This is a genomic window from Streptomyces sp. NPDC049687 (assembly GCF_044465285.1).
Taxonomy (GTDB): Bacteria; Actinomycetota; Actinomycetes; order Streptomycetales; family Streptomycetaceae; genus Streptomyces.
The window spans coordinates 169065-395726 of the sequence record NZ_JBITLN010000008.1; the positions used below are offsets into that span (position 1 = coordinate 169065).

General features: G+C 69.0%; 191 protein-coding genes and 28 pseudogenes (2 of these 219 running past the window's edge). 112 read left to right on the forward strand and 107 right to left on the reverse strand.

Annotated elements, in window-relative coordinates; genetic code table 11:
- On the forward strand, positions 1–533 hold the 3' end of the coding sequence (locus tag ACIBVL_RS24685) for an MFS transporter (RefSeq protein WP_399099813.1). 901 nt of this gene lie to the left of the window's left edge; 533 of the gene's 1434 nt are visible here — the last part of the coding sequence; the start codon falls outside the window, past its left edge; its stop codon occupies positions 531–533.
- 150 nt (positions 534–683) lie between these two features.
- Here the strand turns inward: ACIBVL_RS24685 and ACIBVL_RS24690 are convergent, their stop codons facing one another.
- Both ACIBVL_RS24690 and ACIBVL_RS24695 read right to left on the reverse strand, forming a co-directional pair.
- Complete coding sequence (locus ACIBVL_RS24690) at positions 684–1016, reverse strand: hypothetical protein (RefSeq protein WP_399100397.1); 333 nt, start codon at positions 1014–1016, stop codon at positions 684–686.
- A 367-nt stretch (positions 1017–1383) separates the two neighbouring features.
- Positions 1384–2031 (reverse strand): hypothetical protein, encoded by a 648-nt coding sequence (locus ACIBVL_RS24695; protein ID WP_399099815.1) that lies wholly within the window; start codon positions 2029–2031, stop codon positions 1384–1386.
- A gap of 516 nt (positions 2032–2547) precedes the next feature.
- On the opposite strand from ACIBVL_RS24695, the gene ACIBVL_RS24700 reads away from it, so the two are divergent.
- A complete protein-coding gene (locus ACIBVL_RS24700; RefSeq protein WP_037751662.1) occupies positions 2548–2751 on the forward strand; it encodes a cold-shock protein in 204 nt (67 codons plus the stop codon).
- A 331-nt stretch (positions 2752–3082) separates the two neighbouring features.
- Here the strand turns inward: ACIBVL_RS24700 and ACIBVL_RS24705 are convergent, their stop codons facing one another.
- The gene (locus ACIBVL_RS24705) at positions 3083–3457 is read right to left on the reverse strand and encodes an STAS domain-containing protein (RefSeq protein WP_399099817.1); all 375 of its coding nucleotides are present in this window, start codon (positions 3455–3457) and stop codon (positions 3083–3085) included.
- Positions 3458–3630: 173 nt separating this feature from the next.
- Here ACIBVL_RS24705 and ACIBVL_RS24710 point away from each other — a divergent pair, with 173 nt between their 5' ends.
- Positions 3631–4128 (forward strand): ATP-binding protein, encoded by a 498-nt coding sequence (locus ACIBVL_RS24710; RefSeq protein WP_399099819.1) that lies wholly within the window; start codon positions 3631–3633, stop codon positions 4126–4128.
- A 115-nt stretch (positions 4129–4243) separates the two neighbouring features.
- Here ACIBVL_RS24710 and ACIBVL_RS24715 read toward each other — a convergent pair whose 3' ends face one another.
- Positions 4244–4618, reverse strand: coding sequence for a MerR family DNA-binding protein (locus tag ACIBVL_RS24715; protein WP_399099821.1), 375 nt, complete (start codon positions 4616–4618; stop codon positions 4244–4246).
- A gap of 113 nt (positions 4619–4731) precedes the next feature.
- Between ACIBVL_RS24715 and ACIBVL_RS24720 the strand changes: the two genes are divergently transcribed.
- Complete coding sequence (locus ACIBVL_RS24720) at positions 4732–5031, forward strand: hypothetical protein (protein WP_399099823.1); 300 nt, start codon at positions 4732–4734, stop codon at positions 5029–5031.
- A 501-nt stretch (positions 5032–5532) separates the two neighbouring features.
- Here ACIBVL_RS24720 and ACIBVL_RS24725 read toward each other — a convergent pair.
- Together ACIBVL_RS24725 and ACIBVL_RS24730 are read right to left on the reverse strand one after the other, a co-directional pair.
- A complete protein-coding gene (locus tag ACIBVL_RS24725; RefSeq protein ID WP_399099825.1) occupies positions 5533–6216 on the reverse strand; it encodes a TetR/AcrR family transcriptional regulator in 684 nt (227 codons plus the stop codon).
- 224 nt (positions 6217–6440) lie between these two features.
- Positions 6441–10355, reverse strand: a complete 3915-nt coding sequence (locus ACIBVL_RS24730) for a type I polyketide synthase (RefSeq protein WP_399099827.1) — start codon at positions 10353–10355, stop codon at positions 6441–6443.
- A 434-nt stretch (positions 10356–10789) separates the two neighbouring features.
- Between ACIBVL_RS24730 and ACIBVL_RS24735 the strand changes: the two genes are divergently transcribed.
- The 12 genes from ACIBVL_RS24735 to ACIBVL_RS24790 all read left to right on the forward strand — a co-directional run bounded on the left by ACIBVL_RS24735 (position 10790) and on the right by ACIBVL_RS24790 (position 24976).
- Positions 10790–12751 carry an FAD/NAD(P)-binding protein gene (locus tag ACIBVL_RS24735; RefSeq protein ID WP_399099829.1) on the forward strand — a complete coding sequence of 654 codons (1962 nt, stop codon included), beginning with the start codon at positions 10790–10792 and terminating at the stop codon, positions 12749–12751.
- Between the two features lie 32 nt (positions 12752–12783).
- Complete coding sequence (locus ACIBVL_RS24740; RefSeq protein WP_399099831.1) at positions 12784–14508, forward strand: AMP-binding protein; 1725 nt, start codon at positions 12784–12786, stop codon at positions 14506–14508.
- Positions 14509–14650: 142 nt separating this feature from the next.
- On the forward strand, positions 14651–15109 hold the full coding sequence (locus ACIBVL_RS24745) for a cupin domain-containing protein (protein ID WP_399099833.1): 459 nt from the start codon (positions 14651–14653) through the stop codon (positions 15107–15109).
- Positions 15110–15253: 144 nt separating this feature from the next.
- The gene (locus ACIBVL_RS24750; protein WP_399099835.1) at positions 15254–16561 is read left to right on the forward strand and encodes an MFS transporter; all 1308 of its coding nucleotides are present in this window, start codon (positions 15254–15256) and stop codon (positions 16559–16561) included.
- Between the two features lie 452 nt (positions 16562–17013).
- Positions 17014–17799, forward strand: a complete 786-nt coding sequence (locus ACIBVL_RS24755) for a DUF5995 family protein (RefSeq protein WP_399099837.1) — start codon at positions 17014–17016, stop codon at positions 17797–17799.
- 419 nt (positions 17800–18218) lie between these two features.
- On the forward strand, positions 18219–19385 hold the full coding sequence (locus ACIBVL_RS24760) for an alanine--tRNA ligase-related protein (protein WP_399099839.1): 1167 nt from the start codon (positions 18219–18221) through the stop codon (positions 19383–19385).
- A gap of 695 nt (positions 19386–20080) precedes the next feature.
- Positions 20081–20659: a TetR/AcrR family transcriptional regulator gene (locus tag ACIBVL_RS24765; RefSeq protein ID WP_399099841.1), complete on the forward strand. Its 579-nt coding sequence runs from the start codon at positions 20081–20083 to the stop codon at positions 20657–20659.
- Positions 20660–20714: 55 nt separating this feature from the next.
- On the forward strand, positions 20715–21488 hold the full coding sequence (locus tag ACIBVL_RS24770; protein ID WP_399099843.1) for an SDR family NAD(P)-dependent oxidoreductase: 774 nt from the start codon (positions 20715–20717) through the stop codon (positions 21486–21488).
- 296 nt (positions 21489–21784) lie between these two features.
- Entirely contained in the window at positions 21785–22441 is a 657-nt protein-coding gene (locus ACIBVL_RS24775; protein WP_399099845.1) for a TnsA-like heteromeric transposase endonuclease subunit, read from the forward strand.
- Positions 22438–23610 (forward strand): hypothetical protein, encoded by a 1173-nt coding sequence (locus ACIBVL_RS24780; protein ID WP_399099847.1) that lies wholly within the window; start codon positions 22438–22440, stop codon positions 23608–23610. The genes ACIBVL_RS24775 and ACIBVL_RS24780 overlap by 4 nt, the downstream gene beginning before the upstream one ends.
- The gene (locus ACIBVL_RS24785) at positions 23586–23960 is read left to right on the forward strand and encodes a hypothetical protein (RefSeq protein WP_399099849.1); all 375 of its coding nucleotides are present in this window, start codon (positions 23586–23588) and stop codon (positions 23958–23960) included. Before ACIBVL_RS24780 ends, ACIBVL_RS24785 begins: the two co-directional genes overlap by 25 nt.
- Positions 23957–24976 (forward strand): AAA family ATPase, encoded by a 1020-nt coding sequence (locus ACIBVL_RS24790; protein WP_399099852.1) that lies wholly within the window; start codon positions 23957–23959, stop codon positions 24974–24976. The genes ACIBVL_RS24785 and ACIBVL_RS24790 overlap by 4 nt, the downstream gene beginning before the upstream one ends.
- A gap of 922 nt (positions 24977–25898) precedes the next feature.
- Here ACIBVL_RS24790 and ACIBVL_RS24795 read toward each other — a convergent pair.
- From ACIBVL_RS24795 to ACIBVL_RS24805, 3 genes are all read right to left on the reverse strand, one after another.
- A complete protein-coding gene (locus tag ACIBVL_RS24795) occupies positions 25899–26414 on the reverse strand; it encodes a GNAT family N-acetyltransferase (RefSeq protein WP_399099854.1) in 516 nt (171 codons plus the stop codon).
- 219 nt (positions 26415–26633) lie between these two features.
- A complete protein-coding gene (locus ACIBVL_RS24800) occupies positions 26634–27305 on the reverse strand; it encodes a hypothetical protein (RefSeq protein WP_399099856.1) in 672 nt (223 codons plus the stop codon).
- A gap of 764 nt (positions 27306–28069) precedes the next feature.
- Positions 28070–28633 (reverse strand): TetR/AcrR family transcriptional regulator, encoded by a 564-nt coding sequence (locus ACIBVL_RS24805; protein ID WP_399099858.1) that lies wholly within the window; start codon positions 28631–28633, stop codon positions 28070–28072.
- 128 nt (positions 28634–28761) lie between these two features.
- Between ACIBVL_RS24805 and ACIBVL_RS24810 the strand changes: the two genes are divergently transcribed.
- Together ACIBVL_RS24810 and ACIBVL_RS24815 are read left to right on the forward strand one after the other, a co-directional pair.
- Positions 28762–29844 (forward strand): hypothetical protein, encoded by a 1083-nt coding sequence (locus ACIBVL_RS24810; RefSeq protein WP_399099861.1) that lies wholly within the window; start codon positions 28762–28764, stop codon positions 29842–29844.
- A gap of 101 nt (positions 29845–29945) precedes the next feature.
- Positions 29946–30758: pseudogene (locus ACIBVL_RS24815) on the forward strand (integrase core domain-containing protein); the annotation flags it as partial.
- A 27-nt stretch (positions 30759–30785) separates the two neighbouring features.
- On the opposite strand, the gene ACIBVL_RS24820 reads toward ACIBVL_RS24815, so the two are convergent.
- A complete protein-coding gene (locus tag ACIBVL_RS24820; RefSeq protein ID WP_399099863.1) occupies positions 30786–31166 on the reverse strand; it encodes a winged helix-turn-helix transcriptional regulator in 381 nt (126 codons plus the stop codon).
- 92 nt (positions 31167–31258) lie between these two features.
- Between ACIBVL_RS24820 and ACIBVL_RS24825 the strand changes: the two genes are divergently transcribed.
- Positions 31259–32188, forward strand: a complete 930-nt coding sequence (locus tag ACIBVL_RS24825) for an NADP-dependent oxidoreductase (protein ID WP_399099865.1) — start codon at positions 31259–31261, stop codon at positions 32186–32188.
- Between the two features lie 138 nt (positions 32189–32326).
- Here the strand turns inward: ACIBVL_RS24825 and ACIBVL_RS24830 are convergent.
- Positions 32327–32927 (reverse strand): annotated as a pseudogene (locus ACIBVL_RS24830) (transposase family protein).
- A 314-nt stretch (positions 32928–33241) separates the two neighbouring features.
- Between ACIBVL_RS24830 and ACIBVL_RS24835 the strand changes: the two are divergent.
- The 5 genes and pseudogenes from ACIBVL_RS24835 to ACIBVL_RS24855 all read left to right on the forward strand — a co-directional run.
- A pseudogene (locus ACIBVL_RS24835) lies at positions 33242–33495 on the forward strand (IS1380 family transposase); the annotation flags it as partial.
- Between the two features lie 390 nt (positions 33496–33885).
- Complete coding sequence (locus ACIBVL_RS24840; RefSeq protein ID WP_399099867.1) at positions 33886–35271, forward strand: DUF4157 domain-containing protein; 1386 nt, start codon at positions 33886–33888, stop codon at positions 35269–35271.
- Positions 35272–35544: 273 nt separating this feature from the next.
- Positions 35545–36452: pseudogene (locus ACIBVL_RS24845) on the forward strand (transposase); the annotation flags it as partial.
- A 547-nt stretch (positions 36453–36999) separates the two neighbouring features.
- A complete protein-coding gene (locus ACIBVL_RS24850; protein WP_399099869.1) occupies positions 37000–37974 on the forward strand; it encodes a glycoside hydrolase family 11 protein in 975 nt (324 codons plus the stop codon).
- Positions 37975–38001: 27 nt separating this feature from the next.
- Positions 38002–38967 (forward strand): polysaccharide deacetylase family protein, encoded by a 966-nt coding sequence (locus tag ACIBVL_RS24855; protein ID WP_399099871.1) that lies wholly within the window; start codon positions 38002–38004, stop codon positions 38965–38967.
- Positions 38968–39149: 182 nt separating this feature from the next.
- Here ACIBVL_RS24855 and ACIBVL_RS24860 read toward each other — a convergent pair whose 3' ends face one another.
- The 5 genes from ACIBVL_RS24860 to ACIBVL_RS24880 form a co-directional block, all read right to left on the reverse strand.
- The gene (locus ACIBVL_RS24860) at positions 39150–39992 is read right to left on the reverse strand and encodes a cupin-like domain-containing protein (RefSeq protein WP_399099873.1); all 843 of its coding nucleotides are present in this window, start codon (positions 39990–39992) and stop codon (positions 39150–39152) included.
- Positions 39989–41224, reverse strand: a complete 1236-nt coding sequence (locus ACIBVL_RS24865) for a beta-ketoacyl-[acyl-carrier-protein] synthase family protein (RefSeq protein WP_399099875.1) — start codon at positions 41222–41224, stop codon at positions 39989–39991. Before ACIBVL_RS24865 ends, ACIBVL_RS24860 begins: the two co-directional genes overlap by 4 nt.
- Positions 41221–42648 carry an FAD-dependent oxidoreductase gene (locus ACIBVL_RS24870; RefSeq protein WP_399099877.1) on the reverse strand — a complete coding sequence of 476 codons (1428 nt, stop codon included), beginning with the start codon at positions 42646–42648 and terminating at the stop codon, positions 41221–41223. The genes ACIBVL_RS24865 and ACIBVL_RS24870 overlap by 4 nt, the downstream gene beginning before the upstream one ends.
- Positions 42649–42693: 45 nt before the next feature.
- Positions 42694–43437, reverse strand: a complete 744-nt coding sequence (locus ACIBVL_RS24875) for a hypothetical protein (protein WP_399099880.1) — start codon at positions 43435–43437, stop codon at positions 42694–42696.
- Positions 43438–44474: 1037 nt separating this feature from the next.
- On the reverse strand, positions 44475–45056 hold the full coding sequence (locus tag ACIBVL_RS24880; protein ID WP_399099882.1) for a hypothetical protein: 582 nt from the start codon (positions 45054–45056) through the stop codon (positions 44475–44477).
- Between the two features lie 369 nt (positions 45057–45425).
- Between ACIBVL_RS24880 and ACIBVL_RS24885 the strand changes: the two genes are divergently transcribed.
- A complete protein-coding gene (locus tag ACIBVL_RS24885; RefSeq protein WP_399099885.1) occupies positions 45426–45833 on the forward strand; it encodes a YciI family protein in 408 nt (135 codons plus the stop codon).
- A 262-nt stretch (positions 45834–46095) separates the two neighbouring features.
- Here ACIBVL_RS24885 and ACIBVL_RS24890 read toward each other — a convergent pair whose 3' ends face one another.
- The 3 genes from ACIBVL_RS24890 to ACIBVL_RS24900 all read right to left on the reverse strand — a co-directional run bounded on the left by ACIBVL_RS24890 (position 46096) and on the right by ACIBVL_RS24900 (position 50214).
- Positions 46096–47628 (reverse strand): DUF4331 domain-containing protein, encoded by a 1533-nt coding sequence (locus ACIBVL_RS24890; protein WP_399099887.1) that lies wholly within the window; start codon positions 47626–47628, stop codon positions 46096–46098.
- A 234-nt stretch (positions 47629–47862) separates the two neighbouring features.
- Positions 47863–48300, reverse strand: a complete 438-nt coding sequence (locus ACIBVL_RS24895; RefSeq protein WP_399099890.1) for a cytidine deaminase family protein — start codon at positions 48298–48300, stop codon at positions 47863–47865.
- Positions 48301–49050: 750 nt separating this feature from the next.
- Positions 49051–50214, reverse strand: coding sequence for an FAD-dependent oxidoreductase (locus ACIBVL_RS24900; protein WP_399099892.1), 1164 nt, complete (start codon positions 50212–50214; stop codon positions 49051–49053).
- Positions 50215–50327: 113 nt separating this feature from the next.
- On the opposite strand from ACIBVL_RS24900, the gene ACIBVL_RS24905 reads away from it, so the two are divergent.
- The 3 genes from ACIBVL_RS24905 (at position 50328) to ACIBVL_RS24915 (ending at position 52503) form a co-directional block, all read left to right on the forward strand.
- Complete coding sequence (locus tag ACIBVL_RS24905; protein WP_399099895.1) at positions 50328–51023, forward strand: TetR/AcrR family transcriptional regulator; 696 nt, start codon at positions 50328–50330, stop codon at positions 51021–51023.
- A gap of 5 nt (positions 51024–51028) precedes the next feature.
- The gene (locus ACIBVL_RS24910) at positions 51029–51190 is read left to right on the forward strand and encodes a hypothetical protein (protein WP_399099897.1); all 162 of its coding nucleotides are present in this window, start codon (positions 51029–51031) and stop codon (positions 51188–51190) included.
- A gap of 368 nt (positions 51191–51558) precedes the next feature.
- The gene (locus ACIBVL_RS24915; RefSeq protein WP_399099899.1) at positions 51559–52503 is read left to right on the forward strand and encodes a phosphotransferase family protein; all 945 of its coding nucleotides are present in this window, start codon (positions 51559–51561) and stop codon (positions 52501–52503) included.
- 33 nt (positions 52504–52536) lie between these two features.
- On the opposite strand, the pseudogene ACIBVL_RS24920 reads toward ACIBVL_RS24915, so the two are convergent.
- The 3 genes and pseudogenes from ACIBVL_RS24920 to ACIBVL_RS24930 all read right to left on the reverse strand — a co-directional run.
- Positions 52537–53215, reverse strand: a pseudogene (locus tag ACIBVL_RS24920) (hypothetical protein); the annotation flags it as partial.
- Between the two features lie 195 nt (positions 53216–53410).
- The gene (locus ACIBVL_RS24925) at positions 53411–54103 is read right to left on the reverse strand and encodes a TetR/AcrR family transcriptional regulator (protein WP_399099901.1); all 693 of its coding nucleotides are present in this window, start codon (positions 54101–54103) and stop codon (positions 53411–53413) included.
- 38 nt (positions 54104–54141) lie between these two features.
- Entirely contained in the window at positions 54142–54897 is a 756-nt protein-coding gene (locus ACIBVL_RS24930) for an SDR family oxidoreductase (RefSeq protein ID WP_399099903.1), read from the reverse strand.
- A 584-nt stretch (positions 54898–55481) separates the two neighbouring features.
- On the opposite strand from ACIBVL_RS24930, the gene ACIBVL_RS24935 reads away from it, so the two are divergent.
- Both ACIBVL_RS24935 and ACIBVL_RS24940 read left to right on the forward strand, forming a co-directional pair.
- Positions 55482–56096 (forward strand): dihydrofolate reductase family protein, encoded by a 615-nt coding sequence (locus ACIBVL_RS24935; protein WP_399099905.1) that lies wholly within the window; start codon positions 55482–55484, stop codon positions 56094–56096.
- Positions 56097–56541: 445 nt separating this feature from the next.
- Positions 56542–57096, forward strand: a complete 555-nt coding sequence (locus ACIBVL_RS24940) for a peptidoglycan-binding protein (RefSeq protein WP_399099907.1) — start codon at positions 56542–56544, stop codon at positions 57094–57096.
- A 55-nt stretch (positions 57097–57151) separates the two neighbouring features.
- Here ACIBVL_RS24940 and ACIBVL_RS24945 read toward each other — a convergent pair whose 3' ends face one another.
- From ACIBVL_RS24945 to ACIBVL_RS24960, 4 genes are read right to left on the reverse strand one after another with little or no spacing between them, the layout of a single operon-like run.
- Complete coding sequence (locus ACIBVL_RS24945) at positions 57152–57394, reverse strand: hypothetical protein (RefSeq protein ID WP_399099909.1); 243 nt, start codon at positions 57392–57394, stop codon at positions 57152–57154.
- A complete protein-coding gene (locus tag ACIBVL_RS24950; protein ID WP_399099911.1) occupies positions 57387–58931 on the reverse strand; it encodes a long-chain fatty acid--CoA ligase in 1545 nt (514 codons plus the stop codon). Before ACIBVL_RS24950 ends, ACIBVL_RS24945 begins: the two co-directional genes overlap by 8 nt.
- 11 nt (positions 58932–58942) lie before the next feature.
- Positions 58943–60064, reverse strand: a complete 1122-nt coding sequence (locus ACIBVL_RS24955) for a DUF5938 domain-containing protein (RefSeq protein WP_399099913.1) — start codon at positions 60062–60064, stop codon at positions 58943–58945.
- Between the two features lie 41 nt (positions 60065–60105).
- Positions 60106–60909, reverse strand: coding sequence for an SDR family NAD(P)-dependent oxidoreductase (locus ACIBVL_RS24960; protein ID WP_399099915.1), 804 nt, complete (start codon positions 60907–60909; stop codon positions 60106–60108).
- 235 nt (positions 60910–61144) lie between these two features.
- Between ACIBVL_RS24960 and ACIBVL_RS24965 the strand changes: the two genes are divergently transcribed.
- Entirely contained in the window at positions 61145–61789 is a 645-nt protein-coding gene (locus tag ACIBVL_RS24965; protein WP_399099917.1) for a TetR/AcrR family transcriptional regulator, read from the forward strand.
- A gap of 260 nt (positions 61790–62049) precedes the next feature.
- Here the strand turns inward: ACIBVL_RS24965 and ACIBVL_RS24970 are convergent, their stop codons facing one another.
- Entirely contained in the window at positions 62050–63279 is a 1230-nt protein-coding gene (locus ACIBVL_RS24970) for a PP2C family protein-serine/threonine phosphatase (protein ID WP_399099919.1), read from the reverse strand.
- A gap of 65 nt (positions 63280–63344) precedes the next feature.
- Between ACIBVL_RS24970 and ACIBVL_RS24975 the strand changes: the two genes are divergently transcribed.
- Positions 63345–63530 (forward strand): hypothetical protein, encoded by a 186-nt coding sequence (locus ACIBVL_RS24975; protein WP_399099921.1) that lies wholly within the window; start codon positions 63345–63347, stop codon positions 63528–63530.
- A gap of 323 nt (positions 63531–63853) precedes the next feature.
- On the opposite strand, the gene ACIBVL_RS24980 is transcribed toward ACIBVL_RS24975, so the two are convergent.
- Complete coding sequence (locus tag ACIBVL_RS24980; RefSeq protein ID WP_399099923.1) at positions 63854–64600, reverse strand: phosphotransferase family protein; 747 nt, start codon at positions 64598–64600, stop codon at positions 63854–63856.
- A gap of 320 nt (positions 64601–64920) precedes the next feature.
- Between ACIBVL_RS24980 and ACIBVL_RS24985 the strand changes: the two genes are divergently transcribed.
- Entirely contained in the window at positions 64921–65604 is a 684-nt protein-coding gene (locus ACIBVL_RS24985; protein ID WP_399099925.1) for a hypothetical protein, read from the forward strand.
- A 352-nt stretch (positions 65605–65956) separates the two neighbouring features.
- On the opposite strand, the gene ACIBVL_RS24990 is transcribed toward ACIBVL_RS24985, so the two are convergent.
- Entirely contained in the window at positions 65957–66661 is a 705-nt protein-coding gene (locus ACIBVL_RS24990) for a GntR family transcriptional regulator (protein WP_399099927.1), read from the reverse strand.
- A 161-nt stretch (positions 66662–66822) separates the two neighbouring features.
- Here ACIBVL_RS24990 and ACIBVL_RS24995 point away from each other — a divergent pair, with 161 nt between their 5' ends.
- The 3 genes from ACIBVL_RS24995 to ACIBVL_RS25005 all read left to right on the forward strand — a co-directional run bounded on the left by ACIBVL_RS24995 (position 66823) and on the right by ACIBVL_RS25005 (position 69018).
- Entirely contained in the window at positions 66823–67362 is a 540-nt protein-coding gene (locus ACIBVL_RS24995; protein WP_399099929.1) for a YbhB/YbcL family Raf kinase inhibitor-like protein, read from the forward strand.
- 8 nt (positions 67363–67370) lie between these two features.
- A complete protein-coding gene (locus tag ACIBVL_RS25000; RefSeq protein WP_399099931.1) occupies positions 67371–68063 on the forward strand; it encodes a metal-dependent transcriptional regulator in 693 nt (230 codons plus the stop codon).
- A 286-nt stretch (positions 68064–68349) separates the two neighbouring features.
- Positions 68350–69018, forward strand: a complete 669-nt coding sequence (locus tag ACIBVL_RS25005; RefSeq protein ID WP_399099933.1) for a Type 1 glutamine amidotransferase-like domain-containing protein — start codon at positions 68350–68352, stop codon at positions 69016–69018.
- Positions 69019–69506: 488 nt separating this feature from the next.
- On the opposite strand, the gene ACIBVL_RS25010 is transcribed toward ACIBVL_RS25005, so the two are convergent.
- From ACIBVL_RS25010 to ACIBVL_RS25020, 3 genes are all read right to left on the reverse strand, one after another.
- Positions 69507–71114 carry a vWA domain-containing protein gene (locus ACIBVL_RS25010; protein ID WP_399099935.1) on the reverse strand — a complete coding sequence of 536 codons (1608 nt, stop codon included), beginning with the start codon at positions 71112–71114 and terminating at the stop codon, positions 69507–69509.
- A 19-nt stretch (positions 71115–71133) separates the two neighbouring features.
- A complete protein-coding gene (locus ACIBVL_RS25015) occupies positions 71134–72333 on the reverse strand; it encodes an AAA family ATPase (protein WP_399099937.1) in 1200 nt (399 codons plus the stop codon).
- A 254-nt stretch (positions 72334–72587) separates the two neighbouring features.
- Complete coding sequence (locus ACIBVL_RS25020) at positions 72588–72965, reverse strand: VOC family protein (RefSeq protein ID WP_399100399.1); 378 nt, start codon at positions 72963–72965, stop codon at positions 72588–72590.
- A gap of 489 nt (positions 72966–73454) precedes the next feature.
- Between ACIBVL_RS25020 and ACIBVL_RS25025 the strand changes: the two genes are divergently transcribed.
- Positions 73455–73889, forward strand: coding sequence for a hypothetical protein (locus ACIBVL_RS25025; protein WP_399099939.1), 435 nt, complete (start codon positions 73455–73457; stop codon positions 73887–73889).
- Positions 73890–73896: 7 nt separating this feature from the next.
- On the opposite strand, the pseudogene ACIBVL_RS25030 reads toward ACIBVL_RS25025, so the two are convergent.
- The 3 genes and pseudogenes from ACIBVL_RS25030 to ACIBVL_RS25040 all read right to left on the reverse strand — a co-directional run.
- A pseudogene (locus ACIBVL_RS25030) lies at positions 73897–74464 on the reverse strand (transposase); the annotation flags it as partial.
- A pseudogene (locus tag ACIBVL_RS25035) lies at positions 74446–74547 on the reverse strand (transposase); the annotation flags it as partial. The pseudogenes ACIBVL_RS25035 and ACIBVL_RS25030, both read right to left, overlap by 19 nt.
- Before the next feature lie 315 nt (positions 74548–74862).
- Complete coding sequence (locus ACIBVL_RS25040; RefSeq protein WP_399099942.1) at positions 74863–75735, reverse strand: aldo/keto reductase family oxidoreductase; 873 nt, start codon at positions 75733–75735, stop codon at positions 74863–74865.
- 129 nt (positions 75736–75864) lie between these two features.
- On the opposite strand from ACIBVL_RS25040, the gene ACIBVL_RS25045 reads away from it, so the two are divergent.
- From ACIBVL_RS25045 to ACIBVL_RS25060, 4 genes are all read left to right on the forward strand, one after another.
- On the forward strand, positions 75865–76311 hold the full coding sequence (locus ACIBVL_RS25045) for a winged helix-turn-helix transcriptional regulator (RefSeq protein WP_399099944.1): 447 nt from the start codon (positions 75865–75867) through the stop codon (positions 76309–76311).
- Positions 76312–76405: 94 nt separating this feature from the next.
- Positions 76406–76939, forward strand: a complete 534-nt coding sequence (locus ACIBVL_RS25050) for a transposase (protein WP_399100401.1) — start codon at positions 76406–76408, stop codon at positions 76937–76939.
- A gap of 55 nt (positions 76940–76994) precedes the next feature.
- On the forward strand, positions 76995–77573 hold the full coding sequence (locus ACIBVL_RS25055) for a TetR/AcrR family transcriptional regulator (protein WP_399099946.1): 579 nt from the start codon (positions 76995–76997) through the stop codon (positions 77571–77573).
- Between the two features lie 142 nt (positions 77574–77715).
- On the forward strand, positions 77716–78597 hold the full coding sequence (locus ACIBVL_RS25060; RefSeq protein WP_399099948.1) for an SDR family NAD(P)-dependent oxidoreductase: 882 nt from the start codon (positions 77716–77718) through the stop codon (positions 78595–78597).
- A 451-nt stretch (positions 78598–79048) separates the two neighbouring features.
- Here the strand turns inward: ACIBVL_RS25060 and ACIBVL_RS25065 are convergent, their stop codons facing one another.
- From ACIBVL_RS25065 to ACIBVL_RS25090, 6 genes are all read right to left on the reverse strand, one after another.
- Positions 79049–81646, reverse strand: coding sequence for an FtsX-like permease family protein (locus ACIBVL_RS25065; protein ID WP_399099950.1), 2598 nt, complete (start codon positions 81644–81646; stop codon positions 79049–79051).
- Positions 81643–82407 carry an ABC transporter ATP-binding protein gene (locus tag ACIBVL_RS25070; RefSeq protein ID WP_399100403.1) on the reverse strand — a complete coding sequence of 255 codons (765 nt, stop codon included), beginning with the start codon at positions 82405–82407 and terminating at the stop codon, positions 81643–81645. Before ACIBVL_RS25070 ends, ACIBVL_RS25065 begins: the two co-directional genes overlap by 4 nt.
- A gap of 34 nt (positions 82408–82441) precedes the next feature.
- Positions 82442–82858, reverse strand: a complete 417-nt coding sequence (locus ACIBVL_RS25075) for a hypothetical protein (RefSeq protein ID WP_399099952.1) — start codon at positions 82856–82858, stop codon at positions 82442–82444.
- A 171-nt stretch (positions 82859–83029) separates the two neighbouring features.
- On the reverse strand, positions 83030–83704 hold the full coding sequence (locus ACIBVL_RS25080) for a response regulator (RefSeq protein ID WP_399099954.1): 675 nt from the start codon (positions 83702–83704) through the stop codon (positions 83030–83032).
- A 135-nt stretch (positions 83705–83839) separates the two neighbouring features.
- Complete coding sequence (locus tag ACIBVL_RS25085) at positions 83840–85045, reverse strand: sensor histidine kinase (RefSeq protein WP_399099957.1); 1206 nt, start codon at positions 85043–85045, stop codon at positions 83840–83842.
- 545 nt (positions 85046–85590) lie between these two features.
- Positions 85591–87351, reverse strand: a complete 1761-nt coding sequence (locus ACIBVL_RS25090) for a S8 family peptidase (protein WP_399099959.1) — start codon at positions 87349–87351, stop codon at positions 85591–85593.
- Positions 87352–87681: 330 nt separating this feature from the next.
- On the opposite strand from ACIBVL_RS25090, the pseudogene ACIBVL_RS25095 reads away from it, so the two are divergent.
- From ACIBVL_RS25095 to ACIBVL_RS25105, 3 genes and pseudogenes are all read left to right on the forward strand, one after another.
- Positions 87682–88161, forward strand: a pseudogene (locus ACIBVL_RS25095) (molybdopterin cofactor-binding domain-containing protein); the annotation flags it as partial.
- A 12-nt stretch (positions 88162–88173) separates the two neighbouring features.
- Positions 88174–89305, forward strand: a pseudogene (locus ACIBVL_RS25100) (XdhC family protein).
- Positions 89306–89549: 244 nt separating this feature from the next.
- Positions 89550–89780, forward strand: coding sequence for a hypothetical protein (locus ACIBVL_RS25105; RefSeq protein ID WP_399099961.1), 231 nt, complete (start codon positions 89550–89552; stop codon positions 89778–89780).
- Between the two features lie 757 nt (positions 89781–90537).
- Here the strand turns inward: ACIBVL_RS25105 and ACIBVL_RS25110 are convergent.
- The gene (locus tag ACIBVL_RS25110) at positions 90538–91362 is read right to left on the reverse strand and encodes a helix-turn-helix domain-containing protein (RefSeq protein ID WP_399099963.1); all 825 of its coding nucleotides are present in this window, start codon (positions 91360–91362) and stop codon (positions 90538–90540) included.
- 163 nt (positions 91363–91525) lie between these two features.
- On the opposite strand from ACIBVL_RS25110, the gene ACIBVL_RS25115 reads away from it, so the two are divergent.
- On the forward strand, positions 91526–92566 hold the full coding sequence (locus ACIBVL_RS25115; protein WP_399099965.1) for an SDR family oxidoreductase: 1041 nt from the start codon (positions 91526–91528) through the stop codon (positions 92564–92566).
- A gap of 239 nt (positions 92567–92805) precedes the next feature.
- On the opposite strand, the gene ACIBVL_RS25120 is transcribed toward ACIBVL_RS25115, so the two are convergent.
- The gene (locus tag ACIBVL_RS25120) at positions 92806–93183 is read right to left on the reverse strand and encodes a VOC family protein (RefSeq protein WP_399099966.1); all 378 of its coding nucleotides are present in this window, start codon (positions 93181–93183) and stop codon (positions 92806–92808) included.
- Between the two features lie 93 nt (positions 93184–93276).
- Between ACIBVL_RS25120 and ACIBVL_RS25125 the strand changes: the two genes are divergently transcribed.
- Positions 93277–93690: a winged helix-turn-helix transcriptional regulator gene (locus tag ACIBVL_RS25125; protein WP_399099968.1), complete on the forward strand. Its 414-nt coding sequence runs from the start codon at positions 93277–93279 to the stop codon at positions 93688–93690.
- Positions 93691–93836: 146 nt separating this feature from the next.
- Here the strand turns inward: ACIBVL_RS25125 and ACIBVL_RS25130 are convergent, their stop codons facing one another.
- The 6 genes and pseudogenes from ACIBVL_RS25130 to ACIBVL_RS25155 all read right to left on the reverse strand — a co-directional run bounded on the left by ACIBVL_RS25130 (position 93837) and on the right by ACIBVL_RS25155 (position 103116).
- On the reverse strand, positions 93837–95891 hold the full coding sequence (locus tag ACIBVL_RS25130) for an alpha-L-fucosidase (protein ID WP_399099970.1): 2055 nt from the start codon (positions 95889–95891) through the stop codon (positions 93837–93839).
- A gap of 1256 nt (positions 95892–97147) precedes the next feature.
- Positions 97148–98295: pseudogene (locus ACIBVL_RS25135) on the reverse strand (acyl-CoA dehydrogenase family protein).
- A gap of 248 nt (positions 98296–98543) precedes the next feature.
- Complete coding sequence (locus tag ACIBVL_RS25140; RefSeq protein ID WP_399100405.1) at positions 98544–99572, reverse strand: maleylacetate reductase; 1029 nt, start codon at positions 99570–99572, stop codon at positions 98544–98546.
- A 23-nt stretch (positions 99573–99595) separates the two neighbouring features.
- Entirely contained in the window at positions 99596–100459 is an 864-nt protein-coding gene (locus tag ACIBVL_RS25145) for a dioxygenase (protein WP_399099972.1), read from the reverse strand.
- Positions 100460–100468: 9 nt separating this feature from the next.
- Complete coding sequence (locus ACIBVL_RS25150; RefSeq protein WP_399099974.1) at positions 100469–101563, reverse strand: alpha/beta hydrolase family protein; 1095 nt, start codon at positions 101561–101563, stop codon at positions 100469–100471.
- On the reverse strand, positions 101560–103116 hold the full coding sequence (locus tag ACIBVL_RS25155) for a bifunctional 3-(3-hydroxy-phenyl)propionate/3-hydroxycinnamic acid hydroxylase (protein WP_399099977.1): 1557 nt from the start codon (positions 103114–103116) through the stop codon (positions 101560–101562). Before ACIBVL_RS25155 ends, ACIBVL_RS25150 begins: the two co-directional genes overlap by 4 nt.
- 172 nt (positions 103117–103288) lie before the next feature.
- Here ACIBVL_RS25155 and ACIBVL_RS25160 point away from each other — a divergent pair, with 172 nt between their 5' ends.
- From ACIBVL_RS25160 to ACIBVL_RS25190, 7 genes and pseudogenes are all read left to right on the forward strand, one after another.
- Complete coding sequence (locus ACIBVL_RS25160) at positions 103289–103936, forward strand: TetR/AcrR family transcriptional regulator (protein WP_399099979.1); 648 nt, start codon at positions 103289–103291, stop codon at positions 103934–103936.
- Between the two features lie 319 nt (positions 103937–104255).
- Positions 104256–105011 carry an IclR family transcriptional regulator gene (locus ACIBVL_RS25165; protein WP_399099981.1) on the forward strand — a complete coding sequence of 252 codons (756 nt, stop codon included), beginning with the start codon at positions 104256–104258 and terminating at the stop codon, positions 105009–105011.
- Positions 105012–105113: 102 nt separating this feature from the next.
- Entirely contained in the window at positions 105114–106073 is a 960-nt protein-coding gene (locus ACIBVL_RS25170) for a PDR/VanB family oxidoreductase (RefSeq protein WP_399099983.1), read from the forward strand.
- An 81-nt stretch (positions 106074–106154) separates the two neighbouring features.
- Positions 106155–107369, forward strand: a complete 1215-nt coding sequence (locus ACIBVL_RS25175; RefSeq protein ID WP_399099985.1) for a cytochrome P450 — start codon at positions 106155–106157, stop codon at positions 107367–107369.
- An 18-nt stretch (positions 107370–107387) separates the two neighbouring features.
- Positions 107388–107876: an alcohol dehydrogenase catalytic domain-containing protein gene (locus ACIBVL_RS25180; protein WP_399099987.1), complete on the forward strand. Its 489-nt coding sequence runs from the start codon at positions 107388–107390 to the stop codon at positions 107874–107876.
- A 31-nt stretch (positions 107877–107907) separates the two neighbouring features.
- Entirely contained in the window at positions 107908–108756 is an 849-nt protein-coding gene (locus tag ACIBVL_RS25185; RefSeq protein WP_399100408.1) for an amidohydrolase family protein, read from the forward strand.
- Positions 108757–108801: 45 nt separating this feature from the next.
- Positions 108802–109031 (forward strand): annotated as a pseudogene (locus ACIBVL_RS25190) (MaoC/PaaZ C-terminal domain-containing protein); the annotation flags it as partial.
- A gap of 219 nt (positions 109032–109250) precedes the next feature.
- Here the strand turns inward: ACIBVL_RS25190 and ACIBVL_RS25195 are convergent.
- A complete protein-coding gene (locus ACIBVL_RS25195) occupies positions 109251–109835 on the reverse strand; it encodes a TetR/AcrR family transcriptional regulator (protein WP_399099989.1) in 585 nt (194 codons plus the stop codon).
- A gap of 246 nt (positions 109836–110081) precedes the next feature.
- Here ACIBVL_RS25195 and ACIBVL_RS25200 point away from each other — a divergent pair, with 246 nt between their 5' ends.
- The 6 genes and pseudogenes from ACIBVL_RS25200 to ACIBVL_RS25225 all read left to right on the forward strand — a co-directional run bounded on the left by ACIBVL_RS25200 (position 110082) and on the right by ACIBVL_RS25225 (position 117523).
- Positions 110082–110615 carry a 2Fe-2S iron-sulfur cluster-binding protein gene (locus ACIBVL_RS25200; protein WP_399099991.1) on the forward strand — a complete coding sequence of 178 codons (534 nt, stop codon included), beginning with the start codon at positions 110082–110084 and terminating at the stop codon, positions 110613–110615.
- On the forward strand, positions 110612–111610 hold the full coding sequence (locus ACIBVL_RS25205) for an FAD binding domain-containing protein (RefSeq protein ID WP_399099993.1): 999 nt from the start codon (positions 110612–110614) through the stop codon (positions 111608–111610). Before ACIBVL_RS25200 ends, ACIBVL_RS25205 begins: the two co-directional genes overlap by 4 nt.
- Positions 111607–113850 (forward strand): xanthine dehydrogenase family protein molybdopterin-binding subunit, encoded by a 2244-nt coding sequence (locus tag ACIBVL_RS25210; RefSeq protein ID WP_399099994.1) that lies wholly within the window; start codon positions 111607–111609, stop codon positions 113848–113850. The genes ACIBVL_RS25205 and ACIBVL_RS25210 overlap by 4 nt, the downstream gene beginning before the upstream one ends.
- Before the next feature lie 97 nt (positions 113851–113947).
- Positions 113948–115090, forward strand: a pseudogene (locus ACIBVL_RS25215) (XdhC family protein); the annotation flags it as partial.
- Between the two features lie 328 nt (positions 115091–115418).
- Complete coding sequence (locus tag ACIBVL_RS25220; RefSeq protein WP_399099996.1) at positions 115419–116717, forward strand: SNG1 family protein; 1299 nt, start codon at positions 115419–115421, stop codon at positions 116715–116717.
- A gap of 236 nt (positions 116718–116953) precedes the next feature.
- On the forward strand, positions 116954–117523 hold the full coding sequence (locus tag ACIBVL_RS25225) for a TetR/AcrR family transcriptional regulator (protein WP_399099998.1): 570 nt from the start codon (positions 116954–116956) through the stop codon (positions 117521–117523).
- A 521-nt stretch (positions 117524–118044) separates the two neighbouring features.
- Here the strand turns inward: ACIBVL_RS25225 and ACIBVL_RS25230 are convergent.
- The 3 genes from ACIBVL_RS25230 to ACIBVL_RS25240 all read right to left on the reverse strand — a co-directional run bounded on the left by ACIBVL_RS25230 (position 118045) and on the right by ACIBVL_RS25240 (position 120603).
- Positions 118045–118818 carry a maleylpyruvate isomerase family mycothiol-dependent enzyme gene (locus ACIBVL_RS25230; protein ID WP_399100000.1) on the reverse strand — a complete coding sequence of 258 codons (774 nt, stop codon included), beginning with the start codon at positions 118816–118818 and terminating at the stop codon, positions 118045–118047.
- A gap of 237 nt (positions 118819–119055) precedes the next feature.
- Complete coding sequence (locus ACIBVL_RS25235; protein ID WP_399100002.1) at positions 119056–119772, reverse strand: flavin reductase family protein; 717 nt, start codon at positions 119770–119772, stop codon at positions 119056–119058.
- 42 nt (positions 119773–119814) lie between these two features.
- Positions 119815–120603, reverse strand: coding sequence for an enoyl-CoA hydratase/isomerase family protein (locus ACIBVL_RS25240; protein ID WP_399100004.1), 789 nt, complete (start codon positions 120601–120603; stop codon positions 119815–119817).
- 593 nt (positions 120604–121196) lie between these two features.
- On the opposite strand from ACIBVL_RS25240, the gene ACIBVL_RS25245 reads away from it, so the two are divergent.
- Positions 121197–121805 carry a CGNR zinc finger domain-containing protein gene (locus ACIBVL_RS25245; RefSeq protein ID WP_399100006.1) on the forward strand — a complete coding sequence of 203 codons (609 nt, stop codon included), beginning with the start codon at positions 121197–121199 and terminating at the stop codon, positions 121803–121805.
- Positions 121806–122058: 253 nt separating this feature from the next.
- On the opposite strand, the gene ACIBVL_RS25250 is transcribed toward ACIBVL_RS25245, so the two are convergent.
- Positions 122059–122742, reverse strand: a complete 684-nt coding sequence (locus ACIBVL_RS25250) for a hypothetical protein (protein ID WP_399100008.1) — start codon at positions 122740–122742, stop codon at positions 122059–122061.
- A 363-nt stretch (positions 122743–123105) separates the two neighbouring features.
- Here ACIBVL_RS25250 and ACIBVL_RS25255 point away from each other — a divergent pair, with 363 nt between their 5' ends.
- Positions 123106–124041, forward strand: coding sequence for an alpha/beta fold hydrolase (locus tag ACIBVL_RS25255; RefSeq protein ID WP_399100010.1), 936 nt, complete (start codon positions 123106–123108; stop codon positions 124039–124041).
- A gap of 464 nt (positions 124042–124505) precedes the next feature.
- Here ACIBVL_RS25255 and ACIBVL_RS25260 read toward each other — a convergent pair whose 3' ends face one another.
- A complete protein-coding gene (locus tag ACIBVL_RS25260; protein ID WP_399100012.1) occupies positions 124506–125123 on the reverse strand; it encodes a TetR/AcrR family transcriptional regulator in 618 nt (205 codons plus the stop codon).
- A gap of 159 nt (positions 125124–125282) precedes the next feature.
- Here ACIBVL_RS25260 and ACIBVL_RS25265 point away from each other — a divergent pair, with 159 nt between their 5' ends.
- Together ACIBVL_RS25265 and ACIBVL_RS25270 are read left to right on the forward strand one after the other, a co-directional pair.
- Positions 125283–126704 carry an aldehyde dehydrogenase family protein gene (locus ACIBVL_RS25265; RefSeq protein WP_399100014.1) on the forward strand — a complete coding sequence of 474 codons (1422 nt, stop codon included), beginning with the start codon at positions 125283–125285 and terminating at the stop codon, positions 126702–126704.
- 185 nt (positions 126705–126889) lie between these two features.
- Positions 126890–127714 (forward strand): SDR family NAD(P)-dependent oxidoreductase, encoded by an 825-nt coding sequence (locus ACIBVL_RS25270; protein WP_399100016.1) that lies wholly within the window; start codon positions 126890–126892, stop codon positions 127712–127714.
- A gap of 160 nt (positions 127715–127874) precedes the next feature.
- Here ACIBVL_RS25270 and ACIBVL_RS25275 read toward each other — a convergent pair.
- Positions 127875–128033: pseudogene (locus ACIBVL_RS25275) on the reverse strand (transposase); the annotation flags it as partial.
- Between the two features lie 347 nt (positions 128034–128380).
- Between ACIBVL_RS25275 and ACIBVL_RS25280 the strand changes: the two are divergent.
- Complete coding sequence (locus ACIBVL_RS25280; RefSeq protein ID WP_399100019.1) at positions 128381–129631, forward strand: aldehyde dehydrogenase family protein; 1251 nt, start codon at positions 128381–128383, stop codon at positions 129629–129631.
- Between the two features lie 262 nt (positions 129632–129893).
- On the opposite strand, the gene ACIBVL_RS25285 is transcribed toward ACIBVL_RS25280, so the two are convergent.
- Positions 129894–130811 carry an alpha/beta hydrolase gene (locus ACIBVL_RS25285; RefSeq protein ID WP_399100021.1) on the reverse strand — a complete coding sequence of 306 codons (918 nt, stop codon included), beginning with the start codon at positions 130809–130811 and terminating at the stop codon, positions 129894–129896.
- A gap of 2 nt (positions 130812–130813) precedes the next feature.
- Complete coding sequence (locus ACIBVL_RS25290; RefSeq protein WP_399100023.1) at positions 130814–131989, reverse strand: alpha/beta fold hydrolase; 1176 nt, start codon at positions 131987–131989, stop codon at positions 130814–130816.
- Positions 131990–132209: 220 nt separating this feature from the next.
- Between ACIBVL_RS25290 and ACIBVL_RS25295 the strand changes: the two genes are divergently transcribed.
- Positions 132210–133058, forward strand: a complete 849-nt coding sequence (locus ACIBVL_RS25295) for an MBL fold metallo-hydrolase (RefSeq protein WP_399100025.1) — start codon at positions 132210–132212, stop codon at positions 133056–133058.
- Between the two features lie 35 nt (positions 133059–133093).
- Here ACIBVL_RS25295 and ACIBVL_RS25300 read toward each other — a convergent pair whose 3' ends face one another.
- Positions 133094–133687 carry a CGNR zinc finger domain-containing protein gene (locus tag ACIBVL_RS25300; RefSeq protein WP_399100027.1) on the reverse strand — a complete coding sequence of 198 codons (594 nt, stop codon included), beginning with the start codon at positions 133685–133687 and terminating at the stop codon, positions 133094–133096.
- Between the two features lie 361 nt (positions 133688–134048).
- Here ACIBVL_RS25300 and ACIBVL_RS25305 point away from each other — a divergent pair, with 361 nt between their 5' ends.
- Complete coding sequence (locus ACIBVL_RS25305; protein WP_399100410.1) at positions 134049–134558, forward strand: nuclear transport factor 2 family protein; 510 nt, start codon at positions 134049–134051, stop codon at positions 134556–134558.
- Here ACIBVL_RS25305 and ACIBVL_RS25310 read toward each other — a convergent pair.
- Positions 134516–135553, reverse strand: coding sequence for a helix-turn-helix domain-containing protein (locus tag ACIBVL_RS25310; protein WP_399100029.1), 1038 nt, complete (start codon positions 135551–135553; stop codon positions 134516–134518). The two genes, ACIBVL_RS25305 and ACIBVL_RS25310, sit on opposite strands and share 43 nt — an antisense overlap.
- Positions 135554–135649: 96 nt before the next feature.
- Here ACIBVL_RS25310 and ACIBVL_RS25315 point away from each other — a divergent pair, with 96 nt between their 5' ends.
- Positions 135650–136501, forward strand: coding sequence for an MBL fold metallo-hydrolase (locus ACIBVL_RS25315; protein WP_399100031.1), 852 nt, complete (start codon positions 135650–135652; stop codon positions 136499–136501).
- A 286-nt stretch (positions 136502–136787) separates the two neighbouring features.
- On the opposite strand, the gene ACIBVL_RS25320 is transcribed toward ACIBVL_RS25315, so the two are convergent.
- Positions 136788–137612: a helix-turn-helix domain-containing protein gene (locus tag ACIBVL_RS25320; RefSeq protein ID WP_399100033.1), complete on the reverse strand. Its 825-nt coding sequence runs from the start codon at positions 137610–137612 to the stop codon at positions 136788–136790.
- A 292-nt stretch (positions 137613–137904) separates the two neighbouring features.
- On the opposite strand from ACIBVL_RS25320, the gene ACIBVL_RS25325 reads away from it, so the two are divergent.
- Positions 137905–138687: an MBL fold metallo-hydrolase gene (locus ACIBVL_RS25325; RefSeq protein WP_399100035.1), complete on the forward strand. Its 783-nt coding sequence runs from the start codon at positions 137905–137907 to the stop codon at positions 138685–138687.
- Positions 138688–138907: 220 nt separating this feature from the next.
- The gene (locus tag ACIBVL_RS25330) at positions 138908–139096 is read left to right on the forward strand and encodes a hypothetical protein (RefSeq protein ID WP_399100037.1); all 189 of its coding nucleotides are present in this window, start codon (positions 138908–138910) and stop codon (positions 139094–139096) included.
- Here the strand turns inward: ACIBVL_RS25330 and ACIBVL_RS25335 are convergent.
- From ACIBVL_RS25335 to ACIBVL_RS25345, 3 genes and pseudogenes are all read right to left on the reverse strand, one after another.
- A pseudogene (locus ACIBVL_RS25335) lies at positions 139054–139441 on the reverse strand (PIG-L deacetylase family protein); the annotation flags it as partial. The gene ACIBVL_RS25330 and the pseudogene ACIBVL_RS25335 overlap by 43 nt on opposite strands.
- Before the next feature lie 52 nt (positions 139442–139493).
- Positions 139494–141794 carry a methyltransferase, FxLD system gene (gene fxlM / locus ACIBVL_RS25340; RefSeq protein ID WP_399100039.1) on the reverse strand — a complete coding sequence of 767 codons (2301 nt, stop codon included), beginning with the start codon at positions 141792–141794 and terminating at the stop codon, positions 139494–139496.
- A 42-nt stretch (positions 141795–141836) separates the two neighbouring features.
- A pseudogene (locus tag ACIBVL_RS25345) lies at positions 141837–142070 on the reverse strand (M15 family metallopeptidase); the annotation flags it as partial.
- A 232-nt stretch (positions 142071–142302) separates the two neighbouring features.
- Between ACIBVL_RS25345 and ACIBVL_RS25350 the strand changes: the two are divergent.
- Entirely contained in the window at positions 142303–142755 is a 453-nt protein-coding gene (locus ACIBVL_RS25350) for an RICIN domain-containing protein (protein ID WP_399100041.1), read from the forward strand.
- Positions 142756–143099: 344 nt separating this feature from the next.
- Here ACIBVL_RS25350 and ACIBVL_RS25355 read toward each other — a convergent pair whose 3' ends face one another.
- Positions 143100–143708 carry a TetR/AcrR family transcriptional regulator gene (locus tag ACIBVL_RS25355; protein ID WP_399100043.1) on the reverse strand — a complete coding sequence of 203 codons (609 nt, stop codon included), beginning with the start codon at positions 143706–143708 and terminating at the stop codon, positions 143100–143102.
- 87 nt (positions 143709–143795) lie between these two features.
- On the opposite strand from ACIBVL_RS25355, the gene ACIBVL_RS25360 reads away from it, so the two are divergent.
- Together ACIBVL_RS25360 and ACIBVL_RS25365 are read left to right on the forward strand one after the other, a co-directional pair.
- Positions 143796–144518 (forward strand): SDR family NAD(P)-dependent oxidoreductase, encoded by a 723-nt coding sequence (locus ACIBVL_RS25360; RefSeq protein WP_399100045.1) that lies wholly within the window; start codon positions 143796–143798, stop codon positions 144516–144518.
- 352 nt (positions 144519–144870) lie between these two features.
- Positions 144871–147507: an aminotransferase class I/II-fold pyridoxal phosphate-dependent enzyme gene (locus tag ACIBVL_RS25365; protein ID WP_399100048.1), complete on the forward strand. Its 2637-nt coding sequence runs from the start codon at positions 144871–144873 to the stop codon at positions 147505–147507.
- 65 nt (positions 147508–147572) lie between these two features.
- On the opposite strand, the gene ACIBVL_RS25370 is transcribed toward ACIBVL_RS25365, so the two are convergent.
- The 5 genes from ACIBVL_RS25370 to ACIBVL_RS25390 form a co-directional block, all read right to left on the reverse strand.
- Entirely contained in the window at positions 147573–147875 is a 303-nt protein-coding gene (locus ACIBVL_RS25370) for a hypothetical protein (RefSeq protein WP_399100050.1), read from the reverse strand.
- A 621-nt stretch (positions 147876–148496) separates the two neighbouring features.
- On the reverse strand, positions 148497–149141 hold the full coding sequence (locus ACIBVL_RS25375; RefSeq protein ID WP_399100052.1) for a TetR/AcrR family transcriptional regulator: 645 nt from the start codon (positions 149139–149141) through the stop codon (positions 148497–148499).
- Between the two features lie 28 nt (positions 149142–149169).
- Positions 149170–149574 (reverse strand): PaaI family thioesterase, encoded by a 405-nt coding sequence (locus ACIBVL_RS25380; RefSeq protein ID WP_399100055.1) that lies wholly within the window; start codon positions 149572–149574, stop codon positions 149170–149172.
- A gap of 396 nt (positions 149575–149970) precedes the next feature.
- Positions 149971–151311 (reverse strand): MFS transporter, encoded by a 1341-nt coding sequence (locus tag ACIBVL_RS25385; RefSeq protein WP_399100412.1) that lies wholly within the window; start codon positions 151309–151311, stop codon positions 149971–149973.
- Between the two features lie 68 nt (positions 151312–151379).
- A complete protein-coding gene (locus tag ACIBVL_RS25390) occupies positions 151380–151859 on the reverse strand; it encodes a MarR family winged helix-turn-helix transcriptional regulator (protein ID WP_399100058.1) in 480 nt (159 codons plus the stop codon).
- A 345-nt stretch (positions 151860–152204) separates the two neighbouring features.
- On the opposite strand from ACIBVL_RS25390, the gene ACIBVL_RS25395 reads away from it, so the two are divergent.
- Positions 152205–152921 (forward strand): DNA-binding response regulator, encoded by a 717-nt coding sequence (locus ACIBVL_RS25395; protein WP_399100060.1) that lies wholly within the window; start codon positions 152205–152207, stop codon positions 152919–152921.
- Between the two features lie 30 nt (positions 152922–152951).
- Here the strand turns inward: ACIBVL_RS25395 and ACIBVL_RS25400 are convergent, their stop codons facing one another.
- The 4 genes from ACIBVL_RS25400 to ACIBVL_RS25415 all read right to left on the reverse strand — a co-directional run bounded on the left by ACIBVL_RS25400 (position 152952) and on the right by ACIBVL_RS25415 (position 158533).
- A complete protein-coding gene (locus ACIBVL_RS25400; protein ID WP_399100063.1) occupies positions 152952–154397 on the reverse strand; it encodes an ATP-binding protein in 1446 nt (481 codons plus the stop codon).
- Positions 154394–155113, reverse strand: coding sequence for a response regulator transcription factor (locus ACIBVL_RS25405; protein WP_399100066.1), 720 nt, complete (start codon positions 155111–155113; stop codon positions 154394–154396). Before ACIBVL_RS25405 ends, ACIBVL_RS25400 begins: the two co-directional genes overlap by 4 nt.
- A 103-nt stretch (positions 155114–155216) precedes the next feature.
- Positions 155217–157469 carry an MMPL family transporter gene (locus ACIBVL_RS25410; RefSeq protein WP_399100068.1) on the reverse strand — a complete coding sequence of 751 codons (2253 nt, stop codon included), beginning with the start codon at positions 157467–157469 and terminating at the stop codon, positions 155217–155219.
- 137 nt (positions 157470–157606) lie between these two features.
- On the reverse strand, positions 157607–158533 hold the full coding sequence (locus ACIBVL_RS25415; protein WP_399100070.1) for a LysR family transcriptional regulator: 927 nt from the start codon (positions 158531–158533) through the stop codon (positions 157607–157609).
- A gap of 198 nt (positions 158534–158731) precedes the next feature.
- Between ACIBVL_RS25415 and ACIBVL_RS25420 the strand changes: the two genes are divergently transcribed.
- The 9 genes from ACIBVL_RS25420 to ACIBVL_RS25460 all read left to right on the forward strand — a co-directional run bounded on the left by ACIBVL_RS25420 (position 158732) and on the right by ACIBVL_RS25460 (position 171089).
- Positions 158732–159889 carry a tartrate dehydrogenase gene (locus ACIBVL_RS25420; RefSeq protein ID WP_399100072.1) on the forward strand — a complete coding sequence of 386 codons (1158 nt, stop codon included), beginning with the start codon at positions 158732–158734 and terminating at the stop codon, positions 159887–159889.
- Positions 159886–161565 carry a hydantoinase B/oxoprolinase family protein gene (locus ACIBVL_RS25425; RefSeq protein ID WP_399100074.1) on the forward strand — a complete coding sequence of 560 codons (1680 nt, stop codon included), beginning with the start codon at positions 159886–159888 and terminating at the stop codon, positions 161563–161565. The genes ACIBVL_RS25420 and ACIBVL_RS25425 overlap by 4 nt, the downstream gene beginning before the upstream one ends.
- A complete protein-coding gene (locus ACIBVL_RS25430; protein WP_399100077.1) occupies positions 161562–163634 on the forward strand; it encodes a hydantoinase/oxoprolinase family protein in 2073 nt (690 codons plus the stop codon). The genes ACIBVL_RS25425 and ACIBVL_RS25430 overlap by 4 nt, the downstream gene beginning before the upstream one ends.
- A gap of 259 nt (positions 163635–163893) precedes the next feature.
- The gene (locus tag ACIBVL_RS25435) at positions 163894–165168 is read left to right on the forward strand and encodes an MFS transporter (RefSeq protein WP_399100079.1); all 1275 of its coding nucleotides are present in this window, start codon (positions 163894–163896) and stop codon (positions 165166–165168) included.
- Positions 165169–165229: 61 nt separating this feature from the next.
- Positions 165230–166216 carry a phosphoglycerate dehydrogenase gene (locus ACIBVL_RS25440; RefSeq protein ID WP_399100081.1) on the forward strand — a complete coding sequence of 329 codons (987 nt, stop codon included), beginning with the start codon at positions 165230–165232 and terminating at the stop codon, positions 166214–166216.
- Between the two features lie 42 nt (positions 166217–166258).
- Complete coding sequence (locus tag ACIBVL_RS25445) at positions 166259–167644, forward strand: acyclic terpene utilization AtuA family protein (protein WP_399100083.1); 1386 nt, start codon at positions 166259–166261, stop codon at positions 167642–167644.
- The gene (locus tag ACIBVL_RS25450; protein WP_399100086.1) at positions 167637–167963 is read left to right on the forward strand and encodes a DUF4387 domain-containing protein; all 327 of its coding nucleotides are present in this window, start codon (positions 167637–167639) and stop codon (positions 167961–167963) included. Before ACIBVL_RS25445 ends, ACIBVL_RS25450 begins: the two co-directional genes overlap by 8 nt.
- A 131-nt stretch (positions 167964–168094) precedes the next feature.
- Positions 168095–169549 (forward strand): DUF6351 family protein, encoded by a 1455-nt coding sequence (locus tag ACIBVL_RS25455; protein ID WP_399100088.1) that lies wholly within the window; start codon positions 168095–168097, stop codon positions 169547–169549.
- Between the two features lie 649 nt (positions 169550–170198).
- Positions 170199–171089, forward strand: a complete 891-nt coding sequence (locus ACIBVL_RS25460; protein ID WP_399100091.1) for a transposase — start codon at positions 170199–170201, stop codon at positions 171087–171089.
- 145 nt (positions 171090–171234) lie between these two features.
- On the opposite strand, the gene ACIBVL_RS25465 is transcribed toward ACIBVL_RS25460, so the two are convergent.
- Positions 171235–172086 carry a helix-turn-helix transcriptional regulator gene (locus tag ACIBVL_RS25465; RefSeq protein ID WP_399100093.1) on the reverse strand — a complete coding sequence of 284 codons (852 nt, stop codon included), beginning with the start codon at positions 172084–172086 and terminating at the stop codon, positions 171235–171237.
- An 85-nt stretch (positions 172087–172171) separates the two neighbouring features.
- On the opposite strand from ACIBVL_RS25465, the gene ACIBVL_RS25470 reads away from it, so the two are divergent.
- Complete coding sequence (locus ACIBVL_RS25470) at positions 172172–172966, forward strand: SDR family NAD(P)-dependent oxidoreductase (protein WP_399100095.1); 795 nt, start codon at positions 172172–172174, stop codon at positions 172964–172966.
- A 168-nt stretch (positions 172967–173134) separates the two neighbouring features.
- Here ACIBVL_RS25470 and ACIBVL_RS25475 read toward each other — a convergent pair whose 3' ends face one another.
- Positions 173135–173557: a hypothetical protein gene (locus ACIBVL_RS25475; RefSeq protein ID WP_399100097.1), complete on the reverse strand. Its 423-nt coding sequence runs from the start codon at positions 173555–173557 to the stop codon at positions 173135–173137.
- A gap of 474 nt (positions 173558–174031) precedes the next feature.
- Between ACIBVL_RS25475 and ACIBVL_RS25480 the strand changes: the two are divergent.
- A pseudogene (locus ACIBVL_RS25480) lies at positions 174032–174331 on the forward strand (transposase); the annotation flags it as partial.
- Between the two features lie 75 nt (positions 174332–174406).
- Here ACIBVL_RS25480 and ACIBVL_RS25485 read toward each other — a convergent pair.
- Entirely contained in the window at positions 174407–175327 is a 921-nt protein-coding gene (locus tag ACIBVL_RS25485; RefSeq protein WP_399100414.1) for an EamA family transporter, read from the reverse strand.
- Positions 175328–175370: 43 nt separating this feature from the next.
- Here ACIBVL_RS25485 and ACIBVL_RS25490 point away from each other — a divergent pair, with 43 nt between their 5' ends.
- The 5 genes and pseudogenes from ACIBVL_RS25490 to ACIBVL_RS25510 all read left to right on the forward strand — a co-directional run.
- The gene (locus ACIBVL_RS25490; RefSeq protein ID WP_399100099.1) at positions 175371–175904 is read left to right on the forward strand and encodes a MarR family winged helix-turn-helix transcriptional regulator; all 534 of its coding nucleotides are present in this window, start codon (positions 175371–175373) and stop codon (positions 175902–175904) included.
- 268 nt (positions 175905–176172) lie between these two features.
- Positions 176173–176670, forward strand: a complete 498-nt coding sequence (locus ACIBVL_RS25495) for a DUF4240 domain-containing protein (RefSeq protein WP_399100101.1) — start codon at positions 176173–176175, stop codon at positions 176668–176670.
- Positions 176671–177027: 357 nt separating this feature from the next.
- Positions 177028–177855, forward strand: coding sequence for an MHYT domain-containing protein (locus ACIBVL_RS25500; RefSeq protein WP_399100103.1), 828 nt, complete (start codon positions 177028–177030; stop codon positions 177853–177855).
- A gap of 152 nt (positions 177856–178007) precedes the next feature.
- Entirely contained in the window at positions 178008–178205 is a 198-nt protein-coding gene (locus tag ACIBVL_RS25505) for a hypothetical protein (protein ID WP_399100105.1), read from the forward strand.
- Positions 178133–178754, forward strand: a pseudogene (locus ACIBVL_RS25510) (transposase); the annotation flags it as partial. The gene ACIBVL_RS25505 and the pseudogene ACIBVL_RS25510, both read left to right, overlap by 73 nt.
- A gap of 158 nt (positions 178755–178912) precedes the next feature.
- On the opposite strand, the gene ACIBVL_RS25515 reads toward ACIBVL_RS25510, so the two are convergent.
- Positions 178913–182596: a S8 family serine peptidase gene (locus ACIBVL_RS25515; protein ID WP_399100106.1), complete on the reverse strand. Its 3684-nt coding sequence runs from the start codon at positions 182594–182596 to the stop codon at positions 178913–178915.
- A gap of 659 nt (positions 182597–183255) precedes the next feature.
- Between ACIBVL_RS25515 and ACIBVL_RS25520 the strand changes: the two genes are divergently transcribed.
- Positions 183256–183882: a hypothetical protein gene (locus ACIBVL_RS25520; protein WP_399100109.1), complete on the forward strand. Its 627-nt coding sequence runs from the start codon at positions 183256–183258 to the stop codon at positions 183880–183882.
- A gap of 38 nt (positions 183883–183920) precedes the next feature.
- The gene (locus ACIBVL_RS25525; RefSeq protein ID WP_399100111.1) at positions 183921–184487 is read left to right on the forward strand and encodes a DUF6420 family protein; all 567 of its coding nucleotides are present in this window, start codon (positions 183921–183923) and stop codon (positions 184485–184487) included.
- Between the two features lie 58 nt (positions 184488–184545).
- Here ACIBVL_RS25525 and ACIBVL_RS25530 read toward each other — a convergent pair whose 3' ends face one another.
- Both ACIBVL_RS25530 and ACIBVL_RS25535 read right to left on the reverse strand, forming a co-directional pair.
- Positions 184546–188067 carry an RHS repeat-associated core domain-containing protein gene (locus tag ACIBVL_RS25530; RefSeq protein WP_399100416.1) on the reverse strand — a complete coding sequence of 1174 codons (3522 nt, stop codon included), beginning with the start codon at positions 188065–188067 and terminating at the stop codon, positions 184546–184548.
- A 42-nt stretch (positions 188068–188109) separates the two neighbouring features.
- A pseudogene (locus tag ACIBVL_RS25535) lies at positions 188110–188502 on the reverse strand (DUF6531 domain-containing protein); the annotation flags it as partial.
- An 843-nt stretch (positions 188503–189345) separates the two neighbouring features.
- On the opposite strand from ACIBVL_RS25535, the gene ACIBVL_RS25540 reads away from it, so the two are divergent.
- Together ACIBVL_RS25540 and ACIBVL_RS25545 are read left to right on the forward strand one after the other, a co-directional pair.
- Positions 189346–189606, forward strand: coding sequence for a hypothetical protein (locus ACIBVL_RS25540; protein WP_399100113.1), 261 nt, complete (start codon positions 189346–189348; stop codon positions 189604–189606).
- 111 nt (positions 189607–189717) lie between these two features.
- Positions 189718–189798, forward strand: a pseudogene (locus ACIBVL_RS25545) (DUF6207 family protein); the annotation flags it as partial.
- 219 nt (positions 189799–190017) lie between these two features.
- On the opposite strand, the gene ACIBVL_RS25550 reads toward ACIBVL_RS25545, so the two are convergent.
- Complete coding sequence (locus ACIBVL_RS25550) at positions 190018–190353, reverse strand: winged helix-turn-helix transcriptional regulator (protein WP_399100115.1); 336 nt, start codon at positions 190351–190353, stop codon at positions 190018–190020.
- A 177-nt stretch (positions 190354–190530) separates the two neighbouring features.
- On the opposite strand from ACIBVL_RS25550, the gene ACIBVL_RS25555 reads away from it, so the two are divergent.
- The 6 genes and pseudogenes from ACIBVL_RS25555 to ACIBVL_RS25580 form a co-directional block, all read left to right on the forward strand.
- On the forward strand, positions 190531–191226 hold the full coding sequence (locus ACIBVL_RS25555) for a DsbA family protein (RefSeq protein WP_399100117.1): 696 nt from the start codon (positions 190531–190533) through the stop codon (positions 191224–191226).
- Between the two features lie 85 nt (positions 191227–191311).
- On the forward strand, positions 191312–191803 hold the full coding sequence (locus tag ACIBVL_RS25560; protein WP_399100119.1) for an NAD(P)H-binding protein: 492 nt from the start codon (positions 191312–191314) through the stop codon (positions 191801–191803).
- A 223-nt stretch (positions 191804–192026) separates the two neighbouring features.
- Positions 192027–193535: an MFS transporter gene (locus tag ACIBVL_RS25565; RefSeq protein ID WP_399100121.1), complete on the forward strand. Its 1509-nt coding sequence runs from the start codon at positions 192027–192029 to the stop codon at positions 193533–193535.
- Between the two features lie 106 nt (positions 193536–193641).
- Positions 193642–193932, forward strand: coding sequence for a DsbA family protein (locus ACIBVL_RS25570; protein ID WP_399100123.1), 291 nt, complete (start codon positions 193642–193644; stop codon positions 193930–193932).
- Positions 193933–193995: 63 nt separating this feature from the next.
- Positions 193996–194578, forward strand: a pseudogene (locus ACIBVL_RS25575) (FMN-dependent NADH-azoreductase).
- A 76-nt stretch (positions 194579–194654) separates the two neighbouring features.
- Positions 194655–194723: pseudogene (locus ACIBVL_RS25580) on the forward strand (hypothetical protein); the annotation flags it as partial.
- Between the two features lie 17 nt (positions 194724–194740).
- Here the strand turns inward: ACIBVL_RS25580 and ACIBVL_RS25585 are convergent.
- The 4 genes from ACIBVL_RS25585 to ACIBVL_RS25600 form a co-directional block, all read right to left on the reverse strand.
- A complete protein-coding gene (locus tag ACIBVL_RS25585; protein ID WP_399100430.1) occupies positions 194741–195013 on the reverse strand; it encodes a hypothetical protein in 273 nt (90 codons plus the stop codon).
- A 366-nt stretch (positions 195014–195379) separates the two neighbouring features.
- Positions 195380–196306 (reverse strand): VOC family protein, encoded by a 927-nt coding sequence (locus ACIBVL_RS25590; RefSeq protein WP_399100125.1) that lies wholly within the window; start codon positions 196304–196306, stop codon positions 195380–195382.
- 388 nt (positions 196307–196694) lie between these two features.
- A complete protein-coding gene (locus tag ACIBVL_RS25595) occupies positions 196695–197756 on the reverse strand; it encodes an NAD(P)H-binding protein (protein WP_399100127.1) in 1062 nt (353 codons plus the stop codon).
- 125 nt (positions 197757–197881) lie between these two features.
- Positions 197882–198553 (reverse strand): SDR family NAD(P)-dependent oxidoreductase, encoded by a 672-nt coding sequence (locus ACIBVL_RS25600; protein WP_399100129.1) that lies wholly within the window; start codon positions 198551–198553, stop codon positions 197882–197884.
- 151 nt (positions 198554–198704) lie between these two features.
- Between ACIBVL_RS25600 and ACIBVL_RS25605 the strand changes: the two genes are divergently transcribed.
- Positions 198705–199397 (forward strand): TetR/AcrR family transcriptional regulator, encoded by a 693-nt coding sequence (locus ACIBVL_RS25605; protein ID WP_399100131.1) that lies wholly within the window; start codon positions 198705–198707, stop codon positions 199395–199397.
- A 417-nt stretch (positions 199398–199814) separates the two neighbouring features.
- Here ACIBVL_RS25605 and ACIBVL_RS25610 read toward each other — a convergent pair whose 3' ends face one another.
- Entirely contained in the window at positions 199815–200546 is a 732-nt protein-coding gene (locus ACIBVL_RS25610) for a TetR/AcrR family transcriptional regulator (RefSeq protein ID WP_399100133.1), read from the reverse strand.
- Between the two features lie 91 nt (positions 200547–200637).
- Here ACIBVL_RS25610 and ACIBVL_RS25615 point away from each other — a divergent pair, with 91 nt between their 5' ends.
- The gene (locus tag ACIBVL_RS25615; RefSeq protein ID WP_399100135.1) at positions 200638–201570 is read left to right on the forward strand and encodes a zinc-binding dehydrogenase; all 933 of its coding nucleotides are present in this window, start codon (positions 200638–200640) and stop codon (positions 201568–201570) included.
- Between the two features lie 252 nt (positions 201571–201822).
- On the opposite strand, the pseudogene ACIBVL_RS25620 reads toward ACIBVL_RS25615, so the two are convergent.
- The 8 genes and pseudogenes from ACIBVL_RS25620 to ACIBVL_RS25655 all read right to left on the reverse strand — a co-directional run.
- Positions 201823–202251, reverse strand: a pseudogene (locus ACIBVL_RS25620) (transposase); the annotation flags it as partial.
- Between the two features lie 39 nt (positions 202252–202290).
- On the reverse strand, positions 202291–203295 hold the full coding sequence (locus tag ACIBVL_RS25625) for an IS5 family transposase (RefSeq protein ID WP_399100137.1): 1005 nt from the start codon (positions 203293–203295) through the stop codon (positions 202291–202293).
- Positions 203296–203376: 81 nt separating this feature from the next.
- Complete coding sequence (locus tag ACIBVL_RS25630) at positions 203377–203664, reverse strand: hypothetical protein (RefSeq protein ID WP_138901717.1); 288 nt, start codon at positions 203662–203664, stop codon at positions 203377–203379.
- Between the two features lie 84 nt (positions 203665–203748).
- Positions 203749–204018, reverse strand: a pseudogene (locus ACIBVL_RS25635) (Rrf2 family transcriptional regulator); the annotation flags it as partial.
- 92 nt (positions 204019–204110) lie between these two features.
- Positions 204111–205046, reverse strand: coding sequence for an NADP-dependent oxidoreductase (locus ACIBVL_RS25640; protein WP_399100139.1), 936 nt, complete (start codon positions 205044–205046; stop codon positions 204111–204113).
- A 23-nt stretch (positions 205047–205069) separates the two neighbouring features.
- A complete protein-coding gene (locus ACIBVL_RS25645; RefSeq protein ID WP_399100141.1) occupies positions 205070–206656 on the reverse strand; it encodes a Na+/H+ antiporter in 1587 nt (528 codons plus the stop codon).
- 34 nt (positions 206657–206690) lie between these two features.
- On the reverse strand, positions 206691–207062 hold the full coding sequence (locus ACIBVL_RS25650; protein ID WP_399100143.1) for a DUF2255 family protein: 372 nt from the start codon (positions 207060–207062) through the stop codon (positions 206691–206693).
- 88 nt (positions 207063–207150) lie between these two features.
- The gene (locus ACIBVL_RS25655) at positions 207151–208167 is read right to left on the reverse strand and encodes a zinc-dependent alcohol dehydrogenase family protein (protein ID WP_399100145.1); all 1017 of its coding nucleotides are present in this window, start codon (positions 208165–208167) and stop codon (positions 207151–207153) included.
- A 236-nt stretch (positions 208168–208403) separates the two neighbouring features.
- Between ACIBVL_RS25655 and ACIBVL_RS25660 the strand changes: the two genes are divergently transcribed.
- The 7 genes and pseudogenes from ACIBVL_RS25660 (at position 208404) to ACIBVL_RS25690 (ending at position 213419) form a co-directional block, all read left to right on the forward strand.
- Entirely contained in the window at positions 208404–209261 is an 858-nt protein-coding gene (locus ACIBVL_RS25660) for a helix-turn-helix domain-containing protein (RefSeq protein WP_399100148.1), read from the forward strand.
- Positions 209262–209395: 134 nt separating this feature from the next.
- Complete coding sequence (locus ACIBVL_RS25665) at positions 209396–209995, forward strand: flavodoxin family protein (RefSeq protein ID WP_399100150.1); 600 nt, start codon at positions 209396–209398, stop codon at positions 209993–209995.
- Between the two features lie 45 nt (positions 209996–210040).
- On the forward strand, positions 210041–210430 hold the full coding sequence (locus tag ACIBVL_RS25670) for a nuclear transport factor 2 family protein (RefSeq protein ID WP_399100152.1): 390 nt from the start codon (positions 210041–210043) through the stop codon (positions 210428–210430).
- A gap of 30 nt (positions 210431–210460) precedes the next feature.
- A complete protein-coding gene (locus ACIBVL_RS25675; RefSeq protein ID WP_399100154.1) occupies positions 210461–211162 on the forward strand; it encodes a type 1 glutamine amidotransferase domain-containing protein in 702 nt (233 codons plus the stop codon).
- A 53-nt stretch (positions 211163–211215) separates the two neighbouring features.
- Positions 211216–211554 (forward strand): MoaF-related domain-containing protein, encoded by a 339-nt coding sequence (locus ACIBVL_RS25680; protein WP_399100157.1) that lies wholly within the window; start codon positions 211216–211218, stop codon positions 211552–211554.
- A gap of 103 nt (positions 211555–211657) precedes the next feature.
- Entirely contained in the window at positions 211658–212527 is an 870-nt protein-coding gene (locus tag ACIBVL_RS25685) for a helix-turn-helix transcriptional regulator (protein ID WP_399100160.1), read from the forward strand.
- An 87-nt stretch (positions 212528–212614) separates the two neighbouring features.
- Positions 212615–213419: pseudogene (locus ACIBVL_RS25690) on the forward strand (IS5 family transposase).
- 58 nt (positions 213420–213477) lie between these two features.
- On the opposite strand, the pseudogene ACIBVL_RS25695 reads toward ACIBVL_RS25690, so the two are convergent.
- Positions 213478–214404, reverse strand: a pseudogene (locus tag ACIBVL_RS25695) (IS630 family transposase); the annotation flags it as partial.
- A pseudogene (locus tag ACIBVL_RS25700) lies at positions 214290–214865 on the reverse strand (alpha/beta fold hydrolase); the annotation flags it as partial. The pseudogenes ACIBVL_RS25695 and ACIBVL_RS25700, both read right to left, overlap by 115 nt.
- A gap of 192 nt (positions 214866–215057) precedes the next feature.
- Here ACIBVL_RS25700 and ACIBVL_RS25705 point away from each other — a divergent pair.
- Complete coding sequence (locus ACIBVL_RS25705) at positions 215058–215486, forward strand: hypothetical protein (RefSeq protein WP_399100163.1); 429 nt, start codon at positions 215058–215060, stop codon at positions 215484–215486.
- Positions 215487–216329: 843 nt separating this feature from the next.
- On the opposite strand, the gene ACIBVL_RS25710 is transcribed toward ACIBVL_RS25705, so the two are convergent.
- Together ACIBVL_RS25710 and ACIBVL_RS25715 are read right to left on the reverse strand one after the other, a co-directional pair.
- Positions 216330–216944: a TetR/AcrR family transcriptional regulator gene (locus ACIBVL_RS25710; RefSeq protein ID WP_399100165.1), complete on the reverse strand. Its 615-nt coding sequence runs from the start codon at positions 216942–216944 to the stop codon at positions 216330–216332.
- Positions 216944–217792 (reverse strand): oxidoreductase, encoded by an 849-nt coding sequence (locus ACIBVL_RS25715; RefSeq protein ID WP_399100167.1) that lies wholly within the window; start codon positions 217790–217792, stop codon positions 216944–216946. The genes ACIBVL_RS25710 and ACIBVL_RS25715 overlap by 1 nt, the downstream gene beginning before the upstream one ends.
- A 368-nt stretch (positions 217793–218160) precedes the next feature.
- Here ACIBVL_RS25715 and ACIBVL_RS25720 point away from each other — a divergent pair.
- A pseudogene (locus tag ACIBVL_RS25720) lies at positions 218161–218440 on the forward strand (transposase); the annotation flags it as partial.
- 18 nt (positions 218441–218458) lie between these two features.
- On the opposite strand, the pseudogene ACIBVL_RS25725 reads toward ACIBVL_RS25720, so the two are convergent.
- Positions 218459–218725 (reverse strand): annotated as a pseudogene (locus ACIBVL_RS25725) (transposase family protein); the annotation flags it as partial.
- Positions 218726–218883: 158 nt separating this feature from the next.
- Between ACIBVL_RS25725 and ACIBVL_RS25730 the strand changes: the two are divergent.
- Positions 218884–219312 carry a VOC family protein gene (locus ACIBVL_RS25730; protein ID WP_399100169.1) on the forward strand — a complete coding sequence of 143 codons (429 nt, stop codon included), beginning with the start codon at positions 218884–218886 and terminating at the stop codon, positions 219310–219312.
- Between the two features lie 9 nt (positions 219313–219321).
- Here ACIBVL_RS25730 and ACIBVL_RS25735 read toward each other — a convergent pair.
- From ACIBVL_RS25735 to ACIBVL_RS25750, 4 genes are all read right to left on the reverse strand, one after another.
- Positions 219322–220130 (reverse strand): IS5 family transposase gene (locus ACIBVL_RS25735; protein ID WP_399100171.1). Its coding sequence is split into 2 segments (ribosomal slippage): positions 219322–219791 and positions 219791–220130, totalling 810 coding nucleotides; the frame shifts between segments, so codons are not numbered across the junction.
- Positions 220131–220837: 707 nt separating this feature from the next.
- Positions 220838–221617, reverse strand: coding sequence for an alpha/beta fold hydrolase (locus ACIBVL_RS25740; protein WP_399100173.1), 780 nt, complete (start codon positions 221615–221617; stop codon positions 220838–220840).
- Positions 221618–221699: 82 nt separating this feature from the next.
- Entirely contained in the window at positions 221700–222227 is a 528-nt protein-coding gene (locus ACIBVL_RS25745) for a transposase (protein ID WP_399100176.1), read from the reverse strand.
- Positions 222224–222763 (reverse strand): winged helix-turn-helix domain-containing protein, encoded by a 540-nt coding sequence (locus ACIBVL_RS25750; RefSeq protein WP_399100178.1) that lies wholly within the window; start codon positions 222761–222763, stop codon positions 222224–222226. Before ACIBVL_RS25750 ends, ACIBVL_RS25745 begins: the two co-directional genes overlap by 4 nt.
- 513 nt (positions 222764–223276) lie before the next feature.
- Here ACIBVL_RS25750 and ACIBVL_RS25755 point away from each other — a divergent pair.
- Positions 223277–223798 carry a hypothetical protein gene (locus ACIBVL_RS25755; RefSeq protein WP_399100179.1) on the forward strand — a complete coding sequence of 174 codons (522 nt, stop codon included), beginning with the start codon at positions 223277–223279 and terminating at the stop codon, positions 223796–223798.
- 322 nt (positions 223799–224120) lie between these two features.
- On the opposite strand, the gene ACIBVL_RS25760 is transcribed toward ACIBVL_RS25755, so the two are convergent.
- From ACIBVL_RS25760 to ACIBVL_RS25775, 4 genes are all read right to left on the reverse strand, one after another.
- The gene (locus tag ACIBVL_RS25760; protein WP_399100182.1) at positions 224121–224264 is read right to left on the reverse strand and encodes a hypothetical protein; all 144 of its coding nucleotides are present in this window, start codon (positions 224262–224264) and stop codon (positions 224121–224123) included.
- Between the two features lie 599 nt (positions 224265–224863).
- Complete coding sequence (locus ACIBVL_RS25765; protein ID WP_399100184.1) at positions 224864–225934, reverse strand: hypothetical protein; 1071 nt, start codon at positions 225932–225934, stop codon at positions 224864–224866.
- Between the two features lie 6 nt (positions 225935–225940).
- Positions 225941–226300: a hypothetical protein gene (locus ACIBVL_RS25770; RefSeq protein ID WP_399100186.1), complete on the reverse strand. Its 360-nt coding sequence runs from the start codon at positions 226298–226300 to the stop codon at positions 225941–225943.
- A gap of 9 nt (positions 226301–226309) precedes the next feature.
- Positions 226310–226662: the end of a CHAT domain-containing protein gene (locus tag ACIBVL_RS25775; RefSeq protein WP_399100188.1), read on the reverse strand. Its footprint extends 937 nt past the window's final position; only the last 353 of its 1290 coding nucleotides appear in the window; the start codon falls outside the window, past its right edge — the gene reads right to left on this strand; the stop codon is at positions 226310–226312.

Here is a 226662-nt window from a genome sequence, read left to right on the forward strand (position 1 = left end):
TCGGCATGCTGCCGCAGGTCGTCGTCCTGGTCGCCGCCGGCCCGTTCGTCAATCCCTTCGTGGAACGGGTCGGCGGCGGCCGGGCCGCATGGCTCGGCGCCGCGGCGGTCGTGTTCGGGCTCGCCGTCTACGGTCTGCTGAGCAGCTTCGGATACGTATGGGTGGCGATCGCCCTCGTGCTTGTGGCCGCCGGAATGCGCGTGGTCGGCGTTGTCGCGGCCGTCAACGTGCTACGTGGTCTGCCGAAGAACCGGATCTCGATCGGCGCGGCGCTCACCGACACCGCCACGGAGGTCACCTCCGGCGTCGGTATCGCCGTAAGCGGCACCATTCTGGCGGCCCTGTTCACCGGCGACATCGCCACATCGAACTGGAGCAAGCAGCAAGCCGCAGGGTTCCAAGAGGCGGTCACGGTCGCAGGCCTCGTGCTCACCGTTGCTGCTGCAGCGCTCGTCGGCTGGGGAATCCTGCGCACTCGCAGCGCCACGGACGGCCGAGCGAGCACGACCGTCGCCGACGCGACCGGTGAGTAGACCAGGGCGGCGGCTCGAGGCTGCGGACCCGGATGGCGATGGCTCGCAACTCCGTGCCGACCCGGTCGCCGCGCGGGGGCGTGTCGTGGCGGATGAGCAGGGCACCGTCACTCGCCCCAGCCCTACTCCTGCGTCGCTCCGGGTGCGATGCTATGCCGTTTCCCGTGCGATGCCGGGGTCGTCGACGAAACGAAGCAGCACGGCGGCCTCCGCACGGAGCCGCGCGGCTCGGTCAGCGTGCGCGGGCGCAGTCAACCGCGCTGCGGCCTCCAGTCGCTCGGCGACCTCGGCGCGCACGACATCCACCACACCGCGCTCGCTCAGCTCGCGCCGCGCTGCTTCGGTGGCGCCGACCCCAACCGGCGACTGCTCAAGAGCCATGCCGCGAAGCTCCGTTTCGTCCAGGGGCACCGCTTCAGCGTTGTCCAACGCGGCGAGTGTCGCGCGCAGGGCGCTCACCGCGGCCTTGTCACGGGCGCGCATCGCTTCCGGCAGTGCTTGACGCATACGAAGACGTAGAGACATGCCGGTGACCCTATGGCGGCGTCCCCGCACCGACAACGCGATATGCGGCTGCGCCGGACATGCGCCAACTGGGGTGTTTCACCCCCGACAAGGCGGTACCGCCCGACCTCCCGACGTCCGTGCCGGACCCGGCTCCCGGCGTCGAACGGACTTTCTGGCCAAGCGGACCGCTGGGCCTTCCACGCCCGGAGCCTCAGCCGCGCCCACGTTCTGATCACGAGCGTTGTCGGCGCGGCTGCGGGGTGGCCGGCTCCGGAGTGCGGTGCGTGAGCCGGGACCGTCCCGGCTCACGCACCCGCACACCAGGTGCACGTCTTGGTGGGTGTCATGCGTCGGCAGACGCGGGTTGGTCCTCACCCTGCGCGGGTGTGGCCTGCTTGGGCGCGTCGGCGGCGGTATAGAAGACGGATGAGCCCTGCTTGCTGCGCTGTGCTTGGGTTTTGGCGACGAGGCCTTCCAGCGTGGTGCGTACCACGGTTGCTTTGACGGTGCGCTCGGGGTGGGACCGGCCGAGAGCGGCGGCGATCTCCGCAGCCGAGCGGGGTTCCTTCTGCTCGGCCAGGTGGTGGCGGACCAGGTCGACCAGCGTCGGCTGCGCCGTGCTCGTGGCTTCGGCCTTACCCGCGCGCTTGGGGCCGGCCGGCTTCTCGGCGGGGCGAGCGGGTTGGGAAGCGGTCTTCTTCGGCTGTGTCCGCTTACCCGTACCGGACCTGGCGGCGGCCTTCTTGCGGGGCGCGGGCACCGAGACGCTGTCGGACGGCTGGCCCGTACTGGCAGGCGCCGGTGCCGCGTCGATGGCCTGGCGGATGCTGACCAGCACACTGTGGTCGTGCTGAAGGGCTGCCAACTGCTCATTCAGTGCGGCGATTTCCGCGCTGACGCGTTCCTGTTCCTTGACGTTGCGTTCCAGGTCGGCAGTCACCTGAGCGGTGTACTGCGACGCGAGTTCGGTGGCGGATACGTTCTCGGACATGAAGCGCACGACCTTTCCTCGGGGTGAGGCAGCACAGGACGGCCTGCCATGCGTACCGGCCCTCGGGCGGATGCCTGCCGGTGGCGCAGCGGTAGTCCATGTGCAGAGCATTTGCTGAAGAGATAGTACGGACAAGGGGAGTGAATGGTTCTCACTCGTACGGAGGCCCCTGGGGGCGGCGGGCGCACACGCCTACCCCCGTTCGGCGAACACCTCTGCCCCAGAGCGGTGTTGGGTGTCAGTACCGGGCAGAATCAGCCGCGCCCTGCACGCTGCGCCATCTTGTTCGAGACAACCGCGGGCATTTTTTCCCCGCCGGAACCCGTCTGGCGGAGGATCATGGCTGTTGCTGACTGGTGGGGGCAGGTCTCGCAGTGTAGCGTCCTTACTAGATGTCGTGGTTCGCAGTTCCTGCCCGCGCTGTGGCGCGGGCGCTTTGCTGTGCAGTACCAGACCAGGACGATCACCTCCGGGACCGCGCGGTGCGGATCCTGACAGCGACTGAGAGGTACCAGCATGGCCAGCGGAACCGTCAAGTGGTTCAACGCCGAAAAGGGTTTCGGCTTCATCGCCCAGGACGGCGGCGGACCCGACGTCTTCGCGCACTACTCCAACATCAACGCCTCCGGCTTCCGTGAGCTTCAGGAAGGCCAGGCGGTCACCTTCGACATCACCCAGGGCCAGAAGGGCCCGCAGGCGGAGAACATCACGCCCGCCTGATCTCGGACGCCATCAGGTCCCGGAGCGCTTCCGCTCCGGGACCTGATGTGTGCCGGGCGCAGAGTACGGAGTGCTGGTCGCGTCGGGTCGCCAAATCCACGCGATCCAGCCGTCCCTCGATCTGAGCGGGTTCGGCTTCCTCTCCCGCCCATGCCTGCGGCTATGCCAGCCGGCGAGCTCTGCCCCGCACGGAGCAGGGCTGAGACCGCCTCGCGAATGGAGCCCGTGCTCGATTTCACGATCTCTCGCAGGTCGAGCTCGGGCGGGCGCCCGATGTCCCAGGGGAGAACGGTGAGCTGCGGCACGCCGTGGGCCCGCAAGCGACGGTCGATCAGGCCGTCGCGCTCAGGGCCTGCTCGACCGTGGGATGACAGGAGATGAAGTCGTCGACGCCGACCAGTTGCAGGAGGCGCAGGACGGACTCCTGTGCGGCGGCGATGCGCAGCCACCCCTCCGCACCGCTCACCTGCCGATGGGCGGCGACGAAGACGTTGATGCCGCTTGAGTCCATGAAGGTCACACCGCTGAGGTCCACCACAGTCCGCAGCGGCGGCGTCGCACCGTCGTAGGACAGCAGGACGTCACCGAGGACGTCTTTGACGTCGTGGTCGATCTCGCCCCGCACCGTCACGACACGGATGCCGTCGACCGGATGCTCCTCGACGGTGAGCCTCTCCGGGCGGTCCTTTTTCTCGATGTCGGTCACCGTCTCCTCGACTGCGCTTAGGCTTGGCCCCGGGTCAGGGCGTGCGCGGACGATTCTGCCCCACCGCCCCGACCAGATGCACTCAGGCTGCTGTGCCGAACAACACGCCTCTGGCATGTATGGCGGCATCGCGGGTAGGGGCGCGCGTAAAACGGGGAATGAGGGCGAGGCCGGTGGGATCCCATACCGACGGCGACGGCTGTACCGGGTCGGATGAGCACGTGTTGCGCGCGGGCTTCGCCCTGGACGGAGACGACGGCTGCATCGCCGACGCCCGCCACCACGCCGTCGCCTTCCTCGACCAGGCCCGCACCGGCCATCACCTGCCGGTATCCGAGCGTGCCAGGGAACTCACCCAGCTCGTGGTCAGCGAACTGGTCACCAACGCCCGCAAGTACGCCCCCGGTCCCGTCCTGATGGAAATGCGCATCACCGCCGACAGCGTCCACGTCGTCGTATGGGACAGCGACCCGACGGTTCCCGCATTCCGGGCCGCCGATCCGGGCAGGATCGGCCAGCACGGCCTGGAGATCGTCAAGGCGGTGAGCGAGGACCTCTCCATCCGGCAGGAGCCGGTCGGCAAGCGCATCACGGCCCGCATCCCCCTGTCCGACGCACCCAGCGACACCCGCCGCCCGAAGCCAGGCATGACGGCGCGCCCGGGCGGATGAGTACGCCGCCGGCCGACGCTCGCTCTTCCGCCCTTTCACGATCGCTCAAGTCCTGGCGGATGCGGTGCTTTCCCCGGTACCCGCGCCGGGACCGACAGTTCCTGGCTGATGGCTGTCACATGGAGGCGCCGCCCGGGGCGATATCCGATACGGGCACGTTGCCGACGGCCTGCTTGAAATCGGGACAGTCGACGATCGGTTCGTGCTTGCAGACCGCCGCATGCCGGAGGCTGTCGCGAAGGCGCATGAGCCGGCCGATCTGTTCGTCGAGGTCGTGGGCCTTGGCGGCCATGCGGACGCGCAGGTCCGCATCGGAGGGCCGTGCCCCGAGGAACCGGTCGATCTCGGCGACCGATAAGCCGGCGCTTCGTGCGCACAGGATCAGCGCCAGGCGTTCCGGCACCTCCGGGCGGTACGTACGGCGCGGACCATTGCGGCCCGCAGCGGCGATCAGGTCACCGGAGCAGCGCTGGGCGGCGTCGATCGTCACCAGGACCGCCTGGTGATCATGTGCCCGTCAGATGACGAGGTTGCCCCGGTGGCTGAGGGAAGGGCTGAATGTAGTCACCAGGGTCGTTGAATGATGTCTGGAGCGGAGTCCTCATGAAGAAGCCCTATTGGCAGCCTTACTGGTATCGCGTGCGTATCCGTACAGCCGCTGAGCAGTGGGCAGGGTGGAAGGGACTGGGGGGACCGGAGTTCGAGCAGGTCCCGAATGTGGCGTTGAGGGACTCGTCCCTGGAAGCATGGGCCACCGCCTTCCTGCAGGAGGCCCGGAGTGAACTCGACGACCTGCGCGGTGATCTGCTGATCGAGTGCTTTGACGAGCCGGCCCCAAGTGCGGGAACCGCACCTGTGTACTCCGCCCAGGTGCCGCTGGGGCCTGGGCGGCCGCATTTGTGACCGCCACCTGCCTACCCCGGGGCATCGTTGTGGGCAGGGGGCGGGGTGCTTTTGCGGCCGTTCTTGACCGGCGCCGGGGCGGCGATGCCCGCCGCAAGCGCCACGGCCGTGCCCGACCGTCGGTGTACGGCATTTCCTCGATGTGTCCGTAGTGCGCGGGGTACGAGCGCAGGCCCGCGGCGGTGGCCGAGCCGCCCGCCCGTCTCGGTGGCCGTGACGGTGTCCGCTTCGGCGGGCAGGCCCAGTAGGGCGCCGCGCACCACGTGCTCGGGCAGGCGGTCACCGGCATCGCGGGCGGGGCTGTCGGCTTTCGCGGGCGCGGAGGCCGCGTTGACGTCTTTCTCAGTGGGGCTGGGAAGGCGGCCCCTTGAGGTCAACTGCTCGGCCGGCGGGCCGGTTTGCCGTGGTCTGGTGGGCCGGGGGCGAATGCGAGGTCGCCACGGCGTGCTGTGAGTGGGGGACGGGGTGTGGTCGCCGTGGCCGCCTCGACGGGAGCCGACGCTAGTTCCTGGCTTCGTGGGATGCGTTCTGGCTGGTTGTGGCGGGGTGGGTTTGGTGGTGTGGGGCGGTGAGGAGGCCGTAGACGACGAGTCGCAGGGCGGCCTGGAGTTCTTCGGCGACGTAGCCGGGTGCCGCGGAGGTCTGCTGGCACCAGCGGTAGAGGGTGCCGAGGTAGATGTCGCGCAGGATGTGGCCCACGCGCTGGGCGCTGACGTCGCTGGCGAGTTCGCCGTTGTCGTAGCCGCGGGCGACGATGCGGGTGAAGATGTCCGCGACGTAGGGTTCTTCGACCAGTGGCCGACCGGCTTTGACCCAGGCGGTGAGCATGGGTGCGGTGAGGTCGCGTTCGGTTTCGTTGATCTCGCTGAGGATGGTCATACAGCGGCGTAGTTCGCTGAGGGAGGTGCCGGGGCTGACGGGGTCGCTGTGGTCCATGGTGGTCATGAGTTTCTCCCGGCGTCGTTCGCCCCAGGCGCTGACGATGTCTTCTTTGCGCTGGAAGTAGTTGAAGAAGGTTCCGCGGGCGACGTCGGCGCGTTCGGCGATCTGGTCGATGGAGGTCTTGTCGTAGCCCTGTTCCCGGAACAGGGTGAGCGCCGAGGAGTAGAGGCGTTCCTTCACCTTCTGCTTGTTCCTCTCCCGGCGTCCGACCGAGCCGACCGCTTCTGTCGTGTCGGTGTTCATGAAAGCCTCCTAGCTATGCGGGCCCGCCGCGCGCGGGAACGCGCCGACCAGGTCGGCGCCGGGAGTGGCGGCGTCGGCGTTACATCTGTGAACCACACCCAAAATTTTTATACCACAGTCCAAGAATGGGTTGAAGTCTGCTCTCGTAGACGGCTGTGCGGACGGAATCCCCGACGTGGGCATCCCGTCCGCACAGGTTGGTGCACCGCGTAGGGCGGCGTGGATCAGGTGTACTGGCCTTGCTGCAGGAGCCGTTCGAGGGTCTCGATGCTGTCGTCACCGAGGAGGCGCCCGGCGGTGATCTCCCAGCCGCATTCGGTGCGCAGCTGCTGTTTGAGCTGTGCGGCCATCAGTGAGTCGAGCCCGAAGTCGCGCAGGGGGCGGCGTCCGTCGATGTCAGTGACCGCCATGCCCAGCAGGGCGGCGGCCCGGGTGCGCAGTTCCTCGCCACTGCGCGGGGTCCGGCCGGCGGTGATCTGGGCGGCCACCGGTCGGGGGGTGGGGATGACGACCGGGCGGAGTTGACGTGGGCGGCCCGGCTGGCGCTGTGGTGTGCGGATGGCTTGTGGCAGGCCGCGTACGGCGGAGGTCAGCATCCAGCCGAGACCGGTGAGCCTGGAGGTGAGGGCGGACGGTCCGGGGCCGGTCTCGGCGGCGGAGCCCGGAAGGCGGCGCAGGTGGATTCCGGTGAAGCGGGCGAGTTCGCGGCCGTCGGGGGCGAGCAGCAGGACGTCGGCGCGGGCGGTGCGGGCGCTGAGCGGGTGGAACGAGCACACGGACCAGTACTCCTCGCCGGGTTCGTCCAGTAAGCGGACCCGGTCGAATCCGGTGGGCACGTAAGGAGCCGAGTGGTCGCCGGCCGGCCAGGCGGCGACGAGGGGCAGCAGCCCGGACTCCCAGGCGGCGGGCAGGGGTGCCTTGGGCTGTCGCAGGCGTGCCACCGCCCGGCCGTCGCCACGCCACAGCTGCTCCACCGCGCGGAACGGTTCGCCTATCTCGATGCCGCGCCGTGCCGCGAGGTCCTCGAAGTCGGCGGCGGGGAGGTAGCGGCGGCAACGGGCCAGGGCGGCGTCGACGGTTCCCGCGCTGCGTGTGCCGGGATCGTCCTGCACCGGTACGAGGTGTCCGGAGGCGAACAGGATGCGCTCTGCGGTGTCGGGGCCGACCATCTCCGCCCTCACGGGGCGTGCGCCGTCGGCGCGTGGCGGGGAGAGGGTGATCTGCAGGCCGCTGTCGAGGGCGCTCTCCGTGTCGACGGGGTGGTCGCCGAGCTGGACGTTCTCCAAGGCGAGGGCACTGCCGGGGGCCGTCTGCCGGCCCGCTTCCAGCATCAGCGCGAGGGGCAGGACGGCAGGTACGGGAGCCAGTCCGCGTACCCGCACGCCACCGGCCCAGTCGGCGGCGCCGAGCTGGCCAAGGCTGGCGTCCAGTACGCGGGTCCCGGACGGGCCGGCGGGCAGGGAGGCGGTGTCCTGCCGGTACTGGGTGGTGTCCCAGTGGTAGGGGGGCAGGGCCACGGGGGGTGTCTGTGGTGCGTACCAGCGGCTGAAGTCGATCCTGCCGCCGGCGGCGAAGAAGCGGCCCGCGCTGCGGATCAGTTCCGTGTGTTCGTCCTGGCCGCGCCGCAGGGACGCCACCGCGCTTCCGTCGAGTCCGTGGGCGCCCAGTGTCTCGCCGACGGCTGCGGACAGTACCGGGTGCGGGCTGATCTCGACGAAGACGCTTCGTTCGCGTTCGGCGACCGTGCGGACGGTCTCGGTGAAGCGGACGGGACGGCGGAGGTTGTCGATCCAGTAGGCGGCGGTCAGTTCGGGACCGTCGACGGGCCGGCCGGTGACCGTGGAGACCATCTGGCAGCTGGTGTCGGCCGGGGTGAGGCCGTCGAGGAGGTCGCGCAGGTCGTCGCGTAAGGAGTCCATGTCGGGTGAGTGGGAGGCGACGTTGACCTTCACCCGCCGGCACAGGACGTCGTTCGCGCGCAGCCGTTCCTCCAGGGCGGTCAGTGCCGTGTCGCTGCCGGCGACGACCGTGGTGGTCGGTGAGTTCTCCGCGGCGACGCAGACGGTGTCGGCGTAGGGGGCGATGGCCTGCCGTGTCTGGTCGGGGCCGAGTTCGACGACGAGCATGGCGCCCCGTCCCTCGCGCCGCCGCATGAGGCGGCTGCGGCGGCAGATGACGGCCGCGGCGTCGGCGGGGGACATGGCGTCGCTGATGCGGGCCGCGGCCACCTCTCCCATGCTGTGGCCGATCACGACGTCAGGCTCGACTCCCTTTTCCCGCCATGCGGCGGCCAGCGCGATCTGCATCGCCCACAGCGCGGGCTGTACGACGTCCACGTCGTCCGGGAGTGCGTCGGCGTCCCGGGTGAGCAGATCGATCACGGACCATCCCGCCTCGCGGCGCACGGCCCGGTCGCAGATCTGCAGGGCTTCCTTGAAGGCGGGGGAGGAGGCGAGCAGGCCGCGGCCCATGCCGAGCCACTGCGAGCCCTGTCCGGGCAGGACGAAGACGGTTTGCCGGGGGGCGCCCGTGCCGGCGTCGCAGGTGCCTCCGTCGGGGTGGCTGCGGCCCTCGGCGAGGGTGCGCAGCACGGCGGCCAGGTCGTCGTGGGTGGTGCCGACCGCCCAGAGCCGGTGGGGGTGCGCCTGCCTGCGCAGGGCGGCCGTCGCGCAGACGTCGTGCAGGGGCATGTCGCGGCCGGCTCCTGCGGGCTCGAGCCAGGAGGCGAAGGAGGCGGCCTGCCGCAGCAGGGAGGCGCGGCTGCGGGCGGTCAGCACGAGCAGCTGAGCTGCGGGGACGCCGGGCTCGGACCGGGTCCGCCGGTGTGCCACCGGGAGGTGTTCGGCGAGTACGACATGGGCGTTGGTGCCGGTCAGCCCGAAGCTGCTCACGCCCACCAGTGCCCGGCGGCCCGCCTTGTTGAGGGGGGTGTTGGTGCGCACGACCTCGACCGGTATCCGGCTTTCCGCGAGCAGGGGGTGGGGCTGCTCGAGGTGCAGGGAGGCGGGGATGACGCCGTGGCGGGCGATGAGCGCTGCTTTGATCAGTCCGGCCAGTCCTGCGGCGGCCTCGGTGTGGCCGATGTTCGTCTTCACCGAGCCCGTGCGCAGCGGGGCACCCGCGTCGCGTCCGTGGCCGGCCGCCTGGGCCAGTGCCTGCAGTTCGACGGCGTCGCCCACGGGGGTACCGGTGCCGTGTGCTTCGACGTAGTCGAGGCGGGCCGGGTCGATGTTCGCGCTGCGGCACGCCTCCTGCAGCATCTGCGCCTGCCCGGCGACCGAGGGGTGCAGCAGGAGTCCGCTGGCCTTGCCGTCGTTGGTGACGGCGCTGCCCAGGACGAGGGCCGCCACGCTGTCGCCGTCGCGCAGCGCGTCGGGGAGGCGTTTGAGGATGACCGCCGCCACGCCCTCGCTGCGCACGAAGCCGTCGGCGTGGGCGTCGCCGAAGCGGCACCGGCCCTTGGCGGAGAGCATTCCGCCCTGGGAGTAGGCGATGGAGTCGGCCGGGGAGAGGATGACGCTGACCGCGCCCGCGACGGCGAGGTCGCTCTCGCCGGTCAGCAGGCTCTGGCGGGCGGCGTGCACCGCCACCAGCGACGAGGAGCAGGCCGTGTCCAGGACGACGCTGGGGCCGCGCAGGTCCAGCGCGTAGGAGACCCGTCCGGCCGTCGCGGCCCGCAGCCGGCTGCCGACCATCTCGCGCACGCCGCGGGTCTGTGATCCCGGGGCGGTCTCGGCGTACTCGGTGGTGGCCTGTCCGACGAACACGCCGCCGCGGGTGCCGGCCAGGCTGGAGGGGAGCACACCGGCGTCCTCGAGGGCCTCCCACACGACCTGGAGCAGGATGCGCTGCTGCGGGTCCATGCCGCGGGCCTCCACCGGGGGGATCCCGAAGAAGGCGGCGTCGAAGCCGAACACGTCGTCCAGGAAACCGCCGTGGCGCGAGACGGTCTTGCCGGCCGTGCCCGGGGTCGGGGCGTAGTAGTCCGTGATGTCGAAGCGGTCCGCCGGTACCGGGCCGACGGCGTCGGTGTTGGCGAGGAGTTGCCTCCAGAACTCGTCCACTCCGCCGGCCCGCGGAAACCGGCATCCCATGCCGATGATCGCGACAGCGTTGTCCAGCTCTTCCGAGTGCTCCATGTCCGTTGACCACCTTTGGGTGCGGAGGAAGGCAAGGGCGGCGACGCGTCGAATGGCGGCCGCCGTCACACACGGCTGCAAGTGCCGTACAGATATACACCCGAGACCAACTTTGAACCTAGGGCTCGCAGAAATTGACAAGAACAAGCCCAAAGAAATCCCTTTTGCGCTTATTTGCGCAAAGAAATCAAACCTGGCCGCCCGGTAAAAGTGACGTGGATCACAGTCTTTTTGGACTTGCGTACATCTATCTACGAGCATCTATTCTTGCGTTGCGATCGAAACTTGCATGGCAGTAATCCAAGTGGTCAGGGGCCCGGCGATCCGCCTTCCCCGCTTGGCGGCAGCCGGCCCCGGGTGGACCAGCGACTGTGTCCGACCCGGCTCCAGCCCCTCGAAACATCTGCTGATCATGGAAAAGGAGAGTGGAACCGATGCCCGACCGGACACTCAACGTCGCAATCATCGGCATGGGCCCGCGCGGCCTGTCCGTACTGGAACGCCTTGTCGCACGTCTGACGGCCGCCCGTCCCCCGCGGCCGGTACGCATCCACACGATCGACCCCGGCGAGGCCGGCGCCGGCCGCATCTGGCGCACCGACCAGCCGGACACCCTGCTGATGAACACGGCCGCCGGCGAAGTGAGTCTCTACTCGGGCGAACCCGACGACGGCCCCTGGCGGGCCGGTGCGGGACCGTCCCTCTACCAGTGGCTGCAGGCGGCGCCCCAGCCGGAAGTGGAGACCTCCACCCCCAACACCTACGCGCCCCGGCGGGTGTACGGCCGCTATCTGCACGACGTGTTCGACCGGATCACCTCCGCCCTCCCGCCGGACGTGACCGTCTCCCCGGTCACGGCCCGGGCCAGGAACCTGCGCCGGGAGGGCGACGGCCGCTACACGATCACCACCAGCGAGGGTCGGCGCATCACTGCCGACAAGGTGGTTCTCACCACCGGCCACCCCCACCACATCGCCGGCAGGGCCGACCGCGACCTGCTGGACTTCGCCTCCCGCCACCGCGGCACCCGCTACCTGCGCGGCGCGTCCGCCGCCGACATGGAGCTCGACGAGCTCACCGCGGGAGCCCCGGTGGGCATTCTCGGACTCGGGCTGACGTTCTACGACGTCGCCGCGGAACTGACCGTCGGCCGGGGCGGACGCTTCGTACAGCGCTCCGACGGCAGCCTGGAGTACGCGCCTTCCGGCCACGAGCCGCACATCGTCGCCGGGTCGCGCAGCGGACTGCCCATGCTGGCCCGCGGGCGCAACCAGAAGGACGCGCACTATCGCTACCGGCCGGTGTTCTTCACCTCCGAGGCCCTGGCCGACCTGCGCCGGGCGAACCGCTCGGCAACGGGCGACGGCCAGTTACGTTTTCGCTCTCAGGTCCTGCCGCTGATGCTCCGCGAGGTCGAGCACGTCTACTACACCACCCACGTGCGACGACGCGACGGCGAACGCGCGGCGGAGGTCTTCGCGAACTGGCACCGCTCCGCGGCCGGGGACGCCGAGAGCACGGCGACCCTGCTGAAGGAGGCAGGCCTCGCCGACCTGCCCGCGATCAACCTGGAGACCATGGCCCGCCCCTTCACGGGCCAGACCTTCACCAGCCCGGGCGCCTTCCACGAGCGGCTGACCTCGCTGCTGCGCGAAGACGCCCGACAGGCCGAACAGGGCAACCTCGACAACCCGCTCAAGGCCGCCCTGGACATCCTGCGCGACATCCGCGGAGTGGTGCGTGACGCGGTGGAGTTCTCCAGCCTGCACCCCGACTCGCACCGCGACGAGTTCCTCGGCTGGTTCAACCCCATCAACACCATGGTGTCCGCCGGCCCTCCGGCCGTGAGGGTCTCCCAGGCGATCGCCCTCATCGAGGCCGGCGTCCTGACCGTGGTCGGCCCCAGCCTGCGCATCGGGACCAACGAGGACACCGGCCGCTTCACCCTCCAGTCACCGCAGGTCGCCGGGTCGTACCAGGAGACCGAGATCCTCATCGACGCCCGCATTCCGCGCGCCGACGCCCGCATCGACTCCTCCCCCCTGATGCGTCAGCTCATCGACGACGGCCTGGCGTCCGTGCACGTCAACATCAACGCAAGAGACGGCGCCCGCTTCGCCACCGGCGCGCTGGCGGTGACCGAGAAGCCCTACCGCCTGGTCGACGCGACCGGCCGGCCCTCGCGAGGCCTCTACGCGCTGGGCATCCCGACCGAGGACCTGCGCTGGTTCACCCAGATCGGCAACGGACGGCCCGGCCCCATGGTCGGCTTCCACACCGACGCCGACGCCATCGCCGCCGACGTCCTCGGCCACAAGCCCCCCATCGGCGCGCACCCCGTCCGGCACTCGCTGCCGACCACCGCGCTGTCCCGGCCCATCGCCGCCGACCTCTGACCTGACGGCCCCACCCCACAAGGAGCACCGCCGTGACAGGCCACAACCCCGCCGCCACCGAGGAATTCCGCGAGGCACGCGACCTCCTGCTCTCGCTGCGCACCGACCACGACGCCGCCGTCGCCCGCTTCACCTGGCCACGCCCCACCCACTTCAACTGGGCCCTCGACTGGTTCGACCAGATCGCCCGCGGCAACGACCGCATAGCCGTGAAGATCATCGGACCTGACCGCCGGTCCGAATCCGTCACCTACGCGCAGCTGTCCGAGCGTTCCGCCCGCGTCGCCAACTGGCTGCGCCGGCTCGGGGTCCGCCCCGGTGAACGCCTCCTGCTCATGCTCGACAACCAGGTCGCCGTCTGGGAGGCCTTGCTCGCGGCGATGAAGGTCGGCGCAGTCGTCATCCCGACCTACACCACCGTTTCGCAGGCCGACCTCCACGACCGCCTCACCCGCGGCGAGGTGGCGCACATCATCACGGCCGACCACCTCACCGGCGCCTTCGCCGACGCACCGGCGCACCTCACCCGTATCGCCGTCGGGGCCGACACCGCCGGATGGACGCCGTACGGCGAGGCCTACACCGAGTCCCCCGACTTCCGCCCCGACCGGCTCACCCACGCCGACGATCCGCTGTTCGTCTACTTCACCTCCGGCACCACCTCGCGGCCCAAGATGGTCTCCCACACCCACAGCAGCTACCCCATCGGCCACTTGACCGGCATGTACTGGAACGGCCTCGTCCCTGGCGACGTCCACGTCAACATCTCCGCCCCCGGATGGGCCAAGCACGCCTGGTCGAGCTTCTTCGGCCCGTTCAACGCCGAGGCGAGCGTCCTGTCGGTCAACCTCCCCGCCGGCGGGGACCCGACGCTCCTCCTGGACATCCTCCGTGAGGAACACGCCACCAGCCTGTGCGCCCCGCCCACCGCATGGCGCACCCTGCTCCAGCACGACCTGGGCGAACGCCCGCCCACCCTGCGGGAGGCGTCCTCGGTCGGCGAGCCGCTCAACCCCGAGGTCATCGACCGTGTCCGCAGCGCATGGGGACTGACCGTGCGCGACGGGTACGGGCAGACCGAGACCACCGCGCAGATAGGCAACACCACCGCCCTCCCGGTCCGCCCCGGCTCGATGGGCAAGCCACTGCCGGGCTACCCCATCGTTCTCGTCGACCCCCGCACCAAGCAGCGGGGCGACGAAGGAGAAATCTGCGTCGACCTGGCCGAACGCCCCGTCGGCATCATGACGGGATACCTGGGCGACGCCGACAAGACGGCCCGCACGCTCGCCGACGGCCTCTACCACACCGGTGACATCGCCCGCCGCGACAGCGACGGCTACCTCACCTACATCGGCCGCACGGACGACGTGTTCAAGTCCTACGACCACCGGATCTCCCCGTTCGAGCTGGAAAGCGTCCTGCTGCGCCACCCCGCGGTCGCCGAGGCCGCAGTGGTCCCGGTCCCCGACGCCGTCGGGTACCAGGTTCCCAAGGCCCACGTGTCGCTCGCCGCCGGCCACCCGCCCACGGCCGAGACCGCCCGGTCAGTGCTGGCCTTCGCGGCCGAGAACCTCGCCCCCCACCAGCAGATCGCCTGCCTGGAATTCGGCGGGCTGCCCAAGACCACCTCGGGCAAGATCCGCCGGGCCGAACTGCGCGCCGCACAGGAGTCCCCCAGCACGCCGCCCGCGCAGGAATACCGCGCATCCGACCTGCTGGAGAGCGCGGTCGTGCACAGCGCCCCCGGTCTGTGAAACGCCCCGGCCGGCCACGCCCGCCGCCCCGGCATTCCCTCCCGTCCCACTCCTTCCACCGAACGGCGCCACCCACCGCACGTTGCTCACCCGCAGATCCGCGGCGGCACAGCCCGCCCCCACACTGCCCGAAGGACACACCATGACGGACATCGCGTACGTACCGCAGGAGCGCCAGATCGAGGTCATCGGCGACCTGTTCGGCACCGGACTGACGGACGGCCGGATCCTGTGGCGGCCCTACGTCCAGCCCGGTCGGGAGGCCGTCGACGTGCACTGGCTCTACACCGGTGAGGAAACCGGCCCCGACGGAGCGGAGGCGTACATCGCCCACTTCAGGCCCGGCGCGCACGGTGACCTCCACCGCCACCTGGGATTCGAGATCCTGCTGGTCCTGGAGGGCGAACTCGTCAACGACAACGGCGACGTCTACCCCGCCGGCACCCTCGTCGTGGAGCGCCCCGACAGCATCCACCGAGTCTCCAGCCCCGGCGGTTGCAAGATGCTCGTCATCCGCGAGAAGCGCACCCTCCCCCTGCGGCCGGGCGAGCTGCCCGACAACGGTCTCGCCCTCGACGGCGCCCCGCTGACCACCGGCTGACCCTCCGCCTGCCGCAGCCGGCCCCTCCTACCACGCCCCCGGCGACGGGCCGCCGGGTGCCGGCCGGGCACCGACCCGGCCGGCACCCGGCCACCGCCCGCTCGCCCGCGCCGTCCCGTACACACCACACCCAGGAGCCCCACGGTGCCCGACCAACTCCAAAAGACAGCCCCCCTCGCCGCTGCCGCCCCCGCGCCCGCGGCCGCCCCGTCGGACGACATACGGGTCGGCAGGTCCGGCAAGACCCACTCCTCCCGCTACAAATGGGGAATCCTCGGCGTAGGCATCGGCGCACAGGCCGCCTTCAGCGCCGCGTTCCAGGGAATCCCCACCTCCGGCTCCATCATGCAGAGCGCCTACCGGCTCTCCACAGCCGAACTCGGGCTCGTCATGGCGGCGGTGACCTGCGGCATCGCGGTCACCGATGTGTTCTGGGGCATCCTGTCCGACCGCATCGGCGAACGGAAGGTCCTGATCACCGGGCTCTCCGGCACCACGCTCTCGCTGGCCGCCGTGACCGCGTTCCTGGTGCCCTCCGGGAACACCACCCCCACGTACTGGGCCCTCGCCCTCGTCCTGTTCATGGCCGGCGCCCTGGGCGGCTGCGTCAACGGCGCCTCGGGCCGGGCCGTGATGGGCTGGTTCCCACCCGCCAAACGCGGCTTCGCCATCAGCCTGCGCGTGGCCGCCGTGCCCGCGGGCGGGGCCATCGGCGCGGCGGTGCTCCCGCCGCTGGCCCTGGGCGCGGGATTCCGCTGGGTCTTCGCCTTCCTCACCGCCATCACCCTCGCCGCCACCGTCGCGGTCGTGGTCTGGCTGGACGAACCGCCGCTGGCCAAGACCAAGAAAGACGGCGACCTGGCCGCCACCACCCTGCCCAATCCCCTCAAGCGCTGGGACATCTGGCGGGTCGCCATCACCGCCTTCCTGCTGGACCTCCCGCAGTTCACCGTGCTCACCTTCGGTTCCGTCTTCCTCCACACCGTCAAGCACATGTCCATCCCGCGCATCGCCGTCCTGCTGGTGGTCGTCCAGGTCCTCGGCGCCGTCTCCCGCGTCTGGGGCGGCCGGTGGACCGACAACCACGGCGGCCGGTACCGCAGGAGCCTGGTGACCACCTACAGCTGGATCATCGCCGCCGCCTTCACCGCGATCGCCGTCTTCGGCTCCGCACCCGCCTGGACCGTGGCCGGCCTCCTCGTGATCGCCGGCTTCCTCTCCTGCGGCTGGCACGGCGTCCACTACGCGGAGATCGCCACCATGGCCGGCGCCGAACGCTCCGGCACCGCGCTCGGCCTGGAGAACACCATGGTCTTCGGCGGCGCGTTCGTCACCCCCCTGCTGATCCCACCGCTGCTGTCGATCTCGAACTGGCCGACCGTCATGCTCCTCGTCGGCGCCCTCCCCGCCGTGCTCTCCGCACTCCTGATGCCCTCCGAGAAGGCTCCCTGACAGACGAGTCGCACGGGCTGGGGGCGTGGCTGGTCGCGTCCGAGGATCCTGAGGATCCGAGGGCGGGCAGACGCTGCGCCCAAGACATCGCCGCGCCTCGGCCAGGGCTCCAGCCCTCGCCGAGGCGACGGGCGCCCCGACCCGGCACCGACGACGCCCGTCCGAGCGGCGGCGTCTCCAGCGAAACCGTCAGATCCTGTGTCCGGACCCCGGGGTCCGGGCCGACGGCGTGCCCGCGGCCAACGAGCATGCCAGTGACCGCTGTTGGTCCATCAGGCCCTTGACCTCCCGGTTCCGGGTTCAGAAACAGCTCCTTGACTTGTCGTTCAACCACCATGGCCTCACGCACAGTCCCCTTCCCCGGGGTGCGGTGGTAGGACGGGGCTGTAACCGGCACCGCGACAGCAGCCAGACTGCGGGCCGAACGAACGTCCGCGAGAGGGGAGTTGGGCATGGCGGCAGAGAACATCGACGATGTGGTGGACGGGCTTGCCGGCATCGTCAGGGAGGCCGGGCGCGCCGGTGACCGGGTGGGGTACTTCGCGGCGCTGTACCGGCAGGTGACCGTTGAGGTCCGCGCGGCCGTTCACGGTGGGCTGTTCGACGACGGCGCCCGCATGGACCGTTTCGACACGCTCTTCGGCAACCGCTACTTCGACGCCTACGACGCCTGGCGTCGTGACCGGAGCGGGCCGCGTTGCTGGCGCGAGACGTTCGGGCTGCTCGACGACGCCGACACCATCATCGTCCAGCACCTGCTGCTCGGCGTGAACGCGCACATCAACCTCGACCTGGCCATCGCCGCGGCGCGGACCAGTCCAGGCACAGGCATTCACGCGTTACGGCGCGACTTTCTGCTGATCAACGACATCCTTGGGCGGGTGGTGCTGGGAGTGCAGGACTCGGTCGGCGCCCTGTCGCCCCTCATGTCGCTGCTGGATCAGATCGGAGCCCGCACCGACGAGCGGATCCTCGACTTCAGTGTCCGTCAGTCCCGCGAGGAGGCGTGGTACAACGCCGTCCTGCTCGCCGGCCAGACCGAGGAGGAGCGCGAGGCCACCATCGAGCGGCTCGACATCCGCGCCGCCGTGCTCGCGCGCTTGATAGCGCGGCCGGCCGGCCTCGTCCGGCCGGCCATGCAGCTGATCCGGAGCACCGAGAGTGATGACGTGCCGGCCGTCATCACCCATCTGGACAACGCAATGGAGCGACCCTCCGCCCGGAAGGGGCGGGGGTGAGGTCGGGCGGTTCGACCGTCCGGCGCAGGGATCGCACGGAGCGGCCCTGAACACGCGCGGCGGTGAGGGAGAGGCGAACAAGGATCGCGTCACGGCTCCCACGGAACGGGGCCTTTCCCCTCCCCGCCGCCTTGCGGACCGCACGGGATCAGGATGTTCCGGCCCAAGAACACGTGTGCGTCGGGCGGCCAGGCGCGTTATGGTCACCCGCATGAACGTCACCGGCCGAAGCATCATCGCGACCGCGCGAGCGACCAGCTCGCCGGTTGCCGCCGCCTGACCTTCTCCCTTTCCACCGGCGACCGGAAACGGCCCGTCGGTGGTTCCGTGGCGTTCTTGTCTTCTTGCCCCGGTGCGATGACCGGCGCGGTTCCGTTGTCCGGTGCCTCCCCCCGCTGTGACGCGAAGGAGCCACCCTCATGAACACCGAGCAGGTTGTCCGCACGTTCGTCGAGTACTTCGAGAAGCGTGATCACCGCCGAATCACCGGCTCGACGCTGCTGCCACCGCCTGGCGACCCGGTGCTGTTCACCACCTCCGGCATGCATCCGCTCACCCCGTATCTGGAAGGGCGCACCCATCCGCTGGGGAGGCGGCTGGTGAATCTGCAGCGCTGTCTGCGGACCACGGACCTGGAGGAGGTCGGCGATGCCACCCATCTGACCGTGTTCGAGATGCTCGGCACCTGGTCGCTGGGCGACTACGACGGACCGCTGAGTCTCCAGTGGGGATACAGACTTCTCACCGAGGGGTTGGGCGTCGATCCGGGCCTGTTGCATGCCACCGTCCATGGCGGCGACGACCAGACCGGACCGGACACGGCTTCCCTGCAATCGTGGCAGGACCTCGGCGTTCCCGTGGAGCTCACCGTGGAGGACAACTGGTGGTCCAACGGACCGGTCGGCCCCTGCGGCCCCGACTCGGAGATCTTCCTCTGGAGCGGTGATACCCCACCCCGGTCGACGCCCACTCGCGACAACCGCTGGGTGGAGGTGTGGAACCACGTGATGATGCGCCATCGCCGACTCGAGGACGGTTCCCTCGTGCCGCTTCCCCAGCGCAACATCGACACCGGGCTCGGCCTGGAACGGCTGGCCTCTCTCCTGCAGGGCAAGTCCTCAGTGTTCGAGTGCGACGTCTTCGACCCCTGGCGCCGTCTCGTGCCGGCCCTGTGGCCACTGGACGAGCCGTCGCTGCGACTGGTCTACGACCATCTGCGTTCGGCCATCGTGGTGCTCGGCGACGGGGTGCGCCCGGCCAACACCGGACGGGGCTACGTGCTGCGCCGCCTGGTGCGAAGGGTACTCACCGTGCTGTGGCGGGACGATCCGTCCCGCGGTCTCGGAGACCTGCCGGACGAGTTGGTGCGACACACCCTGGACCGCTTCCGGCAGAAAGTGGACTCCGGCCACGTGCGCCAAGTGCTGCTTGAGGAGGAGCGCCGGTTCAGTCGGCTCCTGGAGCGCGGCCGACACGTGCTTGCCCGATCCCGGTTCCGAGGCCCGCTGAGGGATGAGGACTTCCACTACCTCCACGACACCCACGGTCTGCCACGCGATCTGGTCATGAGTCTGCGACAGGAGTGATGGCGCGGGTGAAAGCGGTGTTGTCGATCATTGCGTCAGTGGCTGCCGAGAAGGCCGAGTCATGGCTCCGTGTCCCTGACGGGTGGCCCCATCTGAGAGATCAGCGGCAGGAACGCCCACGCCTGCTTGTCGCCGACCTGCGGCACCCCGGGCAGGCGCGGGTTTTTCCGCGCGGTCGCCGAAGAAGGAGGCGGCGCCGGTGGCCGGCGCGTGCCCGGCGGGGGTGAGGTCGGCGTCCGCGGGAAGGCCGTCGAGTAGCTCGATGGACGCCCACGGTCTCGGTCAGCGCGGCGGCCAGGTGCATCAGCCGGTAGATCCCCGCTTCGGAGGCCATGCTGACGTGCGGCAAACTGGCGGGCCGGGGCGGGCCGCTCTCATCGGAATGACCGCTCTCATCGGAATGAGGGGTGATGAGGGCAATCATGCCGCTTTCATCCGGGTAGAGGCGGAAGTCGAGCAACCCGTCCGGTGGGTGATGGACGGTCAGGGCGAAGGGCCCGCGGCTGCTCACGGCGGTGCGGTAGGCCTCCGCGCAGGCAGCGGTGTTCAGCCAGGAAAGCGGCTGCCACGGCAGCGTTCCCAGCAGTTGCCCGGTAGGTGAACGACGTGGGGTTGGCGAGCGTGATGCGCGTGTCCACGTCCAGGGCGAGCGTGCCGGCCGGTCAGCGTCTATAGCGGTGCTATAGTCTGTAGCTGTGCTACAGAACATGGTCGGTGATGCCCGTGAGCGAATGCTTGCGGCGGCGTTCGAGATCGCCACGCGCGACGGTGTCGACGCGGTCTCCACGCGCGCGGTCTGCGCCGCCGCGGGTGTACAGGCTCCGTCGCTGTACCACCACTTCGGCGACCGGGCGGGACTGATCCGCGCTGTCGTCGATATCGCGTTCGAGGAGTACTTCCACCGCAAGGACGCCGTCGCGACGGATGACCCGGATCCGCGCACCCGCGTCGCCGCCGGATGGGACGCGCACGTCGCGTTCGCGCTCGCCTACCCGGGTCTCTACCCGGCGATGTACCCGACATCGGGCCCGCTGCCAGGGCAGGTTGAACGAAGCGGTGCACTGCTGCGCGCCGGGTTCGACGAGCTTGAGCAAGTAGGTGCCCTCCGGCCCGGGATCACCGCGGCGCTGGCGACGAACGTGCTCCGCGCGGCCCTACGCGGCGTCGCCCATGCCGTCGCCGCGAACCCTGACAGCGACGACAACGACTTGACGTCCGTCGTCGTCCGCGACGCTCTCATCAAGGCGCTCGTCGCCGACCCGGCACGCGGCTGACCAATTGGCGATCCGACCCGGATCGAGCGAGAACCCTTACAACGGAGCAACAACCATGACTGACCTGCTCGCAGGCAAGACCATACTCATCACCGGCGCCTCGTCCGGTATCGGCAGGTCCGCCGCGCTTCTGTTCGCCCGCGAAAGCGCGAACGTCGTCATCACCGCCCGCCGCAAACCTGAACTCGAGCGTGTCGCTGAGGACATCACCGCCGACGGCGGCAACGTCCTGGCCATTCAGGCCGACACCACCGACGCCGAAGAGATACAGCGAGCCGTCGCGGCCGCGGTCGAGGAGTGGGGGCGCCTCGACGGCGCTCTGAACAACGCAGGCCGCAGCCAGGGCGGCGGCCGCCTCGCCGAGGTCACCGACGAGACCTTCGACTCCGTCCTCGAGACCAATTTCAAGGGCGTATGGCTGGCGATGCGCGCCGAACTGCAGGCGATGACCGCGCAGGGGACCGCTGGTGGCTCGATCGTCAACATCAGCAGCATCGGTGGCACCTTCGGCGCCCCCGGGCAGAGCGTGTACGGGGCGACGAAAGCTGCCGTCATCGCCATGAGCCGAGCCGCCGCCGCCGAATACGGCCGCGACGGTGTCCGTGTCAACGCGATCGCGCCCGGCGCCACGATGACCGAGATGATGGTCGCTTGGCAGCAGCGCGACCCAGGCATCGCCGAGCACCTCAGCTCCCTCGCCGCCCTCGGCCGCCCTGGCCAGCCGGACGAGATCGCCGAAGCCGCCGCCTGGCTCCTCAGTGACCGCGCGAGCTACGTCACCGGCATGGCCCTCGGCGTCGACGGCGGCACCGCCCCCTGGCCGCACTGAGCTGAGTCATACTGAGCCGCGCCGCCACCCCATTCGAGCCGTGCGGCACACGCAAGTGTGACGGCCGGTCATCGACGACCTGAACGTCTTGCGGCATGGTGCGATGCCGGCTGTCCTCTGACGCTGAACCTGGACCGATTGCCAGGGGAGTTGGACAACCACTACGTTCCTGCCATTGATGTTGGACCGAGAGAGCTGGGGGCAGGGTGGGGGCACCGGCTCTTGCGTACGGGGACGCCGCGTTATCGGCCTTTGAGCTGGACTTTCTTGAGCATGGGCGTCGGCGCCGTCAGCCCTTGGGTCAGGGGTGGAGGACGCCGTTCGAGGCGGTGGAGCCGGTCCGGGACTTCCGCTGGACCAAGGGTGTCGAGAGCTTCGCAGGCTGGTACTACTGCGCGACGTCCCGGGATCACGTCGGCTACGAGTCGTGGCTGGAGCGGGACCAGCTCATCTTGATGGACCGCGACCCGCAGGTGGTGGGGATCGCCTCGCAGCCGTTCTGGCTGCACTGGCACGACGGCACCCGCCAGCGTCGGCACGCGCCCGACTACTTCGCGCGGCTCGCCGACGGCCGCGGCCGCGTCGTGGACGTGCGGGCCGACGACCGGGTCGATGACGCTGCGGCCGAGTCGTTCGAGGCGACGGAGCTGGCCTGCCGGGCGGTGGGCCGGGAGTTCGTCCGGGCCGGGACACCTGAGCCGGTCTTCATGGCGAACGTGCGGTGGCTGGCCCGCTACCGGCGGCGCCGGTGTCTGCGGTGGTTGATCACGGCACGTCTGCTGGATGCCTTCGAGGAGCCCGCGCCACTGGTGGGAGGAGTGTTGGCGGCGGGCGACCGGCTGATGGTGCTGCCGGTGCTGTTCCACCTGATGTGGTCCGGTGTTCTGACCGCCGATCTGCGGGGCGAGTTGCTGCACGACCACAGCACCGTCTGGAAGGAACGGAGCCGGTGAGCGCGATGCGACGGCCGTCGGGCATTGAAGTCGGGGCCTGGGTCCGCTTCGCCGGGCAGGTCCGCGCGGCGACCGCGGTGACCACGACGGCGGTCACGCTGACCGATACGGACGGACCTGCGGTCGCCGTCGAGCTGGACACGCTTCTGCGGGGGGAGGACTTCGCGGTCGTCGACGTCCCAGTGCGCCAGCCGCTGTCGGCGGCCTCGCTGCTGGAGACATTCCCGAAGACGGTGAGGGAGAAGGCCCTGTGGTGGGAGGGGCACATCCTGGAGGTCCTGCACGGGCTGCCGCCCGGCGCCGAGCCGGGGACATCGCCGCGACCCGAGTACGGGCCGGACCGCTCACTGACGGCCCGGCAGCGGGCCAAGGCCGCCGAGCTGACCGCTGCCGGGCACAAAGTCGCTGCTCAGACGGTCGCCAACTACCGGCGCCGATACCAGGCCGACGGAGTCGTCGGGCTCGCGGACCACCGTCCGGTCCGCAAGAAGCGCGAGTTCGGGTCCATGGACGACGCCGTGGTCGCGGCCATGCGGCAGGCCATCGCCGAGGCGACGGACGCCTCGACCCGGCGGGGGACGTACCTGCTCTGGCGGACCGGCGAGATCCTCCGGCAGACGCCCGCCGGCCGGGCGGTCAAGCTGCCGTCCGAGCGGACCCTCTACCGACTGCTGGACAAGCTCACCCGGAACACCCACACCTTCAGCTCGGCCACGACCCGCAGGTCCCGGGCCCACGGCGCCAGCGGCGAGTTCGGCGAGCTGGCAGTGTTCGCTCCGGGCGAGGTGATGCAGATCGACTCCACCCCACTCGACGTCCTGGTTCTCCTGGACAACGGGGTGGTGGGCAAGGTCGAGCTCACGGCCATGATCGACGTCGCGACGAGGTCGCTGACCGCGGCGGTGCTGCGGCCCACGACGAAGTCGGTCGACGCCAGCGTGCTGCTGGCCCGCACCGTCACCCCAGAGCCGATGCGGCCGGGCTGGGTCGACGCGCTGAAGATGTCCACAACAGCGCCGACCTTGGGCCGATGCGGCGCCAGAACTCCGGCGTCACGGCGAAGAGGGGTCTGTGGGAGGTGCACCGCGACCCCTACGACGTCTCCCGGATCTGGGTACGCAACCACCGCGGCCGGGGCGAGTGGGTGCCGGCCTTCTGGAAGCACCTGAACCGGGACCCGGTGCCCTTCGGCGAGCTGGCCTGGGACCACGAAGCCCGCAAGCTGCCCGGCGCCACCGAAGCCGAGATCGCCGACGCGGTCGCCGCCCTGCTGACCCGAGCCCACGCCGGGCCTGAGAAGACGCAGCAGGCCAAGAGCTCGAAGAAGGACCGCCGGGTCGCGGCCCGGACCAGGGCCGCCCGTCCCTCGACGCCGCTGCCGCTGCCTGCACCGGCCCCTGAGCCCGAACCGCTGGACAAGCCCTCCAGGCAGGAGCCGCCTGATGCGGAGGAGCCTCTGGCCGACGTGATTCCCCTGGGTCTGTTCGACCCCCGCGAGAACCCCTGGAAGCGCACATGAATACGTCGCAGACCCTGGCCACCGACACAGAGCGGCACCTGAGCACGCGGGCGGGCTGGCAGGAGTTCACGCAGGACCCGCCGACACCACCGGTCCTGCTGTCGGCAGGCGAGTACGCGTCGCTCAACGAAGCGGATCGCGAACACTACGACGAGGTGCGTCTGGACCATCACGCCCGCCTGCGAGTAGTGGCCACCTCCACAGTCCGCCACACCGTCACCAGCGGACGCCGGCTCATCGTGCTGAACCGTCACGCCATCAGCGCCCGTCGCGGTCTGATGGTGTCGGGCCCGGCCGGCACCGGAAAGACCATCGCGATCACCCAGCTCGGACTTGCCCACGAGCTTTCGGACAGGGCCCGCTACCCTGATTCGCCCGACCGGATCCCAGTCCTCTACGTCACCGTCCCACCGGCCGCCACACCCCGCATGATCGCAGCCGAGTTCGCACGCTTCCTGGGCCTGCCCACGACCCGCCAGTTCAACATCACCGACATCATCGAGGCCGTCGTCGGGGTCTGCACCAAGGCCCGCACCGGCCTGGTCCTGGTCGACGAGCTCCACAACATCTCGCTCACCACCCGGCACGGCGCCGAGGTCGCCGACACGCTCAAGTACTTCTCCGAGCGCATCCCGGCCACGTTCATCTACGCGGGCATCGACATCGAGCACAGCACCCTGCTCTCCGGCACCCGAGGCGCCCAGATCGCCGGGCGCTTCACCCTCATCCCCTCCCACCCCTTCCCCTACAACAACGAATGGAAAGGCCTGGTCAAGACGCTGGAAAGCACTCTGCTGCTGCACCAGCACGAACCCGGAACCCTGGCCAAGCTCGACCGCTTCCTCCACGACCAGACCGGGGGAATGATCGGAGCGCTCTCCCACCAGATCCGCGGCGCCGCGATCGACGCGATCCTCGACGGCAGCGAAAAGATCACGAAACGCGGACTGCAGGCCATCCCACTCGACGCCGCCGCTCAGTTCTCGCGCCCTCTGCCGGCGACGACCGACCGGTGACCCGCAGCAAGCCCACGCTGCCAGCAGCCGAGCTGACCACGCTCCCGTTCCAGGTCCGACCCGTTGCGGGCGAGGGCCGCGAATCGTTCATCGAACGGCTCGCGGAGGCGAACTTCCTCAAGACCGACTACCTGCGCCGCGTTCTGCGGGAGCCGCCGTGGCACCGCGGCGAGCCCCAATGGGAACGGCTGGCCGCCGCAACTGGCCGAGACGTGGACGACCTGCGGGGCATCCTGGGACATGGCCGCTGCAAGGAGTGCGGTTCTCCCATATCCATCGAGAGCAGCAATCAGCGTCGCACCTGCTCAGCTGCCTGTCGCACGAAGAGCTACCGCAGAAGACTTCCCGAGAAGCCCGAACCGCAGCGCAGCATCTCCTGCGCCCACTGCGAGCGAAGCCTCTCCGTCGGAGCTTCAGAACTACGTCGTTACTGTTCACACGCATGTCGTGAGGCCGCCTACAGGAAACGACGACGCGAGCGAGAAGCCATCCCCCTCGCCAACTGCGAGGCTTGCCAGAAACCCATCGGCCGAGTCATCAACAGGCGCTACTGTTCCGAGCGTTGCAGCGACTGGGCATGGAGAAAGCGGCAAGGGCACACCACCGCGCTGGCACCAGACGGCCCCTATCCAGGCCAGCCGAAGACCTGCGCCGGATGCGGCGATCCGCTCGAACCAGGCAGCCGACAAGTGCGCCTGACGTGCTCACCGACCTGCAAGGCACGAGCCTCTCGCCGTCGACGAGCGGCGCGACTCGCTGCAGACTCGCTAGCTCCCTGATGCAACTTCACTGTCAGAGGATGTAGGTGGCCAGTTCAGATTCCCCGCTCGCGGCCAGTCAGCGGGGAGTTAACTGGCCGCGAATGTGACGGTGGGTCACCGCAGTCGGCGGGTACCTGGCGATGGACCGGGGCATCGTTCCGCTAGGGGATGGCCACCGGCTCCGCGGAAAGGTCGATGGTGAACGCCACCCGGTCGAGTCCGGGGCCGTCGTAGTCCGGCTTCACGGCTGAGGCCGTGAAGCCGAGTCGGGTGTGAAATGCCCGCGACGCAGTGTTCTCCGGGCTGGTGATGCAGTGCACGTAACGGCGCCCGTGTGACCGAGTGAGCGCGAAGAAGGACCGGTAGAGGGCACGCCCGACATCCTGCCCGTGCAGCGCCGGGTCGACGCCGACGAAGTGCACGTAGGCGGTTTCGGGCTCTGTCTGCGACAGGAAACCGATAAGGAAGGCGGCAACTTCTCCACTGCCGCGTTCGACCAGAAAACTGGTGGTGGTGAAGTGCTGGAAGTACAGCCGGGGCAGAAGCAGCGCACGTTCCGTCGCCCCTGCCTCCCCCTTCAGGCCATCCCACCACGTGTCCAGTACGGCGAGCACGCGGAGATGGTCTTCATCGGCAAGGTGTCGAGCCCTCAGGCCAGCGGGAAGATCGTCGATCATCTGCGCAGTCTGTCAGCCGCGCGAGGCGCATCGCGAACCTGGCCGCTGCTGGGGGCGACGACTCAAAAGTGCGCACGACAAGCCGACTACGGCCAGTTACCTCAGGCTGGCCGTACTTGGGGAAGTCTTGATGACTGCCGTCAAGAGGACTGGCGAAGTTGCTCAAGGCGCTCTGACAGGCGCGCTCCGCATCCTCGAAGCCCCTCCGGCAGGTTCAGGTCAGGGAGCCGAGCCGGTTGCGACGGCATAGCCGATCGCGGCGGCTGCGTCGGCAATGTCGGCCAGGGACGCCTTGTCGTTCAATGCGGTGACCACGTCCTGGGTCAGTGGGCGAAGGGCGTATACGTGGCGCACCGCGTGGATGTCGACCGGGATCTCGTAGTAGTCCTCCGCGAACTTCTGGAATGCCTGGGGCGATGGGTCGACCAGCAGGTGGAACAGCCAACCAGAACCGTCAGGGTCGGCGTTGTCTTCAGGGAAGTCAATCTCTCCTGCCTGCCAGTGCTCGCTTCCCGCCTCACGCCACATGCAAGCCGTCACCCTGGGCATTCCGTCGTCTGTGAAGGCCGGCTCTTCGACGCAACTGCGGAACACCTCGGGGACCGAGTCCACTACGCCTGGCCAGGGTGCGTCGTCGACGTATGGGCTCATCTCCGACTCGTGGTCGAACCCTCGGACATACGCGCCCGCCGGCGAGAAGATGACATCGAACTCGTCCCCCGAGCCGTTGCGCATGGAGGCGATCTCTTCCGTCTCGGACCAGGCCCGGCTGAATGAGTAGTAGCACTCACCGTCAGGGTTCAGCACAGCCTCCAGCATGGCTATCGACCGACACCTATCCCGCAGCGTCGCGATATCAGGAAGAGCCTCGGCAACGTCGTGAACAGTCATGCGGCCTATCCAAGCGCACCCCACTGACAACAGATCGCGCGTTCGCCAAGCGGCGGACCTCGCGGCCCAGCCGAGGTGAGATTCATCCCGAAGAGTCGCAGATGATCGCCAACGACAGATGGCAGAAACCCGGACCAGGTAACACCCATCGCGTCACGACACACCACCGTCCGACCAGTCCAACTTCGATGGCAAACGATCCAACTTCGATGTCAGAGGACACCGGCCCTATCCGGCGGGATCCGCGCCCCCTCCACGCTCGGCACGTTCCTGCGCGCGTTCACCCACGGACACGCCCTCCAACTCCATGCCGTGCACCGCAGATGCAATGGCCGCACTCGCCGCACGTACCCCGCCAAGCGGGGTGCATCGTGGCGTCGCAGGTCACGGGTCTGGTGTGAAGGGCGAATTGGATACTCGTGCCGGTCGGGGCCGATGACCACGGCGTAGATCATCGGGCAGGTCCGGTTCCAGCGGGATGTCGGGTTCGGCTGCGCCCGCGACCGGCCCCCGCCCACGATCCGTCAGCAGGTCGGCACGCCGTGAGAACGCGGGAGGGCGCGCCAGGACCACCACCCCGATGTGGCAGATCGTCCAACGCATCGAGAGCCTGAGACCGAGCGCGGCCGGAGCGATACCGAGTAGCGGCCGAGTGGATACTCAGTGCCCTAGCTGTATTGATCACGAGCGTAGTTGACAGTTGAGTCCTTGCGGCTTCCTCGCGAGTGAGGGACACACTCTGAACGCCCTTGACTCCGCGGCTGCTACGTCGGCAGGGCGCTGCGGAGCGAGTCGGTGATGGTCTGGAGGCAAGAGGCGAAGTCCCGCTCGCCGTGGGCGTCCAGCCACCGTTCGAAGGCGTTCTGGAAGGCGATCGTGGCGATCTGAGCGACGAGCTTCGCGTGATCGTCGTGCACGCCGCGCTTGCGCAGGGCCTTGCGGGCGGCATCGGCAAGCGCGGCGAGCTTGGTGCGCTCCCGCTCCTGGAGTTCCAGGCTGGCGTCGATCACGGCACGGCGCTCGGTCGCGTGGTCGATGATGTCGACAAGGCGGCTTCCGACCTGGGCGAAGGCGTCGAGGACCGCAGGCAGCGGAGCGGCACTTTCGTCCGCAGCGAGCACGGCCTCCGCCAACGCTGGAGGCAGCTTGTCCGAGCCCGCGAACAGGACCTCACGCTTGTCCGGAAAATAGCGGAAGTACGAGCGACGGGTGATCCCGGCCCGCTCCGCGATGTGCGTCACGGTCACGTCGTCGTAGCCGCACTCCGTGAAGAGCTCCAGCGCCGCCTGCACGAGGCGCCCTTCGGTGCCGGGATCCCATCTCGCCATGGTCTGACAATAGCAACCGATGTCTCAGTGTGTCATCGGCTGGTACTGTAGTGATGACACACTGAGACATCACCGTCGGAGTGCAGGCCACCTCGGTGGGCGTCTGCACCCCGGAATGAGGAGTTCCCATGCCCGACACCACGCACCACACCCGCTCAGGCGAGGTCTGGATCCTCGGGGCGGCCGGTCGCATCGGCAGCGCTGTCACCACACGACTTGTCGACTGCGGACTGCGTCCGGTGCTGGTCGGGCGCGAAGGCGACCGGCTGCGCAAGACGGCCGAGGACCTCGGCCTGCGGGTGGTCATTGCCGACAGCATCGACACCATCACTGCCGAAATCACCCAGCAGCGGCCCACCGTGGTCTTCAACGCCATCGGCAACTACGCCGACACCGCGACCACTCTCGCCCGCGCGTGCATGCCGGGCGGCCACTACCTGGACCTGGCCGCCGACCTGACCGCCGTGTCCCGCCTGCTCGAACTGCACGAGGAAGCCGTCAAGCGCGGCAGCACACTGGTGACCGGCTCTGGCTTCGGCGTCCTGGCCACCGAAGCCGTCGTCGTCAAGCTGTGCGAGAACCGCCCCACCCCGGCTGCCGTACGCGTCGACGCCCTCGCCTCGGTAGCGACCGAAGCCGGTGTCATGGGCGCTGGCTTCGCCGCCTCCGTCATCGACTCCATGACCACCGGCGGACGCCGCTACCAGGGCGGCCACATGGTCACCGCACGCCTCGGCGCCGACCCTCAGCACCTCGCCTTGCCCGACGGGCAGGAGGTCAAGTCTGCCGGTGCTCCCAGTGCCGAGCTGCTCGCCGCTCACCGAGCCAGCAAAGCACCTTCGGTCACCGTCACCACCGCTCTGGCCCCCACCTCACCCATCGTGCGGGCCATCCTCCCTCTGGCCGCCAGGCTGATGTCCATCCCCGCGCTGGCGGGCTTCGCCGTACGCCAGATGGCCAGCATCAAACTCAAGGCCGCACCCCGCCCCCGCCGGCACTCTTGGGGCCACGCGGTCATCACCTGGCCTGACGGCACTCGCCGCGAAGGCTGGCTGCGGGCCGACGACGGCATGGACTACACCGCCGCCGTAGCCACCGAGGTCGCCGTCCGACTCGCCAAGGGGGAAGGCAAGCCCGGCGCGTACACCCCAGCAGCCGCCCTCGGCCCCGACGTCGCCATCGCCGCCGGAGGCACCTTCCTCCTCGACTGAAGACTCGCAGACGCCCCACCTCACCCAACCGCACTGCCCCTGGACCAGGCGGGCGGCCGGGGCGTCTGCGACCCAACGCCGACCAGATCCGCGAGGTCTCTGTGTCCCATCCCAACGCGCGGTTGACCATCCACGGCAGACGACTCCTGGTCGACCGCGTCCGAGCCGGCAGGCCCGTCGCCCACGTAGCCGACGAGATGGGCATCTCCCGAACAACCGCCCACAAGGGGGTCCGTCGTTGGCGAACCGAAGGCGATGCTGGCCTGCACGACCGCCCCAGTCGGCCCCGGACCACCCCACATCGCATGGCACCCGATACCGAGGCCAAGATCTGCGCGCTGCGACGCGAGAGGAAACTCGGTCCCGCCCGCATCGGCCCAGTCCTGGGAATACCCGTCTCAACGGTCCACCGCGTCCTGACCCGGCACGGCCTGAACCGACTGCGCTGGATGGACCGGCCCACGGGCCAGGGCGGTAGTCCCGTGATCGGCTACAGCTTCATCCACACCGCCATCGACGACCACTCCCGGCTCGCCTACAGCGAGGTTCTCACCGACCAACGCTAGGAAACCGCCACCGCATTCTGGCAGCGGGCGAACGCGTTCTTCAGCGCGCACGGCATCACCGTCGAGCGTGTCCTCACAGACAACGGCTCCTGCTACCGGTCCCCGCTGTGCGGCCGGACACTGAGCGCGGCCGGCATCATCCACAAGCGCACCCGACCGTATCGTGCACAGACGAACGGCGAGGTGGAGCGGCTGAATCGCACCCTGCTCGACGAATGGGCGTATGTGCGCCCGTACACCAGCAACGCCGAACGCACCGAGGGCCTGGCGGACTTCCTGCACACCTACAACTACCACCGGTGCCATACCGCGCTCGGCGGTCAACCGCCCATCAGCCGCGTCAACAACGCCGGGTCAATACACCTAGCGGGGACCTCAGTCGCTATGGGCGACCGGCTCGGGATCGGCGTCGAGCGCATCGAGCACTGCGTCGCCGTTCGCCCTCGCCCACTCGGTCAGCATGTGGATCGGATCGATCAGGGTCGCCCCGAGCGGGGTGAGCTCGTACTCGACGCGTGGCGGGACCTCGGCGTAGGCGTGGCGGAGGATGAGTCCGTGCGCCTCGAGCCGTCGGAGCGTCTGGGTGAGCATCTTGCGGGAGATGCCGCCGATCAGCTCGATCAGCTCGCCATGGCGCACCGGGCCCTTGCTGAGGCCGTAGAGCACGACCACCGTCCACTTGTCGGCGATCAGCTCGACCGCCAGACGCGCCGGACAGTCGGCGAGAAAGGGATCACCGGGACCGAAACCGCTCATGCGCCAAAGGTACCTGCGCCGAAGGTACCTGCTGGTTCCTATCAAATTCATAGCCTGGGTTCTCTGCTCCCTCCAAAAAAGCCAGGAGAGTCATGCGAGTCATCACCCAGGAGACGCTCGGCGGTCCCGAGGTGCTCACCATCGTGGACGTGCCCGAGCCCCAGCCCCTTCCGACCGAGGTCCTCGTGCGTGTCAAGGCGATCGGGCTGAACCCGCTGGAGGCGCGCCTGCGCGCCGGCGAGTTCCCGCTGCTCGGCCGGACGCCGTTCGTCCTCGGCTGGGACATCAGCGGGGTGGTCGAGGAGGGGCCGCAGACGTGGCGGTTCAGGCCCGGCGACGAGGTGTTCGGTATGCCGCTGTTCCCGCGGGCGGCGAGCGCGTACGCCGAGGTAGTGTCGGCGCCGGCGGTGCACCTGGTCCGCAAGCCGGCGTCGCTCTCGCACGTCGAGGCGGCGGCGCTGCCGCTCGTCGGGCTGACGGCGTGGCAGGGCCTCGTCGACCTCGGCGGCGTGACCGAGGGCGACCGCGTCCTGGTCCACGGCGGTGGTGGCGGGGTCGGCCACGTCGCGATCCAGATCGCGAAAGCGTTCGGCGCGCACGTGATCGCGACCGCCAGCGGGAGCAAACGGAAGTTCGTCGAGGAGTTCGGCGCGGACGAGGTGATCGACTACACGGCGGTCGACTTCACCGAGGCGGTCCGCGACATCGACGTCGTGCTCGACACGATCGGCGGCGACACCGTCGAGCGTTCGCTCGAAGTGCTCCGCCCGGGCGGTCACCTGGTGACGGCGGTCGCCGAGGAGGATTCGGAGCTCATCGCCAAGTACGAGGCGGCCGGCATGCGCTTCAGTGGCATCGCGGTCGACCCCGATCCGGTCGCCCTGCGAGGTCTCGTCGAACTCGTTGAACAGGGCAGGCTCCGGGTCCACGTGCAGGAGACGTTCCCGTTCGAGCGCGTCGCCGACGCACACCGGCTGCTCGATGGCGGTCACCTCCAGGGCAAGCTTGTCCTCACCGTCTGATCCCGTCGTGGGGCCTCGCGTGAGCGAGGCCCCACCGAGACCGTACGTATAAAAACTGCACGTCAGTGGGCCTGGTGTGCGTAGGCATCAGGAAGCTCGGGCAGGTCCGGAGCGGTAGTCCACCGACAAGGTCATCCGTCAGCGGGCCACTTCCCGGTACGTCAACACCAGCAGGGCCCGCACCAGCGCGGTCGCCCACCTCGGGTCTGTGCGGACCTTGCCGAGGACGCGCCAGTTCTTGAGATGGGCGAAGCCGTGCTCGACCGGGCCCCGCACCGCGGCCAGCACCTTGTTGGACAGCTTCTGACCACGAGTCAGGGGCCTGTTCCGGCCGCCTTGCAGCCAGTGATCACCGCCGGGTCGGCGTCCGGACTGCTGTCGTCGAGGCCGACGAACCCCAGGTCGGCGATGGCGCCGAGCCCGGCCGCCCGCAGCTTGGTGGTGAGCTTGTCGTGGCGGCAGGCGGTGATCTGCAGCATGACCCCGCCACCCTTCCGGACGATCTTCTTCAGGGCCCGGTCCAGGCGTGGGGCGCGGCCGGCCAGCAGGCCGACGACCTTGCGCACCCAGCGAGTGACGGTGGTGCGGTGCACCCCGTTCCCGTCGGCGAGATCGCCGGGCCGCTGTCACAGCGCGGCACCGCCAGCACGATGGTGGCGATCTTCCCGGCGGGCAGTGCCCGATCGGGCCGTTTGTGCAGCCAACCGCGGTCGGCGAGCTTGGTCATCTTCGCGCGCATCGGCTCCAGTTTGCCGCGCACTTCTGTGTCCAGGCCCAGCCGCTCGCCGACCGCCCTGACCTGCACCGGGAGTCGGCCTCCCGCACGATTGCGAGGATCTTGCGGTAGTCGCCGGGCAGCGCACCCTCGTCGGCCGCGTCGCTGCCGTGCGGGATGAGCAGGACCGCCCGCCCGGCCACCCTCGCCGACACTTGAGCGGCGGATTCGGCCGCCTCGGCGTCGGCGTCTGCCTGGGCCTGCTCGGCCGGACGATGCAACACCCGCTCCGCGACCGCCAGTTCGTCCCGCTCGACCTGGACCTCCTGAAGCTTCTACACCGCCACCACGCCGTCGTCGAGCAGGTCATCGCCGACAGCAAGAACTCCGCCCTCGCCCACCTGCCCTCGGCACACTTCCACGCCAACGCCGCCTGGCTCACCCTGTGGGCGATGGCCTACAACCTCCTGCGGGCCACAGGCACCCTGACCTCCGCCTTCCACACCAAAGCCACCACCGCGCCCACCTCATCCACGTCCCCGCCAGGATCGCCCGCTCCGCACGACGCATCACCCTGCACCTGCCCGCGCGGGCCCGTTTCCATCCGTTCACTCCTGCCTGATTCAAAAGTGCAGCGATGTACGCAGCCTCGGGCCGCGCTGCCCACGCGTCACAGTTCACCCGCTGGAGTGAGCCGGCTGGTCCACCAACGGCATGGTGGGGGGATGCGGTGAACCGATCCCGGGACCTTGCTCGTAGCTCTTGTGCACACCCAGCGTTCCGCCCCTCCCCGTGGCTCCTCACGGGGGCGGTGGCGTCTCACTACGACTCCGGACCTGGAAGGCCCCCGATGCACGCCCACGAAACAGCCTCCCATCGCGACAATGCCGGGCCCAGCCGCGCACCAGCCCGCACGCGCCCGAAAGCGCCGAGTCCCGGCGTCGGAGTGTCCCCCCAATCCCTCCTGGCTCTGCAGGGCACCTTGGGCAACGCGGCCGTCGTCCAGATGCTCCGTCAGTCAGGGCACCCCTGGGCTCAGCACCAGCACGGCGCCGGCTGCGGCCATCAGCAGACCGAACAGGCCCCTGTGCAGCGCTCCGCCGTCCACGACGTCCTCCGCACCGGCGGCCAGCCCCTCGACGACACCACCCGCACCGAGATGGAAGCCCGCCTCGGGCAGAACTTCTCCGACGTCCGCGTCCATGAGGACAGCGCCGCGAAGGAGTCCGCGGCCCAAATCGGCGCCCGCGCCTACACCTCAGGCAATCACATCGTCATCGGCGAAGGCGGCGCCGACAAGCACACCCTCGCCCACGAACTCACCCACGTCGTCCAACAGCGCCAAGGACCCGTCGCCGGCACTGACAACGGGGCGGGTCTGAAAATCTCCGACCCCTCCGACCGCTTCGAACGCGAAGCCGAAGCCAATGCGACACGGGTCATGACGGGATCGGCACCCCTACAGTGCGCCCCGCATCAGACGGCCGCCGACGCGAAGGAAAACACAGAGTCCGGCACAGTGCAGCGTGCGGGGGATGGCTCAGACAGTGACACCTTGCACAAATGGCAGAATCCGGAAGGCCACGAGGAGTGGCCCAAGTTCGCAAAACTCATGCAGGACGCCGGTGTGCAGAATTTCGTGTACCGACGGGCTTGGCAGCTCGTAATGTCGGGACTTCACGCACAGGGAGACCTCAATGACGCGGCGGAGACCGCCCCAAGGGGAGAGCAACGGAAGGTTATCAACAGTAACGCCTTCTATGGCAAACTGAAGGAATTGTTGGCTAATCATATGGGATTGGACGCCCCGATGGCCCTGTGGTCGGGAGGCATCGAAGTGGGTCAATACGCCCGCGCCAAGGGCTACTGTCCACTGGAATACACTCCGGCTGGCGCCGTGATGAACGCTCTGGCTCTCACGAATACCTGGCAGCTCAAGTCACCCCTATGGAACGCCCTCTCCGAGGCCTACGCAATGAAGGCCAACGGTCCCGTTCACGTTTTCCTGCGGGTGTACAACCCAGACACTGTCCTCTTCCAGGACGAGATCCCGACCCTGCGGAACCTCATGAAGCTCAATCCCGCCATCGAAATAATCTGGCACCCGCTGTACACAGAGACCAGTGACAATCCCAAGGATAAGTCAGGCTGGAAACTCAAGGAGATCAGTCAGGATCTCAAACTTGTGGACGATGCCCCGTACAAGAGCCGAGATAAAGCCGTGAGAGCGCTTGCAGATTACCTTCTGCGCTTCCATGATCAGCGCGGAAAGGGTGATCCCAAGTACGACCAGGAAATCGAAAGGCCGCTTGAACAGATGAACGCGCGCATAGAGGAGAACCACTTCTACAAGGGGAAGAAACAGTAGAAGCTGCGTCACGACCTCTTTCCGTAGGACACAGGGGCCAAGGCCCTCCGGGAACGAGACAGGCACGTGTTCCCAAGATCATGGAGTTCTCTACGCCCCGTGATCCGGGTGGAAGACCGTGTCGGGTAGCCCGGCCGCATTGCTGCGGCCGGGCCCGATCCACCGGGCAACAGCTGGTCCAGGGCTTGGGCATGAAGACGCGGATGCCCTCTGAACTGGGCTGATGGGACTTCCTAGGGTTGCATGTCCACAGAATCGGAGTGCATCCGCGAGATGCAATCTCCCCAAGCGGCTTCGGCGGTGTCCGCCGCGTTCGATGACACGAACCTGGTCGCGTATGCCGGGCTGGTCCCGGCGATGCGGCTGGCCGAGCGATGCGGGCTTGCCCGTCTGGTGGCGGACAAGGTGAAACTGGGCGGAGCGAAGAACAGCGCGGGTGCGGCGGCGGAGGCCAAGGTCACCAGCATCATGGCCGGAATGATCGCGGGTGCGGACAGCATCGACGACCTGAACGTCCTGCGGCATGGTGCGATGCCGGCCCTATTCGGCGGGATCCGCGCCCCCTCCACGCTCGGCGCGTTCCTGCGCGCGTTCACCCACGGACACGCCCTCCAACTCCATGCCGTGCACCGCAGATTCCTGGCCGCACTCGCCGCACGTACCCCGCTGCTGCGCGGCGCCGACGAGAAGGCGTTCATCGACGTCGGCTCCACCACAAACGCGTCCACGGCCGCACCAAGCAGGGCGCCGAGTACGGCCGGTTCAAGGGCATCCGCACCCTGCACCCTCTGCTCGCCACCATCTGCACCCCCACCTCCCGGCCAATGATCGCCACCGTGCGGATGCGCCGCGGCAAAGCAGCCGACTCCCGCGGCGCCCCGAAATTCGTCAGCGAGGCACTGGCCACCGCCCACGAGGCCGGCTGCACCGGCCTGCGCATCCTGCGCGCCGACTCGCAGTTCTGCAACGCCGGTGTCATCGCCGCCTGGCTCACCCTGTGGGCGATGGCCTACAACCTCCTGCGGGCCACAGGCACCCTGACCTCCGCCTTCCCCACCAAAGCCACCACCGCCACCCTGCGCGCCCACCTCATCCACGTCCCCGCCAGGATCGCCCGCTCCGCACGACGCATCACCCTGCACCTGCCCCGCGACTGGCCCTGGCGACATACCTGGACGCGTTCGACACCATCCACGCTCCACCCGAACCCGCCTGACAGCCCCTACCCATCCCACCCGCCAGGGCCCAACCGGAACCGAAACGTGGAAAAGCTGGGCAGACCAGCAGCTGCCGCCTGCCCAGCGACGACCACCGCTCCGAACCCGGCTCACACATCACTCAGAAGGTCGTCCACGAATCAGTCGGTGGATCGAGGCTGAGGCGTGGCCGGCCGCTGGTCCGTGCAGGACCGCGGCCAGGCGGCCGGCCCCTCCACAGACCCTGGCCGCAGCCCCGACCGCGAAGGCGACCAGCCCCTTCGGGTAGCACCGCAAAGACCGGCGAACGCTTCGAAACATTCGACAGTTGCTCTTCGGTAAATGATCTAGGATCTGATCTCATTCATTTTCAGTCTGGATTTTTTTACGCCTAGGTGCCACTGAGCAGCAGTGATATCCCTTATGGCCTTTCGAATGTTTCGGAGTCGTTAACGAAACTATTGACAGTCATTGCGCCCCGCCCAACACTGTCGCGGAAATCGGCCCACGAGGACGAGGAGGCAACACGCACATGCCCAACGCACCCGCACACCGACTCAGGCTGCTCATCAGCGGCGTCTGCACCATGCTGCTGGTCGCCGTGGCCGCACTGACCCTGCCCGGCACCGCGCAAGCCGACACGGTCGTCACCACGAACCAGACCGGCACCGACAACGGCTACTACTACTCGTTCTGGACGGACAGCCAGGGCACGGTGTCCATGAACCTGGGCTCCGGAGGCAACTACGGCACCTCGTGGAGCAACACCGGCAACTTCGTGGCCGGCAAGGGCTGGAGCACCGGCGCCCGCCGGACCGTGACCTACTCGGGCAGCTTCAACCCCTCCGGCAATGCCTACCTGGCGCTCTACGGCTGGACGTCGAACCCGCTCGTCGAGTACTACATCGTCGACAACTGGGGCACCTACCGGCCCACGGGCACGTTCCTGGGCACCGTCACCAGCGACGGCGGCACGTACGACATCTACAAGACAACGCGGTACAACGCCCCGTCCGTCGAGGGCACCAAGACCTTCGACCAGTACTGGAGCGTCCGGCAGTCGAAGCGCACGGGCGGGACCATCACCACCGGCAACCACTTCGACGCCTGGGCCCGTGCCGGACTGACCCTGGGCAGCTTCAGCTACTACATGATCCTCGCCACCGAGGGATACCAGAGCAGCGGAAACTCCAACATCACGGTTGACGGCACCAGTTCGGGCGGGGGAGGGGGCGGCGGGGGCGGTTGCACCGCGACCCTGTCCGCCGGTCAGCAGTGGAGCGACCGGTACAACCTCAACGTCGCGGTCACCGGCTCCAGCAACTGGACGGTGACCATGAACGTGCCGTCCCCCGCGAAGGTCCTCTCGACCTGGAACATCAACGCCACCTACCCCAGCGCCCAGGTACTCACCGCCAAACCCAACGGCAGTGGCAACAGCTGGGGGGTGACCATCCAGCACAACGGCAACTGGACCTGGCCGACCGTCTCCTGCACCGCGAGCTGACCCCCCGACCCCCAGGCTGGAGCCCCCATGACATCCCGACCGCGTAGCACGATCCTGGCCGCCGCCCTCGCGACAGCCGCCGCGGGCGCGTTGACCCTAGGCACCCCCGCCCCGGCTCAGGCCGCCGTCTGCAACGGGTACGTCGGCCTCACCTTCGACGACGGCCCGGGCGCCGGCACCTCCGCCCTGCTCAACGCCCTCACGCAGAACGGGCTGCGGGCCACCATGTTCAACCAGGGCCAGTACGCCGCCGCCAACCCCTCCCTCGTACGGGCCCAGGTGAACGCCGGGATGTGGGTCGGCAACCACAGCTACACGCACCCGCATCTGACCCAGCAGAGCCAGGCCACGATCGACTCGGAGATCTCCCGGACCCAGCAAGCCGTCGCCAACGCAGGCGGCGGCACTCCGGTGCTGTTTCGGCCGCCGTACGGGGAGACCAACGCGACCGTGAAGGCTGTGGAGGCCAAGTACGGTCTGACCGAGATCATCTGGGACGTCGACTCTCAGGACTGGAACAACGCCAGCACCGACGCCATCGTCGCGGCCGCCGACCGGCTCACCAACGGCCAGGTGATCCTTATGCACGACTGGCCCGCCAACACACTCGCCGCGATTCCGCGCATCGCCCAGGGACTGGCCGCTCGTGGACTCTGCGCGGGCAAGATCTCCCCACAGACCGGACGCGCCGTGGCCCCCGGCGACAGCGGGGGAGGGGGCGGCGGGGGCGGTTGCAGCGCGACCCTGTCCGCCGGTCAGCAGTGGAGCGACCGGTACAACCTCAACGTCGCGGTCACCGGCTCCAGCAACTGGACGGTGACCATGAACGTGCCGTCCCCCGCGAAGGTCCTCTCGACCTGGAACATCAACGCCACCTACCCCAGCGCCCAGGTACTCACCGCCAAACCCAACGGCAGTGGCAACAGCTGGGGGGTGACCATCCAGCACAACGGCAACTGGACCTGGCCGACCGTCTCCTGCACCGCGAGCTGACCCGGGCGGCGCGGTGGCCCGCAGCTGCCGCGCCGCACCGTGAGCACTACGAACGGGACGAGGATGCTCTCGTTACGGCTTTCGGCGGTGACTGGGGAGGGAACTGCAGGAGCAGCCCTCCGGGCCGCCGGTCCCAGGACCCTTGAAGCAAGGCCCATGCCGCGGTCGGACACCTCGCGTGGTCAGGGCTGTTCGTGCCGGTCGGTGGGGTGGCGTTCTGGGCGGTGTGCGGTTTCGGCGTCGGAGTGACAGGTGCAGCCGTTGCGGCCCACCATGCGCACAAGGTGTGCGGCGTGTCGCGCGGATTCCCTCATCCACAGCAGGCCCACCGTGGGCTGGACACCGTGGAAGCCGCTCAACAGCACGCCGGGACTGAGGTTCTCCACCTCGTGCCACCACCCCGCCGGCACGTGCAGTACATCACCCGGGTCGAGATCGACCGTGAGGACGCCGGGTCCGCCCGCGGCCCGGTGTGCCTCCTGCTGTGTCACCTCCTCGGCGGTCAGCCGGGACAGCCGTGCCCACTTGTCGTAACGGGGGGACAGGGCACCGACCCGCTGGACGCTTCCCGGCGGCAGCAGCCGGAACCGCTTGCGTCCCACCAGCTGCACGGCGACGTTGTCCAGAAGGTCGTAGTGCAGGCCGGTACGGGCGCCGGTGGGCCCGATCCAGGCGCTGCTGGAGGTCACGGCACCGCGGGGGAACAACTCCTGCGGGCACAGGTCGTCCCGGAGTGCGGGTGCGGCCCGCAGGAGGTCGAACTCCTTCAGATACAGCCCGCGCACGCTGTCCTCGTGCGTGCCCAGCGCACGCAGGTAGGCCGCCAGGTACGTGGTCCGCACCCGGGTCCGGCCGCGCTCTCGTTCTCCCACCACGAGTGTCACGGGCAGCTCCGGGACGACCTCCGCGAGTCTGTCGAAATCCCATGTCCGGACGGCCGGCCAGTGCGCGGCGGCTCCACGGTCCGCCCACGGCACCGGGCCGCCGCCGTCCCGGGCCGGCGGTGAAGGAGCCGGCGCGCTCATGACGGTCCACCCTGGCCGCGCTCGCCGGTTTCGCGCTGGAAGACGAGGCAGGCGTTGTGGCCGCCGAAGCCGAACGAGTCGGCGAGCGCCGCGCCGGCCCGCACCTCGCGGGGGCCACCGGTGACGATGTCCAGCTTGATCTGCGGATCCTGCTCCCGCAGGTTGATGGTCGGCGGGACGACCTGGTCGCGCAGGGCCAGGATCGCGGCCAGGGCGTTGAGGGAACCGGCGGCGCCGAAGAGGTGGCCGGTCATGGACTTGGTGGCGGTGACGGCGGCGTGCAGGCCGATGGCCTCGCTGATCGCATGGGCCTCGGTGAGGTCACCATGCGGGGTGGAGGTGGCGTGGGCGTGGACGAGATCGATGTCGCCGGCGCGGAGACCGGCGTCGGCCAGTGCCCGGCGGATGGCGCGGACCTGGCCCTCGGCGTGCCCCGCCGTCATGTGGTGCGCGTCGGAGGTGATGCCCGCGCCGGCCAGGGTGGCGTGCACCGTGGCGGCGCGTGCGGCTGCGAACTCGGCGCGTTCCAGAACGGCCACGGCCGAACCCTCGCCGATCACGAAGCCGTCCCGGGTGGCGTCGAACGGCCGGGAGGCCCCCGCTGGGTCGTCGTTGCGGGTGGAGTGCGCCATGGCCTGGGCGAAGCCGGCGAGGGGGAGGGGGTGGACGCAGGCCTCGGCGCCACCCGCCACCACCACGTCGGCGCGGCCGAGCCGGATCAGGTCCAGTCCCAGGGCGATGGCTTCCGCGCCGGAGGCACAGGCGCTGACGGGTGTGTGGGCACCGCCCCGCGCACCGAGTTCCAGGCTGACAACGGCCGCCGGCCCGTTGGCCATCAGCATCGTCACGGCACGCGGGGACACCCGCCGTGCGCCGGAGCGTTCCAGGACGTCGTCCTGGCCGAGCAGCGTGAGGACGCCACCGGTGCCGGTGCCGATCACCACGGCCAACCGCTCGGGGTCCACCTGGGGGCGGCCGGCGTCGGCCCAGGCCTCACGGGCGGCGATCAGGGCGACCTGCTCGCAGCGGTCCAGCCGACGGGCCTCCATCCGGTCCAGGACCTCGGTGGGCTCGACCCGCAGGCGGGCCGCGATCCGCACCGGGAGCGTCCCGGCCCAGGCGTCCTCGATCCGGGAGACCCCCGACTCTCCGGCCAGCAGGGCGGACCAGGTGCTGGGCAGGTCCCCGCCCAGGGGTGTGGTGGCACCGAGTCCGGTCACGACGGCGTTCATCCGTTGTTCTCCTGAAGCGAGCCCGCTCTGCCGAGCGGCGCGGTGCGGTCGCCGTCGCCGAGGGGCGGACGGGGAGAGGGAGCGGGCAGACCCATGAGGCGTCCTTTGACGGCGGAGACGATCAGCGCGGGGTCGAACAGCCGGGCTGGTGAGCCGACGAGGTGGTAGATGCTGTCGAGGGTGCGCTGGGCCCGGACATTGCCGTGCGCGGCGAGCCGGTCGACCTCGGCCGACCAGCGGCTGAACAGCGCGTCCACGCCCGGGCGCCGGCGGTCACCGCCGCCCATGTGGCGCACGTCCTCGCCGGTCGCGAGGGCCCAGGGGAGATCGGCGGCGCGGGCGAGCCGTCGTATCAGCCGGTGCTCCCAGCCCGGCCCGGTACCCCTGGCCAGCGCCCGTCGTAGGAGCAGCGCCTGCGTGGCGGCCACGGTGATGCCCTGGCCGTACACCGGGTTGAATGCGCAGAGGCTGTCACCCAGCACCAGGAGGCCGTCGGGCCACCTCGTCATGCGTTCGTAGTGCCGGCGCAGGTTGCCGGTGCGGCGGTGGACGGCGATGTCGCCCAGCGGACGGGCGCGTCCGGTGAAGTCGGCGAGCACCGGGTCGCGCAGGCCGGCCAGGAAAGCGTGGAAGCCTTCCGGATCCCGGGGAGGGCGGTGTTCCGCGGCGCCCACGGCGGCGACCAGCCAGCGTCCGCCCTCGACGGGAAGAGCCACGCCCCCGGCCGGGACGCTCGGTGTCGGGAGGACGACGACGCCCGCCACGCGGCCGAAGTGGTCGGGTGGGGCGGCGTAGACGCGGCCCGCGTAGCCGAATCCGGCGTCGACCGTGGTGGCGGGCACCTCGCCGAGCCCTCGTCGGATCAGCCACTGGGGCAGCCGGGAGCCGCGCCCGGACGTGTCCACGACGAGGTCTGCTCTGACGGACGGGACACCGTGGCGTTCGACGAGCCAACCGGTGCCGTCGGCAGGGCGGTTCAGGCCGCGGACGCGGGCACCCCTCACCAGTGCGACCCCGGGCAGCGCGGTCACCCTCTCCCGCACCAGGTGCTCGACCAACGGGCGCGTGGCCGAGACCAGTTCGAAGGCGGGCGTGCCGAAGGGGGCCCAGCCACGTTCACCGAGCCAAGCGAGGTTGCCCGTGTCCAGCGGCACTCCGCCCGCGGCGATCACCTGTCGGCGGAATCCCGGAAGCAACTGCTCGATCTCGCACAGCCCCCGGTGCAGGAGCACCTGCGGCTGGCGGCCCTGGGGGACACCTTTGCGCGGCACGGGGGCCGCGGTGGCCGGGTCCCGTTCGAGGAGGGTCACCGTACGACCGGATCCGCTCAGGACCGTCGCGGCCAGCAGACCCGCCATACCCGCCCCGATGACCACCGCATCCGCATCCGGCGCCGTCCCGGCCCGGCTGTCGGCCTTGTTCACGTTCAATCTTTCCCTGCCTGTTCCTCGGACCCGAGCCCGCGGCTGCTAGACGAGCCGGAAAAGCGTGGAGCGCATCAGGTGGAGCCAGGAGAGCGGCACGAGACGCCACAACGGGGCGCCTGCCGCCAGCGGTATACGCCCGCGGATCACGGCTCCATGGTCGAGCGAGGCCGGGTGGGGAAAATATCCGGGCTTGCATTCCAGGATTTCCCTGAAGCCTTTGCCGTGGTAATAGCGCAGTTGCGGGTCGCGCGGCAGCCCATGACGCTTCTCACGCATATACGAATCCGGCGATCCTTCCGGATTTGCTTTCATCCAGCCCCTCAGGCCCGGCATGGGGGAGCCGAGATAGATGTCACGCCATCCACCCTTCAGTGCATAAGGCCAGAAGAACTCGAATATGGCCGTCACGGCATCCGCGTCGATGCTGCTCAGGCTTATGCCGAACAGGGACCGGGTACGCGCCGGGGCGGGGGTCCGCACCTCGGCACAGTCGGACCAGGTGGCCGCCGCGCGCAACTCCTCGACCGTGATCGGCTTCATGAAGAGCGACGCCAGCGCCACTCCGTCGGCCGTAAAGGCGCCGATACCGAGCTGCGGGTACGCCTGGATGCGAGCAGCGAGTTCCCCCGCCGAAGCGGCCTGGTCCTCGTCCCATGTGCTTTCTTCGAGGGTCACGAGTGATTCCACGTCCGTCACGGAGAGGAAACGGACCTGGGCGCACTCCATGGACGCGACCTCGCCTCCAGCGCTGCTGCCGGACAGTCGGACGGGGTCAGTGATGCTCATTTCTCGTTCTCCTCGCACGGGGACGACATCCGCGCCGAGGATTGCAGCCGACCGATCGTTCGGGGAATGCTACCCATAGGTAGTGCCGTCGAAATTCACCACCCGTTCACCGTGAGCGCTATACGTGCGGTCCTGGTGATTTCCGGCAAGCCGCACGCCGTGCCGACGCCGCCACTTGCCACCACGGTCGCCCGCCGTCGGCTTCACCGCCCGCCTCGGGAGCAGGCCCGGCGACCGCAACATCCGCCGCCCGGGCCAGGGCGATGCTGCGGACGGTCGCACTGAAGGCGGCCTCCGTCGTTGCACCTGCCGAGCAGCAGCATGCGGGCAGCGGCGCGGGAGCCGGTCACCACGCCGACGATGAACGCCTGCCTGACGTCGCCGACATGGGGATTGCGCTGGAGGTAGGTGCCGCCGGCGAGCCGGTCGATGGCCTCGGCCTCGTTCGTCTCCGGCCGCCCATGGCGCCACCGTAGGGCCGGGTGCCGGGTGCGCCATGACGAGTGCGTGGAGCAGGCGTCCCGGCCGCGCCGAGGCGGGGATCGAATCCGATGTGCGCGGCTGGCCCGCGGGCTTCCATGCCGGCCTGTCGGCCGACACCATGCCCCGACCCGGCGCCCCCGCCCTGCACCTCGTCGCCGGGGGCGGGAGGATGCGCGACGGATTCCCGGCGAGGTGTCTGCCGTCCCGGCGCGGCGGCCATGAATTCGACGCCTGCGCCGGGGAGTTCGAAGGCGCCGGTCCGGCCGGAGCCCTGAACCGGTACCGCCACATGGACGGGACGGGACGGGGCGGACCTGGCCGACCACCGCTGTGCCCCGATCCGCCGGCCCGTGCTGTTGGCAGGCGGGCCCTTGGCACCTCCGCCGTCTGGCCGGCCGACGAGATGGAGGCCCACGTTCCTCCCTCGCCGGCCTGATCTCCCTTCCCGCGTCCTGGACGGCTGCGGTCACTGGATCCGGCAGGAACGCCCCGCGGCGGTCGGCCTGCTTCTGACCCGGCCGGCTCGCCTCCCTCGAGGTCTGACGCCGACCCGCTCAGCGAGCTCCGGTCCAGTTGTGGGCCACGTCCACGACCACGTGGCCGTCCACCCGCAGGACCCGGAACGGCAGCCGGGTCCGGACGCCGAGCCCGATCTGGGTGTCGCCCTCGAAACTGCCGGCGAACCGGGTGTCCCGGAAGGTGCGGTATCCGGTGAGGTTGACGCCCGGCAGCGGGCGGCCGGCCCTCGCGGGATAGGTGGGCGCCCCGGTGCCGGGGTCGTAGCTGGGCGCTGTCACCCGCACCTCCAGGACGGCTCCGCCGCCGACGGGTATGAGGCGACCCGATCCGTCCTGGTAGAGGTGTGTCACATATCTGACGGAGTAGCCGAGGTGGCTCCTGCCCGCGCCGGGGATGTCGATGACCATCCGGTCGTAGCAGGCGTGGCGGCCGGTCCTGACGTTCGTCACCGGTGTCGTCGTACCGGCTGTGCGTGTCTTGGCGAGGCTGCCCCAGCCGGTGGGGCAGGCAGTGCTCTGCGCGGCGGCGACCGGCGCGGCATCGGCCGGGAGTGCGGTCACTCCCAGTGCGGTGGCCACGACCGTGAGTGCTGCCCATACTGTTCTGCTTCGTCTCATCACGGCCCCCTGAAGCATGGTTGGTGCTGATATTGAATGAGACACTGGGGATGGCTGAAAGGTTGCGGTTTCTGGCCGGTTTTCTGCGGGTCGGTCGGCTTCCAGGGGGACGTCGCCCCCAGCCGCGAGGAAATGGCGGTCGCGGACTACGGCGCCCTCGTCGCGGCTGTCGCCCGGTACAGGACCGAACTGCTCACCCCCAGAAGCCGCCGACCGCGACCTCGGTCCACTTGTGTGGCCGCTGCTGATCAGACCGGGCCCGTCTGCAAGGGCCCGCGAAATTTCGCCGGCGATGTCGAGAATCTGTGACTGGCTCCGTCCCCGCAGTGAAGGCGACCACAATGGGACGCACCAGCGAGGAGAACCACCATGGCCAAGTACCTGCTGCTGAAGCACTACCGCGGCGCCCCGGCCGCGGTCAACGACGTGCCGATGGACCAGTGGACGCCGGAGGAGATCTCGGCCCACCTGCAGTACATGAACGACTTCGCGGCCCGGCTGGAGAAGACCGGCGAGTTCGTCGACGGCCAGGCACTCGCCCCGGAGGGGACGTGGGTCCGCTACGACGGCGAGGGGCGCCCGCCGGTCACCGACGGCCCGTTCGCCGAGACCAAGGACCTCATCGCCGGCTGGATGGTGATCGACGTCGACGGTCTCGAGCGGGCCGTCGAGCTGGCCGGGGAGCTGTCGGCCGCCCCCGGGGCGGGCGGGAAGCCGATCCACGAGTGGCTCGAGCTGCGCCCGTTCTACGGCGTGTCGTCCACCGTCACGGAGTGACGACCCAGAAGGGGCGTCGGGATCCTCCAGGCGGCCCTCGCCCGCGGCCGGCTGGGCGAGTTCCAGCCACGGGCCCGCCATCGCCGCCCTCCCCGCGAATGCGCCCGCCGCCGTTCGATCCTGCCGGGAGCACTCGCCGAGGATCATCAGGAACCAAGTGCTGACCAGGGCGGATGCCGACAGAAAAGGGCGGGGTCCGTCTCGCCGAACCCCACCCTCTCGCATCTGGGCAGGTGCGGGGCGCGCCGTCGTGTTGTGCCGCTCAGTTCGGCCGCTGCACGCTTCGACGCCACCACGCCAGACCCACGCCGATCAGCAGGATCCCCACCGCGCCCGAGGCCGCCGACGCGGCGATCAGGCCGGTGTTGCGCATGCCGTCGGCGCCGGCCGACTGCAGGGCATCGCCCACCTGGTTGCGGACCTCATTGCCACCGGTCGTACCCTTCGCGAGCGGGCCTCGCGAACCCGCTACGGGCTCGCCCAGGTAGGGGAAGGAGTCGCCGAACCTCTGGTCGTTGACGTCGACCGCGTCACCCAGGTCGTTCTTGGAACCGACCAGCTCACCCTCGACGACCTGCAGCGCTATGTCCACGACGTCATCGGTGAGCCGGCGCCCGTTCGGGAAGCCCGCCTTGTCGCCGTCGAGCACACCGAGCCGTTTCGGCTCGACGGTCGGTCTGATCGAGGTGTTCAGACGCAGCATCTCCGCCGGTCGCACGTTCGGAGGCTGGTTGAGGCCCTTGACGCCTTTGAGGAAGACATCGACGAGATCGTTGCGCGGTTCTGCGGGCGCCTTGATCTTGTAGACGTCCTCGATGAGCTTCGGCAGTTCCGGATGGGTCACGTTCTGCAGGAACTGGCCGTCGTTCCACGGTGAGGACGCGTTGAACTCGTCCTTGTCCTTCAGCGGGTTGACGACCTCGTTGACCAGCGGATTGCCCAGACGCGAGACCTGCTCGTAGTAGCCCTGGGCGTTCTTTCGCTGGGTGGTCGACCAGATGCCGACGACCGGCTGGTGCTTCGACTCGGTGATCATGCCGGTGGGCAGTTGCAGGGCGACCGAGTTGACGTTGTAGCCCTTGAGGGTGTCGTTACCGATCTCGGAGAGGTCCCCGCCGTACAGCAGGTCGAACACGCGCAGGTCGAGGAAGAAGGGGTCGTCTGCCTGGCCGGCGAACGTCTGGGCGCCGTCGGCGAGCTTACGGACGGCCTGCCGACGCAGCATGCCGTAGTCGGGCATCGACGCCTTGCCGACGTTCGACGGAGCCACCGGTATGTCGTCGGCGAGCTTCGTCCTCGACACGACCTGCTGGCTGTGCAGCTTGAACAGCTCGATGTCGTAGGTCTGCGTGACGTTCAGGTCCGGGTCGTCCAGGCTGGTGACCGGGCCTGTGTTGTACAGGAACGTCTTCTTGGACTTCGTGTGCGTCTTGAAGGTGTAGCGCAGCAGCAGTTCGCCCTGTGCGTCACCGTTGTTGTCGATGTGGATGTCGTACTGGGCGTCGTCCGCGAACGTGTAGAAGTTCGGGCCGCCTGCCGGATCCTCGAACGGGATCCAGTTCGCGATGATCGTCGTTGTCTCCGGATTGTCCGGACTCACGAAGGCGTACACGTCCGTGTTGTCGTACCGGGGTTGTCCCGAGATCAGCGGGGCCTCCCGGTGACTGGAGGCGGAGGCCGCCCCCGGTTCCAGTGTGGCCACGCCGGCGGCTGCGAGTCCCCCGGCGGCCAGTGCACCCGCTATGAGGGTCGAGAGGCCCCTGCGCCCCGTACCGCTCCTGGAGATAGGTGTCATACCGTCCGTCCTCCATGCCAACTTCCCTGACGCTCGAGGATTCGGAACAGCCGCCCCTGCGGATTGGTGAATATTGACGGATTGACCGATCTATCGGTGGATCGATGGATCTCGACTCCCCGGCCGTATCGCTCTCGCCCGTGCGGCGGGGACACGAGATGAGGGACAGGGAGCGTGAAGGCAGGAGCCCGCCTGGCGCTGAGCGATCTGACAGGCCCCGGAAGCCCCCTGGCGTCAGCTCGTGCTGAGGGGCGGGGTGTCCTCAGCGTCGAGTTGATGGTCGGCCCATACGTAGCTTTCGGGGAGCAGGTCGGTGATGGACACGGTTCGGAGACGGTCGCCTGCGCCGACGATGACCTTCAGAGCTGGGAAATAGTCGAGAAGGACTTGGCGGCACCGGCCGCACGGAGGAACGACCCCCCGGTCGCGGTCGCCCACGGCGACGATCGTGTCCAGTTCATAAGTGCCCTGGGCAGCCGCCGTGCCGATGAGCACCAGTTCGGCGCAGGGGCCGCCGGTGAAGTGGTAGGCGTTCACCGCGGTGATGATCCGGCCGTCTTGGGCGCGGGCCGCGGCCGCCATGGTGTGGTTGTCGCCGCGGCATCGAGTGCGCGCGACCTGGGCTGCGGCCTGGATGAGTTCGTGGTCGACGGGGTGGGGATGTGTGGTCATCTTCTCTGCCTTCATACGGTGTCAGGCGACGTTGGCGCGAGTAACGAAGGTGCGCAAGCGAATATCGCCGCTGTGCTTGCTCCGCCGGATGATGTAGCGGCGGATCACGCTGCCATGGGGTCTTGTGGGTGGGGTGGTCGGTGCCGTCGAGGATGAGCAACAGCCTCCGGCGCGGATGTGCTGGCCCGGTTGGAGCTGACTTAGCAGGCCACGGGCACGTAGGAAAAGGAGCTGGCGAAGACGTACCCGTCCACACGGTGCAGGCACGGTCGCGCTGTGGAGCAAGCTGCCGCTTTCGGACACCCAGCCGATCGACATCATGAGCTACGGGCCGCCGAGAACACGGCGAGGGCTGGCGCTCCACCTGCTGCGGGCGGCACTTGTCTTCGTCGACACGCTGATATGAGCGCTCCGTGATCACGGAGGAAACCTGTGCTCGCGCTGCCGTCCTGGCTCACCGCACCGCTGTGCGATCAATTCGCGGTCCGGCTGCCCGAACAGCCGGAGTTCCACTCCGACCGTCCACTCGCTGCCCCGTCGGCGCATCAGCGACCGGGTCCTTTCTGAGCCCAACTGGAGTAGACGCCCTCAACGCCGCCCGAGCGCCACCTCTCCGCGTGACCTCTCAGCGTGAGTCCCGCTGACGGACATGGAGTTGCGGTCCGGGACGTCCGTCGTGAGAGGTGTGGTCCTGTGCACGCTGCCCGAGAGTGCGGCTCGCAGTGGCACAGGGCCCGTCGGGGCTGTGGCTCAGGACTGTTCCTGTGTCGTGCCCTGGCCCTGGGGGCCGCCGTTGAAGAAGTCGAGGAATCCGAACGGTGCGCGGTCGCCGAAGCAGAGGTCCAGCATGTCGTGCGCCTCCGTGTAGAGGGGTTCGGTGCGCGGGAACAGCGCCTCTTCGTAGGCGGTGAGTGCGGCCTCGAAGTCGTCGGGGTGAGCGGCGATCGCCTTGCCGAGTTCGGCGCCGTCGAACATCGCCAGGTTCGCTCCTTCGCCGGACGGCGGCATCAGGTGTGCGGCATCGCCGAGGAGCGTCACCCCGGGCACACGGTCCCATCGGTGTCCGTCCGGGAGCGTGTGGATCATGCGCGCGACCGGAGCGGTCTCGCCGTCGGTGATCAGCGTGGTGAGTTCTGGAGCCCATCCCTCGAACTCGGCCGCGATGCGAGACCTCGCGGCGGTGGCGTCGGTGAAGTCGATGTCGGCGATCCACTCGGCGGAGCGGTTCAGCCCTATGTAGGTGTGAAGGATGTTCCCCGCCTCGCGGTGCGCGATGATCCCCTTGCCCGGGGACAGGGCGTACATCGCGCCGGCGCCGACCGCCTCGGCCGTCGCGGTGTGCCGCTCGTCGGCGTCGTACAGGTAGGTGTCGATGAACGTCGTGCCGGTGTAGGCGGGCTCGGCGTCGGAGAGCAGTGGGCGAATCCTCGACCAGGCGCCGTCGGCACCGACGAGGAGACCGCTGGTCACGGTCGAGCCGTCGGTGAAGGTCAGCTCGTGCCGGCCATTGCCGAGGGGCCGCACACCGGTGACCTTGTGTCCCCACTGGACCGTCTGGTCGGGCAGGGAGTCGAGCAGGATCCCGCGCAGGTCTCCGCGGAGCACTTCGGGACGCCGCGCCGTGCCGTCGTCCGGGGCGTCGAACAGCAGCTTGCCGTGCTGGTCGAGGACGCGCGCCGCCTCGGCGCCTTCATGGATGATCGCGCGGAACTCGTCGGTGAGACCGGCGTCGGCGAGCGCACGCTGCCCGTCGTCCTCGTGGATGTCGAGCTGGCCGCCCTGCGTGCGGGACTTTGCCGAGGGGTCGGCCTCGTAGACCGTTGCGCGGATGCCGTGGACGTGCAGGACCCGGGCGAGGGTCAGGCCGCCGAGGCCGGCGCCGACGATGGCGATCGAGCGGTGGCTGGTGTTCATGGGCTTCCTCGTTCCCGTGCGGCGGAGCACCGGGCATCTGCCCGGGCATCGATATGGATCCGTGTTCCATAAGGAATATGGAACACAGATCCACCGCGTGTCAAAATGAGGTCATGCCACGAACCCGAGGAAGAGCACCCGATGGGAAAGCGCGTGCCGACGCCCTGTCGCGAGAGATCATCGTCGGCGCGGCCGTTGTCCTCCTGGACGAGTTCGGCGAGCGGGGACTCACCTTCCGGCTGCTGGCCAAAGAACTGAACACCGGGCCCGGCGCGCTGTACTGGCACGTGACGAACAAGGACGAGCTCGTCGCTCTGGCCGCCGATGAGGTGCTCGGCCACGCCCTTGCCGCGGCCCCACGCCCCGAGGAGGGCGCCGGCGCCGAGCTGCGCGCGCTTGCCGTCGCCGTCTTCGATGCCCTTGATCGGCACCCGTGGGCAGCGTCCCACGTCAACGCGCCGCCCACACTGGCGAACGCGCTGCACCTGCTCGACCGCGTCGGCACCCTTGTCGCACGAACCGGGCTGCCCGCCGAACGGCATTTCGCGGTTTCCACCGCGATCTCCTACTACATCACCGGCGTCAGCGCCCAGATCGTCGCCCCACGCGCCAACGCGACCACCAGCCGCGACGCCTTCCTCACCCAGACCGCGGAGCGCTGGGAAGAACTCGACCCCGCCGACTACCCCTTCCTGACGCACACCACCACGGACCTGCGCGACCACGACGACCGCGACCAATTCACCACCGGCCTCGACCTGCTCCTGGACGGCTTGAACACGACCGCAGGCCCGCGACCGCCCGCGTGACGCGCATGTGCGGCACGCCCCCACAATCAGGCCGTCCCCGCATCTCCTGGTGCCTCGCCGAACGCTCCCCCGGCGAGGTCGGTGCCGGCAAGACCGTCTCCGTCCGCACCTGCCTGGACGCCCTCGACCCCTGCAAGCACACCGTCATCCATATGCCCGACCCCTGATCGGGGTCCGCGACATCCACGAAGAAGTCGTCAACGCCTTGGGCCCGCCAAACCCCTCCCACCTCGCCGTCCTGGCCGCGCTGGAGCAGCGGACCGCCCTGCGCCACACCTTGCCGGGCATGACCTCGACCGAGACGACCGGTTACGTCGCCCCCCGAAGATCGCCGGGCGTGCGGACCAGCTGTCCGCCGAGGACGCCCCGTCGCTGATCCACACGACGTCGCGTGGCTACACGCATCCGTGAGTAAGGTGGTCGGCGACCGAGAACCTGCTGCTGCAGAAGCCATGCCAGGCGTTCTCCGTCGACCCTCTTCGCACCGACCATATTTCGCTCGCGACATCCGCCCTGGCGCATCTACGGTTTCGGAGTGTCCGCTACAGCAGCGCTGCCGTCGGCGATGGCCGAGGAACTCCTGCGTCCCGTCCTTCCCGGCGCGTCCGTCGGGGAGATCGTTACGCGTACTGGCGGGGAGCTGAGCACGATCTTCGAGATCCGGTTCGCCGGGGCGGCCGAGCCGGTGGTCATCAAGATCTACGACGATCAGTGGCGCTGGAAGCAGGACAAGGAGATCTACGTCTACCAGCTGCTTCAGCAGCACGGTGTCGGGCCGGTGCCCGACGTGTTGCACCATGGGGACGCCGACAACGCGCTCGGGCGCTGCTACACGGTGATGACGATGCTCAGGGGCCAGCCGTTGTCCGCCGTCAGCCACGCACTCGACAGGGCGTCGCTGCGGGAGATCTACCGTCAGATCGGGGGCTGCATGGCCGCAGTCCACCGGATCCCGCAGGGCGCCTACGGATACCTCACCACGCGGGTTCTGGATCCCGAGCCGACGAACACCGCCTACATGACACGGCAGTTCCACAAGAAGCTCAGGGAGTACGCCGATCACGGGGGCGAAGCGGCGCTCGCGACGGCCATCGAAGCGAAGGTCGCCCGGCAGGCCGAGCTGCTCGGCGCATGCCAGCACGCCGTGCTGTGCCACAACGACTTCCACGAGGGCAACGTCCTGGTCGCCGAGGACGGCGGCGGTTGGCAGGTCAGCGGCTTCATCGACGTGGAGAACGCGATCGCCGCCGATCCATTGATGGACGTGGCCAAGACCGACTACTACTCCGTCCACGACGACCAGGACAAGCGCGAAGCGCTCTGCGACGGCTACGGCTCGCTGCCCGCCGACTGGAGCCAACGGGTGGGCCTCTACCGCCTCTACCACGCTCTGGAGCTGTGGGACTGGTTCGCCTCCATCGGCAACACAGCGCCGCTCGAGGGCATCACCGACGACCTCCGGCGGATGACGGCCCGATAATCGGCGTGTACGGGATCTGAACCGCCGTCACCTGAGAACGGTGACGGGCCCGGTGATGCATGCCCTTGACCGGCCGGTCGGTGAGGGACTGGGCGTACGTCGTCCAGCGCACCGTCATCGGGCTCGGGTCGGGAGATGTCGCCGGCCAGGACGGGCGGACGGACGTGGCGGGTGCCGTAGGACTGCACCCAGCGGTGCCGGGTGGCGAGGCAGCCGGTGAGCTGCTCGGCGAAGTAAGTACTGGACCATGTCGTTGCGTTCGGCCTCGCCGTGCACCAGGACGTCCAGGCCGGCCTTCTCCTGGAAGGAGACGACCACGCTGGATATCGGCCTTGATGCGTTCCTCGGAGCCGGCGGTGTCGGTCCGGCCCACGCGCAGGTCGCCGCGGGGCGGTGCGCAGTTCACCGGTCTGTAGGGCAGCGTCGCGGGGCAAGTGGAGCAGAAAGCAGGAGGCTGACACGTAAACCCGGTCGGCCAGCCCCAGCAGGGTTCCGAGCGTGGCGAGGGACGCCCGACAGGTCGTTGACCCAAGATGTTGCGGCTTTTGACGACGCCGACGATCAGACGCTTGCCGGGCAGACCGCCGACGGTGCCGAGATCGTCGAGGTTGGCGTCCGCGGCCTCGGTGAAGTCCAGCGCCAGACCCTCCACCGGCGCCTTGGCCAGCACCGGCAGGGCCTCGCCGAGTGGGCCGGAATAGGAGGAGACCAGGCCAACACCGGCACAGCGGGGCCGACGTCGCCCCGGGTTCGTCCGGGGTGGAGGATTTCGTCGATCACTTGTCGGTGGTCACGCCACTGAGCGCAACGCCGGGGGCGCACGCCGGCAGTACCGGGAGGCCCCTTGCACCTGTACCGGTAGGGCGGCGTTTCTGGTTCCTGGCAGCGTGAACCGGTGGTCCGGGGTTCAGGATCCGGTGCCGTAGCGGCTGAGCATGAGGGCGACGGCTTCGTCCACGATCGCGGCGTCGGTGGGGTTGGGCGGGACGAAGTCGGTCCGTACGAGTTGGGGCCACAGGAACTGGCTGCAGATCATGCCGAGGAACTGTTCGGCGACTTCGGCCGCCGACTGTGGCTGTCCGTCGGCCGAACGGAAGTCGAGGGTGCCGGCCTGTGCCTCGGCGTCCAGGTAGTCGCGGAGCCGGTCGAAGAAGGGGCCGCGGTCGATGGCGAAGCCGGTGCCGACGATGTCGGCGAGTTCCGGCATCTGGGGCAGTTCGGTGATGATGAGGCGGCACAGCGCCGCCGTGCCGGGCCGCGCGACCAGGCAGGCGTAGTCACGGCCGATGTGGTCCAGGCCGTACCGGGGATCACCGGGTGGGGGCGGTGCGGCGTACTGCACGTCCAGCTGCCACTGTTCGGAGGTGACGGCCGCGAACAGCGCGGCCTTGGAGGGGTACCGCTTGAAGAGGGTGCCGGTGGAGACGCGGGCCTCCCTGGCGATCTGAGCCAGGGAGGTCTTGTCGTATCCCCGGGCGAGGAAGAGGTCGCGGGCGGCGCGGATGATGCGCGCACGGTTCTCCGCTTTGATCTGCGCGTGGTACCCCGCCTGGCACGCCTCGCCACCGCTTTGTGCTCGGTCACGGTCCGCCACCGACATACCCACGCCCCTCGCCGTCTCCGGCCGCATCCCCGCTGTCAGAGGACGGTCTGGCCTCCGTCCAGGATAAGGTCCTGGCCCACCGCGAAGGCGGAGGCATCGGAGGCCAGGTACACGACGGCCTCCGCGACCTCCTCGGGCAGACCCATGCGGCCCAGCGGGATGCCGGCGCTGATCCCCTCCAGCACCGCCGCCTGCTGCGCGGGGTCCTCGATCCCGAGCTTGGAGTACAGCGGGGTGTCCACCGGGCCGGGGCTGACCGCGTTGAAGCGGATGCCGTGCGACCTGAGCAGGTCCGCGTTCCACGACCGCATCAAAGAGCCGAGAGCCGCCTTCGTCGCGGCGTAGGCGTTCGAATGCCCGTAGCCGCCGTGCGCGCTGCTGGACGCGTTGAGGATGACCGAGGACGGGTTGGCCAGCACCGGCACCAGGGCCTGCGTGAGAAAGAAGACGCTCTTGACGTTGATGTCGAAGAGCCGGTCGAAACTGTCCTCCGTGTGCTCCTCGAACGGCCGCCAGTCCGAGACACCGGCGTTCAGGAACACCACGTCCAGCTCCCCGAAGTGCTCACGCACCCGCTCCGCCAGGCCGCGCTGCGCATCGAGATCGCGTGCATCGGCCTGCACCACCGGCACCTTGTCCCCGAGGACCTGCCGCGCCCGGTCGATGCTGGCCGGGGTGACGCCCGTGACCAGCACCTCGGCCCCCTCCGCGACAAAACGCTGCGCGGTCTCCAGGCCGATCCCGCTCGTGCCGCCGGTGATGAGGGCGCGCTTGCCCGCAAGACGATTCATGGTGATTGTTCCTTGCCGAGTCGAAAGGTAAGTCGATGGACTCACCATGCGAAGGTAGCTCCCGCACACCCCGAAGGCAAGTCGATCCACTTACCATCGAAGGGGTTGCGCGGGCGTCCAGGGCTGTGACCGGGCACGAGGTACCTGGGCCCGGCCCTGTTGCTGTGTCGGGCCTGTGCCGGAGCTGATCGTCCATGAGGCGGGCGAGCTTGGGCGGCAGCACGAGGGGGAGTGGTTGACCGTCAGGTAGGTATGCCCCTGGTCGTGGCGAATGTGGTCGTCGGTGAGTTCGACGATGCGGGTCAGGAGGCGCAGAGGCGGACGAGAGCAGCCGCGACGCGGACCTCCATGGGCACCCATGGGTCACCCCTGCCCCCGTCGGCTCGCCGCCCGTGACCAAGGTGCACCTGGTCGCCGCCGACGGCTCGGTCGTGGCCGGCGTCACCCTCCATGCCTCCGACTGAGCCGCGCCGGCCAAGACGTTGTGTCACTGACCGTTGACCGCGTGCCATCGACCTCTCAGAACAGTCACACACCTCATGCGTTCGTGATGAGTTCGGGCGGCGGATCAGGTCTGCCCTGGTATGACTCGCATCATCGCTGACATCTCGGTCTCCCTCGACGGCTTCGTCACCGGGCCCGATCCCGGTCCGGACAACGGACTGGGCACCGGCGGCGAGGCCCTGCACACCTGGGCCTTTTCCGACGACCCCGTGGACCGCCAGGTCCTGCGCGAGGCGACTGCCCGCTCGGGTGCCGTCCTGCTCGGCCGCCGGCTCTTCGACCTGGTAGACGGGCCGAACGGCTGGGACGACTCGACCGGCTACGGGGCCGGCGAGGTCGGCAAGCCCGCGTTCGTCGTCGTGACGAGTTCGCCGCCGGAGTCGGTGCGGCTCACCGACCTCGACTGGACGTTCGTCACCACTGGTCTGTCCGACGCCGTCACCGCCGCGCGCGAGCGCGCCGAGGCGGCGTCGTCGGACAGCCGCAAGGACCTCGACGTCGTCCTCATGGGCGGTGGCGCCACGATCCGCTCGGCGTTCGACGCCGGGCTGGTCGACGTTCTGACGCTGCACCTCGCGCCCGTCGTGTTGGGCGCCGGGACGCCACTGTTCACCGGCGCTGTGCCGCGCACACTGGAGCAGCGGAACGTGACCTCGACATCGACTGCGACGCACCTGACCTACAGCGTCCTCTGACGACATCGGTGCGGACCGTCCCATCGGGCAGTCAACGGCTCGGATGGGGCGCCGCACTCTGATACGGAGTTCGGAGCCCGCCCTGACCGGCCCTCCTGCCGCCGGAATCCCGAACGTCCGTCGGCGTAGAACCGTCGCAGCCGGCCCTTAGGGCCGGCACCAGGACGCATGCACATCGCCGCAGCGTAGTGCCGGAGTACGCGCGCAAGCGTCAACCTTGTGGGGTACCACGGAAGCTGCAGCAGCCACTGCCGCGAAAGTTGCAGATCCGTGCGGCTACGGCACTGGGTGGGACGGGAGTTCCACCCAGTGCGGGACGCGTCGGCCGTGGTGTCGCTCCTACCGTCTAGGCGCAGCGGCACCGCCCGTCGAGCGGAGCGGGGCTCGCAGACCGGGACGCACAGTCCTCCATACCGATCGAAGTGGGACACCTATGAGTGCGCGTTTGAAGAGAGCCCAGCTGGCCGCGGGCATTGTGGGCGTGCTGACCGCCGCCACACTCGCGTTGAGTACCTCGCCGGCCGCCGCGAGCGGCACCTACAGCGGGCGCGCGTATGTCTACGGCGCGGAGACGTGGACCGACGACTGGCTGGACGAAGGCATCCTGTCGACCAGCACGAACACGTCGTCCAACGCCACCTGCCTGTGGCAGAAGATACTTTGGGCGGATGGCGCCATCGAGGCGGACGGCACAACTTTCGACTCGGGGGACATCGACGGTCATTTCGGATCGAACACCAAGGCCGCGACCGAGAGCTGGCAGAGCACCACGGGCCTGACCGCTGACGGCGTGGTCGGCAAGGAAACCTTCGGAGCCGCGATTCGCGTGTCTTCCGGCACCTACGGGCTGTTCGACCTGACCGCCGACGGTGCCGTGGACACCTACAGGGGCTTCGACCACACGATCAGTGTCACCCGCGACAGTGACGGCCGGTACCACTTCTACGACGGCAGCGGCAACGCGCGGATCGCCGGCTACGACTACCTGACCTGCACCTGAAGTCGTCCGCCACGGCCGGCCTCCCCGGTAAGTCCGGCCGCGGCCTGGCCCGGCATCACCGGCGCGGTGCTGGGCGGGTCAGGCGTATCCAGCCGGTGTGCGTGCCTTCGGACTGGCCGGCCGCGGAGTCCCCGTAGACGTAGCCCGCGTAGGCCTGCTGCACGGCTGTGTACGGAATCCCGGCGTCGTCCAGAGCCGCCCGGGCGGCGCCCTCGGCCATGACGGGGTAACTCTTGCTCCTGCCGGGCTTGCTGAACGGGATCATGCCGACTCCAGCCACCCGCACCTGGTCAGTCATGCGAACTCCTGTTCAGCAGGCGGGATTTGACCTCGTTCTTGAGGACCTTGCCGACCTTCGACCGGGGGAGGTCCGGCCAGACCTGGACTTGTTTGGGGGCCTTGACGCTGCCGATGCGGGCCTTCACGAAGGCGCGCACATCGTCGTCAGTGACGCTCTGATCAGGGTGGAGCTGCACGACCGCCGTCACCCGCTCGCCCCACTTGTCGTCCGGCAGTCCGACGACCGCGCAGTCCTGGACGGCCGGGTGCTCCATCACCGCCTGCTCGACTTCGGCGGAGTAGACGTTGAAGCCGCCGCTGATGATCATGTCCTTCGCGCGGTCGACGATGAAGAGGTAGTTGTCGGCGTCGAGGTAGCCGATGTCCCCGGTGTGGTGCCAGCCGTGCCGGGAGGCTTCCTCGGTGGCCGACGGGTTCTTGTAGTAGCCCGCCATCACCAGGGAGCCGCGCACCACGATCTCGCCGCGCTCGCCGGGTGGCAGCAGCCGGCCCTCGCTGTCCATGATGGCGACGGTCACCAGCGGGGCAGGGCGCCCGGCGGAGGTGAAGCGCTCGACGGCGAGTGAGCCGTCGGCGTGGAAATGCTGTTCGGGCGCCATCGTCGAGATCATCATCGGCGCCTCGGACTGGCCGAAGAGCTGCGCCATGACAGGGCCGATCCGGTCGATGGCCTCTTCCAACCGGGCCGCCGACATGGGGGCCGCGCCGTACCAGAGGCAGCGCAGGGATGTCAGGTCGGTGGATTCCAGGTCGGGGTGGCCCAGGAGCATGTAGATCAGAGTCGGGGGCAGGAAGGCGTGGGTGACGCGGTGGTGTTCGATCTGCGCGAGGAAGTCGGTGAGGTCGGGCGCCGGCATGATGACGATTTCGCCGCCGAGCGTCATGACGGGGAAGCACAGCACCCCGGCCGCATGGGTCAGCGGGGCCAGCGCCAGGTAGACCGGGCGGGTGCCGAAGGGGTAGCTCATCAGTGTCAGCGCCGACATCGTCTCGATGTTCCGGTCGGTGAGCATGACCCCCTTGGGGCTGCCGGTGGTGCCGCCGGTGCCGACGAGCATGACGGTCTCGTCGGCCGGCGGGGCTTCCCACGGCTCGGCGGGCACGCCCTCCAGCCAGCGCGCGAAGGGCATGGCCGGCTCCGGCGATCCGTCGAGGCAGACCAGGGTGGTCAGCTTCGGCAGGTCCGGGAGGATCTTCGCGACCAGGGGGGCGTAGGCCTCCTGGAAGATCAGGCAGGTGCAGTCGAAGAGGTCCAGTAGATCGCGATTCTCGGCGGCCTCGTTGCGGGGGTTGACCGGGCACCACACGGCGCCCGCCCGGGAGATGCCGAAGACGCAGGAAAAGGCGGTGGGATCGTTGGCGGACAGGATCGCCACCTTGTCGCCCGGCCGTACGCCTGACCGGTCCAGGGCCCGGGCCACCCGCCAGGACAGTTTCTGGACCTCGCCATAGGTGAGGGTGCAGTCCCCTGTGGTGAGGCAGGGCGCTCCGGAGCCGAGGGACGTGCCCTTGTCGAGGTAGTCGGTCAGACGCACGGCAGCACCTTTCAGCTGTGGACGGTGAGCACCGGGTCGAGTACGAGCCCGAAGCTCTTGAGGACGCCGAGCAGTTCGCGGTGGCCGAAGGCCTGGCAGGCCGAGGCCAGGCCGACGCGGCGGGGTGGCTGCTGGATCAGTGAGTACGCGGCGTACGCCTGGAGCAGCCCGGTCTGCTTGTAATTGCTGTTGCCGTACATCACGCAGTGGGCGCGCCCCAGCGGACCAGAGGCGTGGACGGAGTCCACCGAGGTGTTGATACGGGGGTTCTCCCGAGGTGGCATGCCGGCCTGCACGGAGGCGGCGACCTGGGCGAGGGCGGCGTCCTGTTCGTCGGCGGGGAGTGTCTTGATCTGCGACTCGACCATCTTCACCGTCTCGACCACGCCCTGCATGACGGTGCGGTCCATGACTCCGCCGAGCACCCTGCAGGTCGCCACCCTCGGGTCCTTCTTGAACCACACGGGGTGGCTGGTGCCGCCCCAGGGCAAGGCCAGCGCCGATTCGTGCTGTCCGGGGACGGAGACCTCGACGGCGGTGAGCGGGTCCCACTTCTTGTACTGGTTCTCCTCCAGGTAGTGCCAGTCGGCCTTCAGGATGGTGAAGATCGTCTGCGTCGAGGCGTACGTCGGGAATCCCTTCCACAGCACGAGGATGTCGAGGGTGTCCAGCCCCGGAGTCTCCAGGCAGATGTTGGCCGCGATCTCCCCGGTGGTGTACATCTGCGCGACGCCGGGGGAGAGCAGGAGGCCTTTGTCGGCGTACTGGTCGCCCCACCGGGCCTGGGCGTCGAGGACCCAGTCCTGCTCGCCGGTGGTGTCGAGGTAGTGGCAGCCGGCCGCGAGGCTGGCCTCCACGACCTCTGGCCCGTACTTGATGAACGGGCCGACCATGTTGCTCACGACCTTGGCGCCGCGGAAGAGTTCGGTCAGCGGTCCGACCGCGTGCTCGACCTCGACGACCTCGTGGTCCACGGTGTCGATGCCCGGGACCTTGTCGAGGACTTCCTGGATGCGCGCCTTGTCGCGGCCGGCGGCGATGAAGGGGACGTTGTACTCGCGGAGGTATTCGCAGACGAGGCGGCCGGTGTAGCCGGAGGCGCCGTAGACGACGACGGGCTTGTCACTGCTCATGGTCATACGTCCTTTCGGGGGAGGGAGGAGACGAGGGCTCGTCACATGCCCATGCCGCCGTCGACGGGCAGGCCGGCGCCGGTGATGAAGCGGGCGCCGTCGGACGCGAGGAAGACCACCGCGTCGGCCATGTCGGTGACCTCGCCGAGCCGGCCGAGCGGGGTCAGGCCGATGACGTCGCCGACGGCCGCCTCCGCGCTGGGCCAGAGGCCGAGGGTCACCATGTCGGCCGCGAGCTTGGCGCCCATCTCAGTCGGCACCAGTCCGGGGTATACACAGTTGACGCGTACGCCGTAGCCGAGCTTCCCGGATTCCAGCGCGGCCACCCGGGTGAGCCGGTCGACCGCCGACTTCGTCGCGGAGTAGCCCGCGATGCCGGGAAACGCGATGGTGGCCGCGACCGACGCGATGTTGACGACCGCACCGCCGCTGCCGGCCGGGCCGTCGGGCCGCATGGCACGGAACGCGTGCTTGACGCCCAGCGCCGTCCCGAGGACGTTCACCTCCAGCATCCGCCGGACGTCGGCCGGGTCGAGGTCGACGACCAGGCCGGAGATCTCCACTCCGGCGTTGTTGACGACGATGTCCAGGCCGCCCAACTCGGCGATCGTCTGCGAGACGGCCGATTCCCAGCTCGCGTCCTCGGTCACATCGAGGGAGACGAACCCGGCATGCGCGCCGGACTCCCTCAGCGCATCGGCCGTTGCCTTGCCCAGTTCCTCCTGGATGTCGCCGATGACGACGGCGGCGCCGGCCCGGGCAAGCGCCTCGGCCATCCCGGCACCCAGTCCACGGGCACCGCCCGTCACGAGGGCCTTGCGTCCGGTCAGGTCGTACACACTCATGGAACATCTCCTCATTGAGATGACTGCACCGCGTGACAGCGCCGCTCGGTCAGCCGCAGGCCGGAAGCCCGGACCGTGGGACGCAGCGCCAGCGTCCAAGACTTCTTGACAGTCGTCAAGACTTTCTTGGACGACTGTCAAGATTTGTGTCGGGCGGGGGCAAGGGCCGCGATAACCTGGTGGAGCCCGTACGGTGCGGGCGGGCGGAAGGCCGACGTAGGCGGGGAGACGTGCTGTGACCCAGGTCGTGGGCAAGAACCAGGAACGGATCTCCCGGCGGCAGGTCGACAAGTTCGCCGAGCGGCGGGCGCAGCTCGCCGCGTCCGCGCTGCAGACCCTGTCCGAGCTCGGCTATGCCCGTACGAGTCTGCGTGAGATCGCACAGAACTCCGAGTTCTCCCATGGCGTGCTGCACTACTACTTCCGCGACAAGGTGGAGCTGATCACCTACTGTGTGCGGCAGTACAAGGCGGAGTGCGTCACCCGATACGACCGCATAGTCGTCACCGCCGGCTCGGCCGAGGAACTCAAGCAGGGCTTCGGTGCGGCGATGAGCGGCACGTTGCGTGAGGACGCGACGATGCACCGGCTGTGGTACGACCTCCGGAATCAGGCCTTGTTCGAGGAGTCGTTCCGCGATGATGTCCTCGAGATCGATGAGAGCCTGGAACAGATGATCTGGCGCATCGTCAGCCAGTACGCGGAACTCGTCGGCTCACCCGCCGCGGTGTCCCCCGCGGTCGCGTACGCACTCTTTGACGGGCTGTTCCAACAGGCACTGCTCAGGTACCTGACCGGTCACGACGGGGCACCGGCCGATCTGCAGGCGGGTGTGGAACAAGTCCTGGAGCGGTTGGTCGCCCACTCCACAACTGGCTGATCTTTGTGCCGGCCAGGTGCCGACGATCGGCCTGAATGTATTGAGCGGGTGCACGGAGAGAGGGACGGGCAGTGGCACGACTGATCGTAATTCTTCCGGTGTCAGAATTCAGGGCCGACATCTACATAACGGCAGAAATTGCCGACTTATGCTCATTCCCTGAAAAAGAATCGACCGGCGGCGAGAAGTGACCGCTGGACCCGCGGCCTGCGACCCCTGGTCGCGTGGGCCGCCGGCCGGGCTGTCGGCCGAGAACCGGGTCAGAGCCGGATGGCGATCAGCACGGTGTCGTCGGTGTTGCCGGCGGAGGGGAGGAGGTCGGTCAGGAGAGCATCTGCCAGGGTCTCGGGGTCGGACCGCTGGTGGCGGGCGAGGGAGTCGGCGAGGCGGTCCAGGCCGGTGTCGATACTCTCGCTACGGCGTTCGATCAGGCCGTCGGTGTACAGGACGAGGGTTGAGCCCTCGACGTAGGGCGTTCGGGCCTGGGGGCGGGAGAGGTGTTCGGGGCGGGCCGCGAGTGGGGGGTCGGTGGCCTGGTCCAGGAAGGTGACGGTGCCGTCGGGGCCAACCAGGGCCGGGGGAGGGTGGCCGGCGCTGCTGTAGGTGATGGTGTGATCGTCCCAGGCGATGAAGGTCGCCACGGCGGTGGTCGATTCGGCGCCTTCGACGGAGCGTGCGTACAGGCCGAGGGCTTCCAGGGCTTGGGCGGGGCCGTCGGCAACACGGCAGGCCGCGCTCAGCGCGCTGCGCAGCTGCCCCATGACGCCGGCGGCGGCGAGGCCGTGGCCGACGACATCGCCGACGGCGACCGCGAGGTTCCCGCCGGGCAGGTCGGCGAGGTCGTACCAGTCGCCGCACACGTTCAGCGCGCCGACGGCGGGCCGGTAGCGCACGGCCGCCGCGTGCTGCCCGGTCGGGTCGGGCGTGGGCAGCATCGCCGCCTGCAGGGCCAGGGCGACCTCGCGTTCGCGGGCGTGCGCCCGGCGCAGACGTTCGTTGACCTCCTGCAGTTCCCGGGCGCGGGTGTACAGCTCGGCCTCCAGCACCCGGGACCGGCTGTCACCGCCCGGCCCGCCGAAGGCGCGGATGAGTTCGGTGACCTCCTCCACCCGGTGCACGATCAACGCCACCTGCCCGTCGGGTCCCAGGACGGGGGCGTTCACCGGGCTCCAGTAGTGCTCCTGCCACACGCCGGGCCGTTGGGGATCCTCGATGTCGTAGCGCAGCAGCGCCATCGTGTCGCGCTCGCCGGTGGCCACCGTACGAAGCATCGACGCCCGGGTCTCCCGCATGCCGGCCGCGGCCGGCTCGCCGGGGTTCTCGGGGAAGACGTCGAAGATGTAGCGGCCCACCAGCTCCTCGCGGGTGCGCCCGGCCAGCCGTACGAAGTCGTCGTTGGCGTCGACGTACACCAGGTCGGGGGTGAGCAGCGCCACCATGCCGGGCAGGGCCCGGAAGACCGCCGCGTAGTCGATCTGCGGGTTCCTCATGTCCTGCCTGTCTGAGTCGGAGCCGAGCGTCGCTTTGCTGTTCCAAGATTAGGAGCGAAAACGCCATGAAGCCCTGGTACAGGTCCGTCCAAGGCCCCGACAGTGTCGTGGCCGAACCTCGTGGAGCACCGGCCGAAGGCGGTGGTGCGTTCGACGGCGGTGCGGGTGCGGTTCCCGGCCTGGTCGGGGACGGCTGCATCGGCGCCCGGTACGCCTACCTGCACGCGGCGCCGGACGACCGCTCCCCCTGACGACGACCTGCTCGCCTCCGGGCAGTGGTCAGGCCCCTGCACGCGTAGCCGGACGGCCAGCAGCTGCGCCGCCCCAAGCACCCGTACGCCGATCGTGGCTACGACCACGAGGCTTACCGGGACAAGGTCCGCCGGTTCCCGATCACCCCGCACAACGCCCGGCGCGGCACCGGGCACGGTGACCGTCCGGCCAGCCTGGCCGGTCATCTGCCGGCCATGTCTGTGTACCGCACTGTGTTGAGATCATGGGCAGGGCGATCGCCAAGGCATGGCCTTCCCGATGTGTCAGAACGTATTCGCAGCAGCACCGGGCCCGCGCCGCCTCACATGCGGGATCTCAGCACGTCGACCTCGCAACCCGGCGCGAACGGGTCGAAACCGTGCTCGCCCAGCCAGCGAACGATCAGCAGGCTTCGCAACGACCACCACGCGCGGATCACGTCGCGGTCGACGTCGGTGCCATAGCCGGCGATGACGTCGTCAAGGTGCTCCTCGTGTCCGAGCGTGAAGGTGGCGAGGTCGAACAGTGCATCACCCTGGCCCGCCTCGGACCAGTCGATGATGCCCGTGACCTCGTCGCCGTCGACGAACACGTGGTCGATCTGCAGGTCGCCGTGCGTGAACACCGGAGTCCACGGCCGGAACGCGGCCTCGGCGACCTCGCGGTTGCAGGTGACCAGGTCCGCGGGCAGGACGCCGTTCGTCACGAGCCGCTCGCACTCGTCGTCGAGTTCCGCCACCAGCGCGATGATGCTCCGGCCGGCCCGGCCGGGCCGGGGCGGCAGTGGCGCATCGTGCAACTTCCGGATGGCGGCACCGGCCGCGGCCCATGCCGTCGGCGACCCGGTCGACGCCCCGCCGAGGCGTCCAAGCGTCGTCCCCGGGAGTGCGGCGATCGCGAGCACGGGCGGCTTGCGCCACAGGACCTCCGGGGTCGGGACAGGCGCCAGGGCCATCGCCTCGACCTCGACGTCGATGCGCGCCTGATCGGCGTCCACCTTCAGGAAAACGTCACCGACGCGCAGGGTCGTGCGCTCGGAGTGGGCGACGACGACTTTGACCTCATCCATGAGCGACCAGTGTCCCCGGGATAATCGTCGACGTCGCCGGGTTTATCGCGTGCGATTGCGCGGCTGACCGCGTCCCGCCCCCCGGCTGGCTGGAGCGGCGTTCAGCGGCCCCACCAAGGCGACTCCAACTCGCTGCATTTCGCGGGTGATTGGTGAAGATCAGGCATCTTGAGATGGTCCCAGGACGCCCTATGTTCCAATCACCGGGTGGAGATGGCGAGCTGACGGGCCGAGTATCGCCCCCTCTCTTTCAGCGTCGGCCATCTGCCGCACAAGAACAAGACTGAAATTTCCAGGCCGAGACCGGGACCATGACACCCATGGCTTCTCCAATCCCGGAAACCGGGACCAGCAGAGAACTGGCCGATCGACTCGCCCACGTACGCTGGATCGCCGGTGGTACGGCTGCCGGAAAGAGCACGCTGACCCGCATACTGGCCGACCAGCACGGCGCCGACGTGTACAACGGCGACCGCGCGGAGCACAGCTGGCTGGCGCGATGCACGCCGCAGCACCATCCTCACTTGTCCGCCATGCGTGGAGTGTCACCAGGCGGGATGTGGGAAGGCCGCACCCCACGGCAAGTGTTCCAAGCGATGGCGAGTCTGCACGGAGAGACGATCGGCTTCGTCATCGAAGACCTGCTCACCATGCCGGCCGATCACATCATCCTGGTGGACTACTTCGGGATCCTGCCCGCCCACCTCGCACCGCTGCTCTACCGGCCCAACCAAGCGGTCTTCCTCCTGCCCACACCCGAGTTCCGGCAGAACGCACTCCGTGCGCGCTACGCGGACCCCGCCCGCGCACGGGCCAACTGGGGCAGCAACGATCCCGAGACCATGCTGGCCATGCGCCTCGCCCGCGATGCCCTCTGGGACGAGGAAGTCCGCAGCCAGGCCGACGGTCACGCCCTCAACATCATCACGGTCGACGGCAGCACTCCCGCCACCGACCTGGCCGGTCAGCTCGCAACGCACTTCGGATTGGGCCGCAGCGCGTAGCCGCCCGACAGACGCTCCCAGAGCGTCGGCCACTCGACCGCCGCCCGACCTGACCAGCCAGCTGCAGCGGCTACCGATTACTGAGACACGCTCCTAGCCGTTGGAGAAGTCGGTGAACTCCTCGTCGGTCAAGGCGATCTCAGAGCCATGGACGCCCCGGCCTCCGTCCCGGAAGTGGGCATGCCCCAGTGCACGGGCGAGGACCCCCGGGGGTGACTCGCTGGGAACATGAAGCTGCCGCAGTCGAGGCCGTGGAAACCGGCAAGCCCTGAACAGCAGCGCAGTACTGTCATCACCGGCGCGGGACTCGATGGCCTTGACGACGACACCTTCGGCCAGGGCGGCGAGCCCGTCAGGCTCCCGCCGGGGGTTCGTGGAGGGTGTGGCCGGTCAACCCGGCGGCGGTCATGGTGAGGTGCCGGCTCAGTACCTCGACCGCAGCGTCGGCGTCACGGGCCAGCGCCGTCTCCTCCAGCCGGCGGTGCTCGCCAACGTGGTCCCGGGCGGGGACGCGGTGCGCCGACCAGCGCCGAGCCAGCTCGCTTGCGATCCACATCCGGTCGAAGGTCTCCAGCAGGACGGGGTTGCCGCAGCCCTCCAGCAGGGTGCGGTGGAAGAGCCGGTGGGCTTCTGACCAGGCGCCGCTGTAGTACTCGCCCTCCTCCTGCACGTAGGCCGGGGTGCGGGCCAGACGGTGGTGGGCGGCTCGCACGCGGGCCTCCCAGTCGAGGTCGCCGCGCTGGATGGACATGCGCAGCACGACCGGTTCGATGGTACGGCGGGCCTCGGCGATCTCCTGCCAGCGGCGGTCGGAGAAGGCAGGGACGGCGAAGCCGCGGTTGGGCAGCCGGTCGGCGAGACCGTCGCCCACCACCCGCACGAGCGCCTCGCGCACGACCGCCAGGCTTACGCCCTGTTCCTTGGCGAGGTCCTGCGGTTTGAGAGGGGCACCCGGGCTGTAGTCCCCGCGCATGATCGCCTCCCGCAGATGTGAGTAGACCTGCTCGGAGAGCATCTGCTTTCCCGAAGAGATCGAGGTGTGGGCCGTCTTGGTCATGGCTCCACCATAGACGATCCAGCGAATAATCGATTATTGATGGTATGGTCGATCAAGCGGCCGATCGAGCGGTCGATGAAGGCGGCGGCGGTGTGTCGACGCCGGTCTGCGGGCCCCTTCGGCCGCATCACCACCCCACAGCAGGCATGAGAGGAACGACGATGAGCGCGAACGACCCCTTCGCCCGCCTCCCCGAGGCGGCCTCCTTCACCGTCACCAGCACCACCGTCACCGACGGCGGCACCTGGTCATCCGCGCAGTTCTCCGGCATCTTCGGCGTCCCCGGCGGGAAGGACGTCTCCCCGCAGCTGTCCTGGAGCGGCGCCCCGGAAGACACCAAGAGCTACGCCGTCACCGTCTACGACCCCGACGCCCCCACGGGGTCCGGGTTCTGGCACTGGGTGGTCGCCGACATCCCCGCCACCGTCACCGAGCTGCCCGAGGGCGCAGGCGACGACACCGGCTCGGGCCTGCCCGACGGAGCCTTCCAACTGCCCAACGACGCCCGCGCCGCCCGCTTCATCGGCGCCGCTCCGCCTGCCGGACATGGCCCGCACCGCTACTTCATCGTGGTGCACGCCCTGGACATCGAGTCCATCGGTGTTGCGGCCGACGCCACGCCGGCCGTCCTCGGCTTCACCATGGCGGGCCACATTCTCGGCCGCGCGGTCCTGACCGCCACCGCCGAAACGCCCGCCTGACGCCCAGCATGTCCCAACTCATCGACACCACGGAGATGTATCTCCGCACCGTCCTGGAGATCGAGGAGGAAGGAGCGGTCCCCCTGCGCGCCCGCATCGTCGAGCGCCTGAACCAGAGCGGACCCACGGTAAGCCAGACCGTTTCCCGCATGGAGCGTGACGGTTTGCTGCACGTCGCCGAAGACCGGCACCTGGAGCTGACGGAGGAGGGCCGACGGATCGCCACGCGAGTAATGCGCAAGCACCGGCTCGCGGAATGCCTTCTCGTCGACGTCATCGGGCTGGAGTGGGAGCAGGTCCACGCGGAGGCCTGCCGCTGGGAGCATGTGATGAGCGAGGCCGTCGAACGCCGACTCCTCGAGCTGCTGCGGCACCCGACGCAGTCGCCTTACGGCAATCCGATCCCGGGCCTGGAGGAGCTTGGTGAGAGGAGCGTCGTGGATCCGTTCCCCGAGGAGAGCACGGTCAGCCTCAGCGACCTTCAGCTCGGCCCGAACGGTGCGAGTGCGGTCGTACGGCGCATCGGAGAGCCGATCCAGACCGACCCCCGACTGCTGTATACCCTGCGGCACGCCGGGGTGCGGCCCGGCGCGGTCGTGAGCGTGGCGTCGTCACCCGGCGGCGTGACGGTCGGCAGCGGCAGGCAGGCCGCCGAACTCCCCACGCGGACCGCCGCGCACATCTTCGTGGCCAAGCACTGAGCCCAGCCGGACTCCGGCCCGTTGCCGGGGCCCAAACCGGCACGAGGATGGTCGTGGACCACGATCGCGGTCGACGACCATCCTCGTTGGCGGTGAGCTCGACCTTGGACATCTTCGGCATTACCAGGGCATTTCTCCGCCCACTGAATACTGCCCCGGCGGCGGACGGTGATATTGCGACAGACCTTGCGACTCTTGGATGTTCACGAGAAATAGCAGCAGGATGGCGGCGGTGACGGCCGACCGGTGCTTTGCGAGCGCCGGGCAGCCATGATTCACTTTCCCGGTGAAGCTTCTGTTGACGGCGAGCGGCGTGCGTAACGCGACGCTGCGGGATGCGCTGCGGGACCTGCTGGGAAAGCCGTTCGGGTCGGCGAACATCGTGTACGTGCCCACGGCATCCGTCGCCGAGCCCGGTGACCACGGGTGGTTGCTCGCGGACATGAGCCGGCTGCACGGTCTCGGCTGGCGGGAGTTCGACATCCTGGAGCTGAACGGCCTGCCTCGGCAGATGGTCCTTGACCGGCTGTCGCACGCCGATGTCGTTTATGTCGGGGGTGGCAGTCACTACCACCTCGCGCGCAGCATCACCAGCAACGGTCTGGCCGACGGCTTCCTGGAAATACTGGAGAGCCGGGTCTATGTGGGGATGAGTGCCGGATCGATGATCTTCAGCCGGAATCTCACCGAACATTCCGCCGACGTCATCGGGGATGCTGCGGACCTGCACGTGCTCGGCGCTACGACGGTGAAGCCTCCCTTTGGTCTCTTCGACTGGTATCTGAAGCCACATCTGTACTCGCCGGACTTCCCGGAGCGGGATGACGCCTGGGCTGATCGCATCGTCGAGCGGGCGGACTTCCCGATCTATTTCGTCGATGACGACACGGCTGTTCGCGTCAGCGACGATAAAGTAGACGTCATCTCCGAAGGTCGGTGGCGGTTTCATCCGTGACTCAACGCGCGATGCGGTGCCTCGGTGCATGTCTCCGGATGGCGCACTGCAAGCAGCAGCGTTCGTCTGCCTGTCTGGTCAGTAGTTAGTGATCTTGAGGCTCGTGGATGTCAGCAGCAGTTCTTGGGGGCGACGATGGAGACGAACCCGGTGAGGGTGGTCACCCCTCGAACAGGCGGGGATGGCGCGAGTCCTGACGCCCCAGGACGGAGCTGACCCGTGTTGCCGTCGCTTCTGCTGCGGGAACCACCGGCACGCCGTTATGTGACCAGACCGTGGAGGCGCCTGCGCAGATGGCCGTGACCACCTTCGGCAGCCCATCACACGAACCTGGGACAGTCACCCTGGCGTGACCCGGTCTCACGCGAGCTCGAACACTCGCAATCGGCCCTGGGGTGTACCGGAAGCGCCTGCACAGTCGTCGCCCCGTTCTTCTGCGCCCTGGAACAGATCCTCTCTCGTGTCAGGGTGCGGGGGAGGAAGCCGGATCAGATCACGCGGAAGAGGTCGGCGGCAGCGTGGACGTCGGTGAGGTCCTCGATGGACCGGAGGTTGTCGCACAGCGCCTGAAGGACCGAGTCGGCTTCGGCGACGCGGGGGGCACCGACGGCCACGCCGAAGACCCGGAAGCCCAACCGGTGCTTTGCGTCGTTCCACCCACGCATCCATTCCTCGGTGACGCCGCAGTCGTCGTCGGTGATCATCACAATGTCGCCGCGTGTGCGGGCGGCGTCGTTGAACTCCTCCTCCAGCAGTTCCCCGGCCGCCGACAGCGGCGTCTGGTAGCTGGTTCCGCCGCCGAGGAAGGTCTCCGCGAAGTCGAGCACCTGGGCGATCTCAGCAGGCTGGTCAGCCGGGAAGCGGAAGACCTGGATCTTGTCAGCGGCGGAGAACAGGATGCCGACGAAGTCACGCCCCGCGTGGCGGGCCTGATCCAGCAACGCCAGGGCGCACGCCTTGGCCCACGCCTCCCGGGTGACTCCGCCGGGCCCTGCCTCGTACATGGAGTGCGAGGTGTCCACGCACGCGATGACGGCTCCCTGGCCGGTGGCCTGCTCTCCCTGGCTGTCGTAGAGCATCAGCTCGCCGGCGGCGTAGCGCACGGCGAACACCGCCCGCAGCTCAGGCAGGCCGAGGCCCGCCAGCTCGGAGGGAATGACGCGGGAGAGGTCGTTGCCCAGCGTGACGCCGACGAGTTCCCCGGTGGCGTTCTCCACCTTGCGGGCGCGCTCACCGTCGGCCATCTGCCGGAAGCGACCGATCAGCTCGGCCCACCGTGCCAGACGGTCGGAGCGCAGCCGCTCGGCGAGCATGGCGCGCTGGTCGAACGGCATCCGCTCCAGCTGGCCGGGAGCAACGCCCCACGCTCGCATCAGCGCGGCCTCCTCCCGCGCGGCCTCGGCGGCCTTCGCCGCCGCGTTCCGCGCGGCGGCACGGACACCGGGGGCCGCCGCCGCGAGGGCCTGCGCGGCGTCCTGGGCGGCCTGCCAGGCAGCGGCCTCGGCCTCGATCGCTCGTTGTACGGTGTCGGCGGCCGGGGCCGGCACGGTGCCGCCCTCGGCGGCGGCCCGCTGGAGCGCCTCGCTCACGGCGCTCGCCGCGCCTTCGGCGTCCTGCTGTGCTTTCTTCGCCTGCTCGGCCTGCCTCAGGGCATCCCGGGAGCGCTCCAGCATCCGGCGCAGAGCGGCGGCCTGGGCGAGTACGGCCATGGCGGCGGCGTAGGGGTCGCCGGCCGTCTCCCGGTGCAGCCCGGCGAACTCCGGTGACTCCACCACTGAGGTGATGACCTGGTGGTTGACCAGCCGGGAGAGGTCCATCTCCTCGTGCTCACGCAACCGCGGCCTGACCTTGTAGGCGGCCAGGAACGCGTCGGTCAGGAGGTCGGTGGCGTATTCGTAGCGTTTGTTCAGCTCCTCGGCCAGATCGCGCAGTCCGGCCGACTGCTCGTAGGTGTCGCGCCATGTGATCCGGTCGAACCGGTCTGCGACCACGGCCGTTGTGTGCCGCTCGGGACCGGCGTCGGGCAGGCCCACCCACTTCCCGGCCCGGCTCGCCAGTTCGTTGAGCTTGCGCGGTGTCCTGTCCGTCCTGCCCATGGTCCTGATCCCCCGGTGTTCAAAGCTGGGCTTGCACCATGCTCGCGTCAACGCCGAGGGCCTCGGTGAGAACGCGGGCGCGGACGGCGCGCTGGCGGCCGGTGACTCGGTCAATGGCGGCGGTCGAGCGGCCGGCGCTCGCCGCCTCCTGGCGCAGCTTCTCCAGCCGCTTCCCCGCAGTGGCGAGCTGGTTGTGGGCCTTTTTGATGACCCACTCGCTCAGTGCCTCGCGGGACTGCCCTGCCATGGCGTCGAGCTGGGCCTCCAGCTCATCGATGGCATCAGCCAGGTCGAGTGCCTCCTTGGCATCGGGGTTGACCAGGTGCAGCACCTCGCGCTCGACGGTGGGGCGTTCGGCGGGCGAGTCCCACAACACGTGAGTCAGCACTGACAGGTCGGTCTCGGCGACCGCCGGGCGGCCGTCGAGGTACGCGGACGCCTGGAGCAGGCCCACCGCCTGCCGCCAGCGGCGGTCGGAGGCGACAAGTTCCTTGCGGCGCAGAGCGGCCCGCAGCGTACACACCGCATCCACGATCACATCGGGGACGTCCACGGCCGGGACGGCTTCGGTCACGGCGTGCTGCAACGCGGCCAGCTCGATGGTGGTCCGTGTCGGTGCCGCCGGGCGGCTGACGGCGGAGCGGACCAGCGCGGCGAAGTTCGAGGGGTCTTCCAGGTACCCGACCTCGATCCGCACCAGCAGCCGGTCGTAGATCGCGGCCGAATCCTCTCCATCGGGTAGTTCGTTGCTCGCCGTGATGGCCCCGATCAGGGGGCAGCGGATCGGCTCGCCGCCGCTCTCGGGGTGGTAGATCCGCTCGTTGAGGTAGCCCAACGTCTCGTTCAGCGCCGCCGTGGAACACTTGAAAATTTCGTCGATGAACGCGACATGCGCGGTCGTGGCGCGGCCCTCGTAGACCTGGCGGTACTCACCCCGGGCCAGCGCGGCCACGTCAATGGGGCCGAACATCCTCGTCGGCGCGGTGAACTTCGACAGGAGGATCTCCCAGTAGGCTGCCCCCTCGATCCTGCCCGTGAGCTCCCGGGCCATCTCGGACTTCGCCGTTCCGGGCGGGCCGAGCACCAACGAATGCTGCCCGGCAAGCAGTGCCACCACCAGCATGCGCACCACATCAGCCCGCTCGTAGAAACGGTCCGACAGCTCGTCGCTGATCGCCCGCAGCCTCTTGGCCGAGCCCTGCGCGTCCTGTAAGTCCAAATTCAACTCCTTTCCTGCATAGCCCCGTTGGGCTGACCGGACGGCCCTCCCACCACAGCTACGACGGAAGTGACAAAGTAGCTCCCCGAGGGCTCGATCGAACACCGCGGCGATCTCCGCGACCGCTCTCCAGGATCTGTGCCAGAACCCGCCGGCACCCATGACTCCGTGCTGTGGCCCGCGGCCACCGTCTCTTCGTCAGCCCACACAACTCACGATGATCAACGGTGGCCGCACCCCTATGATGTCCCCGGTCAGTGCCGGACGAGACAGAACGGGTGTCCTGCCGGATCCGCGAAGATGCGCCAACTCCGCTGTCCGTCACCCGCGTCGAGCAGTGTGGCGCCCCGCTTGAGGACGTCGTCCTGAGCTTGTTCCAGGTCCTTGACCTCCAGGTCGAGGTGGAACTGCTGAGGATGAGCGGAGTCCGGCCACCGAGGCGGCCGATAGTCGTCCACGCGCTGGAAGGCCAGCACGAACCCCCCGTCGGAGTGGAGTGTCGCCCAGCCCTCCCCGAGCGACCACCGCGGATCCGGCTGGTTCACTACGCCGCCGAGAAGCGACTGGTAGAACCGGGACAGCCCAACGACATCGGCACAGTCCAACACAACGCACTGCAGCTTGGCGATCATGAAGGGCAGCGTCTCACGCACCGGATCACGATCTACCGCTGGATGCTGCCGCGTCTGGTGAAGCCCACGCCGCTCGCCTGCAGCAGACGTGCCTGCTTGGCGACTTCCTGGACCAGCAGGTCGTACGGGCCGCCAAGCCGGAGCTCGGGTAGTGGTTCTGCACGACGATCTGCCGCAGCACCTCGGCCTGTGACCCCGGCCGGTAACCCGTTCCGTGCCGGGGGAGGAGTTCAAGCTGGCGGCAGGCGTCGTCGCCGGCGGCGAGGATCCTGGTCTCAGGTCGGGTGGGGTTCTTGTCCAGGCGGACCGGACGGCCGTAGCGGCTCCTCCACTCCTCGTCGACCAGGCCGACCAGAAGGCGCCCGGCCGTGTGGGCGACTTCTTCTAGTGCTGTGACCGCGTACGTTCACCGGGTTGGTGATCCGTGACGCCAGGAGCTGAGCTTCTAAAGTGAGGGGTCACAGATCAGCGGCGGGGTGGGGAGGGCGCATGGCGGGGGTCGAGGTTCCTGGGCCGGAGTCGGACTGGGAAGGCGCGCCGGAGTACCACGGCGGCAATCGAAACCCGGCCTTCCAGGCCAGCATGTGGGAGTACGCGGCGAGCTCCTTCCGGCTGGTTGCCGGCCTGTCGCCGTCACTGGACGTTCTGGCCGCGCGGCTGCGGTTGAACATCGAGCGGGGTTGGGAGGACCTGGGCGCGGTGGATGCGGCGATGTTCCGCATCCAGAAGATCGACTTTGCGCTCAGCCGGCTCGAGGGCAGTCCTTGCCCCGATGTCTTCGTCTGGGTGAGCCGCGCCCAGGCTGACGTCGACGCGGCCCTCGGCCTCTTGCTCGATGCCCTCGGTATCGGCGAAGAAGCCATCACCTTCCGTGGCGACATCGAGACCGGTTTCGTTGACCTGCGGAGCGAACCTCAGACCTGAGACCAACTCATGCTGTTTCACCGACGGGGCGTCCGCCCCATCGGATGCCTTTCTCGCTGCGGATGCGTGCGCGTTCGCGGCGCTGGGCGGCGAGGACGTCGGGGTGGCGGGCGTTGGTGTTCCGCCAGTGGAGGTAGGCGTGCAGGGCCCGGGTCTGGGCCGCGTGGTTGCGGTGGTTGGAGTTGGCGACGGTGAACTGCCGCAAGGGTCCGAAGTGGGCCTCGATCGGGTTGGCCCAGGACGCGTAGGTCGGGGTGAAGCACAGCTCGACCCGGCTTCCTCGCCCAGCGCCGGATGGTCTCGCCCTTGTGGGCGGACAGGTTGTCGAGGATGACGTAGAAGGGAGCGCCGTCTGGGCAGGCCGCGCGGAACGATCGGAGCGCTGCCAGCGTGTTGTTGGCGCCCTTCTTGCGGCGGTTGACGCCCCACAGTGTGTCGTCGCCGACGGAGTAGCAGCCGTGGAAGTACCGCACCCCGTGGGTGCGGTGATAGGTCGCGGGGTGCCGCTCGGGGTGGCCGGCGGGGGCCCAGCTGGTCCCGCAGATCGCCGACGAGCATCGATGCGGCAGCGGACCGCATCCGCTGCCTGCCGGTCCGACAGACCGAGCAGGAACTGCAGGACACACACGGTGGCCGACTGGGCTGGCGAGATGCCGGGGAGCATGCCCGCTGATCGTGCTGGCGCGCCGGGCATAGTGGGGATGCTTGTCGCGACGGCGCTCTCCATGCCTTCCGCAAGCCGTCGGGCTCCGGGTGGTGAAGCCCGCCTCAGGGGTAGCGTCGTGCGACGTCGAGGTCTTCCGGATGAATCGGTGTAGGAACGCGGGGTTAGCTGCCAGCGCCGGTGGACACAAGTTCCTGACGGTTGATGATCTGAAGTCCTGCTTCGGCCCCGGTCGCGCGAAGATGACCGGGGCCGAAACTTCAACGGTGGCTTCGGTCGTGCCTTGTGGGCCGTTCAGCTACCAGGGATTCAGCGGCCGATGTCGTCCAGCTCGGTCAAGTCCTCATGAGAGAGGGAGAGTCCCGCGCCGGCGATGTTCTCGCGCAGGTGCGCTGTCGATGACGTGCCGGGGATGAGCAGGATGTTCGGTGATCGCTGCAGCAGCCAGGCCAGTGACACGGACATCTGTGTCTCCTTCAATCGAGCGGCGACCGCCGAGAGCGCCGAGGACTGAAGCGGGGTAAAGCCCCCGAGGGGGAAGAAGGGCACGTACGCGACGCCTTCGGTGGCGAGCCGGTCGATGAGCTTGTCATCGTGGCGGTGGGCGATGTTGTACATGTTCTGCACGCACACGATCGGCGCGATGCCCTGTGCCTCGGTGACCTGCTCCTCGGTGGCGTTGCTTAGCCCGAGGTGGCGGATCAGGCCCTGTTGCTGGAGTTCCACGAGCGTCTCGAACGCCTCGGCGAGCGAGCCTGGCTGGGGACCTTCGGCGTTGCCGAGTCGCAGGTTGACCAGGTCGAGTACGTCGAGCCGGAGGGACTTGAGGTTGTCGTGGACCTGGCGGCGCAGATCTTCGGGTCGCCGGGCCGTGGGCCAGCCACCCTGTTCGTCGCGGGTCGCACCCACCTTGGTGACGATGTGCAGCGACTCGTGATAGGGGTGCAGTGCCTCACGGATCAACTCATTGGTGACGCGCGGCCCGTAGGCATCGCTCGTGTCGATGTGGGTGATACCGAGGTCGACCGCTTCACGCAGAACAGCCAGGGCAGCCTCGGGATCGGCGGGCGGCCCCATGACCCACGGGCCTGCCAGTTGCATGGCGCCGTAGCCGAACCGGGTGACGGTCAGGTCACCCAGAGTCAAGGTGCCGCCGGGAAGAGAGAGGGAAGGTGTGCTCATCCTGTTGCCTTTCGTCGTGCATGGGGGTGGCGCCTGCTGCCTCCCTGCATCAGCATTGGAGAGAAACTTCCTGTCGGGAAGTAGGCACTTTGGAGTGCGTAACCCACCCATCGGTGAGAGGTGCGATCAGTGACGACGACGAAGGCGGCTCAGAAGAGGGCTCAGGCCAAGGTGGAGTACAACGCGTTCCTGGCAGGGTGCCCCAGCCGGCAGCTGCTCGACCGAATCTCGGACAAGTGGGTCGTCCTGATCCTGTGTGCGCTGGGCGGCGACAACAGCCCTGGCCGGCCCGGTGCAGCACACGCAGACGCTCCGAAGGCGATGCGTTACTCCGAGATCTCTCGTCTTCTGGCCGGCGTCAGCCAGAAGATGCTGACCCAGACGCTACGGTCGCTGGAGCACGATGGTCTGCTCACCCGTACCGTGACGCCAACCGTCCCTGTCACCGTCTCCTACGAGCTGACCGACCTCGGCCTCTCGCTTCATCACATGACGCGCGGGCTCAGAGACTGGGCACAGACACACATGGCCGAGGTCCTCGCAAACCGCGAGAACTACGACGCTCGCACCTCCTGACGACTCACACCCAACCGTCGAACAGCTCTAACTGATCATTTCAGAGTGAGTTTGGCTCACAGGCTTGGCGGTTGGGCTGGTGGGCGGCAGAGTTCTGCGGGTATCGGATGATCTTGTGCCTGATGACCTGTGGGATCGTGTCGCTCCGTTGCTCCCGCCTCGCCCACCGCGGCGTCGGCGGTGTCCAGGCCGGCTGCCGGCGGATGGCCGGGGCAGCAAGCACCATGTGATCACGGACCGGCACGGAACGCCCCTTGCGGTGTCGTTGACCAGCGGAAACCGTCACGGCGTCACCCAGCTCATGCCCCTGCTGGACGCGATAGCCCGCATCCGCGGCCTGGTGGGCAGGCCACGTCACCGACCACGGCGGCTGTTCGCCGACCGCGGCTACGACACGTACCGGCGGCTCCTCCGCGCTCGCGGCATCACGCCAAAGATCGCCCGCAAGGGCACCGCCCACGGATCCGGCCCGGGCAGGACCAGGTGGGTCGTCGAGCGCACCTTCGCCCGGCTCCACCAGTTCAAGCGCCTGCGGATCCGCTACGAGATACGAGCCGACCTCCACCCCGGACTGCTCCAACCCGCCTGCAGCATCATCTGCTTGAGACGACTCCGAACCTCACTCTGAAATGATCAGTAAGACGAGCGTCGGACTGTGGCCGGCGGCCGTTTATTCTGGGATCGTGAGACCGAAAGGCGAGCTGGGGCCGGCGCTACGGGCGGATGCTGCGCGCAACCGCGCTCGGGTACTGCAGGTCGCCCGCGAACAACTGGCCGCCGGTGACGACTCGCTGCAGTTGAACACCATCGCCCGGCTCGCCGGCGTGGGCGTGGGAACCGTGTACCGGCACTTTCCGAACCGTCACGCGCTGTGGGAGGCGCTGTCGGCCGAGCGTTTCCAGGAGCTGGTCGACGAGGCCCAGACAGCAGCTGCCGACGAGGACGCCCTCGCGGGTTTGCACCGCCTGCTGCGATTCGCCCTCATCCACGCGCTGGGGGACACCGGGTTCGCAGCCGTGCTCGCATCGGCCGATGACACCGATGCGCAGACCTCGGCGCTGAAGGCCGAGCTCGACCAGGCCGTTGCGCACTTGCTCGCCCGTGCCCGCCGGATGCGCGCCATCCGGCGCGACGTCGAGGCCGATGACGTGCGCCGCCTGCTCTGTGGCATTGAGCACGCTGTGCGTTCCGGTGACAGTGACCCGACACGCATCGAGGTCTACCTCGACATCCTCCTTGAGGGCCTGCGCCCCCCGCGCTGAGAGCAGCGCACCAACCGGCACGAGAGAGGCATCGGCCGACTCACCTCCGCACCAAACGGATATCCATCCGGTTGTGTTAGCGTGCTCTCGTCGAAGCGGATAGCTATCCGAATTGGGTGGCGGGGGGACGGAGGACAGCCCCATGGAGCAGCGGGCGGTAGTAACGGCGGGGACCGGGGGGATCGGCCTGGAGACCGCTATGGGACTGGCGGAATATGGGCTTGCCGTCACCGTGGTCGGCCGTGACGCCGAGCGTGGCGCCCGCGCGGTCGAGCGGATCGCCGCGGTCGCGACAGGTGGCGGGCCGCGGTTCGTGGCAGCCGACCTTGCATCGCTCGGCAGCGTCCGAGCGCTCGCTGCCCAGCTGGCGGCCGAGGGACCGCTGAAGGTTCTCGTCAACAACGTGGGAGCGATGTTCGCGGAACGGCAGCAGACCGTCGACGGGATCGAGGCGACGTTCGCGGTCAACCACCTCTCGCCCTACCTGCTGACCGAACTGCTCCTCGACCGGCTCCGCGACGGTGGGCCGAGCCGGATCGTGAACGTCACCTCCGCTGCGATCCGGGTTGCCAGGCGCACCTTCGACGCCGTCGAACCGCCGGGCGGCTACTACGCTTTCCACTGGTACGGCCGGGCCAAGCTCGCCAACCTCGCCTACACCCTGGACCTGGCCGAGCGCCTGCGCGGCAGCGGAATCACGGTCTTCGCCGCCGACCCCGGCGGCGCCGCGACCGACATGACCAACGGCACCATGAGCTCACCGGAGATCGTCTCCCCCGCACTGCGCCTGCTGTGGCCGCTGGTCCGGCGGACCTTCGAACGCTCCACCGCCGGGCCCGCGTCCGTGGCCGCCCGGCCGTCCATCGCCGCCGCCACCGACGTGTCACTCGATGGGCAGACCGGCCTGCTCATCGGCCCGGACGCCACTCCCGTCCGCGCCTTCCGCGGGAGCACCGATCCCCGGACGGTCAACGACGTGCTCAGGCTCAGCCGGCAGTTGGCCGCCCTTGGAGGTGGTCGGTGATCGGCGAGCCTGCGTCCGCCCTGAACCCTTGATGACACCGCCGAACGAGTGACCTGGGGTTCGGCGCGTCGTCACCAAGGTGTGCCGAGAGCGCCCGGCTCATCGTCTGGGCCAAGCAAATCCGCTGCCGACATTCGGCCTGGAACTCCAGCCACGCCTCGAGGACTCGCGCTGCCGGCAGGTATGCGGCGGTGCCTCCGCCGGCATTCCGGAGGCAACCGTGCGCACGCAGGCCCGGGGATGCGTACGCCCACGAGTTGGAGGCGACCAGGTGGCCGTCCGGCGGCAGTGTCGCCCGGTTGAGCTGGGACTTGGCGGTTGCCAGTGCCTGCCGGTCGAAGGTGGAGAGGCGGGTGACCGTCGCGTCGACGAAGGCGTCGAGTTCGGCGTCGGGCAGGGTTCGGGTGACCCATCCCCAGCGCTGCTTCAACTCGGCTGCACGACCGCCGGTTCACTCCGCGCCGCCCAGCGCGGTCATCGGGGTGACGCGGGTGGCGCGCCGGGCGGGCAGGAGGCCGGCCAGGGCGGTGAGGACCGCCAAGCCGGCGAAGACCACCAGCAGTTGTCCTGCGGGCAGCCGCAGGGGCGCCTCGGCGAGGGTCACGCGGATGAGCAGCCAGGCGTAGGGGACACCGAGGGCCAGGCCGAGGACACCGCCGAGGACGCCGTAGAGACCGGCTTCCATGGCGATGGTCCGGCGCAGTGCGCCACCGCCGAGTCCCAGAGCGCGCAACAGCCCGAACTCACGGGTGCGTTCGATCGCCGTGAGGCTGGTGGTGGAGGTGACGCCGACGACCGCGATGAGGACGGTCAGCGCGACGAGCCCGAGGGCGGTGGTGAGCAGGAAGCCGACCGACTCCCGGTTGCTGTCCCGGCTTTCCGCCAGGACCTGGAGGGTGACGTCGTCGGGGTCGGGGACATGCGCGCGGACCAGGGTCTCCAGCGCCCGGTGTGCCTCCCCCCGCGCGGCGAGGCCCTCACCGGCGGCGTCGGCGAGGATGCCGCTCGCGTTCGCGGGGGCGCCCAGCCGGTCGAGGTCACGCGGTGCGACGAGGATGTTCGCCTGGAGCGGGCCCTGCCCCGGCAGCGTGGCGGCCACGGTCAGCCGGACGTCGCCGTTGCGACGGGACCGGAGAGTGAAGGTGTCGCCCGCCCGCACCCCGAGGAGTTCCGCCGTGTCGGACGAGACCACCGCCCTGCCCGGCCCCAGGTCGCCGAGGGAGCCGGTGACCGTGTCGATGTCCCGGCCGGAGGGCAGGGCGGTCGGATCCAGGTCCTTCACCTCGAACTCCCGGCCCTCGGCGGTCACCGTGAGGGCGCGGTAGCCGGTGACATGGGTGAGCCGGGGCGAGGCGGCGAACTGCCGGACCGTGGCGGCGTCCCAGCCCCTGGCGTCGGCCGCGACGTCGAAGTCGGCGGGAGCCGTGACCGCGGCGTCGCGTTCCATGTAGCCGCTGAGACAGGCGATGCCGACGAGCGCGCCGGAGACCAGGGCGACACCGAGGGCGACGACCACGGAGACGGCCGCGGCACGGCGCGGTGTGCCGCCGACACCGCTGACGGCCAGTCTGCCGGTGGTTCCCAGCCGGCGCAGCGGCCACCCGGCCACGGTCAGCACGGGACGGACCAGAAGCGGACCCAGAGTGACGAGCGCCAGGAAGGCGAAGCCCGCCGAGGCGACGGTGACCATCATCCCGAAGTCGCGGTCGTAGTCCTTCTGGCCCGGCTGGGGCATGTCGCCCAGGAGCAGGGCGGCGAGCCCTGTGGCCGCGGCCGCGAGGAGGACTCCGGCGCCGAGCCGGACGGGACGGATACGGCGTTCGCCCGAGACGGTGCCGGAGGCCCGCAGTGCCTGCAGCGGTGACACACCGGCCGCCGACAGGGCGGGGGCGAGGACAGCGCCGACCGTCACCACCGCCGTTCCCACGACCACCAGCACCGCGTACGGCACGGCCAAGCCCGGCGCGGACAGTTCCTGTCCCGCGAGGACGCGGGCGGCCCGCGGCGCGAGGTGTCCGGCGGCCAGCGCCGCCGTCACTCCGAGCGTGCCCGCGACGACGCCCACCAGGGCACCCTCGGCGGCGAGCGCGGTGACCAGCCGGCGCTGCGGGGCGCCGATGGCGCGCAGGAGCGCCAACTGCCGCAGCCGCTGCGCGAAGACGATACGGAAGGTCGAGGTGGCGACCAGCGCCGCGGCTCCCACCGCCACGGCCAGGAACACGGAGATCAGCTGGAAGACCTCACGAAGGTCCCCGCCCACGGCCTCGCGTTCCTCCTGGGCCCGCACCGCGCTGCCGGACCTGAGCGTCGCGCCGGGGGACGCCTTGTCGAGCACGGCGCGCACCTGCCGGGACAGCTCGGCCACGGGGACACCGTTACTGGCCCGGATGTCCACCCGCGGATACGCCGTCGACTGCCCGTAGGGCAGCAGGTACGCGTCCGGGGCGTATCCGCCGGCCTGCTGCTCGGCGGTCGCGGTGCTCTTCACCACGCCGGTGACGGTGAAGGTGACCTTGCGGGGCTTCTCCGGGTTCTCGGGGTCGGTGAGCAGCAGGGCGGTGCGGCTGCCGGGGGTGAGCCGCAGTTCCTCGGCGGCCCGGCGGTTGACCGCGATCTCGCGGGCGCCGTCGGGGTAGCCGCCCTTGACGAGCTCGACGCGGGACAGCGGTCCGGAGCCGGGGTCGGAGTTGAGTTCCAGGTAGCTCTCGAACCGCCCGGCGATCAACCCGCCGGCGTCCACACGCCCGACGGCCCCGGCCACACCGGGCAACGCGCGGATCCGTTTCAGCGTGGCAGCGTCGAAGCCGGTCCCCGTGTTCTCGTCGGGCGTCGCGACCAGGCTGACACCCTCGGGTGTGCCGCGGAAGCGGTCGAGGGTGGTGTTCACCGTGATCTGCTGCGCCATGACGGTGGCGAACACCACGAACGCGGCCACCAGGACCGACAGTCCCGTGCTCAGCAGCCGGCCGGGCCGCCGCAGCAGCTCGGCCAGCTGCGATCCCAGGACGCTCGCACGCCACGAGGGGTGCGTGGGGGTGGAGGGGGTCATCCGGCCCTCCCCACGGTCCGCAGTGCCCGGGTGACATCGGCACCGGACGCCGCGTCGACGTCGTCGACCAGGCGTCCGTCGGCGAGGACGAGCACCCGGTCGGCGTAGGCGGCGGCGCGAGGGTCGTGCGTCACCATGACCACCGTCTGGCCGAGGTCGCGCACGGAGCGGCGCAGGAACTCGAGGACCTCCGTGCCCGCCCGCGAGTCCAGGTTGCCGGTGGGCTCGTCGGCGAAGACCACGGCGGGCCGGGCCACCAGGGCCCGGGCCAGCGCCACGCGCTGCTGCTGGCCCCCGGACAGCTCACCGGGCCGGTGCGACATCCGGTCGCCGATGCCCAGCACGCCGACGATGTGGTCGAGCAGATCGTGGTCCAGGTGCCGGCCGGACATGGTGACCGGCAGCGCGATGTTCTCCAGAGCGGTCAGCTGGGGCAGCAGGTTGAACGACTGGAAGACGAAGCCGACCTTGTCCCGCCGTACGCGGGTCAGCGCCCGGTCGGACAGATCGGTCAACTCCGTGCCGTCCAGCAGCACCTGCCCCGAGGTGGCCGAGTCGAGCCCGGCCAGGCAGTGCATCAGCGTCGACTTGCCCGAGCCCGACGGGCCCGCGATCGCCGTGAATTGCGCGCGGGCAAAACCGACCGTCACCCTGTCCAGGGCCCTGATCGGTGTATCGCCCTGCTGATAGACCTTGACCAGATCAACGGCGGCGGCGATGTTCTCAGGACGGGCCGCGAGCTTTTCCGATCCCTGCGTCATAGCCATGAGGCTCAATTCCTTTTTCTGCAGGGGGTCAGGAGGCAATCGGAGGGAATACGAGCTTGACGTCGGCGTCCGCGCAGTGGCCGTTGGCCTCGTCCTCCATCTGCTGCAGTCGCTTGTTCGAGGGCGTGCCCTCGCCCTTCGCGTGGAGGACCGCCAAGCCGTTGTAGTTCGAGACGCCGGCGCCGAGGTATCCGTCCTCGAGCTGCGACCTGAGCCGCTGCTCGTTCTTCACCCACTTCTCGATGGCTGCCTTGTCACGGGGGATCTGCCGCGAGGAGTCGACGAGTTCCTGCGCCAGCATGCAGTCGGTCCTGGACGCCTGGCTGGGCTTGTCGCGCTCGTGCCACCAGTATCCGGCCGCGGCCGCGATCACCGCGGAAAGGGCCAGCGCGACAGCGCCCAAAACAATGGCCTTGTTCTTGCGCGGGCGGGCAACAGCATTCATCACGGCCTCCGAGGAATTCTTCCGACGGTGTTCGTCGACCTTTCGTCGATCAACACGGTTGATTCTCGAAGACCTGGCGTCGCGGCACATCGGTTCAGAACCTGATGTTCACGCGGCGACTCTGCGACCGGCAGGGGACGGTGGGTCTACGACCGCAGTCGTATTCGGCGGTCAGTCGGCGGGGCTGACGAGGCCGGAGTCGTAGGCGAAGATGACGGCCTGCACCCGGTCCCGCAGGTCCAGCTTGGTCAGGATCTTGCCCAGGTGGGTCTTCACGGTCGCCTCCGCGATGAACAGACGGGACGCGATCTCGGTGTTGGACAGGCCCTCGGCGACCAGCTCCAGCACCTCTCGTTCACGTGTGGTCAACTGGTCCAGCCGCTCGTCGTGGCGGGCCGAAGGCGCCAGTTTGCCCGCGAACCGGTCCAGGAGCTGACGGGTGACGCGCGGGGCCACGACGGACTCACCGGCCGCGACGACACGGATCGCCGTCACGACGTCCTCGGGCGGGGTGTTCTTCAGCAGGAAGCCGCTCGCTCCGGCCTGCAGCGCGGCGAAGGCGTCCTCGTCGGTGTCGAACGTGGTGAGCACCAGCACCCGGGGCGCCGAGGCGAGCCCGCTCAGTCGCCGGGTCGCCTCCACCCCGTCCATGACGGGCATCCGGATGTCCATGATGACGACGTCGGCCGCGGTGCCCGCCAGCAACTTCAGCGCGTCCGCGCCGTTCTCCGCCTCGCCGACGACCTCGATGTCGCTCTGCGCCGCCAGCACCATCGCGAACCCGGCCCGGATCAACGGCTGGTCGTCCACCACGACGACACGGATCGGCCCGCCGGAGCCGTTCATGCCGTCAGCGGCGCGGTCACTGGCTGGGGCAGCGGCTCGGTCAGTGGCACCGTCACGTGCTGCGCCATTCGCTCCGCCGGTTGCCCCGTAAGCCATCCGGCCATTCATCCCGTCATTCATCCGGTCCGTCACCCGTCACCCCGTCGTCCTCACCGGAAGCTCCTTCACCGGAAGCTCCGCGTCGACCTGCCATCCCGCGCCCAGGCGCGGCCCGGCGGTGAAACTGCCGCCGGAGACCTCCACACGCTCGCGCATGCCCACCAGCCCGTTCCCGCCGCTGCCCCTGTCCGCCGCGGCGTTGGGACCGGCCAGTTTGCCGGCTCCGTCATCGACCACGCGGATCAGGACGACGTCCTTGTCGAACCGCAGCGTGATCGTCACCTCCGCGCCGGGACCAGCATGCCGCAGCACGTTGGTCAAACTCTCCTGGACGATCCGCAGCACGGTCAGCTCGTCCGCCGTCGACAGCCCGCCCCGTTCCCCCTCGACGGCCAGGTCCACCTTCAGCCCGGCTGTCCGGGCGCGCTCGGCCACCGTCTCCAGTTCGTCCAGCGAAACCCGGCGGCGACCGGTGTCCGCGTCCGGAGCCTCGCCCTGGCCGGAGGTCCGGCCGCCGCGCAGCACCCGTACGATCCGGTGCATGTCCTCCAGCGCGTCGCGGCCGGTGTCGGCGATCGCCCGCAGCGCGGTGTCGGCCTTGTCGGGGTCCGACTTGAGGGCGTAACCGGCGCCGTCGGCCTGAAGGATCATCACCGCCAGACTGTGGGCCACCACGTCGTGCAGTTCCCTGGCGATCTCCGCGCGCTCCTCGGCCGCCGCGAGCCGCACCAGGTGCTCGCGCTCCCGTTCGGCTGTGGCGGCCCTCTCTTCCAGGCTTGCCACGTACAGCCGGCGCGTCCGCAGCACCATGGCGGTCAGCCACAGGGCGGCACAGACGCCACCGATGGCGACGATGTCTCCGAGGCTCTCGCTCGACCGTCCGCCGAAGGGCAGGAACCCGCCGAAGGCCGCCACGACGCCCAGCAGTACGACCGCGCCCGCCACGTAGGCATGCCGCATCGGCCGGGCATGGGTGACCACCGAAACCATCGCGATGAGCAGCGCCACGCCGGACGCGAGCGGGGCGGACCCCAGCACGCACTGGACCAGTGCGAGCCCCGAGACCAGCACCATCACCATCGTCGGCCGGTGCCGGCGCAACAGCAGCACCAGGGCCATCGTCCAGGCGATGAACTCGTCGAACACCGAGTCGTATTCGGAGATCGTGTAGACCACCAGCACCGCGAGCGCGACGTCGTACGCTGTGTGTATCCACGGCAGAGCCAGGAGGCGGCGCAACATGGCCGTCAGGTTACCCTGCGGCGGCATACTGTCTCTGGCCGCGAGCCGCAGCCGTTCGAGGAGGCCCGGCTCACCGTCGACGGCGAGAGCCGCAGGATGGCCGAACTGCCCCCCGCGAGGAACGTACGGCGCGACGGGGAGACGACGGCGCACCACTTCGACCTCGCGGACTCGGCCGACGGCTGAGGAGCGGTCCGGGCCGGGACGGCGGCCGGCCGCTCGAGCCGGCCGGCACTCCTCGGGGCCGCGGCGCGCAGCCGCGGCCCCGCTGCCCGTACGGTCAGCGCGGACACGGCCCTGCAGTTCCTCAGGGAGGCGCACGGTGAGCTGGACACCGGCTCCAGGCCGTCCGCGGCTTTCCTGGACGCCTCCGGCATGGTGGCCCCGACCGCGGTGCATACCGCCGCCGAGGCACATGTGCCCTCTGCGGCCCAGCAGTTCGCGGTCCTGGCCGAACAGACGGCAGCCCGCCTTGTCCGCGGCCGCGGGCGGGGAGCCGTCGCCGGCGCTGTGTGTGCTGTACGCGGGCGTTGCCGGGCCCTGCGCTAGAAGGTCAGGTTCCAGGCGTCGATCTTGCCTGTGTCGGAGGCGGCGTTGTCGTTGACACGCAGCTTCCAGGTGCCGTTCGCGACCTCCGAGGAGGCGTTGACGGTATAGGTCTGGGCGATGTTGTCGGAGCTGCCGCCGGCGTGGTTGTGCAGCGTGTAGACGGTGCCGTCCGGCGCCACCAGGTCGACCTTCAGGTCACCGATGTAGGTGTGCTTGATGTCCACACCCACCTTGAGGGTGGCCGGGGCGTTGCCGGTCACACCGGTTACGGCGATCGGGCTCTCCACGGTCGCGTTGTCGTTGATGGCGAAGTCCGAGAGGTTCTCGAAGTACTTGCCGGGCGGCGGGGTGGTCCCGACGGCCTTGAGGGCGTCGACCTGTCCTTCGCCGAAGAACGAGTTGTTGGCCGTCGTGCCCGTGCAGCGGCTGTCCGAGGGGCAGGCGATGTCGTTGGCCTGGGCGGCCAGGTCGGCGCGGAGCTGCGCCGGGGTGATGCCCGGGTTGGCGCTGGCGATGAGTGCCGCCACGCCGGCCACGTGCGGGGTGGCCATCGAGGTGCCGCTCTTGCTGCCGTAGCCGCCGCCGGGGACGGTGGAGTACACGTTGCTGCCCGGTGCCGCGACGTCGATGACGCCCTGCCCGTAGTTGGAGAACGAGGCCTTGCTGACGCCCGTGCCGTTGGCCGCGACCGTGACCACGCCCGGCAGCTCGGTCGGGATGTCGAGGCAGGCGTTGGTGATGGTGCGGGTGACCGGCGTCGAGTCGTTCGGGCTCGCGGAGTCGGTCGTCTTGTGGGCGAGGTCGTAGTTCTCGTTGCCCGCGGCGGCGATCTGGAGGGAGCCCTTGCCCTCGGCGTACTCCTGGGCGCGCTTGACGCCCTCGATGATGGCGGCCTGGTCGATGTTGTCCGGGCAGTTGAACTGCCACGGGTCCGTGTAATAGCTGTTGTTGGTGACCTTGAAGCCGTGGTCACCGGCCCAGACGAAGCCGCAGATGGTGTTCTCGGCGAAGAAGAAGGAGTTGCCCGGCTCCGCGACCCGGACTGCGGAGATCTTCACCCCGGGGGCCACGCCGACGACGCCCTTGCCGTTCTTGGCCGCGGCGATGGTGCCCGCTACGTGGGTGCCGTGCGTGTCGACGTCCCGCCAGGCGCCGGCACGGGTATCGGGCTTGCCGTAGGCGCAGGAGACCGAGTCGGCCGCGTTGAAGTTGGGCGCCAGGTCCTGGTGCTGGTCGTCCACACCGGTGTCCAGGATGCCGACCGTAACGGACGCGGAGCCCGGGTTCACGGCCCAGGCCTGGTCGGCCTTGATCTGGCTCATGTCGGCCCGGACCGGTTCTCCGGCCGGGGTCGAGGCCTGGGCCGGATTGGCCGGGAGAGCCGGGTTGTAGGCGTCGGCCGGGACGTCCGAGGTACGCGTGGCGCCGACCTGCTGCACGCCGGCGACGCCGCGCATGGTGGCGGCGAATCCGCTGGACGCCGAGTGCGCGACGATCACGCCGATGGCGTCGAAGTTCGAGAAGACGGTGCCGCCGTTTGACGCGATCGCGGAGCGGACCGCCGAACTGTCACCGGGGGCGGTGATCACGAGGTAGGCACGCGTGCCGGCCACCCAGGTCGCACTCTGGGAAGCCGGCAGGGCGGCCGGAGCGTGGGCCTTGGCGGCCGGCGCGGTGGAGGGGACGACGGGGAGCGTGCCCGCGAGGGCGCCCGGGGCGCCGAACGCGAGGGCGGCGCCGAGCGTGGCCGCCAGCACCAGCGTGCGTCTTGGTCGGCTGGATATGTGGGGTATCAATGCGTCCTCCGGAGACGGCCCGGCCGTGCTGAGGGCAGCGGCCGGGCCGTACGAAACGAGTGGTGGATGCAAGATGTCAGGTGCATGCTCGAGTGCGGAAGTACCTTTCCGCGCAGGGACGTTATAGAGGCATGGCTGAAAAGAGACGTACTCCGGGCATCGTGGGGTCGGGATCCCGCCGGGAGCTCGGCGACGTCGACCGCGCCCTGGCGTACGCCGCCGGCCTGATGCCGGCCGTGCTGCCCGCACGAGAGCGCCGGACCCGCGCGGCGACCGGCACCAGCGAACAGCACCGAGGCCATCGGCGCCCTCGCCCCGAAGGAACGGCACTCCTTCGGCGCCCAGTTCGCCGAGGTCGCCGTGGACCCGGCCACCGGTGAAGTCCGCGTGCGCCGCATGCTCGGCATCTTCGCGGCCGGCCGGATCGTCAACCCGCTCACCGCCCGCAACCAGTTCGTCGCCGGCATGACCTGGGGCATCTCCATGGCCCTGCACGAGGAGGCGGTCCGCGACCGGGCCCTGGGCAGCCACTACGGCGCCGACCTCGCCGGCTACGACGTCGCCGCCCACGCCGACGTCCAGGCCATCGAGGCGGACTGGGTCGACGACCCGGACCCCGAGGACCCGGTGGGCATCAAGGGCATCGGCGAGGTCGGCATCGTGGGCGCGGCGGCGGCCGTCGCCAACGCGGTCTGGCACGCGACCGGCGTACGCCACCGGGACCTGCCAATCCGCCCCGACCGGGTCCTGATGGCAGGCGTCCATGCTTGACCTCCCGAGGAACTGCACCGCTGGACGGAGGAGGGCCGCGCGTTCGCCGTCGCCACCGTCGTGTCCGTCGCCGGCAGCCCCCGCGCGGACCCGGCGCCGCCCTCGCCGTCGACAGCGAGGGCACGGTCATCGGCTCGGTCTCCGGCGGCTGCGTGGAGGGGCCGGTGTACGACCTCTGCGTCCAGGCGCTGCAGGACGCGAGACGGTCGTCGAACGGTTCGGCTACAGCGACGAGGACGCCTTCGCGGTCGGGCTGACCTGCGGCGGGATCATCGACATCATGGTCACCCCGGTCGGCGGGGACGCGCCCGCGCGGCCGGCGCTCCGGTCGGCCCTGTCGGCCGCCGCCCGGGACGAGCCGGCAGCCCTCGCCCGCGTCGTACGCGGCCCCGCCGAACTCCTCGGCACGGCACGGCACTGCTCGTGCGGTCGGGCGAAGCGCGGCAGGGGTCTCCCCGGGCGGAGTCCGGGGCAGGCTCGTACGAAGGCGGTCTCGGCGGGCAGGCGGAGCTGGACCGTACGGCGGCCGGAGAAGCCCGCGCCCTGCCGGACGCCGGCCGCAACCGGCACGGTCGAACTGTCGGCGGACGGCTCGCGCTGCCCCGGCGGACTGACCTTGCTCGTCGAGTCGAGTGTGCCGCCGCCCCGCATGATCGTCTTCGGGACGATCGACTTCGCCGCGGCACTCGTACGGATGGGCAGGTTCCTCGGCTATCACGTGACCGTATGCGACGCCCGCCCCGTCTTCGCCACCAGAACCCGCTTCCCTGAAGCCGACGACGTCGTCGTCGACCGGCCGCACCGCTATCTGCGAGGCACCGCGACCGACGAGCGCACGGTGCTGTGCGTGCTCACCCACGACGCCAAGTTCGACGTGCCCCTGCTGGAAGCGGCCCTGCGGATGCCGGCCGCCTACGTCGGCGCGTTGGGCTCACGGCGTACGCACGCCGACCGGGAGCGACGGTTGCGCGAAGTGGGCCTGAGAGAAGGGCAGTTGGCCCGGCTGCGGGCGCCGATCGGCCTCGATCTCGGTGCCCGCACACGCGAGGAGACCGCCCTGTCCATCGCGGCGGAGATCGTCGCCACCCGGCGGGGCGGGACGGGCACGTCCCCGACCTCCCAGCCTGATCGACCCATACCGTGATCTTGGCAGGCAGCACTGACAGACCCGACGTGTCAGTGGCCAACGCCGCTTGCCGGCGGGCGCGTTGAGAGGCCCGGGTGAACCGGGGCCGTGCCCTCCTGGCCCCGTTGTCACGCCGGGCCGCTACGGCTCGGCCATAGCCGCGCACACGCGGGGAGCAGATGCGCCGAGGCCCTCACACAGCCCATGCGGATGTGCACTGCGAGAGCCTCACCGAACGGCTGCGCCTGCTGGACTGGGAAGGATGGGGCATGGCCCCGGGGGGTTCGACGCCGCCACTCTCTACGCCTACTCGCTGCTCCAGCGGGACACTGCCGCGCGGGTTCGCGTCGCCTTCCCCGTGCTGGGCAGTTCGGCCGGCCTCGCCGCCGAAGCGACCGTGTGCGCCCAGCTGCTCCAGACCGTGGCCCGCGGAGACAACCTGGTCCTCGAGGGATCGCTGCGGAACCGGGCTGAGGAACTCCGCCGCCGCTGAGCCCACGTGGTCGCCCCGTGCCCCCCGACCATGGCAGGTCAGCGTGCTGGCGCACCTCACCGACCACCCGCACGCCGGGCGTTCCTCGAGGACGCCGTCTGGGCGGGTGCCTTCCTCGCCGATTTCCGGACCGCGGCCTTCCCCGCGGGCGCGGCTGACTCGCGCCTGCGCGTCGCCCGTCTCCCCGCGCTGCACTGGCCTTGTCGACCGACTACTGCAGCGCTGCCATCAGATCCACCAGGCCCGGCCGGGCCGTCAGCTCCGGTACCTCCGGCAGCTGGCGGTCTTCCCGCTTCGCCTCGATCACCGCGTGAAAGGCGTCGGTGTAGTGATCGGCGAACCGCGGGCCTTCGACTGCCGAGCGTCATGGCCTCGATCGACCCGGCAGCCGTGTTCCCGCCGCCGGTCCAGTGATCGAGGGCCATCCGCAGTACTGGTGAACTCGGTTATCTGAATCTGCGGAGTGTGTCTCCTGCACCATCACCGCCACGACGCCGGCCCAGGCACCGATCGGAGATGTCCAGACAGAAGGGTGCTCAGTTGCGCGGCCCCTGGGCGATCTATCTGGCACTGCCGACACCGACACGCGCCTCCGCCTCGCCCCGGCGACCCTGCACGGTCGCCGGTCCCCGGGCCGCGGTTGGCAGGCTGCCCGATCCACCGTGGAGAACGCATGAACCTGCGCCGGTACAGCGCTCCTGGCGCGATCCTTCGCATCTGTGTGCTCGCGAGGTGGTGTGGGTGGGGTGTGACGGGCTCAGGCCAGATGCTCGGTCATCGACCGGAGCAGGACCAGCTTGTCCTCGTCGGTAGTGTCGGGGGCGGGGTGGAAGGCGACGAGCATCATGCCGTCGGTTCCGGTGATGTGAAGTTTCTCCCGGCTGAGGGTGATGTCCCCGACCTGCGGATGCTGGAAGCAGACGGTCGCGCTGCCACGGGGGCGCACGTCGTGCCGGGCCCAGAGCTTTTGGAAGAGCGGGCTGGCGAGGGAGAGTTCCCCGACGAGTTCGATGCAGCGCGGGTCGTCCGTGTGCGTTCCGACTGCCTCGCGGAAGCCGGCCAGCAGCGCTGCTGCGGCCCCCTCCCAGTCGGAGAACAGACTCTGTTCGCCGGGGTCGAGGAACACATCCCGCAGCCGGTTGCCGCCCGTCACCAGGCGTGGGGAGAGGGCGGTGGCGAGCGGATTGGCGGCGAGGACGTCGAGGTAGCATCCCTCGACGAAGGCGGGAACGGGCAGCAGTGACAGAAAGCGCGCTGTGCTGGGAGGAACCGATTCCCGTCGCCGGCGCCGGGCTCGGCGAGGACGGTCGGCTGCCAGGCTGAACAGATAGGACCTGGTGTCGTCATCAAGGCGCAGGACACCGGCGAGGGACTCAAGGACCTGCAGGGACGGGCGCCGGTCCCGGCCGCGTTCCAGGCGCAGGTAGTAGTCGGCGCTGATGCCGGCCAGCATGGCCACTTCCTCACGCCGCAGCCCCGGTACCCGGCGCACGCCCACGACGGGGATGCCTGCTTCCTCCGGAGTGACGAGCTCGCGCCGAGCTCGCAGAAATTCTCCCAGCAGGTTCGGCTGTTCACTCATACCTGCACGCTATGCCGCCTCCAGCTCGCGTGAGGGGTCCTGCCACTCCCCTGGATACACAGGGAACTGGCTCGGCACGCCGGCCGGCACAAAGATCAAAGCACCACGATCTACCGGCTGCCGCCAGGCAGGCCACAAACCCTTGGAAGTGAGGGCAGGCGCAATGCCGACCCACGAACAGCGTGTCCTCGTCACCGGCGGGTCCGGCTTCATTGCCGGGCACTGCATCCTCCAGCTGCTCGGCCAGGGATACCTCGTGCGCACCACCGTCCGCTCCCTGGAGCGTGAATCTGCTGTGCGTGCGGCCCTCACCGACGCCGGGACGACCCGCGGCGAGCGTCTCAGCTTCGTCGCCGCCGACCTGACAAGCGATGCCGGATGGGCCGAGGCCATGAGCGGATGCGATTTCGTCCTGCACGTGGCCTCGCCCGTGCACACCGGGAAGGTCAAGAACGAGCAGGACGTCATCGGCCCGGCCCGCGAGGGCACCCTGCGCGTGCTGCGCGCAGCACGCGACGCGGGCGTCAAGCGGGTGGTGATTACTTCGGCGTTCCACGCGGTCGGTTTCGGACACAAGCACACCGACCGCACGTTCACCGAAGACGACTGGTCGGTGCTCGACGGACCGGGCGTGGACGCCTACGGCAAGAGCAAGATTCTGGCCGAGCGCGACGCCTGGGACTTCGCGGCCGCGCAGGGCGGCACCATGGAGCTCGTGACCATGCTGCCGGTCGCGGTCATGGGCCCCGTGCTGGGCAGGCAGATCTCGGGCGCCGGCCACATCGTGCAGCGCAGCCTCAACGGCGACATGCCGGGCTATCCGAACATGTGGGTCCCCATCGTCGACGTCCGTGACGTGGCCGAAGCCCACGTCGCAGCCATGACCAGCCCTGCTGTCGCCGGTCTGCGGATCCTGCTCGCCGGTGGACCGGCGCTGTCCATGCACCAGATCGGATCGATTCTGCGATCGCATCTCGGCGACGCCGCCCACCGGGTGCCGACCCGCACCATCCCCGACACGGTGGTCCGGCTGGCTGCTGTCTTCTCTGCGGAGTTCCGGCCGGTCGCGGCGGACCTCAACTACGTCAAGAAGGTGTCGGACGACCGGGCACGTCGTCTATTGGGCTGGCAGCCTCGGTCACCCGAAGAAGCCATCGTCTCCTCCGCCCGCAGCATGCTCGCCAAGAACCTCATCAAGAGCTGACAGTCGTGCGACGGAACCTCTCAAGTAGGGCGGCGGCTGAGTTCGGCAGCGTACTGCGCGCGGGGGCCGCTACGACGGAGACGCCGCGAACACCCACGACAGCCAGGGCTTGTGCCTACACCGTGGCGACCGGTGAGACGGGAGCGGTGGAGCGGCTGCTGCGGCAGGAGTTGGCGTACACGCCGCCGACATGACGGAGAGTCCGTGCCCCGGGCTCGTCGGGGGCGCGGACGTACTGGCTACGCCCGCACGATGCGCTCCACCAACTCCGGGACCCATTCCACGTACTCGACCTCTGCGCCACCGTGATGGCGCGCGTACAGGAACCGACCGGTGGCGCTGGCGCTTTCCGGTGTGGTGATCTCGGCGTCGGCGGTCGCGAGCGTCTTGATCAGGGTATCGAGGTCGTCGACGATCACGGTGGCGCTGGCGTGGGAATAGCGGGCACGCTCCGCAGGCGGCCCTGCGATGACGAGGAAGTCACCGATCGCTGCGAGTTCGACGGAGTCGAAGGCGAAGCGGAGATCGGGCTCTGCGCCGGTCAGTTCACGCAGCAATGCCAGCGACTTGTCCAACTCGTCGGTCCACAGGCGTGCGTACGTCTTGAGAATGGTCATGGCGTGTCCTCGGTAACTTGGGAAGGCCTGGGAACCGTAGGAGAGTGAAGAGGTCAGGGGGAAGAGCGCACTTTTCCGAGAGAAGGGCACCTGGTGGTTACCGAAGAGGTCGGGCGCGTTTCGGGGGACGCCGATGTGACACGCGCCCACTCCCTCGCGCGTGAGATCTTCTCCGGCATCGCGAACAAGTGGACGTTGCTTGTGGTCAGCACCCTCGGCGAGCGCACCCTGCGCTTCACGCAACTTCGCGTGGAGGTGGAGGGCGTCAGCCACAAGATGCTCACGCAGACGCTGCGCGGCCTCGAACGTGATGGGCTCGTCGAGCGCACCGTCTACCCGACCGTGCCGCATCGACTCGCGGGCCAGCGCCGGCGGCCGGGCCCGCTCCGCCAGACGGACCACCGCAACCAGGCCGGCGTCCGCCACCAGGTTCAGCCCATCGAACACGGCGGAGGCCGCCGAAACAGCATCGGAGGATTGCATCTCGCGGATGCTCTCCCGATCTAGAGATATGGAGCCGTAGGAAGTTCAATCGTCCCAGCTCAGACGGCATCCGCGCTGTCATGTCTGGCTACTGGACCGACCATCAGCCGGTGGATCGAGGCTAAGCACGCGCCACGAGGATTTCAGGCGTGCCACCGGGGTGACGTCGGTCAGCCCACCGGCCTGATCGTCCACAGCAGGTTGGTGCTCTGCTGCCACGTCCATTGCTTGGTCACGGACCCTGAGGCGACCATGCCGCCGCCGTCGAGGACCAGTCCCGTGCTGCGGTTGGCGATGGAGTACTGGCCTTGGCCGCGGTGGACGATCTGCCATTGCTGGGTGTTGCCACCGTCCCAGGCCTTCTGCCGGGCCGGGTCGCCGTTGCCGGTGGCACCCCAGCCGTCGGCGACCATGCCGTTGGTGCGGTTGACGAGCCTGTAGTAGCCGTTCCCGAGTTCGACGGCCTGCCACTGGAGATTGGCGTTGCTTATCGACTCCCACTGCTTCAGGGGGGAGCCGCTCGCAACATTGCCGCCGCTGTCCAGCACCAGGTGGTTCGTGACATTGGACAGGCTGAAGTATTTGTCGGGCCTGAACGTCACCTTCAGCGAGGCGATGACGTCGTTGTTGCCGGTCACCCGGAGGTCGGGGGTGTTCGAGGTGAACGTCCAGGCGGTGCCGGTGAAGTTGTCGCCGGAGTAGCCCGTCACCTGGTAGCCGTCGGGCACCAGGAGGGAGGAGGCCATGGCAGGTCCCAGGCCTGCGGCGGACAGCTGTGAGGAGGTGTAGCCACCCAGCGGCAGGACGGCCCGGGCACCTTCGTAGTTGACGTTCTGAAATACCGTCGCCGAGACCCTCACGGGCATGCCCTGGACCTCGACGCACACAACGGAGTCCCTGGCGTCCGGTGCGGTGGCCGGCACGGTGACGTTGATCTGGTCGGTGACGGTGTACGGGAGCGAGACCGAGGGGTTGTTCATGAGATAGACGCGGCTGATGGTGTTGTCGATCGCCGGGATCTGGAGTCGGCCGTTCGTGGGCCAGGTGAAGACGTGGGCGAAGAGCTTGCCGGTCTTCTTGGTGACCTTCCCCCATGCGGGTTCGGTGGCGAACGGGCTGCCGCTGGTGCCGTAGATGCTGTCGCTGTACGTCGACATCCATGAGGCCAGGCCGTTGAGGATGGTCTGGGAACCGGTCGTGACCGAGCCGTCGCCCTTGGGGCCGATGTTCAACAGGAGGTTGCCGTCCCGGGAGACGACGGTCACGAGCTCTCGAACGATGTCCGTGACTGATCTGTAGGAGTTCTCCCTCGACGCGTCGTAACCCCAGGCGCCGTTCATGGTGGCGCACCGCTCCCACGGTCGGCTCATCGGCGTGCTGGGTATCCCGTTCTCCGCGACCGCGTAGTCGCCGAGACCGTGGTCCCGCTTGACCCGTTCGTTGACGATGAGGCCGGGCTTGCGGGCGATCAGCCAGTTGTAGAGGTCGACGCCGTCCGATGTCAGCCACCAGTCCTCCAGGGTGGGGCTGGAAGGCTCGCCGAACCAGTCGCCGTCGAACCACAGCAGCGCCGGGTCGTAGCGGTCCAGCAGTTCCTGAAGCTGCGCCTTCATGTCGGCGATGTAGGCGGTGCGGGCGGCCTGCGAGGACATCGTGGTCAGACCGCCCTCGTGACGGTCGGTCTGGGACGGGTGGTTCCAGTCGAGGATCGAGTAGTAGAGGCAGAACTTGATGCCCCTGCTCTCGCACTCCGTCTTGAGGTCCATGAGCAGGTCGTTCTGGACGCCGTTGTAGTCGTGCAGGTTGTACAGCTGGGTACCCGTGGTGTCGGTGAAGCTCGCCACGTCGGAGTTCCACATGGCGTAGCCCTCGTGGTGCTTGGCGGTGATCACGAGGTACTTCATGCCGGCGTTCTCGGCCAGTTCCGCGATGGTGGCGGCGTTGAACGCTGTCGGGTTGAAGGGCTCGGTGACCTGGTTCTGGTAGTCCGCCTTGCTCCAGTTCTGACTGTCGAATGCCCATTCGCCCTGGCCGAGGTGCGAGTAGGACCCGAAGTGGATGAACATCCCGAACCGGGCCTGGTACCACCAGTCCATCTTCGAGGGGACGGTGTACGCCTCGGCGGTGGAGGGCCAGACGGCCTGTGGCAGCCCGAAGGCCGTCACTCCTCCGGCAAGGACGGCGGCCTTCATCAGAGAGCGTCTGCTGAGGGAGGCAGAGGACATGGCGCGACTCCATGCGGTCAGGGGGGATGACAGGGCGTCAGGGGCGGAACAGTTGGGATGGCGACCATGTTCCGCGTCGCCTTGAAGTAGACATCGGATGGATTTATAGGAGCATGAAGGTGTCCGCGTCTATAGCTGATACGAGATTCGCTCAGAATCTCTGATCAAAAGGGGTGTTAGTGGAGGCATTCGAAGCTGAAGGATCCCGAGGGTCTCGCGAACCCCCGCTATACATCGGATCTCTGGAGAAGGCGCCCCCGACGACGAGCGTAGGTGTGGAGATCCGCATCAAGCCCCCGCATATGTCGGACATAGGCAACTGGGCCAGGGGGCGTGGGAGCAGGTGCAGAAGACCGTCGGCAAGGCCCAGCAGCTCATCTCCCGCGAGTTCCTCATGCGCCGACCGGAGTGTCCGCAGGACAGCACCTTGGGCAGCGACGCTCGGATCAGGCACTATGCCGGGCCGTCTGCCATTCACGCGCGGGAGCGTAGTTGCGTGGGAACTGCCGTGCTGCCGGTCTGCCTCGGCTCCGGCCGGGGCGGTCACCATATGAGAGGCTCTGTCTTCCGGCGGTGTGTTCTACCGGGGCCTGGCCCGCCGATCCGGGGAGAGGGCGAGGGCCGTCACGTAGCCGGACTTGGCCGGGCAGCCGCCAGTGGGGTGTGTCGGGTTCGGGGTTCCTGGCGGGGATCGGGTCGATCACATCGGGGTCTTTTGCCTCGGCGTGCAGTGGGTGAGGACTGGCGTTTCCGTCGCGTCAGGAAGAGCACCGCAGGTCGCCCGCGCGGTCAACAGCGCCCAAATACCGCGCTGACCGAGGACGGAACGTACCACCTGGCACTTCGACCAGGAGGTGCACCGGGCTGAAGCGGCCGTCGACGGCTGATACGCGTTGCTGACCACCCTCACCCCGAGCAGACCGACGCCCCCGAGGTGCTGCGGCGCCACAAGCTGCGCTGGCCAGAAACCTGATCGGGTTACCGCCGAAGTGCGGAGCTGGAAGAACCGACGCTGGGCGGTGTTTCCGTTGCCCTCTCACTCCGTCACAGTGGGGCCCTTCGCGTCATGCGCGGGGTGGGGCAGAGGCCGTTCGGCTGATTGCGGATCTCAACTGGCCGGCCCGCTCATGGAGGAGGAACTGCCCTCACCGGCGGCATCGGGCCCGGGAGGCTACCGGCTGCGGGTACACGTCCCGATAATGGATCGTGTGCCGTACCGCGAAGGACTCGGGAGGTGCCAGCGCGGCACAGTGTCGTCAACGCACCAGTGACTTGCCGATGATCTCCTTCATGATCTCGGTGGTGCCGGCGAACAGCGTGCTGGCACGAGTGTCGACGAAGTCCTTGGCAATCTGGTACTCCGTCATGTAGCCGTAGCCGCCGTGCAGTTGAAGGCACCGGGAGACGAGCTGCTGCTGGCGCTCCGTCACCCACCACTTGGCCATCGCCGCCTCGGTGGCCGTCAGGCGGCCGGTCACCAGTTCGCCCACACAGCGGTCCGTGAAGGTCTGGGCGATCTCCGTCTCGGTCGCCAGTTCGGCCAGGGTGAACCGGGTCGCCTGCAGCTCGGACAGCGGGCGCCCGAAGACGATCCGGTCCCGGGTGTAGCGAATCGTCTCATCCAGGACCCGCCGCATGGTGGCGGCCGCGGTCACGGCGACGCTGATGCGCTCCTGCGGCAGGTTTTGCTTCAGGTACTCCAGGCCCCGCCCTTCCTCACCGAGCAGGTTCGCGGCAGGCACGGGCACGTCGGTGAAGGACAGTTCGGCTGTGTCCTGGGCGGACAGGCCTAGCTTGTGGAGCTTGCGGCCGCGCTCGAAGCCGGGCATGCCCCGCTCCACGACGAAGAGGCTGAGCCCCTCCTGCCCGTCGTCGGCGGTGGTACGGGCCGCCACAACCACGAGGTCGGCGAGGATGCCGTTGCTGATGAAGGTCTTGGCACCGTTCAGCAGGTAACCGTCCGCCCGCCGTTCGGCCCGCGTGCGTATCCCGCGCAGATCACTGCCTGCGGCGGGCTCGGTCATGGCGATTGCCGCGACCAGGCTGCCGTCGGCGAGTCCCGGCATCCAGCGCGCCTTCTGCTCTAGGGTGGCGAGTTCCCGGAAGTAGGGGGCGATCAGGTCGGTGAAGCCGTTGATGTTCATGACGACCGAGGTGGCGCCCGCGCGGCACAGCTCCTCGTTGAGGACCGCGTTGAAGCGGAAGTCGTCCGCGCCGCTGCCGCCGTACTCCTCCTCCCCCCCAGCCCGAGCAGGCCGGCGGCACCCGCCGCCCGGTACAGCGAACGGCCGACTTCCCCCGCGGCCTCCCATGAGGCGAGATGGGGGGTGACCTCCTTGGCCACGAAAGCCTGGGCCATGGCCCGGAAATCCTCATGGTCGGTGTCATAGAGATCGCGCTTCATACAAGATGCCTCCTCGATCGTGCGGCGGGCCCTGGGCCCAGGAGTGGGAGCGACCGGCCCATGTCGATCCGGCCGTGGTTCGGGGCCGCCGTACATCGCTGCGTGCCCACGACGGTGCTCGGGCAACAGCGGGCGGAGCACACGATCAGACGAAGGTCGCACCCACGTCCGGCAAATCCCCGGGTGGGCGACCCAGTTCGAGGCGTCGTTCAAGGCCGGAAGAAAGAGAACGAGCCGAGAGGATTCGGTCATGGTGCGAGCGTCCCCTTCAACGCGTTCGTGAGCAGCGATCGGAGAGCTTGAGCGGTGACCGGGCGTGGGTTGGCGTAGGGCTGGGCCTGAGCCTGTGCGAGGACCTCGTCCAAGTCGCCTTCCTCCAATCCGAGTTCGACCAGCGAGCGTGGTGCGCCGAGTTCGGTGGATGCTCGCGCGAGGTGCTTGGGCACGTCGTCCGTGGCCAGGGCGCGGCGCAGGGCCTGTTCGGCGGCCGGCGCCGCGGGGAGGTTGAAGGCGGTGACGTAGGGGAGCAGGACGGTGTGGGTGGCGGCGTGGGGCAGGTCGAAGGTGCCGCCGAGGATGTGGCAGAGCTTGTGGTGCAGGGACATGGTGGTCGCGCCGAGGCAGGCCCCGCACAGCCATGCCCCGCGCAGGGCGTCGGTGCGGGCCCCCATGTCCCCGGGGTCGGCGGCGATGACCGGCAGGGCCGCGGCCAGCGAGCGCACGCCTTCCTCGGCCATCAGGGACACGATCGGCGAGGCGTCGGGCGCGTAGAGGGCTTCCACGGCGTGGGCGACGGCGTTGAATCCGCTGGTGATCGACATGTCCACGGGGAGGCCGACGGTGAGTTCGGGGTCGTAGACCACGCTGCGCGGCAGCACGGCCCGGTCACGGCCGGTGCGTTTGCGCCCGTTCTCGGTCAGCCCCCAGACGGTCGTCATCTCCGAGCCGGCGTAGGTCGTCGGCACACTGACCACCGGCAGGCCGGTGGTCAGGGCGATCGCCTTGCCGAGGCCGACGGTCGATCCGCCCCCGATGGCCAGACAGCCGTCCGCGCCGGCGTCGCACGCGGCCGTACGGGCCGCCTCGGCGACCTGGACGGGAACGTGCATCCGGGCCTCGGCGAACATCCCGGCGCACGCGTTGCCCAGTAGCGTGGCGGCCTGTCCGGCCAGGGCACGCTGATCGGGGGTGGACAGCACCAGCAACCGTCGTAGCCCCAACCGGTCGGCCTCCTCGCGCAGTTGGCGAAGACTTCCGGCGCCGAAGACCACCCGCATGGGCAGGGCCTCGTAGGTGAAGGTCACTGGGGGTCCTCCGACTGCAGCACGATGTCGAACCGGGCGTGCGCGAAGGGCGCGCTCACGCCGAAGCGCTGGGCGTCCTGCCCGTCGTCCGACTCGGTGAACTCGGTGATCAGGCCGCTCTTGACGGCGAAGACGGCATCGGAGTCGAGGTAGGGGCTGTCGGCGACGAACACGTGCGTGGTGACCGGGCGGTGGCCCTCGGCATGGGCGATGGAGTGGATGTGTGCGGGGCGGTAGGGGTGGCGGCCGGTGGCTTCGAGGAGGCGGCCGACGGGGCCGTCGGTGGGGATCGGGTAGTGGGAAGGGACGACGGTACGGAACCAGAAGCGGCCCTCGTCGTCCGTGCGGAACAGCCCGCGTCCGTTGCCCGGCGGCTGGACGTCGGGCTGCTGGACGTCGTAGAAGCCGTCCTCGTTGCACTGCCACACGTCGAGTTCGGCCTCCGCGATCGGGGTGCCGTCGGCGGCGAGCACCCGGCCGGAGACCACACAGGTGCGGCCGGCGTCCAACAGGTCGATGGAGTCGCCGAGTTTACGGCTCGGGGACTCGGTCATGTGGAAGGGACCGAGGACGGTGCTCTCGGTTCCCTCCTCCGAGCCGTTCATGGTCTCGACGAGCATGGACACGCCCAGCACGTCGGAAAGCAGGACGAACTCCTGCCGGGTGTCGTCGCACTTCTGGCCGACGGCGGTGAGGAAGTCGATGGCCTCCTCCCACTCCTCCAGCGTGGGTTCGATGTCCCGGACGAAGTCGTGGAGGTGGCGCGTCAGGCTCTCCATGACCTGCTGCAGCCGCTGGTCCTTGGTCTCCCGGAAGCTGTCCACCACCGCGTCGGTAGCGGTCTCGACGGTGAAGTCCACTTGGTGTTCCTAACCTTTCGGGGTGCGCCGGCCGGCGAGGTGGTCGGTGAACCAGTCGCCGGTGAGCGCGTCGCGTTCGGCCGCGTGGTTGTAGAGGGTGTGCTCACCGTCGGGCCAGACACGGAGGGTGGACGTCGTGGGGTCGGCGGCGCGCAGGAAGGGCTCCTGGTCCTCGTAGCGGGCGAGGGGGTCGAGGCCGCCGTGCAGCAGGAGCAGCGGGCAGGTGACGCGGTGCTTGTCCGGGTCGAAGCGCAGTGCGTCCATGACTTCGGCCACCCGGTCCAGGTCGTCGGTGCCGATCACGGCAGCCATCTGCTCGCGGGCGGTGCGGAACTCGGGGATGACCGGTACCGCCGGAGCGCCGTTGACGACCACCGCGGCGACGCGCGGATCAGTGGTGGCGAGGTGGGCGGCGAAGAGGCCGCCGAAGCTGACGCCCTGAACGCCGATCGTGCCTGGCGTGCCGCCGAGCCGGGAATCGGCCTCGACCAGATCGATGAAGCGGGCGAAGCCCTCAGTGACCCGCTCGTCGACGTACAGCCCGTGGCGCAGCCGCGACTCGCCCTGACCGGGCCCTTCCGCGAGCAGACAGGCCAGACCGCGCGCGGTGTACGCCCGGGCCGTGGTCAGGTATGCCGCTCCCCAGCCGCTGAGCCCGCCCCACACGATCACAGTGGCCCTGGGCCTTCCTGTGGCCGGCAGGCACAGCCAGCCGGTGAGCGTCCCGTCACGGTGACGGATCTCGACGCGCTCCACGTCCGGTGCGAGCGAGGCGGTCGCCGCGGTGTGCCGGCCGTACAGCTCCCGTTTCTCGTCGGTGTCGCTCTGGTACGCCATCTGCGCGAACATCAGGGCGGCCGAGGCGAAGCGGTACGCCTGTCGGGCGGTGACGAGGTGGCCGTTCTCCCGCGCGCGCCGGGCGCGCGACAGCTGCTCGTCCGCGATGGCCGCCGCGGCCTCCTGCCACGGCGTTCCGGCCGCGGTGTCGGCGAGCAGACGGCGGGCGTCGGCGGGGTCCATGCCGCAGTCGGTGAGCCGGGTGAAAGGCATGGCCCGGTGCTGGGCGGCGACCAGGGGGGACACCTCGGGGTTCGCGGTCGTCATACGGCCGCCCCCACTGTCCCGGACAGCGCGGCGTCGAGGTCGTCCACGAGCGCGCCGAGGTCGGCGCCGTCGGCCGCGGCACCGAACAGTACGAAGTCGGGACGGGCCAAGTAGGCGACCGCGCCCAGCCGTTGGAGGTATTCGCGGTGCCGTCCGTCGAGGTCGTCGACGGTGTCGAGCGCGACCACGGCGCAGCCCAGGCGCTCCAGCCGGGCGATCCGCTCCGGACCGAGGGCGGCGGTCGGGTCCTCGGCGGCGACCAGGGCGAAGCCGTATCCGGCCAGGTCGTCGAAACGTCCGGTGCGCCCGTCGGACAACCGGATGCGGCCCTGTGGGGTGAGGGTGCCGACCGGCACGCCCGCACCCCGCCGCAGCACTCCGTTCGCGAGGGGCGGGAACGGGGGCGGCGGGGGCACCTTGCCCGCGAAGAACGCCGCGTCCCGGGCCGCCGCGGCCTCGACGTCGTGCGTGTTGGCGACCTTGCCGAGGCCGATCGCCGCGTGGGTGAGGGCGGTGACGTGGGGGCGACGCTCGCTCTCATAGGTGTCCAGCAGTGCGTCCGGGGCCTGCCCGCCGAGCACGAGGTGCAGTTTCCAGGCGAGGTTGCTGGCGTCGCGCATACCGCTGCACGCGCCCTGCCCGAGGTACGGCGGCATGGTGTGGGCGGCGTCACCGGCCAGGAACACCCGGCCGGTGCGCCAGCGGGTGGCGATACGGGCCTCAAAGCCGTAGACCAACCGGCGAATGATGCGCACGTCCTCCGGGCCCAGGTCGTGGTACTGGCGCAGGAGCCGCCAGGCTGCCTCCGGGGCGGTCATCTCCTCGCGGGTCTCGCCGGGCAGCAGGGCGAACTCGAAGCGCTGACGGGCGGACCCGATGTTGATGGTCATGTGGCCGCGCGCGGGATCGCAGTACTGCGTGCCGTACGCGAACTCCGGGGGCTGGGGGCGCAGCCACTCGGTGTCGACGTTCATCCAGTGTTCGTTGAAGCCGAAGTCCTGCCGCTGGACGCCGAGCAGGTCGCGGACCCCGCTGCGGCTGCCGTCCGCGGCGATGACGTAGCGTGCGCGGACCTGATCGTGCGCACCGCCCGCGCGGCCCTCGTCAGCGTTCCAGCCGCCCAGGCTCAGGGTCACTGCGTCGTCATCCTGCTCCAGCCCGGTGACCGCCCAGCCCTGACGGACGTCGACCGTGCCGTAGCCGCGCAGTCGTTTGTCGATCGCGTTCTCCACGTCCGGCTGATACATGGAGATGTGGTCCGGGTAGCCCATCGGACCATCAGGCTGGGCCGGAATGGTCACCAGTGTCTCGCCCTTGCCGTTGACCCACACGTACTGGCACATCGACGAGTCGCGCAGCGCCTCGTCGGTATCGCCGGCCGCCTGGACGGTACGGGCGGTCTCGTCGTCGATGTGGGTCAGCCGGGGCAGCCCGTACAGGGCAGGCCAGCGTTCGACCACCACCACGCGGTGGCCGAGCCGGCCCAGCAGGGACGCAGCGGTCAGGCCGGTCGGTCCGTAGCCGACGACGGCGATGTCGTAGAGCGGAGCCATGAGTACCTCCGGAGCCACTCCCGCGCCATTGCGAGGGGTGAGGCGAGAAGAAGGGGCCGGCGCGGCCATGCGCACCGAAGCCCGTATGTGAGTTGTGATTCACATCAAATGCGAATGGAGATTCACACGCGGCCAACATGGAAGTCAAGAGACCGGCCGATAAGATGTGCAGGTGACCGAGCCCACCACCGCGCGACCCGCCGCCCTCCAGGAACGCAGCCGCCGTTCGCAGCAGGACATCCTGCAGGCCGGGTACGCCCTGCTCGAAGAGGGCGGCGCTGACGCGCTCACCGTGGCCGCAGTCGCGGATCGGGCCGGCATGGCGGTCGGCAGCATCTACCGCCGGTTCGGCGACAAGGAAGGACTCCTGCTGGCCATCCAGCACGCCTTCACCGAGAACGTCCAGGCGGAGATCACCGAGCGCATGTCCGTCGAGCGCCTTCGCATCCTGCGCGATCCGGCGGTGGCGATCGCCGAAGCGGTCGGCGTGCTCACCGACGCCTTCCAGGCACACGAGGCCCTGCTGCGCGTCTTCCTCCTGCTCGGCACCCGGCACGAAGCGGTACGAGCCGAAGGCTCCCGCGTCAGCGTCGAGGGCAATCGCCACTTCGCCGAGGCGCTGCGGCACACGCCGATCGCCCATCCGGACCCCGCAGCGGCACTGGACTTCGCCTTCCGTCTGACCTACGCCGCGATCGCGCACCGCGTCACCCAGGGCGAGTTCCTGGAGTCCGACCGCCCCCTGCCCTGGAGCGAACTGCGCAGTCACCTCCAGACGGCGGTCGTCTCCTACCTCCTCGGCACCCCGGAAGGCCGCTGATCCCTCGACGCGCGGGTGCACGGAGCTGCCGCATGAGGCTTGACGCGTGACGTCCCATTGTGAGTTCACGCTCGGCATCGATGTGAGCCAAGGTTCACGTTCTTCCCGCCGTCGCTCCGTCCCCTGAGGCCCACTCACCCTCTCCCCCCGCCCGGAATCTGCCATAGCGCGAGCAGTTCGAAGGAGAGTTGTTGACGTATGCGGCCGTGGCCCTGCCGGCTTCCGACTCGACCTGTGTGCATCTGCGGAGCGTGCAAGCCGGTGCACGCCCGTGGACCCGGGCGGACTGGGGGACGATCATGGTCCTGTGAGGACACCCATGGGTGAGTCCGTCCTGTCGCGCGCGGTGCGGATTCTCGAAGCGTTCACGCCTGACGAGCCGGCACTCACCGTCTCCGAGATCTCCCGGCGCACGGAGCTGCACCTGGCGACCGCCTCGCGGCTGGTGGCCGAGCTGGTGTCGCACGGCTTCCTCGCGCGGGACGCAGACCGCCAGGTGCGGATCGGCGTGCGCCTGTGGGAGCTGGGGACACGGGCCTCGCCCACCCTGTCGCTGCGGGACGCGGCGATGCCGTTCATGGAGGGCGTGCACGACGTGGTGGGGCACCACGTCCAGATCGGTGTGCTCGAGGGCGACGAGGTGCTGTTCCTGGAACGGCTCACGGCGCCGGGGGCGATCATCAACTACACCCGCGTCGCGGGCCGGCTGCCGCCGCACGTGTCCTCCAGCGGCCTTGTGCTGCTCGCACATGGGCCGGTCGGCCTGCAGGAACACGTACTCGCCGGCCCCTTGCGCGGATACACACGGCACACCATCACCACGGCCACCGCACTGCGCTCCACCCTCGCCGACATCCGGAAGCAGGGGTACGCGTACTGCCCGGGACACGTCCACGAGGAAGCTCTCGGCATCGCGGCCCCCGTACGCGACGGCCGGGGAGACGTGGTGGCCGCCCTGTCGGTGATCGTCCCCAACGACGCCCGGGCGGCTTCCATCGTTCCCGTGGTGCGGACCGCCGCGCGCGGAGTCTCCCGGGCCCTGGCCGCCAGGGACGCCCGCGGCCTGCCCGGCTGAGGGCCTCGTAACGTCGCCTCTCGTCGCCCGCGACTTGGTCTCTCACTGAATGAGAGTGCCGTCGCGCCTCCCGGACACCCGCGCGCATCCTCCCTGTACCCAATGACGGGAGGCGACAAAGTGGTCGTGACGTTGGAGATCTCCGCCAAGGAGGACGTGGCCGAGGGCGTGGCCGCGCTGACCCTCGTCCATCCGACGGGCGCACGGCTGCCGGACTGGGCACCCGGCTCCCACATCGAAGTGGTACTGCCCGAGGGGACGATCCGGCACTACTCGCTGTGCGGGAACCGGTGGGACGCATACACGTACCGGATCGCCGTTCTGCGCGAGCCGCAGGGCCGCGGCGGCTCCGCCTATGTGCACGACACACTGCGCCCGGGCGATCGGGTCGGCGTCGGTGGGCCGCGTAACCACTTCCCGCTGGTGCCGTCGGAGAAGTACCTGTTCATCGCAGGTGGCATCGGTATCACCCCGCTGCTGCCGATGATCCACCAGGCCGAACTGCTCGGCGCCGACTGGCGGTTGTTGTACGGCGGACGGACCCGGGCGGCCATGGCCTTCCACGAAGAGCTGTCGGCCGCCTATGGCGAGCGGGTGCACATCGTCCCGCGGGACGAGTGCGGACTGCTCGACCTCGCCACCTGGCTCGGCACCCCGCGCTCGGACACCAAGGTCTACTGCTGCGGTCCCGCCCCGCTCCTCGCCGCCGTGGAAGCCGCCTGTGCCCTCTGGCCGCCGTACGCGCTGCGCACCGAGCGGTTCACCGCCGCCGAACAGGCCGCACCGGTGCGGGACACCGCCTTCGAGGTCGACCTGCGGCGCACTGGACGCACGGTCACGGTCACCCCGGACGTCTCGGTGCTGGAGGCGGTGCGCAGGGCCGGGGCGGAGGTGCTCTCCTCCTGCGAGCAGGGCACGTGCGGCACCTGCCTCACCCCGGTCCTTGAAGGCCGTCCCGATCACCGCGACTCGATCCTCGCCGATCACCAGAGGGCCGCGAACGACTGCATGTTCCTGTGCGTGTCCCGCTCCTGCGGCGACCGCCTGGTCCTCGACCTCTGAGGCCCCTGAGACCTATGTGACCTGAGAGACCTTCGAGACGTGTGACCCATCTCTGTATCCGAGCCGTGCCCAGGAGCCGCCATGTCCGCACCCGCCGAGCGAGCCGCGGCAGTGCCCGTCTGCGACACCGACCCCTTCTCGCCGTCCGCCCTTGAGGATCCGGACGAACTCCACCAGGTCCTGCGGGCCGCGGGACCCGTGGTGTACCTCTCCCGCTACGACGTCCACGCCCTGGCCCGCTACGAGGAGGTGCACGCCGCCCTGGTGGACTGGCAGCACTTCGAGTCGGGGGCCGGGGTGGGGCTGGCCGACTTCCGGCACGAGGAACCGTGGCGTCCGCCGAGCCTGCTGCTGGAGGCCGACCCGCCCCGGCACGATGCCCCGCGCCGGGTGCTGCGGGAGATCCTCGCCCCGCCCGCGCTGCGCCGCCTGCGAGAGGCATGGCAGGTGGCGGCGGAGGAGATGGTCGACCAAGTCCTCAGTACGGGAACGGAGTTCGACGCCTTCACTCGGCTGGCGAACGCCTTCCCGTTGCGGGTCTTCCCTGATGCTGTGGGCATCGGTTCCGAAGGCCGGGAGAATCTCCTGCCGTACGGCAACATGGCCTTCAACGCCTTCGGGCCCGTCAACGATCTGGTGAAGGCCGACGCGCACCGGGTGGCCGAGCTGTCGGCATGGGTGAACGGCCAATGCGCCCGCGACGCACTGACCGAGGACGGGTTCGGGGCGCGGATCTGGGCCGCCGCCGACCGCGGTGAGTTGACGCACGCGCAGGCACCGCTGGTCGTGCGTTCGTTGCTCACCGCCGGGGTCGACACCACGGTGCACGGCCTCGCGGCCTGCCTGTACGCGTTCGCCACTCATCCCGAGCAGTGGCAACGGCTTCGGGATCGGCCCGAGTCGGTGCGGGTCGCCTTCGACGAGGCGGTGCGCTGGCAGTCACCGGTGCAGACGTTCTTCCGCACCGCCACTTCCGACGTGACGATCGCCGGCACCGTCATCCCCGAAGGCACGAAGATCCTGATGTTCCTCGGCGCCGCCAACCGCGACCCCGCCCGATGGACCGACCCCGACCGCTTCGACCTCGCCCGCGACCCGTCCGGCCACGTCGGCTTCGGCATGGGCATCCACCAGTGCGTCGGCCAGCACGTCGCCCGCCTGGAGGCCGAGGCCCTGCTGACCGCCCTGGCCCGACGCGTCGACCGGATCGAGCTCACCGCCGGCCCGCGCCGCCACCACAACAACACCCTGCGCGCCTGGGCATCCCTGCCTGTGCGCGTCCACCCAAGCGCCTGAACCGAGAGGAACCACGACGTGCCCCAGTACGTACGCGGCGTAGTAGCCCTGGCGAAGGGAGAGCCGGTCACCGTCGAGACGGTCGTCGTGCCGGACCCCGGTCCGGGCGAGGCCGTGGTGAAGGTACAGGCATGCGGAGTGTGCCATACCGATCTGCACTACCGGGAGGGCGGGGCGCCGTACGTGGACCTGCTCGACCGGGGTGAGCCGATCCCGTCCGCGATCCGCCGCGCCCTGTCTTTCGGAGACCCTGAGGACTGCGCGGGTCTGGTCGTCTTCCTCACCTCCGACGCCGCGTCCCAGGTGACCGGCCAGTGCATCGGCGTCGGCGGCGACAGGCTGTCGCCGCCGACGCACCCGGCCGAGATCCGTTCCTCGTTCCACGACGGGGGCTGGGACGCCGACACCGTTGCCGAATCCTGGGCCTCCGGTGTCGGAGAACACCCGGAGACCTACGGCATCCCAGCGCCGCAGCTGCCCGCCACCACCCAGAAGGCCACCGTATGACCGCCGACTCGACGTCGCCTCGCTCACGGCCATCGACGTCCACGTCCATTGCGAGGTCTCCAAGGAGGGGCGCCCCTCGCTGCCCCCGGACCTCCTCGCCGCCTCCGAGAAGCACTTCGGTCCGGGCGGCCAGCGCCTGCCACAGCTGGCGGAGGTCGCCGCGCACTACCGTGAACGGCACATGGCATGCGTCGTGTTCACCGTGGACGCGGAGAGCACCACCGGATACCCGGCCATACCCAACGAAGAGGTCGCCGAGGCCGCCGCCGAACACCCGGACGTGCTGATCCCGTTCGCCAGCATCGACCCGGCCAAGGGACGCATGGGAGTGCGCGCCGCGCGGCGCCTGGTCGAGGAGCACCGGGTCCGCGGCTTCAAGTTCCACCCCAATATGCAGGCGTTCTTCCCGAACGACCGAGCGGTCTACCCCCTGTACGAGGCGCTCGAAGAACTCGGTGTTCCGGCGCTGTTCCACAGCGGTCAGAGCGGTATCGGTGCCGGCCTGCCCGGGGGCGGCGGCATCCGCCTGAAGTACTCCAACCCGCTGCATCTCGACGACGTCGCCGCCGACTTCCCGAACCTCAAGATCATCATCGCCCACCCGTCCTTCCCCTGGCAGGACGAGGCCCTCGCCGTCGCCACACACAAGCCGAACGTGTGGATCGACCTGTCCGGCTGGTCGCCGAAGTACTTTCCGCCGCAGCTCGTCCAATACGCCAACACCCTGCTGCGCGACAAGGTGATCTTCGGTTCCGACTACCCCCTGATCACCCCCGATCGCTGGTTGAAGGACTTCGCCGCGCTGCCCATCAAGGACGAGGTGCGGCCGAAGATCCTCAAGGAGAACGCGGCCCGGCTGTTCGGCCTCACCAAGGACTGAACCCGTCCGCGCCCCCACTGAACCCGCTTGTTCTGAGCCCTTCGGGTGACAACCCTCCGTACCGTGACCGGTCTCGAAGAGATCAAGGCCCTCGCCGGCACCGATCTCGGCCGCACCGACTGGCTGGAGATCACCCAAGACGGGTGAGCACCTTCGCCGACGCCACCGGTGACCACCATTGGATCCACGTCGACCCCGAGCGCGCTGCGATGGGCCCCTTCCGCGGGCCCATCGCGCACGGCTACCTGACGCTGTCCCTCGTGATCCCCCTGTTCAACCGGCGCATGAAACGGCCCGTCCTGACTCTGAACGCGATTGACGGCTCTTCAGTTGTTGTGGATTCGAAGTGTCGGGCGGGCCGTCGGGGCGGCCCCCGGGCGCCTGGCTTGAAGAGAGCCTGTCCGACTCGACCCAGAGCCGCCGACGTCGCCGGGGCCGCGCTGCCACCGTATCGGCAGCAGGGGAGGGCAGGACCGGGCCGTCGGCCGGGCGGTTCAGCCGTGAGGTCCCACGCCGCGCAGAAACGTGTCAACGACGAGCGTGGCCAGTGCGTCCGCGTTCTGCCGGACCTGGTCCGGGTCGAGGTCCGCGCCGCCTCCGTGCTGGGCCTCGTCGACGAGGGCGTAGTAGACCCGCCGCGCCCACATCAGGTCCGTGTCCGGGGCGAGGAACCCTTCGCGCTGGGCCCGGGCGAAGAAATCCAGGGCGCCGGCGTTGACCTCGGACCAGATCACCTCGGTGAGGGGGGTGTCGGCGAGGGGGTGTCCGAGGGTGAACCGCCAGACGCTCTTGATCCGCAGTACGTTCGCCGTGACGCGGTGCAGTGCCACGAGCGGCGGGGCGGTGTCCATGCGGGCGTCTTCCACGCACTCGATGAGCTGTCGCTTCGCCGAGGCGGCGAGTGCTTCGATGAGGGCCTGGCGGTTGGCGAACCGCCGGTGCACGGTCGTTCTGGCCACTCCTGCCTGCTCGGCGATCTGCTCCATGGAGGCGCCGGGGTCTTCGGCGAGTACCTGCTCGGCCGCCTCCAGAATCGCGCGCACACTGCGCGCGGCATCGGCCCGCAGGGGTCGACCCATGACTTATCCACTCCCGTTGTTGATTCGTGATGCACCGAAGACGATACGCCTGACTGCGGATTTGTACCCATTTGCAACAGTCCTGTTGCGGGACAATGTAAAATCGCGACAAGCGTGATGCGGATGTCTGGTTGAACTGCTACGTTCCCGTTTCAGATCATGGACCTCCTTCGTGATTCGGTTCCCCGGCCGACGGTTTCTCCAGTCCGCGGAGCGGAGTCCCTCTGGCCCCGGCCTATGTGCCTGATGGCCCCCATGAGAACGAGCCCACTGGTGAACCGGAGGAATGACACGGTGGAGATCGAGCTGCGGATCAACGGATCCGCCCAGAAGCTGGACGTCGCGCCGCAGGTGAGCCTGCTCGACGCGCTGCGCGAGTATCTGGGCCTGACCGGCACCAAGAAGGGCTGCGACCAGGGCGCGTGCGGCGCCTGCACGGTGCTGGTCGACGGCCGGCGGATCAACGCCTGCCTCACACTGGCGGTGCAGTACCAGGGCCGTGAGATCACGACCATCGAGGGGGTCGACCATCCGTTGCAGGCGGCGTTCGTCCGCACGGACGGGTTCCAGTGTGGCTACTGCACGCCGGGCCAGATCTGCTCGGCGATCGGCATGCTCGCCGAGTACAGGGAAGGCGCGCCCAGCGCGGCGACCGAGCACCTCGCCGCCACCGGCCTGGAGTTGGACGAGGCGGAGATCCGGGAGCGGATGAGCGGCAACCTGTGCCGCTGCGGCGCCTACAACGGCATCGTCTCGGCGATCAAGGAGGTCGCGAAGTGAAGTCGTTCTCCTATCTCAGCGCACCGGACGTGGGCACGGCGCTGCGCACGATCGCGGACAGCGATGACGTGAAGTTCCTCGCGGGCGGGACGAACCTCGTCGACCTCATGCGGGAGGGCATCGAACACCCGGCGACGGTCGTGGACATCACCCGCCTGCCGCTGACCGGGATCGAGGAACTGCCGGAGGGCGGGATCCGTGTCGGGGCGCTGGTGAGCAACAGCCGGCTCGCCGCCGACCCCCTGATCAGGACCCGTTATCCAGTGCTGGCGCAGGCGATCCTGCTGGGGGCCTCCGCCCAGCTGCGGAACATGGCGACGGTGGGAGGCAATCTGCTGCAGCGCACCCGCTGCATGTACTTCTACGACGAGGCTTCCGCGTGCAACAAACGCGCACCCGGCAGCGGCTGTGACGCGATCGGCGGGTTCTCCCGCGGCGGTGCGGTGCTGGGGGCCAGCGAGCACTGCATCGCGACCCACCCCTCGGACATGGCGGTGGCGCTGGCGATGCTCGACGCGGTCGTCGAGGTCGAGAGCGTACGCGGCATCCGGCGCATACCGATCGCCGACTTCCACCGGCTGCCCGGCGACACACCCCACATCGAGACGGTGCTGGCCGCCGACGAGCTGATCACGGCCGTCGAGCTGCCGGCGGTGCCGGTGGCGGCGCACTCGCGCTACCGCAAGGTCCGCGACCGTGCCTCCTACGCCTTCGCCCTCGTCTCCGTCGCCGCCGCGCTTCAGGTCGCCGCCGACGGCCGCATCGCCGAGGTCCGCCTCGCACTTGGCGGCGTCGCGACCAAGCCGTGGCGGGCACGCATCGCGGAAGAGCTACTGCTCGGCGCCGAAGCCACCGACGAGAACTTCGCCCACGCCGCCGCCGCCGAACTCGCCCCCGCCCTGCCCCTGTCCGACAACGCCTTCAAGATCGACCTGGCCCAGCGGACGGTCGTGGCCGTACTGCGGAAACTCAACGCCGAGCGGAGCGCATCGTGACCATACGCACCAAGACAGGCTCCGAGTCCCGCGCGGACTCTTCCGTGCCCGTCGGGGGCGCGGTCGGTCGGCCGGTCGACCGCCGGGACGGCCACGCGAAGGTGACCGGGGCCGTGCGGTTCTCCGCCGAGCACCACTACCCGAACCTCACGTACGCGACGCTGGTACATGCCGCCATCGCCCGTGGCACGATCACCGGCATCGACACGGCCGCGGCGGCCGCGGTCCCCGGCGTCGTGGCGGTCCTCACCCACCTCAACGCACCGAGGATCCGGCCGGTACGCAAAGCCAACATCGTGCGGGACCTCGGACCGAGCGTGTCGGGGACCAGCCTCGACTACCTCAACACCGATCAGGTCTTCTGGGACGGCCAGCCGATCGCCATCGTGGTAGCGGAGACCTCGGCCGCGGCGAACGAGGCCGCCCCACTCGTCGAAGTGACCTACGACCTGCTGCCCGCGCGGGTGGACTTCACCGCCGAGCAGCAGAACGCCACCCCGGCGAAAGGCGACCTCACCTTCGCCGGCGTGACGAAGAAGGGTGACGCCGAGGCGGCGCTGGCCGCTGCGGAAGTTTCGGTCGACCTGCGCTACACCACACCCGGCCTGCAGCACAACACGATCGAACCGCACGCCACGGTCGCCGTCTGGGACGGTGACCACCTCACCGTGCACGACACCACCCAGGCCATGGACCAGAGCCGCCGCTACCTGGCTTGGCGGTTCGGTGTGCCGGCGTCCCACGTCCGCGTCCATGCCGAGTTCGTGGGGGGCGGCTTCGGTGGCAAGTTCGCCGTCTGGCCCGGCACGGTCATCGCGGCGATGGCGGCCAAGGCTGTCGGGCGGCCCGTGCGCCTGGCACTGAGTCGCAGGGCCGTCAGCCGCGCCACCGGTGGGCGTACCGCCTCGACCAACCGGATCGCGCTCGGTGCGACCCGCGACGGCCGGCTCACTTCGCTGATCCAGGACAGCATCACCCGCACCGGCTCGGCCGGGGGCCTGCTCGAGGCGACCAGCTCGCCGGCCCGGCACCTCTACGGCGCCGAGAACATGCTGACCCGGCAGAACCTCGTCGCCATGGATCTGATGCCCAACACCTGGCTGCGCGCCCCCGGCGAGGCCATCGGCAGCTTCGTGCTGGAATCGGCGATGGACGAACTCGCCTACGAGCTGTCCATGGACCCGATCGACCTGCGGCTGCGCAACGAGCCCACAACGGATCCGACGGGTGGCAAGAAGTTCTCCCAGCGTATGCAGCGAGAAGCCCTCGAGACCGGCGCCGAACGCTTCGGCTGGGCGGACCGCAACCCCGAACCTCGCTCCATGCGTGACGGCGAGTGGCTCGTCGGGATGGGCACGGCCACCGCCTACCACCCGACCCTGCGCCTGGTCGCCGACGTCAAGGTACGGCTGAGCGACGACGGCGGCGCGCTCGTGCAGTGCGGTTTCCACGAGATGGGCATGGGCGCCGCGACAGTACAGGCACAGATCGCCGCCGACGCGCTCGGCATCGCGTACGAGAAGGTCCACGTCGAGTACGGCGATTCGGCCCTGCCGACGGGCCCGATGGCCGGCAACTCCAACCAGACGGCGACGGTGGCCACCAGCGTCCTCGCCGCGTGCGCCGAGCTGACCCGGAAGGTGACCGCCCTGGCCCGGCGTACGGGCACGACAGGTCAGGAACCGGCGGCCGCCCTGCGCGCGGCGCGGCGACCGTTCCTCGAGGCCTCGGTCGGGTCGGCCACCCGGTTGGGCGCGCTGGGCAGCCAGGGCCGCTTCCTGACCACCTTCCTGAAGGACCAGCGCTGGTCCAAGGCCGCCCGCGGCGCGCAGTTCTGTGAGGTGCGGGTGAACGCCGACACCGGCGAACTGCGGATCTCGCGCTGGCTCGGCATGTTCGACGTCGGCCGCATCATCAACCCCAAGACCGCGGCCAGCCAGCTCCGCGGGGCCGTGGTCATGGGCATCGGCATGGCCCTGTCGGAGCAGAGCCTGATCGACCCCCGCAACGGGCGCACCATGAGCGCCGGGCTCGACTCCTACTACGTGCCCGTGCACGCCGACATCCCCCCGATCGACGTCGACTGGCTGGACGAGCCGGACAAGACGATGCCTCTGGGCATCATCGGGCTGGGCGAGGTCGGCATGACCGGCGTGGCGGCCGCGATCGCGAACGCCGTGTATCACGCGACCGGCAAGCGGATCCGGGACCTGCCGATCACGCTGGACAAACTGCTCTGAGACGACTCCAGTCGCGGGCCTCGTCGTGCATGGCCTCTCGGGCGCCGCATCCACGACGACGGCCCGGTCTGCGTACGACGACAAGAAAGAAACTCCCATGTTGGACATCGCCGACGAGCTGAACCGGTGGCTCGAGGAAGGGCGGGACTTCGCCGTGGCCACCGTCGTGGCCGTCAGCGGCAGCGCGCCGCGAGGGCCGGGCGCCGCGCTCGCCGTCGACGCCGACGGCACAGCCATCGGGTCGGTGTCCGGCGGCTGTGTCGAAGGCGCGGTCTACGATCTGTGCACCCGGGCGCTCGCCGACGGCGAGGCGGTGCGCGAGCGGTTCGGCTACAGCGACGAGGACGCCTTTGCCGTCGGGCTGACCTGCGGGGGCGTCCTGGACATCCTGGTCACCCCAGTACCCGCTGACGGGCCGGGCAGGAAGGCGTCCCAGGTGGCGCTGTCGGTCGCCGCCCGGGGTGAGGCGGTGGCACTCGCCCGCATGGCCCGTGGCCCGGCCGGGCTCCTCGGACGGGCGCTGGCGATCCGCCAGGACGGCTCCTACGAAGGTGAACTCGGCGGACATCCCGACCTGGACCGCGCCGTCGTCGACGAAACCCGCTCCCTGCTCGACGCCGGCCGCACCGGCACCTTCGACATCGCGCAGGACGGAACTCGCTGCGATCCCGACCTGACCGTGTTCGTCGAATCAAGCATCCCGCCGCCCCGCATGCTCGTCTTCGGCGCCATCGACTTCGCCGCGGCCCTGGTACGCGTGGGCAAGTTCCTCGGCTACCACGTCACCGTGTGCGACGCCCGGCCCGTCTTCGCCACCCGGACCCGATTTCCCGAGGCCGACGACATCGTGGTCGACTGGCCGCACCGCCACCTGCGCCGCACCCGGACCGACGAGCGCACCGTGGTGTGCGTCCTCACCCACGACGCCAAGTTCGACGTACCCCTCCTGGAAGCGGCCCTGCGCCTGCCGGCCGCCTACATCGGCGCGATGGGCTCCCGCCGCACCCACGAGGACCGCGACCGCAGGCTCCGCGAAGCGGGCCTGACCGACGCCGAACTCTCGCGCCTGCACTCACCCATCGGCCTCGATCTCGGCGCCCGCACGCCCGAAGGGACCGCCCTGTCCATCGCGGCCGAGATCCTCGCCGCCCGCCACGGCGGAACAGGCCTGCCCCTGAGCGACTCACACACGCCGATCCACCATGACACCGAAGGGCACCCGCCGGGAGCGATCAGCGCGGGCGGCCGTGTGACGCGACCGCGAGCCGGCCGTCAGGACCACCGGAACACCCCGAGCCCGGTTCCGGTCGGCGCGGCCACCTCGACGCCGACAGCCCGTGATCAGGACGGAGCCTTCCCGGGGACGGCGGTGGTCGATTTGAATAACGAAAAAGATCGGTTTACTATTAACGGGAAACCGGTCGGTTTCCCTGCGGGGGGCGGCTGAGACCGTGATCCACGGTTGCCTTCGTGTGCTGAAGGGTTTTGAGTCTGCAGGTTCCCGGTCCGGCGATGGTGCCGTCCGGTCTTCTCCCGATGTGACCGTGTCGTCCAGGCCGGAGTAAGTCATGAATGGAATTCACCCCTTCCGCGTGCTGCGCGCGAAACCCCTGTGGATCGCCAGCGGCGTGATCACCGGCGTTCTCGCGCTGCTGTTCGCCGTGCTGTACGTCGGCGCCAACATCGATCCGGCCGGCCACATGAAGAACCTGCCCGTCGGCCTGGTCAACGCCGACAAGGGGGCTGCGGTCGGCGGAAAGCAGGTCAACCTGGGGGCTCAGATCACCGAGTCGGTCAGGAAGTCCACCGCGGGAGGGGACAAGATCGACTGGAAGGTGATGGACGAGCGGGAGGTGAAGGAGGAGCTCGGCAAGGGCAAACTGTACGGTGCGCTTGTCGTGCCCGCCGACTTCACGTCCTCGGTCGCCGCCCTGACCGGCACCACGGCCGCCGAAACCCCGGTCCGCCCGGCGCTGACGGTGCTGACGAACCAGTCCGCCGGCAGCTTGGGCTCCAGTCTGGCGCGGGTCGCGACGACGCAGGCGGCCGAGAGCGCCTCGCTCCGCATTGGCAAGGAACTGACCGCGCAGACCGGCGCCCAGCAGGCGAAGCTGCCCGCGGCGGCACGTGTCCTGCTCGCCGATCCGGCAGCCGTCACGGTGAAGGACGGTCATCCGCTCGACTCGCACAGCGGCCTGGGCCTCACCGCGTTCTACTACGCGCTCGCCCTGGTGGTCGTCGGCATGCTCTCCGCCAACGTCATCAGCGGCCAGGTGGACCACACCCTCGGCTACACCCACAACGACCTGGGTCCGCTGCGTCTGCACCGCCCGCTGATCCGGGCGACCCGAGTGCAGACCCTCGCCATCAGCAGCACCCTCATGGCGGCTCTGTCGCTGCTGATGGGCACCCTGGTCATGGTCGGGGCGGTCGGCATCATGGGTATGGACGCCTCGCACCTGCCGCTGTTGTGGCTGTACTCGGTGTGCGCCGTCGCGGTCTCCGGGATCGGCGCGCTCACCCTCCTCGCGGTCTTCGGCACCCCCGGCATGCTGGTGGCCACGCTGGTCTTCATCGGGATGGCGGTGCCGACGGCCAACGCCACCACGCCGGTTCAGGCCCTGCCCGGCTTCTACCGCTTCCTCGCGGAGTTCGAGCCCCTGCGGCAGATCGCCGGCGGCATCCGCGCGATCCTCTACTACGGCGCGCAGGGCGACGCGGGACTGACCCGGGGCTGGGTCATGATGGCCGTCGGCCTCGTGGCGGCCGCGCTGTTCGGCTTCGGCGTGCTGGGGTGGTACGACCGCAAGGGGCTGCACCGCATCCCTGCCGAGACGGACCCCGAGAAGAACGCCACCCCGGTGTAGCGGAATTCCTTCCGCATCTCCCAGGGCGGGGCCGTTGTGCGGAGTGGCCCCGTGTGTGTCGCCCCCGTGGGGACGAGGGGCGTGCGCACCATCAGGGCTCGGCGACGGTCTTTCTCCCCCGATGCCGTCGCCGAGCCTCCAAGTGGACTTCCGTGCCCGGACGGCGCCGGTCGCCTCCCGGTATCACTGAAAACCGATCGGTTTCCAATTCGTCCGATTCGAGTTAACCTCACGACATGGCCACCGAAGCGAAGTCAACTACCAGAGAGCGCCTGCTGGAGGCGGCAGCCACGCTCACCTACCAGGGCGGCGTCAATATCGGCGTCGACGCGCTGTGCAAGGCGGCGGGCGTGTCGAAGCGCTCCATGTACCAGCTGTTCCACAACAAGGACGACTTGCTGGCAGCAAGCCTGGAGGAGCGCACTGCCCCCTTCGTGGCCACTCTCCTGCCCCCGGCGGACGACGGCCGCTCCCCCCGCGAGCGGATCCTGCACGTCTTCGAGCAACTGGAGTCGCAGGCGGGTGCGCCCGCCTTCCGAGGCTGCCGGTACCTGGCTGTGCAGATCGAGCTCAAGGACCAGAATCACCCTGCGAGCCAGGTGGCACACCGGATCAAGGCGAAACTGACCGCCTTCTTCCGCACCGAGGCCGAGCGTGGCGGCGCGAGCGACCCCGATCTGCTGGCCCGGCAGCTGATCCTGGTCTTCGACGGCGCCGGCGCCCGCGCCGGGATCGGAGCCGACACCATGACGGGGCTCATCGCCCCCACGGTGGTCACCCTGCTGGATGCGGCAGGCGTGCGCTGACACCTCGTTCTTCCGGAAGGCTTCCTGGCCCTCTGGCTGTTTCCCCCGACGGGGAAGTCCAACGGCGGTGAGCGTGTTGCCGAGCATGCCGCAGGCGAGGAAGCGTGCGGTCCGGTCGGCATCGGCGCCCAGCGACAGGTACACGGTTTTCCCAGATCCTCATCCAGCCCGCCCGGACGGCCTCGCCGGTCGGGCCGTCGCCCTGTGTCCCGACGGCCGCCACGACGGCGTATCCCTGCATCTGCATGAGAAGCGTTTCGGGGTGCGTCGAGATCAGCCGCGGGTAAGCGTTCGCCATTGCTCGAAGGGCTGGCGGGCTCGTGTCCTCATTGTTGGCCGCCCGTTTTGGAGCTGGGTGTGTGTCCTCCGCGGTCCGCGTCAATGCGGCGACGAAGACCGCACCGATTCGCGTCGTGGAGCGCGGAGATTCTCCCGGCCTCGGCGGCCTCCCGTAGCCGCATGTCACGTTCTTGCCCAGGGACGAGTCGAAGAGGCCGTCCGGCGGCAGTCTGCTCGCTCGTCTATGGCGCTGTGAAGAGCATCGGGAAGCGCAGGCCCAGCCACGGTTTGCGGCCCCAGACGATGACCTTGGCGCGGGCCATGGCGGTGGGGGCGGTCCAGCGGCCCAGGGCGAGGAGGAGGAAGGCGACGGGGTCGATGGCGATCGTGCAATCGGGCCGCCGTGGCGGGGTGTCGGTGACCGTGGGCACGCCGTCCGCGAAGGTGACGGCGAAGCGGTCGCGGCCGACCCGCAACAGATAGCACGCATGGTGGCCGGCCGCGCCGGCGTTCACTGCACGCGGCATGGCCAGTCGCATGAAGGGCAGCGTGAATGCGACCAGTTCCCGGTCGACCATGTGGGGCCCGCGCAGCGCGACCGCGATGTCGTATCCGTGCCCGAGCAGGTGCGTGAGCAGGTACGAGCCCAGGGCGGCCAGGTTCATAGGCCCCATCGGCGTCAGCACCGCATCCCGCGGACTGCGGCCGGCCACGACCGCGACGAAGGCTCGGGCGGTATCCGCGATCTCCGCGCCGAGGACCGCCGGATCCCGCTGCGGGAAGACGGCCAGGGCCGCACGGTTGGCCGCCGCAAGGCCGCTCGGCGTCCCATCGCCGTAGGGGCGGTCCTCGCCCGCCCCGATGTCCGCCATCAGCTTCCCCGCCAGCGCGAGGTGCGCCGCCGCCTCGCCCACCGTCCACTCCGCGCCCGGCAGCGGCGTGTGTGGGTCGGCCCCCGCCTGCAGCAGCTCCGCGATCCGGTCGGCAGTGGCGACAATGGCATCCTCGGGTGTCATGAACGCGATCGTGTCCGCGCTTGGACCTGCTGTCCAGTGCCTTGCAGGCCACGCTCTCCGCCTGTACACAGCTTCCTGGCGCGAAGGGCGCCTTGACCGATGCGATCACGTGGGGGTTCTTCCGTGACACGTGCTTTCCTCATTGAGGCCGGGTGACGTCCGCCGGAGTCGCCACGAGACATCGGTCAATCGGCGGGCCGGTCCCCGCAGGCAGGGCACCGCGCCCCACCCTCACTGTCAGTCGAGGCTCGTGGTGGACCCGGACGGTGACCAGTGGGGCGTGTCGATCGGCGAGTAGTACGTGTCCTTCTGGTCCAGGCGCTCCATCCGGCGTGCGGAGCGCTCCTTGACCACCTCGGGGTCGAGCGGCGTCTCGAACGCGTTGTTGACCAGGGTGTATTCGGCGGCGAGTCGTCCCACCGGAGCGATGGCGCCGAAGTCGATCCGGCCGCCCACATAGAGGTCATCTCGGATGTAGAAGCGCACCACGTTGCCCCAGACGGCGTTGTTGAGTCCGTCGGGCGCCGAGAAGATGTGCTCGACGGTGCACTCGAACGCGATGGGTGCGCCCTTGATACGGGGTGGGCGAACGGCCTCGGACGGCACCTTCTCCAGCCCGACCGCGTCGAACTCGTCGACATCGGGCTCGAACTCGAAGGCGCTGCGGTTCAGTCCCTCGATCTGCGGCAGGGTGGCCATGTTGGTGACGAATTCGCCGGTGTCACGGATGTTGACGAAGCTGTCCTTGAGCGTGGCGCCGTCCGAGCGCGGCTGGAACGACAGCGAGATCCGAGGCGGCTTGCGCCCGACGACGGTGAAGAAGGAGATGGGGGCCAGATTGCCCACACCTTCGGTGGACAGGGTGCTCACCCAGGCGATGGGGCGGGGGATGACACTCCCGATGAGCAGTTTGTAGGCGGACTTCGCGTCCAGGTCGGCGGAATCGATGATCATGTGGTGTCCTCTGGCTGGCGGCGAGTGGGGGAGTGGGAGGGATCAGCGGCCCTTGAAGGGCAGGACGGGCCGGGGGCGGCCCTCCTTGAGGGCCTCGGCGGCGGAGGCCAGGCCGTCCTTGACGTCCTCGGTCTCGAAGAGAGGGACGGCCAGGTCGAACAGCTGCTGGTCGGCGGCAGGGATGCCGCCTGTGGCCCAGGCGCGCAACAACGCCTTGTGCGCGACGTGCGCCCGGGTGGGGCCCTGGGCGATCTTTTGGGCGAAGGCCTCGGCTTCGGTGCGCAGTGCGTCGTCGGGGACGACGCGGTTGATGACCCCCGCCTCGGCCATGACCGAGGCGGGAACCTGCTCGGAGGTCAGTGCCCATTCGTAGGCGCGGGCCCGGCCGGCCCGTTCGGCCACGCGGTGGATCCCGCCGAGGAGGGTGACGATGCCGAGCGACTGCTCGGGATGGCCGAAGCGGGCGCTCTCGGCGGCGAGGATGATGTCGGCCCGCAGCGCGAGCTCGAAGCCGCCGCCGTAGCACAGCCCCTGCACCGCGGCGACGACCGGGACCGGTAGCTGCTCGAACCGGTTGATCACGGACAGAGCGTGGTCGAAGTCGGCCCGCAGGCTCGTGCGGTCGGCGCCGACCCAGGGCCGGAAGTCGCCACCGTAGCTGAAGTCGGGTCCCTCGGCCCGCAGCACGACGGCGCGGGCCGGGCTGCGGGTGACGGCGTCGACGATGTCGCTGAGCTCCTGGGTGAACTCGGGTGCGAAACGGTTCTGCGGAGGATTGTCGAGGACGATCGTGGCGACATCGCCATGGATGGAGTGGGTGAGAACGGGCATGGCATTTCCTTGGCTCTGGACAGTACGGGCGGGCTCGCGGCCCATCGGATGAGGCGGTCGCAAAACCGGTTGGGGGCGGATTGCGCGACGGTGGGGAACTGCGTGCTGCGCGGGGCGAACTGGCCTCCGCCGCCGATGAGCGTCAGCCGGCCGGGTGTCAGCGCCTGTCCGCGGCGCGCCGGCGTGAGGCCGTCAGCGATACCGGGTCAAGAACGCGTCGAGGTGTGCGGCGATGGTGCCGAGCCGCTCCAGGCGCGTGGCTGCTGCGTCGACGACGGCAGTGCGGGCCTGGGGGAGACCAGGTGGTACGACGGCGCCGACACGTTCCACGGTGATGCGTGGGTCATCGACGCCGCGACGGCGGTGCCGCCACCGTTCTCCCGCTCCGGAGCGCAAGGAGCGTCTGGGGTGCTGTAGGGGCTGGCGAGCTCATGAGCGACACCCTTCGTGCGGCTGCGTTGCCCATCCGACTGAAAGGACTGTATGCCGATAGCTCATTTCATTTCAAGGTGGCAGCGAGTGTCGTACTCTGAGGCAGTGGCCACATGTCCACGGTCATGTCGGCAACGACGACGAGTGAAGGGGGCAGGGTCATGGCGTGGTCCGCATCCACGCGGTACGAGGTCGAGCCCGCACCGCTCGGGCTGGCGCTGGTGCACGACCTGCTCAACACCATCTCCGCCGGCCGCCCCCGGGCAGCAGATCTTCTGGACGACCTCGCCGACGCGCAGGCATGGGCCGACCAGGCGCTGGAGTGCTGGGCCCAGGAGACGGCGCAGGCCGCCGCACAGGTGCGGCTCACCGAGAATGATCTCGAAGAACTTCGCGGTCTGCGTGCCGAGTTGAGGCGTCTTCTCGCCGCACCGGGCGGCGACGGCCCACGCGGCGACGACGCTGACGTGGCGCCCGCCGTTCACATCGCGGCGGCGGCCTTGCGGATGGACCGCAGCGGGCGGGTCGTCCTGGAGCCGCGTGGACAAGGCTGGCGGTATGTGGCCGCCCTGGTGCTCCTCGAGATGTTCCAGGCCCAGCAGGCGGACACCTGGCGCCGGCTCAAGATCTGCCGCAACGCCCGTTGCACGACGGCCTTCTTCGACCGCTCCCGCAACAACGGCGGCGTGTGGCACTCAACCAAGACCTGCGGCAACCCGGAAAACCTGCGAGCCCACCGGGCGCGTCAGCGCGTGCGGACCGCCGGGTAGGAGGCCTTCGCCGAGGCGGCGGCGGTACGGACGGGGTTTGTGATCTGCCCGTTGTCCCTCTCGCGGTTCCGCGGAGGCGATCCCACCGGAGCGCCAAGAATCCTGAGCCCTCATACGTCACCGTGAACCGCGCGAGGACCGGGTTTGGAACCGCTCGTGGTGGCGGGCCGCAGGACATCGGCGGTGGGCGTCCGTCGAAGAGAAACGCGGCTGCCGCGACCGGGCGCGGCAGACCCACTGAAGGCACGCGGGGTTATGCCGAGACGCCGTCCCTTTTCAGCAGGTCCTCCAGGTGGGAGGCGAGAAGAGAGACCGCGGCGCGGTTGTCCTGGTCGGTCATCTGCTGGAGATCGCTCAGCGCCGACCCCAGGCGCGAGCCGAGCAGCCATTCGAACAGGGCGGGTGAGCCGGACCACCGGTGCAGCCGCTCCAGCGTGTGCCGAAGAAGGACAGCAGGTCGCGCGGAGTGCGGCGGTTGCTGCGTGAGACCGTCAGCCGAGCAGTCGATGTACACCGTCCCCGGTGGGGATTGAACACTCCCCTCGTCGAGCCGGACGCCGGCCGAGTCGATGCGGCGTGCCCGTCCCGGCCGTACGACGTGCTCGATCTTCCGGAGTTGAGCGAGCTCGGCTGCGCTGACGGTCGCACACCGGAAGGCGCTGGGCCTGACGTACGGGTCACGGCGGATGATGAGGTCCATCTGCTCCAGCGCACTGATCACGTCGTCCACCGAGTTGCATGCGAGCAGCTTCGTCAGCTCACCGAACCGGGACAGCGGCGACTCCTGGTCCCGGTTGATCATCCATGCGTCACGTGGCGTGATCCAGGTGATGCGGTCAGGATCGACACCGTGGTGCAGCAGCCGCAGGCACGCGTCCAGGCCCGTCTTGCCCGCCCCGATCACGGTGAACCGTTCCGCCCAACCGCCGCTGTTCACAAGGTGGTTGACGTGCGGTGGTCCAGGTGATCGTTGAAGGAGGGCGCCCGACGGCCGGATCGCCCGCTGACTATGACATGCGAGTACTCATCTCTGAAACAACTGTCATCTATTTGCTCATGTCACGAGCCACTTGAGCGACATAATCAAAAGGCTTACGCTCATTGCATCCAGCCCAGATCCTCGGGCGCGGGGGAGGGTGTGCTGGTGCCAGTGCCAGCGAACCCGTTCGGTACCGGCCGTCGGGCGCGAGCAGAGCGCGCCGGACAGCCGCTCTTTCGGCTGGAGCAGAACACGCAACCCACTACTTGGTCCGGGCTTGCAGGGCCGCGACGCCGCCAGGGCGGCTTGGAGGTCGAACGCATGACACGGGTGACCCAGCGACCGCCGTTTGTCGAGGGCTCCTCGGCCGGCACGTCCCACGCGGCCGATCGTGTCCGTCATCGGACGGTTCAGTGCGGCGGGCTGGAGGTCCCGGTCCTCGAGGCCGGCAGCGGGCCACTCGTTCTGTGCCTCCACGGATTTCCCGACCATGCCGCCAGCTGGGCAGGGCTTCTCGACCGCCTGGCGAAGGAAGGGTATTGCGCGGTAGCGCCCGCACAGCGCGGATACTGGCCGGGCGGCGCGGCACCCGACGGCTCCTATCGTGCGTCCGCCACCGGCCAGGACGTCCTCGCCCTGATCGAAGCGCTCGGGCGCGAGCAGGCGGACCTCATCGGTCACGACCTCGGTGCCCGGGCGGCGTACGCGGCGGCCAGCCTCGACGCGAGGCGTGTCCGCAAGCTTGTCGGCATGGCGGTTCCCTACGGCCCTCAACTGCGCACCGCCTGGGTCGCCGACGGCGACCAGCAGCGACGCAGCTGGTACATGTTCTTCTTCCAGACGGCCATGGCGCAGGCAGCCGTCGAGCTCGACGACTTCGCCTTCATCGACCGGCTCTGGCGGGAATGGTCCCCTGGCTACGAGCTGCCGGACGCGGAACGTGCCGCGCTCAAGGAGACCCTCCGTGCGCCAGGAGTCGTGACCGAGACCCTGGGCTATTACCGCCAGTTGTTCACGCCTCCCGCGGACGAGGCGACCAGGGCCCTGGAGGCCCGGGCGAGCGGTGCCATCACCGTCCCGTCCCTCTACCTCCACGGGGCCGACGACAACTGCATGGCCGTGGAGTTGAGCGACGGCATGGAGGCCGTGTTCACGAGCGGCTTCGAACGCGTCGTGGTGCCCGGCGCAGGGCACTTCCTGCACCTCGAGCAGCCCAAGACGGTCGCCGACCACATCGTGGGCTTTCTGGACAACTGACCCCCGCCCCCGGCCGGCCAGAGGGCAGGCCAACGCGGCAAGACGACCGCGTCCTGGTCACCGGTGTCGGGGTGCAGCCGGTTCCGTGGACGACCGGTTCACCGCCGTCACCGGCGGCTGCCGGTAGATTCACGTCGACGGGGAGCAGGCGGCCAAGGGCCTCTACAGCGCCCCGGCGGCCCACGGCTGTCTCGTCCTCTTCCTTGTGCCCGCGCTGCTCTGCGAGGCCACACGAATGGGAGCTTTGAGCGCAGCCGTCAGTCACGGGCAGCGACAAGGTCCGTTGCCCCGCCCGACGCCCGACGCCCGACGCCCGCGCTCCGAGGTGCGCGGCGCAGCCGGACATCAAGCTCGGACGTGGCCCCGGGCCGTCTTCCGCGTCACGGTCCGCCGTCGGCGGCGTCGCTGCGCGAAAGGCGGCCCGGTGAACTTGCCTTCCTGGACGCGTTCGGGGCCGCCCTCGCTCAGGCGTGCCCTTTGTGCCCCACGGCGCGCAGGAGGAAGGGCAGGAGGCGGTCGGCGGTCTTCGCCGCGGTTGCCGCGTCCACCTGGTCCGGCGGCAGCGGGGTGAGGAAGAACCTGCTGACCATGGGACCGAGGACCAGGTCGCCGAGCAGGTCGGCATGCTCTACCGGTGGGATCTCGCCCCGCTCCGCCGCACGCTTCGTGATCTCCTCCATGCGCCGGCGCATGGGCAGCACGAACGTGTTCGTGAGGGCCTCCGCCAGCGGGGTGTTGTGCCGGGCCTCCCCGATCAATGTCTGCAACACGCCTCCTTCCTTCCCGGTCAGGGAAGCCGCTTTGTCCCGGAGCAGGACGCGGAGGTCGCCTTCGAGTGTGCCGGTGTCGGTGTGCGTCGTGAGTTCCTGGGCGTAGGCGGCGGCCGCGTCGACGACCATGACCTCCTTGGAGGGCCAGCGGCGGTAGAGAGTGGCGGTGGACACTCCGGCGCGGGACGCGACGGCGGCGGTGGTGAGCGCGCGGTAGCCGCTCTCGGTCAGGACGGCCATGGTCGCCTCCAGCAGTGCGCGGTCACGGGAGGCATCGCGGGGGCGCCCCCGGCGTGCCGGCGCCCCGGTCATCGGGCGGCCCCCGAAGGGATCCGGCGGGAGGAATGGGCGGCGGAGCGCACTGGTCGGTCGGGCTGCCGTACGGAACGTTGAGTAAGGGTGGGATAGGTCACACGACTAAGTATACAAGAAACGAAACGAAAGACTTTCGTTTCGTATATGCTTCTGGCTATGGACACCAACGCACCCACCGGCGGCCAGCCGGACATCGCCGTTACCGAGACCCCTGCGGCGGAGACCGTCGCGCGACTGCGGGCCACGTTCAACACCGGCCGCACCAAGCCCGTCGCCTGGCGGAAGCAGCAGCTGCACGCGTTGAGGCGTCTGCTGACGGAGCATGAGGACGTGTTCGTCCAGGCGCTGCACACGGACCTCGGCAAGAGCCCGACCGAGTCGCGCATGACGGAGATCGGCTTCCTGGTCAGGGAGATCGACCACACCCTGAGTCATCTCGAGCGGTGGCTGCGTCCGAAGAGAGCCTCCGTGCCCCTGTCGCTCATGCCGTCCCGGGCCTGGACCGTGCGTGAGCCGCTGGGTGTCGTGCTGGTCATCGCGCCCTGGAACTACCCGGTCAATCTGGCGCTCGCGCCGGTCATCGGTGCCCTGGCCGCCGGCAACGCCGTCGTCCTCAAGCCCAGCGAGGTCGCCCCCGCGACCTCGGCCGTGCTCGCCCACTGGCTGCCCCGGGTCCTGGACCCACAGGCCGTGGCCGTCGTCGAGGGCGGGGTGCCGGAGACGACCGCCCTGCTGGAACAGCGCTTCGACCACATCTTCTACACCGGCAACGGCGCGGTCGGGCGCATCGTGATGACCGCCGCGGCCCGTCATCTCACCCCGGTCACCCTGGAACTGGGCGGCAAGAGCCCCGCCGTCGTCGAACCCGGCACCGACCTCGCGACGGCCGCCCGCCGCATCGCCCTGGGCAAGTTCATGAACGCAGGCCAGACCTGCGTCGCACCCGACTACGTGCTGGCGATAGGTGAGGCGGGCGCCGAGATGGAGGCGCACCTGACGCAGGCGGTCCGTGAGATGTACGGCGCCGATCCGGCTCGCAGCAACGACTACGGCCGTATTGTCAACGAGCGCCACTTCGACCGGCTGGCCGGCCTGCTGAACGACGGCCGGACCGTCGTGGGCGGCGACCACGACCGCGACGCCCGCTACATCGCCCCGACCGTGCTGGCCGACGTCGACCCCGACTCCCCGGTGATGCGCGACGAGATCTTCGGCCCCATCCTGCCCATCGTCCGCGTCCCCGACCTGGACGCTGCCATCGCCTTCATCACCGGAAGGGACAAGCCGCTGGCCCTGTACGCCTTCACCGCGTCCAAGCGCTCCAAGCGGCGCCTGACCGCGGAGACGTCCTCCGGTGGCCTGGCCTTCGGCCTCTCGCTCCTCCAGCTCGGCGCGCTCGACCTGCCCTTCGGTGGCGTCGGTGAGAGCGGCATGGGCCGCTACCACGGCTCGTACTCCCTGGACACCTTCAGTCACATCAAGTCCGTCCTGGACAAGCCGCTCAAGCCGGACACGCTGGGCGTGGCCACCCCGCCCTACACCCGCGGCAAGGACCGCATCCTGCGACGCATCACGTGAGCCGGATCGGCGACGAGCAGGAGCGCGCTGTCGACGGGACCACCGCCTCGCACCCAGGGCTGACGACCTCACACGTCACGACCATCGCCGAGGCGGGCCTCCGGGCCCGTCCTGGCACCGGATGACGGTCGCCGACCGTCGCAAGGATGGAAAGGAGAAGGGGAAGAGGTACCCGCGAGGGCGCCGTGTCCCCGACCGCCATGAACAAGATCGACTACCGCACCCAGACCATCTTGATCACCGGGGCGAGCGCCGGACTCGGCGCGGAGTTCGCCCGCCAGTTCGCTGAGCGCGGCTCGGACCTCGTGCTGGTCGCCCGCCGCGCGGACCGGCTTCAGGCACTGGCCGACGAGCTGTCCTCGAAGTACAAGGTCACCGTCACGGTGGTGCCGTTCGACCTCACCGTCCCGGCCGCGGGCGAAGCGCTGGCCAAGGAGGTGGCCCGGCGCGGCATCACCGTCACCAGCCTCGTCAACAACGCCGGCTTCGGCACCCACGCCCCCTTCCGCCAGGAGGACCCGGCACGCGTCCAGCAGGAGATCGGCCTGAACGTGGCCGGCCTGGTCGACGTCACCAGGGCGTTCATCGGCCGGCTGACTGGTGTCCTGGTCAACGTCGCCAGCTCCCTCGGGTACCAGCCGTGGCCGAACGCCGCCGTCTATGGGGCGACCAAGGCCTTCGTGCTGAATTTCACCGAGGCGCTGTGGCAGGAATCGCGAGGGACCGGCCTGCGCGTGCTCGCTCTCTCCCCGGGACCGACCCGGACCGAGTTCTTCGACGCGCTCGGCTCCGACGACATGGCCCGCGGTGTCCGGCTGCAGACGACGAGTCAGGTGGTCACGACCGCACTGCGCACGCTGGACCGGCACAACCCGCCGCCCAGCGTCGTCTCCGGCACATTCAACTGGGTGATGACCCTGACCTCGCGCTTCACCACCCGCCGAGCCAACGTTCTGGCCTTCGGCGCGATGACCCAGTGGCAGATGCGCTCGGGTCGGCGTAACCACTGACACTCTCCGGACCACCGTCAGGTGGAGGGCCCCGACTTCTGCTTCGGCGGTGAGACCTCGACCTGACCGCAGGCGACGGCGCCTGAGCTTCGCACCAGCCCGCGCGAACACGGTGCCCACCCCCTTACTCGATCCCGCAGGGGATTCAGGCACAGAAAGCCTGTTCGCGGGCCGTGCCGATGAGCGTGAGGAACTGCGTTTCGTCGTTGATCACCTTCGTCGAGAACAGCGTCTCGCCGTCGACCTCGACGGCAACCGCCCAGTGATGGCCCTTGCTGGTGTCGATGCCGGCCCATATACGCGCATGAGACGCACTCAAGCCCGCCGCCGCGTTCACCTTGACCAGCACCTCAGTGGCCGAGGAACACCCCGCCGGCGTTTCCCTGAGCAGCGATGGCCGCAATTCTCCATCAGCAGTCCGAGCGTCCCGGAGGACCAGGCGGCCATTTCCTGCGAGCCAGAAACGGCAACCACCATCAGCCACCCCCGGTCCTCCCGGACCGCCGACATGGGCGGACGGGAGGGGCGTCGTACGTCTTGCCGTGAGGAAACCGAACGGTTTACGGTTGCACGGGCGGGGATTGTTGAACGATCCTCCTGTCGCCCGTGTATCGCGTATTGCGCTTGGACTGTGAAGGGACCGATGTGAGCAGGAACGAGATGAGCGTGCCCAACTCCGTTCGGGAGGCGGTTCACGCCTGCGCGGTCCGAGCGACGCAGGGCTCGGCGGCCTTGGCCCGGGCGTCGGACGCGGAGATCGACACGGCGTTGCGGGTCATGGCCGAGCGGCTGCACACGGCACGCGACGTGCTGGCGGCGGCGAATCAGGACGACCTGCGATCAGCCGCCTCAAGCGGCATGTCGGCGGCACTGCAGGACCGCCTGCGGCTGACCGGCCCGCAGCTCGAGGACATGGCCGCGGCGTTGCGTACGCTGGCGGACGTGCCGCACGAGCCGCGGAACACCGTCCTCGAAGAGCGTCCCGACGGCCTGGTCCTGCTGGAGCGCCGCCGCCCGGTGGGTGTCATCGGCGCGAACTTCGAGGCGCGTCCGAATGTGACACTCGACGTCGCCTCCCAGTTCCTCAAGTCCCGCAACGGCGGCGTGCTGCGCACCGGTTCGGCGGCCCTGCGCTCCTCCCAGGCCCTGGTCACCCACGTGATCACGCCCGCTCTCACCGACGCGGGACTGGACCCGGACGCCATCCAGCTGGTGCCGAGCGAGGACCGCGCGGCGGCATACGCGCTGGTGTCGCTGCCCGAGACCGTCCCCCTGGTCATCCTGCGAGGCAGCGGCGACAGCACCCGGGAACTCGGCCGCGAGGCCGCCCGCCACGGTGTGCGCACGCTGGCCCACGCAGACGGCGGCGGAGTGCTGTACGTGGCCCGGGACGCCGACGAAAAGCTGGTGCACGACCTGGTCACCAGCAGCCTGGACCGGCTGGGCGTCTGCAACCGGCTCAATCTGCTGCTCATCGACCGGGCTGTCCACGACAAGCTGCTGCCGGGCATTCTGCAGACCCTCGAAGACCTGGGTATCGCCGCATCGCTGCCGCCGCACGCCCATGCGCGCGGTTACGAGTGGTCCCTGGACTCCGAGCACGCGGCGACGGTGACGATCGACGAGGCGGACGGCCCGCTCCAAGCCGCACGGATCGCCAACGAGGAGACCTCCGGGCTGGCCGCCGCCATCGCCACCCACGACCCGGACACCGCAGCCCGGTTCATGGACACCTACGGCGGCTCAGGCGTCTTCTGGAACTCCACCACACGCCTCCTCGACGGCTTCAAGCTCCTGCGCCTGCCGGAAACCGGCATCAACATCGACCGCGTCCCCGGCCCGCGCGGCCCTGTCACCTACCGCGACCTGTACCTGCGCCAGTACGTCATGCGACCCGCGGCGTCCCTGCACAGGTGAGCCGACGCCGCATTGAGGTGCGGTCAATGGCCTCGTCGTGCTTCATGTCGCCGGCACGCCGGCTGTTCTGTCCCCGAGACCCGGACGCCGCACCGCAACCTGCACATCCCCAAGCGCTACAGCCACCGCCGATGTCATGGCCGACCGTGCCAAGTGGCGGGTGAACGTGACTGCCATGTTTCGGAAGCGCTCCGCGAGGGAGAGAGGTGGCTTTCGCCCGCCTGGGGAGGCGGTTCCAACGGCAGACGGAACCGCCTCCTTTTCACGAGCCGGTTGAGGCCGGGGCCTTGTCGAGGTGGGTTTGGAACCAGGACAACGCAGCGCCGCTGGATTCCTCGAAGTGCACCTTGTAGGCGTCGAAGTGCCCGCCGGGCAGCAGCACCAGCTCCTTCGGTGCCAACGCCCGCTCGAAGGCGGCCAGCTGCAGGTCGGCCGGGACCACCGTCTCGCCGGTCTCGACGATCATCATGAGCGGCTTGGGCGAGACCCGGGCGATCCACCCGCCCGGCTCGTACAGCACCGCGGCCCGGTTGGAGCGCACCGTCACCGTGTTGTTCTCGCGGCCCGGCGGAACCAGGTCGTGGTAAAAGCGCACTGCGTCCGGGCTGCTGTACAGGGCCGGGTCGGCAGGATCGTTGCCGATGGAGGTCTGGTACCGCGGTTCACCGCCGGCGGCGCGGGCGCGTTCGTCGTCGGCCTGGGCGAGCTCGAAGGCGGCGATGCGGTCCGGCGGGACCCTGCGCCGCCACTGCTCGAATCCGCTGATGGTGGGTACCTGCGACACCACACACTTGATCCGCACCTCGGTCGCGCCGAGCACGATCGCATGACCGCCCGCGAAGCTCGTACCCCACACCCCGATGCGGTCCGCGTCGACCTCCGGCCGGGCCTCCAGGAAGCTGATCGCGCGGCGCCAGTCCGCGATCTGACGCCAAGGATCGACGTCGTTGCGGGGCTCGCCGTCGCTGGCGCCGAACGTGCGGTGATCGTGGACGAGCACCACGAATCCGGCGTCGGCGAATTTGCGCGCGTACGGGTCGAGGCCCATCTCCCGGTTGCCGCCGTATCCGTGCGCCATCGTGATCGCGGGGCGCGGGCCCTCGGCGTCCGGCAGGTAGAGCCAGCCGCGCAGAGTCACATCCCCGTCCGCCGTGAACTCGACGTCGATGCGTTCTCTCATGGTCATTCGCCTTCCGTGAAGCTGAAGTACTCGGCGGGGACGAGGCCGGCCGCGGTCAGGGCTGTCCCGACCTTCGCGTTGATCTGCACCACTGTGCCGAGAGGGCGGTGGTGGATGGCGATCTCCGTGATGAGCCCTTCGTCATCACGCCTGAGGATCGTGATCCCCTTCATCTCGAAGCCGCCGAACGCGCTGGCCTCCCACTCCAGGTACGTCCGCGGGCCGTCCTGCACCTTCCGGACGAACACGAGCCGCTCGTACACGGAGCTCACCGCGGCCATGAGGGCCTCGACGTGCTCCTTGCGCTCCAGCGGCTTGGCGAGCGCGCTCGCCTCCATCCGCACGTTCGGCGAGAGCGCCGCCGCGAAGGACTCCTCGGTGCGCTGCTCGAACGCGGCCGTCCAGGCCTTGGCCGGGCGGCCCTCGGTGGCGTTCGACGCGATCTCCTCGGCGCCCTTGGTGATGACGGCGGCGACCGCCGCCGGGTTCTCGGCGTGCGCCCAGTGACCCGCGCCGGCGATCATCTGCGTGGTGGCGCCGGAGAATCGGGGCGTGACATACGCCGAGACGATCTCTTCCGTGACGAAGGGGTCGTTCTCGCCGCGCAGGACGGTGACGCTCCCGTGGAACTTGCTGGACTGCTGTCCGTCCGGGTGGCCGTTGTTCCACGCCGTCGCCGTGTCGGAAATCGTCGATGGGTCGACGTGCAACGCCACTTGGGCAAGCCGGTCATTCTCCTCGGCCGGGAACGCGGTGGCGAGCGCGCCGCGGAAGGCGCGCTGCGCGTCGAGTCCGAGATCCGGTGCCTGGAAGGGGGCGATCTGCTCCGGCGGAAGGTGAGTGCCCGCCAGCGGGATCGGATTGATCAGGACGAGCGAACGCACCTGCTCGGCCAGGCGGGCGGCGACGAGCTCGGCGATCTGGCTGCCCATGCTGTGGCCGACGAGCACGACGGGGCCCGCCGTCGCGCGCACGACGCTCTCGAGGTCGTCGGCCCAGCGGGCGAGCGTGAACGGCCCTTGATCCGATGCGCGCGTACCCATGCCGGCGAGCTCGAATGCGATCGAGGGGATCGACTGCTCGTCGAGGACGGTGCGGACGCTGTTCCAGATGGCGCCGTCGTCCAGGTATCCGTGGACGAGCACCGCGGTCGGCGCCTGCGTCGCTGGGCTGTTCATCTCGTGTCTCCTTTGACGATCGCTCTCTTGCGGCGACGAACCGAAAGCCAGCGGCTCTCGAGATTCTCGGCCGACGCGAGCAGTATGACGTAAGCATGGTGGCTATGCTTATGTCAATGTCATCGCCCTGCGATCGACGCGACGAGGGCCGGTCCTTCCGGCTTCCTCCGTGTTTCGGCCAGAGCGGAAGTGACCGCCCGAGAATCCGAGGAGTCCACCAATGACGTCGAACGCCTTGACCTACGCCGTGCACATCGCGGACGGCATGCCGACCACAAACTCCGACGTGCCGCCCGATCAGGGCGAGCGTTCCTGGTCACCGACGTCGAGCATCCTCATCTCGAACGGGGGAGAGGCGCTGCTGGTGGATCCGCTCTTCACGATCGCGCAGTCGCAGGGCCTGCTGCAGTGGCTCAGCGAGCGGGACGCTCTGGTGACGAGCGTGTACGTCACGCACGGCCACGGGGATCACTGGTTCGGTCTCGGAGCCGTATTGCAGCAGTACCCCGGTGCGCGTGCCTTCGCGCTGCCCGAGGTCGTCGAGGACATGGCCTACCAGTCCTCGCCCGAGGTCCTCAAGGCGGTCTGGCGCGCATGGTTCCCTGAGCAGATCCCTGAGCGACTCATACTCGCCGAACCGCTCGAGGCCGAGGTCCTGACCGTGGGCGGGGCGGAGGTCCGCCCGGTCCGCCTGGGACACACCGACAGTGACAACACCACCTGCCTGCACGTGCCCGACCTGGGGCTGGTCGTCGCAGGTGACGTGATCTACAACAACGTGCACCTCATGCTCGCGGCGTCGGACGCGGACGGGCGAGCCGAGTGGCTGAGGGCTCTCGACACGGTCGAGGCGCTGGCGCCGACCGCGATCGTCGCGGGCCACAAGGACCCGGCCGCCGACGACGATCCCCGTCACATCGAGGAGACCCGCCGCTACATCCTTGATTTCAACAGCGGGGTGCGCCGCACCGGCAGCACCCTCGAGCTCTACGAGTACATGCTGGAGCGTCACCCGTCGCGCATCAATCCCGGTGCGCTGTGGGGCTCCTGCCGGGCAGCGAAAGGCTGAGCAGGCGGCGTGCCGGTCGGGCGGCCCGCGGCGCGCTACGCGCGCGCGGCCGCCCGACGCTGCCGCGAGGCCCGAAGGTTCACGGCGTTACCGCAGATGCGCACGTCATGCCAGACGCCGTTGTTGGGGTTGGTGCCGTCGTAGAACGCGACCGAGCAGACCCGGTTGCGGCACATCTTCAGACGACGCCAGGTACCGGTCAGTTGGGCGTTCGTGATCTCGTTGAGCACGGCCGCGACGACCCACGGGACGTCCTTGCCGCGCGGCGCCAGCGAGAAGACGCCATCGGCGTCGATCCGCACCTCGAGCGCGCCGCTCACCCCCTTCGGCGCGGATCGGACCGGAGCGTCGCGCACCGCCCCCGACACGGTCATCTGCAGCGACGCGCGTAGCTGCTGAAGCCGCACCAGTCCCGGCTCGTCAACCTCGATGGTCGGCGCCTCCACCTCGGTACGCCGACTCCACTCGGCCAGCGCGCCGGAGAGCCACGACGTGGCGGATTCCGGCGTGGAAAGCAGGTCCTGGAGGGCGGGCTTGCCGGCGGCGCGGGTGTTCAAGACCTCCTGGACGAGGACGAGCGGACCGGTGGCGATGCGGTCGGTGTAGCGTTCGCTCGCGAGTTCAGACATAGGCATAGCTTATTAGCTCCAGTCTTGATTGGCGAGGAGAACAGGATCACCGCCGAAAGGACCCTAACGACGATGCCATGCGCTCGACGCACCGGCGCGTGCGCAGCATCTTGCCGCATCCCCTCGGGTGCGGGATTCGTCCGCACAGCAGGTCTGGAACGGGATGAGAGCCGGCCTGCGCACGGTGCCTCTGGCGGATACCGCCTACGGGCAGGCCCAGCGCTGTGCCTGGATGTCCGCCTCGCCACGTAGGACACCCGCCCACGGGCTTGGTCGCTCGGCGGGACTCAGGTGGACTCGAGGTATGGCGCGTCGCCGTACGGGGGCTTCCCGCTTGTCTGCCGGACTCGGCCTCGCCACCATGCACGGGTCGCGCAGCCGGGCGTTGCCCGCGATCCCCGCCGCGCGCGAGTTGGAGCTCTACGACACGGGCAGCGTGGACGGGGCGGACGAGGTGTTCGCCCCGGATGTGATCGGCCACAACCCCGCTGGTGACGCCGCCTCGGGCATCGACGGTATGCGCGCGTCGATCGCCGCGGTCCGCGACGGAATCACCGACACACAGCACCGGAGTCGTTGTTGGCGAGGTGGGTGTGGGTGGCGACGGGTGCGGCGGCGTTTGCCCGTGCCCGGGGCGAAGAGAAGGCGCACCCATCCATGGACTCGGCGGATAGGGGCGTTCGACGCTCCGGTGCGGCGTTGGCCGTGCCCCGGGAGTGTGTGGCATTCGCCCTCACAGTGGGGCCTGGGCGGGAGTTCGTCCTGCAGGACGCACGTGCACACTCTCTGTGGCCGTCCTGGGGCGGTACGCCGCGGCAGCGATCAGGATCACGCGTTCCCGGATGGTGCCCTTACAGCCGTCCTGCGATAGGTGGCGGGGTTGGTCCCGAAGCGGGACTTGAACGCCCGGGAGAAGTGGGAAGCGTCCTTGAACCCGACGCGCAGCGCGATGCTGCTGATGCTCTGGGCGTCGTGTCCGGCCCCCGACAGCATGGCGCGGGCGCGGTCGAGCCTGAGGGCGTAGAGCCATGCGCGCGGTGTGGTGTCGGCCTCGCGGAACAGCTCATGCAGATAGCGCAGTGAAAAGCCCAGGTCGTGGCTGGCAGCCAGCAGTGTGAGGCCGGGGTCGTGGAGCCTGTCGGCGAGGTGGGCTTTGGCCCGGTGAAGGTCACGTCGGTGAACGGCCGCACTGGCTTTCCCGGAGACGTCCGAGCCGAGGGCGTCGCACGCGGTGGCCAGGAGATCGAGAAGGTTCCTCATGAAGGAGGCGGCGGTTGCCTCGCCGAGGTCATGGCCTTGTTCGGCCAGGGCGCGCAGGACGGGACTGACGAAGGCGCCCGTGCCGTGCGCGGTCCGGAACGGTACGGCGGTGACGTGCTCGGCGACGGCGCTGCGGGAGGTGAGCATCGCGCGGGGTATCTGCAGGACCACCGAGCGGAACGGGTGATCGAAGCGGAACACGTAGGGGTGGGCGCTGTCCACGAGAGCGAAGTCGCCGGCACCCATCTGGGCGGCGCGGTCGCCTTGCCGGAGCCTGGCCGATCCCTCGGTGAGCAGGGTCAGGAAGAAGTCCTCTCCTGCGGCCCTCCTGACCAGGTCAGGCGTACGAGCGGCCTCATGCGGATCCGCCCGCATGGTGCTGACCAGCAGCCCGCCGGTCACCTGGGCGACAGCGGATGCAGCGAAGCCGTGCTTACCTGGGACGGGGACCGTGTCGGGCAGTGCGGCCGCGCGCATGGCGACGAACGCCGTACGGGTCACCTCGCTCCAGTAGTCCCACTGGTCATCGTCCAGGCCGAGCGTGGTGAAACGCCGTTCGGCGTCGTAGCTGCGCTGTGGTGCCGGAAACGGCGCGCTCCCAGTCATGTCATGGATTCCCAGGTTTCCTTAGCGTTACCGCACGGCTCAGAGGATGCCACGCACCGAGTGGAACGAAAAGGGCCGGTCAGAGAGGAGTGACCCATGCTCACCACTATCTTCTCGGAGCAGCGAAACGGGCTTCGCTTCGATGTGTTCGCGGGTTCCGAAGCGGCTCTGTCGCCGAACTGCGTCCTCATCAGCGGCGAGCACGACGCGATCCTGATCGACGTGCAGTTCGTCATCGACGAGGCACGCGAACTCGCCGACCGCGTCCGTGACAGCGGTAAGCAGCTCAAGGCGGCCTTCATCACGCACGCGCACCCGGACCACTACGGCGGCATGGGTGAGATCGCCTCCGCCTTCCCCAACGCCCCGATCCTGGCCCGGCAGGGCGTCATCGACGGGATCCTGGAGTGGCCGGCCAAGCGCCTGCACTGGCAGGAAGCCTACGGCGACCAGATCCCGGACGAGATGCCGGTGCCCGAGCCGCTGACCGGGGACAGCTATTCCCTGGAGGGGCACGCAGTGGTCTTCGTGGACCTCCCGGTGGCCGAGACGGTGCACGCGACCGCCTTCCACGTGCCCGACGCGCAAGCCGTGATCGCCGGGGACCTGCTCAACCACCACTCGCACTGCTACATGGCGGACACCAACAACCCCGCGTCATGGCTGACCGCCCTGGATCAGGTCCAGGCGCTGGGAGAGCACCGGATCGTGGTCCCGGGCCATGGCCCGGTGGGCGGGGAAGAGGTGTTCGACGACACCCGCGCCTGGCTGGAGGACTACCAGGAGGTGGCCAAACCACGGGTACCCGTCGCCGACATCGCCCGCGAGATGAGCCGCCGACACTCCGACCGTGCCCTGCCCATGCTGCTCTGGCTCACCCGAGGCCCCTCGTTCGGGCTTGTCGGACCCAAGGAGCTGGGGGTGCCGCCGGAGGTGTTCGGAGGCTGAGCCGGAAGTATCCACCGTGCGGCCTCTTGCGGCAGGGCTGCGCAACGACGGCCATGGACGTTCTGCCCCGGCGCCAGCGACGCCAGGGGCGGCGTCTTTGGGAGGGCGAACCGCTGCGACCGGGTTCAACGCCCCTTTCGAGCGGGCGATCGGCATCGTCAGAGCTGCAGCCCTGCGGACACCACCCACGCCCATTGTCGTGCCCTGCTGATCCCACACCCGGCTCGTCCCCGGTGGCGGAGCGTGACGTGTGGCACTCGTCTACGGAGTCAGATGGCGTGGGTGGCTACGCAGGCGGCGACGCCCGTTGGGAGGCGCGGAAGGCCAGGGGGGTCTGGCCGGTGTGGCGTTGGAAGAACTTGCCGAAGTGGGTGGCGCTGGTGAAGCCGAGGTGGGCTGCGACGGTGGAGGCGGGTTCGGTGCCGTGGGCGAGGAGCCGCTTGGCCTCCAGGGTGAGGCGCTGGTCGAGGTAGTCCTTGGCGCTGAAGCCCGCCGCGGCCTGGGTGGCGCGGGTGAGGGTGCGGGTGGAGTAGCCGAGTTCGCGGGCGTAGTCGTCGATGCGATGGGTGCGGGAGAAACCTCGTTCGACAGCGTCACGAAAGCGCAGAAAGGGCTCGGGGACGGATTCCACAGCCTGGCCGTGCCGCCGCAGATGGGCGAGACGCAGGAGCACGATGTCCAACAGGCGGTGCAGCAGGGCGGTGTGCACCGGCAGCCGATGGCGGTCCCACTGGGAGAACTCCGCGGCCAGTTGCTCGGCAGCAGCTGCCAGTACGGGGGCCTCCGAAGGATCGGGGCTGTACAAGGGCATCGGGGCGGTGCCGGTGCCGAGTCCGGCCAGTTCCGCGGTCTCGGGGACGACGAAGTCCTCCTGGAAGAAGATCAGGACGGCCTCGGCCTGGTCAGGGTCCTGCCACTGGTGCACCTGGCCGGGCCGGATCCACAGCCAGGAACCGGGCGGCAGTACGTACCCGGTGAAGTCGACGCGGTGGCGCAGTGTGCCGGCGGTGACCAGCATCAGGGCGTGGAAGTCCCCCCGGTGGGGGGTGGCGATGTGCCAGGGCCAGTCACGGGTGCGGTCGCGGAAGTCGGCCAGGGTCATGACCTCCATGCCCGCCGGGGTCCCGGCCGGAGGCCGGAAAGCCACCTTCGGCAGGCCCGTCTCCCGCCGACCAGGCTTCTGCCGCGCTTGTCGCCTGTGGACCATCACGAGACCGCAGCGTACCTCGCTGGACCTCCGGTTCCGGCCCAGTATGGAGTTGTTCCAGGGGCTCGAGCCCGTGGGGTGGAAAGCCGGCCGTGTCCGTTGCGGCCGATGGTCGGCCGTGAGCCGGCCATCAGCGATCCGCCCCTTCCCGCGTCCCCTCATCACCGCTCATCCGCATTTCGACAGGAGCACAGCCATGCACGGCACCCTCACGGTCATCGACAAGGGCCCGGTCCGCATCCACAGCTACGGCGCGCCCGAGGACGGCCTGGGCGTCACCACCCAGCTGATCGAGACGCCGTCGCGGATCATCGCCGTCGACGCGCAGTTCGTCCTGGCCTACGCCGACGAGGTCGTCGCCTACGCCAAGAGCCTGGGCAAGCCGCTCGACCGCCTCGTCATCAGCCACGCGCATCCGGACCACTACCAGGGCGCGGCCCGCTTCGGCGTCCCCGTGCACGCCCTGCCGGAGACCACCGCGGAGATCGTCGCCATGGGTGCCAAGACGGATCTGCCCACCGGCGCCGCGATCCCGCTCGCCGACATGACGCCGACCGTGGAGATCACCCCGGGCACCGAGGTCATCGACGGCATCCCGTTCGTGTTCGAGAAGGTCACCGGCGGCGAGATCCACACCACCCTCGTGATCAAGCTGCCCGAGGAGGGTGTCCTGGTCGCTCAGGACGTCGTCTACAACCGCACCCACCTGTGGTTCCTGGACAAGGACTTCGACGGCTGGCAGGCCAACATCGACCGCTTCGCAGCCGAGACCGAGTACGACACCATCCTGCCCGGCCACGGCGAGCCGACCACCCCGGCCGTCTGGGCCGAGCTCACCGACTACGTCAACGCCGGCCGGGAGCTGCTCGGTGACGACGGCGACGCCTACAAGAAGGCCATCACCGAGCGCTACCCCGCCTACCAGGGCACAGCCCTCATCGACGTCGCCAACGCCTACATGTTCGGCCCCAAGAACTGAGTCCGCTCCAACCTTCCAGGGAAGCGCCCAAGTCCCAAGAGAGGGAACATCGTGACTTCCCGCATGTCCAGCCGGCGCATGACCACCCGTCGCGTCCTCGTCGCCCGTCAGCGCGGGTCACGCCATCGGGAACGTCGACGGCGGCGCCCGGCTCGACCACCAGAAGACCGTCGCCGTACGCGTCCTCAAGGGGGCGTTCGAGCGGGGTGACACCGCGGTCGTGGACAGGTTCGTGCGGGCCGACTACATCCAGCACAACCCCCTCGCGCCCGATGGCGCCGAGGCGTTGAAGAACTTGGCTGTCGGGATGCATCAGCAGTTCCCCGACGCCAAGTACGACATCGAGCGGGTCCTATCTGGCAACCGCGCGCAAAGAGCGGCCTGGTGGGTGCGGCGGTGGTCCGGGTGACCGGTCAGCCGGCCCAGGGCGTCGTGCGTGACCACGATGTCGGGGCGGAACGAGCGGATCTGCTGGACCAAGGCGGTGACCACGCCGTCGAGCGGTGCGTCGACGAGCCGGGGACGGCCGGGAGCCGCCTGCGGTTTGCGGGCATCGCCGTATCCGAGCATGCGGGGTACGCCCGCGCCGAGCGCCTGCAAGGTGTCGGCGAGTTCGGGAGCACGCGGGCTGTGGGGCGCCCACGTCATGGTGACGACGGCGGTGCGCGTGCGCGGCGGCGTGCTGGGAGAGGACACCGCCGGCGAGGAGGCTCTCGTCGTCGGGATGGGCGAACACGCCGAGCAGGGACGGCATCGTGGAGGACGCCGCCTTCTCGGAGATCACCACGTCGGAGTCAGGCACGCTGTCACCCTGCGATCGAGCGGCTCAACGCGTCGGCGCGGGTCCGGCCCGGCCACTGGAAGACAAGCCGTGCGCTGGGCTTGTCGAGCACGTCGCCGGGCGGCAGTTGGTCGTCGGGCGTTGCGGCCGGGTGGACGGTCATCGGCGGATAGCCGCTCTCGCGCACCTCGCGGTCCCAGACGCGCACGCACTCCGCGAAGCGCTCCGCCACCTCTTCGGCTGCTGGGCCGTAGGCATGGATGAAGAACTCCGTGATGCGGTCGGCCGGCTCCGGGGCATCCTGGACCTTCCGGTAGGTCAGGTAGGCGAGCGAGTCGTCCGCCAGGATCGCGGCCGCGTCCTGCTGCGCCACGAGCGTGGACCCCCTCGGCGCGGACAGGCGGCAGAACCCCGGCAGGGTCGTCGCGGCATAGACCTGCAAGGTCTCGAAGTTGAAGATTCCCCGGACGACAAGGCCCGTGGAGCGCTCCTGCCGGGGCCCGCGCAGCGCCTCGTCGAGACCGGCGGTGCTGACGGGCGTCCCGTCCTCCCACCGCACCGTGACCTTGCCATCGGCCAGAGGGACGGCGGGGGCGGTACGGGCGGCGGCGCCGCGGTCACGTACGAACCCGCAGTACGTCCAGTGCTCGCAGTGCAGCACGTCGCCGCGCCGGACCAGGGTGAGGGAGCGGGTGTAGCCGCCCATCTCCAGCGGCACGACCAGCCGGGCCCCCTCGGCGAGCTGCTCTCGCCATGCTGGTGCGATGTCGGACGCGTTGTGCGTGATCACGATCCCGTCGAAACCGCCGGCCGGGACGTGGCCCGGCGCGCCGAGTCCGCCGTCGCCGAGGACGCCTGTCACCCGGCCGCTGCCGGCCTCCGCGCACAGCCGTTGCGTTCGGTGCACCACGTACGGGTCGACGTCCACGGTCACCACCTGGCCGCGTTCTCCCAGGGCGTGCGCCAGGAGTTCCGCGTTGTATCCGCCAGAGCCGACCTCGAGCACGGTCATCCCAGGCTCCAGCCGCAGTTGCTCGATCATGTCGGCCTGCAGCCAGGCCGCGGAGACGGAGCTGAGCGCCCTCTGAGGTGACTCCCGGACCGTCACCACGGCGAGGTCATCGTGGTAGGCCGTCTCAAGCCGCGCCTCGGGGACGAACCGGTGCCGGGGCACCGCACGCAACGCGGCTTGGACCCGCGGCGAGGGCGCCCATCCCTTGCTGATCACGATCTCCGCCATCCGCTCGCGCAGCCGGACCGCCTCGGTCGGCTCCCCGGGCACCGGCGGGGCGGCGGCGGAGCACGCGTAGGAGTGGACCGGCGGGAGCCCCGGCAGCACCCCGGGCCACACCGCGGTCAGAGCTTGGGCGCTGGGCGCGAAGATCTTCCCGAGGGTCACCAAGGTGTTCAGGTCGTGGAACTCCCAGCGTACGAAGCGGTGGGGCTCGGGCAGAGCGAGTTCACCGTCCCAGCGGGAGACGCGGACCACGGCGATGACGCGGCGTACATCCAGGCGGTCGTCGTGCAGCACGGTGATGACGTGAGCGTCCTCCACGCGCGCCGTCAGCCCGGTCTCCTCGTTCAGCTCCCGCACGGCGGCCGCTGGTGCGGCCTCGTCTGTCTCGATGCGGCCGCCCGGTAGCTCCCACATGTCCAGGGTGGAGCGGCCCAGCAGGACCCGGCCGAAGGCGTCGGTGACCACCACTGCGGCACCGAAGACGGCCTGCGGCTCGGGCCGACCCTTCTCCTCCGCGCTGAACGATCCGGCCGGTCCGCGTAGGACCAGCACCGCCAGGCCCTCTGCGTCGAACTGCTCGACGTGCTCGAACCCGTCGGTGAGCGCCGCGAGTTCCTTCTCGTCCAGCGCGATGTGGCGCCGCTCCTCAGGGGTGTTCTCCACGATCGGCGTGATGATGACGAACGCCCCGCCCTCGCGCAGCCGCGCGGCCAGAGCGCCAAGGACACGGGCCCGATCGCGGATGAACGCGATGGACAGCCGCAGGACGATCAGGTCATAGCCGTCCTCTGCGAGGCCGGCCAGGTCGCACTCCACATCCAGGCTCAGCCAGCGCACCCCCTCCACCTCGGGGTGCTCCGCGCGGGCCCGCTCGAGCGCGCCCTCGGCGAAGTCCGCTCCGTCGACGGTGTAGCCGAGCGAGGCGAGGTAGACGGACATCTCGCCGGTCCCGCAGCCGATGTCGAGCGCGCGACCCCCCTCGGGCGCCGGGGCATGCTCGACCAGCAGGCTCTTCTCCTCGTCCCCGAGCCGCCGGAAGCCTCGCCCGCCGTTGTAGTGCTCGGACCAGTCAGTCCGCGTGTATCCCACAGGTCGCTCCTCGTTCGTGAAAGGCGGGGTAGTGGTGCGGTGTCAGGGCAGTTCGAAGGGGCCGTAGAGGGCGGCCTGCTGCTGGGTCTGCAGCGCCCAGTACCGGTCGCCGAACGACCAGTGCCACCACTCCGTGCCGTAGTTGATCAAGCCTGCGGTGGACAACGCGCCGCCCAGGGCGGCTCGGTTCGTGCGGGCCCGGGCGCTCAGGTTGGGGGCGTCGGTGTGGGAGGCGCCTTCGGACTCCTCCGGGGACGGGTCGACCCGCGTGCCCATGACTTCGCAGCCAGGATCGCCTCGATCCCCTCCGGTCTCCCCGTACCAGAACAGCGATCTCCGCAGCTGGAAGCCACGACTTGTTTCCCGGCAAAGCCCTTGGCCTCGTTCAAGCGGATCAGGAGTGGACCAATGGCCCCTCGAGTCGTATCCGGCCCGACCGGAACCTGCGGGCGCTCCTTCCCGTCCTGCTGCTTGCAATGAGAGAGAACCGCGAGCAGAGAGAATTCGCATGAAATACGCATTGAAGCGGACGTTACAGGTGGGGGTCGCTACGGTGGTCGCCTCCGTCCTCAACGCCGGACTCTTCGCGCAGAGCGCCAGCGCCGCGGAGAACACGTGGATCAGGAACCTGGGCACCGGTGACTGTGTCACCGCCCTCACCTGGTCGAGTTCGCCCCGCGGAAGCAGCTGCACGTTCGGCGACCGGTCACAGCTCTGGGACCGGCGCGGGAGCAACATCGTCAAGGCCTACACGAACCAGTGCCTCGACAGCAATTACAACGGGGACGTCTACTGGATCGAATGCAACGGCGGGAACTATCAGAACTGGCAATATGAGTCCGGTAACCGCGTGAAGAACGCGCAGACCGGCAGATATCTGGTTCGGCAGCCGGGCTACGGCTGGATCGTGACCAGCTCCTCGCCCGTGGCCGGCCAGTGGGAGTTCTCCGGCGGTGAGTGACCCGCATCTCGCGGCGCCGCCGCAGGAGGGGCCAGACCGTCTGGCGGTTCAGCCCCTCCTGCGGATCGGCCCGACAAGCCCTTGACTCTGGCCCTGCCGCAGCGCCAGGAGTGCGATGACCGGGTGCTGCTCAGTACGGGCAGCCGCCTCCAACTCGGCCTCGGTACTGGTGGGCCGACTCGCACAGCCCGTGCCCCCGGAACCCGAGCCGGAGCCGGCTTCCTCGTAGCCCGAGGCCCCCTACGCCGCCCGGTCATCCCTGAACGCGTCGCGCCAGTCACGCTGGCCTCGCGCGAACCACAGAAAGTCGAAGTACGTGCGCAGATTCCGGCCTAACTAGCTGACTACGGCTTTGGCCAGCTGTCCAACGCGAGGTTCGCGACTTGCAGCAGCTCAGGGCGGGAACTACCACTCGTGGCCTGGACGGCGATCCCATTGGCGACTGTTCTCAGGTAGAGCGCAAGCAGATGAGGATCTGCGGAAGGCGGAAGGTCACCGGCGTCCACCGCCTGTTGAAACCGGCGCGTCAAGTGGGCTATCCCCTCCTCACGCCATGCGATGAGGGCGTCTCGGACTGGGCGGCTCTCATCCCCGGTGGCCAACGCACCGTGCACGCCAAGACAGCCCGTGGGGAACCCCGGCATGGTTGCCGCCTCGACCGTCCCGTGGAGCACAGCGGTAGCCACTGCTGCACTTGTGGGCTCTGCCAGAGCTCGGGCGAAGTAGGCGGTCAAGCCCTCGGTGTACCGCTCCAGCGCCTTGTGGAAGAGGTCTTCTTTGTTGCCGAACGCCCTGTACAGGCTGGGGCGGCTGATACCCATCGCTTCGGTGAGGTCGTCAAGGCTGGCGCCCTCGAAACCCTTTGACCAGAACACCAGGACTGCACGATCGAGTGCCTCGTCGATGTCGAACGCGCGAGGCCTGCCAGTAGGAACCGGTGTCGTCGAGGTCATTTCTCCATCCTACCCTTCGATACCGATCGGTACGGATGTGCTAAAGTCTTTCGTACCAATCGGTACGCAGCAGGGAGAGGCGACATCGTGTCACAGACCGTACTCATCACTGGCGGAACCTCAGGCATCGGCTTGAGCCTCGCGCAATCCTTCGTGGAACTCGGGGCGTCCGTCGTCGTTTGCGGGCGCTCGCAGGCTGCGCTCGACCGATTCGCGCAGGCACACCCGCAGGCGCTGGCCGTGCGGGCCGATGTGACGGACGCAGCCGATCGGGCAGCGTTGCTGCAGGCAGTCGCTGATCGCTTCGGGCGCTTGGACGTGTTGGTCAACAACGCCGGTACGTTCGAGGAACGAGACTACGCTGCCGGCAAGAACCCCAATGCGACTCTCGATGCCGAGGTGGCGTTGAACCTCACCGCCCCCATCCACTTGACGGGTGAAGTGCTCCAGCGATGGCCAGAGCCCGACGCGATCGTATTCATCACCTCGGGGTTCGCTTTGGTCTCGCCCACTCGCGCACCCACCCACGGCGCGGTGAAAGCCGGCCTGCACGGCTTCGCGGACGGCTTGCGCCGTCAACTCGCCCCGCAAGGTCACACCCATGTCCTCGAGGTCCTCCCACCGTCTACGGACACACCCATGAACGCCGAAGCCACGGGGAAGAAACTCACTCCCGCACAGGTGGCGGCGGTCACGATGAAAGCTCTTCGGCGGCGGCGGGACATGGCATTCCCCGGTCAGACGAAAGTCATGCCCGCCATGCTGCGCATCGCGCCGGGCACACTACGACGCGTCGTCGCCGAGCTCTGAACCCCATAGAAATCCGTCCCCCAGCAACAACCTCACCGAGCGGGCCGAGCGGGCTCCCGTCTCCCGCGAAGCCGAAGGCAAGTAGCCGCTTCGGCCTAGGGCCAATGACGTGACTCTGTCGGTGATCTTGCCGGGGGTCGGCGATGCGGGTGACGTTGCAGGCCAGCGCGGTCAGGACGTGCCCCTGTGCGTTTTCCGCAGGCCTCGGTAGCGGGTTCGGCGCAGGCCGCAGGCGCGGACGTTCTGGGAGTGGGGTGGGGTGGCTTCGATGCCGGCGCGGATCGCCTAACGGCGTCATTGTTGATCAACCTATGTGAAAAAGCAGGTAGAACAGGCATGTTGAAGGAGCATCATGTATGACGTTTTAGTGGTGGGCGGGCGCCTGGCGGGCGCCGCCACGGCAGCTCATCTCAGCAAACAAGGGCGAAGTGTCCTGCTCCTGGAGAAGGATACTTTTCCCAAGGACGTGCTTTCGACGCACTTCATGTGGCCCCGCGGCGCCAGCTACCTGGCTCGACTCGGCGTCCTGGACCGGGTCGTCCCGGTGGCCCCCTTCTTCGAGGAGGTGGACCTGGTGATCGAAGGCGTCAGCATCCGCTCCGGAGTGGCGGAGGAGGACCTGCGTAACCGATTCCGCAGCTTGCACGGGGACGACAAGGACGTCGTCAACGCCTCATTCTCCGCCCGCCGCGACCTGCTGGACGACCTGCTGCTCGCGTACGCGGCAGAGTGCGGCGTCGAGGTCCGGCAGGGCGCGCGGATGACCGAACTGGTCGAGGAGGACGGCCGGGTGGTGGGCGTGCGGTGGCGGTCGAGCCCCGACGGGCCCGAGACGACCGAGCGGGCCAGGATCGTCGTGGGCGCCGACGGCCGCCGCTCGCACGTGGCACGGCTGGTAGGCGCCGCGCGCAAGGACGTGCGGCGGAACGGATCCTTCGCCTGCTACACATACCTCGACAGCCACCTTCTGAAGGTTCCCACGCTCCGGCGCCGGGGGCGTCTCGGTATGGCTTTGAGCCCGACCAGCGGCGGCCAGACGATGGCGTTGGTCTACGGCCCCAGTGACTGGTACCAGGCCTTCCGGCAGGACAGCGCGGCCCATTTCGCCCAGGCGTTGGACTACGTCAGCCCAGACATGGCGGCCCTGGTCGACGGCGCGACACGCGTCTCCGGATTCTTCATGACCAACGACCAGACCCCCTTCATCCGCGAGGTGGCAGGCGACGGCTGGGCTCTGGTCGGGGACGCGGCATCGTTCAAGGACCAAGCCACCGCCAGCGGTATGACGCACGCTCTCAGGGACGCCGAACTGCTCGCCCAGACCATTGGCCCCGCCCTCGCCGCCGGAGACGACCTCACGAGGTCTCTGTCGGACTACCGCGAGCGCCGTCACCTCGACAGCTGGAAGTACTACGACTTCGTCTGTTCCCAGGCCGAGATGCGGGCAGCGGAGGCGTCTGAGGTAAACCTGTTCCGCGCGGTGAGCGCCGACCTGCGCCACGCCAGCACATTCCTCGGAGTGTTCAGCGACACGGTCGACCCCGACGCCGTCTTCTCCGTCGACAGCATGCAGCGCATCCTGTCCTCGAACTCCAGCGTCGCCCCTCCGGCGGACGAACCGGCCGTGGCGTCCGACAGCAACCCGTTCGCCGCACAGGACACGGCGGAGGACGAGCACCTGGCACTCACTCACACGGTGCGCAGCTTCGCCTCCCCGGCCGGCAGCCGACTACTGGAGCGGGTGGAGCCGTTCCACCGCTGGTACAGCGCCCGCGTCGAATCGGAGACGTGGCTGTACTCCAGGACCCTTGCCGCTGCGCCGCTGTCCACGACCCGGCTCCTCGATGCCGGTGGGCGGGTCCTGGAGGGGATCAACTTCGCCTCCCAGGATTACCTGGGGCTGAGCAACCACCCCGAGGTGGTCGAGGCGGCGACCGCCGCCATCGCCGAGTTCGGTGTGCACAGCGCCGGTTCGGCAGCGGCCATCGGCAACACCGTCCATTCCCGGCGCCTTGAGCAGAGCATCGCCGAACTCGTTGAAACGGACCATGTCGTCCTCTTCCCGACCGGCTGGGCCGCCGCGTACGGACCGATCAACGCCCTGGTCCGCCACTACGACCACGTGGTCATGGACCACTATGCCCACGCCAGCCTCTCCCAGGCGGCCCATGCCGCCTCGCGCAACGTCCACCGGGTGCCGCACCTGGACAACGAAGCCGTCCACGCCGTACTCCGCGAACTGCGCGGCCGGGATCCCCACCACGCCATTCTGGTCGTCACCGAAGGCCTCTTCTCCATGGACGCCGACAGCCCCGACCTCGCCCGGCTCCAGGACATCTGCCACGAGTACGAGGCGACCCTCCTCGTCGACGTCGCCCACGACCTCGGATCCACCGGCCCCGGAGGGCAGGGCCAGATCGGGATCCAACAGCTCGCCGGCCAAGTCGACCTGGTGATGGGCAGCTTCTCCAAGACCTTCGCCTCCAACGGAGGATTTGTGGCCACTGCCTCGCCCGCCGTCCGAAGCTACATCGAGACCTACGCCACCTCGCACGTCTTCTCCAACGCCTTGTCGCCCGCCCAGGCCGCGGCAGCCAACGCCGCATTGCGGATCGCGATGTCCCCGGACGGAGCACGGCTGCGCCGGCAGACACTCGGCGCCGCGTCGGCACTGCGTGAAGCTCTGGCCGACCACGGACTGGCCTGCCTGGGCAGCCCGGGTCCGATCGTTCCCGCCGTCATCGGCGACGAACGCGTAGCACGCCTCACACACCGTAATCTGCGCCCGCACGGAGTGGCGGCCATGGTCGTCGAATACCCCGTGGTGCCAAGCGGCTCCGCCAGACTGCGCCTACAGGTCATGCCGTCCCACACGCCCGAACAAGCCGGGCAGGCCGCCGCCGCGATCGCCGCCGCGGTGTCCGAGGCCCGAACCGCCATTGACAGCCTCGACGCCGCTTCGGGCCTCGCCCGCCCCGACTCGCGCTGAAGCGTCCCAGGATGAGCGGTCTGCCGGAGTCGCGTGGTTGCGGCTCCGGCAGACCGCCCGGTGTGTCAGCCAGAGGTCACGCTGTCGCTGTCGCGGAGGTGTGAGGTGGGATATCGCCTGCCGCGGTAGGCGTTGTGGACGGCCACGGTCGACTTGTTGCCTTTCTTGTCCGTGATCTCCGCGCGGAGGGCGGCTCCCTTGCCCCGTGCCGGGTTCTTCAGGGACACCTTGCCCTTGCTGACCGTGAGCTTCTTCCAGGTCCTGCCGTCGTCGTAGGAGGCATGGACGGACAGGGACTTGAGGTTGCGGCCCGTGGCGGCGCCTTCGACCTTGACCGGTACCGACTGGGTCCGTCCACTTCTCGACACGACTTAGCTCGCCTTCTTGGCGCCTTAGAACGGGTGGGCAGCGAGGGTCCACTTGGCCTTGTGGGCCGTCGACAGGTGGAGCGTGCGCTGTTCCGGAAGCCTGCGTTTCTCCGGCCAGTGTGCGAAGAGCTCCCACTCGGTCGTGGGCAGGGAGCCGGCCGCCAGGACCACACCCCTCTCGCCGGAGCCGCGGCACCGACACCGACCTTCACGGTGGCGAACTGGCCGGCTGTGAAGTGTTCGGCGCAGCCGGTGGCGAGCTTGCGTACCGGGCCGCCGGACACCGTGGCGTACTCGGCTGTGCCCCCCTTCTCCCAGCGGCCGGCCCACTGCTGCACCAAGCCGCGGGGGACCCCCGGTCCCAGATGCGCGGTGCGCATATTCTCGAACGACCGGGTGTAGAAGCCCGCATTGATCTGGGCAAGATCCGGTTGAAGACGGACCCTAGCTAGAGCCGGCGACTCGGACCGTTGCCGAACCGGCGGGGGAGAACCAGGGCCAGGTCCACGTGGTCGACTCGCTCTTCGACGCCTACCGGCTCGCCGCGGCGACGTACGGCAGGGCTCCGCTGAGTTGGGCGCCGTAAGCCGTCGGGCACCGGACTCCGTCGTCGAATCGGGTTCAGCCCGACTGCATCACGGTGGACATCGAGGGTGGAGACGCGTGAGAAGCGGTGAGAAGGGCGCCGTGGACAGTTGCGGACGCCACCCGGGTGACATAGCGAGCGGTGTCCCGAGGCCATGCGTCACGTTCCTGGTGGATCAGGAGACAAACGGCGCCGTGTACGCCGGCACACAGCAGCCTGGCGGTTTCGGTGGTGCTCTCCACCGGTACCCCGGCATCGAGACAGGCTGTGACCTTGTCCCGGAAATAGCGGAAACACGCATCCTCGTTCTGGCGGCTGGCCTCGGTGGCCTCGCCATCCATCACCAGTCGGTACTGGGAGGGGTGGCGAAGCCCGAACGCGATGTAGGCGACGCAGGTTTCGTAGAGCAGCGTCACCGGATCCGGGACCCCCCGGGACACTTCTTCCAACTCGAGGAACAGTGAACTCCACACACGCAGGCACGTGGCGTGGACGAGTTCCGTCTTCGAGGCGAAGTGGAGGTAGACGGCCGGCGGGGTGACCCCCGCGCTTGTCGCCACCGCGCGAATCGTAAGAGCGTCGGCACCGCCCTCTTCGAGCAGTTGATCGGCGATGTCGAGAAGCTGCTCGCGGAGCAGGCCGCCCTGGCCCTTGGCGGCGCGAACGCGGGAGCCGGTCACAGGAAGGGGCCTTCCGGAGGGAGCGGCATCAGGATGTCTTCGGTTTGACGGCGGTGACCACCTGGGTTACCCGGGCGCACAGTTCGCCTTCGGCGTCGTGCACGTCGACCTCGATGACGGTGTTACGGCCGACGCGCAGGGGGCGAGCTGTGGCGACGACGTCTGTGTGTGCCGGCCGAAGGAAGTGCGTGGTCGACTCCACAGTGGCCGGTGCGGCGCCGACCGGACCGTTGAGGGCGGCGCACACGGCAGCGCTCACATCGGCGAGGCCCATCAACGCTCCTCCATGGAGGCCACCGCCCACCGTGGAGAGCGAGAGATCGTGTGCCAGCGTGGCTCGAACGCCGGCTGCCGTCATTTCGTCGAACACGACTCCGAGGGTCTTGGCGTACGGCGCGAGTGCGTAGACGTCTTTGGCTGCGAGTGCGGGCACAGGTTGCTCCCATCTGAGTTACGTACGATAAGTTATCGACGTTAACTCAGGCCGTCAACCGGGGATGTCCGACCACGTACGACGGCTACGGGTAAGAAGCTGTTGTCGTTCCGATCTTCCGGAGCCAGCACCGTATCGACCCGCCTGCGGGCGAGCACCCACTCCTGCCACTCCTGCTCGGCCGTGGCCAGTTTGGCCTGGACTCGTCGGCCTCCTCCCGCAGCTCGTCCACGCGTCGGCGAGCAGCAAGCTCATGCTGTTCCAGCAGTCCAACGACCGACGGCATCCGCGACCTCCCAGCGAGCGGCCACACGACGGGCCACAGCTCCCACGGAATCACCGGCCCTACGCTTGACCAGCTAAAAGCCGCCTTCAGGTTCGGAACGACAACGGCTTCTAAGCCCCTTTGCGGGGAGCGAGGGTCGCTTCGCCAGGTGTTGTGTCGCGGCCCAGCGAGCGGTCGGCCGTGCACAGGACCAGGAACACAGCGGCTACACAGAGGAGCGACCAGGCCATGGCATGCAGTCCGGGACTGGTGGCGCCGCCGCGGAAGAACACGGCGCTCGCCGCTGCCGCGAACAGTGCGCCGATATACATGAACGTGCGCAGCAGTCCTGCGGACGAGCCCATGCGGGCAGGGTCGGCCTGTGCGTACAGGGCATTCTGGTTGGCCAGTCCGATCAGCCCGTGCGGGATGCCGACGACCGCGCTGAGCACGACAAGCAGCCAAATCGGGCTGTCGGCGTGCAGGAGCAACAACGCCGCGCAGCCGAAGCATTGGAAGAGCGCGCCGACAACGAGTTTGCCCCGTACCCGGCTGCGGGGACCCGTGAGCGCGGTGACACCAATGGCCGTCGCGGACAGCGGCAGCAGAAGCAGACCTGCCTGCGACGCGTTGAGCCCTCGGCCCTCTTGGAGCCACTGGCTGTAGCCGTAGAAGAAGGCGTACGACGTGGTGTAGGCGAGGCACTGTCGGGTGAACGTGGCAAGCAGCGGTACGTTGCCGCCGAGGACTCGAAGATCTATGAACGGCTGGGCCATGCCGAGTTCGCGGCGCACGAACACCGAGCCCGCAGCCAGGCCGAGCACCGGCAGATACCAGTGTGCGACCGCCGGGTTCATCAGGAAGAACATGAACGCGGTCAGGGATCCGGCGAACCACAGCATGCCCGGCACATCGACGTGTACCGTCCTGCCCGGTGGCGTCGCGCGTGGCAGCCACAGTGCGCCCAGGACAAGGCACATGAGCGACAGCGGCACGTTGATGCCGAAGATCAGGTGCCAGCCACCGGTGCCGATCAGCAGGCCACCGAGAGCCGGGCCGACGACCGCGATGACCTGGTTGGAAATCGACAGCGCGGCGAGGACGCCACTCGGGTTCTTCCGGCCGGTGCGCTCCGACTCGGAGCGCAGCAACGACATGGACGCCGGGAAGGCCGCCGAGGTGCCGAATCCGAGAAGGACGCGGGAAGCGACCAGTACCCACAAGTTCGGAGCGAGGGTGCCGAGCAGTCCGGCCAGGCCGGCCAGCGCGGTGCCCAGCAAATAGAGCCGACGCGGACCGAACGCGTCGACAAGTCGGCCGATCACCGGCTGGCCGACGGCCGTCGCGAGGTAGAGACCCGAGACGAGCCATGCCGTCTGTGACGGAGGCACGTCGAAGGCGCGGCCGATGGGCACCAACGCGACTGCGAGCATGGAAGAGTTGATGGGGTTGAGAACCGAGCCCAGGATCATCGGTGCGATCAGGCGACGGTCGAAGCCGCCCGTCTCTGCCCGACGCCGTCTGCGTGAGGCTGTACGCGTCACGCCTGCGCCACCTTGTCGAGCAGCGCCATGGCGGTGATGACCGCCCGCACCTCCTCCTCGGTGCCGTGCGCTTGCAGTGCCCGGGCGAGCCACGCCTGACGGGCGAGGCGCTCGCCCCTGCGCCGTTGGTGCCCCCGGTCGGTGAGGGAGACGAGTTGCCGCCGCCCGTCATCGGGGTCCGGGCTGCGTGAGACGAGCCCGGCCTCTTCAAGGGCGATGACGGTCTTGGCCATCGACTGATGCCGTACGCCCTCGGCAGCGGCAAGATCACTGGCGGAGGCGGGACCGTTCCTGGCGAGGCGGCGCAGGACGGAACTCTGCGGCGGGGAAGGCTCCCTCTCCCCGCCCCCACCCATAGCTTCCTCGGCCGCTTCCAGGGCTCGCAGCTTGCGGCGGAGCCGGCCGAACACCACCCAGATGTCGCCGGCAGCCTGAACGGCGCCCTCGGTCAAGGGCTCTTCGTCCGCTGGCATCATGCCCCCATGCTAAATATGCAGCCCAGACTGTACAACCTGGGCTGTATGGATAGTCGCGTTCATGGAGTCGGCCTGTCGGTGGTGCTGTCGAGGAGATCACATCGCGCAGCATCCACGCCTGCCCGTCGTGTGTGTCGAGGCCGCCCTTCACAAAGCCGCCGCCGTGGAAGAAGAGCACGACGCAGTATTCGACCGAGTCCTGGCGGCCGAAGGTGGAGACCGTTACTCGGCAACCGTCAAGGAACGCTCAGGTGCACGGCGGGCCGACCGTCAAGTCCCGTGTGAATGATGGGTCAGGTCATCCCGGAAACCAGTCAGGTCTGAGCTTTTTGAGCCGGACGGGCGGTGACGGAAGGGCTGTCGAGCCGAGAAGAAGGACCCGTGAACAAAGTAATCGTCGCAGGCGGGCCGACCCTGGTGCGGGCCGCGCTGACCAAGGTGATCGATGCGAGCGGCACCATGAGGGTGGCTGGCACTGCCGCGCACAGCAAGGATCTCAGAGACCTGCTCGATGCCGGTGTCGACGCGGACGTCGCCGTGCTCGACCGCTCCCATGACAACGGGCAACTGGACGGCTTCACTGCCCTGATCACCGAGGTCTGTGCCGTGGCGAGAACTGTCGTCTTCGGCGCTCCCAGTGATCAGGAGGTCGATGCCCAGGTGCGTGCCGGCGCCACGGGGGTCCTCGGCGCGGATGTCAGCGCCTCCCAGCTCATCGCCGCTCTGGAAACCGTGTGCCAGGGCGGGCTCGTCGTCGCCCTGGGGACGGCCCCGGCTGTCAACAAGGCGCAAGGACGGGTCACGCCCGAGCTCACCCGGATTCTCTCCGTCCGAGAACGCCAGATCCTCACCATGTTGTCGAGCGGCCAGGACAGTGCCTCCATCGCCCGCGACCTCGGTCTCAGCCCCCTCACCGTGAAGACCCACATCACGCACATGCTCAGCAAGCTGGGATTCCGCCGCCGCGGACACCTGATCGCCTTCGCCTATGAGAGCGGGCTCATCGTGCCGGGCGTGACACCCACCAGTTTCATCGCCCCCCGGCTGCAAGCAGCCTCGTAGCCCTGGGTGGCCGCCAGGCCGTTCTCCCGGTCAGCTGGTCAGGTGACGTGCGCGCGTCATCACGGGCGATGGCCGCCGCGGGAGCCGGATGGTGACGGTGGTTCCGACTCCCAGGTCCGAGTGCACGTCCACCTGTCCGTGGTGGGCGTGGACGATGGCCTCCACGATGGCCAGGCCGAGACCGGAACCGCCGTAGGCGCGGCTGCGGCTGGCCTCGGCGCGCCAGAAACGCTCGAAGACGCGGGGCAGGTCTTCCGGTGAGATTCCAGGGCCGTTGTCGATGACACTCAGCTGTACGGTCTCACTGCTGAGGGTGACCTCGACGCGCACGGAGGTCTGAGCCGGAGTGTGCTGGACGGCGTTGCCGACGAGATTGCGCAGGACCTGTTGCAGACGGGCGGCATCGCCGATGACAGGTGCGGGCAGTGCGGGTGCCATGGCGATGTCGCGTTGGGGGTAGATGATCTGGGCGTCCTCGATGACGCCGGCGGCCAGGACGGTGAGGTCCACGTCGTCCTGCTCGACGGGTCGGCCGGCGTCCAGGCGGGCGAGCAGCGCGAGATCCTCCACGAGCAGGCGCATCCGCCCCACTTCGTTCTCGATGTGGTCGAGTGCGGTTTCCAGGCCTGGACCGGAAAGGCCGCCTTGGCGGTGCAGGTCGAGCCAGCCGGAGATGGTGGACAGGGGCGTGCGCAGTTCGTGGGAGGTGTCGGCGGCCAGCGAGCGAACGGTCGCCTCCGCGCGGGCCTGGGCGTCGAACGCCCGGTTGACCGCCTTGGCCAGCAGGTCGGCTTCGCTGCCGTTGCGGTGCGTGGGCAGCCGTTCGGTCAGGGAGCCCGCGGCGATGGCGTCGGCACTTCGGGCCATGCGGGCGAGCGGGCGCATGCCGAGACGCAGAACGATGACGGACAGGGCCAACAGCACCAGTAACGCCCCGCCGATCAAGGCGAGTTGACGCCTGATGAGCGCGTCGGTGGTGGCGTCGTCGACGGAGGTGTCGATGGTGAGGATGACCGTCGCCGGTGCCACGGTGCCTTCGGCGGGCCCGCGGTCGATGATCAGGCCGGGACTCGGGATGCGTACAGCGCTGAGGTCGCCGCCCTCCAGGGTGACCACCGTTCCCGTCGGTGCCATCGCGCTGAGTGCGGCCACCTCGTCGGCGGCCCGGGACGCAGAGCCGGTGCTCAGCAGGACGTTGTTGTCCTCATCGACGGCCACCGTGCCCAAGGGCGAACCGAGGAGGGCACCGAGTTGGTCGCCATTGGCTGTCTGCGGTCCCCGGCCGATGGCCCGTGTCAAACGCTCGGCGTTCGCTTGGAGGGTGTCCTGGTTGCGCTTGTCCAGGAAGTCTTCCAGGAGTAAGGCGCTGATGACGGCGCTGGCGACCAGGCCGACCACCAGGAGAACTGCCAGCCCGGCGAGCAGGCGCAGGCGGACGCTGGAGGAAGCCCAGGGAAGACGGCTGCGGAGCCTCACGTGTCGTCCTGCTCTCGAAGTGTGTAGCCGATGCCGCGGACGGTGCGCAGCAGCGGCGTGCGGCCATGGTCGATCTTGCGTCGGAGGTTGGAGATGAAACGCTCGACGACTACGGAGTCCCCGCCGAAGTCGTACTGCCATACGGCCTCGAGGATCTGGGCGCGGGAGAGAACCTGCCCCTGGTGACTCAGCAGGTAGTGCAGCAGACGGTACTCGGTGGGGGAGAGTTCGACGGTCTGGCCGCCTCGGCGGACTTCGTGACGGAGGTCGTCGAGCGTGAGGTCGCCACACCGCAGGCGTGTTTCCTCAGCGGCGGGGGGTCCGCCGTGGGCGCGGCGCAGCAGGGCCTGCAGGCGGGCGCCGACTTCGACGACGCTGAAGGGTTTGGTGACGTAGTCGTCGCCGCCCAGGCGCAGTCCTCGTACCCGGTCTTCGACGGCGTCGCGCGCGGTGAGGAAGAGGACGGGGACGTCGATGGCCCGGGCGCGCAGGAGTTGGAGGATCTCGAAGCCGTCGGCGCCGGGGAGCATCACGTCGAGAACGATGACGTCCGGGGGGCGGCGGGCGACCTGGTCGAGGGCTTCGCTCAGGTCGCCCGCCGTTTCGACTTCGAATCCGGCGAACTGCAGTGCCGAGATCAGCAGACGCCTGATGCCGGGATCATCGTCGATGACGAGGACGCGGTCGGTGTTACCCGGCGGGTTGACGGCGTTCATGTGTGCTCCTGGTGGCGGCAGCGGCTGCCCGACGTCCGCCGTCTCTGCTGGTGCGGCGGACTCGGGGCGTATCCCGGTAGCGGCTCTGCTGATCATGGTTTCGTCACAGGGTTACTGGGGTTGATTCCTTGACGGGGTCGTGCGGGGCCGCCGGTTCGGGGGCGTGGAAGTTCTCGCCCTCGACATCGAGTTGGGGCAGCACGCGGTCAAGGCGTCGCGGCAGCCACCAGGCCCGGTCCCCGAGGAGTGCCAGGGTCGCCGGCACCAGGGTCATTCGCACCAGGAAGGCGTCGACCATGACGCCGAAAGCCAGGGCGAAGGCGATCGGCATGATGTCGGCGTCGTGGGAGAACAGGAAACTGACGAAAACCGAGATCATGATGAGCGCCGCAGAAGTTACCACACGGGCGGCGTTGCGGGCTCCGTTGAGGATGGCCGTGCGGGCGTCGCGGTGGCGGTTGTAGTCCTCCTGCATGGCGGAGACGAGGAACACCTCGTAGTCCATGGCCAGCCCGAAGAGCACGGACATCACGATGATGGGCACGAAGCTGGCCACCGGACCCTCGCTGGGCACGCCCAGCAGGCCGGCCAGCCAACCCCACTGGAAGACCGCGACGGTGGCTCCGAAGGCGGCGCCCACGGACAGCAGGAACCCGATGGTCGCCTTGACCGGGATGGCGATCGACCGGAACGCGAGCATCAGCAGGAGCAGGGAGAGGCCGACGACGACGATCACGAAGGGCACGAGTGCGCCGCTGAGCTTGTCGGAGACGTCGATGCTGACCGCGGTCATACCGGTGACGGCGACATGGCTGCCGCTGGACTGCGCCAACGGCTGCATCTGTGTGCGCAGCCGGGAGACGAGGTTGCTGGTCTCCTCGGACCGCGGTCCGGTGTCGGGGATGATCTGGATGCGTGCCGCCGTCCCGTCCTCGGCCATGTCGACATCGCTGACGTCCGCGATGCCCCGGACCCCTCGCAGTTCGTCCTCGACGGCGGCGGCCGTGGAGTTGACGGCGGCCGGGTCGCCGTTCTCGACGAGTACGACGAGGGGGCCGTTGGCGCCGGGACCGAAGGCGTCACTGATCACGTCGTAGGCCTGGCGGCTGGAGTTGCTCGTGGCGCTGGAACCCTCGTCGGTGAGGGCCAGCTTCAGCTCCATGCCGGGAACGGCCAGGGCGATCAGCGCGGCGGTGGCCAGGATCAGGTTGCGTACGGGGTGGCGCAGGACGCCCTGGGTCCAGCGCACGCCCATCGTCGCCGTCCGGCCGCTGTGCGACGCCGACCGCATGGAGCGCTTACGGCCCATGGGCAGGAACCTGCGGCGCCGGGCCGCGGACCGGGGTGCCTTGGGCGCGAGCTGGCGGCCGGCCATCCCCATCAGCGCGGGCAGCAGGGTCAGTGCGGTGATGACCGCGACCGCGACCGCTCCGGCCGAGGCCAGCCCCATGGAGGTGAGCATCGGCACACCGGCCACCGACAGACCGGCGAGCGCGATGAGGACGGTGGCGCCGGCGAATACAACGGCACTGCCCGCGGTGGCGGTGGCCCTGGCGATGGACTCCCTGACCGGCATACCGGCACCCAACTGGGCGCGATGGCGGGAGAGGATGAACAGGGCGTAGTCGATGCCGACGGCGAGTCCGAGCATGATCGCCAGGGTGGGCGCGTTGTCGGAGACGTCGAACACCGTCGCCAGCCCCATCATCGCGGCCACCGTACCGATGATGCCGAGCACCGCGGTGATCAGCGGCAGGCCGGCGGCGAGCAGCGACCCGAACGTGACCACGAGGATGACCAGGGCCACGCCCAGTCCGATCAGCTCGCTGGGCCCCACGGGCGGATGCGAGGTTTCGTAGGGCTCACCGCCGTAGATGGTCCGCAGGCCCGCCCGCTCGGCCGCGCTCCCGGCGGCCTTCACCGCGTCCAGCGTGCCGGTCGGCACGTCGTCGGCCTCCTTCGTGGTGAAGGTGACCTCCGCCACCGCGGTGCGCCCGTCCTCGGAGACGGCGTCACGCTCGGTCGGGTCACTGACCTCACCGACCCCGGAGACCCGGCTCGTGGCCTCCAGCGTGGCCTCCAGGGACTCACGCAGATCCGGCTCGGTCACCTTGCGGCCGGGCGGAGCCTGGAACACGATCTGCGCCGACTGGACGTCCGGCTCGGGGAAGTGCCGTTCCATCCTCGTCAGGGCCGTCTGGGCCGGCGACCCAGGGATGGAACTGCTGTCGGCGAAGGAGCCGGCGAAGGAAACCCCCAGACCGACCACCGCAACGAGGGCCAGGAGCCACCCGATCAACATCGTTCGCCACCGACGGGCACCCAATGCGCCCAGCCGGTACAAGAGCGTAGCCATCAAAGATTCCCTCACTGCTCGGAAGACGACCCGGCACATCCTTCTCAAGGGACTTGACGACCGCCTCACGGAGAACCTGAGGGTTTCTTGACGGTTCGACTCCAGCACCGTCAGGCACGCCGATCACCAGGCATGGGCTAGTCGGCGCTCCGCGTGTCCTCGGACTGTTCCCTGGCGTGATCCAGCCGTAGCGGGAGTCGCGCGGCGAGGTAGTCGATGAGTGCGTTGACACGTCGCGGGACATGCCCGTCCTCCTCCAGGAGGGCATAGATGTCGGAGGCCGGTGTCGACAGGTGCGGCAGGACCCGGACGAGCTCGCCGCGATTCAGATGCGGCCGGACATGCCACTCCGAGCGCATGATCACACCACGGCCCTCCAGCGCCCAACCGGTCACCACGTCACCGTCGTTGCTGGACAGACTGCCCTGCACCCGCACATGTCGGGGATGGTCCGAATCGCCGAAGCGCCAGAGGGCGAAATCGCTCTCGTTCTCCCGCAGCACGATGCAGTTGTGGTGGTCCAGATCCTCGATGCTCTCCGGGGTGCCGTGCTCGGCGAGGTAGGACGGCGCCGCGCAGGGAACGCGCCGGTTCTTGGCCAGACGCCGCATGCGCAGCGAGGAATCGGGCGGCATGCCGACGTGGACCGCCACGTCGAACTCACGCTGGTGGGGCCGTAGCGGAAGCGCGGACGTCTGCATACGGACGTGCAGTTCGGGATGGGCCGCTGCGAACTCGCCGAGCAGCGGCGCGATATGCGCGCGGCCGAGACCCAGCGTGGCTTCGACGACGAGGGATCCGCGCAACCCCCCGGCTGTGTCGGTGATCGTGTCCTCGAGCTCGCGTACCTGGTCGAGGATCGCCTCGACGCGCGCCGCGTAGAGCTCGCCCTCCGACGTCAGCATCAGTCGGCGGGCGCCGCGCTGAACGAGCCGGACAGCCAGGCGACGCTCCAGCGCGCTGAGGCGTTTGCTGACGACGGGAAGGGAGCAACCGAGTTCTCGCGAGGCGGCCGTCAGCGTCTCGCTCGACGCGACCACGTGGAAGAACTGCAGGTCGTCCACGGCTGTACGGCTCTTGGACCAGGGGCTACGAGAACGCCGAGAGCTTTCCATGGGGGAAAACCTACCTTGCCTGTTACGGGCTTGTAACGAGTGTCAACGCTGGCCAAGGTGGGACCAGTCGCGCCGTGGCCGGAACGCCTCTGGACAGAGTGCTCGCCACCGGACTTGCGTATCGATCCGTGGATGGGGAGTGAATTCGTGCCGCAGAGTTATCGCATCGCAGCGATTCCGGGTGACGGGATCGGCCGCGAGGTCGTCCCGGAGGGTCTGAGGTGTCTGCGGGCCGCCGCCGAGGTGCACGGGTTCGAACTCGACGTCACCGAGTTCGACTTCGCCAGCGCCGACTACTGGCTGCGCCACGGCATGATGTTGCCCGACAACTGGAGGGACGTACTCGGCGCGTTCGACGCGATCTTCTTCGGTGCGGTCGGATGGCCGGAGGTGGTCCCGGATCATGTCTCGTTGTGGGGGAGTCTGCTGCAGATGCGGCGGGGCTTCGACCAGTACGTCAATTTGCGCCCCGTGCGACTGCTGCGCGGTGTGCGCAGTCCGCTGCGTGACCACCAGCCGGGCGATATCGACTTCTATGTCGTGCGGGAGAACACCGAGGGCGAGTACTCCAGCATCGGCGGCCGGATCTTCGAAGGCACCGATCGCGAGACAGTGGTCCAGGAGACGGTCATGACGCGGACGGGCGTCGACCGGGTCCTGCGCTATGCCTTCGAACTTGCCGCGTCCCGCCCGAGCAAGCATCTGACCTGGGCGACGAAGAGTAACGGGATCTCGATCTCCATGCCCTACTGGGACGAGCGCGCGACCGAGATGGCCGCCCGGTACCCCGAAGTGACCGCCGGCAAGGACCACATCGACATCCTCACCGCGAAGTTCGTCCTCCAGCCCGAACGGTATGACGTGGTCGTGGCCAGCAACCTGTTCGGTGACATCCTCTCCGACCTCGGCCCGGCCTGCACCGGAACGATAGGCATCGCCCCCAGCGCCAACATCAACCCCGACCGCTCCTTCCCCAGCCTCTTCGAGCCGGTGCACGGGTCGGCACCGGACATCGCCGGTCTCGGTGTGGCCAACCCCGTCGGCCAGATCTGGAGCGGCGCCATGATGCTCACCCACCTCGGCGAGCACGAGGCGGCCGCGCATGTCGTGGCCGCGATCGAGAGCGTTCTGGACGAGCAGCCCGGTGTGATCACCCCCGACCTCGGAGGCACCGGAACGACGGTGGGGCTGGGCAAGGCCGTCGCGGCCCGTATCGCCGCGACGTCTGTCGTCGACCACGACGGGGGAGTGACGGCCGGTGACGCGGCCGGCCGCACGGTCGAAGAGGGGGTCGCTGCGTCATGATCAGAACTCTCTCCGACCCGGTCGGCCTCGAAGTGCGCTGGGACCGGCTTGCCGCCGCCACCGACGAGGCGGCCTCCACGATGCTGCGCACGGCCTTCTCCACGATCATCCGTGAGTCGAACGACTACACCGTCGTCCTGATGGACCGGGCGGGACGCACGATGGCCGAGTCACGAGCCGGCATCCCCGCCTTCGCCGCTCTGATGAGTTCGCTGACCGCGCTGGTCATCGAACGATTCCCGGCGGACGAGTGGCAGGACGGCGACAGCGTCATCACGAACGACCCGTGGATCGCCACCGGGCACCTGCCCGACATCGCCATGATCTCCCCGGTCTTCCACCGAGGACGGCTCGTCGCCTTCGCGGGCACCGTGGCGCACTCACCGGACATCGGTGGCACACCTTCGATGAGCACGACCGAGCTGCTCTCCGAGGGCATTCTGATTCCTCCACTGCGCCTGTTCCGGGCCGGACGAGTCGAGCAGGGAGTCAAGGACCTGCTGCTGGCGAACGTACGACTGGCGGACCAGGTCTGGGGCGACCTGGAGGCGCAGGCGGCGGCCCACGCCGTGTGCCGCCGACGTGCCCAGGAGTTCCTCACCGACTTCCGTGAACCGGACTTCGAGGCGTTCGCGGACCAGGTCCACGCGGTGACCGACGCCGCGATGCGCGCGGGCGTCCGCGACGTCCCCGACGGCGTCTACCGCGCCGCCGTGGACGCGGACGGCGTCGAAGGCCATCCCACGCACATCGAGTGCGCGGTGACCGTTCGCGGCGAGGAGGTCGAGATCGACTACACCGGCAGCTCCCCCCAAGTGCCCTTCGCGACGAACTCGACGCTGAACTACACCCGCGCCTACTCCATGTATCCGCTGAAGATCCTGCTGGATCCGTCCACGCGGACCAACTGGGGCTCCTACCGGTCCATCCAGGTCACCGCGCCGGAAGGCACGATCGTCAACCCGAGGTTTCCCGCGCCCGTCATGGCACGGCACCTCACCGGGCATCTGCTGTCCTGCGCGCTGTACCAGGCACTGGCCCCGGTGCTGCCCGACCGTGTCATCGCCGACAGCGGCGGCGCCCCCGCCCTGCGCGTCCGCTTCGCCGGGGTCGACGACTCCGGCCGGCCTTTCAGTCTCATGCTCTTCGCCAACGCGGGCATGGGCGCGTCCAAGGAGTCGGACGGGCTCTCCACCACCGCGTTCCCCACCAACTCCGGCGGCGGCAGCATCGAGGCCCTGGAGGCCGCGTCTCCGCTGCACTTCCTCCGCAAGGAGTTGCGTGCCGGATCGGGCGGACGGGGCCGGCGCCGCGGAGGACTGGGCCAGGACATCGAGGTCCGCAATCCGATGAGCCGACCGGTGCAGATGGTGCTGCTCGGAGACCGCGAACAGCATCCGGCGCTCGGACTGGCCGACGGCGAACCCGGCGCCACCGCACAGGTCGTCCTGGACTCCGGCGAGCGCGTCCCCCTGAAGTCGATCTCGCAGCTCGCCCCCGGCGCCTCGGTGGTCATCTCCTTCGCCGGCGGCGGCGGATTCGGCCCCCCGGAGGAGCGTGAGCCCGAACTCGTGACCGCCGACGAGATCGCCGGCTACACCGTCCCAGCCAGTCAGCAGAACCCACGCACAGCCCGGACGGCGGGCAACAGCGCACGTGAGGAGGTGGGCCGATGAGCCGCACGGTCCGGATCGGCGTCGACGTCGGCGGGACGTTCACCGATCTGCTGCTGCACGACCCGTGCAGGCAACTGATCTGGCCCGGGAAGCTGCCCACCACGCCCCACGCTCCCCACGAGGCCATCACCGAGGGGATCGCCCGACTGCTGGAGGAGACTTACACGGCCCCCGGAGACGTCGCGGGCATCGTGCACGGCACCACGTTGGTGACGAACACGCTGCTGGAACGCACCGGAGCGGTCGTCGGTCTGCTGACCACCAGCGGGTTCAGCGACTCCCTCGAAATGGGACGGGAGACGAGGTTCGACACCACCGATCTGCTCGCCCGGCCGGCTCAGCCGCTGGTGCCGCGCCATCTGCGCCGCGGGGTCCCCGGGAGAATCGCCGCGGACGGCAGTGAACTCGAACCGCTCGACGAGCGTGCCGTCCTCGCGGCTGTGCGGGATCTGGCGGACCAGGGCATCGAGGCACTGTCCGTGGCCCTGATGCACTCCTACCGCAACGCCCGTCACGAGCACCGGGTGCGGGACCTGATCGCGCGGGCACACCCCGACCTCCCCGTCACCCTCTCCAGCGCCGTGGCCCCGGTCATCGGCGAGTACGAGCGGGCCGGAACCGCCTGCCTGAACGCGTATGTGCAGCCCCTGATGTCACGCTACCTCGACGACCTGCGTGACGATCTGACCGTCATGGGGATCGACGCGCCCCTTCGCATCATGCTCTCCGGGGGTGGTGTCACGACCCTTGAGGACGCCAAGCGGTTCCCGGTACGGCTGCTCGAGTCGGGCCCCGCGGCCGGTGCCATCGCCGCTGCCGCCGTCGCCCGGACGTTGGGGGAACAGGACGTGGTTTCCTTCGACATGGGCGGTACCACAGCGAAGATCGCTGTCGTCCAGGGGGGCAGCCCCAGGCGCAAGCACGACTTCGAGGCAGGGCGGGTCGACAAGTTTCAGCCCGGCTCGGGGCTGCCGGTGCGTCTGACCGTCGTCGACATGATCGAGATCGGGTCGGGAGGCGGCTCGATCGCCGCACCCGACGCACTCGGGCTGCTCAAGGTGGGACCGCGCAGCGCCGGCTCGGTGCCCGGGCCTGTCGCCTACGGGCGTGGAGGCGAGCGACCCACCGTGACGGACGCCGACCTGCTGCTGGGCCATCTCGACGCGGAGAACTTCCTCGGCGGCGAGATGAGGCTGCGGACGCGCGAGGCCCACAAGGCGCTGACCCGTGAGGTGGCGGGTCCCCTGGGACTCGACACCGCTGACGCCGCCGCCGGGATTGTGGAGGTGGTCACCGAAAGCATGGCCGCTGCCGCCCGTATGCACCTGTCCGAGCAGGGCAAGGACCCGGCCGATTTCGCGCTGCTGGCCTTCGGCGGAGCCGGACCCGTCCATGCCTACGGGCTGGCGAAGTCGCTGAAGATCCCCCGGGTGATCGTGCCGATGCGAGCCGGGGTGATGTCCGCCTGCGGGCTCCTCGCCGCGGCTCCCACGGTCGACGAGGTCCGCAGCCTGCCGTCCCCTCTCGCCGACGTCGACTGGGACCAGGTCGCCGCGCTGTACGAGGAGATGACGCTCCGCGCCACCGAGACGCTCCAGGCGGGAGACCCCGAGCTCGTGCGGGTACGCCGCTCGGCCGACATGCGTTACCTCGGCCAGGGCTTCGAGATCGAGGTCACCGTCCCCGAGCAGGACTTCGGTCCAGCGGGTCTCGGACGCATCGGGAGCGCCTTCGAGTCCACGTACCGCGCCGTGTTCGGTCGTTGCCTCGACGGGGCGGTGGAAGTCGTGAACTGGCGGCTTTCTGTGCGACTGCCCGGTCATGAGTTGTCGACAGAGGGCAGCCATGCCCGGGGCGGTGAGGCGAGCCGCGGTGTCCGGTCGGTGTACTTTCCCGGACACGGCCTGCTTGAAGCCACCGTATGGAACCGCTACGAGCTCACGCCGGGAACCGAGCTGGCAGGTCCGGCGATCTTCGAGGAGCGCGAATCGTCCTGCTCCTTCGGGCCGGACTGCAGGATTTGGGTCACCGACGACCTGACCCTCGTGGTCGAGGTCGGCCGGGACTGAACGCGCCTCCCCAGTCGTCCCCGAAAAGTGCAGCGGCGCAGCCGCCGAAGGGCGCGGGACGCTCGGCGACCGGTCCGAGGAGTGGCTGCCTCACCTGCGGCGAGAAACGGACCGACGCCGCTCGCACGCCGCAGGCCCGCTCGACATCGAGGAAGCGGTCCCCGGCCGTGCCGCGGGAGAACTGCCACTCACCCCCACGCCCACACCGACAACCTATCCAGCAGCTGCCCAGCATGGGCCGCGCGAAGGGACGACCCTCATGACGACGGTGTCTGCAGGGCAGCGCACACGTACGCGGCGCATGACCTTCCTGGTCGCTCTCGCGGTCTTCGCACAGGAGTCGACCTGGAACTTCTACGAGTCTCAGGTTCCGCCGCTCTTACGGGAGCACATCACCAGCGCGGCCGTCGTGGGTCTGCTGATGGGCATGGACAACCTGCTCGGCATCTTCATCCAGCCGTGGATCGGCAACCGGTCCGACCGGACGAGGACCTCCTGGGGCAGGCGGATGCCCTACCTGGTGGTCGGGATGCCGATCGCCGCCGTGCTGTTCGTCCTCATTCCGCACAGCGCGGAGTCCTTGCCGCTGTTGATCGTGGTGATGTTCTCGTACGCGCTCGTCGCCAACACTTTTAAGCCGATCGCCGAAGCGCTCGTTCCGGACTTCATCGCACCCGAGCGACGAAGCCGGGCCAACGCGGCGGTCAAGATCGCCTCGAGTGTCACGGCCATCGTCGCCGCGCTCATCAGTATTTTGCTGGTCGACAACCACCTGAGTCTCGCGTTCGCGATACCCGCGTTCATCATGCTGGTCTCGATCGGGGTGCTCGCGGCCACGGTGCGCGACAACCGGTCTCCGGCCTACCAGGCAGCGGTGGCCGAGTGCGATGAGGAGGACAGCGCCGAACGCACCGAGCCACGGGTCCGGGACACTTTCGTCGAGATCCTGAGGGACGCCGATCGCAGCCGGCTCCTGCTGCTCCTCGCGATTCTCCTCTTTGGCAGCGCGTGGGCCGCGTCCCGGTCGTTGATCACGCCGTACGGGATGGAAGCCCTGGACATGTCACGGGGAGCCGCCGGCGGTCTCACCCTGCCCAGCGGCATCGCCTTCATCCTGGCGGCCTATCCGGCAGCCGTGCTCGCCGAGCGGTACGGGCGGCTCCGGGTCATGGCCGTGGGCATGTCGGTCTTCGCCGGTGCCATGGTGCTGGGGACGCTCATCCAGACTCCGACGGGGGCCACCGTGGCCCTGTGCCTCGCGGCGGCCGGCGCGAGCTGCTTCCTGGTCAACGCGGTGGTCGTCCTGTGGAACCTCGCACCCTCGGCACGGGTCTTCGGGACCTACGCCGGTATGTACACCGTCGGCTGGGCGGGTGGCGGCTTCCTGGGCCCTGCGCTGGTCGGCGGGATGGTCGACATCACCGGCTGGCCCCTGATGCTCATCGACGTCGCCATGGTCGCCGCGCTGTCGATCATCGTCGTAGCCAGGATCAGTGTGCTTCAGCGTCGCGCCAGCCTGACCCTCGCCAAGTAACCAGCCCATCCCCGCAACGCGGCGCGAGCCCAGCGCCGGACGCAGCCAGAGACGAGGAACCGTGCCCCGCATTCTGATCACCACGGACTACCTACGGCCCGGCGACGAGGTCGATCACTATCTTCGGGCGCACGGCCACACGACGGTACACGCCCCGCTCGTCGGCCGACACGGTCCGGAGCAACTCGTCGCCGCCCTCGACGGGATCGACGCGGCGCTCGTCGCCCATGAGCCCCTGACCGCCCAGGTCCTCTCCGAAGCTCCCCGTCTGCGCGCCATCGTGCGCACCGGCGTGGGCTACGACTCGATCGACGTCGCCGCCGCGGGCAGGCTCGGCATCACGGTGAGCAACCTGCCGGGAATCAACGCCAACGCCGTGGCCGAGTACACCCTCGGTCTGCTGCTGGCGGCCGCCCGGCGACTGGTGCAGAGCGCGGTGGGCGTCGCCGCCGGCGGGTGGCCCAGAGAGGACGGTCACGAGTTGCGCGGGTCGGTGCTCGGCCTGATCGGATACGGGGCGGCAGCGCGCGCCGTGGTGCCGCTGGCGCGAGCCTTCGGCATGGAGGTGCTCTGCACGACCGGTGTGCCGGAGGACGAGCGATCGGACCCGTCGGTACGGTTCGTCGCGCTCCCCGAGCTGCTTGCGGCCTCCGACTACGTATCGGTGCACACCGCACTGACGGACCGCACACGCGGTCTCCTGGACGCCTCCGCCTTCCGGCGGATGAAATCGACGGCGGTGCTGGTCAACACTGCACGGGGGGCCGTCGTCGACGAACAGGCCCTCGCTGACGCCGTGCGCACCGGCGAGATCGCCGCGGCGGCCCTCGACGTGGTGAGCGAGGAGCCGCTCCCGGCCGACAGCCCGCTGCGGGACGTCGAGGGAATCGTCGTCTTCTCCCACCTCGCCGGCCAGACCGCCGAAGCCCGTGCAGCCGCCGGCCTCGAGGGCGCGGCCGAGGTGGTGGCCGCCCTCGCGGGCCGCCCCCGGTTCGCGGTGAACGCCCACCTGCTGCCCCAAGCCCCCACTGCCCGGGTCGACGGATGACACCCGCCCGCCACGTGCCCGGTACCGACAAGGAAGAGGAACATGGAAAACGAACGGGTTGACCAGATCAAGGTCCTGGCACCGACCGGCATGCTCGGAGCCGGCTTTCCCGAGGCCACGATCGAGCGAGGCCTGGCGCTCGGCGCCGATGTCATCTCCGTCGACGCGGGCAGCACCGACTCCGGTCCCTACTATCTCGGCGCGTCGCAGCCCAAGACCACCCGCGCCGCGGTCGCCCGTGACCTGCGCGTCCTGCTCAAGGCGGCGGCAAGGGCCGGCATCCCACTGATCGTGGGCTCGTGCGGCACCAGCGGAACCGACTCCGGTGTCGACTGGGTCGCCGGCATCGTCGCCGACATCCTGGCGGCCGAGGGACTCCGGCTGCGGGTGGCGCGCATCTACAGCGAGCAGGCGACAGGCGCGCTCCTCAAGCGCCTGGACGAGGGCCGCATCCATGCCCTGCCTCCGCTGGGCGAACTGGAGCCGAAGACACTGCAGAGCTGCGCGCACATCGTGGGTGTGATGGGACACGAGCCGATCGTCGCGGCGTTGGAGGCCGGTGCACAGGTCGTGCTCGCCGGCCGCGCGACGGACACCGCCATTGCCGCCGCCTATCCGCTGATGCAGGGGATGCCGGCCGGGCCGGCATGGCACGCCGCCAAGATCATCGAGTGCGGGGGACAGTGCACCAGCAATCCGCGCGCGGGCGGGGTTCTGGCCACCATCGACGCCGACGGCTTCACCATCGAGCCGCTCGATCCGACGGCTGCCTGTACACCGATCCTGGTCGCCGCTCACATGCTCTACGAGACGGTGGACCCGTTCCAGATGCGCGAGCCGGACGGCACCCTGGACGTCCGTGAAGCCGTCTACACCGCCCTGGACGACCGTACGGTGCGGGTCGAGGGTTCGCAGTTCCATGTCGCCGACCAGCACACCATCAAGCTCGAAGGCGCCCGGATCACCGGCTACGAGACGATGTCGTTCAGCGCGATCCGGGATCCGCACATCCTTGCGAACATTGACGACTGGGCCGATCTCATGCGGGCGATGATCAGGCAGCGGGTGGAGCAGACGATCGGCCTCAGCGAGGACAAGTACGCCTTCGACCTGCGCCTGTACGGGCACAACGCCATCCTGGGGGATCTCGATCCGGCAGTGGGTCCGCCTCGCGAGGTGGGAGTCATGCTCCTCGTCAACGCCCCGGACCAGAGCACCGCCACCGCCGTCGCGAAGATCGCCAACCCCTTGATGCTCCACCTGCCGACGGCCGACATGGATCATCTGCCGAGCCTGGCGTTCGCCACCTCACCGGCCGAGGTCGAGCGCGGCCCGGCGTACGAGTTCGTGCTCAACCACGTCGTCGACACCATCACCCCCACCGACATGTTCCGCACCGAGTTCGAGGAGGCCTCCCACCATGGCTGAGACCGTCCCCACCACCCTGGGCGACCTGGCGTATGAAGTCCGCTCCAAGAACGCCGGGCCGTTCTGGGTCACCATGGAGCTGTTCATGCGTGACGCGGACGGCTATCGCATCGCGGCCGACGAGACGTTCCTCAACGAGGGCACGGTCGCCCGGCTCTACGGACTCGACGAGGCCGACGTGCGGATGTTCCGCATCCCGTCGCTGAACGTCGTCAAGATCTCTTTCCCGCGTCCCGTCAGCCAGGCGTCCCTGTGTGACCGTGACGTCCACTCAGGTCAGCATCATGTGCCGCTGGCGGTTCTGCCCGTCCCCGACTGACCGCCGCCCGGAAGAAGGGGCGGCCCCAGGCGCGACAACGGTCACCGCCGGCCCCGGCGGTGACCCCGCACGCGCCTGTCGGACGCGGTCCTTCACCAATCCGCCCCACAAGCACCTGAAGGAGCAGTTCCTTGAACACACCTGCCGTGCCCGAGCCCGGTACCCGTCTTCGGGCTCGCGGACGCCGTTCGGCAATGCTGACGGCACTGGTCGCGGCCGCAATCGTGGGCACGCTCGGCATCGCACCCGCCACCCCGGCCGACACCACGCGCCCCACTCCCGCCGCCTGCCCGGGCCCCCTGGAGGAGAAGGCCAACTGCTACACCGGCCGGGACGCCAACGGCGCGTACTACACGATGGCCGTCCCCAAGCACTGGAACGGCTCCCTCGTCGTCCACTCCCACGGCGGTCCCGACTTCTCCTACGACGAGTCCACCACCACCGAGGACCTGAAACGCTGGGCGGTGATGGTCGACGAGGGCTATGCCTGGGTGGGCTCCTCGTACCGGCGCGGAGGCTACGGGGTCAGGATGGCCGCCGCCGACACGGAGAACGTACGCCGCCTGTTCGTCGGCCACTTCGGCCGCCCCGACCGCACCTACCTGCACGGCCAGTCCTGGGGCGGCAATGTCGCCGCCAAGATCGCCGAGACCTACGGCCGGAAGCGTGGCGCCTACGACGGAGTCCTGCTGACCAACGGCTTCCTGGCCGGCGGCTCGCGCGGCTACGACACGCGCGTGGACCTGCGGACGGTCTACCAGTACTACTGCCGCAACCTGCCCCGTCCCAGCGAGCCGCAGTACCCGTTGTGGCAAGGGCTGCCCACGGACTCCCCGATGACACCGGACGAGGTCCACAGCCGCCTCCAGGAGTGCACCGGCATCGACTCCGACCCGGCCGACCGGACCGCGGAGCAGCAAGGCAACCTCGACGACATCCTGGCCGTCACCCGCATCCCGGAGCAGTCCCTGGCCACGAACATGCAGTATGCCGCCTTCCTCGTCCGGGACATCGTGTCCAACCGCCTCGACGGCCGTAACCCGTTCAGCAACCGAGGTGTCCGCTACGACGGTTCGCACGACGACAAGGCGCTCAACGCCGGCGTGGCGCGCTTCTCGGCCGACCCCATCGCGCGCCGCGACCTCTCCTACGACAGCGACCTCACCGGACGGATCGCGCTCCCCGTCCTCACGCTGCACGCGATCGACGACCCACAGGTCTTCGTCGAGCACGAGGAGGCCTATCGCGCCACGGTCCGGGCCGCCGACCGAAGTGAGAACCTCGTCCAGACCTTCACGAGGGAGAGCGATCACAGCGCGCTCAGCAACGCCGAGTACGGGAACTCTCTGGCGGCTTTGGACACATGGGCGCGCACCGGCCGGAAACCCACCCCCAGCTCGATCGCGCGTTCGTGCGGCGCGTTCGACACCATCTACGGTGGTGGCTGCTTCTACGATCCGGCGTTCCGCCCAGCCCCGTTCGCCACCCAGGTCCGCCCCCGGTCCGGCGGCCTCCACTGGCCCGCCATGTCCGCCGCGCAGGAACAGGCGTGGAGCCGTATCGAAGGCGTGGGCATCGCACCCTGAAGCCGCTCCGCGGTCCCTTCCTCGTCCGGAAGCACCGCTGCGCGGAGATGCCTTCGATCCCGCAACGGCGACGTCGACTTCCGCGTTCACTGCACCGACTTCGCCACGTCGCAGCTTGTCCGGTCCCCTTCCCGCGCTTCCTCCGCGAGGCTCACAGGCATCTCGTTGAGCGTGGCACTCCTGAGTGACCAGTCCTTCACCGATGTCGAGCAGGCCGTGCGGACATGGTCATCCCCGGCATCGTGGCACCGCTTGCACTGCGCTGGGGGAGACGTTGTTCGAGGAGGACTTCGCCTGTCTGATGCACACGACCATCCCCTGACAGGGCATCAGTTGACCTGGAGGACTTCATCGCGTATCCAGACGTCGTCGACCTCTTCGGTATGGGGGCCAGGCCGTGGTCGAGCGCCGACTCGACGAGTACGGGCTGCGTCGTCCCGTGGGTCTGCGCGTGCCCTTCTTCTCCGCGGCGGCGGCCGCACTGCTGGGCCGAGTGATAAGGCAGACCGTCGTACAAGTGACCGGGCGTGGGCCGAGTGATAAGGCAGACCGTCGTACAAGTGACCGGGCGTGGGCCGGGTGATCCGGCCAGCAGGACGACGCCGGCGAGCGCGACCAGGGCGGCGGACCGGCCGGGCCGGCCCCGCGTATGAGTCTTTCCGCCCCAGGGCCCGCAAGCGAGGCGTTGGACGTCTTGTCCCGCCTTCGGGCCGAGTTCTACGAGTGCCTTTACGCGCGTGCGGACGCGCTCTTCGAGCTGACGGACGCAGTGCTGTGCGCGGACGGGCCGGTGAAAACCCTGGTCGAGCTCTCTTTGGCGGTCGAGCACCGGCGCGGGCACGGCGCTCTGTACGCAGCCCTGGACCGTGGCTGGCTGGAGCCGACACGACTGCGCCGCGCGCTGGCGGGCCTGCCGCTGCCGAAGGCGGCCGACGGGCGGATGGTACTCGCCGTGGTCGTGTCGCACTGGCTGCGACGCGACGCTCCCACCAGCGGCGACCGGCTCTTCTGCCACGTCTACGGACGCGGCGACCGCAGCTCGGACGAGTTGGTGCCCCCGGCTGGCCCTACTCTTCGTCGCGGCCTTGGAAACCGGCCGCACCTCCTGGACGCGCTCCGCCTGGGCCGAGCCGACGACGCGACGACCGTTACTGCCGACCAACTCCGCGATGGGGTCGGCCGGTTGACAAGCGCAGGCCAGGGGATACCTGGCGATCCGGACATCCTGATCGTGAGGGACTCCGGCTATGACATCGCCTACCTGCCCCACGCCCTCGCTGGCCTACCCGTCGTGCTGGCCGGGCGCCTGCGTCCGGACCGGGTCATGCCCGCGACCCCGGCCCCGCCCGGTCGGGTCCCCGGGGCGGGCGCCCCCGCCGGCATGGCGGCGTCCTCACGTTCAAGAAGCCCGACAGCTGGCACGAGGCCGACGTCACGACCGCCACGGACACCACCCGCTACGGCACGGCCACCGCGACGGCCTGGGACCGGATGCACCCCCGGCGAGCTGCTGGCCAAAGACCGGGCCGGACGGGAGTGAGCCGTCACAGAGTCCACCAGCAGAGCGCGCTTGGTGGGTGCCGGAATAGCGACAAGAGATCGCCACCTGGACGAGTAGGCGACGGCCGACCGGATCGGCACGTCATTCCTGCCGGCGTTGGTGCTCGCGGTGGCTGGCTGTGGCGCTACCGGGGGTAGTTACTGGCCTGTGCTCCCAGAACGTTCAGCAGGGCTAGGGCCTCGGCGCTGGGGGATCCCGGCGGTGCGCTGTAGAGCACGAGGTACTGGTCGTGGTCGGTGAGGGTGAGGGTGTCGCAGTCGACGGTGACCTCGCCGACGGCCGGGTGGCGGAAGGTCTTCGTGAGCATTGGTGCGGCCTGTACGTCGTGTCGTTTCCAGAGCCGGGCGAAGTCGGGGCTGGTGTCGCGGAGTTCGTCGACGAGGCCGCTCACCGCGGGATCGGTGGGATAGCGGGCGAGGGCGGCGTGAAGCTGCATCACGACGCTCAGGCGGAAATCGGCGGCGTCGGAGATCCCGTAGAGCGCTGCATCGGTGCGCCGCGGCCCGGGGAAGGCCCGGCGTGCGAGGTTGCGGTCGCTGGGGGTGAGCGGGGTGAAGTCCTCCATGAGCGCGGCCGCGAGGTCGTTCCAGGCGAGGATCTCGCATGCGGCGGACATCACGATGCCGGCCGTCTGTGGCAGGCGCTGAAGGAGCGCGAGGATGCTCGGGCGGACGTCGCGCCGGTGCAGTCCGGTGCGGTTCGGCGCGGTGCCTGCGAGGACGTGGAGGTGGTCGGACTCGGCGTCGGTGAGGCGCAGCGCGCCCGCGATCGCGGCCAGGACGTCGCCCGAGGGGCGTGGCGCCCTGCCCTGCTCGAGCCGGATGTAGTACTCGGTGGAGATGTGCGCGAGGACCGCCACTTCCTTGCGGCGCAGACCTGGTGTGCGGCGTCGCGGTCCGGAGGGGAGGCCGACGTCCTGCGGGCGGAGCCGTTCGCGGCGGCTGCGGAGGAACGCGCCGAGTTCCTGTTTGTCCATACGCTCAGTGTGCGCGCGGCGCGGAGGCGGATCCTGGTACAGCCTGTGCCTGTATCCGGTCGGCAGCCGGCCGGACGCTGTTGCCATGACGAACGACACGAACACCACCGACAGCGCACCCGTCGGCCTGCTCACCAGCAAGGTCATCTTCATCACCGGCGCCAGCCGCGGCATCGGGGCGGCCGCCGCCCGGCTCTTCGCCGCCGAGGGCGCCACTGTGGTGCTCGCCGCCCGCAGCACCGACGCCCTCGAGCGCATCGTGAAGGAGATCCGCGCCGACGGCCACATCGCCGACGCCGTCACCCTGGACCTCGCCGACCCCGCGAGCATCCGCGCCGCAGTCGACCGCGTCGAAAAGCTGCACGGACGGCTGGACGGCGCCTTCAACAACGGCGCAGTTCCCCAGCAGCAGTTCGGCCCGGTCGAGACGACCAGCGACGAGGACATCGACGAGCAGTTCGCCGTGAACTTCCGTTCGCACTGGACTGCCATGACCGCCGAGGCCGCGCTCATGCGGCGGGGCGGTGGTGGGGCGATCGTCAACACCTCCAGCATCGGCAGCCGCCGGGCGAACCCCGCCCTGCCCGCGTACGGCGCGATGAAGCGCGCGCTCAACAGCCTTACCGAGACTGCCGCGGTGAACTGGGCCGGTGACCGTATCCGGGTCAACGGCATCACCCCCGGTGGCACTTCCACGGAGATGATCGACACCTGGGAGGCGGCGACTCCCGGCATCGTCGAGCAGATGACCGCGGCGATTCCGCTCGGTCAAATGGCCGAGCCCCGGCAGATCGCCGAGGCGGCCGCGTGGCTGCTCAGCGACCGTGCCTCGTACGTGACCGGCGCGATCCTGCCAGTCGACGGCGGCGCCGGCGCCTGACCAGGCCAGCCCAGCACCACCCCCGGCGCCCATACTCTCAGCGCCGAGCCGTCACTCCCGTACAGGCCGTCCAGCAACCCCAGTGGGGGCTCCGCGACGCGCCGACCTGGCACCCAGCCAGCGGGCCGGGTACTGCTGGGCGGCCCTTACGGCCCCCGCACCGCCTCTTCAAGAAAGGAGGCACGACTGACCATGAACAGACCCTCCATGTTTTCTGCCTTCTTGGCGTGCGGGGCCGATGATCCCGGTGATGAAGTTGGTGATCCGGTGCAGTTCCGCCTGGAAGATCGCCCGCTCGTAGGAGATCCAGACCTCGCTCTCCTCCGACATCTGGAAGCCGTCCCGTCTGCTGTAGGTCACCGGCGGGAGTCCCTCCTTGACCGCGACCTTCCGCAGGAACCTCAGGCCCGCCCAGACCTGCGACGGCGTGCGCTCGGTCGCCCGGCACAGCTGCGGGAGCGTCAGCCCCGCCGGCCGTGCCTCCTGCAGGGCCTTGCGTACCGCCTGGCCGTGGACGTGGGCGGGCAGACCCGCCCCGTGGCTACTGGCCCCGCAGTAGCTGGGCGAGCCACCGCAGCGACTCCTCCACACCCTGGTCACCCTCATCCAGCGGCAGATGACCGCCGTGCCCGCGCAGCGGCTCCAACTCAAGAGCCGCGTCCCCGAGCGAACTGGCAGCGGGTGTCCTCCTCCACCATGTCCAGAGACTCGGCCACCAGCTCGTCGTAACGGCTCCGCGTGACCTTCCCGACCATCTCCACCATTGGGGCCATGGTGCGCCACCCGGTGCGGGCCGAAGCGTCGGCGTCCTGCGTCGGCTGCGGAACCCCGGTCCGGCGATGCCCCAGACTCCACCTCACACCACCAACATCACCAGACGCCAAGCCAACATGACCAATTCCGGCCCCTATCCGATCCACGGCATCCGTTCCACCGACCGGTACAGCAGTCGCAGAACGTCACTGATCACCGGTTCTGACACAGCTTCTGATCACCTTGGGAGGCGCTGTCACGTCGGCTGAGCGGGGGGATGATCTTTGTGTTGATCATGGTGGGGGATCGTCCGTGGGGAGCGCGTCACCGTCGTACAGGGGTCACCGGTACCCGGTCGAGGTGATCTCCCACTGCGTGTGGCTGTACTTCCGGTTCCCGCTCAGCTTTCGTGAGGTCGAGGAGTCGATGCTCGAGCGCGGCGTCATGGTCTCCTACGAGACCATCCGCCGCTGGTGCATGAAGTTCGGGCAGCAGTACGCCAATTCGCTGCCCCGCCGCCCGCTCCGGCCTGGTGACAAGTGGCACCTGGACGAGGTCTTCATCAAGATCAACGGCGAGCAGAAGTACCTCTGGCGGGCTGTCGACCAGGACCACGGCGGCACCCCGCCCCATCTGCTCACTCATCCCGGGCTATCGGCGCCGCTCCTTGCTCCGTGTCCCCTGTCCTCACAGGGGATTGCAGGTGAAGGACTCGCGGGCGGGGCGCTTGTCGGGTGCAGGTTGGAGAGGAGTCTGGCTACCACCGCGTCGTCCTGCGCGTGTGGGCCGTCCCAGGACGACTCCGACCAGGACGAGTGCCAGCCCGCACAACTGCTGGACTGTCAGCACCTCTCCGGCCACCGCCGTGCCGAGCAGCACGCCTGTGACGGGGTTGAGCAGTCCGACCAGGCCCACGGTCCCCGCGGGCAGGTGCCGTAGCCCGGTGAACCAGGCGGCAAAGGCCAGCGCGGTGGCGACAAGGGTGACGTAGCCGAACGCGAGGAGCGCCGGTGTGGAGAGTGCGGGCGGAGTGCCCTCCACAGCTGCGGCGACCGGCAGCAGGAACAGTCCCCCGGCGGTGAGCTGCCAGGCGGTCGAGGCGAGCACGTCGGTACCGGTGTTCCACCGCTTGGTCAGGATGTGACCGAAGGACGACACGAGCATGGCCGCGGCCGAGGCGAGGACTCCCGGCACGCTCACTCCTGCCGTTCCCGTGAGCAGCATGAGGCAGACCCCGCCGAGCCCGATCGCGGCGCCGGCCAGGTGTGCGATGCCGGGCCGCTCGGAGACGAGGGCCCAGGCGATGACCATCATCGCCAGCGGGGACACCGCCATGACGGTCGAGGCGATGCTCGTCGGCAGTAGCTGGGAGGCGGCGTAGACGAGCACGAAGAACACGCTCACGTTGAGCAGCCCGAGCACCGCGGACCGCCACCACCACGCACCGCGCGGTCGCTGTCTGCACAGGCCCAGCAGGACGAGACCGGCGGGCAGCGCGCGCAGAGCCGCCCCATAGAGGGGGCTGTCGCGTGGCAGGAATTCATGGGTGACGTAATAGTTGGCGCCCCAGGCCACCGGTGCGACAGCGGTCAGGGCCACCCACCGCATATTAGCTTCCATGGAAGACATGATAGCTTCCCGGGAAGCTATCATGGTGTGCATGGACGACCCGCAACTGTTGGACCGCGTGGCCCGCATCCAGGCCGACTGGCGCCGCGAGCGACCCGACCTCGACATCTCCCCGCAGGGCGTGATCGGCCGGCTGCACCGCCTGGCCGACCATCTCACCGGGGAACTCCGCCTCGTCTACGAGCGCTACGGACTCAGCGAGGGAGAGTTCGACGTCCTGTGCGCACTGCGCCGCGCCGGCGAGCCCTATGAGCGCGCGCCCGGCGAACTCGCCGCCCACACCATGGTCACCACCGGCGCGATGACGAAGCGAATCGACCGCCTGGAGCGGGCCGGACTCGTCACCCGCCGCCGTTCCGACGACGACCGACGCGGCCGGATCGTGGCCCTCACCCAGCCCGGTCGCGAACTGATCGACCAGGCCTTCACCGACCACATGCGCAACGAACGCCGCCTGCTGAGCCTCCTGACGCCCGCCGAGACCAAGGCACTTGAAGGACTGCTCACCACCTGGATCTCACACGTGGAAAATCCGCGTCCGTCCGACAGCGAGTGACCCGATCGGCGCCGGGAGGCCGAGCGATTACGGCGGTACGGCCGTCGCGGCGGAACCGCTCCGTTGCCCACCGGACCTCCGCGATCCGCCAGCTCGTCCTCCAAGCCCCGGCACCCATCATCGCGAAGCCACTCGGCTACCACGACAAGACCGCGACCCGCCTGGTCACCGAAGCCGGAGGAACCTGGAGCCGATATGCACCGGCGATCACACACGCTGACAGGAGCGACATGGCTGCTCTGATGGGCCGGTGGCAGGCTCTGCCTCCATGAACAAGCAGCAGTTCCGGCAGCTCATTGAGGCAGCCCGCAATCAGGCGTCCAACCCGAACGACGGCGAAGCGGTCGCTCGCGAAGCGACCTCGTTGCTGGCCTCCCGGTCGGTCGAGGAGATCATCGCAGTTGAGCAGGTGCTGTGGGAGCTGATGGTCGACTCGTACACCAATCCTCTGTGGGCTGCTGCTTACATCGCCAACGGTGGGTGCTCTGACGACGGCTTCGACTACTTCCGCGGCTGGCTGATCGCTCAGGGCCGTGAAGTCTTCGAGCGCGTAGTCGCTGACCCCGATGCTCTGGCAGAACTGCCCATCGTTCAAGCCTCGGCAGCCGACGGCGTCGACCTGGAGGGTGAGGACATGCTCGGCATCGCCTGGAACGCACATATCTCGGCGACCGGTGATCAGCTCCCCACTGGCCCACCCACCATCCGCTACCGGGAGCTGGACCCCACCTGGAATCACTGTCTCCGTCACTCTGTCAGGCCATGAACACGTCTCGGCTGACGAATACGCGACAGCTCAACATGCGGGCCTACCAGTCTCACACCTGGGTCACGACTGCAGGGGCACGGACAGCGCTGGCCGAGTTCTGGGGTGAAGTGTGGTGGTGTATCGATTCGGCGAACTATTGCGAAGTGTGAAGGTTATGCGTGCCTTGTGTGTTTGAATCACTTGCGACTCGGCCAGCTGGCTTCATCCGGCCTGACGCGGCTTGCCGTCCCCTCGTATCCCCGGCGGCGCTGCCGGGCTCGGGTCCTGTCCGCCAGGCGGGTCCAAGTGCCGTATCGCCGTGCCGGTACGCGTCCGCGGTGCCGCCGGCCGTCACGTATGCGAAGGGGAAGCTTCATGACCGCCACCGTCTCCAACTTCTACTACGGCGCGGTCACCCCCGTGGCCGCCTATCTGATGGCCTGCCTCGGTGCGGCCCTCGGCCTGCGGTGCACGACACGCTCGCTGCGCCGTCCGCAGCGCAGGGCAGGGTGGCTGGCGTTGGGCGCGATATCGATCGGCTGCGGCATCTGGACCATGCACTTCATCGCCATGATCGGCTTCAACGTCCAAGGCGCCCTGGTCGGCTACGACACCGTCAGAACCCTCCTCAGCCTCGTCGTCGCGATCGCCGTGGTCGCGGTGGGCGTGTTCCTCGTCGGTTACCGGGGCGGGACGCCGGCGAACCTGGCGGTGGCGGGCACGGTCACCGGGGTCGGAGTCGCGGCGATGCACTACCTCGGCATGGCCGCCATCCACACCAACGGCACCCTGCGCTATGACACCATGACGGTGGCGGTGTCCATCGTGATCGCCGTCGCCGCCGCGACGGCGGCCCTGTGGGCGGCCGTCTCCATCCACACCCTGTGGTCCAGCCTGGGCGCGAGCCTGGTCATGGGGGTGGCCGTGACCGGCATGCACTACACCGGCATGGCCGCCATCTCCGTCCAGCTCACCGGCCGGGCCGCGGTCCCCGAGTCGTCCACCAGCCTGCTGTCGTTCCTCCTGGTGATGTTGGCCGGCCCGCTCGTGGTCCTGCTGGTCGCCGCCGTGATCGTCATGTTCGACCCGGACATGATGCTCGGTGACGACGAACAGGGCCGGTCGGCGGTCCAACCTCAGACCCCCGGCGCCGCCTTCCAGGCACAGCAGTCGGCACAGCCGTCGCAGCCCCCCTCCTGGTGACCGGCACCCCTGCAGACACGAGCTGCGCACGGGCACCGGTTGATCCCGGTGTCGGTCACCGCAAGGGCGGCTACATCTCCGCGCGGTATCAGCGGCTGCGCGCCAGGAGCGGTGACAAAAGTACCGCCGTCGCGATTGCCCACACGATGCTTATGGCCGCCTACCACATGCTGTCCCACGACGAGCCCTACCACGATCTCGGTCCCGACCATGTCGCCCGCCGTCTGAGCGAAGAAAGCCGACGCAGACGGCTGGTCACCCAGCTCGACGCCCTCGGCTGTCGTCGTGGCTGCGTGCGGACGCGCCGTGTTCGGCTCAACGGCTGTTCCGCCACGTCTACGGTCGCGTAAAGACGGCCTCGCAGTTCATCCCGGGCTGGCCCTACTCCTTCGTGGCCGTGCTGGAGCCGGGTGCCACGTCCTGGACCGCGATCCTGGACGTGGTCCGGCTCGGCCCGGCGGACGACGCGACCGCGGTCACCTCCGCCCAGCTCCGGGGAGTCGTCGAGCGCCTCATCACCGCCGGCCAGTGGCGGGCCGGGGACCCGGACATCATGATCGTCGGCGACTCCGCACCCCGAAGGCGGCGGACCGCTGGACCTGGATCCTGATCGTCGCTCACAACCAGCTCCGGCTCGCCCGTCCCCTCGCCGCCGACCTCCGCCGTGGGAGAAGCCCACCGCCTCCGACCGGCTTACGCCCGCCCGGGTCCGCCGGGGGTTCAGGAACATCCTCGCTCACCTCGCCTGACCTACCCCTGTTCCCCAACCCCGTGGCGTCGGCCCCGGACGGCCACCCGGCGCCAAGAACAGACACCGGGCACCCCGCTACGACGTCGGCAAAACCGTTAAACGCCCCGAGACCCCCAAAGCCATCGGCAAGCCCGGAAGATCTTGGTAGATAAAGAACAAGGTCAGTACGTGCTGCGAAGCCTGATCCGCAAGTAGGCAGCCTGATCCGCGAGTAAGCAGCCTGCTCCGCAGGTAGGCCGAACGGCGGAAGGGCCGCGCTCCCTCATGGGGAGCGCGGCCCGACCGTCGTGGACGGCTCACTTCACATCACTTAAGACCGAACGCCCGCAGTACGGTCTGCTCGATCCGGTTGCCGTCCTTGTCGGCGGCCCGCACACGCAGCGACACGGACTGCGCTCCCTTGGCGGGCTTGAACTTCGCCTTGCCGTTCTTGACCTTCACCTCTTTCCAGGACGTGCCGTCGTCGTAGGAGGCCCACGCCTTCAGGCTGCTCGCCCTGACGATTCCCAGCTGATCGCTGACCGGCAGCCCGATCTCCAGCTCCTTCTTGCCCTCGGCACGGTTGAGGAGGTCGAGCTTCTTCGGGGCGAGGCCGATGGTGAGCAGTGGCAGCGGCGTCTCGGCGTCGGTGTGCGCGGAGGCGAAGGACCATTCGGTGTGGGTGCTCGTCGAGTACGCGGCCCAGTCGGCCCGGCGCTGCACATCCAGTACGAAACGGTACGAGGCGTTGCCCGCCGGTACGTCGAAGGTGCCGTAGCCGCCGAGGAGCGAGTCGCCGACCAGCTGTCCGTCCTTGTACAGCTTGCCCTGCGCGGTGTCCTGGGCACCGTCGACGTATCCGTAGTGGCCCGGTGTGGCGTCGCTCAACTCCGGAACGGAGAGGGTGAGTTTATCCCCGGTGCGCTGGGAGACCCCGTACTCCTCGCTGGCCCCCGGGCGGACGACCTGCCGCAGCCACTCCTCGGCGGGCTCCGTGGTCGCCTTGGTGTAGGTCCGCAGTGGACTCCACTGGGCCTTGCCCGCCTGCCAGTCCGGGTAGACGTTGTGCCAGACACGGGTGTCGGGGTCGACGTAGTTGTACTCGGTGCGCACCGTACCGAGCTGCATGTACTGGCTGCTCTCGATGGCGTAAAGCTGCCAAGGGCGGTACGTGTACACGGTGTCCGTGCCGATCTGGCCGGCCTTGGCCCCGTAGTAACTTGCCCTGGACTTCGTCGTGTTGGAGCTGTCCAGGTGGTACGTCTGGTTCGCCGAGATGGCGCCGCTCTGGGTGGCGAGCAGGTTGTAGACGTACGGACTGACCGGTGTGCCGCCCAGCTTCAGCGTCACCTTCTTGCCGGTCTTCAACAGGCTGGTGAGCCTGGCGCCCTCCTCGCCGGTGGCGATCATGAGCGGGACGCTGGTCGCACGGTCCACGGCGGTGAGCCAGAAGCCTGGGTTCTTGCGGTACGCGATGACATACCCGGCCCCCGCCTTCGTGGCGTTGGCCAGCGCCTCGTCCGCCCACTCGGTGGCGCCGAGTCCGACCACCGCCACCTTGCCCTTGACGTCGAGCCCCTTGAAGTCTGCCTCGGTGCCGCCGCCCGCGTCCACGGCCCGCACCGTGCGGTCACCGCTGATCTTCGTCGGGAAGTCGTTGTACGTCTGGCTGTAGTCGAGCGACAGCGCGTACTTCTCGGGGCTGGTGACGCTCGCCGTCAGCTCCTTCGCGTAGAGCCGGAACTTGGCGTAGAAGTCCAGCGTTCCCTCGGTGACCTTCTTGGTGGGCGCCACGTAGACGTGGTCGGTCCACCAGCCCTGGCTGTAGGTCAGTCCCCAGGCACTGCCCGGGCTGCCCTCCCGGTGCCAGTTGGTGCTGAAGCCCTGGAACTCGGAGTCCTCCTTGGTCTTCGGCTTGATCTCCACCGCCTTGCGGGCGTCGAGGACCACCTCGGTGTCACCGTCGACCTTGATCTCGGGATCGCCGACGACCGAGGTGCCGACGGCCACGCCGCCCGCGTCCCGGTCGGGGATCCAGGTGGCGACGGAGTACGTACCGGCCGGGACCTCCCAGGTCTCGGTGCCGCCCAGGAAGCCGTACTCCTTGGGAATCGCGCCGTTCAGCTCATGGAGCGTGTAAAGCGACGAGCCTGCCGCCTTGCCGTCTCGGCCCAGCAGCGAAACCTTCAGGTCGAACGTCTTGGGCGCCTTCGCGAAGCCGATGGCCGTGGTGAGCCGGACGCCGTCGGCGGTCGCGGTGATGTGGCCGGTGTACTGCCCCTGCTCCTCCTTCGCCGGATCGACACCGACCGGGGCCGCGGCGGTGCCCTTCGCGGGCACAGTGACCGTTTCGGCGGCCGGGGTGACCTTGGGGAGACTCGACGACAGCTTCAACTCCACCGCTTTGTCAGTGGTGTTGGTGAACGTGATGTCCTTGGTGACGACCTCGGTGTCGCCGTCCTCGAACTTTCCGAAGCTCAGTGCGGGGGTCGCGAAGACGCCCTGTCGCACCGCCCGTACGGCGTCCACCCGGCCGTCGCCCTGCTGGAAGGCGTCGGCGTCCGGCATCGTCTTCGCGGTGGTCGCCAGCGCCTGCTTGATCTGCTGGCCCGTCCAGTCGGGGTGGGCCTGCGCGACCAGCGCCGCGGCGCCCGCGACATGCGGGGTCGCCATCGAAGTGCCGTTCGCCGTCGTGTAGTTGTCGTCGACCGGCGTGCCCATGGTGGTGCCGGCGGCGCGTGCCGCGGTGATGCCCACGCCCGGTGCGGTGATCTCCGGCTTGACCGCGTAGTCGCCGAGGCGCGGGCCGCGGCTGGAGAACGAGGCCAGCTTGTCGGACTTGTCGACCGCGCCGACCGTGAGCGCCGAGTCGGCGATGCCCGGGGTGCCCAGGGTCTGCTTGCCCGGTCCCGCGTTGCCCGCCGCGATCACGAAGAGGGTGCCGGTGGACGCGGACAGCTCGTCGACGGTCTCACTCAGCACGTCCGAGGGACCCGAGGCCGTACCGCCCAACGACATCGACACGATCTTCGCGCCGGACTTCGCCGCCCACTCCATGCCCTCCAGGATCCAGGAGGTCTGGCCGCGCCCGTCGTTGCCCAGCACCTTGCCGACCAGTAGCTCCGCGCCCGGCGCGACACCCTTGCGCTTGCCGTCCGAGGCCGCGCCCGAGCCGACGATCGTGGAGGCCACGTGGGTGCCGTGGCCGTGGCCGTCCTGCACCGCCTGGTCCGGCACGAAGCTCTTCGTCTCGGCGATCTTCCCGGCGAGATCCGGGTGGCCGGTGTCCGCGCCCGTGTCCAGGACGGCGATCTTGACGCCCTTGCCGTCGTAGCCCGACTTCCACACTTCGGGCGCGCCGATCTGCGGCACGCTCACGTCCAGGGACGCCTCGACCTTACCGTCGAGCCAGAGTTTGTCGATGCCCTCGCCGAGCCGCTTCGCGGCCTTGGTGGTGGGTTCGGTGCCGAGCGCGGGGGCGATGTCCGACCAGAAGGCGGTGGACTTCTTGGCGCTGAGTGCGGCGCCGTCGATGGTGGGCAGGTTGAGTGTCCGGCGGGCGCCGTCGGGGGTCGTGTTGCCCTTCGTGTAGGTGGCGATCACGGGTGTGGTGCCGGTCTTCGCGTCGGCGTATCCCTGTTTCACGAGCTGGGTGATGTTGAAGAGGGCCGGGTCGAGACGGCCTGCCTGCACGAGCGGGATGGCGTCCGAGGGCAGGACGCTCACCTCGCCGTCCTTCTCGCTGGACAGGAAGGTGGCGGCTTCGCGGCCCTTGCCGCGCCGGACGTCGACGGCGTACTTGCCGTCCGGTCCGGCGCTGAGGGACACGGTGTCGCCGGTGATGAGGGTGACGGTCTGCGTACTCGTGGCGGCGGACCCTGTGATGTCCGGTGTGCTTGTGGCGCGTGACGTGGTGACCGGGGACCGGGGGCCGGCCGTCGCGGGGACGACGGCTCCCGCGAGCAGTCCGGCCGCTCCTGCCGCGGCCCAGAGGGCGTGGAGTCTTCGCATGTGTGGACTTCCTCCCCTGAACTCTGAAAGGGCTTCAGGCCTGGTGGGCCGAAGCCATGGACAGAGTGAACGGTGGGCGGAAGGTGCCTCAAGAGATTCCTGTGGCCGAAGAGTGCCAGTGCATGCTTCGGCCACAGCGATCGACGGCGGCGGGACCGTGCTCCCGAGCAGGTCGCGGGCCCCTTCGCCGCACGGGGCTGAAACGGCCGGCGCCTGCCGCGGCAATAGGGCCTGCCGCGGCAGGGAGGGCCTGTCGCGCCCCTGCACCCAGTCGCGTTGGGAAGCCCGCATCCCCAGCTGGAACCTGCTCGCCGCACCCAGCGCTCGACGCCCACCTCCACCTTCTCGGCCACGGGCGGGCCCGCGGCCAGCGCACCCTTGGAATGCGCCGACTGCCACCGGATGATGAATCTCGTACCGGCGCCTGCCCGACGGCACCAGCCTCTGCCAGACCTGTGCGCCCAAGAACACTCAGACGTGCTGCCGTTGCGGTCGAGTACGCCGGGTCAACGCCCTGACCTCTGACGGGCCGGTCTGCGGCGGCTGCTACTCCAGCCCTGCCCGCCTCTGCGGTGTTTGCGAGCAGATCGTTCCCATCGTCGCCCGGGCCGACGGCTCCAGGCCGGACACCTGCGACCGGTGCTACAAGCGACACGAAGGTGCAGTGGCTGTGCCGAAGCCCGGCCGCCCATCTGCCGGGACGCCTGGCACTCCATCCCGAAACGCTGAACCACAAATCCCTCGACACGCTGCCGCAGCGGGCCGCCACCGCCTACGTGCGTGGGCTACTCGTCATCGACCTCAACGCGACCCTGCCGCAGGCGCCCGGGTACCCGGGGAGCGCCCAGGCCACGGCGCACATCACCATCGCCAAGAGCAGGTGGGAACAGGAGCTCGCGCAGCTGGGCCCGTCCGCCGCGTTCGAGATGGCCGTGCCGTACCCGCTCGGCGATCCGGAGCGGGACGAGGTCGGCCGGACGCTGCGGGAGGCGCAGCGGCTGCTGACCGTGGGCGAGGTCCGGGCGTCGATCCTGGAGGTCAGGCGGGCGCTGGAGTGGGTCCGGGAGAACGTCACCTGGGACAACCCCGGATCGAGGAAGCAAGCCAACCAGTGCAACCAGACCGAGCGGTGGTGGCGGATCCAGGACGCCCTGTACGGCCAGACTTGCGGTGCTCTGCACAACGACGGGGTCACCAAGACCTTCAAGTACGACCGGGCTGAGGCGGAGACGCTCCTGGCGATGACCTCCGCACTGCTGCGGAACGTGCCGGTCACCAGCGCGTGATGGGGCGGCGCCCGCCCCGCGACCGAGACGAGGACCCTATGGCAATTGAGCACAACGGCATTGCAGGCCCCTACTTCGAGTACGACGGACTGCCCGCCCTGCACGTGGTGGATAAGGATCTGCCGCTGATCCATCCGTACGCCCCGGTGGCACCAGGCCGCTACGTCACGCCCGGTGGCGGACGGCTCACCATCCGCCCGGCCGAGATGCGCGCCCACCTCCGGATCACGCTGGACCACCTGGGCTGTCCTGCCCAGCTCACCGACGAGAAGAACGCCGCCTTCAAGCGGCTCGCCCTGGCCGCCGAGGGGTACTGCGTGCAGGCCGGGTGCCGACACCGCGCCGCGTACGCGGACGGGGCGCTGCGCATCTTCGAGGTGCGCAACGGGAGTACCGCGCTCGCCGCGTTCGTACGCGCCGCGCTCGCGGTCGAGCTGGGGGACTTCACCCCCACGGACCGGCTCCTGCGGGAGACCGAAGCGCTGGCCGGGCCTGTCCGCCAGGCGGGCGAGGGGGCCAGGCCAACGGCGGCCAGACGTCACGTGTCCGCTCTTGCGTGTTCCACTTGTCCCTGCACGCCCGGAAGGGCACGCCATTGCGGGTGACCGACAATGGCATGCCCTCCTTCACCTGTCAGAACTACAGCAGGCTGGATTCACCGGATCAGTTGCTCACGCTCCACCAGGGCGTGTCGGAGCCACCTCCGCCACCTCCGCCCCAGTCGCCGCCCGCGCCGTCCAGGCCGCCCCAGTCGGAACTGCCCCAGCCGTCGCTCCAGTCACCACCGCTCCCGTCACCACCGCTCCCGTCACCACCGCTCAAGTCACCGTCGCACATGATGCCCCCGCAGCCCCCGTCGTTGGAAATCCAACCGTCGACACCACCGTCCTCGGTGCCGTCCTGGTCGTGGAAGCTGTCACCGATCGCGCGTTCGCAGGACTGGTCGTCCCCACAGGCGAACATCTGGTTCATGATGTCGTCGAACGCCGCGTCGTTCTGGGCCTTCGCGATGCATGCCGCGTTTCCACCGCAGCTCGCGATCCACCAGGCGAGATCTTTCGCCCGCTCCTCCTGCGCATTCATCCAGGGGTCGGCTCCCCCCGCATGGACGGCACGGTAGTAGCCGTTGGCGATGAGCGCGCACTCGATGCCCTCGGCTCCGTCGGGGCAGCTGTTGAACGTGTTGTTGAAGAACTGCGTGTCACAGAATGATCTCGCCATGCCGGCGCCGTAGCAGAAGTCGTGCGCGTTGCAGGCGCCTTCGAAGGCGTACCCGAGCGGGTTGTTGGGGATGACGTAGCTGGATATCCCGCCTGCCGGCCCGCACCCGTTGGGCGTAGGTACGAAGAGGCCGCTGGGGTCGCTCAGGTTGACCGGGTTGTCGTTGGCGTACGCGTACGGCTGCCGGGTCTGGGTGACCGCCGGGTCGCGGCTGATGAACTGTGCCGTCTCGGGGTCGTAGTAGCGGGCCCGCATGTAGTAGAGACCCGTGGTCGAGTCGAGGTACTGCCCGGCGAACTGGAACGGGTTGTCCGAGGTGCCGGTGCGGCTCTTCGTCACACCGTCGGCGGTGAACTCGTACGTGCTGTTCACCGTACCGTCCTGGTTGGTCAGGACCCGAGTGCTGCCGATCTGGTCGTGGAAGTAGTACACCGCGGTGGTGCCGTTGATCTGCTCCAGGGGCAGGCCACCCGGACCCGTGATGTAGGAGTTCGAACCGTCGGCGATGATCGTCGGCAGGCCTTCGACCACGTTCCAGCTGTACGCGCGGGTCTGGTTGTTCGCGCCGGTGTACTTGCTCACCCGCAGACCGTCACCGTCGTAGGCGAAGGTGTGCGTGCCGGTGTTCGTCAGGCTGGTCAGCTGGCCGGCCTGGTCGAAGCCGTAGGCGGTGGTCGCGCTCGGGGTGGTGCGCTTGGTGCGGTTGCCTGTGGGGTCGTAGGTGTAGCTGGTGCTGGCGCTGCCGGTGACCGAGGAGGTCAGCTCGCCGGCGACGTCGTAGGTGAACTTGGTGGCGCCGGTCGTGGTGCGGCGGTCGGCCGCGTCGTAGCCGAGCGCGGTGCCTTCGGCAGAGGTCAGCCGGTGCGTGGGGTCGTAGGCATACGCCTTGCTGTCCTCGGCCGTGATCATGCCTGCCGTGTCGCGGGTGTATCCCAGCCGCTTGAGCACGGTGGCGCCCTTGTTCAGGCTGAGCACCGTGTTCTGGTCGGCGGCGTCGAAGGCCGCCCTGATCACGTTGCCGTTGCCCAGCGTGGTGGTGGTCAGGTTCGAGTTCGCGTCGTAGCCGAACCTGTTGATGTGACCGAGCCAGTCCGTCACCGAAGTGAGCCGGCCGGCCGCGTCGAATCCGCGGGTGACCTTTGATCCGCTCGGGTAGGTGAGCGCGGTCAGCAGCCCGCGCTTGTCGTACCCGTAGCCCACCGTCCGCCCGGCACCGTCCTTGCGGCTGGTCAGCCGGTCGAGGTCGTCGTAGGCGTACGTCGTCGTGCCGGTGCCGTCGGTCATCGAGGTACGCCGGCCGGCCGCGTCGTACACCGTGGCGGTGACCTCGTTGGTCGTCGTGTCCGAGAACTTCGTGGTCACCTTCCGGTCGAGCCCGTCGTAGGTGTACGTGGTGGTGCGCCCGGAGGGGTCGACCACGGTGGACGGGTTGTTCGTCGCGTCGTACGTGGTGGTGGTCCTGCGGCCCAGGGGGTCGGTGACGCTCACCACCCGGCCCTGGCTGTCGTAGCCGTAGGTGGTGACCTTCCCCAGCCCGTCGGTCTGCGTGAGCACGTTGCCGTCGGCGGTGTAGGAGGTCTTCGACGTGCGCGCCACCCCGGTGCCGACACCGGCCGTCACCGTCGTGGGCTGGTCCGCGGCGTCGTAGGAGGTGGTGGTCACCGTGCCGGACGGTTCGGTCAGCTTCACCACGTTGCCGTCTGCGTCATAGGCGGTGCGGGTGATCCGGCCGAGCGGGTCGGTGACCGCGTTCACCCGCCCCATAAGGTCCACGGTGTACTTGGTCACCGCACTGTTGGGAGCCGTGCTGCTGACCTGCCGACCCAGCGAGTCGAACGCCTCACGGCTGACATTGCCCAGCGGATCGGTCGTCGACGTCTGCATGCCGTAGGCGTCATAGCCGTACCTCCACACCTTGCCCTCGGTATCCGTCGTCGAGGTCAAGTCACCGGGATGGTTGGCGTCGCCGTAGGTGTAGCTGGTCGTGACCGCCCCGCGGGTGGTCTTGACGAGGTTGCCCTTCGCGTCATAGGTCTGGGTGGTGGTGTGGCCCAGCGGATCCGTCGTTGACAGCGTCTTGTTGGTGTCGCTGTACGTCGCCCTGGTGACCTGCCCCAGCGCGTTCGTGACCGACGTCGCGTTGCCGTTCTCGTCGAAGACCGCCGTGGTGGTGTGGTTCTTCGGGTCGACCGTCTTGGTGATGCCCCGCAGCTTCGGGTCGTAGCTGTAGGACCAGCCGTTGTCACCGAGCTTGTGCTGGATGATGGCGCAGTACCGGAAATAGTCCGTCGATGACACTCCGCCAGGGGTGGTCACCGTCGTGTACTTGTTCGGACAGTAGTCGCCCGTGTCCTGGGGGGTGTAGCTGTACTTCGTCACGCGGCCCAGCGGGTCGGTCTGCGAGGTCACCTCCGTGTAGGCGACTCCCCTGAACGGGACCGTCCCGTAGGCGATCTTCGTCACGCCGCCCCTGGGGCTGGTCACCGAGGTCAGGTGATGCGCGGAGTCGTACCCGTACTTGGTCACGTTGCCGCCCAGGTCCGTGACCGAGACCAGGTTGCCCGACGCGTCGTACCCGTAGCTCGCCGACCGGCCGGCGGGATCGGTCACCTTCGAGATGTGCGATCCGCTGTACGTCAAGGTCAGCCTACGACCGGCCGTGTCGGTCATCGCGACCGGCAGGTCGTTGGAGAGGGTGAAGGTCACCCCCATTCCGGTCTCATCTTTGATGCTGGCCGGCCAGCCGGCCGGCAGGCCGTTGTTGCCGTCTGGAGGAGTGTTGAAGACGATCTTCGTCTGATCGTGACGGATGAGTTGGTAGGTGTTACCGACGGCCACGAGCTTCTGGCCCCACTTGCTGGTCCGCTCGCTCCCCTTGACGTTTTCACCGCTGAAGCGGGTGTAGTTGCCGTGCTCGTCCCACAGGCCGCCAGGAAGATATGTGGGGTCGTGGCCGGCGACCAAGACTTGCTCCCAGTTGACCCTCGGAATCGAGCCCGTCCAGCCGTAACCGAACAGTCCCAGATCAGAAGCCGCGCTCGTAGAGTTGTATGTGCGACCGAGGCTTGCTGGTATGCCGCGTCCAGGCAGGCTGAGATCAGTCTCGGACATCCACAGGTTACCGGTGGCGAGCGTCACCGGAATCCGGCCTGCGGAAGGGGACGTGGAGAGGTTGGGCTTGTCCAGCAGGCCGGGCCCCTTCATCGTCGAGTAATCGTAGGAGTAACCAGCATCGGGCGGCGCCCCGGGCGCGGGCACGGTAGCCTCCGCCACCGGCGCGTTGCCCAGCACCGGCAGGCCCACCGTGACGAGCAGCGCTGTCAACGCAAGCCATGCTCGGGACCGCCGCCGCGGCTCGCCCGGTCTGGGCTTGCCGCGCGGCGGCGCAAAGCCATACATCTCCACCTGACATCTCCTTCGCTTGTCGCTGACGTCTTCCGGGCCGACTGCCCGAGCGATGGGGAAGAAGGTTTCATCGAGAAGGCCATGCGGGCATCGGGGGATCCACGTAGGGGAACCACGTAAAGGTCCTCCGTGTGCTGGCGTGCTGACTGCGAGGGCACGCGTGAACTGATCGAAGAACCTCGCCCGTGCGCAACCGATGATCCACCGGTGAGGCGCTGTCTGCACGAGCCAGCCTCCACCAGCGTGGCTGATCTACGTCGCATGTACGGGATGGCGTTCGAACTCACCTTTCCCGCCAAGAACTACCTCATCGTCAAGAAGTAGCGGCACGTCGGACTGGGCCTGCTCGACGGTGCCAGCCGTGCGCGGTCGCCCGCCACAGCTGCCGGTCGGCCCTTGACGAGGGTCTGGGTTGGGGTGAGGGGGTGAACCGGAGAGTGTTGACACTGGCTGGTCGGCCGCCTCGCGCAGGAAGCAGCCCAACGTGAGGCTCAGCGTCCGGTGTGCGGCGACTGCGGACAGAAGTTCACCGATGACCGGTGGAAGGCCAGCATCGCGGTCGACTGGGGCTGCGGGGACAGCCACCCGCACCTGTGCGACGACTGCAAGGCAAGGGCGCTCGAGGCGGAGCGGCAGGCGGAACAGGCCGAACGCGAGCGCCAGGAGCGGGAGTTCCAGGAGGAGGCGGCGCAGGCCGCGAAGGCCGGCGGCTGGCTCGGACGCTGGCGCAGCTGCGGGCAAGCCACCCCTGGCAACGCGAGGGCTTGCCCAAGCGCCCCTTGGGCAAGCCCTCGTTGTCGGTGGCGGTTGCCAGGCTGGACGACATGGACAGCGACGATGAGAAAGCTGCTACGAGGCCGGATCTACGGCACCGACCACGACCACCCGGGCCCGAAGCCGGGACGCAGCTACGCCGAACTGGTAGGCGGGCCGCTGGACGGATTGCTGCTCGACATCACCGGCTGGAGGCCGGAGGAGATCGACGACGGGGTCTCCCTCCTCACGGAACTCGGGCAGTTCGGCCCCGGGGGCCGCGCGCTGTACCACCCGCGCCCCGGCGACCCGACCCGCTGGAACTGGGCAGGCGACAGCCCCTGACCACCTGCACTCGGTCGGGTGAAGACACCACCGCTGCGGAACCCGCCCGGCACCCCAGGCGTAGTGCCGTAACTGGACCCCATCAACGAGGCGCACGTCAGCAGGCCGGGGCTGGTCGTCGTCGACGTCGCGGCCGCCGACGGCGCCAACGCCCTCGCCTTCCAGCAGCTGCTCGCCAAAAGGTGGGCAACGGCGACCGCGGAGCGCACGACGCGTGACGCCGGCGAGCCCGGCGTACGGCTGCGCTGCTACCGCATGTTGCCCCTTTGGCCTGCACGGCTGCGTGACCGAGATCGCGCCCGTGCGTGGGGCTACGTCAGCTGGAACGATAGGCGAGGGATGAGTTCAGGCGCAGGGGTCTTCTGTGCAGGTCCTTGCCCGGACCCCGCATGCGGACGCTGCCTGCGGCCGTCAGGCTCCAGCGGCTGCGGCGCGGTCGCGGTTGGCGCGGATGTCGTCGTGGTGGTCGGCGGCCCAGCCGATCAGGGGCGTGACGATCTCGTGCAGGCTGCGGCCCAGCGGGGCGAGGGTGTACTCGACGCGCGGGGGTACTTCGGCGTAGGCGGTGCGGGTGATCAGGCCGTCCTGCTGGAGCTGGCGCAGGGTGAGGCTGAGCATACGCTGGGAGATGCCGGGGACCTGGCGTTGCAGGTCGGTGTAGCGCAGCGGGCCGGACTGCAGGACGGCGATCAGCAGCAGGCTCCATTTGTCGCCGATGCGGTCCAGGATCTGCCGGATAAATGCCATGTGGTCTGCGGGAATGGCTGCGCACGGCCCGATCGTCGCAGTTCCCACGATGTCGGCCTCGCTGGTCGTCCCCATGACGCACATTCCTCTCCGGCACGCACATGGATGTGCCTTTTGTAACGGCTTCCATACTGGTCCATCATGGCGTTACGCACAAGTCGTAGGAATTGGAGCTCCATGGTGAAGGTAGATATTTGGTCCGAGGTGACCTGCCCGTGGTGCGGTCTGGGCAGCCACCGTGTGGAGCGAGCCCTGGCACGGTTCGAGCATGCCGACGAGGTGGAGGTGGTCCACCACTCCCTCCCGCTCGGCGGCGTCCCCGAGGGAAGCACCTTCTCCGTCCGTGACTTTCTTCTGCGCAAGCACGGCGCCGAGGCGGCGGCCCAGCAGATCGAGGCGCTGGCGCACAGCGAGAGCCTGAGCCCGTACCGGGTGCTGGACAACCAGGTCGGCAACACCGACCTGGCCCACGAATTCCTCGCCCACGCCTCCGCCCAGGGCAAGAACCGCGAGGCATGGGACACGATCTTCCGCGCCTACTTCGGCAAGGCCCAGCCCGTCTTCTCCCTGGAGGACCTGCTGAAGCTCGCGGACGAACTCGGCCTGGACCGCGAGCAGACCCGCCAGGTTCTCGAACGGCGCCGCTACCGGCAGCAGGTGCAGGACGACGCCCGCCAGGCCCAGCGCCTGGGCGCGCGCGGCGCCCCGTTCATCGTCATCGACGGCCGCTACGGCGTCCCCGGCGCACAGGACAGCGACACCCTGCTCGACCTGCTGCGCACGGCCTGGACCGACACCCACCCGGTCACCCCCGCCGCCGGCGACGCCCCGGTCTGCGGCCCCGACGGCTGCGCCGTCCCCGAGCGCACCTGACCCTGCCGCCCCCTCACCCTTCTCACCGCCCCACCGGCCTCGGCTCACCCTTCAAAGGCCCTCATGTCGTACCTGCTGCTGCACATTGACGCCTCCTCGCTCAGCGAGGCATCCGTCTCCCGCAAAGGTCGCCCAGTCCTTCCGCGCCGAATGGCAGGGCCCGGTCGTCCACCACGACCTCGCCGTCTCACCCGTACCCCACCTCTCCGCGGCGGTCATCTCCGCCCGGATCACCGACCCCGCTCAGCACACCCCGGAACAGGCCGAGGCAGCCAAGCTCCAGAAGGAGTTCAAGGTCCGCCTCACAGTCACCGCCAGCGGCAAGTTCCAGCCGGTCGCCTATGACACCCTCGTGACCATCGGCCGGATCGTCCGCGAGTCCGGACTGAAGTGGACCATCGTCCGCTTCCCGCTGCTGCCCAACGGCCCGGAGACCGCCTCCATCAACGTCCGCAAGGTCGGCGACAAGGGAGGACTGCGCCTGTCCCGGGCCAACGCCGCCGCCTACTACCTCCAGCAGCTCACCGACGTCTCCTTCCTCGGCTACCGGCGACACGGCAAGAGCAGCCCCGGCTGAGTGAGCCGACCGACTCCTCTCTGACTGTTCAAAGTGTCGCTGATCGAGCGCGAGGCCGCCCGCCCCGGCCAGGAGGCCGGACGGGCCATGCAGCGTGGCGAACCGACCGGCTTCCCGGCTCCCACGCCGACCGGACCACATGGCGAGCTGCGCCGACGCAGCCGTCCCGCGTCCTCGACACCGGATTTTCCCTCACCAACACCACTTCACCTGGAGTTTCTTCATGTCCCAACCCTCCGGCGACACGCTTGGAACGACCACTGTTTCCACCCACCCGCCCGCAGACTCATCACATCGCCATCGTTGGTGGATCCTCAGCGTCATCTCCGTAGCCCAGCTGATGGTGGTCCTCGACGCGACCATCGTGAACATCGCCCTCCCCTCCGCGCAGAAGGACCTGGGCTTCTCCGACGGCGACCGGCAGTGGGTCGTCACCGCCTATGCGCTCGCCTTCGGCAGCCTGCTCCTGCTCGGTGGCCGCATCGCTGATCTCTTTGGCCGCAAGGCGACCTTCCTGGCCGGGCTGGTCGGCTTCGGCGGCACCTCCGCCTTGGGAGGCGCCTCGACCAGCTTCGAGATGCTCGTCGTCGCGCGTGCCGGGCAGGGCCTGTTCGGCGCCCTGCTCGCCCCGGCGGCGCTGTCCCTGCTGACCACGACCTTCACCAATGCCAAGGAACGAGCCAAGGCCTTCGGCGTCTTCGGCGCTATCGCCGGTGCCGGCGGCGCCGTCGGCCTGCTGCTCGGCGGCGTGCTGACCGAATACCTCGACTGGCGCTGGACCCTCTACGTCAACCTCGCATTCGCCGCCATCGCCTTCGTCGGTGGTGTCCTTCTGCTGCAGCGCACCACCCGCGACAAGACCGCCACCCTCGACATCCCCGGCGTCGTACTCGTCAGCGCTGGCCTGTTCGCCCTGGTCTATGGCTTCTCCAACGCCGAGACCCACGGCTGGAACTCCACGCCCACCTGGGGCTTTCTGGCCGGCGGTGTCGTTCTGCTCGGCGTGTTCGCCTGGTGGCAGACCCGCTCCACCTATCCCCTGTTGCCCCTGCGGGTCCTGCTCGACCGAAACCGCGGCGCCTCCTTCCTCACCATCCTGATCACCTCCGTCGGCATCTACGGAGTCTTCCTCTTCCTCACCTACTACCTGCAGCAGAGCCTCGGCTACACCCCCATCAAAACCGGACTGGCCTTCCTGCCCATGGTCATCGGACTCGGGGTCGCCGCCTCGCTCGCCTCCACGGTGCTGATCCCCCGCATCGGCCCCAAGACAACCGTGCCGCTGGGCATGGGCACCGCCATCGCCGGCATGGTCTGGCTGACCGCCCTCGACCTCCACAGCAGCTACCCGACGGACATCATGCTTCCGCTGCTCGTAGCGGGACTCGGCCTCGGCCTCGTCATCGCCCCGGGACTGGCCCTGGCAACCGCCGGCGTGCGCGCCGAGGACGCCGGCGCCGCCTCCGCCGCAGTCAACACCATGCAACAGGTCGGCGGCTCCCTGGGCACCGCGCTGCTCAACACCCTCGCCACCAGCGCCGCCACCGACTACCTGGCCGACAAGAACCCCAAGGACCCCGCCGTCCTCGCTCAGTCCAGCCTGGAGGCCTACTCAACCGCGTACTGGTGGTCGGCCGCCTTCTTCACGGCCGGTCTGATCATCACCGCCGTCCTCTACCGGCGCGGCGTACCGGCCACCGACCCCGACGCGACCTCCGTCGTGCACATGTGAGTCACCGAAATTCCCGTCGCCCTTGGCGGGTCCCTGATGTTCACCTCGCGGAGCCATCAGCGCGACGAAGACCACGTTGGCGGGCCGGTCACGATCCGCCGGATAAATGCCATCTGGTCTGCGGGAATGGCTGCGCACGGCCCGATCGTCGCAGCTCCCACGGCGCCGCTACCGGCAGCAGGTGCAGGACGACGCCCGCCAGGCCCAGCGCCTGGGCGCGCGCGGCGCCCCGTTCATCGTCATCGACGGCCGCTACGGCGTCCCCGGCGCACAGGACAGCGACACCCTGCTCGACCTGCTGCGCACGGCCTGGACCGACACCCACCCGGTCACCCCCGCCGCCGGCGACGCCCTGGTGTGCGGCCCCGACGGCTGCGCCGTCCCCGAGCGCACCTGACCCTGCCGCCCTCTCACCCTTCTCACCGCCCCACCGGCCTCGGCTCATCCTTCAAAGGCCCTCATGTCGTACCTGCTGCTGCACATTGACGCCTCCTCGCTCAGCGAGGCATCCGTCGCCCGCAAAGGTCGCCCAGTCCTTCCGCGCCGAATGGCAGGGCCCGGTCGTCCACCGCGACCTCGCCGTCTCACCCGTACCCCACCTCTCCGCGGCGGGCATCTCCGCCCGGATCACCGACCTCGCTCAGCACACCCCGGAACAGGCCGAGGCAGCCAAGCTCCAGGACGAACTCATCGACGAGTTCCTGGGCGCCGGCGCCTACCTGTTCACCGTGCCGATGTACAACCTCTCGATGCCGTCGGTGTTCAAGGCGTGGCTGGACCAGATCATGGTCGACGGCCGCACGCTCGACTTCGCCAACGGCGCCCCCAACGAGGGCAGGGACCACCTCGTCCCCACGCTGGAGACCATCCTGGGCTGGTCCCACACACTCGGACTCGACGTGACCTCGGTGACCCCCGAGCTGACCGTGGCCCCCGCCGTCCCCGCGATGGCCGCCCTCATCCCGGTGCACGAGGCATCCCTGGCCACGGCACACGACCAGGCCGGCCGACTGGCCAAGGACATCGCCCAGCAGTCCGCCTGATCCGCCCCGCACGTCACGCGGTCAACACCACCGATCCTCCGAACCAACCTCTCCACGCTGTGAAGGAATGAACCTCATGCGCGTCACCGCCTTCGGCGGAACCGGCCGCACCGGTCTGCTCCTGATCAACCAGGCCCTGGCCGAGGACCACGAGGTCACCGCCTACGCCCGCACCCCCTCGAAACTGCCCACGCCCCCGATGACGTGCTGGCCTAAGCGGCCCTCGGCATACGCGACGATCTTGCCCCGCAGGTGGTACCTCGGCAGGTCGAAGTCGACGACGTCGAGGCCCTCCAAGGGTCCGGCCTGCTCGGGAGCCAAACCCGCGTACCAGCGGTCGGCAGTGGTCTGCCACACATCGATCACCGCGCCGGGCAGCGGCTGGCCCGAGGTCGACCGTACGACGCCGGAGACGATCAGGGGCCCCCGGCACATAGGCAGGCCCGGTCGTCATCCACGTGGAGGCGCCGTCCTTCTCCGGGTTTGCGTAGGCCCGGCCGTACGTGGCCTCCAGCGGGCGAGTGGCGATGAGCATGGTCGCCGTCAGCATGAAATCCCCCGACTCGACCAGCTTCGTCACCCAGGCGATGGCCAAGCCCAGTTCCTCAGCCGTGATGCCGTGCCGGAGCGCCACATCCCCGAACGCCTTCTGCAGATCGTCCACCACGCCGCGCTGATGACGGCGTCCGCGCCGGTCACCGCCTGGCGAACGGCGGTGTGTCGAACAGTTCACCCGTGACCGTGGTGAAGTTGATCAGGCGTTGCAGCCGGTCGCGCCGGAGACGGTGGCGTTATGAGGAGTTACTCCTTGCCGGTGGGGTGCTGCTCAGGAGTGAGGGGGCGGACGGTGGGGGGCCAGCCGTCGCCGACGAACTTGTGGCCCCATGTCTCGAGGGCGGAGGGGGTGGTCTGTACGAAGGTGTCGTCGAGTAGTTGGCTGCCGGCTCCGAATTCGATGTCGAAGCCGGTAGGGGTGCGCATGTAGAAGGAGATGAGGGTGTCGGACATGTGCCGTCCGAGCGTGACGGTGATGGGCAGTTCGCGTTCTTGCACCAGGTCCCAGGCGCGGCCGACGTCGTCCATGTGGGTGGACTCGATCTCCAGGTGGTGGACGCCCTTATGGCCGGGCACGGCGATCAGGGCCAGGCAGTGGGTGCGCGGGTTGCAGCGGTAGAACTGCCCTCCGGAGAACCTTCCGTCGGGCGCGGTGACGAACAGCTCCATGCCCAGCACGTCGGTGACGAACTTCTCCAGCTCGGGTGTGATCTCCGGGACGGCGAGCACCACGTGCCCGACTCCGCCCACCCCGCCGACGAAGGAGCCGGCCATGGGCTTGCCCGGCAGGAACGAGCCAACGGTGGAGGTAGGACCGTAATAGACCTCGTGGGTGAAGCCGTACGGGTCCTGGAAGCGGGCCAGTCCCAGTACCTCCCGCTGCCTGCATTCCTCGGCGGTGCCCAGGTGCGGGGTGTATCCCTTGTGGCTCAGTTCGGCGACGGCCTCGCTGAAGGCGGCCCTGCTCGCCAGCTCCCAGCCGATGTAGGCGAGGCGGTCCTCTTCACCGGGGTGGACGGAGAGGCGGCGGTGCCGGTCGTCCATGCGCAGGTGGATGGTGCCGTCGGGGTCGCGGTCGCCGATCTGCAGGCCGAATATTTCAGGGCCGAAGGTCAACCACTCTTCGTAGCGCGGTGATTCGAATCCTAAGTAACCCAGTGCGCGGATCTTCATGTCATGTCTCCTTGGCCGGGAAGGGGGATTCGGTGGGAGCTGGGTCAGAAATTGGACCCGGCTGTTGTCCTCTGACGGCTGTCCGGCCGCCGTCCGCCACGGACTCCGTGTCCGTGATGATCACGGCGTGGTCGGACGCGAGGAGCGTGGTCGTGCCCACGGTGCGAGGGCGCGGTAACGGAGGGCGGGCGCGCCCGGGGGAGTTCAGCCCTGGCAAGGGCCGAGGCTGTAGAAGCCGAAGGAGCCCCAGGCGACCAGGACCGCCAGGATCAGTCGGCGTTGGGCCAGGGGTCCTTCGTCGACGTTCGGATCGGCCGACACGCGGCCCGCGTTGAAGGTTCTTGCGAAATGCGTGGGTTGGCGAGCTCCGCATGGAGGGGGCGCGTAGTCAGCCGCGCGCGTTCCAGACGAGGGGCGTCTTGCGGATCCAGGTGTCCTCCTCAAGCGTGTCGAGGAGGAAGCGAGCGAGATCGGCGCGGTTGATCTGCGCCCCCGGCTTCTCGGAACCGGCCTCGGCTGCGCGCGTGGGGCCGCTTATCGGCTTGTCGGTGAGGGCGACTGCCCGGGCCAGGGTCCAGTCGACGTCGGAGGCGCGAAGGAGCTGGTCGACGCCGGCGTGGTCGTCGTAAGAGGCCTTGAGGTTGGAGACCTTGATCAGGGCCTTCGTCAGGGCCTTGATCACCGGGTTGATCCGGGTCCAGTCGTCTCCGGCGCCCTGCGCGGAGGTCACGACGATCCGGCGGATGTTCTGCTCGCCCATCACGGTGAGGGTGTTGCGGGTGGCGTCGGTCATGAACATGGGCGGGCTGACGGGTTTGGCCCAGGGGTTGTCGGAGGCACGGGAGTTGTTGAGCGTGCTGATCACCGCCTGGGTGCCCCGGGCGGCCTTGCGGAGGTCGTCGATGCTGGCGGGTGTGCCCTGGATCAGTTCGACGCCCGCCGGGGCCTGGACGGTGTCGGGGTTGCGTACGAGGGCCCGGACGCGGTGGCCGCGCTGTGCGGCCTCGTTGAGGACGTGGATGCCGGTGCGGCCGGTGCCGCCGAGGATGAGCAGGTTGGCCATGGTGAGCGACTGCCTTTCGGGATTGTTCGGGCCGGTCGGGAGACGGTCGGGGCCGGTCAGGCGGCCCGCCCACCGACGACACTGCCGTCGTCGGTGGGTGGTTCGCCTGGGAGGCCGAGCATCAGCCCCTTGGCGGCCTTGGGCCCTTTGCGCCCGGCCGAACTCACCCAGCAGGGCGGCGACTTCCTCAGGGTTCTCGGCGACCGTCGGGACGGCGGCGTGGTCCTGGCCCCGGATGCGCAGCCGGACGGCGGACCCTTGGCGCATGCTGGGGATCCAGCCGAGCTGGGAGGACATGGCGAGCACCGTGCCGGAATCCCAGTCGAAGTAGCCGATCGGGACCGTGAATGGGCGGCCCGTCCTGTGCCCCTTGTACGTGAGCAGCATCAGGCGCCCGCTCAGCGGCTTGTGGAAGCGGGAGGCGTGCAGCGGGCCGTACGATCTTGTTGGCGGCTCGGAAGATCTTCACCAAGGGTGGCCTGGTCGTTCCGCCGCCGGCGTGCCGGAGGTGCTCACCAGTTGCCGCCGGGGACGGTGTGGACGATCTCGGCCTGGTCGCGCTTGGTGTATGCGTCCCAGTAGTGCTCGGCGATGGTCTCGGGCTCGGTGCCAGGACCGCTGCCGATGAATACCCCAATGGCCACGTGCGCGGCGTGCACCCCGCGCTCGGCGAGGTCGACGCCCAGGGCCATGGCGTAGTTGCGCAGGGCCGCCGACGCGACGCCGATGCTGCCGAACGCGCCGCCGATTGGCCGGACCGAGGAGGCGCCCGTGGAGAACAGCAGGGTGCCACTGCCGCGTTCGAGCATGGCGGGCAGCACCTGACGGACCGCGGCAACCGCTCCGTACAGGTAGTAGTCGAGCTGCTTCTGGAGATCCTCCGCGGTGGCGTCGACGGCGGCGGCGCCGGCATAAGCGGGGTCGGCGGGCGAGTACTCCAGTACGTCGACGGCCCCGAACCGGTCGGCGACCGCGGCGAGCGCAGACTGCACCGAGTCGGGACGCGTCACGTCCGCGGTGAAGCCCGCGGCCTCGACGCCCTCCTCGGTGAGCTGCGCGGCGAGCGCGTCGACCTTGTCCTGGGTCCGGGAGACCAGGGCGACCTGGAAACCCTCCTTTGCGAAGCGGCGGGCGATGGCCAGGCCCAGGCCGGGGCCTGCCCCGATGATGGCGATGACGGGCATGGGTGGGGGGTGCTCCTCTGGTCGGACGGGCTGGACGCATGAGGGCACCGCCCGCCGAGACAGCGGTCAGGACTGAAAGTCGAGGGCGCCCTCATGTTTTGGATCGTAGCAGAGAACCTGAGGCATCCCTCCGGTTGGTAGTCTGAGCGACATGGCCATCGACTCTCCGTCCGCCTCCGCCGGGAACCCCGCCCCTGTCCGCCCCCTGCGGCGCGACGCGCAGCGCAATCGCGAGGCCCTGCTCACCGCGGCCCGCTCCTGCTTCGCCGAGCAGGGCATGGAGGCACCCCTGGAGCAGGTGGCCAAGCGGGCCGGGGTGGCCATCGGCACGCTGTACCGGCACTTCCCCACCCGGCTGGACCTGGTGCAGGCGACCTTCGCCGAGAAGCTGGCTGTCTGGCGGGAGGCCGCCGAGAAGGCCGTCACCATGGATGACGCCTGGGCGGGGCTGTGCCACTTCCTGGAAACCATGTGCGAACTCCAGTCACAGGACCGCGGGTTCAACGACCTGGCCTCCATACGGTTGCCGCAGAGCGCCTGCCTGGCGGGCACCCAGACCCGCATCCGCGAACTCGCCGTACACATCGTCGAGCGTGCGCAGGAACAGGGCAGCCTGCGCCCCGACCTCACCCCCGAGGACCTTGCCTTCGTCATCTGGTCGCACAGCCGCGTCACCGAGGCCACCCACGCCATCGCCCCGGACGCCTGGCGCCGCCACCTTTACCTTCTGCTCGACGGCTTTCGAACCGACCGCGCCCACCCGCTGCCGGCGCCGCCGCTCACTGAGGAGCAGCTGCACCGCGCCATGACCAGCCTCGGCGGAAACGGGGCCTGCGGCGCCTGACCGTCGGGACGCGCGTTGCCTCAAGGCGCCGCGGGGAGCCCTTTCTCGGCGACCAGGCCTAGGTGTTCTGTCCACGGAGGTTGGTGACGCAGGTCTCGGCTGAGGGATCTTGAAATGGGTGAGGGCCTTCTGGCCTGGTGTGGACTGCGACATCTGCACCGGCGTCCGCACCGGCCCGTTTGCGCACAGCAGCGCGTCGGTCAGCTCGAAGGACGCATCCGCCCGCGCGGACAGACACCCGTAAAAGGCCGTCCGAAAGCGCGACAGTTCCGCGAACAGGTCCCGTTCGCCGGCCTGCGGCCGGGGATGTCAGCCGTGCTGGCTTCGCCGCAGTGGTCACGCGATTGTCCAGGCCGTGGACCGGGGTGGACGGGTCGGCTGGGAGTGTGCCGATGCCGGCAGTTTTGGCTGTACCGGTCAGCGGTGGGTGTGGCGCGGAGCGGCGGTCAGTGTGAGGCTGCCGGGGAGTGCGGCGACGGCTTCACGGAAGCGAATGGCGAGTTCCTGTTTGGCCGGTTGCGGGGTTGAGGTCGGTTCGCTGGTGTGTGTGGCTTGGTCTGCCCAGATGGTGAGGCCGTAGCGAAATGCCACGATCAGTATGTCTGCGGCCAGGCGGGGGCGAGGGTCGCCGCGGTCCTCGAGCTCGAATCTGCCACGCAGGATCTCCAGCGCCGCCTGGGTGGTGCGTTCACAGAAGTGCAGGCCGTGCGCGTGCATGGACGGGGTCTGCTCCGCCAGCCGGAGGCTGAGCAGGGTCCGGTGTGCCCATTCCTCGTCTGCCACGCGGTCCACGGCGGAGAGGAGGGCGTCCCGTGCCAGCTCCAGCAGCGGACCGCCGTCGGGTCGGATGGTCTGTAGTTCCTCCAGAAAGGCCGTCCAGAAGTCCTGGAGGGGTGCCATCGCCACGTCTTCCTTACTGGTGAAGTTCCGGAAGAAAGTGCGTTTGGACACCTCCACGTGGTCGCAGAGCTCGTCCAGGGTGACGCTGCCGAATCCGCGCTGGGTGAAGAGTTCGAGGGCTGTGTCGATCAGCGTCTGACGAGTGCGGCGCTTCTTGCGTTCCCTCAGCGATGTGCCGGCGGGAGCCCGTTTCAGGGGCCTGTCCCGTCGGTGGCCGGTGGCGGGCGGGGTGGAGGGGCTGGCGGTCACGCATCGAGTGTACCCCCGAAGCAAACGCCACTTGCAAGCTTGTGCCACTGAGTGGCATAACTGTGGGGTCACTCCTGGAAAGGTGAACCACATGCGTGCCCTGCTCGTCGACCACTCCGCTGCCTCAGGTCTCCGCCTAGGCGAGACCGCCGCCCCCGATCCGGCTCCCCACCAGGCCCTGATCCGGGTAACCGCGGCCTCGCTCAACTTCGGAGAGGTCACCCACGCCCTCTCCCAGGCACCGGACGGCACCGTCCTGGGCTGGGACGCCACCGGAGTGGTCGAACATGCGGCCGCCGACGGCTCCGGGCCGGCCGCCGGAACCCCGGTGCTCACCCTGGGCGACAGCGGAGGCTGGGCCGAGTTCAGAGCAGTGGACACCGGCCTGCTCGGCGTCGCACCCGCCGACACCGACCCCGGAGCACTCAGCACCCTGCCGGTCACGGGAACCAGCGCCCTGCGCGCACTGCGCCGGATAGGCTCCCCGCTCGGCAAACGCATCCTCATCACCGGCTCCACCGGTGGCGTCGGACAGTACGCAGTGCAGCTCGCACACCTAGGCGGCGCACACGTCATCGCCTCCACCGGCGACCCCGACACACACGGCGACCGCCTGCGCGCACTGGGCGCCGATGAGGTGATCCCGGGCCCGGAGCGCACCGGCACCCCCGTGGACGCCGTCGTGGACTGCGTCGGAGGCCCTCAACTGGTGCAGGCGTTCGGCAAACTGGCACCGCACGGCACGCTGGTCGCCGTCGGCGATGTCACGCTGCAGCCCGTACAGTTCCCGCCCGGCGCGTTCCTGGGCAACGACGGACGCCACGGACGCTCCATCGTCACCTTCCACCTCCAGGACGGCCCCCTGCCCGGCCCGGACCTGACCTGGCTCGCGGACCGCCTCGCAGCAAAGGACCTCACCCCGCACATATCCTGGCGCGGCACCTGGAACCAGGCCGACGAAGCCATCGCCGCCGTCCTGAGCCGCAGCCTCCACGGCAAAGCCGTCCTGGACATCACGCCATAAACGACGATGGCTCCCGGTCGACGAGGTAATGGAGTCTCTCGCGAGCCCCTCCCATATGTGATGGTTTTCCCGTCCGGGATCAGCGCAAGGTGGTGAGGGCCAAGCGGCTCGGCACTGCCCCAGGATGCGGATGGGCTTGGGCTTGCCGACCGCTTTCGCCTGTTCGACGGGGTGTGGTGAGGTGCGCGGTGGTCGGGGAGGGCGGGTGAGGCGGCGGACCATGAGGGTGATGAAGGTCCAGGTGATGTGTGCTTCGCTGTGGGAGATGAGCCGCTCGTAGTCGCGGACGTTTCTCCTGACTCTCATGATCCACGAAATGGCCCGCTCGACTCGCCACCGCTTGGCGAGGACGGCGAAGCCGTCCTGGTCTTTGCGGCGGGGCACCGTCTTGAGGGTGATGCCGAGGAAGTTGTGGGACCAGTCGACGAGGGTTCCGCCGTAGGCGGAGTCTGCCCAGGCGACGGCGAGTTCGGGATGGGTCAGGCGCAGGCGGACCAACTGGTCGCGGGCGGGGATACTGTCGGGCGGCGAGGCCTTGGTGACCATGCCGGACAGAGCCATGCCGAGCATGTCGACGGCCAGGTGTCGTTTCCGCCCGTTGATCAGCTTGCCGCCGTCGAAGCCGCGGGTGTCGTGGCCCACCGTCTCGGCCCCCTTGACGGACTGGGAGTGCAGGACCACCGCGACAGTGCGGGGATTAGGGCGTGTATCGAGTCGTGATCACCGGGTGGTCCGGGTGAGGTCTTTGATCCAGATCATCGAGGCGCGCAGGTGGAGGTCGGCGAGGTAGCTGTCGGGGGTCTTGTCGTATCGGGTGGTGATGCCTCGCCAGGCCTTGAGCTTGTTGATCAGGCGTTCGACGGTGTTCCTCTCCTTGTAGAGGTCGGCGTCGTGGCTGACGGGCCGGCTGCCTCTGGAGCCCTTCTTCTTCCGGTTGGCGGCCTGGTCCCTCTTCTCCGGGATGACCGCCTTGATACGGCGTCTGCGCAGGTAGGTGCGGTTGCCGCGGGACGAGTAGGCCTTGTCCCCGGCGACCGCGTCCGGCCGTGTGTGGGGGCGGCCGACGGGCCCGCGTACCCGCGCCTTCTTCAGGACGGGGATGAATTGCGGGCTGTCCGCTGCCTGGCCCGCGGTCAGGATGAACGCCAGCGGGCGGCATTTGCGGTCGGCGGCGAGGTGGACCTTGCTGGTCTGTCCGCCCCTGGAGCGTCCGAGGAGGGCCGACTTCAGCCGGAATTTCCGCCGACGCCGGACGCGTCTTCGTTCTTCCCGTACGGGATCGCTTTCGGCCTCCTGCCCGCTTTGTGCTTCGAGGCTGCCCCCTTTTGACCTGGCCTTCTCCTCCTCGGCGGCGGCTTTCTCCAGGGCGGTGACGACGTCCTCGTTGAGGTGCATCCCGGCCGCGTCGTGGTGGGCCCGGGCGGTGGTGGAGTCGACGCTGACCAGGGACAGGTCCACCTCACCGCGTTTCGCGGCTTCCGTGATCAGGCCCTCCAGCAGAGCCTCGAAGACCCCGGCGTCACGCCACTGCCCAAAGCGGTTGTGGACGGTCGACCAGGCGCCGAACTCCGTCGGCATCTCCCGCCACTGCCCGCCCGTCTTGAACCGCCAGATCATGCCCTCGAACTGCTGCCGCAGCCGCTCGGGATACGGGCCGTACTCGCCGATCGGCAGGTACGGCCCGATGAACTCCCACTCTGCATCCTTCAGTTGCACTCGCGTCACGCAAGAAGGTCTACCGGCCCAGGTCTCGCCGTGAGGGCGAAATCTGGGATCGCCACCGTCCGCTGTCGAGTCGAACTGGGCTCAGCCGAGACCACGATGGGCGGCCCACAACGCCCCGGCACGGCTGGCAGCATCGGAGACCAGGGCCGCCAGCTCGGGTTTGTCGGGTACAGGGAACGAGACGTATGCGCCCCGACCACCACCGACTGGTCTGCCATAGGCCTTCACGGCCAGGTGACCGTCCGGGAGAAGCCGGACGTTGAGTGTGGTCAGCGTGAACGCTTCACCGCGCCGGGTGTCCGTCCATCGGAGCGCCTGCGGTATCACGACATTGATCGCCAGAGCGCTTACTTCCAGGTCGCTGCTCATGGACGGATGATCTCACGCGAGTCGCCGCAGGCGGCCGCCACCGGCCCACGCAGCAAGTAGTTTGATCATGACTTGATACGCGCCCTAGTTCCGAAGAGCCACGCGCGGGATGGCATCGGAGGGAAACAGCGCGAGCGTGTCGCGCAGTACGTCGGCGACGGAGGTCTGTGCCAGGGACTTGCGCAGAGCTTCGGTCGCACGGTCGTAGACGTGGGTGAGGACGGGCTGGATGTTGCAGCCGACGCAGCACTCCGGGTTCGGTTCCGAGGAGTGCAGTCCGAAGACGGGTTCGTCGGGGATCGCCTGGTAGACGTCCAGCAGGGTGATCGAGTCGGCGGCCCGGGCCAGGTTCCACCCGCCGGACTTGGCCCGAGGCTCCTACTTCGTCCTCAGGTGACCTCGGCTGCCGACGTGAGCGTAGTCCGCTGCCGTCCCCGATTCGATGCTCAGAACGTGAGCACCACTCGCCCTCGGAGGCCGCCTGCCTCCAGCAGTCGGTGCGCTTCGGGGGCCTGCTCGCCAGGCAGGGTCCGCGCGACCCGAGGGGTGAGGCTGCCCTTCTCCGCCAGTTCGCGCAGGCGGTCGAGCTTGGCGTGCTCGCGTGCGTACTGCGGCACAAAGGTGTTCCGGGTCTCGATGCCGCGCTCGGCGGGCACCTGGACACCGCCGACCGACGAGGCCATCCGGCCGCCATCGCGCACGGCGCGGACGGCCTGAGCGGCGATACCCGCGGTGTCGACGAATCCATCGACGCCCTCGGGTACTTCCTCGCGCGCCAGGTTCGGGAACTCGGCGCCGCGCGGAAGCACGACGTCCGCGCCGAGTTCCTTCATCAGCTGCTCGTCCTTCGGCGCCGCGTCGACGATCACCCGGAGGCCGTCCGCCTTGGCCATTTGGACGGCGTAGCCGCCGACCGCTCCGGCCGCTCCGGTGACCGCCACCGTGGCGCCCGCGGGAAGTTCCAGCAGGTCCAGTGCCATGCGGGCCGTCAGCCCGTTCATCGGGAGCGTGGCGGCCTCGATGTCGGTCGTGCCCGCCGGGACGCGGACCACCGACTCAGCGGGCACGACCACGTGCTCGGCGTACGCTCCGTGCGTTCCGGAGACGACCACGACGGCCATGACGTGGTCGCCGACGGCGAGATCGGTGTCGACTCCCGCGCCGATCTGCTCGACCACGCCCGCCGCGTCCATACCTGGAACGTAGGGCGGCGCGGCGTCGGAGACGAAGGCGATTCCGCGGCGCACCAGCGTGTCGACGGGGTTGACCGTCGCCGCGTGCACCCGGATCCGTATCTCGCCCGGCCCGGCCTCGGGGACCGGAAGGTCCAGGACCCGCAGTACCTCGGGCCCGCCGAACGCAGTCAGTCCTATCGCCTTCATGGAAAGTCCTCCTCAGGGGTGGGTCATTCGACCGCCGCGCCTCCGGACAGGCGGACCTCTTCGCTGTCGAGGGCGGCCTGGAGGCGGCGCAGTACGGTGTCGTCGATCCGGCGCTCGTCGCGGAGTTGGACGACGGTGGTGCGTTTGTTGGCGATGAGGGCCAGGCGCAGCGCGAGGTAGTCCTGGTGCTGGAGCACGGCGGGGTCGTCGTGGGCGCCCGCGCTCCTGGCCCGGGCGGATGCCAGGTGGGCCTCGTACTCCTGCCGAAGCCACTCGGTGATCTTCGGATCGCTCTTCAGGTCGGCGGCGAGCTGGGGCATCGCCTTGACGGCCTCTTCGATGGCGGTTGTCTCGGCGAGGTCGTGTTCCTCGTCGACCGATGTGTCGGGCGGCAGCTTCGCCCACCGCACCGCCACCGGCAGCAGCAGTCCCTGCACCACCAGCGTCACGAGGATGACGCCGGAGGTGACGAAGACGGTGAAGCTGCGGTCGGGGAACGGCTCGCCCGAGTCGAGGGTCTGCGGGACCGAGAGCACCATGGCGAGTGAGACCGCGCCCCGGAATCCGGCCAGCCCGCTGACCACCCGGGTCCGGTGACCGACACGGAGCGATCGCTGCTGGGGGCGGCGGTCGAGGGCGCGGACCAGGTAGGTGGAGGCGTACAGGAAGGCGAAGCGTACGGCGACGAGCACCACGCAGATGACACCGACCGCGATCAGCGCGTCCTGGAGGTCGGCGCGGCCCAGGTCGCGGACCGCGTACTGGAGTTCCACCCCGACCAGGACGAACAGCGCACCGTTGATGATGAACGTGGCCAGCGGCCAGAAGGCCAGTGCCTGCGTGCGGTGTTCGGCCTGGATGATGCGCGGGGCGACCTGGGACATGATCAGGCCGCTGACGACCACCGCGAGGACGCCGGAGGCTTCGATGAGTTCGGCGAGCAGGTAGGCGGTGAAGGGTGCCAGGATCATGACGAGGTTGCCCAGCAGGGGATCGGTCAGGCGGCGCCGCAGGTTCATGTTGACCCACGCGACCGCCACCCCGACCGCGGCTCCACCGCCGTAGGCGAGCAGGAACAGTCCGCCGACGTGCGGCACGCTCAGGTGTTCCTCGCCGACGGTGATGCCGACGGCGAGACTGTAGACGACCAGGGCGGTGCCGTCGTTGACGAGGCTCTCCGCGCGCAGGATGGTGACCTGGCGGCGCGGCAGGGCGCGGGCGAGGACGCCGACCGCCGTCGCGTCCGTGGGCGCCATGGCCGCGCCGAGCACCCACGCCGGCCCCCAGGGCAGGCCGAGGGCGTGCCCGGCCGCGGCCACGGCCCATGCGGTGAGGATGACGAGGACGGTGCTCAGCTGCAGGATGCCGCGCAGGTTGGTGCGGATCTCCCGCAGGGAGGTGGTCAGGCTCTCCCAGTACAGCAGGACCGGCAGGAAGAGCAACAGCACGACTTCCGGGGGCAGTTGTGCCTGCCGTACCGCCGGGACGAACCCCAGGAGCACGCCCGTCACGAGCAGGACGACGGGCGGGGCGATGCCCAGGCGCTGTCCCACGGCGTTGCCCACCAGCACGGCCACGCCCAGGACCACGACGAGTTCGAGACCGAGCAAGGTGCTTCTCCTGGAGGGGGGAAAGAGCCGCTGTTCATCGGGGTACGAGCTTCAGGGTCGTGTCCCGCGAGGCCACCATGGGATCGACGTAACTCGCGCCGTAGCGGCCGTACTTGGTGCGGTAGGCGGTGTCGATGCGGTCGTTGACGCCGGGGTCGGTGACCTCGACGAGGGTGACGTCCTTGTCGACGCCGCCGGAGCGGATACGGCCCTCGTGGCTGGCCCGGGCCGCCCGGTACCAGGCGCCGGCGCTGCCGCGGAAGGAGCGGACGTAGAGGTCGTCGCCGTCGCGGACGACCCAGATCGGCACGGGCGTGCGCGGCGTACCGTCACTGCGCGCGGGGGCCATCCGAAGTTCCTCGGCGTGCTCGATCCGGGTCAGTTCGTCGTTCGTCCAGCTCGTCATGGGTGTGTCTCCTTCACGACCGTGCGGCGGGTGAGCTCTCGCGGGCGGGAGCGCGGCCGGCGCAGCTCACGCCCACGAGGCGATCGGGTCAGGGGGTGAGGAGGGCCTTGATGGCGCGGCGTTCGTCCATCGCCTTGTAGCCCTCGGCGACCTGCGCCAGCGGCAGGGTGAGGTCGAAGACCTTGCCCGGGTCGATGTGCCCGGACAGCACCAGGTCGATCAGCTCCGGCATGTAGCGGCGCACCGGGGCCGGGCCGCCGCGCAGGCCGACCTGGGAGAAGAACAGCTCCAGGCCGTCCACGGCCACCTCGTGCGGGACGCCGACGAAGCCGACGTTGCCGCCGGGGCGGGTGGCGTGCAGGGCCTGCCGCATGGACTCGGCGGTGCCGACGCACTCCAGGACCGCGTCGGCGCCGATGCCGTTCGTCGGGTCCTTGATCCGGGCGACGCCGTCCTCGCCGCGCTCGCTGACGATGTCGGTGGCGCCGAACTCGAGGGCGAGCTTCTGCCGGGACTGGTGCCGCGACATGGCGATGATCCGCTCCGCGCCGAGTTCCTTCGCGGCGATGACACCGCACAGGCCCACCGCCCCGTCACCGACCACGACGGCGGTCGAGCCCGGCTTGACCTCGGCGGCCAGCGCCGCCCACCAGCCGGTGCCCATCACGTCGGACACGGCCAGCAGGCTCGGCACCAGCTCGTCGGAGGGGTGCTCGTCGGTGGCCACCAGGGTGCCGTGGGCGTTGGGAATGCGTACGTACTCGGCCTGGCAGGTGCCCATGAACTCGCGGTTCAGACAGGAGGACTGCCAGCCCTTCTGGCAGTTCGCGCAGGTGTTGTCCGAGGTGGCGAAGGAACCGACCACGAACTGGCCCGGCTTGACGTTGGAGACCTCGCTGCCGACTTCCTCGACGATGCCGACGTACTCGTGCCCCATCGGATGCGGATCACCGACCGGCTCCAGGCCGCGGTAGGGCCACAGGTCCGAGCCGCACACACAGGTGGCGACCGTGCGGATGATCGCGTCCGTCGGCTTGAGGATCTTGGGCTCGGGGGCGTCCTCCACCCGGATGTCACCGGGGGCGTGGATCACGGTTGCGCGCATGTCTTTTCTCCTGATGCGTTTCTCGGGCTGCGGTGTCACCGGGACGTGACGGATTTGTCGACGATGGTCCAAGAGGTGTACAGAAGCGCCGACGGCCTGTGAAAAACAATTATCGGTCTCTCACTTTGTCGCCGCCCGCATGGCCCGTACAGAGGAGAATTCCACTCCCGGAGAGATGTATCCAGGGATAAAACCTTCCTACCCAGCCGAGTGGCGGACAGCGCACACTGGCCAGTATGAACAGCAGCGTGCACCGTAAGGAGCTGGGTCAATTCCTGAAGGCCTGTCGGGCCGAGCTCAGCCCCCGTACGGTCGGGCTGCCCGAAACCGGCCGCCGCCGTCGCGTGGCCGGACTGCGCCGGGACGAGGTGGCCGTGCTGGCCGCCATCAGCACCACCTATTACACCCGCCTGGAGCAGGGTCGTACAGCCCCCTCCGCGTCCGTGCTGGCCGAGCTCGTCCGGGTCCTGCACCTCAGCGACGACCAGCGAGACCATTTGTTCGAACTGGCCGGAAAGGAAGTCGGCCGGGCGCGGCGGCGAGCCCCGCAGAAGGCGCACCCCCGGCTGCGCACCGTGCTGAACGAGCTCAGCGTGGCCCCTGGTGTGATCCTGGGCCGGCATCTGGACATCCTGGCGTGGAACCCGATGGCCGCCGCTCTGTTCGGCACCGATTTCGCGAAGGTCCCCCAGCAGCAGCGCAACTACGTCCGGCTGCTCTTCACCGCCCCGGCCATGCGAACGCTGTACGCCGACTGGGAGGACTCCGCCCGCAACGCCGTGGCCGTGCTGCGGCAGCAGGCCGCGGCCTGCCCCGACGACCGGAGACTGGCCGACCTCGTCGGTGAGCTGTCGGTTCAGGACGACCAGTTCCGCCAGTGGTGGGGAGGTCGCCCTGTGGTGCCGCGGACCGGCCGCACCAAGGTGTTCGACCACCCGGTCGCCGGCGAACTCTCCCTCGCCTGCGACGCCCTCACCTGTGTGGCCGACCCCGATCAGCAGCTGATCGTCTGGAGCGCCGAACCCGACTCGCGTGCGTACGAGGGCCTGCGCTTCCTTTCCTCCTGGGTGGCGGCCACCGCCGTGAATTCTTGAAATCGGCAGGTGATTGTCGGCTTAAGCCAGGGATGACAAAGCCAGGGAGGAATCCTTCCTACCTTCGCTGTCGAATTCCCTGCCATGCTTCCAGAGCACGATTCACGCAATCTTTTTCGAGGAGCAATACCCCCATGTCCTCCGCCTCCCGTCCCACTGTCGCCGTCGCTTTCCATTCCGGCTACGGCCACACTGCCGTCATAGCCGAGGCCGTGGCGCGCGGCGCTGCGGAAGCCGGTGCCGAGGTGATCTCCATCCCCGTGGACACGATCACCGACGAGCAGTGGGCGCAGCTGGACGCCGCCGACGCCATCATCTTCGGTGCCCCCACCTACATGGGCACCGCCTCCGCCGCCTTCCACACCTTCGCCGAGACCAGCAGCAAGCGCTGGTACACCCAGACCTGGGCCGACAAGATCGCTGCCGGCTTCACCAACTCCGGTGCCAAGAACGGCGACAAGTCCTCGACCCTGGGCTACTTCTTCACCATGGCCGCCCAGCACGGCATGCACTGGGTCAGCCTCGGTGTCCAGCCGGGCTGGGCCTCCACCGAGGGCAGCGAGGACGACATCAACCGTCTGGGCTACTTCGTCGGTGCGGGCGCGCAGACTCCGGTCGATGCCGGCCCGGAGGCGGTCCACAAGTCCGACATCGCCACCGCCGAAGGCCTCGGAGCCCGCGTCGCGCAGCAGACCGCCTTCTTCCGCGCCGGCCGCGCCGCCCTCGCCGTCTGAACCCCAAGAACTCACCCTCAGCCTGACCCGCAAAGGAGCAGCACCATGTCCGACTCCCCGAACCTCGCTCTCGTCCGCCGGCTGTACGACTCCGGCATGGGCGCGGACGTGGTCGCCGAGGTCATCGACCCCGACATCGTCTGGGACATCACCCCTGGCTTCCCCTACGGCGGCGTATACAAGACCTGGGCCAGCGCCGGGGCGGACTTCTTCGGCCGGCTCGCGCCGCGCTTCACCTCCTTCGGCGCGGTGGCCGAGGAGTTCTACGACACCGGTGAGCACGTCTTCGTCCGTGGCCACTACCACGCCGTGTCCAAGTCCGGCGAGGAGTCGGACGCCCGCTTCATCCACCTGTGGACGGTCGGCGGCGGCAAGCTCACGCACCTGGTCCAGGCGGCCGACAGCCACGTCGTCCAGCAAGCCGCGAACAACTGACCGTCCGTACTCAATCCAGGGAGCACCCCCATGGCGAAGATTCTCTTCCTCATCACCGCCGCCGATCACTGGACCCTGGCCGACGGGTTCGAGCAGCCGGCCGGTTTCTGGGCCGAGGAGGCCATCGGTCCGTACGGCGTCTTCAAGGAGGCCGGCTACGAGATCTCCGCGGCCACCCCGGGCGGCATCCCGCCGACCGCCGACGCGCTCAGCCTCACCCCGGACTTCAACGGTGGCGAGGAGGGCGCCGAGCGGATGCGGACCGCTCTCAAGGAGGCCACCGAACTGGCGAACCCCGTTCGCATCGAGGACGTGAACATCGACGACTACGACGCCGTGTTCGTCCCCGGCGGCTGGGGCCCGATGGAGGATCTGTCCAACGACCCCGCGGCCGGCCGGCTGCTCAGCGACTGGCTTGCCTCCGGCAAGCTCGTGACGCTGGTCTGCCACGGCCCGGCCGCGTTGCTGTCCACCGTGGACGCCGACGGCAAGTCCCCGTTCGCCGGCTATCGCCTGACCGGTCTGTCCAACTCCGAGGAGATCCAGAACGGCCTCGCCGACCGGGCGAAGTGGCTGCTTGAGGACCGTCTGGTCGCGGACGTGGGCGTGGACTACCGCAAGGGCGAGGAGAACTTCGCCCCCCACATCGAGGTGGACCGCACCCTCATCACCGGCCAGAACCCCGCCTCGGCCGTCCCGCTCGCCCACGAAGTCGTCAAGACCCTCGGCTGACACCCCGCACCACCGCTCAAAGGCTCAAAGGCTCAAAGAAAGAGGTAATACCGATGGACAGCAATGCCACCCTTCCCAGCGTGGGTCAGACCTGGCAGGCGGACCTCGGCCCGGACACCCCGCTCGGCCACTTCACGGTGGACATCACCTTCGACTCGCCGACCCAGGTCAGCTTCGAGGTGACGGGCGGCGCCATCAAGGGCCGGAAGCAGGCGATGGAGTACACCACCACCCAGCTCCGCGACGGTCTCTACGTCGTGCGCTGGACCGAGCCCGACGCCGGTGACCACGTCACCCACATCGAGGACTACACCGAAGGCACCTGCATGGCCAGCTCCGTCATCGGAGGCCAATTCGTCCAGCTCCACGGGAAGTGGACCCGCGTCCGCTGAACCCCTGGTGACGGGCACAGGTCACGCGTCATCTTGAAGTGAGGACTTCCAGGGACAGATCTCTCCCCCTGACAACATTGTTCTCCGATGTCAGGGTGATGGCATGAACCGCGATCCTCACCGTCATGATCTGGGGGAATTCCTCAAGGCGCGCCGCGCCGAGCTCGACCCGGCCGCCGTCGGTCTGCCCGACGGCGGTTCGCGGCGTGTCGCGGGCCTGCGCCGTGAGGAGGTCGCCGTCCTGGCGGCCATCAGCACCGACTACTACGCCCGCCTCGAACAGGGCCGTATCCAGCCGTCGCCGTCCGTGCTGGAGTCCCTGGCCCGGGTGCTGCACCTGGACGACGACCAGCGCGCCTACCTGTACGAGCTCGCGGCCAAGGAAGAATTCCGCCCGCCGCGTCGGCAGCCGCGCCTGACGGCGCAGCCGCAGTTGCAGCGCATGCTCGACGACATGGCGCACACCCCCGCCTTCGTGATCGGACCGCGCACCGAGATCGTCGCCTGGAACGCCATGGGCGCCGCCCTGATCACCGACTTCGGCAAGATCCCCGAGAAGCAGCGTTACTACATCAGGCTGCTCATCACCGATCCCGCGATGCGCGAGCTGTACGCGGACTGGGAGGGCGTCACCCGGCTGGCCATCGCCCAGATGCGGATGCACAACACCAACAACCCCGGGGACAAGCAGCTCGCCGCCCTGGTGGGCGAACTCTCGGTCCGGGACGAGCAGTTCCGCCAATGGTGGGCCGCCCACCACGTCGCCGTCCGGGACACCGGAGCCAAGCATCTGCGGCACCCCGTGGTGGGGGACCTGCATCTCGACTGGAACGCCGTCACCTGGGCCGCCGACCCCGACCTGCAGATCATCGTCTGGACCGCCGAATCCGGCACCCCGACCCATGACAGCCTGCGTCTGCTGGCGTCCTGGGCAGCGGACCCCAGCCACTCGACCAGCGACAGCTCCGCCTGACCGCCGTCCGGGTATTCCCTTCAAAGGGGGGAGCCTTTCCTCCTACGCGCCCCGCGCCTAGGCGGTGTCTTCAAATGATCTTGAGTGATGGATCATGGTCGGGTGATACGTCGACATGAACTGTCAGATGCCGAGTGGGAGTTCATCCGGCCGCTGCTGCCGGACTCGCTGCGGGGAAGGAAGCGGTTGGACGACCGCACCGTGCTCAACGGGATCGTGTGGAAGTTCCGCACTGGAACGGCTTGGCGGGACGTGCCCGAGCGGTACGGTCCGTGGGTCACACTGCACACCCGGTTTCGCCGGTGGGCCCTGGACGGCACGTTCGAGCGGATGCTCCAGGCCGCCCGGGCGAGGGCGGACGCGACCGGCGACATCGACTGGCTCGTGTCGATCGACTCCACCGTGGTCCGTGCCCACCAGCACGCTGCCGGGGCCCGGAAAGGGGGCTCCGCAGCCCCGGACTCGGCCGGTCCCGTGGCGGCCTGACCAGCAAGATTCACCTGGTCCGCGATGCCTTGGCACGCCCGCTCGCCTTCACTGTCACAGCGGGAACACCAACGACTGCACCCAGGTCAGCGCCGTGATGGACGCGATACGGGTGCCCCGCCTCGGTCCGGGACGGCCTCGCATACGGCCCGACCACGTCATCGGCGACAAGGGCTACAGCTCCAAAGCCATCCGGGCTTGGCTCAGGCGGCGGGGTGTCGGCCACACCATCCCGGAACGGTCCGAACAGATCCGCAACCGGCTTCGGCGCGGCCACCGCGGCGGACGCCCGCCCGCTTTCGACAAGCAGCTCTACAAGCGGCGCAACGTGGTCGAGAGATGCTTCAACCGCTTGAAGCAGTGGCGAGGCATCGCCACCCGCTACGAGAAGACCGCCGAGTCCTAGCAGGCAGCCGTCACCCTCGCATCGCTCCTGATGTGGGCGTGACATTTGAAGACAACTCCTAGTGTCCTGAGTCTTTGATTCGGTTCAGATATCCGGTGAGGCGTTCGAAGATCTCGTCAGCGGTCTTCGTCCAGACGAAGGGCCTCGGGTTGTCGTTCCAGTCGGCGATCCAGGCCCGGATGCCCTTCTCCAGGGCTTGGACGTTCCTGTGGACGCCACGCCGTATCTGCTTGTCCGTGAGGAGCGCGAACCACCGCTCCACTTGGTTGAGCCAGGACGAGCTGGTCGGGGTGAAATGCATGTGGAACCGGGGGTGAGCCAGCAGCCACTTCTGGATCGCGGGCGTCTTGTGGGTGGCGTAGTTGTCGCAGATCAGGTGGACGTCGAGATGGTCAGGGACCTCCTTGTCCAGCTTGGCCAGGAACTTCTTGAACTCCACCGCGCGGTGCCGGCGGTGGAGCGAGCTGATGACCTCGCCGGTGGCCGCGTTCAGGGCAGCGAACAGGGTTGTCACGCCGCCGCGCAGGTAGTCGTGGGTGCGGCGCTCGGGCATGCCCGGCATCATCGGCAGCACCGGCGCCGACCGGTCCAGTGCCTGGATCTGCGACTTCTCGTCCACACAGAGGACGATGGCCCGCTCGGGCGGGTCCAGGTACAGGCCGACGACGTCGCGGACCTTCTCGATGAACTGCGGGTCCTTGGACAGCTTGAAGGTGTCCACGAGGTGTGGTTTGAGGCCGAAGGTCCGCCAGATCCGCGAGACGGTGGACTGGCTCAGGCCGCTGGCCGCAGCCATGTCCCGTGTCGACCAGTGCGTGGCGTTCTTCGGAGTGGTCTCCAGCGTCCGCACGACCACCTCCTCCACCTTTTCGTCGCTGACTGTGCGGGGCGGACCGGGCCGCGGCTCGTCGGACAGGCCCTCAAGCCGGTCGGCCGCGAACCGCTTGCGCCACTTGGCCACCGTGACCGGGTGGACCTCAAGCTCCGTTCCACCGCACGGGCGTGTGTCTCGATGTCCTTGCGCCAGCCGTGCATTCCGGGCGCGCCCTTCGGGCCGGTGCCGGCCAGGACCAGGCGGCGGACCAGGCGGGGCCGGACCAGCGCGATGTCCTGGGCGGCGAAACCGCCGAGGGAGAAGCCCAGGAGGTCGATCTGCTCCAGGCCGAGGGCCGCGGTGAAATCGATGATCTGCCGGGCCAGGTCAGCGACGGTCTTCGCCGGTGTCCCGGTCGAGGAGGCCACCCCCGGGTAGTTGACGAGGATGACCTCGCGCTCCGCCGCCAGGGCGTCCACGAGCGCGGGGTCCCAGTTGTCGAGGTTGCCGGTGAAGTGCTGGAGCATCACCAGCGGGGCCGGTCCGCCGGTCCCGAGCCCGAGGTAGGCGTAACGGACACCGTCCGCCTCGATGAACTGCGTGGGCGCGGTGTGCTGCGTCACTGGGGCCATGGCTTCTCCCTGGCGGGCCGTACGGGGGTGAGGGCCGACTGCGACCACCGCTCCATCATCAGCGGCGGAAGTGGAATCTTTGTGGCCCGCTTCTTGACCCCCGGGCGTTGGCCGGACGTGGGCATGCCAACGGTCGCGGTCGTGGCGCCGTGGCGCCGTCGTGTGTGTGCAGGTCGCGCGTGCCGAGGCCGGGTGTGCCGATGCGAGGCAGACCGCGAGACCGCCTTCGCCCTGCTGGACGCCGCCCTGCGTGACGGCCGCCCCGAGCTCCCCTTCGACCCGGCCCTGCTCGCCGCCGTCCGCGCCGCCTGGCCGCAGACGGGCTCGGCAACAACGAGACCGCTGACCTGGTCCACCTTTCTGCAACCAGGCGACGTCAACGCGGCTGTGGGCCTGTGGAAGGACTACGTCCACCAGACCGAGCGTGCTCTGTGGCACGACTACGAGTGGGGCAACGTGCACTGGTACTGCTGCGAAAACCCTCTCGAAGCCCGAGCCCTCCTCGACGCCGTGATGCAGGCCTTATCGCCACGAAGCGCCCGCGAACTTCGAAAGATCGTCAGCCGGTCAGACGCCGGCCGGAACCTTCCGTCCCCGCCCTACGACGCGGACGGAAGATGAAGAACAAGCTTAGCGTCGGCCAGTACACCGCCTTCGGCGTTCCCGCAGACTCACCGCCCAGGCGGCCAGGATCAGGACGAGGCTTGAACCCGCGACGATCCGGTCCGCAGGGGTGTCGAACATGTGATCCGATGCGGAGACAATCCCCGCCACTCCGATGGCGAGAAGCAGCACCGGCAGCCGGCGCCACCAGGGTGACAGCATGTCCATACGCCAGACGGACCAGCTCATCCAGGCAGTGACAAGCACGATGCACCAGGCCAAGCCACTCATCAGCACCCCATGAACCGCAGACACCCGAACTCCGTTGGATCGGCGCGAGGATCTTGCTCGCTGCAGGTGGGCGAAGGCAAGGGCTCACTGTCGGGAGATTCCGGAGCAATTCCTTCGGGGCGGTGTGTGCAGGCTGGGAGGGTGTGGCGGCTGGTCGTCGACGATCTTCATCGGCAGGGGCTGTGGAGTGTCCGACGATCTTGTTTCCGATCCAGATGTTCGAGGGGTACGCCGGGACCAGCGACTCCCGGTTCCGCGACGAGGTCGAGGCCGAACAAGCCCCCGCCCGCGGCCAGTACCTCGCCGAGATGATCAGCAGCTGTTCCAGGCCGCTTCCGTCGTGGGACCTGCCACGAGCCTGGTCCTGGCTCTCTACGGCCTCAGCCAGGCCGGCCGCGCCATCACGGCCGCCTCCTGGTCCCTCAAGTGCACGGGAGTTGTGGACACCAGCTCCCGTTGATCGGGGGAGGGGACGTTGTGCTCGCGGGATTTCCGCGTGCGGAGTGCCTGGACGGCGGGCCTCGGAGTCACGGGGTTCGGTTTCGCGCCTCACCGTCCACACCAGATGCATCAGGTGATCAGGCCGGCGCTGATCAGCCAGATGTGTTCGCAGGTCGAAGATGCCTTTTGCAACTCCTCGCGGGACTCTTGCGAGGCGTGGTAAAAGGTCCGCTCAATCATCCAGCACAGGGCGCGTGCCATCGCCGACGCTTGTTCTGGTTCGGTGCCGGCCTGAACGCCGGCTCGTTCCAGGACGGCGGCGATGGCTGTGATGAACAAGTCTGCCGTGTGGCTCCACAGCTCGCCGATCTCCGGCACGGTCAACGACAGGTCGATCGCCGTGCGCATGACCAGGCCGTGTTCGTTCCACAGCTCGACCGTGCGCCGCATGGCTGCTGCGATGGCCTGGCGTGGCTCGTCGGTCTGCGCGGTGGCCCGGGACCGCTCCCACAGGTGCTCGACGGTCCGGGCCACGAGCGCCGTGACCACTTCTTGCTTGGAGCCGAAGTAGAAGTACAGGGCGCCACGTGTGATGCCGGCGCCCTGCGCGATGTCGCCAACGGTCATGGCGTCATAGCCCTGTTGTGCCAGCAGAGCTTCGCAGGTGTCGAGGATGGCCCGCTCCCGGACGTCACCCTTGCGTTCGGTGGTGCGACGGCGACTGGCGGGGTGGTGGCCGGACATCACAGCTGAGCGCCCTCGGCGAAGTCGGTGGTACGGGAGAGGGGCTCCCATGCGCGGATGTCCTCGTCCACGGCCGTGCGCGCGGCGGTGACCAGTCGCAGCGCGTCCGAGCCCAGGACGAGGTGGGCCGGCGGCTGGTCGACCGACGCGATGTGCACGACGGCGTCCCCGGCCTTGGCCGGATTGCCCAGCTGGTTCCCGCTGGCCTTCTGCCGCGCTTCACGGATGGGGGTGAACAGCTCGTCGTAGTCGTCGATGGTCCGCGCGGTGCGTGTCATGGACCGTCCGGCCCAGTCGGTGCGGAAGGAGCCGGGCTCGATCGCCGTCACGTGGATCCCGAACTGCGCGACCTCCTTGCCCAGTGCCTCGAGGATGCCTTCCAGGGCGAACTTGCTGCCGCAGTAGGCGGACATGCCGGGCACGGCCATGAGCCCGCCCATGGAGGTGACGGCCATCAGGTGCCCGCGGCGGCGCCGGCGCATGTGGGGCAGTGCTGCCTGCAGGGTGGCCACTGTCCCGAATACGTTGACCTCGAACTGCCGCCGCACCTCGGCCAGTGGGGTTTCCTCGAAGGTGCCCTCCAGGCCGTAGCCGGCGTTGGCGACGACGACATCCAGGGGGCCGACGCTCTGCTCCAGCTCCGTGATCACATTCGAGGCGGCGGCGTCGTCGGTCACATCCAGGATGCGGCCGTGAGCGTACCCGGGTTTGAGCCCTTCGAAGGCCCGCAGGTCCTCCTCGGAGCGGACCGTGCCGACGACGGTGTGCCCGGCGGTCAGGGCGGCTTGGGCGAAGGCACGTCCAAGGCCCGTGCTGACGCCGGTGATGAGCCACTTCTGCTGCTGCACTGCTCCTCCAGAAAGGTCTCGCGAGGAGCTGGACTGCCCCCTCACCCAGAGAGTCTACACAGCGTCGATTTTAATCATCGAGATGCTGATTCCGGCCCCCAACGGCTCATGCTCAGCCGAGGTCAGTCCGGCCCCTCACCGACCCGCTCGCCTCGGCTGAAACGATCACGGTGTGACTGTGATCACGGCGTCGGTGCCGTCCTGGATAGGCCCCCTTTACGGGGCTACGCTTGATCTTTGACGTCCGGTGTCGAATGGTGCGTCGAACTTGATCGCTCGGTCCGGTAACCGGCGTACGCAGAGACGGCCTTCGTCTGAACATGTGCTCCGACCAAGGAACACACACGTCGAGAACGAAGGCCGTGAGGATGAGTCTGCCCCATCACGACGCCCGGTTTGATGCATTGGCGCAACTGTCATGCTTCAGGGGCGAGTTCTACTCCTGCCTGACCACTCGTTCGGACGCGTTGTTCGAGCTGGCTGATGCCGTTCTGTGCGGCGACGGGCCGGTCTCTGGCCGAACTGTCGCTGGTGGGTGAACACCGCCGCGGCCATGGAGGGCTCTACGCCGCAGTGGCCCGTGGACGCATCGATGCCGACCGGCTGCGGCGGGCACTGGCCGGAGTACCACTGCCGGATGATGGCGATATTTCACGAATCGCCATCAGCCTTCATCGAGGCGGCCCGTACAGCTTCGGCGAGCGTGGGTGCGAGGGCGGCCAGGAGTTCGACGGCCTCGGTGATGTACCGGTAGACGGTGGTGGTGCCGATCCCGAAACCGACCGCGAGCTGGGCATAGGGCTGGCCGTTGCGGAGGTGGGTGAGGGTGAGCAGGGCCTGTCGGCCCGCGCTCAGGCGCCGCCATCGGGTGCCGAGAGCGCGGCGGTGTTCCCTCAGGCGGGCGGCGAGGAAGCGGAGGGCAGAGGTGGACACGTCGACGTCGGACGGGCAGACAAGCGTGCGAAGCCTCTGGTGGAGACGGTTCTCATGGTCGAAAGCCCATCTACCAGGGGCTTCATCCGTCTGTCAGGCCAACTACCCAGCCGACGCGAGACTGGGGAGGGCTCACTGAATCCCGTAGCGTGCATGTTATGGACATGGTGCGTGAGGTGATCGTGTTCGACGCGGCCGACCTGCATGCGGAGAGCGCGTTCTGGGCCGGCATTCTGGGCGGGCACGTCTTCGAGGACGACGACTGGCACAGCGTCATCGACGCTGCTGGACAGTGGCGGATCGGCGTGCAACTGGCACCGGACCATGTTCCGCCCGACTGGCCTCATGGAAACCCCCAGCAAGTACATCTCGATCTCCACGTCGACGACCCGCGAGCAGCGCACGAAGAGGTACTCGCCCTCGGCGCCCGCCTGCTCCAGCCGGCTCCTGATCTCGATGCTGCCGAGGGTCACCAGGTGTACGCCGACCCGGCCGGGCATCCGTTCTGTATCGGCTGGGGACACCCGTCCCGGGAGGCGCTCGCGGCGTTCGTCGCCGACCGCTTGGGGCGGAGAGAGCCGGACTAACTGATCGTTTCAGAATGATCGCGAGAGCCGCCGCAGGCAGATGATCGAGCAGGCGATTTCTAGGAGACCCTGGTGAAGGTCCGCCCGGTGCTCGTAGCGGATGCGTAGGCGCTTGAACTGGTGCAGCCAGGCAAACGCTCGCTCCACGACCCAGCGCACTTTGCCGAGTCCGGAGCTGTGAGCAATGCCGCGTCGGGCGATCATCGGCTTGATGCCGCGCTTCCACAACAGGCGGCGGTACTTGTCGAAGTCGTAGCCCCGGTCGGCGTACAGTCGCCGGGGCCGACGGCGCGGCCGCCCTCGCAGACCCCGGATCAATGGGACCGCATCCACCAGCGGCAGGAGCTGGGTGACGTCGTGTCGGTTGCCGCCGGTGAGCGTGACGGCCAGCGGGGTACCGTTGCGGTCGACGATCAGGTGGTGCTTTGAGCCGGGACGGGCACGGTCGACCGGTGAGGGCCCAACATGATCCCCCCTTTCAGGGCTCGGACGTGTGAGCCGTCGACGGCGCAGTCGTCCAGGTCCAGCAGGCTCGCTCGCCGAAGCTCGGTCAGCAGGGCGGCGTGCAGTCGGGGCCACACTCCGGCCTCGGTCCAATCCCGCAGCCTGCGCCATGCCGTGACTCCGGAGCAGCCCACGGTCTCTGCTGGCACGTCGCGCCAGGCAACGCCGGTCCGCAGCACGTACAGCACGCCTGCGAGCGCTATCCGGTCCGGAACGCGCAGACGTCCGGGGTAGCGAAAACGACGCTCGGGAACGGGCGGCAGCAGCGGCGCGACGCGCTCCCACAGGGCATCCGGCACAAGATCAGCAGGCACCCGCACAGCCTGCCGATCAAGATCGCCAGACGCAAGATCGCAGACTCGTTGAAGCCATCGATAAGATCGGCCAGTGGCTTTGTTCTGGCAGGATCGACGTACCGCCGATGCCGCTTTCGCCGCAGCTTGCATCGCAATAGGTCACGGCCCCGACGAGCGCCACGAGGAAGCTCGCGGGACAGCCTTCTGGTGGACCACCAGCCTTCCTGCGTGGCCTCACGGGGTGATCGTGTTCTGGCGGCACGGCCGAGACTGGCGGTTCATCCCCCTGGACCGTGATGAGAAACCAGTCCAGGACGGCGCCGAACGACTCCCCTGGCCGGCCGAGCTACCACCGGACGAGGCCGCCCAGCGGGTCGCAGAACTGCTCGGAGAAGGACCCCGCCTGACGTGAGGCGGCGACCAGCGCAGCAGCCATTCTGAAACGATCAGTAAGACGCGAAGACCAGGAGCACTGATCAACCGGTCCGCCACCTAGCGAGCGCGACTCCGTCGCCGCGCCACCTTGACGGTCGTGTTCATCGCTCCGACCTGCGCACTAACGCGGCCCACCTCAGGAAAACCCATCTACCAACAGTTTCGCTGCGCTCTCAGGTCAACTGGCCAACAACCGGGCCAGGTTGGAAAGAGCTCAGTGAACTACTGAAGTTGAATGCGTGATGTCGGCCTGATCGGGATCAGCTGTCCATGATCAGGCCGACACAACTTCAGTGGCGGCCGAGAAATCCCTCGACCACCGTCGCCAGGGCCTCCGGGCTCTCATCCGGGCCGAAGTGGCCGACGTCGTCGAAGACCTCGAGCTCCGCGTTCGGGTACCACTGCAGCCAGGTGGACCGCATGGTCTCGGGGCCCATCGCCGGGTCGTTCGCACCGGCTACGACAAGCACCGGGGTTGGATTTCCCTCGACCCGCTCGTGGATGTCGGAGCCACGAGTCCAGGATTCGAGGTACGAGCGCAGGGCCGCCGACGAGGAGCGTTCAGAGCCGCTCACTCTGGCATCCAGCCATGCATCGTCGTGCCGGTTACCGGTGGTGACGTCAAAGATCGTCCTGCGGTTGCCGGAATCCTCCACGGCCCCGACGAACAGGTCCCACATCTCCCCTTCAAGTGGGAACCCGGACGCGGGTACCGGCGAGATGCCGACGATCGAGCGGACCCGCGAGGGGGCGTCCAGCAACATCAGCTGGGCCGCCTTGCCGCCCATGGAGTGACCGATGACCGAGAAGGTGTTCCAGCCGAGGCTGTCGGCCACGGCGAGTGCGTCCGCCGCGATCTCCTCCATCGTGTACGTGCCGGGGGTGTCCATCGCCTCGCCGTACCCACGGCAATCCACGAACGCATAACTGAACGCGCTCCCGTCCAGGTACCGCCGCAGATCGGCGAAACTCGACCTGTCGCTGAGCCAGTGGTGGAGTGCGAGGACCCGCTCCGGACCGCTGCCCTGCACCTCGTACGGAATTACGTGTCCAGCTGCATGACCTGTCACAACGTTGGCTCTCCCCCCTCCGGGTCGGGCCGGAATCCCGCAGGCTTGAGACTTCGCCCCAACGGCGTATGCGTGATGCCGGTCAACCGTCCATGATCAGGCCGGTGCCGGCCAGGCAGCCGTCGACCAGGTCCGGGCGGTACTGGACCTGCTTGAGCTTGTGCTTGACGGCGCGGGTGATCTGGCCGAGGTTGGCTGCGGCGAGGTTGCCGATGTCGCGCCTGACCAGCGACCAGATGCCCTCTTGCGGGTTCAGGTCCGGCGAGTAACTCGGCAGGTGGAAGACCGTGAGCCAGTCCGCGTGGTCGGCGATGAACTGCCTCATGGGTTCGACCAGGTGCATGCGTAGGTCGTCCCACACGAGCACGATCGGGCCGCCGAGCTGGATGTGTGCCCTGCCCAGCAGGTCGCGCAGGTCGCGCCAGCCGATGCCCTTCGGCTCGCCCTTGCGGCCCCGGTACTCGCGGATCGAGTAGAACATCCGGGATCGCTTCCCCGGCTTGTAGCAGGTCAGCCCGGCCATGGACACCCGGCCCGAGCCCCGGCCGCGCACCCGGACCACCGGCGTGCAGCCTCTGCGCCGCCGGCTCTTCGCACGCGGCGGCGTCATCGACTGGCCGGCCTCGTCCTCGAAGACGATCCAGCCGTTGCACGCCGCCGCGGTGCTCTTACCAGCGACCAGGTCTCCTTCTTCCAGACCTCGACCGCCTGGTCGTCGCGTTCGATTGCCCGCCGGGCGGACTGCTGCCAGGACCAGCCGTGCCGCCTCAGCAGCAACCAGGTGCCCTCCACCGTGTAGCTCACGTGGAACAGTCGGCCGATCAGCGTCTTGATCCGGGCCAGTGTCCACCGCTGGTCGGCCCAGCCGTGGACCAGCGGTCCGCGTCCCAACTCCCGTGCCGGCCTGGCGATCTGCTTCTCGTTGAGCCTCGGTCGCCCAGGCGATCCCTTCGACAGGACCCCCGCTTCGCCGCGCTCGCGCCACTGGCGGCGCCACCGCTCCACGGACCGCTCGCTGACCCGCAGCGCGGCAGCGATCTCCCTGTTCTTCTGCCCGTCTTCGAAGCGTTCCACGGCTTGAAGCCGGACGCGCTCCCGCGCGGCTCCCCCGGCGTCGGTCAACCCGCCGCCCTGTGCGTATCTCACGGTCCACGGCTACCGGAGCGGACCGGCCGCCGTCGGGCGAACGGCTCCGACATCACCCAATCAAGTTCAGTAGCAGACGCATGGGGCCGTGTCCGGTACGAACTTGCACTCTGGCAGCGACCTGGACTGGCGCACGACCTGACCTTCGCGACGGCCCCGCCAAGACCATACCGCGACCACCGCGCATACCGGCTACAGTCCCAGCCGCAAGGCGTTGAACAGGACAAATATAGAAGCTGAGGTGGCGGACAGCCATTGCGCGGAGTGTTGTCAATGCGCGACACGCGCGCATAAGTGTGATGGCACGTCAGCCTGACCCCCAAGAGGCCCCCAATCGCTCGCCAAGTCACTTTTGCCTGCGCCTTTCTGATGGGACATCACAAACACGACCACGGGCTTCCGAACGCCCGATCGGCCCTCCTTATCGGCCGTCAGGCATTTCTGAGGTTGCGACAGAATTAGCCATGAGTATGTTCATTCATAGTCGGCTGGTTCGGCTGGCATCCCTGAGAGATGGGGAAGAATCACTGTGAGAAGCAGAATCGAAATGCGCACGCGTACCGTTGTTGCGATCGCATTGTCGGTGGGCATCACCGCCCTTGCTGCAACCAGTGTGAACTACGCCTCGGCTTCGAGTTCCGTCCCGAATTCCGCCCCGTCGGTGCGGGAGGCCGCTGCCTCTGCCCCCAGGGAGGCGACGGCCAGACGAACTACAATTACCAGAATGACGATCCCGGACACCACCGCCAGAGAGACGATCACGGACGGATCTTCGTCAACGAGCGAACGTTTTCAGCCGAGCAGGGCGTGTGCACTGCTGTGATCAGTAGTCCCGCGACCAGCTTCAACGTCCGAAACGACAGCGACAAGACCGTCGAATTCTTCACCGGGATTACGTGCGACAACGGCGCTGCAATTGCGACGATCGGGCCCCAAAACTCCAGCAGCGCAATTGCCGGCACGCCGGTCTTGGACGCGGCGGTGGTGCCATTCGCGCTTGTCGGCAGCTTCCGGGCAATCGACAAGCGTTACTGACCCCCACGTCGACTAAGGCGGTGGTTTCTCAGCCGCCACTCCTGACCCCCAGGAGGCGGCCCGGGCGGTGCGCGCCTTGGCGGCTGCCCTCGACAAGGCACTGGCCACCGGGCCCGTCCTGAGATCCTAGCCGACCTGCTCGACATCACGGACTGATCCGGGGAGGAAGGCACTGCATGAGCCCGGCCTGGGTGCCCGGCGGAGGAGGGCCCGCCGTTCTATGAGCGGGGCCAGGCGGCGGGGGTGGTCGGCGGCAGTGGGATCTCGTCCAGCCGCAGCCACTGCTCCCGACCGCTCTGGTCGGCCACGACCAGGCAGAACCTCACATCCCCGGCCTCGTCGGCCTCGTACGGGGCGTCTCCGACAGCCCGCAGCAGAGCCCGCAGCCTCGGGTGGGGGCCTGCATTGCCTGGCCGCGCACGCCCTCACCGCGCAGGGCGACCAGGGTGAAGGAAGCGACGTTCATGCCGGTGCGGTGTCGACAGGGCCACCTTGCCGATCATCGGCCCGGCACCGACCTCACGGATGTCGTCGAACTGCTCGGCGCTGTCACCTTGGTTGGCCGGATGGGATGATCTTCTGATTGATCGTGTTGGAGGGGCTGTCCGTGGGGGCGGCCTGACCCACTTGATCCTCACTCAGCTCGCCGACCCGACCGCCGACCAGTCGGTCTTCCGCGCCCTCGACGACGGAGGCCGTGACGAGACTATCCGGCGCACCCGCCGCTCCGGGGGCGCAATCGTATGACCGAGCTCCGCCGGGCACGAAAGTGACTCGACAGGCCGCACGGTTACGACCAGGGCGAGATCAGCCGCCGCGAGACGGCAGGGGCGTACAGGTGTGACCCCGATACGCGTAAAAGGGTGATGAGTTGATCTTGAAGTCCTGGCGGGCAGCTTGGAGTACGCCGGGAACAGGCGACGCCTCACACGGGGATGGTTCCCGGCTTCGCGCTACGCGGGTGGGCGGCGTCGATAGCCAGCCGGGATGGTCCGGGCCTCGCCCGAGCGATCCGCGCCCAAGCGCCGTGCGCGCTGGCCGTGCTGACAGCTGGTCTTGCTGCTTTCACCCCGCCGGGCACCCGGCCGGCGGCTCGACGTAGGTGAGGCCGGGCTCGTCCAGGCCTCCCCACAGCAGGTTGGTCACCCGGGGGCCACTGGTGCGCCGCTCCTCGTCCGGCGATGTCGGCCGGGGCAGGTGCAGGGCGTCGTAGAGCCGGAACCGGTAAAGGTCGAAGGCCGATCCGGTGAGTTCGCCGAACAGGCCGGCGGCGCCCAGGACCCCGCCGTAGTACGCCAGCGCGGGCACGACGACAGCGATCGGAACCGCCCACCACGTCCAGGGCGTCCAGACGACGAACAGCGCGCCCCACAGCCAGGTACGGGTAGCCCGGTCCAGCACCGACCGGGCCTGGACAAGTTCGGTCCTGGCGTCGTCGGGCAGCACGAGCCACAGGGCATACCAGCACACCACCGCGTCCAGGCCGTACTTGTCGGCCGGGCGTCGTTCGGTCGCGCGCAGGATGTCACCCAGCCGGGTCGGCATACCCAGGCCGTCCTGCCACGGGGCTTCGCGCAGGAACCTGCGCGCGCGCCCCAACTCGGCGGTCATCCGGGCGTCCAGGCCGACGTTGCGCCGCGCGCGGAGGTCGCGCAGCTGGCTGACGTCTGGCTGGGAAGCCCGCTCCAGGTCACGCAGTTCCATGAGCTCCCCAACGGTCAGCGTCCCCAGACGCTGGCGGGTGTTCAGGTCGTCGCGGCGCCGCGTCCAGTGGGCGTGGCGCCGCCGGCGGTGGGCCACCAGCCGGTCTCGTAGCCAGCGCGGCCGTGACCAGTAGCCCTCGAGCAGGCGCAGCAGGGGTAGCGTCAGCCGTTCGGCGGCGATCGCCGACCCGGCCACTAGCAGCAGGCATCCCGCGACAAGGAGCACGTGTGAAAGGCCGGGCATCCGCTCGAACTGCTCCGTCGTCGCGGTCAGCTCCGCGGACCAGCCGTGGCTGCGCACACCCGAGCCGTGCGTGCTCCACCAGATCGCGGCAAATCCGCCCGCCCAGAACAGGAACGCGGGGGTCAGGATGCGAACGGCCCACTGTTTGGCGAACTCGCTGCCCAGCCCCGACCAGAACGCCGTCAGCATCGCCGGCTAGCCGTCGTACCGCTCGAGCGCGGCGCCGTCGTGCGGGCACACCAGCACGTCACCGGTCACCACCTCGCGTACCGTCGAGTAGTCCCGGTTCGGACAGACGAACAACTCCCCGAGCTGGGATGTCGAGTCACCTGGCAGGGGAGTGACCGAGCGATCGTTGTCGGTCTCCACCCGGTCGCGGACCGCAGGATGCGATTGCAGCACCTGCCTGAGGGCGGCCTCCGTGGTGCCGGCCGGCTGCTCCAGCGCCTGCCTGAGATCACGGTCCAGCCGCTCCCGATCGTCGGCGTCGGCAATCAGCACCGGAAGTTCCGCGCGGATCTGCTCGGCCAGCGCGCGCAGTTCGCTATCTGTCATCGACGCTCCTCAGGCCCCGACGTGGGTAAAGGCACCCCAGTTGTGGATCGTGCGGTGGCTGTGCAGGTCTGGCGGCAGTAGGTCGAGCCACGCAAGGAACGCATCGGCCACGGTCGCTGGCAGCCACGCGGCCTGCTCGCCGACCGCCGTGCGGAAGCGATCGGTCTTCTCCCCGTTCGTGGTGTCGCGCAACCACCGTTGGGCGGTGCGCAGCGCGTCTGCTGGCGGCATCCGTTCCCACCACCAGCAGCGGTAGAACTCGGTCATCAACATGGCGGTGGCGCGGTCGGGCACCGCCCACTGGGACGCCACCACCCCGGCGACCCCGGCCTGCAACAGCCCGGTCGGCAGCGCCACCACCT

Bases quoted from the DNA above. Each gene is read 5' to 3' on its own strand.
- ACIBVL_RS24690 (WP_399100397.1), bottom strand. From the start codon at position 1,016: ATGCGCGCCCGTGACAAGGCCGCGGTGAGCGCCCTGCGCGCGACACTC.
- ACIBVL_RS24695 (WP_399099815.1), bottom strand. From the start codon at position 2,031: ATGTCCGAGAACGTATCCGCCACCGAACTCGCGTCGCAGTACACCGCT.
- ACIBVL_RS24700 (WP_037751662.1), top strand. From the start codon at position 2,548: ATGGCCAGCGGAACCGTCAAGTGGTTCAACGCCGAAAAGGGTTTCGGC.
- ACIBVL_RS24720 (WP_399099823.1), top strand. From the start codon at position 4,732: ATGAAGAAGCCCTATTGGCAGCCTTACTGGTATCGCGTGCGTATCCGT.
- ACIBVL_RS24725 (WP_399099825.1), bottom strand. From the start codon at position 6,216: ATGAACACCGACACGACAGAAGCGGTCGGCTCGGTCGGACGCCGGGAG.
- ACIBVL_RS24730 (WP_399099827.1), bottom strand. From the start codon at position 10,355: ATGGAGCACTCGGAAGAGCTGGACAACGCTGTCGCGATCATCGGCATG.
- ACIBVL_RS24735 (WP_399099829.1), top strand. From the start codon at position 10,790: ATGCCCGACCGGACACTCAACGTCGCAATCATCGGCATGGGCCCGCGC.
- ACIBVL_RS24745 (WP_399099833.1), top strand. From the start codon at position 14,651: ATGACGGACATCGCGTACGTACCGCAGGAGCGCCAGATCGAGGTCATC.
- ACIBVL_RS24755 (WP_399099837.1), top strand. From the start codon at position 17,014: ATGGCGGCAGAGAACATCGACGATGTGGTGGACGGGCTTGCCGGCATC.
- ACIBVL_RS24760 (WP_399099839.1), top strand. From the start codon at position 18,219: ATGAACACCGAGCAGGTTGTCCGCACGTTCGTCGAGTACTTCGAGAAG.
- ACIBVL_RS24770 (WP_399099843.1), top strand. From the start codon at position 20,715: ATGACTGACCTGCTCGCAGGCAAGACCATACTCATCACCGGCGCCTCG.
- ACIBVL_RS24790 (WP_399099852.1), top strand. From the start codon at position 23,957: ATGAATACGTCGCAGACCCTGGCCACCGACACAGAGCGGCACCTGAGC.
- ACIBVL_RS24795 (WP_399099854.1), bottom strand. From the start codon at position 26,414: ATGATCGACGATCTTCCCGCTGGCCTGAGGGCTCGACACCTTGCCGAT.
- ACIBVL_RS24800 (WP_399099856.1), bottom strand. From the start codon at position 27,305: ATGACTGTTCACGACGTTGCCGAGGCTCTTCCTGATATCGCGACGCTG.
- ACIBVL_RS24805 (WP_399099858.1), bottom strand. From the start codon at position 28,633: ATGGCGAGATGGGATCCCGGCACCGAAGGGCGCCTCGTGCAGGCGGCG.
- ACIBVL_RS24810 (WP_399099861.1), top strand. From the start codon at position 28,762: ATGCCCGACACCACGCACCACACCCGCTCAGGCGAGGTCTGGATCCTC.
- ACIBVL_RS24820 (WP_399099863.1), bottom strand. From the start codon at position 31,166: ATGAGCGGTTTCGGTCCCGGTGATCCCTTTCTCGCCGACTGTCCGGCG.
- ACIBVL_RS24825 (WP_399099865.1), top strand. From the start codon at position 31,259: ATGCGAGTCATCACCCAGGAGACGCTCGGCGGTCCCGAGGTGCTCACC.
- ACIBVL_RS24850 (WP_399099869.1), top strand. From the start codon at position 37,000: ATGCCCAACGCACCCGCACACCGACTCAGGCTGCTCATCAGCGGCGTC.
- ACIBVL_RS24855 (WP_399099871.1), top strand. From the start codon at position 38,002: ATGACATCCCGACCGCGTAGCACGATCCTGGCCGCCGCCCTCGCGACA.
- ACIBVL_RS24860 (WP_399099873.1), bottom strand. From the start codon at position 39,992: ATGAGCGCGCCGGCTCCTTCACCGCCGGCCCGGGACGGCGGCGGCCCG.
- ACIBVL_RS24865 (WP_399099875.1), bottom strand. From the start codon at position 41,224: ATGAACGCCGTCGTGACCGGACTCGGTGCCACCACACCCCTGGGCGGG.
- ACIBVL_RS24875 (WP_399099880.1), bottom strand. From the start codon at position 43,437: ATGAGCATCACTGACCCCGTCCGACTGTCCGGCAGCAGCGCTGGAGGC.
- ACIBVL_RS24880 (WP_399099882.1), bottom strand. From the start codon at position 45,056: ATGAGACGAAGCAGAACAGTATGGGCAGCACTCACGGTCGTGGCCACC.
- ACIBVL_RS24885 (WP_399099885.1), top strand. From the start codon at position 45,426: ATGGCCAAGTACCTGCTGCTGAAGCACTACCGCGGCGCCCCGGCCGCG.
- ACIBVL_RS24890 (WP_399099887.1), bottom strand. From the start codon at position 47,628: ATGACACCTATCTCCAGGAGCGGTACGGGGCGCAGGGGCCTCTCGACC.
- ACIBVL_RS24895 (WP_399099890.1), bottom strand. From the start codon at position 48,300: ATGACCACACATCCCCACCCCGTCGACCACGAACTCATCCAGGCCGCA.
- ACIBVL_RS24900 (WP_399099892.1), bottom strand. From the start codon at position 50,214: ATGAACACCAGCCACCGCTCGATCGCCATCGTCGGCGCCGGCCTCGGC.
- ACIBVL_RS24905 (WP_399099895.1), top strand. From the start codon at position 50,328: ATGCCACGAACCCGAGGAAGAGCACCCGATGGGAAAGCGCGTGCCGAC.
- ACIBVL_RS24910 (WP_399099897.1), top strand. From the start codon at position 51,029: ATGTGCGGCACGCCCCCACAATCAGGCCGTCCCCGCATCTCCTGGTGC.
- ACIBVL_RS24925 (WP_399099901.1), bottom strand. From the start codon at position 54,103: ATGTCGGTGGCGGACCGTGACCGAGCACAAAGCGGTGGCGAGGCGTGC.
- ACIBVL_RS24930 (WP_399099903.1), bottom strand. From the start codon at position 54,897: ATGAATCGTCTTGCGGGCAAGCGCGCCCTCATCACCGGCGGCACGAGC.
- ACIBVL_RS24935 (WP_399099905.1), top strand. From the start codon at position 55,482: ATGACTCGCATCATCGCTGACATCTCGGTCTCCCTCGACGGCTTCGTC.
- ACIBVL_RS24945 (WP_399099909.1), bottom strand. From the start codon at position 57,394: ATGACTGACCAGGTGCGGGTGGCTGGAGTCGGCATGATCCCGTTCAGC.
- ACIBVL_RS24955 (WP_399099913.1), bottom strand. From the start codon at position 60,064: ATGAGCAGTGACAAGCCCGTCGTCGTCTACGGCGCCTCCGGCTACACC.
- ACIBVL_RS24960 (WP_399099915.1), bottom strand. From the start codon at position 60,909: ATGAGTGTGTACGACCTGACCGGACGCAAGGCCCTCGTGACGGGCGGT.
- ACIBVL_RS24970 (WP_399099919.1), bottom strand. From the start codon at position 63,279: ATGAGGAACCCGCAGATCGACTACGCGGCGGTCTTCCGGGCCCTGCCC.
- ACIBVL_RS24975 (WP_399099921.1), top strand. From the start codon at position 63,345: ATGAAGCCCTGGTACAGGTCCGTCCAAGGCCCCGACAGTGTCGTGGCC.
- ACIBVL_RS24980 (WP_399099923.1), bottom strand. From the start codon at position 64,600: ATGGATGAGGTCAAAGTCGTCGTCGCCCACTCCGAGCGCACGACCCTG.
- ACIBVL_RS24985 (WP_399099925.1), top strand. From the start codon at position 64,921: ATGGCTTCTCCAATCCCGGAAACCGGGACCAGCAGAGAACTGGCCGAT.
- ACIBVL_RS24990 (WP_399099927.1), bottom strand. From the start codon at position 66,661: ATGACCAAGACGGCCCACACCTCGATCTCTTCGGGAAAGCAGATGCTC.
- ACIBVL_RS24995 (WP_399099929.1), top strand. From the start codon at position 66,823: ATGAGCGCGAACGACCCCTTCGCCCGCCTCCCCGAGGCGGCCTCCTTC.
- ACIBVL_RS25000 (WP_399099931.1), top strand. From the start codon at position 67,371: ATGTCCCAACTCATCGACACCACGGAGATGTATCTCCGCACCGTCCTG.
- ACIBVL_RS25010 (WP_399099935.1), bottom strand. From the start codon at position 71,114: ATGGGCAGGACGGACAGGACACCGCGCAAGCTCAACGAACTGGCGAGC.
- ACIBVL_RS25020 (WP_399100399.1), bottom strand. From the start codon at position 72,965: ATGATCGCCAAGCTGCAGTGCGTTGTGTTGGACTGTGCCGATGTCGTT.
- ACIBVL_RS25025 (WP_399099939.1), top strand. From the start codon at position 73,455: ATGGCGGGGGTCGAGGTTCCTGGGCCGGAGTCGGACTGGGAAGGCGCG.
- ACIBVL_RS25040 (WP_399099942.1), bottom strand. From the start codon at position 75,735: ATGAGCACACCTTCCCTCTCTCTTCCCGGCGGCACCTTGACTCTGGGT.
- ACIBVL_RS25060 (WP_399099948.1), top strand. From the start codon at position 77,716: ATGGAGCAGCGGGCGGTAGTAACGGCGGGGACCGGGGGGATCGGCCTG.
- ACIBVL_RS25065 (WP_399099950.1), bottom strand. From the start codon at position 81,646: ATGACCCCCTCCACCCCCACGCACCCCTCGTGGCGTGCGAGCGTCCTG.
- ACIBVL_RS25070 (WP_399100403.1), bottom strand. From the start codon at position 82,407: ATGACGCAGGGATCGGAAAAGCTCGCGGCCCGTCCTGAGAACATCGCC.
- ACIBVL_RS25075 (WP_399099952.1), bottom strand. From the start codon at position 82,858: ATGAATGCTGTTGCCCGCCCGCGCAAGAACAAGGCCATTGTTTTGGGC.
- ACIBVL_RS25080 (WP_399099954.1), bottom strand. From the start codon at position 83,704: ATGAACGGCTCCGGCGGGCCGATCCGTGTCGTCGTGGTGGACGACCAG.
- ACIBVL_RS25085 (WP_399099957.1), bottom strand. From the start codon at position 85,045: ATGTTGCGCCGCCTCCTGGCTCTGCCGTGGATACACACAGCGTACGAC.
- ACIBVL_RS25105 (WP_399099961.1), top strand. From the start codon at position 89,550: ATGGGGCATGGCCCCGGGGGGTTCGACGCCGCCACTCTCTACGCCTAC.
- ACIBVL_RS25110 (WP_399099963.1), bottom strand. From the start codon at position 91,362: ATGAGTGAACAGCCGAACCTGCTGGGAGAATTTCTGCGAGCTCGGCGC.
- ACIBVL_RS25115 (WP_399099965.1), top strand. From the start codon at position 91,526: ATGCCGACCCACGAACAGCGTGTCCTCGTCACCGGCGGGTCCGGCTTC.
- ACIBVL_RS25120 (WP_399099966.1), bottom strand. From the start codon at position 93,183: ATGACCATTCTCAAGACGTACGCACGCCTGTGGACCGACGAGTTGGAC.
- ACIBVL_RS25130 (WP_399099970.1), bottom strand. From the start codon at position 95,891: ATGTCCTCTGCCTCCCTCAGCAGACGCTCTCTGATGAAGGCCGCCGTC.
- ACIBVL_RS25140 (WP_399100405.1), bottom strand. From the start codon at position 99,572: ATGCGGGTGGTCTTCGGCGCCGGAAGTCTTCGCCAACTGCGCGAGGAG.
- ACIBVL_RS25150 (WP_399099974.1), bottom strand. From the start codon at position 101,563: ATGACGACCGCGAACCCCGAGGTGTCCCCCCTGGTCGCCGCCCAGCAC.
- ACIBVL_RS25155 (WP_399099977.1), bottom strand. From the start codon at position 103,116: ATGGCTCCGCTCTACGACATCGCCGTCGTCGGCTACGGACCGACCGGC.
- ACIBVL_RS25165 (WP_399099981.1), top strand. From the start codon at position 104,256: ATGGGTGAGTCCGTCCTGTCGCGCGCGGTGCGGATTCTCGAAGCGTTC.
- ACIBVL_RS25170 (WP_399099983.1), top strand. From the start codon at position 105,114: ATGACGGGAGGCGACAAAGTGGTCGTGACGTTGGAGATCTCCGCCAAG.
- ACIBVL_RS25175 (WP_399099985.1), top strand. From the start codon at position 106,155: ATGTCCGCACCCGCCGAGCGAGCCGCGGCAGTGCCCGTCTGCGACACC.
- ACIBVL_RS25195 (WP_399099989.1), bottom strand. From the start codon at position 109,835: ATGGGTCGACCCCTGCGGGCCGATGCCGCGCGCAGTGTGCGCGCGATT.
- ACIBVL_RS25200 (WP_399099991.1), top strand. From the start codon at position 110,082: ATGGCCCCCATGAGAACGAGCCCACTGGTGAACCGGAGGAATGACACG.
- ACIBVL_RS25220 (WP_399099996.1), top strand. From the start codon at position 115,419: ATGAATGGAATTCACCCCTTCCGCGTGCTGCGCGCGAAACCCCTGTGG.
- ACIBVL_RS25225 (WP_399099998.1), top strand. From the start codon at position 116,954: ATGGCCACCGAAGCGAAGTCAACTACCAGAGAGCGCCTGCTGGAGGCG.
- ACIBVL_RS25230 (WP_399100000.1), bottom strand. From the start codon at position 118,818: ATGACACCCGAGGATGCCATTGTCGCCACTGCCGACCGGATCGCGGAG.
- ACIBVL_RS25235 (WP_399100002.1), bottom strand. From the start codon at position 119,772: ATGATCATCGATTCCGCCGACCTGGACGCGAAGTCCGCCTACAAACTG.
- ACIBVL_RS25240 (WP_399100004.1), bottom strand. From the start codon at position 120,603: ATGCCCGTTCTCACCCACTCCATCCATGGCGATGTCGCCACGATCGTC.
- ACIBVL_RS25245 (WP_399100006.1), top strand. From the start codon at position 121,197: ATGGCGTGGTCCGCATCCACGCGGTACGAGGTCGAGCCCGCACCGCTC.
- ACIBVL_RS25255 (WP_399100010.1), top strand. From the start codon at position 123,106: ATGACACGGGTGACCCAGCGACCGCCGTTTGTCGAGGGCTCCTCGGCC.
- ACIBVL_RS25260 (WP_399100012.1), bottom strand. From the start codon at position 125,123: ATGACCGGGGCGCCGGCACGCCGGGGGCGCCCCCGCGATGCCTCCCGT.
- ACIBVL_RS25265 (WP_399100014.1), top strand. From the start codon at position 125,283: ATGGACACCAACGCACCCACCGGCGGCCAGCCGGACATCGCCGTTACC.
- ACIBVL_RS25285 (WP_399100021.1), bottom strand. From the start codon at position 130,811: ATGAGAGAACGCATCGACGTCGAGTTCACGGCGGACGGGGATGTGACT.
- ACIBVL_RS25290 (WP_399100023.1), bottom strand. From the start codon at position 131,989: ATGAACAGCCCAGCGACGCAGGCGCCGACCGCGGTGCTCGTCCACGGA.
- ACIBVL_RS25295 (WP_399100025.1), top strand. From the start codon at position 132,210: ATGACGTCGAACGCCTTGACCTACGCCGTGCACATCGCGGACGGCATG.
- ACIBVL_RS25300 (WP_399100027.1), bottom strand. From the start codon at position 133,687: ATGTCTGAACTCGCGAGCGAACGCTACACCGACCGCATCGCCACCGGT.
- ACIBVL_RS25305 (WP_399100410.1), top strand. From the start codon at position 134,049: ATGCACGGGTCGCGCAGCCGGGCGTTGCCCGCGATCCCCGCCGCGCGC.
- ACIBVL_RS25310 (WP_399100029.1), bottom strand. From the start codon at position 135,553: ATGACTGGGAGCGCGCCGTTTCCGGCACCACAGCGCAGCTACGACGCC.
- ACIBVL_RS25315 (WP_399100031.1), top strand. From the start codon at position 135,650: ATGCTCACCACTATCTTCTCGGAGCAGCGAAACGGGCTTCGCTTCGAT.
- ACIBVL_RS25320 (WP_399100033.1), bottom strand. From the start codon at position 137,612: ATGGAGGTCATGACCCTGGCCGACTTCCGCGACCGCACCCGTGACTGG.
- ACIBVL_RS25325 (WP_399100035.1), top strand. From the start codon at position 137,905: ATGCACGGCACCCTCACGGTCATCGACAAGGGCCCGGTCCGCATCCAC.
- ACIBVL_RS25350 (WP_399100041.1), top strand. From the start codon at position 142,303: ATGAAATACGCATTGAAGCGGACGTTACAGGTGGGGGTCGCTACGGTG.
- ACIBVL_RS25355 (WP_399100043.1), bottom strand. From the start codon at position 143,708: ATGACCTCGACGACACCGGTTCCTACTGGCAGGCCTCGCGCGTTCGAC.
- ACIBVL_RS25365 (WP_399100048.1), top strand. From the start codon at position 144,871: ATGTATGACGTTTTAGTGGTGGGCGGGCGCCTGGCGGGCGCCGCCACG.
- ACIBVL_RS25385 (WP_399100412.1), bottom strand. From the start codon at position 151,311: ATGATCCTGGGCTCGGTTCTCAACCCCATCAACTCTTCCATGCTCGCA.
- ACIBVL_RS25390 (WP_399100058.1), bottom strand. From the start codon at position 151,859: ATGATGCCAGCGGACGAAGAGCCCTTGACCGAGGGCGCCGTTCAGGCT.
- ACIBVL_RS25405 (WP_399100066.1), bottom strand. From the start codon at position 155,113: ATGAACGCCGTCAACCCGCCGGGTAACACCGACCGCGTCCTCGTCATC.
- ACIBVL_RS25410 (WP_399100068.1), bottom strand. From the start codon at position 157,469: ATGGCTACGCTCTTGTACCGGCTGGGCGCATTGGGTGCCCGTCGGTGG.
- ACIBVL_RS25425 (WP_399100074.1), top strand. From the start codon at position 159,886: ATGATCAGAACTCTCTCCGACCCGGTCGGCCTCGAAGTGCGCTGGGAC.
- ACIBVL_RS25430 (WP_399100077.1), top strand. From the start codon at position 161,562: ATGAGCCGCACGGTCCGGATCGGCGTCGACGTCGGCGGGACGTTCACC.
- ACIBVL_RS25435 (WP_399100079.1), top strand. From the start codon at position 163,894: ATGACGACGGTGTCTGCAGGGCAGCGCACACGTACGCGGCGCATGACC.
- ACIBVL_RS25445 (WP_399100083.1), top strand. From the start codon at position 166,259: ATGGAAAACGAACGGGTTGACCAGATCAAGGTCCTGGCACCGACCGGC.
- ACIBVL_RS25450 (WP_399100086.1), top strand. From the start codon at position 167,637: ATGGCTGAGACCGTCCCCACCACCCTGGGCGACCTGGCGTATGAAGTC.
- ACIBVL_RS25460 (WP_399100091.1), top strand. From the start codon at position 170,199: ATGAGTCTTTCCGCCCCAGGGCCCGCAAGCGAGGCGTTGGACGTCTTG.
- ACIBVL_RS25465 (WP_399100093.1), bottom strand. From the start codon at position 172,086: ATGGACAAACAGGAACTCGGCGCGTTCCTCCGCAGCCGCCGCGAACGG.
- ACIBVL_RS25470 (WP_399100095.1), top strand. From the start codon at position 172,172: ATGACGAACGACACGAACACCACCGACAGCGCACCCGTCGGCCTGCTC.
- ACIBVL_RS25485 (WP_399100414.1), bottom strand. From the start codon at position 175,327: ATGCGGTGGGTGGCCCTGACCGCTGTCGCACCGGTGGCCTGGGGCGCC.
- ACIBVL_RS25490 (WP_399100099.1), top strand. From the start codon at position 175,371: ATGGTGTGCATGGACGACCCGCAACTGTTGGACCGCGTGGCCCGCATC.
- ACIBVL_RS25495 (WP_399100101.1), top strand. From the start codon at position 176,173: ATGAACAAGCAGCAGTTCCGGCAGCTCATTGAGGCAGCCCGCAATCAG.
- ACIBVL_RS25500 (WP_399100103.1), top strand. From the start codon at position 177,028: ATGACCGCCACCGTCTCCAACTTCTACTACGGCGCGGTCACCCCCGTG.
- ACIBVL_RS25505 (WP_399100105.1), top strand. From the start codon at position 178,008: ATGGCCGCCTACCACATGCTGTCCCACGACGAGCCCTACCACGATCTC.
- ACIBVL_RS25515 (WP_399100106.1), bottom strand. From the start codon at position 182,596: ATGCGAAGACTCCACGCCCTCTGGGCCGCGGCAGGAGCGGCCGGACTG.
- ACIBVL_RS25525 (WP_399100111.1), top strand. From the start codon at position 183,921: ATGGCAATTGAGCACAACGGCATTGCAGGCCCCTACTTCGAGTACGAC.
- ACIBVL_RS25540 (WP_399100113.1), top strand. From the start codon at position 189,346: ATGAGAAAGCTGCTACGAGGCCGGATCTACGGCACCGACCACGACCAC.
- ACIBVL_RS25550 (WP_399100115.1), bottom strand. From the start codon at position 190,353: ATGGCATTTATCCGGCAGATCCTGGACCGCATCGGCGACAAATGGAGC.
- ACIBVL_RS25555 (WP_399100117.1), top strand. From the start codon at position 190,531: ATGGTGAAGGTAGATATTTGGTCCGAGGTGACCTGCCCGTGGTGCGGT.
- ACIBVL_RS25565 (WP_399100121.1), top strand. From the start codon at position 192,027: ATGTCCCAACCCTCCGGCGACACGCTTGGAACGACCACTGTTTCCACC.
- ACIBVL_RS25570 (WP_399100123.1), top strand. From the start codon at position 193,642: ATGCCATCTGGTCTGCGGGAATGGCTGCGCACGGCCCGATCGTCGCAG.
- ACIBVL_RS25585 (WP_399100430.1), bottom strand. From the start codon at position 195,013: ATGTGCCGGGGGCCCCTGATCGTCTCCGGCGTCGTACGGTCGACCTCG.
- ACIBVL_RS25590 (WP_399100125.1), bottom strand. From the start codon at position 196,306: ATGAAGATCCGCGCACTGGGTTACTTAGGATTCGAATCACCGCGCTAC.
- ACIBVL_RS25595 (WP_399100127.1), bottom strand. From the start codon at position 197,756: ATGCTGCTCACGTACAAGGGGCACAGGACGGGCCGCCCATTCACGGTC.
- ACIBVL_RS25600 (WP_399100129.1), bottom strand. From the start codon at position 198,553: ATGCCCGTCATCGCCATCATCGGGGCAGGCCCCGGCCTGGGCCTGGCC.
- ACIBVL_RS25605 (WP_399100131.1), top strand. From the start codon at position 198,705: ATGGCCATCGACTCTCCGTCCGCCTCCGCCGGGAACCCCGCCCCTGTC.
- ACIBVL_RS25615 (WP_399100135.1), top strand. From the start codon at position 200,638: ATGCGTGCCCTGCTCGTCGACCACTCCGCTGCCTCAGGTCTCCGCCTA.
- ACIBVL_RS25630 (WP_138901717.1), bottom strand. From the start codon at position 203,664: ATGAGCAGCGACCTGGAAGTAAGCGCTCTGGCGATCAATGTCGTGATA.
- ACIBVL_RS25640 (WP_399100139.1), bottom strand. From the start codon at position 205,046: ATGAAGGCGATAGGACTGACTGCGTTCGGCGGGCCCGAGGTACTGCGG.
- ACIBVL_RS25650 (WP_399100143.1), bottom strand. From the start codon at position 207,062: ATGACGAGCTGGACGAACGACGAACTGACCCGGATCGAGCACGCCGAG.
- ACIBVL_RS25655 (WP_399100145.1), bottom strand. From the start codon at position 208,167: ATGCGCGCAACCGTGATCCACGCCCCCGGTGACATCCGGGTGGAGGAC.
- ACIBVL_RS25660 (WP_399100148.1), top strand. From the start codon at position 208,404: ATGAACAGCAGCGTGCACCGTAAGGAGCTGGGTCAATTCCTGAAGGCC.
- ACIBVL_RS25665 (WP_399100150.1), top strand. From the start codon at position 209,396: ATGTCCTCCGCCTCCCGTCCCACTGTCGCCGTCGCTTTCCATTCCGGC.
- ACIBVL_RS25670 (WP_399100152.1), top strand. From the start codon at position 210,041: ATGTCCGACTCCCCGAACCTCGCTCTCGTCCGCCGGCTGTACGACTCC.
- ACIBVL_RS25675 (WP_399100154.1), top strand. From the start codon at position 210,461: ATGGCGAAGATTCTCTTCCTCATCACCGCCGCCGATCACTGGACCCTG.
- ACIBVL_RS25680 (WP_399100157.1), top strand. From the start codon at position 211,216: ATGGACAGCAATGCCACCCTTCCCAGCGTGGGTCAGACCTGGCAGGCG.
- ACIBVL_RS25685 (WP_399100160.1), top strand. From the start codon at position 211,658: ATGAACCGCGATCCTCACCGTCATGATCTGGGGGAATTCCTCAAGGCG.
- ACIBVL_RS25710 (WP_399100165.1), bottom strand. From the start codon at position 216,944: ATGTCCGGCCACCACCCCGCCAGTCGCCGTCGCACCACCGAACGCAAG.
- ACIBVL_RS25730 (WP_399100169.1), top strand. From the start codon at position 218,884: ATGGACATGGTGCGTGAGGTGATCGTGTTCGACGCGGCCGACCTGCAT.
- ACIBVL_RS25745 (WP_399100176.1), bottom strand. From the start codon at position 222,227: ATGACGCCGCCGCGTGCGAAGAGCCGGCGGCGCAGAGGCTGCACGCCG.
- ACIBVL_RS25755 (WP_399100179.1), top strand. From the start codon at position 223,277: ATGGGGAAGAATCACTGTGAGAAGCAGAATCGAAATGCGCACGCGTAC.
- ACIBVL_RS25760 (WP_399100182.1), bottom strand. From the start codon at position 224,264: ATGAACGTCGCTTCCTTCACCCTGGTCGCCCTGCGCGGTGAGGGCGTG.
- ACIBVL_RS25765 (WP_399100184.1), bottom strand. From the start codon at position 225,934: ATGCTGACGGCGTTCTGGTCGGGGCTGGGCAGCGAGTTCGCCAAACAG.
- ACIBVL_RS25770 (WP_399100186.1), bottom strand. From the start codon at position 226,300: ATGACAGATAGCGAACTGCGCGCGCTGGCCGAGCAGATCCGCGCGGAA.